The organism is Anoxybacillus sp. FSL W8-1294 (assembly GCF_037965005.1).
Classification (GTDB): Bacteria; Bacillota; Bacilli; order Bacillales; family Anoxybacillaceae; genus Anoxybacillus; species Anoxybacillus flavithermus_G.
In genome coordinates this window covers 2,196,827-2,425,435 of sequence record NZ_CP150179.1, presented here as the reverse complement: position 1 = coordinate 2,425,435, position 228,609 = coordinate 2,196,827, and the positions used below count along the sequence as shown (strand labels likewise).

Sequence of the window (228,609 nt, the reverse complement as noted above, 5' to 3'; positions counted from 1 at the left end):
GAATCCTCTTACAGCAAACATTAACGCAATATTGAAGGTACACGCAGGAAACTATACAAAGAAATATGCCATGTCTACAACTCTTACAATGTGGTCTTTTTACGGTTTACCTTTACCATCGACAAAAGAAGGTAAAATGATTCTTCTCGCAATTGATTCATCTTTTTTGGGTCATTATTCCGAAAAGTTTAAAAAAATACATAATACATATTTACATTTATTAGGCTTTGATGAATTGATTAATTTACTCAATGAAACAACAAAAGCCGATTATTTACATATTCAACAAAAATACAATCTTAAATCCAAAATTAAATTGAATGATAAAGGTTATCTTGAAACAGACATTGCCCTTGCAGAGTTGCAAGGGTTTTTTGATTTTCCGATAGAGTTACCGAATAAGCAATTTAACTTACTAGCACAATTCAAAACACAAGATGATTATACATATCGTATTCAATCGAAAGATCAAATACCGAATTTAGTTTCATTTGCGCTAACTAGCACAAGAAAAATGAAATATACAACATTTTGTTAATTTGAAATGGAGGTAATCAAAAATGGCTAAAAATTATTTCTTTTGCTATGACAAACGGCTGGCTGATTTTTTGCGTTATAAGAAGAATATTGAATACATTACAAAAGCACGAAGCGTTAAAAATGGCTTCATCTTCTATCTTTTCGAGAAATCAGAAAGTTTACAAGAATCTATTGACGAGTGGTTAAAAAAAGGGTACAATAAAGACCGAAATTTAACTAGTTAAATTTTAGGTATGAATCGTGACCAAAATTTAACTAGGGGTGGTTAAATTTTGGGTATGAAATTTGACCGAAATTTAACTAGGGGTGGTTAAATTTTGGGTATGAAATTTGAGCGAAATTTAACTGTATAACAGATATACTATAATAAACAGATAAACTTACTTACTAACAGATAGGATGGTAAGTGAGTAAGTTTTTGTAGTTTAGTTTTTGTATTTTAAAAATTATAAGAGAATCTAAATAACCAGGAGGAATCTAATATGTATATTAAAATTTATAATGTATTTACTCAATTTAATCATGAGCAAAAGTTAAATGTAAATGAATTATATTTCTATTCACAATTAGCCACATTACAAACATATGAAAATAAAGTTTATATTAATATTGATTTATTAGCACAATTAATTATATTTAATTCAAAGAAATCACAAAACATTAAAAAGATTAAAGAGTTACTTCAATCACTTAAACAAAAACGAATTATTCAATTTAATGATACTAAAAATAATAATGAATTAATGATTATTTCCTTCTGTAAAATTGAAGGTGGCTATGAGCCGATAACGTATGAAAAATTCCGTTCGTTTTCTGATGTATATGATTATTATGTCTATGTCTGCGTCGCAAGAACAAAAGAAAAAATAGTTGAGTTTTCGCTTTCTCAATGGGGAACATTACTGGAACTTTCAAGAACACAAACTATATCAAAACTTAAACGAGTAATCGACAAAGGAATCATTTGCAAACGTGAAGGAAAATATACAGATGAAGATGTTGCTGGCAGAAAACAGAAGAAACAAGAGAAGAATATATACTACCTTCCTATCGTAAAAGAAAAAGTCGAACAAAAAGAAAAAGATGTTGCCAAACAAGTGACAACATCATCTAAAGAAACCGTTCAAACTGTACAAGAAAATAATAACATAAGCACAGACAATGAACAAGAAGAAACAAGAGAACACAACTGGTATGTAAAAGGTTCACAATTAACTACTAATGATTTTTACATTTATCTCACGACAAATGACGAGAAATTAAAGAAGCAGGCAGAAGCAAGAATTAATGCAATTAGTAAAAATGAAAAAGGTAAATATATTGTTGAATCATTAATGAAAGAAGCACAAGAGAAAGTAAAAGATGAAAAACGTAAAGTAGAACAAGAAATGCTTAAACAAATGACAAATGCAGTACGATTGAAAAATGGCGATATTGTTGAAGTTGATGAAAAGAATATTGATACAATTGATGTGAATGATGTTGACTGTATTTTCTATTCGTACTATGGACAACATCTCGATGCAGAAGTAAAAATGCAAGTTTTTCAACCTGCTACACATGAAAATGGCATAATTAGATATGAAAATCGTCCAGATATGATTCAAAGAGGATGGGAACTGTACATTGAGCATGTGAAAACAGGGGAAATGTTGACCAACCAAAAAGGTGAATTAATCAAAAATAAAGTATTTGATGAATTTTTCCCGACACAAAAAAATGAAACGGTGAAAGTTGTTGCGAAAAAAGTTGAAAATGAATATGTGAAAATGGCGGAAAGAGCAAAAAGGGAAGCAGAACAAAAAAGAAAGCGTGAAATCATAGACATTGCGGCTATTGTTGCTGAAGAATTAGAAAAAGAAGAAAAAGAGCAGGAACAATCAGAAAAAGAACGTCAAGAACGACAAAGTAAATTGAATGCATGGCTTGATAAAATTGACAAAAAAGTGAAAGTACATGACGATGATTTAAGTTTTCTTGATGAATTAGATTGATGGACTAGCGTTTTGCTAGTCCATTTTTTATTTAATCAAATATAGAGGAGGATAAATAATGAAAAATCAAGGCATACATAAAGCACTTGAAAAAGTCGATTGGCGCAAGAGAGCATATTTCATGCGGAAGTTTCAAATACGGACACCGAAAAATAAACATATTATTTCTATGTCTGATGAAGAATTTTTAAAATGGGCGGATAGAAAGTCAATGACCGTCTTTCATAATTGGGAGCAGACGGATGAGTATTTTGAATTGTATATGACTTATATGCGTGGCAAAATGCAACGTGACCTTGAAACTGTGTATGATGTTGTTTCAGAAAAAGCAAAACAAGGTGATGAAAAGGCGGTGAAACTCTTTTTGCAAATGCATAAAGATATGACACAATTGCAAAAGTCGATGAATCGGACACAAACAAAACAAGAGAAAGTACAAGAAGAAGATGATGACGATTTAGAGATTTAAAACAGACAAATATGTCGGTTTTAAGCAGGGTATCAAAATTGATACTTTGCTTTTTTTGTAGGAGGTGAAATTGATTGGCTAAACGATTGACAAAAGAAGAAAAGTTAAAGATAATTATGAACGATTTTAAACTGTTCGCAAAAAATTTTATTAAAATTATTGATAACAACGGTGATACTGTACCGTTTATTTTGAATGCCGAACAAGAGCAATTTATAAATGAGATGGGGAAGTACAATATAATCCTAAAAGGGCGTTAATGATGGCGCAGTATGTCAGTGATGGCATACTTAAACCCCTCTAACTCGGTGAAACTCCTACATGGACAATACCGAGCCAAGCCGTAGAAATACGGAAGGTGTAACGACCAGAGCATTTGCTCGTAGGGTGCAAGCGATTGGCACTCGAAACGGGGGGCTACCTAATATTAGGTAGAAGATATGGTCTCATCTCTACAGCAATGTAGAGCAGTCTATAACTGGACGGTGTAAGTGTAGCGAACTTACATGAAGGCAATTGCAAATAGGATTCACTACCCTATCTCTTGCATACATGCTTTATAGTGCATGTACAAAGCCCGACACTAACTATATCATCATGACACATCATGCAAGCGTCAGTAAATCACTCTTTGTGAAATTGAAAAAGATGTATAAAAATCTTCCACATGATAAGTATCCGAATTTGTTTCCTAAAACACTTTTAAATAACAGAGACGAACTATATTTAGAGAATGGAAGCAGGGTCATTATTGCAACTGCTAACGGTGAAGATTCAATTTCGGGGAACACTTTTCAATTCATTCATCTTTCAGAAATGGCGAAGTATCCTGCACAAGTACAAGAGGAAATAATTGCAACGTGTATTCCTGCATTAGCAAAGAATGAATCTAGTGCAATCATTATTGAGTCCACAGCATACGGATATAACACATATCAAGAAATGTTTATGAAAGCATATCGTGACAAAGAGAGCGTTTGGAAGGCGTTCTTTTTCTCATGGCTTGCAAAAGCGTATCAAACACAATTTAAACAAGTATTCGATGGAGCAGAAGCATGGTTTCGGGCTAATAATCAAGGGCGCAGAATGACATATGATGACCTTGAGCATGATGAAAAGATTTTAAGAGATAAATACGGTGCTACATATAGACAGTTAATGTTTCGCAGATATTATATACAAACAAACAGTTTGGAAAAATTTAGACGTGAATTTCCGACAACTCCCGATGAAGCGTTTATGGAAACGAATAAGTCAGTATTCGATACTGCAAAAATTATTGAACGATTGCAATATGTGATACAACCTTTGGAAACAAAAGAGGTCATGGGAGTTTTACCCGATACCTTAAAACCGTATATAAACAAAAATCTTTTCATCTATCATCTTCCAAAGTCAAAAATGCGTATGTATGCAGGCGTGGACGTGTCAAGCGGACAAGGTGGCGACTATTCAACAATGAGTATATTTGATGCAGATGGGCAACAAGTTGCTTCATTCTATGCAAATGACATTCCAGTTTATAAATTCGCTGAAATAGTGGATGCTTTAGGTAGATTTTTTAATTATGCTTTTATTTGCGTTGAGCGTAACTCATACGGTTTACCTTTGCTGGAACGTTTAAGAAAAGAATACGGATATATGAACTTACTGAAGCAAAAGGTGTTTGACCAGCGTGGAAAGCGTAAAATGCAACTTGGTTTCCAAACGACAAATGTAACAAAGCCGATAATCATAAATGATATGAAAGAGATGTTTGAACTTAACATGATTAATATTGAATGTGTACGGACGCTTGAAGAAATGAAGATATATCAAGAACACAAAGGAAAGATGGGCAACAAGAAAGGTCAAAACAATCACGATGACCTTGTAATTTCAGTGGCTATGGCATGTCAAGCCATGAAACAGGCAAAATACTATGTTGATATTTGATGACTCCATAACTTTGCGGAGTCATCTTTTTTATTTTCTTGAAAGGGGATGTATAGAATGAATCTTCAACAATATATTAAGGAATATCATGAAGGGCGTTCGGACTGGTTTATTGAAGAAGTGCAGAGTGTATCGAATCAGCAAAGAGTAATGAATGTGTTAAACCTAAAGGAATATTTGAACGGAAGTCATAAGATATTACAAAAGCAGCCGTACATTTATAATGGTAAAGAATTTCATCCACGAAAAATTATTCTCCAATATGCAAAGACGCTATTGAACTTTCAAGTATCATTTTTGTTGCAAAATCCTGTCACAATGACAGGTAAAGAAAGAATTGTAAAAGAGTATCAAAAAGTAAACAAACAAGGGAAATATGACCGGCTTAATTATCGTATTCTTGACAAAATGCTTAAATATGGGCAAGTGTTTGAGTATGTTTATTTAGATAAGAACACAATAAAAAGTAAACTCATTGATGCGTCAGAAGGCTATCCAATATGGAATCATGAAAATGAAATGATTGCATTTATACAGGCATACATGGTGGATGGTATAGATTATTATGTTGTGTATTCAGAAGATACAGTTGAAACTTATAATAATAAAGGCGGTCAATTGCGTTTAACAGGAAGATATGCGAATCTTTCGGGATTGCCTATTGTGTTTAAAACAGTAAATGAAGTTGATGAAAGTACAGGTAGAAGCGAATTAGAGGATTGGATAAGTATCCTTGACAACATGGAAGATTTAATCAGTAAATACATGGACACATTTTATAAATTCATGGATCCGATTGCAGTTTCAATTGGTCAACAGTTAAAAGGTGAATTACCTAATGATTTTGTAGGTAAAGGTATTAACCTTGATGACGGTGGCGAGTTTCGTTTAGAATCGAATAAAACAGATTATCAAACATTCCAAACATTGTATAAAACATTGTTGCAAGCATTGTTAGATATATCACAGACACCAGCAGTAAGTTTAAATAAGACAGACATAAGCAATTTGTCGGAGGTTTCGATTAAACTTTTATTCCAACTTGCTGAAATTAAAGCGTCAATAAATGAGCAGTACATGAGAGAAGGTATTGAGCAACGTTTTGAGAGAATACGGAAGTTACTTGAATATAAAGGCGTAACGTTTACAGATGAAGAATTTAATTCGTTAGGAATGGTATTCCAGTATGCATTACCTTCAAGTAATAAAGAAATTATCGAGAATATGAAAGCATTGCGTGAAATAGGTGGATTGAGTATACAAACGATGATCGAAAAGAATCCATATGTAAATGATGTGCAACAAGAACTTATGAGATTGAAGGAAGAAAAATAACACTACATATAGTAGTGGAGTTAATAATAAGACGCAAGATATTGTGTTTAATGAAAATGTAGATGTGTAAAGGGAAAATACTTGACATTAAAATATCCGCCTGCGCGCGCCTGTTATGAATAGGGGCGCAGGAAGCCAATTTTTTTTAAAAAAGGTTGCAGGGCATGGGCAGGGCAGGCGGTCAAGTACAAAATGGGCTAGGCGTATAGATGGGCTTAGAAATGTAAAAAATTACATAAAATATGGTAAAAATTAGGTAAAAATATACTCTAGTTAACATAATGCATGTTATCGGCAGAATTGCCCATATAACAAACATTATACAGGCGATTGAAAATACAGTTTCAGATACCCCTTAATTGCCAAAATTTGCCCGTAGCAAGTCATTTTACACACCCACGAAAAATTTTTCAATTTCGGACGACCTCTTGACGCTTGTCGCTGAAAATCGGACGACTTCTTTTAATTTCTCACCTTTCAAAAACGTTGATATTTCAATACTTTTCGCACATTCACTATACATTCAAAAAATGCCTATATATCAACGTTTTTTTAACATAGATGAAATATCGCTCGTTTCTATTATAAATAAATTCGCTTTGCCTATGGTTACCCATTCCACGAAAATAAAATGAAAGGAAATGATGTATATGACGAATCTTCAACGCCTTATGCTTGAAACAAAAGGTATTGATTTAGATCAAAACGAATTAGCGGTTTACCTTGCTGAAAATGGACTTAATCCGCACGATGAATATAATCCAGCAAGCGCAACAAATAAACGTAACATTTATAAAACTGCATTAAGTATTCTCGAATCAATCGCCAACAATCCTTCTTTAATGAAAACATACAAACTTGACGATATGACGATTAGTGATTTTCATGAAAATCTTATGAATCGTATAGATCAATTAGAGAGAAAAATCCGTCAAATGAAAACAGATGAAGAGAATCAACGAGGAAATGTATTTATGTTGTTTAATTCTTAAGAGGGAGCGTTATTCGTTCCCTCTTTACTTGCGTAGTAAAGAGGTCTTTACATAGTCTTTACTTTATGATGTTACTTCCGACTATACATGATATGACTGATGATGTTACTTCAAAAGGAGGTTAAAAAATGAATCCTTTCGCTTTTGACACTTCCGATTTTCAATTTCTTCTTGATACAGTCGGGGAAACGGTTAATATCGACAATGTATCGAAAAAATGTATTGTACAGAATGAAAAAGTCGGAGATTATGAAGATATATATATTTATACTCTTTCTAACATTCAACGTGGAAATTTAATTCTACACAATGGAAAAAACTATCTTATTGTGTCTGATGTGACGGAAGGGAAACAATATAAGAAGGCACTCATGCGAAAATGTACTCATACAATAAGAGTTATGGTTCAAGAAGGGCAACAAATTCTTATCGGTACAACACCATGGGGAGAAGAACAATATAAAACTACTGATCCAGTTTATGAAGATTTTTCTTGTATCGTTGAACAGCAAAAAGTTGTAATTGATGGCGGTCAAATCAGAACGTCTGATAGTGAAATTCTTGTGACGCTTCAAGATAATAAATTTACAAGAAAGATAAAATTGAATGATATTTATGAAGTCGCAGGGGCTAGATATAAGGTTACTCATATAAACTATACGAAAAGCGGATTGATTATTTTGAGATGTGAAACGGCTGTTGTTTAAAAATTAATATTGAAAAAAGGGGATAAATTATGTATGATATATTGTAAGAAAAATTAAAGTCGTATGAGTATTTTTTTGAATCAGAAAAAATGTTGCAGGAAAACTATTGATACATCGGTAGTTTTAAATATATCCCATTAAGTGCCATTTTTAGCACGACTCAAAATCGTGTGGGGTAGCCCCCGTGTGGGTTCGACTCCCACCATCGGCATCGAAAATAGGGGAAAGGCTTTAGGGACAAGGGGTTTCACGTAAGTGAAATCCCTTGTTTTTTATTTACCGAATACATTTGACGCATTTTTATTTTGGAAAGTAGGTGAATAAAATGATCATTGCGAACAACTATAAAGAAATTAAAGATCATTTTGATTTCACGGATAGTATCATAACGGATATGAAATGGAATAATCCATTAGACCTATCTATCACGATAGACTATTATTGGGATACACAGGAGAATAGGGAGGAAAATAGGACATTAGCGTTGCATTTTAAGGATTGCCTAGATGTGGAGTACAAAATAAAAAAAGAGATACTAGAAATGTCAAGGCGTGATATCCATTTTGATAGCTTGTTCACTATTATTCTCTTCGAAAATGTAGAAGCAAATTCAAGCGAATTTTACCATTTTCATATCTATACCTTTGATTATAAAGAGCCGTTGTTAAAAATTATTTGTAAGCAAGTTCAGTTGGAAGAAGTATAGCGCCACTCGTCATGGATTTTAACAAAGAGATGGGAAAGATTAACAACTAAAAGGCGGTTCGCTCCGCCTTGTTTTATTGTTGTTTTTGCGGTATTATCTCGTTAAGAAAAGCGAACGCGTCAAGTTGTTACTAACTCATATTTCGCACCTTGGTAGGGCGGAACAAAAGGATTTTTCATTCAGTTTTTTAGAAACCCGTGGTGCTATATAAAATCGAGTAAGCATAAAAATAGCCCTTGCTTGTGGACCTCCTGTAGAATGAAAGTGCGATCCAACATTCGAAAGGAGAATCCCCATGCAAGAGCCCTTTCATTTTACTACAGATCAAGCAAAGATTCAAAAACAATATGCAGTCATTTTCTTTTTTGTTTCTGCCCAGCTGTCACAAATTCAATTCTATCTTCAACGTCGCAATCGTCATTTGGTGAAACAAGAAGATACGGTGATCATTGCTATTCATCTTTTAGGAAAGCTGCTTGGCTTCTCTTCCGAACGTGCATGGCATCGCTTTGTGACTGGGAACTTGTTTACGGATGGACATTTTCTCGAACGTTCTCGATACAATCGCCGTTGTCGAGCGCTGCGCTTTGCGATCAAATGGATCCGCCATGAGCTAGCCAAACGTGGACAACACCACGCCTATGCGGTCGTAGATAGTATACCACTCGAGTTGTGCCATGCCGCAAGAATGTACCGAGTCAAACGATTTCAAGGAATCGCGGACATCGGTCTCTGTGCATCGAAAAAGCAGTGGTACTATGGATTTAAGCTCCATCTTCAGGTGACCAACCAAGGACTGCCCATGGGATACGTGGTAACGGAGGCGTCCTGTCACGATCGAACTGCAGCTGAAACCGTCATGACCCAAATTCCTCATCCTTTTAATTTGGGTGATAAAGGATTTATCAGTAGCGAATTGCAAAAAAAAGTTGTATGAAGCGTACCAAATCGCTTTTTGGACTCCATCTCGCAAAAATCATCGTTTTTGATTATATGAATTTGATTGTGTATGAAACCAAAAGGTGTTATGTCAAATCTCTTCTTCATTTGTAACCACGATGCCTATTATTGTCCAGGCATATATGCGCGCATTGATTTTATAGGGAAAAATGAGTTATAAAGAGATGAGTGATGCATTTTTGAAAAAGTTGTGAACAACGTATTGACTTGTCCGAGGGGAGTCGATATAATGTAAAACGTAATTACGAAACAGGGATTCCTGTTTTTATTTTTGCATCTGATTCGACAAATTTCTACTTTTTCTGCATGCGGGTGTAGTTTAGTGGTAAAACCTCAGCCACGAGCGACACATCGTCGAATAAGCGACGAGTTGCCTCGACGCACCGATCATCGTTGAGTAAGCGGGAAGAGGAAGAGGCATAGTTGAGCGTGCAGGGCAATTGTGGATATAGTGAATACAATGATGCGGGTGTAGTTTAGTGGTAAAACCTCAGCCTTCCAAGCTGATGTCGTGGGTTCGATTCCCATCACCCGCTCCATACATACGGGGACAACGCAGTGTTTCGTTTCGAAGATGAACGGGGCATTGCGTTTTTTTATTTCGCTTCGCCCCGTATTTGTTATATGATGAGTTGTGTATGAGCTGTACCCCCATGGATTTGAATAAACATCTCTTTCATTGCTTGCAATATTTGTTCACATTGCGTTTCTGTAAATGAGGGCAGAAAATATACGATTTGAATTGCATTTGTTGTTTGCTCTGTAACCATTGTTCGTTTCGAATCAACGATTGGACTGCCGAACGGGCCTTGAGCGTCTTTTGTGACGAGTTTTCGATCAAAATTTGTCGTCCGATCATTGATGCCGATATATTCATCTGCTTGTGTACCGATCGTGACGGCTATATCTCCTGTTAGATGATCTCGATCATAAATGCCGATCGGTAGTTTATAATATAAGGAAAAAAAGTTATTCACATCGGCCGCCGAGTGAATGGATGGAATAAAACTTTGCTTTTGTACGCGACGAAGCAAACTTTCCGATGAAGGACGATATCGGCTCGGATCTGTGCCAATTTGTTTAAATACAGACCGCCATTCTTTTACTTCTGGCCATTCAGCTAACGGAGTTTGTTCCATATCAAAATATAGCAACTCTTGAAATTGTCGAAGTTTCCCTTTCAACATGTTGGGGGACGGACCGACGACGATTTGATCGTATATAAGGACACCGATTTTAAAATGGGATACGCGCTGTTTTATTGTGTCACAAATGGTTAACATATCGTTCACTCCTTTTTCTTTACATTGTAACATAAACAACAAAGAAAGGAGGGATTCGGGGATGGACGTTGAAGCATTAAAGGAAGAAATCATTCAATATAGCCGAACGATCGGCATTGATAAAATCGGTTTTGCTCATGCGGATCCGTTTAGCGAATTAAAAGAACGACTGCGTCACCAGCAACAACTCGGATATGAATCAGGATTTGAGGAGCCTGATATTGAAAAGCGGACAACCCCATCTTTATTGCTTCCAGAAGCACGTTCTATTATTGCAATTGCCCTCGCGTATCCGTCGAAGCTAAAAAACGCACCGCGAAGCACGAAAACAGAACGAAGAGGCATTTTTTGTCGAGCATCTTGGGGACAAGATTATCATGTTGTTTTACGCGATCGCTTACAAAAATTAGAACAATTTATTTTAGAACGTGTACCAGATGCAAAAGTAAAATCGATGGTCGATACAGGGGAATTAGCTGATCGTGCAGTAGCCGAGCGTGCAGGTATCGGATGGAGTGGGAAAAACTGCTCAATTATTACGCCAGAGTTTGGATCGTACGTATATTTAGGAGAAATGATTACAAATATCCCGTTTCCTCCGGATGCGCCAATTGAAGATCAATGCGGGACATGCACGCGCTGCATTGATGCTTGTCCGACAGGCGCACTTGTGCAAGGGGGACAGTTGAATGCGAAGCGATGTATTGCTTTTTTAACGCAAACGAAAACGTTTATTCCTGATGAGTTTCGCGATAAAATTGGTAATCGATTGTACGGATGTGATACGTGTCAACTTGTTTGTCCGAAAAATAAAGGAAAAGACTTTCATTTCCATCCAGAGATGGAGCCGGATCCGGAAGTGGTGAAACCGCTATTAAAACCAATTCTTCATATGACGAATCGCCAATTTAAAGAGACGTTTGGGCATTTATCGGGGGCATGGCGTGGGAAAAAACCGATTCAACGGAATGCCATTATCGCATTAGCTCATTATAAAGATGAAAGTGCCATCGACGATTTATTGATATTGCTTCAAAAAGATTCACGTCCAGTCATTCGTGGAACCGCGGCGTGGGCGCTTGGGAAAATCGGAAACAGGAAAGTTGTGCCGATGCTCCAGCAAGCAAAAGAAAAAGAACAAGATGAGGACGTTATTCGAGAAATTGATAACGCGTTAGCGATGCTTGAAAATGTGTAGTTGTTTTTCTTTCATCCCTGACATAACGTATTAAAAAACGAAAAAGTGGTGAGCGAGATGAGAAAACAGCTACACGCCCTTCTCGATCAGCGTATTCGTTCCTTTTTTGCGGCTAATGTGACGGATGAGGAAATGGAACGAAAAAAGCAACTGCTGGCGAAGCGACAGGCGAAGCTTGTGAAATGCGAAGGAAAAGGAGTCGTAATAGAAAAGAAACATATTGCCTCTCACACGTTCGTCCGCTACATCGTTCATTTCCGTTTTTTTATTTGGCAAGACGGGTGGATGTATGTTGAAGAGGAACAAGAGATGCGTGAAGCAATATTTGAACGACGTGAGCTTGTGAGTGATCGCCCGCTTTTGCCTAACATGGAGACGGAACAAGTTGAAAAAAAACAAGAACGTCATGAAGATGAACGAGTTCGTTATACGTATGATCGACTAGCCGCAGTACGATATGCTGAAATATGGTGGAATGATTATAATCCAGCGTTCCAAAAATTCTCTGTAGATTGTACAAATTTTATTTCACAATGCTTACATGCGGGGGGCATTCCGATGATGGGCTACCCGAACAAAACAAAAGGATGGTGGATGAGGAAAAACGATTGGAGTTATACGTGGACAGTCGCGAACGCGTTTCGCTGGTATTTAAGCGGATCGAGAACAGGCATTCAAGCCGTTGAGAAAAAATCGCCGGAACAGTTGTCTCTTGGTGATGTCATTTGTTATGATTTTCAAGGGGACGGGCGATTTGATCATACGACGATTGTCGTGGCGAAAGATAAACAAGGGATGCCGCTTGTTAATGCCCATACGTCCAATAGCCGCATGCGGTATTGGTCATATGAAGATTCAACGGCGTATACACCAAATATTCAATATAAGTTTTTTCATATTATTGATCGTATATAGGGGTGAAAATTGTGGCTTTACATGTCGTTTTATATCAACCAGAAATTCCAGCAAACACAGGAAATATCGCGCGTACGTGCGCGGCGACAGGAACGTCATTACATTTAATTCGACCGCTCGGATTTTCAACTGATGACAAAATGTTAAAGCGTGCCGGATTAGATTATTGGGAGTATGTTAACGTTCATTATTACGATTCATTACAAGAGCTTTTCGAAAAATATAAGGAAGGTCAATTTTTCTTTATTACGAAGTTTGGAGAAAAATATTACACCTCTTTTGACTATAGCGATCAAACGAAAGACTACTTTTTCGTTTTTGGTCGCGAAACAAGCGGATTGCCGAAAGATTTAATTGAAAATAACATGGAACGTTGTTTGCGTATTCCGATGAATGAATACGTCCGTTCGCTCAATTTATCGAACACAGCTGCTATCCTCGTGTATGAAGCGTTAAGACAACAAAACTTTCCAAACGTATTTTAAGCGACTTTCGAATGAAAGTCGCTTAATTTTTTACTTCTGGCTTATCATTATATCCTGCGGTGAAGATCGCCACCAAAAAGGCAGCGATTACGCCAAGAATGAGAAGCGTCTTCATATACAATCTCCTCCCTTGATGAAGTGACAACAAATGTCCACGTTTTCATTATAGCTTAATTGCATGTCGGGATGAAAGCCATACTTTCACGAATGATTACGGACATCCTTGCATACATATGGTATTAATCACAATGCTAGATCACAACGGTGGAGGAGGTCCGTGTATGGACATTTTAAAAAAAATACAAAAATATAGAGAAGAAGAACAGAAGTTAAAGTGGGAAGGGACATTTGCGGAATATTTAGAAATCGTAAAAGAAAAGCCATGGGTAGCTCAGTCTGCTCATTCTCGCGTTTACAATATGATCAAAGATGCGGGCGTAGAAGAAGTGGATGGGAAGAAAAAATACAACTTTTTTAGCGGCCAGTTGTTTGGACTTGAGGAAGCGCTAGAGCGTCTTGTAGAAGAATATTTTCATCCAGCTGCGAAACGATTAGATGTTCGAAAACGTATTTTGTTGTTAATGGGGCCAGTAAGCGGCGGAAAATCGACGCTTGTGACGATGTTAAAGAGAGGGCTTGAGGCGTACTCATATACCGATCGTGGTGCTGTATATGCCATTAAAGGATGTCCGATGCACGAAGATCCGCTTCATTTAATCCCGCACCATTTACGCGACGAGTTTTATAAAGAGTACGGCATTCGCATTGAAGGAAACTTATCTCCATTAAACATGATGCGGCTTGAAAAAGAATACGGTGGGCGCATTGAAGATGTGATGGTTGAACGCATCTTTTTCTCAGAAGATAAACGTGTCGGAATCGGGACGTTCAGCCCATCCGATCCGAAGTCCCAAGATATTGCTGATTTAACAGGAAGCATTGATTTTTCTACGATTGCTCAATATGGGTCCGAATCGGATCCGCGCGCATATCGCTTTGATGGGGAGTTAAACAAAGCAAATCGCGGCATTATGGAATTTCAAGAAATGTTAAAATGCGATGAAAAGTTTTTATGGCATTTGCTTTCTTTGACGCAAGAAGGAAACTTTAAGGCAGGACGTTTTGCGCTCATTAGCGCAGATGAGCTCATTGTTGCTCATACGAATGAAACAGAGTATCGTTCGTTTATTGCTAATAAGAAAAATGAGGCGCTTCATTCGCGAATTATCGTCATGCCGATTCCATATAACTTAAAAGTGTCAGAAGAAGAGCGTATTTATGAAAAAATGATTCGCGAAAGTGACGTAGAAGATGTGCATATTGCACCGCATACGCTGCGGGTAGCAGCGATGTTTACCATTTTAACGCGATTGAAAGAGCCGAAGCGCGGTGATATCGACCTTGTGAAAAAAATGCGCTTGTATGACGGTGAGTTAGTTGAAGGATTTAATGAAGTGGATGTCGAAGAGCTGAAAAAAGAATATCCAGATGAAGGAATGAGTGGTATTGATCCACGTTATGTTATTAATCGTATTTCGTCTTGTATCATTCGAAAAGAAGTGCCGTCCATTAATGCATTAGATGTATTGCGAGCATTAAAAGAAGGGCTAGAGCATCATCCGTCTATTTCAAAAGAAGATCGGGAACGTTATTTAAATTTCATTTCGATTGCAAGAAAAGAATACGATGAAATTGCAAAACGTGAAGTACAAAAAGCGTTCGTCTATTCGTATGAAGAATCAGCAAAAACGTTAATGGATAACTATTTAGATAATGTAGAAGCGTATTGTAACAAAGCGAAAATTCGGGACCCGCTCACAGGAGAAGAAATGAATCCAGATGAAAAGCTGATGCGTTCGATTGAAGAGCAAATTGGCATTTCGGAGAATGCGAAAAAAGCATTTCGTGAAGAAATTTTAATTCGTATCTCAGCATATGCCCGCAAAGGTCAACGATTCGATTACAATTCGCACGAACGGTTGCGTGAAGCGATCCAGAAAAAGTTGTTTGCAGACTTAAAAGATATTGTCAAAATTACGACGTCTACAAAAACACCTGATGAACAACAACTCAAGAAAATTAATGAAGTTGTTGCGCGGTTAATTGATGAGTATGGTTATAACTCCACTTCAGCAAATGAATTGCTTCGTTACGTCGGAAGCTTGTTAAACCGATAAAGCATGCCGCACTTGGCATGCTTTGTTTTATCATCGTATAAAACAGGCTTGTCCTTCAGAAAGGGATTTGAACAATTTTCGCAATCATTTGTCAATTTTTTTCGGTCGTCGCATAGGATAAAGTAACTAGCCATTCATTTATGATTTTTTATTAGCCAACATAGTGTATGCGAGGAAAAAGAATTTGTGCATGATTATTTCATATGTAGGAGGGGAAAAAATGAGTAGAAACTTCATTGTGTCAAAGGAAGATTGGTCCCTCCATCGAAAAGGCCACGATGATCAAAAACGGCACGAAGAAAAAGTGAAAGAGGCAATTAAAAATAATCTCGGTGACTTAATTACAGAAGAAAGCATCATTATGTCCAACGGTCGCGATGTCATTAAGATTCCGATTCGTTCGTTAGATGAATATAAAATTCGTTACAACTATGACAAAAATAAGCACGTCGGCCAAGGCGATGGGGACAGTCAAGTTGGTGATGTTATTGCGCGCGACGGTTCTGGTGACGGTCAAAAAGGACCCGGAAAAGGGCAAGGGGCAGGTGATTTGGCAGGGCAAGATTATTATGAAGCAGAAGTATCTCTAATGGAACTTGAAGAAGCGTTATTCAGTCAATTAGAACTTCCAGACTTAAGGAAAAAACAACACGCTGATCATGTTGTGCAACATATTGAGTTTAACGATATTCGCCGAACGGGATTGATGGGGAACATCGACAAGAAAAAAACAATGATGGCTGCGTTTAAACGAAATGCATTAAGTGGCAATCCGAGTTTTTATCCAATTTATCCCGAAGATTTAAAATTTAAAACGTGGAATGAAGTCATTAAGCCGGATTCGAAAGCGGTTGTCATCGCAATGATGGACACGAGCGGATCAATGGGCGTATGGGAAAAGTATATGGCTAGAAGCTTCTTCTTTTGGATGACGCGATTTTTACGGACGAAATACGAAACGGTCGATATTGTTTTTATCGCGCATCATACTGAAGCGAAAATTGTAACGGAAGAAGAATTTTTTACAAAAGGGGAAAGTGGCGGGACGATATGTTCATCAGCGTATCGAAAGGCACTTGAAGTCATTGAAACAAAATACTCGCCGACAAAATACAATATTTATCCGTTCCATTTTTCCGATGGCGATAATTTAACGTCCGATAACGCCCGCTGTGTCAAGCTTGTGCAAGAATTAATGAAAGTATCGAATATGTTTGGATATGGAGAAGTGAATCAGTACAATCGTACACCCTCTACACTTATGAGGGCGTATCAAAACATCAAAGACGAGCGCTTTAATTACTATATTTTAAAGCAAAAGAGCGATGTACTCAATGCGTTGAAACATTTCTTCGCATCAGAAAAAAAGGAGGCGGTTGCCTCGCGTTAAATTTTAGGATAAATTTGTATTGTGAATTGATCTTTTTTCGTCCATTCTGGTTTCCGCAAATATGTCGCTTTCTCAAGTACCGACTTGAGAAGGCGATTTTTCTTTTCAATGTCATCGGTCTGTCGGTATGCTTCTAACACTTTTTTGACAGTTGGCACATATTCATTCATGTTTTTCTCTTTAAGCTGTTCTTTTTCAATTTCCTGTTTCAGCTGCTCGATTTCCTCTTGTGTTTGTTTCATGCGCGCTACGATATTTTGTTGCCGTTCCAGGAACACTTCAATTGTGTAAATTCCTCTTTCTAAGAAATCGTGAAGGTTATTTTTCTGCACATTCAGTTCTCTCAGCTCTTTTTCTTTTTTCTCAAGTGCTTTTTGTCTAAGGGGGATAACAGATTGTTTTTCTGTCTTCCCAAGCATTTGTTCTTGTACTTCGAACTGATCAACAAATTCAGTCAGCGATTGCAATATGCGTTCTTCGACAAGAGGGAGCAAAGCGCCTTTCTGAACGCCTTTGCATTTCGGATTAGCACAGCGAATCATACTGTTAGGGCGATCCTTTTTCGGCTGATACCACATCGTGTAGCCACAAACCTCGCATTTAAGCAGTCCAGCGAGAGGATTAGATAATACCTTACTTTCAACCGTAGACGGTCGCCAACGGGCTGTATGGGCTTTATTCGCAGCCTCCCACAATTCTTTTGATACGAGCGGATCATGAGCATTTTCTTTCACATACCAGCGTTCTGGTGGCATCTTTTTGCGTTTATACTTTCCGTTTTGTTTGATGTACTTTACCTTACCCCAAATGATGTGTCCCATGTAGACTTCATTCTTTATGATTGCTGTGATGCTCGAAGGAGACCAAAATTCTCGTTTTTCATCAGGCGGCTTTACACCAAGTTTGTCCAACTCGGCAGCAATCGCTTGGCGTCCATGACCATCTCGCATCATTTCGAATATTTTCACGACTACCCATGCCGTTTCTGGATCGGGGTATAGCTTGAGATTTTCATCACGAAGATAGCCATATGGCGGCTTTTTTGAAATAGATTTTCCTTCAGCTGCGGAATCACGACGACCACGTTGCATGCGTTTCGTGATTGTTTTGAGCTCCTCGCGTGCGACAAGAGATTTAATTCCAAATACAAGCTCCCATGTTTCGCTTTCTGGATCATAAACCTCTGTAGGTGTGATGATTTTTGTTCCGGAGTAACGAAAAGCCCTGTCTAGGATACCTTGATCTAACATATCACCGCGGCCAAGACGGTCAATGTCCATCACAAGCACGGCATCGGCAACGCCCGATTCGACTTCCCGGAGCAACTTTTGAATTTCCGGTCGCTCAGCAATCGACTCCCCAGAAACGACTTCTTCAAAGATGTCGATGATGTTGTGGTTTTCTCTCTTTACAACAGCAAGTAGGGTGTCACGATGGCGTTGTAGCGTGTCATATGATGCGCCTGTTTCGGCTGCCTTTTTTTCTTCCTCAATATCTTTGCGGCTTTTACGAAGATAAATAAAGACATCGAGGTTGGTTGGTCTGTACATAAAAATCACCTCTACACTATTGTAAAACCAACCGTACACATATACAAATACATCATGTATGTTATTGATAAACGAATATGCGATTTTGAATTTGTGTTAAACGTTCTTCGCATAACTTTGGTGTCACCTTAAACATGTTGGCCATTTGCTCGATTATGTATCGCTCATTCCAATCGATGAAATCAAGCATGTGATATGGAATAGCTGCGTATTTCGTAAAAAGCTTCGCATCACGTTCTTGCAGTTCTCGGAACGCCTCTGGCATCATGCTTTGCACACCGACATGGCGCAGAATATGGCATAACTCATGAAAGAAAGCCTCGCGCTTCTCTTCTTCCGACAATCGGGAATCGACAACGATGCAGCGGAATCGCCCGAAAACTTGATGTGTAGACGGAAACGGCTTTTCACGTAAGAAAATATTCATCTGTCGCGCTATGTATTCAATATCAATGTGTGAAGGATGGAAGATGCCGAGACGTTGGTATAAGTTTGTTGCCCAATCTTCAAGCGCTGTTGTGTAGTAATGACATAATTGCATAAAATCCCCTCCCTAGAGGAGATTATAAGAACAAATGTTTGTTTTGACAAGAAAAAGAAAAAGCCCAAATATGGGCTTTTAGTAATAATTTATTTTATGCAATAATTTTATTTGATTGCTTAACGCCAGTTAATTCAAGAATTTCACTCATTATATTAGCCACCAATTGATTACGATCATAAATAACGCTTTCGTGTTCATTTTCATACATTACTGCCCGTTGCAAATAATCGTTTGAGTCAAAAAGGTAAACAGCTTTCACCAATTGTCCTTCATCTGTAAATAATAGCTCAACTTCAAATCCAGTATCCAACGGCTTAAAAGAAATGTTTTGGTATTCAGGATCTTTAGCGTTTTCTAATAATTCATGAGGCCAGACAGGGTTAAGATACATGGCTTCCCACAATTGTTTACGTAATTGATTTAACAATTTAATACACCCCTTTAGTTAAGAATCGATTTAATCATTTTTTTCAAATGAGTCACGAATTCATTTAATTCGCTATTAGCGTTATTGTAGTCATCAATTGTCCATTTTTCCCTTGGACCATATTTAGAAACCAGAACGCAGTTCATATATTTCGCAATGATTGCTGCATTATCTCCGTCCTTTAATACCCAACGCATATCTCTTTTTAAAGGAAGATTTGCTAACTCTCTACCTTCCTTTTTAAGTTTTAATTCCGTAATTAATGTAGCAGGGATATCATACTGTACTTTTTCCCAGAACTCTTTTCTCAAAAGCATACGGTATTTTTTAGGATTTTTCAATAACGGATTTATTACAGTTGGTTTAGTTTGTTGTCTTGCTAGTTGTTTTAAATCCTCTTCATTTTTATCAGGGAAAATTTGTTTTAATTGTTTTGCCTTTTCTTCTATATCTTTTTCGTATGCTTCATAAGCTTTGGCTGCCTCTGTATATTCATAATATTCTTCTTCTGTCTGCAGGTCTCCTTCAACAATAACAGAGCCAATCTCGGAATTTTTAGGGTTTCCGATTTTTTTCAATAATTTTTTCTCGTCGTTTTCTGCTTTTTCAACAGCTCTTAAGACATCACAATATTCCTGTTCTTGCTTATATTCTTTCCAAAGCTCATCAAGTCCTAAATCCCTATGGGCTATAACCACACCTATATTATCCAAATGATTACTGATTTCTTCATCAGGAATCCTTCTAAGAATTCTCCCAATAAATTGAGAATAGGGTGCTAAGCTACGAAACGGTCTGAAAATAGCAGCTACAGATAAGTACGGGTGATCATATCCTTCACCCAACATCGCAACATGTATAACCACATCAACTTGATGACTCTCAATTTTTCTTAGTTCTTCAATTTTTTCTTTTTTTGGCAAGTCACTGTGAACGATTGCCACTCTCAAACTCATTTCTTCATATAGTTTTTTTACATCTTTAGCATGTTTAATACTACAACATACAGCAATAATTTTGTGAGGAACAGAACTCCCCGCACGACGTTTGTTCAGTTCATCTATACTTGCTTCCACAATGTGTTTATTACATTCAGGAGAATATGCTACACTTCTGCTTACAAAATCTTTGTCTTTAAGCTTCATTGCTTCAATTTCTTTTATTGTGTATTTTCTTGATCTATCATTACCTATTGTTAGATACACTTTTTCTGGTTTAAGAATGAAGTTTTTTAATGATTTTACAATCCCATCTTTCATAGCCTTACCAAGCCTGTAATTAATCACGACTTCTCCTTCGATCTTCTTTCGGTCTGTTCTAAACGGAGTTCCTGTTACCTTTAATACTTTTGCATCACTAAAGTATTCTAAGGCGTCTTGCCAGGTTTGTGCTGGTGAATGATGGGCTTCATCTATAATAATCATATCGAAAAAGTCTCTTTCAACTTTTTTAGAAGAGAATTTCGGGATTTTGCGCTTAGTTTATGTATATTTAAAATGATAATATTACTTTTTTCTAATTCTTCAAAAAGTGTATCTTTATCATATTCAACTACCTGCGGTAACTCGTTAAAATCCTTAAAGATATTATGTCTTAACCAAAAGTTTTTTGGATTTGTAGGATCAAGAGAATCGAGTACATGATCTTTGATAACTAGTTGGGGTGTAATAATTAAAACTCGACCATTGGCAATTCCAAAAGGTGCAATTGCCATTACTCCTGTTTTACCGGAACCAGTTGGTAAAATGGCAACAGCATGATTTTTAGACTTTTTCAATAAAAAATGGTTGCAAATTTCAATATATGCATCCTTCTGCACTTTTCTTAATCCTTCATCATTCTCTAAAATGTTAGCATTAGCAGTTAAAAAGTAATCTTTGTTAAAAGTCCCCATGATTAATAATCCCTCCCTGCAGTAAATGACCACCTAAAACATCTGTATGATAATTTTTGTACAATATAAAAACCACCTAAAAACGATGATTACTTTAGGGGATTACTCTTTGTTGTGTTTTTTATTCTTTTCTTTTGTCTTATGAACAACCCACTCAAAGTGCTTGATTCATCGATTTCTTTCCCCGACAAATTTAACTTCATTAAAAAATAATGTTAATTATTGCAATAATCACTATGATGATAAATACCAAACATCCACATCCTAAACAACTGAACGTTTTTTTATCCTTCGCTTTTTTTGTTTTTTTCACATCTTTTTCATTAACAGTATTTTTAACATCTGGTGTCTGTTCTTTAGTGATAGAATAAACCGAATTAATATGTGTGTTCTTTTTTGTGGCTATATTATCTGTTTCTTCAGGATTTAAAACAAGTTTAATATTACACCCATAAGACTTATCGTCTCCACCAGTTACAGCTGTCACAAAACATGCAACACGCATCCCTTTATCCATTTGAGGAGCTAGTTTAGATGCTAAGTCTTTATTTATATAGCCCAGCTGTTCTCCGTATTCATTCCATACTGAAATAGCGTTTGGGTCATGTTCGTTATCAGGTTCTCTTTCCAAAAATAATTCTTCACCCTCATAGCATTCAGCGATTAGTTCTTGTCGTGATGTACCATCTTCGTTTTTTCGTGTAACACCTACAATTTTTGTGTTAATGATTCTTTCTATGGTTATCCCCTCCTGCAAAATAAAAAAGACACCTCGTTTATTTACTTCTAGGTGTCTTTTCTTGACGACTTATTCTTTTGCGTAGCTTTATGTACTACCCATTCAAAATGCTTCACGATCTCTTCAATTTCATCTTCAGAAAGCTGTTTCCACTTCTCAATATCAAAGAATCCCATCTGCTCGATTCCATATTCTTTGATGAGCTGATTAATCTTCGCCAGCGTGCCTAATTCCTCATTGTCGCTGTCGCTCCCTGGCGGATTCGGATCATTCGTGCGACCGAGTAGGTAATCGGTGGTGACGTTGAAAAACTGCGCTAACTTATTGATAGTATCAATGTCCGGTTGACTTTGACCGTTTTCGTACTTCGAATATCCTTGGCGAGTTATCCCTAAAAATTCAGCCATATCTTGGTGTGTTAGTTTCTTTTGCATTCTTAGTGCTTTGAGTCTAACAGGGAACATGCAGAATCCCCTTTCTTATGCATCTGTTTTTTATTATAAGGCAACATAATGTTGCTATAAACAAAAATTGATTAAAGGTAACAAAAAATTGCTATTATGTATTGACAGTAACTTTTAGTTGCGTATAATTAAAGATAACAAAGCAACTTTTGGTTGCTGGGAGGTGAATTTTTATGACTAAAGAGCAACTTAGAAAAATCCTTGTGCAAGCAAGAGAAAGTAAAAATTTAACCCAAGAACAAGTTGTAGAACTATCTGGGTTAAGTATTACGCGACAATACTACGGAATGATTGAAAACGGCGATCGAAGACCTTCCGTAGATGTTGCTAAAAAGATTGCTCCTGTCCTCGGAGTGAGTTGGACAATTTTTTTTGAAGTTGATAGCAACCAAAAGTTACGTAGTATACCATCGGTGTAGCAAGTATTACTTGACAACTCAATCCCATGACATGAAAGGAGGTGAGTGATGTATGAAATATGAAGCACCCCAAAATATCATTGATGAGTTACAACAAATGTTCGAGCGTGTAGCTATATCTAAGTTTGAAGAAGTGAGAAGCAGTTTTGTCACCTATAGAGAAGCGCTCGACTTTGTTCGCCGTCAATCACATGAAGCGAAATGGGCTCGTAACCTTGTGCATGAAGTGGTATGGGATTATGTGTACGACATGTTCATACGAGAAATGAACGAAGCGCCTATGACGCGCTAGAAGCCGAATGAATAAAATTCGACTTCCAGCTAGTCATGTTACCCTAACCTTTTAATTACGTTTTTAAAATCATTGAACGTATAAAATACATGTTTCATCATCAAGAGCAAGTTTTCTTTTTGACTCTCCGTAAAGTCAGAAGTTTCTAGGATAAAGTTGATTTCTTTCGTAAAGCGATCCAACGACTCATCCATTTTTCGCTCAATATCAGTTTTATGCAATGTAATCACCTCCTTCCTGCCGTATTCATTCGACAAGAAGGAGGAAAATCCTACAAGATTCGGGGTGAAAGAAATGTCAACAATTCATTCCCATGACCCGCATACACATGAACAAAGGGGGAATGCGGGCATGAAGGAATTCAAATACGGCAACACCACTGTTATTATTCACTCCCCGTTAGTACTTATGAGTGCTGACGAACGAAAAGAATGGTTTCAGAAAGAATGGGAAAAAGGCAATCCGATTTTGAAGCAAATCGCGAAAGCGGTGATGGACTGCTATGTTCCAAAAGAGCCAAGCTCTTAATCATAACATAACATGAATTTTTAGCGGTAAATGGTAGAAGGGGGAGAACAAACAATGAAACGTGGTAGAGCGGCCGATGCGGTGAAAGCGGCGCGGCAGGCGACAGGGATGACGCAACAACAACTTTCGTTTGAAATCTATGAATCTCGCGAAGCAGTTTCCCAGCAAGAAAACGGACGGTATCGGGTACAGCCGAACATATCGAAATATTTCACCGAAAAACATAACAATCCGTGGGTGGCGTTGGAAGCGGCAGCGGAGTACACCGGCTGGGGTCCAGTCAAGCTGGACGGTGAGGTGGTCGATCTTCATCGTGCGAGTGTCGCAATGAAAACGAAAGAGGAACTAACCGAAGCGTTGCAAGCGATTGAAAGTGTATGTGTAGCGAACCATCCTCGAACGATTAGGGAGTACGATAAACAACACCTCGAAGAAGCGATTTTACAAGCGATTGATGCAATTGTAGCGCTTACGCAATACGTTGCGGTGATATGTGTTGATTATGGCTTTTCTTGGTTAAAGATGTGGCAAAAGCATCGTACAAAGTTGCAAACAAAAGGTTTTATTAAGAGATAAGGGAGGAAGCAAAATGGATCATGCGATTGATAGATTAAAAACGTTTTTGGCAGCCGAATTGGAGTGGTTGCGTGAAGAATGGAGAGACGGAAAAGGAGGATACAAAAAACTTTCTGATTGCCCAAGTTACAAAGCATGCAAAGCGTATGTCGATGCAATCAATGTTCTTGTGAAAGCGTACTATCATCAAGAATACGTCGAGCAATACAAATGTCGATCGGTAAAAGAATTAATTTAAGGGGGAAGGAACAATGAGTTTTTGTTTTACAGCAAGCCGTTTAATGAAAGCAAGCGAAGTAAAAAAGTTATGCGCAGAATTGCGTAATGACCCAGCGTTGCTACTAGCGTTAGAACTTACAGCAAAACAAGAGTGGTACAAACGAAAAATGGCCAGTGCGCCAACACTAGCCATCGCTCAATAAATAATCAACCTTTGATTTAATCATATTCTAGCATAAACGATTCGCGAAAGGAAGGGCAAGCGCATGCTTGCCGATTGGAGTACAAGCAAAAGATATCTCCCATCTTGAAAGTGGGTGTGTCCCCCAGCCCACGAGCTTGTACTTCAATCGGTGCGTATGCACACTAGACCGAGCGAGAGCGGGCGACGATCCTGGAAAGGGGAGCCGCGCCAGAATACATGCATATGGTCATTGCGAAGACGTCTAGAAATTCATTTGGAGGAGGAAAAGATTATGCACGATACGCTCTTTTTGCAAGAAGTGGATTTGTTACAAAAAGCATCGCGGTGCGTCGAGTACATACAAGAATCTCTTCAAAACCGCGACTATGAAACGGCGAAAATTGAAATGTCGGAGCTACGCTTTTTATTAGACGAACTGCAAGCAATCGAACAAAAGAAATTACGTCGCGCACAGCTTTTTGAAGTTGTCGCTGACATGAAAAACCGCGGCATCCAAATCGACTTTGTGTCAAGATTGCTGGGGTGATGGTGTGACAAGGGAAGAGAAAAAGCAAATTCGGCTACAAATTTTGAAATTGCTAGATACACAGTGTGCAGGATGTAAAGAACGGCATAGTAGTACACAAAGCACATGTGTAATCAGTTGCCCGATCGGCAAGCAAATGCAACAGCTATCTGTGTTGTTATCGAAAGAAAGCCCTCGCATAAAAAGAGGGAAATGGACCGAAGAGGAAGAGTTTTACCTATGGCAACATAAAGATATTTTCGATGTTCCAGAGCTTGCTGCACGCTTGGAACGAAGTGAATTATCTGTGTATTCAAAGTTGCGCCAGCTTGAGAAAAAGAATGTTTTACCTTGCTAGGAGGGAGGTTACGAAGCATCAATACATTGTATGCTTCATGCGTGTAAATATGCTATTTGAAGTAGAATTCGCGGCAAAGAAGAACGGCTATTTCGAAACGATCCATACGGCACTCATTCACGCGCTCACTGTGTCCGAGTGCCGTCAAATCGCGTTAGAAATAGCCGAGCAAATAGGAAAAGGTGATATACAGGTTTTTATTTCAGACTTCTAGGATTATTATGCCAAAACGGAGTGCGGAAAGCAAGAGAGGAAGGGGATATACATGGCGACAAGACTTTTAATGGATGAAGAGCCGTTAGTGATTTTACCGTCACTCGCGGCTACGATCGGCTTAAATGAAAGCATCGTGTTACAACAGTTGCACTACTGGCTTGAGCGCAGTAATCACATTCATGAAGGGCATAGGTGGGTATATAACACATACGAGGAATGGCAAGAACAATTTCCATTCTGGTCGGAAAGCACGATTCGTCGCATTATTACAAAACTTGAAAAGCAAGGGCTCATTATTGCAGGCAATTTCAATCGCTCCAAGATCGACAAAACGAAATGGTATCGGATCGACTATGACAAATTGGCGCAATTAGAAAATCCAGTCTATGAAGTGAGTGTTCAAGCTGAACAAACGACTGTTCAAAATGACACATCGACTGCTCAAAATAAACAGACGACTGACGAAATCGACAGTCCATCTGGTCAAAATGAACAGTCCATCTGTTCAAATTGGACAGACGAGGCGCTCAATTTGAACAGACCAATACCAGAGAATACTACAGAGATTACTACAGAGAAAAAAGAAGAAGTAGAAGAAGACGAGCGCGTGCGCGAAGAGAATCCGTTTACCTTTTTTGAACAAAACGGCTTTGGCGCAATCGGAAGCTACATAAGCGAAAAAATCTCAACATGGATCGACGACACATCCGAAGCGCTAGTTTTAGAAGCGATGAAAATTGCAGTAGAAAATGGCGTCAAGACATGGAAGTACGTTGAAACCATTTTGCGCGACTGGGCAGACAAGGGATATCAAACCGTCGAACAAGTGCATGCAGCGCAAAAAGCATTTAAAGAGCAGCAAGCAAAGAAACGAAATGGTGCTGGCACGAATGGAAAAAAAGCCGTTCGAACGGAAGTTATTCCAGACTGGCTTAACACCGATTATTCGCAATATGAACAAAAAGCCGAGACGGATCAAGAAGCGCTCGAACGCAAACGGCGTGAGTTAGAAGAGCGACTGAAAAAATATCGCAATGATGACTAGGTGAACGCCATGCCGTACCCGATTTGGATTCGCTTAGAGTATAGAAACGACGTTGGGAGAATTGTTGGTTTCACTGGAAGCATTCAATCCGAAGCAGCGTTACGTGACGTGTTAGAGCGATACGAGATTACTAGAGAACATCTTGTTTCGCTTGAAATCAACGGCAAACCATACTCGCTGTCAAAACTTGATCACTTTTTTCGGAGGTGAAGCAGTTGCTTTTACTCAAACATGTATTGATTCAGCGTCTACGGCGAAAGGGCGTTTTCGTTGCAGCTGACGGGCGAGCGATATCAAAACTGACGATCGAAGAAATTCAACGGGAATACGAGCGAGTGGAGGGAGAACGTAATGAACTGGTCAAAAGCAACACTTAGACAATTATACGTTATCGTGCGATATGAACATTGTCCGATTCGATATAAACAAATGGCGCTAAAAGAGATACAAAAACGATTGGAGGATTTGCGATGAGTCGTAAGTCGCTACATGGCCCAGTTGTCGTCAGTTACCTAACGCCAGAAGAGCTTGAAGCGTACCGGAATCGTCCGCGCAAAAAATATTACGACGAAGATAACCGCCGAGCAATTGACTGGCGTTGGCCACAAAACAGAAAGAAAAGGGGAGCGAAATAATGGATTTATCCAAGCTTTTTGAGATGCAGCGGGAACTGGATGAGAGGATTGAGAAGCAGCATCCAAGGCAACCTGGTGACAGAAGAATTTATTCCAAGTTGCTGGCTTTACTCGTAGAGATAGGGGAGCTGGCAAACGAAACCCGATGCTTTAAATTTTGGAGCAACAAAGGACCTTCATCACGTGAGAAAATTCTTGAAGAAGGCGCGGATGTATTGCATTTTCTCTTGTCAATTGGCAATGAGATTAACGTCCAAACGTCGATCAAAATTATTCCAATTGCCAAATCATCGCTCGATGCACAATTCCTAGCGTTATACGATCAAGCAAGACTAGCGAACATTAAAGAGCAATGGGAATGGACGTTCAATCTCTACGTCGGATTGATGGAAACGCTCGGCTTCACTTGGAATGAGGTTGAAGAAGCATATATGCGTAAAAATGCAGTCAACCATCACCGCCAAGAAAGTGGGTATTGAGATGGATGCAAAGCATTGGATGGAAGAATTAAACAAAAATCAAATACTTCGCAATGTGCAAAAATTGTTCGAAACACAGACTGAAAAAGGGATTGAAAAATACGGAACAACCGTCAATCCAAGTGACTACACATTGGTCAGCTGGCTGGAACACTTGCAGCAGGAAATGATCGATGCAATCGTATATTGCGAGGTGCTGAAATTTAAATTTGTGCACTTAATTGCGCTTGAGAAGCTAAATTCGGACGTGAATGACGAATGAAACGTCGTAAACGAAAAGCCAGATGGTATTTGCTATATCGCAAGGAAAACCGCGATGCAGTTTATGTGTACGAACCGTTGTGTAAGTATGAGTTGCAAAGTAGGATTCGACGCGGATGGAAAGTGATAAAAACGTGAGGTGAATCATGCTAAAAGCATTGAAGCAAACACTATTCAGCACGCTATTAGTTATGGCAGCGATTTTAGTAGCTACATGGCTTGAACTAGATGTAAACAGAGTGCTATTGACAACGATTTTGGTTTATTTGCTAAGTCAGCGTTAAAAACGATAAAACAAAAAAGCCGGGATCTCTCCCGACAGTCCACCTCAATTATACCACATGGAGGGATTACGGTGAGTAAAAGAGCGCAAGAATTACAGATTGATATAGATAACATGACGGTCTCTCATCCTGTTGTTCCAGGAAAGGTGCTTGTTCTTGTGATTGACGGCGTGCAGGGGAAAGCAAAGGTAGCGGAAGCGGTTGAGCATGGATATACGATCATTGAAACAGCAAAAGGAAAAACCGCACGGATTAAATACGAGGAAAGTGAGTTGTTTTGAGGTGAAAATTCTCGTTCATGTTTACGAATGTAAAGACTGCGATGTTTTATTCGCAGTCTCCCAAAGTTTCGAAGAGCAGCATCTTTTGCAGTGTCCGGTTTGCAAGGCAGACAAAGCGCTTCGAGAATTACCTTCTGGAGAGTTGCTTATACAAGCAAAAGCACAGCAGTTCGTCGTTCCGGAAGGACAAACAGATATTTATGAGTTCTTGGGGTGAGAGGATTGAATATCACTTTGCCAAATCTCTCAGATGATGACGTAATTGAGCTTGATATGTATATCAGTTGTGCCGTCAGTCAGATGGGAGAGCCTGAAAGTGAAAAAATGCGACAGTTCTTTGATTTTATTCGCCAGAAGCGGCGAGAAATTGAGGAAGATCGTTGGCGCAGCAATCCTAAAAATTGGGGAGCATACTGTAAGTGGCCATACGAGGATGATTTTCCGTTTTGATAAAACGTAAGGGGGTATCTAAGTGGAACAAATTGAATTCGATTTAAACGTTCCGATAGATGAAAGCAAACTAGACTCTAATCCTATGGTAAATATGTATGGATATGGCCCGAAAGACAAAAGGTGCAAACATTGTCGGCATCTATTTCACAAGCAGTTTTCAAAGAAGTATTGGAAGTGTGCTCTTCGCCCGAACACGAACGGACCTGCTACAGATCATCGGGTTAACTGGAGAGCGTGCGGACAGTTTTTAGAAACAAAATAAGCATTGTGTTTCTAAACGAAAAGGGGGGAAGAGAAATGACGGAAAAAGTAAAATTGACACCACAGCAAGCGAAGGTTCTTGAAAAGGAAAGAAAGAGTTGGACAGATGATACTATATTACAACAACATGTTGAGCGGTGGTACTTACAGCAACGCAACCATGTTTTAGATTCCTTGCATTTTACAACGTTAGCCAAGGCTCTATATATCGGCTATGAAATCGAAGAACCATATAAGATTGGTGACTGGTTATATGTTTATGTCCATGATTTCGTAGCAAAAGTTGTTGAAGAGGATTCAGAATACACTGGATTTGATAACGGAAGAAAACTCTCAGCCTTTCAATTTAGTAAGGCTACAGCAGAAGAAATCGCAGCCGAAAAAGAACGCCGGAAATGGGCGTTGCTTGGACGTAAGGTTGGAGAATACAAAGGTGGAGACATTGTTGCGATTAAAGATGAATTATGGGTTGTTACATCGGTTGATCAAGAAGCGGGATTCGATGAAATTTGGTGCCAGTCTTTTGGTGGAGAAATTAGCGAGTGTTATTCTGCAAAAGACATACAAGCATTAGTTTGTCCTTTTCACAACCGATTTGACTTAATTAACATTTGACACATTCTGTTAATCAAAAATAGGGAGAGAGTGTTGATAATGAAATTTTATGAAGTACATGAACCATATTACGCATTAGTAAAGGCAAGAGATAAAGATGAAGCTATAAAGCTATATACAGAGTTCGTCGCAGATGATGATGGTTCGTTACACGAAGAAACGAAAGAAGTTAGCCGTGATTACGCACTTGTTAAATTCGGGAGAGCGTTAGGAGAAGATAAAGAACTTATGCCTGTCGAAAAGGTAATCGAGGAATTTAACGATGAACAAAATAGCATTCTTTTGATTGACGGTTCTTTAGTTTGATACGTAGTAGACACATAGGAGGAGAAGAAATGGCGCTTGTTATTTGCTCCTATTGTAATAAATCAGTAAATGTAAAGTGGTTCCCTCACGATTGGAAGATTATAAAGGGCAAGAATGTTTTATGTAATACTGTTGCTTGTGACAAATGCAAAGAAAAAGTTAATGCGCAGTAGACACATACTGTGAAGCAAAGGAGGGAGAATCATTTGAGCAATAACATAAATATTCCTACGCCAATACCTTTACTGATTGCAGTTATCTCAAAGGTGAGTTTGTCGAATGAACAAAAGAAACTCTTTATGGAGGCGATAAGTAATCGTGCTGATATTGATTGTGGAGAAGGTTTATTTTTCAAATGGGATAACGAAAGAAAAACATATATAACGAAGGCACATCCGAAATTTATGAGACATTTAAACTAGATTTATTACACATTCCGAAGATTTTATGAAACAGGAGGAAACCTGAATGGAACATGATTTAAAGGTGCTAAGACAGTATTATGACAAGGTGTTAATCAATGAATATTACTCAACACCAGAAATTGATCCAGACATCACAAACAAAATTGTAGGCGGCTTGATTTTATACATGAACATCGCTGAAAAACAACAAGCAAAGATCGAGAGGTACGAAAATGCGCTAAAAGAAGTGATTCAAGCTGTTTGGGACGCAAAGCGATTCACACAAGAATTCAACGATATGGTTGGTTTCGATTTCTTTGAGGATTGAGTGAGGTGACAAGAAATGAATCAATTAGTTTTCATTGATAATGGTCGTGCTGTCACGGATAGTTTAACGGTAGCGGATTGTTTCGGAAAGCGACATGCAGACGTTTTACGAGATATCGAAGTGCAACTTGAGAAACTTAATCAAGCTGGTGAAAGAAAATGGGGGTTGAGCAACTTTGCGCAGACCCATTACCAGCATCCTCAAAACAAGCAGTTTTATCGTAAATACTTGCTAACAGAAGATGCATTCGCTTTGGTGGCTATGAGCTATGTGACCCCAGAAGCGATGAAGATGAAGGTGAAATTCATTCAAGAATTCAAACGAATGAAAGAACAGTTGCTTGTACTAAATGCGCCGTCATATATGATTGAAGATCCAATCAAGCGAGCAGAGCGATGGATTGAAGAGCAACGAGAAAAGCAGGCGCTGGAACAAAAACTTGCTTTGGCACAACCGAAAATTGAGCAACATGATCGGTTTCTTAGTGGTGAAAATTATCAGAAGGTTGGAGAGGTTGCGAAAATTCTCGGATATGGCCGCAATAACTTTTTCAAGAAGCTACGGCAAATGGGATTACTGATGAATGATAATACACCTTATCAAAAGTACATTGACAGAGGTTACTTTGTTGTTAAGGAAAAGCCGATTCAAATGGGAGACCAAGTTATTAATAAGCCGCAAACGTATATTACGGCAAAAGGAATTGCATACATTGATAAGCTTTTACATCATCAGCCAGCTTGATATAATGGAATTAAAACCGAATATGTCCAAGACCGAGAGCGTGAGGACACCGATTGTACAGAGTAGCAAGGCTATTTCTGTATGATTGGTGTCCTTTTTGTTTGATTAGAAAAATGAAAGGGAGAGGAACAATGCGAACAATCCAGCAAGAATTAAAGAAATGGATGAAAGTCAAAAAAGTTCGGCAACATCAAAACAAACGGAAGAAAGCGCGGAAAAAGAAAAGAGATAAGGAGCGGCTGACGGAGCGAGATATTAAAGAACTAATGGGCGTTGGTCGTCCTGTTTATAGACGCGGCAAGGGTGGGGCATTTCGCCAACGATAATCACTATTTCGGAGGTTGAGAAGATGGACTTTATGCTACCTGAAATCGACAGAAAAGCGACGAAAAAAGCGGTTGAAGCGGCGCTCGAAAAATATCGCATTTTCTTGCTGACATTGAAACTAGACCAGTTGCCAAAGGTGACTCAACATTACTCGCTCGTTCCTGCCAAGACAAATAAACTCCACTCCTCAACCGAAGAAACAGCAATTAAAAACGTAGATTATGAGCGGGAACGGAACGAGTATATTCAGCGTATTGTTGAGGCTGTGAACCGTTTAGATTACTGGGAGCGAGCGGTTATTATTCGGCGATATATGAACGAGGAAGAGGTATTCGATTATGCGGTTTACAACGAGTTAGGAATGAGCCACAGAAACTACTATCGTTTGAAGTCCAGAGCATTTTACAAGCTGGCATTTGCCCTCGAAATAGAAGTGTATCGGAAAAGAAGGAGGGACGAGCAATGAATTTTGTTCAACCGATTCGTGATCCAGAGAAGATTGCGGCAATGAAAAAGTATTTGCTACAAAGAAGCAAGAGGAATTACATCCTGTTTATCATCGGAATTAATACGGGCTTGCGCATATCGGACATATTGCAGTTAAAGAAGGAAGATTTGCTGCAAACGCATTTGAAGTTGCGGGAGAAGAAAACACGGAAGGAAAAACGGATTCGCATTCCGCCAGCGATACGAAAAGAGTTGATTGAGTACGCAAAAACGCTCAAAGACGGTGAATATGCTTTTCGAAGTCGGCAAGGCGGAAATCGTCCTATTGACCGTTCAACAGCGTACCGTATTTTGCGTGAGGCAGCTGAGTACGTGTCGCTGGATGAAGTGGGCACACATACGCTTAGAAAGACGTTCGGCTATCACTTTTACCAACAAACGAAAGACGTTGCTATGCTTCAAGAGCTGTTTAACCATTCGAGCCCACATATCACCTTAAAGTATATCGGCGTTAACCAAGATGCGATGGACAAGGCTATGATGAAATACAAGATATGATTTTTCTTTTTGGCTATTAGTACAACATAAAAAATCATGTTGTGCACTTGTTTTGGAAAATGGTTTGAAGCTAGAAATATCAAGGGGTTCATGAAAAGGGCGAGTGCATCAGTCTGTAAATTGAAGTGAACTCATTGGAGGGAAAGCGAGTGTTAGTCGAAGAAGCGAAAAAGCGAATCGAATATTTGCAAGAATACATTCAGATGATCGAAAGCTACACACCGACGACCATGGAAGAAGAAGCGGTGTATTTGTATGTGCAGCTGGAGAGTGTTACGAAAGTGGTGCAGGAACTAAACAAAAAAGGCTATCGGATCGGTAACCGGAAGCTAACGACGGTGGACGTATCTAATATCATTCGCGCCAAACCAAAAGATGAGATGCACGAGCTGGCCAAGCGGATGTTTACGAAGAACAGGAAGCGGGGGAGTCGGTATTGGTAAGCGAATGATGGCACAATCGCGGCACAATTTTGGCACAAAGATGGCACAACGTTTTCGTTTAAAGGTGTTATGATGATAACGTGAAAGACTTTGGTTGGTAGCCGACTCCCGTATCTGGAGCAGCTTTTTTCTTTTGTCCTTGTAGTGTAATGGATAGCACATCAGGCTTCTATCCTGAGAGTCCGGGTTCGAGTCCTGGCAAGGGCGCTAAAAATAGGGTTGTTGATAATTCATGGGTCCTTCTGGGGATCGGAAAGGGTGCGGGTCGTGCGAGCCCCGAAAAACGGCTAGCGACAGCGCCGAAAAGTACGTTTCCGTTTCCGTTTTTCAAGAAAAAAACTTACTCCATTGAAAGTTATTGAAAGGTGGTGAAACCCTTGTCAGATAAGGATTTGAAGGGAAAAACGGTTGTCGTTTCAACAGCGGAAATTTCGGAAATTCTTGGTTTGAGCGACCGACGAATTCGGCAACTCGAAAAAGAGGATGCTTTGGTTAAAATCAACCGAGGTAAATATGACTTAAAAGCATCCGTTCAGAGATACATAGAGTATATCAAGGCGCAAGCTGAGAAAACCGAAGAGGAGCTCGACCTGACGAAAGAGAAAACCCTTCTAACAAGGGCGAATCGCCAGAAGGTGGAGTTAGAGTTACAGATTATGCGGGGGGAACTACATCGCTCTGAAGATGTTCGTCGTGTAATGAATAATATGTTAGGAGCTTTTCGGGCTCGGGTATTAGCCATCCCCAGTAAAACTGCACCTCAACTACTTGCGCAAACGGATCTGGCGGTTGTGCAAGATATTATCAAGAAAGAGGTGTATGAGGCCCTTCAGGAGCTGTCCGAATATGATCCTCACGTATTTTATGCGCAAAGCAAAGACAAATTAGCAATCGATACGGAGGAAGAAAATAACGAAGAGGCAGATGAGGAGATAGCGGAAAAGGAGCCGCAGTGCAATGGCCGCAAAAAGAAAAATAAATGATACAGAATCCTTATTTAAAGATATTGCGCAAGTTGTTGCTCCTCCGCCGGAATTGACAGTATCTGAATGGGCTGACTTATACAGAAGGTTATCTTCTGAATCATCGGCTGAACCAGGACAATGGCGAACAGATCGAGCTCCTTACCAACGAGAAATTATGGATGCGGTCAATGATCCAGCAGTGGAAACTGTTGTCGTCATGACGAGTGCGCAAGTAGGAAAAACGGAGATTATTCTAAATATCATTGGGTATCACATCGATTATGACCCGGCTCCGATTATGGTTATGCAGCCGACTTTACAAATGGCTCAAGCGTTCTCGAAGGATCGTTTAGCTCCTATGCTTCGTGATTCACCAGCCTTACAGGGAAAGGTTGCTGATGCCCGAAGCAGAGACAGCGGTAATACCATGCTTCACAAGACCTTTCCTGGCGGTCATATTACCATGGTGGGGGCTAACTCTCCTTCTGGATTGGCAAGCAGACCGATTCGAATTCTTCTTGCTGACGAGGTTGACCGTTTTCCTGCAAGTGCTGGTGCTGAAGGTGATCCACTAACACTTGCAGAAAAACGAACGACAACCTTCTGGAATCGCAAAAAAATTTATGTGAGTACACCGACAATCAAAGGGATAAGCCGCATTGAAGCGGCTTTTTTAAATAGCACTCAGGAAGAGTGGTGCTTACCTTGTCCGACTTGCGGAAAACATCAGCCTCTGACCTGGGCACAAATTCGCTTTGAAGATGTCACAATGGAGTGTATTCATTGTGGTGCTCGTCACGGCGAATTTGAGTGGAAATCCGGTCAAGGGAAATGGATGGCTAAAAAACAAAATATAAAAGTTCGAGGATTTCACTTAAACGAGTTAGCAAGCCCTTGGAAACGATGGTCTACAATCATTGAGGAGTTTAAAGAAGCAAAGGCAGGAGGACCAGAAAGGTTAAAGGCGTGGGTCAATACGACTCTTGGAGAAACATGGGAAGAGCAAGGAGATGGAATAGAATCCGATCATCTTTCTAATCGCCGTGAAAGATATAACTGCGAAGTTCCAGATGGTGTATTACTCCTTACAGCTGGCGTCGATGTTCAGGATGATAGACTTGAAATAGAGGTTGTCGGCTGGGGTATTGGCAAGGAATCATGGGGAATCGAATATCGCGCTATTTATGGTGATCCTGGACAACCAGCAGTATGGCAACAATTAGATGAGTATTTGAGTAGAACATGGAAATATGCAGATGGTGTTGGAATCGGAATAGCTTGTACATGCATTGACTCTGGAGGGCATTTCACAACAGAAGTTTATGATTTTTGTAAACCGCGTGAGCATCGAAGAATTTTTGCGATTAAGGGGCAAGGCGGTGAAGGAGTTCCTATTGTCAATCGTGCTAGTAGGACGAATCGAAGACGTGTGCCTCTATTTACTATCGGAGTTGACGCTGGGAAAGAACTGATTTTATCGAGATTAAAAGTGCAATTTCCTGGTGAAGCGGGATATTGCCATTTTCCGATCGAACCAGAAAGGGGATATGATCAAAAATACTTTGATGGATTAACATCAGAAAAAAGGGTTATTCGATATCACAAAGGGCGTCCAAGATTCGAGTGGGTGAAGCGTCCTGGAACACGAAATGAGCCTCTCGACTGTCGTAACTATGCGACAGCTGCTCTTGAAATTCTGAACCCGAGTTTAGAATTGCTTGCTAAATCACAGAGACGGGACTACTTTAAACAAAACGCTCCAATGACTGGTGCGCCACGTAGACGTCGGTTAATCAGCCGCGGAGTCAGTCTTTGATAGGAAGGAGGAAAAATGATGGGAGCATGGACATTAGAAGAGGCGAAACAACACCTAAAAGCCTGGATGGATGCTGAATTAGCTGTCTCAACTGGTCAAAGGTACCGAATCGGATCGAGAGAGCTTACTCGAGCCGATCTTTCGGAGATTGCTAAACGGATTCAATTCTGGAGCAATGAAGTAGCACGACTCGAAAAAGGGAGGGGAAGCGGTGCACGTGTCTTACGAGTCGTACCGCGTGATTTATGATGCAAAAAATTATCGATAAAGTAGTTGAAACTATTTCTCCTGAGCGTGCTGTTCGACGTGAAGCAGCTAGAAGAACATTAAGAGTACTTAATTCCGGATACTCCAATCATGGTGCAAGCCGAACTAAAAAGTCTCTAATTGGATGGAACTATAAAGGTGGAAGTCCAGATGATGACATAACAGACAATCTAGATGTGCTACGACAACGATCTCGAGATTTGTATATGGGAGGTCCTCTAGCTACAGGAGCATTAAAAACCTTTCGAAGTAATGTCGTTGGATCTGGGTTGCGATTGAAAGCACAAATTGACGCTGATTTTTTAGGAATGAGTGATGAAGAAGCAGACGAATGGGAGAGAAACGTAGAAAGAGAGTTCCAACTATGGGCGCAGGATTGCGATGCTGGAAGAATGTTAGATTTTTATGAAATGCAAGCCCTTGTTTTTCTCTCCATGCTTATGTCAGGTGATGTTTTCTGTACTCTACCTATGATTGAGCGAAAAGGTAATCCGTACGCTCTAAAAATCGCTTTAATTGAAGCAGATCGTGTTTGTAACCCACCTGGAGTGAAGAATTCAAATATCAGAGGCGGTATTGAGGTGGATCAATACGGGGCACCTGTAGCCTACTATATTGCTCAAAAACATCCATTAGATCGTGAAAGTATGCAAAATAAGTGGGTTAAAATACCGGCTTTTGGAGAAAAAACAGGGCGACGAAACGTCCTTCATATCATGGAATTCGAGCGACCAGGGCAACGAAGAGGCGTTCCTATTCTAGCGCCTGTTATCGAGTCTCTTAAACAACTAACCAGATATAGCGAAGCAGAGCTTATGGCTGCAGTTGTCAGCGGGATGTTTACGGTTTTTATCACTTCTAAAACACCTGAAACACCAGTTGGCGAAGTCGTTCCAATTCAGCAACAAGTGGACACCGAAGACCAAAATAGTTATGAACTTGGAAATGGGGCTATTATTGCGCTTGGAGAGGGTGAAGATATCAAAGAGGCTAATCCAGCACGTCCAAATACTGCATTCGATAGTTTTGTTATGTCTATGACACGGCAAATCGGTTCAGCGTTAGAAATTCCATACGAGGTGCTTATTAAGCATTTTACTGCTTCGTATTCTGCTAGCAGAGCGGCGCTACTTGAAGCATGGAAGACATTCCGTATGCGTCGTTCGTGGCTTGTGTCGAAATTTTGTCAACCAATCTATAATGAATTTTTATATGAAGCGGTTGCCAGAGGGCGAATTAAAGCTCCCGGCTTTTTTGATGACCCCGTTATTCGCTTGGCATATTCAAATGCTGAATGGTATGGACCATCCCAAGGACAGATTGATCCTCTAAAAGAGGCGAATGCAGCTAAAATACGTGTGCAAGAAGGCTTTTCTACACGAGCACGAGAAGCATCGGAATTAACAGGAGCAGATTTTGAGATGATGGTCCGCCAAAGAGCGAAAGAAGAAAAAATGATGAGAGAAGGAGGAGTGTTGAACAATGGGTCAGAAAAATAAGAAATTCTGGGAATTTCGAGCATCGACATCAAAGAATAGCGCGGAACTTTTGTTATATGGTCCGATTAGCGAAGAAAGCTGGTGGGGAGATGAAGTCACTCCTAAACAATTTGCAGATGAACTTAAAGCTTTAGGGGACATTTCAGAGTTAACTGTTCGAATTAATAGTGGTGGAGGCGATGTATTTGCAGGACAAGCTATTCATAGCTTGTTAAAAAGCCATAAAGCGAAAGTAATAGTATATGTCGATGGTTTAGCAGCAAGTATTGCTTCGGTTATCGCCATGGCGGGAGATACTGTGATTATGCCACGAAATGCCATGATGATGATTCATAATCCATGGACAATTGGATGGGGGAACGCAACAGATTTTCGTAAGCTGGCCGATGACTTAGACAAAATACGAGAGTCGATTATCGCTGCTTATCAAGAAAAATCAGGAATAGAACGCGAACAGCTTATTGAGTTGTTAGATGCAGAAACATGGTTAACAGCAGATGAAGCACTGGAATACGGATTAATCGATGAAGTAGATGAAAGAAAATCAATCGCAGCTTCCGTGAAAGGAGGTTTTTTAGTTATGAATGGTCTCCAATTTGATGTACGAGCATTTAAAAACGTACCGCAAATTCAGTCTACAGCTACAACTACAAAATCACGAAAGGAGGTGAATTCTCCAATGACGTTAACGGTAGAAGTTTTAGCTCAACAATATCCTGATATTTATAATGCAGTCAAAAAAGCAGGGTATGATGAAGGTGTAAAAGCGGAACGTGATCGTTTTAAAGCGTTACAAGAGCTTGAAGCGCCAGGATGTGAAGAAATCTTAAATAAAGCTCGTTATGAAACGGGCGAAACGGCTGAACAAGTCGCTATTCAGATTGTAAATGTTTTAAAATCATTCCGAACAAATCCTTTAACAGCTGTTATTCAAGATGCTGCACCTTTGGGCGAAGTGGATACATCTTCTGTTTTTGACCAAACTGGTACTCAAGATGAAGAAGAAAAACAAAAGGTTATTAATTCGATTGTGAAAGCAGCCAATACGAAGAGAGGTGTTGAATAATGAGTGAAATTTATGTTCCAGACAATCTTTTTTCTGGTCATATCATGCCTAAAGTTGATGACTCTCTGACTGTAGCTTCTGGTCAAGGAGTTTTAGCACGAGGAACACTTTTAGGTTTAGTGACAGCAACAGGGAAAGCGAAAGTCGTTTCTAAAGCAGCTAACGACGGAAGCGAAAAAGTGTATGCGGTTCTTGCTGAAAACATCGACACAACAAACGGTGATGTATTAGCACCTGTTTATTTGACAGGAGAATTTAATGAAAATGCTTTAACAGTAGCCGAGGGTGACACTGTAGCAGAACATAAAGCATCTGCACGCGCCGTCGGTATTTTTATTAAGTCTACTTTGAGTGTGTGAGGAGGTAAGAGATTATGCCTATCGATTTATTCAGTACTCGTACTATGTTAGAAGCGGTTCGTCAGATGAAACCGCCTAAAACATTTTTGAAAGATACATTTTTCAACAACCAAAGAACATTCGATACAGAATATGTAGATGTTGATATCATAAAAGGAAAACGACGTATGGCACCATTTGTGCACCCTCGTCGATCAGGTAAAGTTGTAGAACGTGAAGGATATCGCACAAATACGTATAAAGCGCCATTAATCAATCCAAAAATGCCGACAACAGCAGAACATCTTCAAAAACGCCTTGCCGGCGAGCCACTTTATTCTGGTGTTTCTCCAGATGAGAGAGCAGCCGAGCAATTAGGAAAAGATCTGGCTGAACTTGATGATATGATTACTCGTCGTGAAGAATGGATGTGTGCCCAAGCCTTATTCACGGGGCAAATTCATGTAAAAGGTGATGGCGTAGATGAAGTAATTGACTTTAACTTGACTAATAAAGAAGCTCTTTTATCAGGAGATAAATGGAACGAAAGCACGGCAAATCCACTAGCAGATCTTAAACGTTGGCGTTTACATGTCATTAAAGCATCTGGTATTACTCCAGATATTGCAATATTTTCGAGTGAAGTAGTAGACGCGTTCCTGTGGAATGAACAAGTACAAAAAATGCTTGACCTTCGCTTAGTCGAAACGGGACAAATTGACCCTCAAGCATTGCCGAACGGAGTTACTTATATCGGACGTATTGCTGAACTTGGTTTAAATATTTATTCATACGATGAGTGGTATATTGACGACGATGGCACAGAAAAACCAATGGTGCCTGAAAAAACGGTTACCATCGCAAGTTCACGTGCTCGTTTTGATATGGTGTACGGTGCCTATATCGACATGGAAATGGGAACGATGGATTTACCTCGTATTCCTCGTTCTTGGGTTGAAAAGGACCCTTCAACTCGTTGGGTGCAATTGATTTCACGTCCATTACCTGTTCCGCAGCATGTTGACAGCATCTATGTAGCGACAGTGCTGTAAGGGGGGGTTGTAATGTACCGAGCAATATGGAGAATTAAACGCAATAACAAAATTTTTGAGCCCGGTGATCCTTTAACCGAGCTTTCTGAGTCAGAAACAAAAGAACTTCTCTCTATGAAAGCAATTGAAGTTCAACCTTCCTTTAAAGAGTCAGAAATAAAGTTAGAAGAAGTAACAATTGAAAATGGATTAATTGATGAACTAACAGCATTTTCAAATACATTGCAAGCTATGAAACGACCTTATTTATTAGCTTATGCGAAAAAAGTCAACGTCGGAGTGGACTTAAAAATGACAAACGCAGAAATCTGCGATTTACTCCTCAATGATGCAAAAGAAAAAGGCGTTGATATCGAATCGCTGGATGATCAGTCCCTTAAAGTTTTTGCTGCAGAGTTAGGTTGCGATGTTTCAGGAGAAATGAATCGTGATCAGTTGATTGTAGCTATTGATGCAAAACTCGAGGAAGGTAACAATGAGTAATTTAAAATTCTACATGAATAACGATTTATCGACGTTCTTTAACGATGATGAGTTTGCTGAATACCACGATATTGACGGGCAACAAATTTTGGCTGTCATCGATTCTGATCAATTTAATGAGCGTCCAAAGGATCCAGCGGAGCTTTATCATTTGACTAATGGTATTTATCGATCATCGATTACGATATATGTTAAATCTGCTGACTATGATAAACCAGTAATTGGTCAGCGAATTAGCGTTGATGAAGAAGATTATTATGTTGTCTCTGTTTCCGAAGATACTGGATTGCTCAAGATTATTGCTACAGCAAATGAAGCGTAGGTGAAATAAATGATTGAATTGAGCATTGAACATATGGAACGCTTGGAACAAGCTCTGCAGGAAACACCTGAAAAAATTCCTCGCGCGGCTGCACGAGCAATCAATCGTGCAGCTTACACTGCGCGAACGGAAGCCGGTCGAAAAGTAAGGGAAGAATACGTAATCAAACATGGAGATGTCATTAACACAATTAAAATATATCCAGCAAGTGAGGAGGACTTATCAGCCTCTGTTATTTCAAGAGGATCAGTAATTCCTCTTATCAAGTTCAAAGTATCGCCTAAACAACCGCAGCCAAAGCGAAAAAAACCATTAACAGCTACAGTCAAAAGAGGAGAGGGCGGACCGATCGCACGAGCATTCACTGCTCAGATGAAATCAGGATACATTGGGGTTTTCCAACGTGTCGGCAAACCAAGATTACCAATCCGGCAACTATACGGTCCGTCTGTCCCTCAAATGCTCAGTAGCCGAAGTGTCTCGCAATGGGTAGAAGAAAAGGCACAAGAAACGCTCGACAAACGTTTAGAACACGAGATTAGTCGAGTTCTGGAGGATTAATCATGTCCAATCTTATGACAAGTGTAGGGTTAATCGACGCATTAACTGAGAGAATCGAGCAGTGGGTCGATCAATATAGACTAGAAACGACCCATCAAGGAGTCCGTAAGCCCCCTCAAGTGCGGCAACAGTTTCTTCCTCCTAAAAAAAGAAAGGAAGAACAAGAAATCCCGGATTATCCACATGTCATCATTCGATATATAGAGGAACGAATTAAAAATGGAACAAATCGAGCACTGATCCACATTATTGCAGGGACTGTATGTGATGATCACCAGATTGGTTTCCGTGACGTTTTAAATGTGTTGACTCGCATACGAAACGAAATGTTAAAACAGCCGGTATTTGGAGCATTTCAGTTAGAAGAAGAAGGATTATCTATCGAAATTCCAGAGGAACAGTATGCTCCCGAATGGGTCGGGTACATCGCTGCTAAATATATCATACCTAAAGTACAAAGCGAAGGAGGTTTACCTTATGTCTAAAAGAAGAGACCAGGAAGAAGTTGTGGTTGAGCAAGAAAAACAGGAACAAAAAGAAGGAGTCGTTGTTGAACAAGAAAAATCGGAACAACAAGAGCCTCTTATTTACGTGGGACCATCGCTTCCTGGTGGTCTGCTGACAAAATACACTACCTTTTCAAACGGTATTCCTGATCATCTGAAATTACATTTTGAGAAATGTCCAGCATTTAAAAGGTTATTCGTTCCGGTTAGTCAGCTTTCTGCAGTAGAAAGTCGATTGAATGATGCTACGTCGGCAGAATCGGTATTTTACCAACAAACAGTCCAATATTTTTCGCGAAAGGGGTAATAAATAATGGCATATAGACATGGTATTAGCATTTCAGAAAGATCGACAAGCGTAAAATCACCCGTCCAAGTTCTTTCTGCTTTGACAATAGCAGTGGGTACAGCACCGATTCATTTAGCAACGGAAACTGTGAGCATCAACAAACCGGTCTTGGCAATGTCATTTGATGAGGCGGTTAGAAAGCTAGGATACAGTCCGAATTACTCTAATTTCACATTATGTGAAGTAATGGATACACACTTTAAATTGTATAACGTATTTCCGGTGGTTTTTATTAATGTTCTCGATCCATCTAAACATAAAACAGATGTTACCAATCAATCGATTTCTGTACAAAACAAGAAAGCGATAATTAACCAAGAAGGAGTCTTGTTAAACACACTTGCTGTAAAGTTGACCTCTGGAGGAAACAATCTTGCAAAAGATATCGATTATACAGCTACTTACGATGATACAGGAAAAGTCGTCATTTCAGCTGTCGCTGGAGGGGCTATCTCGGCATCTACAACTTCGTTGGTGGTTTCTTATTCGTATCTGGATCCTTCGAAAGTTACAAATTCGGATATTATCGGTGGATACGACGCATCGACAGGAAAGTCAACGGGATTGGAGTTGTTAAACTCTGTATTCCCGACACTCCAAATGGTTCCTTGTATTTTAATTGCGCCTAAATTCAGCAAAAAAACAGACGTTGCAGCGGTTATGAAAGCAAAAGTAAAAAACATTAACGGCGTGTTTAAAGCAAAGGCATACATCGATATCGATACTTCTATAGCTAACGTTTATACAAAAGCCGTTGAATACAAAAACACTAACTCACTTGTCGATGAATATGCATCTATCTTTTGGGGAGATATCAAACTAGGTGATAAAATATATAACTTCTCTTCTCACGCAGCAGCAGTTACAGCACAAACAGATGAGAAAAACGACGGAATCCCGTTCGTTTCCCCTTCTAACAAAACTCTTGTTATGGACACTTTGTTAGCTAACGGACAAGAGGTTTCTTTAGGGCAAGATCAAGCGGCGTATTTAAATGCAAATGGAATTGTTACGGCACTCAATTTCATCGGTGGTTGGAGATTGTGGGGGAACCGCACGAGTGCGTATCCAGCTAATACTGATGTAAAAGATTCTTTCATTCCGGTGCGCCGCATGTTTAACTGGATAGAAAACACCCTGATCCTTTCGTTCTGGGGAAATGTTGACGACCCGACTAATGGACGATTGATCGATCAATTCATTGACAGCGTAAACGTATGGTTGAATGGCTTGGCAGCCATTGGAGCTATTTTAGGAGGACGTGTTGAGTTCCGGCAGGAAGAAAACCCTGTGACAGATCTGTTGGCCGGAAAAGTCAAATTCCACTTGTTTGTAACACCACCAACACCGGCGGAAGACATTGAATTTATCGTCGAATTCGACGTGTCTTATCTCAACAGCTTATTTGCTGTGTAAAGGAGGATATATAGATGGCCAATTTAGTTCCTGAAAAACTCAACGATTTTCGTGTGTACCGGGAGGGAAATAATCTGCTAGGCATAGCCGACATTCAACTTCCTTCGTTTGAAGCTATGACCGAAACGGTTAGGGGAGCCGGGATCGCAGGAGAATATGAATCTCCTAACATCGGACATTTTCAATCTATGAAACTGACATTAAACTGGCGTGTACTGAATAATGACTTTGCTTCGTTGCTGGAACCACGGGTGATTTCTTTTGATTGTCGCGGTGCAAATCAAGTCCTAGATGCATCGTCTGGGGTATACAGTCAAGTCCCTTGCCGAGTATTTGTTCGCGGAACGCCGACTAAAAATGATCTCGGAAAAATGGAAAAAGGTTCTCCTTACGATGCAAGCAATGACATTGAAATCACTTATATCAAAATCGAAATCGGCGGAAAGACGTTGGTTGAGCTAGACAAATTGAACTACAAATATGTTGTGAACGGTGTTGATTACCTTGCTGATGTACGAAAAGCATTAGGCTTGTAATAGTAATATGAGGAGGAGTAAAGATGATAGAAGTAAAATTGACCAAACCCATTGAAATTGACGGCAAAAAAATAGAGGTAATCAAATTAGACTTAGAAGGATTAACCGGCGCTGACATACTTGCGGTGGAAAGAGAGCTGCGAGCAAATCGAACACAATTCAATATTTTAAGTCAGGAAACACAGTTAGCGATTGCAGCTCGCGCGTCCGGCGTAATCGCTGACGAACTTCAAAAGTTGCACTGGTCCGATTTCCTTGATGTAACGGCACAAGTGCAGCTTTTTTTAATGAATATGGAATCAGAGGAACAAGAGACATCCGAAAAACAGCAATGAAGTTAGCTATGTACACAAAGACATCGATGGAATATTACCTTAATCAAACTTTCTCCGAACTTGAAGAATGGGTAGACGTGGCACTTGAAATTCACAAAGAAGAGAAAGAGGGGTGAGAGCGTTGGGTAGAAAAGTGTTTGAAGTCAGTTTCCATATTGCGGGTCGTCTTGCAAGCAGTTTCACCAGCGCTTTCACTTCTGCTTCGGCGAAAGCAGAAAAACTAAAGCAGGAAACGAAAGAATTAAAGGCTAGTTTACGCGCGCTTGACAGAGAATATAAAAGTGGGAAAATCTCTGCAGAACAATACGCCGCAGCGCATCAAAAATTAGCTTCTCAATTAGAGAAAAGTGTACAAAAGCAAAAACAGCTACAAGAGCAGATAAAGAAACAGCAGCAAATGACGCAAAATCTCAATGATTTTCGAGGGAGAGCGGCCACTACAGCAGCAGCCGTTCTCCCTTTTGCTGCTGCTTCTGCTGCTTCTACAGCTGCTGCATATTCATCGATTCACAAAGCAATGGATTTTGAATCCCAGCTTTCCTCCATTAAGGCCGTTACAGGTCTAACAACGGAGGAAATGCAAAAAATGAGAGCTCTTGCGCTCGAAGTAGGAGCAAAAACAAAATACAGTGCTTTAGAGGCGGCGCAAGGGATTGAAGAATTGTTGAAAGCTGGGATATCACCGGCTATTGTAAAGGCCGGAGGGCTAGAAGCTGCGCTGAACTTGGCAACGGCTGGAGGACTTGAGTTAGCTGAAGCGGCTGAAATTATGTCAGATTCCTTGCACGGTTTCAAAAAAGATTCTTTGACAGCGGCTCAAGTAGCAAACATTCTAGCCGGTGCAGCAAATGCTAGTTCCACTAATATCCAAGAAATGAAATATGCGCTAAGTGCAGTGGGGCCTGTTGCAGATGGAATCGGTGTCTCATTCAAAGAAGTAAATGCTACCCTCGCATTATTCTCCAATAACATGCTGAAGGGTAGCGATGCCGGCACATCGTTAAAAACGTTTTTATCCAACGTTCAACCGAAATCGAAGAAAGCGGCTGAGTTATTTAAAAAGTACGGCTTGATACTTAGGGACGGAACAAATATTTTATTTGATGCAAACGGCCAATTGAAGGATATGGCCGAAGTTGCGGAGATTCTGCGTCAAAAATTTGGCAAGTTAACAGACCAAGAACGTACAGCTGCTTTCTTTGAAATGTTCGGTTCAGATTCCATTCGTGCAGCAACGATACTCGCGAAAGAGGGCGCTGCCGGCATCAAGAAAATGTATGACGATATGTCAAAAGTTACAGCACTAGATGTCGCAAAAGAAAAGATGAACAACGCGGCAGGTGCTGTTGAACAGCTTCGAGGAGCGTTTGAAACACTTCAAATTATTGCTGCCGAAGGAACTTTGCCGGTTGTTAAGAAAGTGGCGTTAGTAGCGGCGGATGCTTTCGAGCGAAGTGCCCCTAGAGTTGAGAAAGCTGGAAAAAGAATAGGTAAAGCGATGGATGATATTCTGGCTCCATTTACCACAACTAAGCCAAAATTTGACGTTATGCAGGCAAAAATGGATCCAGAGTATCTAAATGAATATTATGCAGAGCTCGAAAAATGGAATAAATTCAAAGACATGGATTTTGGCGATAAGGTTGTCTATGCATTGGACGAGGCAACGACAAAAGCAGAAGAGTGGGTAAATGGTTCGGGCGGAAAAAAATTCGAGAAGATATTCGCAAAGCTCGCTGAAATTTCCATAAATGCATATATCGGAACGCTAAAGAGTCTTTTATCTAGTTCCCTAAACCAGCTAGGACAAGGTAACTTTGCTAGTGCAGCAGGGCTTGGGATCGCAGCAAATCTATTGACCGGTGGACTATTGGCTAAGGGGATATGGTCTGGAGGAAAATATGTTGTTGGTAAAGGAAAGTCAGCATTTGAAGCTGCTAAAAAGTTAAAAAACAAACCGCAAGGACCGACGCCGCCATCACCGGTTACTCCGAAACAGGCTAATACCCAACCTAAAAGTGCCCCTAAAAGCACCGGAAAAGTCGTATACCTAAATGATTACAGAAAAACAAAAGTGAGTTCCGCAGCAAACGAAGTAGCTGAACAAGCAGCAAAATCGCCAGGGAAGTTAGCTAAAGCCGGAGAGCTTCTGACCAAGACTAGAAAAACTCTTGGGAAGTTAGCCCTTCCGTTAAGTATCGCGACAGAAGCATACGGGGTATATAAAGCAAAAGATAAGACGAAAGCTACCGTACAAGCTGCAGGCGGATTAGCTGGTGGTTGGGGTGGCGCTAAACTTGGCGCTGCAATTGGAACCGCTATTGCGCCAGGCCTCGGCACAGCAATAGGCGGACTCATAGTTGGTATCGTAGGGTATATTGCAGGGAAATGGATGGCCGGTAAAGCAACCGATGCGGTCAGAGCAGCTAGTTCTTCCGGATCTGCTTCGACTTCCACTGCGTCAGTCAATTCAAACGTCAACTCAAATGCGGTAAATCAAAGGATTAATTCGTTGGCGTCGACAATCGCATTAGCTGAGCAAAATTTCCGTTTATTGACCATGTATGTCGGTCAAGCATCTGGAAAGATTGTTGGGGCTATTTTTCCGTTATCGCAAAATGCACAATTGGCTTCGCATAATATGTCGCTTCTCACTATGTACACAGGTCAGTCTATCGGAAGATTGGTTGGCTCTTTGTTCCCGTTGACACAAAACGCACAGCTTGCATCTCATAATATGTCATTACTCACCATGTATACAGGCCAAGCGTCGGGTCGAATTGTCGGATCTATTTTTCCTTTAGCACAAAATGCGCAACTTGCTGCTCATAACATGTCACTACTTACTATGTACGTTGGCCAAGCTTCCGGAAAAATCGTAGGCGGCATTTTCCCTATTGCTACTCATGGAGCAAGAGCGTCGAACAATCTTTCCCTTTTGGCTATGTATGTGGGGAGAGCTTGTGGGTGGATCGCATCTATCTATGGTATTCAATCCAGTGCGGGCACAGCCAAGTCGAACATGTCTATCCTATCGTCTTATATAGGAAAAGCCAGTGGATGGGTTGCGTCCATTTACGGCATTCAATCGGCCGCAGACTCTGTAAAATCGGCATTGAACCGCCTTGCGAAAAGAATTGATTCTGTTCCTGCTCCTCGAATATCTGTATCTGCAGGCGGCGGAGGCAAAGTCCAAAAGCACGCTAGAGGCGGTATATTCCGCAAACCGCACATTGGCATGGTCGCAGAAGCAGGGAAGCTTGAATCAATCATCCCTATTCGACCTGGTGATCCGCGATCTCTTTCTTTATTCGAAGAAACCGGCCGTTTGTTGGGAGCGGATTCGATATATGAAAAGTCGAAAGAGTTGAAAACATCCTCCTTCCAACAATTCAATTTCACTTACGCACCTGTCATTCAAGGTGTAGAGGCAAGAGAAGTAGAGCCGGTACTAAAACAGGAACGTTCTAACTTCGAAGAACAAATGAATTCGTATTTACGGAAAAAAGCGAGGGTGTCCTACGCATGAAGTATGTAACAAAAAAAGGGGATACATGGAGCAAAATCGCATATGAGCAATATGGCAGCGAGTATCTAATGACGGTATTGCTGGATTATAACCAGCAATACCGAGATATAGTTGTTTTTCCGCACGGAATCACTTTAGAAGTGCCAGACATCGAAGGAATCATTGATGATAAGCCGTTCTGGATGAAGGAAGTTGCGGAAGATGTGGACGAAACGGAGGAAGTTGCAACAGACGATACAGGAGATATAGAGGATGTAATGGAGGGCGGCGCCTATGGCTAATGCTCGGAGGGCATATATAAGCCTGAAATATAACAATCAGAAATTAGATACTTATATCCATCCGTTTCTGAAAGAATGGGCGATTACAGACAATTTATCCGGAGCTGCCGACGATTTAGAAATTTTGCTGGAAGACACCCAAAAACTTTGGCGAGGATCTTGGATGCCATCGGAAGGGGCATTGCTTACAGCCTCGATCATCTCACAAAATTGGTACGGGGACGAAAAAACAGAAACGAAACCGATGGGGTTGTTCGAAATTGATGAAATCGGGCTTAAATACGGTGAAGGGTTTCGGATTGCTGCTATCAGCCTTCCGGAATCCGGGAGTTTACGTGGACAACAGAAGAGCCGATCCTGGGAGAAAACGAAGCTAAAAACGGTTTTTTCAGATATAGCCAAAGCGAACAATATGAAGCTTCAGTACAATTCGGATGAAAACCCAGATATTGATAGGGTGGAGCAGGCAAGTGAACAGGATATAAAGTTCTTAATGCGTTTATGTAATGAGAATGGTTTATCCCTTAAAATTGCAAATAAGACGATTGTCGTGATGGACGAAGCGAAATACGAGAAAGCAGCTGCTCAAGCGACAATACAGCCAAATGATCCATACCTGGTTGATTACTCGTTCACAAAAAGTCTAAACGGCAAGTATAGAGCGGCGAAGGTGGAATATCGCGATCCGTCGAAGAAAAAAACTATCCGATACACTTTCACACCGCCAAACTCCCCGAAAACAGGGAGAATTTTAGTGATCAACGAACAGGTGAAAAGTACTGCCGAAGCGATGAAGCTGGCGAAGAAAAAATTAAGGGAAGCAAACAAAGACGCAAATACAGCGTCTTTTATTTTTTCTGGGATAAAAAACTATTATTCGGGTATGACGGTAAATGTGAAGGGATTCGGAAATTTTGACGGAAAATACATCATCACACGGATAAGGTTTTCGGGTTCCTCTTCTGGAACGGCGACATCTATAGAACTAAGAAAATGCTTGGAGGGATATTAATGGATATCGTCAGGGTCGGTATTGTGTCATCTGTTAATCCAAAAAAATGCAAAGTAAGAGTGGCTTTTGACGATCGCGATAATTTGGTGACAGGAGAATTGCCCGTTTTAGTTAGAGGTGCCATGAAAAATAAAGAGTATTGGCTTCCGGTTGTAGGGGAACAAGTGGTGGTTTTGTTTCTCCCGAATTCCAACCACGAAGGCTTTGTTATTGGCTCTTTGTATAATGATGAAGATATCCCTCCAGTAAAAGAAAAGCATTTACGAGTGTTGCAATTTGAGGATGGTACTACTATCTCTTATGACACGAAAACACATACCCTTTCCGTTCGATGCGCAGGTCCAATTAATATCAAAGCGAATGGAAACGTTACTGTCATCGGTGATGTCATTGCTGATGGCATCAGTTTAAAGAATCATACTCACGAGGGAGTACATGGCGTAACGTCTCCACCGATCGGAGGTAGTTAAGGTTGGCGAAAATCGGGAGCTTTGCAGGGGTTATATTTGAAGTATCGTCTCAAAAGGTTCTGACTTTCGATGAGTTCGAGCGAGAAGGAGAATCAAGATGGCATGAACACGAAATTGTAGGACGGAAACCTGCTCCGGAGTTTTTGGGACCTGGATTAGAAAGGATTAAATTTGTTGTCAAGGTTTCTTCTTTTTTAGGCGTCAATCCAGCAGATGTTATTAGAAAACTAAGAGCGGCAAGGGATAGCGGTGTATATTCCAAATTTATTATTGGTAGCTCTCCTATCAGTACTTCTTCATGGGTATTGACGGAGTTGCGGGAAATTCATAAGACCAGAGGCGCTAACGGCCTTTTACTATCTGCAGATTTGGAACTGATATTAGTAGAGTATCCTGAACCATATAAACCGCCAGCAGCAACATCTAAATCAAAACCTCCTCCTCCTAAAACGAATACATCTAAAAAAGGTCCGATTGGAAAAGTAATAGTAAAAGTAGGGATGCTTAATTTGCGTTCCGGCCCAAGCCTAAAGGCCAAAATAGTCCGCGTGTTACGAAAGGGCCAAGCATACAAGGTTTATGGAATTGTGAAGACTGACATCACTTGGTACAAGCTCGGAGGGGGGACGTATGTGTCAGCTAACCCGAAATATGTTCGATTCGAAAAGATGTGATGCAAATGATTGATTTTAAAAACATCGATTATGGCGCAACCGGCAATGAAGAAATTATCCAAAACGTGAGATTTATTTTATCTACAATCATCGGCTCTTGTGTGCTGGATATCAATTTGGGGATATCTCCAGATATTGTTGATCCGCCTATCCAACTGGCACAGACAAAGATAACGGCTGAAATCATCGAAAAAATCGAAGCGTATGAACCACGAGTCACGGTGGAAAGCGTCACCTTTTCAGCTGATCCTTTGAATGGACGACTGATTCCACAAGTAAAGGTGGTGAACAAGGAAAATGGCGAGGTTTGGACTGCCTGACATAGACTTTGTCAACCGAGACCCTAGCGAAATCGAAGCAGAAATGGTCGTCAAATTTGAAGAAAAAACAGGAATTCGTCTTGCGGACGCAGATCCGCGTCGAAAATTTATTCAGACAGTTGCTTATGCCCTTTCTTTAGCTTACAACCGGATTGATTACACTGCGAAGCAAAATTCTTTAGCTTATGCGGAAGATGATTTTTTAGATCACATCGGAAACAAAAAAGGAGTTCCAAGACTTGAACCGAAGCCTGCAGAGTGTATCGTTCGTTATGAGCTCAACCCAATTCATAATATGGTAATTCCGAAGGGGCATCGGGTATCATACGGTAACGAATTGTTTTTCGAGACAACTCAAGAGACGTTAGTGCCTGAAAATACGGAGTACGTAGATATTAAAGTACAATGTACAGAACCAGGACCGGTAGGCAATGGATTTCTCCCTGGTCAAATCAACAATATCGTTGATCCTATTCCGTTTGTTGTTAAAGCATATAATATTACTACTACCAGCGGAGGTACTGATTGGGAAGGTGACGATCCATATGCCGAACGTATTCGGCAATCGCCTGAAAGATACAGTACAGCCGGACCGGAAGGGGCTTATATCTTTTACGTGAAGACAGCGGATCAAAGAATTGTTGATGTTGCAGTCGAGTCGCCTTCAGACGGTGTGGTAGAAATTATTGTGCTGTTAAAGAACGGAGAACTGCCTGACCAAACTGTCCTGGATAGGATTACGGAAATCTGTAATGACAAAACAGTCCGGCCCCTTACTGATAAAATAATTGTTCGCCCACCAGATGTGGTTTCATACGACATTCAGCTAACCTACTATGTTTCGAGAGAGAAGGCAAATGTACTAACGGATATTCAAACTCAGGTTCAAGCTGCCGTCAGCGAATACGCTGTCTGGCAAAAAAGCAAATTAGGTAGATGGGTAGACCAAAGCGAACTGGTCGCTCGAGTAAAAGCGGCTGGAGCTTCACGCTGTTTTGTGCAGGCTCCAGCTTCTTTTATTGAGGTAAAGAAAACACAAGTAGCAAAAGAAAATACAGTTTCTCTTACCTTCGGAGGGCTGACGGATGATTAAACTAGACGATCTGAACTTAGTCGATATACTGCCTGACAGTCTGAAACAAGATGAGGTCACTTTTGCAATTGTGGGAGTAGTAAACGATGAATTCAAAAGGTTGTTGAAGGAAACTGAAATATTAAATCCCAAAACAGCGCCTCCGGCTTTTGCTCTCGACATGGTAGCGTATGAAGAGCATGTGGATTTTTACGATGTGAATCTCCCTGAAGAGCAGAAAAGAGCATTAATTGAAAAAGCGGAGTTGGTTCACAAAAGAAAAGGAACTCCTTGGGCTATTGAAGAGGTAGCTTCTATTTTTTTTAAGAATGCAAAATTACAGGAATGGTTCGAATACGGAGGAAAACCATATCATTTTAAGATCGAAACGGATGAGGATATTAAGAATGAAAGTGACATCCCAGTCCTTCTTCGTTTGATTTACGCTCATAAGCGTAAAAGTACAAGGTTAGATGCCATTTGGTTTAGAAAAAGTGAAGGTACGTATTTTCAGATCGTTCACGATGACCGAATTCGAATCAAACCGGTAATAAAATTCCGATCAGGCATTGTGATGCCGGGGAGCTCAAAAAATTCTCAAACGCGGATTATACCTTCTACAAGAGATGGTATTTCCGTTTTGAATTTTACTGGTGAGATTTATGCAGGGAAGAAAAGTAACGACGCAAAAACAGGGGTCAGAACCGCGTCTCTCGCGATAGTATTACAAAAGAATTCACATGGTTATAGTCCATACAGAAATATTGAGTTCCTTCTTGGCGACTCAATGGCGGAGACAAGCGAGGATATTTCATTCATATCTTCGGGAATGAAAAACGGAACATCACAGCCTAGATTTTGCGGAAAGTTTCATGTAGGTAAAGGATGGTGATAATATTGCTTTCTCCATTTATTCTTCAAGAGATAGCAAATTTTATTGAACAAAAATGCGTTAAAGCTGACTACACCATTGACGGTAAGGTATATCAAGGAAAGATCAGAAGGTCTATCGTATCTAATTCAACCGTAATAAAACATGTGTATCTAACGACTAGGGATCCGATCGGGAAAGTAACCAAGGTTCGATTGCTGGACGCAGACGGAAATGTCGTCGCTGAATTAAATAGCAATAAAATGCATGAGAAAAATAAAGGACGCTTATTCGAATTTAAATTTACCGTCCAGGAGGGGTAATTAGATGTCTAAAATTCATAGAACACGAACTTATGAGGCGACCGTTTGGGAAGATCGTGTACTCGACGAAGCGACCGGCCAGGTGATTGTTGAAGGGACGCCGGTCGACGAGGAGAACATGAACAATATCGAAGCCGGCATCCTGCTGGCGCACTATGACATCGGCCTTTTAGTAGAGTTTCTGGCACAGCAGGCCCGATTGAACAATTTTGAAATTCAAAAGTATAAAAATCAACGCCTGTTGCAAGGACAGGCAACAATCGCCGGCTCTTCTTCAAACGGATATTTCCGAGATTCAGAGCCTTTCGTCCAGGTTAGTCTGACTGGTTTCGCACAAATCAACGCACCAAACTATGATGTATTAGTTACTCCGATTGGCGGTGATGTTGGACTCGTCGGGAGATTAGAAATTTACGATAAAACTCAAAATGGTTTCAAAATCAAGATGACCGGCAGTGCAAGCTCGGTCACTTTTTTATGGACTTTAATCAATCCTACAGTCTAAGGAGGAGATAAAAATGATTATCACTGAAATCAATCAAGGACCAAAAGCGGAATATTCACTACAGGGAAAAGTGTTGACGATTGGAGGGCAGGTATCTATCGATCTACAGGAAAGACAGTCTGATGTACAAAAGGTTATCGATATTTGCCTAGATAATCAGTTGCAAACCATGCGTGAAGGCATTGGCGCCTGGTATGTAGCTACAATCATTATCCCTCCTAAGCAACGCGAGCTGGTTCCTAGCGGTGAAGTTGACGAAAAAGGAAACGACATCTATATCGAGCGTGATCGTGAACTCGATATTAATAAAGTTGAGCTTCGATTGTGGGCTTTACCTGCTGGTTATGGCCAAAACGAATCTACAGAACAAGGAGTGACTGAATAATGCCATTTGTACTTTCGATCAAGGATACTTATCGTCAAGCTGTTGAATCCGCCACAGGCGGAAAAAACACGGTCATGTATGATGACAAAGGAAATCCGTCTATCATGGTTTGCATTCCTAAATTCAACTTATCAGATGTCATCAACGGTGCGCCTAACGTTCCGCACCCGGCTTTTGTTGTGAACGGTGTAGTAAAAAGTGAAATTTGGATTTCAAAATATCAAAATATCGTGCATGACGGACGCGCATACTCTATTCCTTTCCAAGATCCGAAGACATATGTGACATACGATCAAGCGAAACAATATTGCGCAGCGAAAGGCGCAGGGTGGCACTTGATGACAAACGCCGAATGGGCTGCGATTGCTTTGTGGTGCAAGAAAAACGGATTTATGCCTCGAGGCAATAACAACTTTGGGAAAGACCATTCAGCTCCTCACGAGCGTGGAAAGGTAACATATAAATACACGAGTGGCGGCGCGGAATATGAGGGGCGTGTTGCAACAGGTTCTGGACCTGCCAGCTGGTCACATGATGGAACGAATGAAGGTATTTTCGACCTTAACGGGAACGTATGGGAATGGGTTGATGGCTTGAAGTTGATTGACGGCAAAATCTATGTACACCAGGACAACAACTACAACACACCAGAAGGATATCGCAAAGTCGATCAATGGGTTGACACAGGCGTGTATATTGATAACACGACCCCAGGAAATGCAAGCACTACTTCACCTGATGTTGGTGGCGATCCTGTCCTTGGAGCAGAAAGAACAAATCCGATGTTTACAACTGACCCAAGTTCAGACGCTTATTATGGTTATAGCTATACGACCTTTGAAACGTTGGGGGCTAAATCCGGCTTCGCGGTTCCAGATCTATTGAAGCATCTCGCTATCGCTCCTATCGACGCAAACCATGGTGGAGACGGAATTTGGGTACGTAACTACGGTGAGCGTGTTGCGCTTCGTGGTGGCCACTGGGCCGATGGGTCGCTTGCGGCTGTCTTTGCGTTGCGCCTGAGCAACCCTCGGTCGAGCTCGAATCATGGCATCGGCTTCCGCTCCGCGTATATCGCGTAATCTGGAATCTGAGAAACTGACAATCTGTAAGGACCAGCGATAGCTGGTCCTCGTATTTTGAAAGGTGATTTAAATGGCAAATAAAGAAGATTTAAAAGTGCTTCAAAAATGCTATGACATGATCTTATACGGGTATACTGCGCTACGGCAGTATCCGAAAAGTGAAAAACATACACTTGCAGCAGAAACCAAACGAAGCATGTACGAGTTATTGAGACTTATCATTCGTGCCAATAAGCGATACTACAAGAAAACAACATTACAAGATATTGATGTGGAATTAGATAATTTACGTTATTTAGTCAGATTAGGGAATGGATTAGGATTTCTTCCATTCAAAAAATATGAAAATTGGTCACGGCTGCTCGATGAATTGGGGAGAATGGTTGGTGGTTGGATGAAATCAATTAAACAATAGTACATATTGGGGAACGGGCCATATTTGTGAGCGTGTTGCGATTCGTGGTGGCAACTGGGACAATGGGTCGAATGCAGGTGTCTTTGCGTTGAACCTGAACAACCCTCGGTCGAACTCGAATCATGACATCGGCTTCCGCTCGGCGGTTCTCCTCGCCCGAAACTTCAAGCGCAACGCGCTTGAAGACAGTGCGCAGGAAAACGGGCCCGTTCCCCTGCCCAATCACTTTTTTGTCGGGCAAAAAATTGAATTGCTGACGAATCAGTTAGTAGGTTCTCTGAAAGGTGATACAGTCAGCTAAACAAAACATCTTTGGAGAGGATTACGATACGATGAAACGGTTAGGAAATTTATACGCGCAAATCATCGACTACGAAAACCTATGGAATGCTTACCTGAACGCCAGAAAGAACAAGAGATTTCGTGGTGATGTGCTGGAGTTTACACACAATGTAGAGGAGAATCTCATTCAGATACAAAACGAACTAATCCATAAAACATACAAAGTCGGCAAGTACCGCGAATTCTACGTATATGATCCTAAGAAACGGTTGATTATGGCTCTTCCTTTTAAAGACAGAGTTGTTCAATGGGCCATTTATCGTATCATAGAACCTATTCTCGATAAACAGTTTATTTACGATTCCTATGCTTGTCGCAAAGGTAAGGGCATTCAAAAGGCTGCTGATCGGCTGCAATATTGGCTGAGAAAATTAGATAGAAGCGCTGAAAAGCCCTATTACTTAAAGCTCGATATCAGCAAATATTTTTTATCGAATTGATCATGATATTCTCATGCAAATCCTGGAGAGAAAAATTAAAGACCGTGATGTTTTGTGGCTACTAGAAACGATTATACGGTCTGAGGATACGAAGTTTGGTATCCCTTTAGGCGATCATGGTTTTGAACAAGAACGAATCGACGGGATAGGGATACCGATTGGGAATTTGACTTCTCAATTGTTTGCTAACCTTTATCTTAACGAATTAGACCAATACGCTAAGCATCAGCTTCACCTTCATTATTACATTCGATACATGGATGATATTGTAATTCTGAGTGGAGATAAACACGAATTGCGAAACGTATTGGAGGAAATAGATATTTTTCTGCGCAGTGAACTCCGGCTTCAACTCAACAACAAGACTGCTATCCGTCCGATCTCGACAGGAATCGAATTCGTTGGTTATCGCATATGGCCGACTCATAGGAAATTAAAAAAGAAAACCGCCAAGAAAATGAAAAGGCGCTTGAGATATTTAAAAAAGGCTTATGCCCGAGGGGAGGTGAGTGCCGATGAAGTACGATCTATTCTCATGTCTTATCTGGGTTACATGAAACATGCGAATTGTCATCGATTGAGGCAGAAAGTTTTAAAAAATTTCGTTTTAAAAAGAGGTGTATGAGCAGCTGAAAAGCTGTTTTTATTTTGTTGTAGAAAGGCGTGATTTGATGGAACGATTCGATATTGTATATAAAACCGGTGCGGCTGTGTTTGGGGCTGTCGTCGGATATTTGTTTGGGGGATGGCATACATTGTTAAGCATTTTACTAGCGTTTGTCATACTTGACTATGTGTCAGGCTTCATTGCAGCAGGAATTGAAGGAAAATTGAACAGTAGTGTAGGAATGAAAGGGATCGCTAAAAAAGTAGCGGTCTTTTTTGTTGTAGCAGTCGCTCACATGATGGATGTGGCACTTGGCTATGATGGCCATATTTTGAGAGACGCAACGATCTTTTTCTTTTTGGCCAACGAAGCACTATCCATTCTTGAAAACGTTGGGAGAATCGGGGTTCCTATTCCATCAGCACTGCAAAAAGCTGTTGATATTTTAAGTGATAAAAGTAAAGGAGAGGATAAATAATGGTACGTATTGTCATAGACTTTGGCCATGGTGGTAGCGACCCTGGAGCAGTGGCGAATGGCTTGAGGGAAAAAGACTTAACAATGAAAATCGGAAAAATGATTGGTGATATGTTAGGGGAGTACGAGGGGGTACAAGTCATCTATACTCGCACCGATGACCGTTTTCTTGAACTTTCGGAGCGTGTAGTAATCGCCAACAAAGCAAAAGCGGACTTCTTCCTATCGGTTCATATCAATTCCGGAGGCGGTACAGGATTCGAATCATTCATCTTCAACAATCCGGACGCGAAAACAGTAGCGTATCAAAATGTGATTCATGGCGAGATTATGAAAGCAATTGGCAACGTCAAAGACCGCGGCAAAAAACGAGCCAACTATGCGGTGTTGCGTGAAACGAAGATGCCAGCCATCTTGACTGAAAACCTGTTCATTGACAATGAGAACGATGCGGCCAAACTCAAGTCGGAGCAATTCTTACAACAAATCGCCTACGGTCACGTCATTGGTCTTGAAAAGGCATTTGGATTGAAGAAAAAAGCGAAGCAACAAGTACAATCACAACCAAAAGCGTCAGACAAAAAATTATACCGCGTGCAAGTCGGGGCGTTCGCTGATCGGGAGAACGCGGAACGGCTTGCGGAGGAACTTAAAAAGAAAGGATATCCTGCTATTATTGTATAATCCCTGCCTAAACGGCAGGGAGTTTTTTGTTTCTAATGCAAAAAGCCCTTCTCATTTGAGAGGGCCACACAGACAAGGCATTTTGTTATTGATTCATGAAAGGAACTCCATATTTGCCAGATAAATCTTTAAGATCGTAATATGCTTGCCGTTCTAACTCTCTTGCTTCACTCAAAAGATTGTTTGCGGAAGTGATTTTTGATGCATCGCCAGCATTCACAGCAGCAATAATTTCAGAAAACGCCTGGTTATTTTTAGCCATCATTTGATTTAATTTTTCTTGGACATCACGGAACTCTTTTTCTTCTGGCATGATGCTTTCCATTTCCTCTTGTAATTTATTTCCTTCAGGCAGCAATTCATTAGATATAGCTGCAGCAAATTCTTCGTTAGAGATTTGACCGTTCGCCGACTTGGTTCTTAGATCCTCATATTTTTGTCCCCAAGTACCGATCTCTTGAAGGATAGGCGTGATGGAATTTAGATAGTTTTCAAAAGCCTCTTTACCATCGCTTTTCTGCTGGTCAGTGCCTTGAACTTGGTCTATTTGTTTTGTGTCTTCTTCTGGTGCGCTAGCCTTTTCGTTGTTTCCGCATCCAGAAAACAGCGCAGATAACACAGCAATTAGTGTGATGAGCAGTGTTTTTCTCATTCGATTTCCCCCTTAATTACCTATATAAGTGAGTGAATTTAATTACCTGAATCCGTGACAAAACATCTTTACAATGGTCGCAAACCGTTGATACGATAAGGGAAAACGACGTTGACGATTCTTCATCAAGTAGGTGAATGTGATGAAAGATTTCCCGATTCGGTTTGTATTGACAGATGAAGCGATTACTCCAAGTGCTGGGCTTGCTCTCGTGGGCTACTTACTGCACCAAACGAAGCTGGATAAACGAGTAAACGCCCTTCGGCTCCCAACGGTTCGTCGAGATGTGCACATTTCCCATAGCGACGTCATTCGCTCGATGATTGGCTTGCTTGCCACAGGAAAAACGGATTTTGATCATATCGAAGCGTATCGTCAGGACGATATCTTTTCGACATCAATGGGCATTCGGCACGTACCTTCCTCCCCAACGTTGCGACAGCGACTCGATCAGCTCGCTTGTCTTCCGATGACCGAAACCATCATTTGGGAGGAATCGATGCGTCTGTTGGTTCGACAACACGCTACCTTGTCCCCTTGTTGGGCGAAAGGGAAAACGACATGGCTTCCCCTTGATATAGATGCTTCCCCATTTGACAACTCCGATACGAAGAAAGAAGGAGTGAGTCGAACGTATAAAGGATTTGACGGTTTTACGCCGTTGTTTGCGTATGCAGGGAAGGAAGGGTATATCGTTCATGCCGAGCTGCGTCCAGGGAAACAACATGTACAAGACAACATGCCTTCGTTTTTAACTACCGCCATCCGTCGAGCTCGTCCGCTGACCTCGTCTCGTCTGCTTGTCCGCATGGATGCAGGAAACGATGCGGAAGCGAATGTGCACGTATGTCTAAAGGAAGACGTGGACTTTGTCATCAAGCGAAACTTACGCCGAGAATCGAAAGCGCTTTGGTTCCAGATCGCTTCGCAAAAGGGCAGACGCGTCGATGATGGACAAACAGAAGGAGTACAAACGTATGAGTTATGCCTTCCACAGACAGCAGCAATTGATGGACACACGTATACGTACGTTCAAGTCACCCAAGTGACGGAACGAACGATGGAACGAAATGGACAGCTGATGCTCGTTCCTAATTACGAAGTCGAAAGCTACTGGGTGCGCCTCGAAGGATACGAGCATGTTCGAATGAGTGATGTGCTCGCATTGTATCACGATCATGCGACATGCGAACAGTTTCATAGCGAACTGAAAAGCGACTTAGATTTAGAGCGACTTCCATCAGGGAAGATGAAAACGAATGCGCTCGTGTTAGTCATGGGAGCATTCGTGTACAACCTTCTTCGTCTGATTGGACAAGATCTATTAAGCGATCCGAGACATCCATTACATCATAAAGTGAAACGCCGCCGCATCAAGACGATTATTCAGACGGTGATCACGATGGCAGGTCGACTCGTCCGCCGATCACGACAGATCTGGATGAAACTGACGCGAAGGAGTGGCTATAGCGAGCCCCTTCTGAACATTTACATAAAATGGAGAGAAGGAGCATAACGAATGATTGTTCGCAATTCTGTACTCATCCTAACCCTCTGTCCTTTTTTGTTTTTTCTTTGGTTTATATACCTAAAAAAGATATTTATTTCATTTCTGAGAGTGAAGATGACATCTGTTTTAAACATAAAAAGGGAATGGTGGATCACACATCCATAAAACCAGCAAAAAAGTCAAAGTCGATGTCAATCCATCACGGATTCAGGTAATTAAATTATAGCACAAAAAATTGGTTTATGGTCTATATTTTGTAAAAGGGGAAATGTTTCTCGACTGATCAATGAAACAACGCCTACTCGCTTTGAGTAGGCTATTTTTATACATCGAAAAAATCCTCGCGTTTCACTGAATATCCAAATGATTTCAGCGCCCGTTCCACCTTCACCCAGGTAGAAATGCGTGGTGTGTATTTCGGATCTTTACACATATTAGAAATTGTCGTCCGTCCTACTTTTGCCTTCTGAGCAATTTCCTGCTGTGTTAGTCCCACTTTATCTACCCATCTCCCAAACTTACTTCTTGGTTTCCCTAACCAAAACATCAATATTCCCTCCCGGTCGTTTTTATAACAGTCTTGTCCAAAAATCCCGAATTTAAACCTGGGGCAAAAATGTGGAATAACGGACAAACATATCAAAATACGATGTATCAGACGCGATCAAAAACGATATAAATTACGTATTTGTTGTCGCATTCACTCGTCGCTGTTACAGTCGTTTTTGTTTTTCATGCTTGTTGCCGATTGTAGACACGGAGAACGACATGAAAAAATGCGTTGTATCAATGGATAGTGTTATTTACTATTGTTCTCGGCGCGAGCGACTATCCTATCGGATATTTAAGGATTGACAGTGGGGAGGTGGTATGAATTGCTTTTTGAAATTCTATCGTCGCTGGTGGCTGGTGGGATTGCTGCAACAACTTACTTCAAACAGCATGGAACGGGCGATGATAAAACGAAAATTGAACGTATTGCGGCGAACGCGGGGCTTGTGTCTAAAGACGGAAAGCAAATTAGAATTTATCGACGCATGAAAGGAGAGGGATTTACGGAGTACGTGTTTCAGATTCCTTTTGGTCTGTCGTTTGCTGATTTCCAGCGAAAAAAACATGTATTTGAGGATGGACTTAATATTAAACATAGCACTTTTGATTTCTCCTTTGCTGACCTAAAATCCATCAATCTCCGAAGCAATCCCATTTCACAGATCAAATTCCTTTTGCAGAAAAAAAGAAGGAACGAAAAGAAATCGAAATGTCATTCGATGGTATGCTGAAAATCCGTGTCTATGAGCAACAGATGCCGGAGTTATTACTGTTTGACGAAGCTATGCTTTCCGAATGTCATGGCTGGGAAATCCCCATTGGTGTGTCGCGGTGTGATTTCATGAAACATGATTTTGACGCCATTCCTCATATGGTTGTGGCTGGAGCAACTCGAAAAGGGAAAAGCGCCTTCCTCAAATTGCTTGTTACGTCATTGATCGCACGGCACCCAGACGATGTTCGATTCACCATTCTCGACTTGAAAGGTGGCTTGGCATTTGCAAAGTTTAGGGACGCTCGACAGGTCATGACAGTTGCGAAGAATGTGCAGGAAGCCGTTGAGGCTTTAAGAGCCGTCCGTGATGAGATGAATAGGAGGTTAGAACATTTCCTCGGCGCAGGAATCGAAGACGTGAAATCGGCTGGTGTAAAAGAGCGACATTTCATCATTGTTGACGAAGCAGCGCAGATCGCCAGTGCTGGGGAGACGGATAAGGAAATCAAGCGGATCAAAGTGGAGTGTGAGCATATCCTTTCTGAGATTGCACGTGTGGCCGGAGCGCTAGGGTATCGGCTGATTTTTTGTACGCAATACGCCACGGCTGATACGTTGCCGCGACAAATCAAACAAAACGCCGACGCTAAGCTATGTTTCCGATTACAGACGGAAGTTGCTAGCCAAGTGGTGCTTGGCGAAGGAGAAACGGACGCAGCACATTTACCGTTAATTCCAGGGCGTGCTGTTTACGTGACAGACCGAAAGAACATTGTCCAATGTGCGTATGTTACTGACGATGATATCAATCGACTGATTGGGCCGCATATCAACATTAGACCTAGAAAGGAGAAAAAGGACATTGAAAAAAGCAATAGAGAAGGAACAGCGTCAAGAAGCTATTCTCTCATCATTAGCGAAACTTGACTACCTCACACGCAGTCAATTACAAGTGTTGCACGACTTAGGGAGTCCGCGAAATACGAGTCGCGTCATGAAGTCGCTTGAGCCATTTGTGGCAAAGTTTCTCGATGGGGAAGCTGTTTACTATTTGACAAAGGAAGGGAGAGAAAGAACGGGAGCAAAAAAAGTTAGGAAACGAACGATACAAGCACGCCACTTCATAATGCGAAACGACATTTACATCGCATTCGGATGCCCGAGTACGTGGAAAAACGAGGTCAAACTCGAAATCAAGGGAGTTGTTTCTATCGTAGCCGATGCGCTGTTCACTCGAGATGGTCGGTATTATATTGTTGAAGTGGATCACCAGCAAAAAATGAGTGTAAATAAAGCTAAAATCGCTAAATATCGAAAGATGCTTGAATTAGGTGTTTTCAAAGCACCGCCGGTATTTATTTGGATTACGACTACCGAATACAAGCGGAAGCAGTTACTTGATCTCTGTGATGGTATGGATGTGAAGGTATTTTTGGTGAGTGAATTTCACTAAAAAGTCCTGCGGTAATATGTCAAGGTGAAAAATCATCGAAATTGGAAATTCGATTGTCCGATGACCCGAAAAAAGGCAATACTTAAGAAGCCCAGTCTTGTCTTATGTCATTAACTGGGTTTTAATGCAAAATCAGTTAGATCGATACCCCTATCGATCTTCCCCCTTTCTTGGCGTGTAGATTTGACCGTTGCGTAGCAGCGCATCGATCACACGCACGAGTTTTCGAGCGGTGAGGACGAGGGCTCGTTTGTGTTGGTGCTTTGGTACTTCCTCATACTTCTTCCGGTAATAGGTGCGAAACGACGCATCATGCCGTTGTACCGAGTTGGCAGCCTCCACTAGGTAGTAACGGAGATAGCGATTGCCGGAACGAATGAGGGAAGTCTCCTCGGCTTGGAACCGACCGGACTGGTGCTTAGACCAAGTCAAACCTGCATACTTTGCTAAGGCGGCTTGGTTGTCAAAGCGCTCGATTTGTCCAATTTCGGCTAAGATGCCAGCGGCGTAGACCGGACCAATGCCGGGAATCGTTTGTAACGTATTTGGGATGCCTTCCAAATGGCGAGTAATCGCTTTATCTAGCTCTTTAATTTGCGCTTGAAGGCTACGGATGGATTGAATTGATAGCCCTAAAAGCAAGTCGATGGAATCCTCGACACATTTGGAAAGCCGATACGACGAACGAGCCGCCTTTTGAATGGACTTGGCGATGCATTCCGGATCGGCAAAGCGATTGCGTCCTTTTTGGCGCAAGAAGTCAGCGAGCTGTTGCACGTCCATCTGACTGATTTCGTCTAAGCTAAACGACTCGAGAAGAAGCTCTAAGATGGCATGTCCGAACACGGAGCTGTCCACCTCTTGGGTAAAGGAACTGCACTTGTAAAACAAGTGTTGGAGGAAGTACTGCTTTTCCCGAGTCAGCTGATGGACGAGATGATAGCGCATGCGCGTGAGCCGTTGAAGGGCGATAAACTGTTCTTGCATGACAGCTGTCACTTTCAAACGGCCAAAGCGAAGCCGATCGGCGATGATCCACGCATCGATGCCGTCCGTTTTATCCAAGTCAGTGTACGCTTCTTTAAATTTGCGAATGAGCTTTGGATTGATGGTAAACACCTTGACATTCCAAGACTTCAGCTCCTCCTGTTGGTGGAAAAACATCGCTGGATGCCAGCTGTAGACCGAAGTGGCTTCCATCCCGATGAGAATTTCGGATGGTTGGCGCTTGTTGGCCCACAGGAGGATTTGATCGCGAAGGAAGGTCGCGCCAAGGAGATGATTGTCCACCTTGAATTGGGCGCACGTGTTTCCTTCTTGATCCATGATACACGTGTATAAGTCCGTTGAGCTCACGTCAATCCCGACGTAGAGTTTCATGAGATCACCTCCAATCGTAGTAGGATCGTGGGGTTGGGACTCTTCGGGATGCCCCCGGACCGCGCCTGTTGACCAGTCACCCTCGCATATGAGAACTCACGTTGGGCCATGGGCTGCCTGGAAGCTGCTCCTTCCAGCATGGGAAACCAACGGGAACAGCCTGCGGGTTAGAAGTCCGAACAGGAGCCGGGGAGACAGACTTTCTAAGTAGTCAAAGCTACAGGAGAGAGAAGAGTGTCCCCGATGATCCTAAGACCATTATCCAAGAACATCGCGAAAAGTCCAACCCCGATGTAGTGCCATCCACGGGGGAGGGGCGCGCCCCTCCCCCGTGGGCAAATCACTTACACATATGCGATTGTCAAGGAGCATATCCAACTGGAAATTCGATTTAAAAATCTTTCTAAACATACTATACGAGGAGGGTATCGGATGAATAAAGACATGATTGTTAAGTTATTGCTCCTACAAGTAATCATCGCTGACCAACGTTTACAATATGCTATAATGGAAACGAGCGATATGTATGAGAAAGCTTTTGCAGATGGCGTCATCACAGCATGTGAGTTTTTTGAAGAGGCGCTAGAACATATCATGGAATGATAAAGTGTAAAATGTGTATAGGGTGTACAGTTGTATCAGTATAATCGTCACTCTACCCTTATGTCAGCATATAAACATATTAAGGATGAAAAATTTCGTTACTACATTTTGAAGCAAAAATCGGATGTATTGCAGGCGATGAGAAGCTTCTTCCGAAAAGAAGAAAATAAGGCATTTGTATAATGGCACATCTTAAAATAGACGCGGTTTTCTATTCATGACGAGATCGGTTGAAAACTCAGTTCTATGGGTTAGGAAAATATCATGCAAAAGCCAGCCGTATAACCGGCTGGCTTCAGACTGTTGGCAAAATGGTTGTAAGGCAACTGCCTCACAACCATTTTGTTCTATTTTGATATTTGTTTTCCTCGATGAACCGACGAAAATAACGACATACATAAGTGAAAAAGAGGGGAGATGCCCATTCTCCATAGGCAGTTTGCTAATTTCTTTAAATTCATCGCAGCACAAACAAGCATCGCCTGCATCTGGTTTCTTTCCAATCCACGGTAATTCGTCCAGCGCAGACCATGCTTCCCTTTCAAATCTGCAAAATTTCGTTCGATTGTCTCTTTTCTCCGCTCATACAATTCTCGATGCTCCGGCACATATCGTAAGTGCTCGGCTTCTTCGTAGTAATCTTGCCAAACATGGCGTGTGACCACTTTCGTGTGGCTTTTGCTTTCTGTGCATTTTTCTAGATAAGGACACGTCTTGCACACAGATGGATTGGATTTATATTCCCGATAGCCTTCCCGATTCGTTGTTGAATAAGATAACACTTGGTTATTGGGACAAAGGTAACAGTCAAAATGTTCGTCATATGCAAATTCAGATTTCCGAAAGAACCCCTCTTTCGTCTTTGGACGCGTATATGGCCAAATCGGATCAATCCCTTGTTCTAATAGGTATTTCGCAATGGCTGGCGTCTTGTATCCTGCATCGATGCACAGCTTCACTTCCTTTTTGACTCGTTCAAACAGTTCAAAAAAGGCTTGACTATCATGCACGTTTGCCGCCGTGACATAGGATTGGAGGATCCAGCCATGGCGATCGCAAGCCGTGTGATAAGAGTAAGCAAATACTCGTTCGCGTTCATTTTTCACAAACATCCCACTCTCGGGATCCGTCTTACTGATCTTTACTTCTCGTTTTTTTTATCTGTTTCTGGCGGTAATGGAGATTTTCCGTGTGCGATCCGGTCTCGTTCAATCTCTTTTTCCAATTCCTCTTGATACGCTTTCGCTTCGACTTCTGCCACTTCGGTGTTGAATTTTCTTTTGTTTGCACTCGCCTTTACATGGGTAGAGTCAACAAATACGACACTTGGATCCACCAGCCCGTGTTGAAAGGCTTCTTCGAGAATTCTTGAAAAAATCTTTTGAAAGACGTCTGTACCTGCAAAACGTCGTGCATAATTTTTGCTTGGAGTCGAATGATGTGGGACAGGATCATGAAGACTCAACCCTAAAAACCACCGATATGCCACGTTGGTTCGAATTTGTTCCACCGTTTCACGCATCGAACGAATGCCGAAGATATAACGGATCAAGTACATTTTGAACAACACAACCGGATCAATACTTGGTCGTCCATGATCGGGTGAGTATGGGTCTTTGACAATGTCGTAAATAAAAGAGAAGTCAATCGCTTTTTCTAGCTTACGCACAAGGTGATCCTCAGGAACAAGGTCATCAATCAGTAGCTACACAATACTATACTCATCCTGCTCTACTTAAAGAATAGGCTTACTCCATGGGAACCCTGCCTTTTGGCAGGGGGTTTTTTTGTTTTTTGCGACATGTTTCGACATTTTTCATGATGGTTGTCTGATATGATAATAAACAAAAAATAACTAGGAGGATCAAAAATGTACGTTGTGGATAGTGTTGGTAGAGTCACTTATCCATCTAACTTTGCAAATAATTTATGGAGTGGGCAAACGCTAAAAAGAGGTGATCGAAATGATTATGTGAAAACGCTGCAATCTTGGCTTTACAAAGCCGGATTTAACCCTGGGGGAATTGATGGAGTTTATGGAGCAAATACAGAGAAGGCTGTGAAGGAATTTCAGAAGAAGGTGGGAATTACAGCCGATGGTATTGCAGGAAAGCAAACATATAATGCCTTGATTCAAATTAAAAATAATGATATCACAGGACAGAAAGATAGAGTGGAAATTTCTCAAGAATCTAGGCAACGTTTTGAGAATCAGTATAATATATATAATACATCAAAAACCTTGTTTACTAGTGCAACTAGTTGGACTAAATCAGCAGTTAGCTGGTTACAGAAAGCTGGAGAGTTTTTGCTTGATGCGGCTAAAGAAGGCCTCGATTTTTTAGTACTTGATGATATCCGTACGCTTTTTGATCCGAATTCAAGCAATCCCGAGAAAATTATCTCCCTCATAGGACTTTTTCCTGCAGGAAAAGTAGTGAAAGCGGGAAAGGTTTTTGATTTACTAAAAAAATACGGTAAAGGTGAAATAGTAGATGTTGTAGCTGGAATGGGAAAGGTTTTAAAGTACAATAGCAGGGCTATTTTAATGGAAGGGAACTCGAAAGAAGGTTGGAAGCATATTGTTGATGGTCATGTAATTGGAAAGAAAGGAAAGACGTTATTTCCAAAGCATATGGGTGAAGGGGAAATTAAAAACTTAATAATGGAGAGTGTAGAAAAAGGAGGAATTCGGACAAAACATCCAGATGGGACAATGGAATATGTATATAATCCCAATAAATATGGTATTAGTGAAATGATTACCATTGTAAGTAAGGATGGAATCATTCGAACTTCCTATCCAACAAAAGGAATAAGTGTAGTTACGAAACAGTAAAAAACGAGGAGGATATATTATGGGTATCAAAATCTCATTAGAGGACTGGGAAGGAGATTGGAGAGAAACACTCAAAAGTGAAAATCTCAATAGTTTTTTTAGTTGTGAAATGTATATGACTGTTCATAACGGTATCGAACAAATGACGATCAATATTGCGACCCTCTATGGCACAGCTTTGCTAAGTATGGCTGTTGGTATTATGGAGATGATAGCCAACAAAGAGAATAAGCCGTTCCGCATCTCTGGATTTGGTTCTGTTTATGATTATTTTTTCATAGTGAAAGGACAACAAATCAAAATCGAAGCCGTAAATGTTACAAATGATGAGGTGGAATCCTTTCTTTTTTATGATAAAACAAAATTTGCTCATGATTTTGTGAAAGCGCTGAAAAACCATTTACAGGAGATTGCACAAATTAACATACGAATTAAGGAACAAGAAACATATAAGCTTCTAGAACAAAAAATGTATACTCTCAATTCCGTGCTTGAGAGTCATTAATAAGATTTTTGTAACTATTCAGCCACATCATAAAGTGAGCTGAATATTTTCTTCTTTCCTTGTCTATGATGTGAATACTGATAGACAAGGAGGTGAATCACATGTTGACGGTACAACAAGCTGTATTTACAGTTGAGAGCTTAATCGGCAAAGTTCAACAACAAAAACAGCTCATTCATCAACTCGTTCAAGAAAATGAACATTTGCGTCACGAAAACAAACAACTACGCAAAGAAAATGAACAACTGAGGTACCGTGTTCAAGAGCTGGAAGCACGCACGAAAAAAAACAGCTCCAATAGCCATTTGCCCCCATCTTCTGACCGTTTTCACACCCATTCTTCTCGCAAGCCATCTGGCAACAAGCCAGGCGGACAAGAAGGACATCAAGGAACGACGCTCCGTCAAGTGGAACATCCACATCATCGTGTCGTCCACCGTGTGCATACGTGTCAAGGATGTGGGTCTTCTTTGCGTGAAGTTAAACCGTTCAAAGTCGATATCCGTCAAGTGTTTGATGTCCCTCCTGTGGCGATCGAGGTGACACAACATGAACGTGAAGTGAAATCGTGTCCGCATTGTCGATGTGTTCAACAAGCCGAATTCCCATCCCATGTCACGAATCATGTGCAATACGGTCCACGGCTCACGGCGCTCGTTGTTTATTTACATCATATCCAATTGATCCCGTACAAGCGTTTAAGTGATACAATCGAAGCGTTATATCAACACTCGATTAGTACGGGAACTCTTGCCAATATGGTGAAACGAGGACGCGAAGCGCTGGAATCAAATATGGACGTCATCGAAGACGCCTTACTTGAATCCAACATCCTGCATGTCGATGAAACGAGTTTGCGCATCAATGGAAAACTCGCATGGGTGCATGTCGCGTGTACATCGAAATATACGTACTTGGCTCCTCACGTTTCTCATGGAAAGAAAGCGACCGATGACATCGGGATTCTTCCGCGATATCAAGGGACGATGATGCACGATGGGTTCGTTACGTATACGAAATACACACAAGCCATCCATGCCCTTTGTCACGCCCATCATTTGCGTGAATTGAAGGGTTTCATCGAACAAGGGCATATATGGGCATCGCGCATGACGACGTTTCTGTTAGCCGCCAAACAGGCCGTCGAAGCTCATCACGGTGCGCTTTCCGAAGAAGAAGCGAAACGATGGGAACGAGTGTATGATCGCATCCTAGAAAGAGCACAACACCGATTGGAAACGGCGACGCCTCTTCCGAAAAAAGCACTCGCTTTTGTTCGACGCCTTCAAAAACGAAAGGAAGAAGCGTTGCGTTTCTTACGTGAAGTGCATGTTCCCTTTGACAACAACCAAGCCGAACGCGATCTTCGCATAGTTAAAGTGAAAGAGAACATTTCGGGTACATTTCGCGAAGAAACATTCGCCCAGTCTTTTTGCATCACAAGAAGCATCATTTCCACACTGACGAAACACGAAAAAAACGTGTGGAATTCGTTATGTCTTCTGTTGACAGGCGAAACGCTCGATCGTGTTCTTTCTACCACTTAGGGCATTTTCTATCACGGAGATGCCTTATTTGTGTTGCGCTCCTTTACATACTACTATCGGGGTGAATAGTTACTATAATAGAAGTGGAGGGCACTCATTCTATTAATAGGGAGGTTAAAATCACTTGAAAAATAACTTACTTAAAAAATACCAACAATTAAATATGCCTCATAAGTTTTTAGTAACTGAGGTAGACAATATATTAAAAAAGAAATATAAAGCGGTTGAAGTTCCTGTCAATGAGTTTATAGAGTTTAAAAAAGATCCTTTTGTTGATTATTCAACATTTGTGAAAAGTTACTTTATTCAAAATGAGGAGATTTTGAATAGTTTGTATAGTGAGAAAGAGAAAGCGGACATTGATAGAATGAGAGAGTGTATTCAAGAGATGAGGGCGGCTGGTGAACTTCTTCTTCCGCAACCGAGTGATGAAGATTATGATTTGCAGGTTAGATATACTAATTTTGCAGAGGGAAGACTAATAGCAGTTATTTTAGAAAGTATAGATAGACAATATGTCAGTGGTTTTCAAATGCAAGGTGCAATGTGTGAGAAATTATATCATGAACTAAAGGTATTTAAAGGAATTGATCCAGCAGATTGTGTAGAAGGGAACCCTATTTTGGATGAGTATTTGGAAGCTTTGGTGAAAGCAGGTTATTTACAGGAATAAAAAATGGTAAGAAACTTCGCTCATCTAGAAAAATTACGAAGAGCAGGTTATATTACATGGGAACTCGGTAAACCAAGAACACTAAGAATCTTAAAATTACAAGGCATCAATTAATATGATGCCTTTTTTAAATGCTTCCTAAAGATCAATCTGTATTACAGTAGAGGATACATCTCCCACAGTGTATAATATTTATTAGATATTATAAATTAAACTTTAATACGCAGAAGTGTACAGCGTTTATAGTTGTATCAGTACAATCGGCATTCGACTCTCATGTCCGCATATAAGCATATTAAAGATGAAAAGTTTCGCTACTACATTTTGAAACAAAAGTCGGATGTGTTACAGGCAATGAGGTCGTTTTTCCGGAAAGAAGAATTGAAAACACTCGTTTAAATCCTTGTGTCATGCAAGGTTTTTTTTGGAGAAAAAACAGTTGACAAACGGGTGGGGGTTTTTGTAATATACTCATAGAGGTAATGGTAATAAATTATTTTTTTGAGATTAAAAATACCCTTATGAGTATAGAGAGGTGATAAAAATGAAGCATATATTGCCACAGGAAGTAGATCAACAGTTAAAAGAAGGGCGTGCGCTAAGCATTATTGATGTCCGCGAGGATGAAGAAGTGGCTCAAGGGAAAATTCCTGGTGCTTGTCACATCCCGCTCGGTCAATTACTTGAGCGGATGAACGAAGTGAATAAAGATCAAGAACATATTCTTGTCTGCCGCTCAGGAAATCGAAGCGGTATGGCTTGCCAATTGTTAGAGAGTTACGGATACCGCGTCGTAAATATGACGGGCGGGATGCTCGAATGGACAGGAGAAGTTGAAAAAGGGGAGGGAGTAAAGTGACAATTCACGTAGATTATGTCGTTGATGCGCGTGGACTAGCGTGTCCGATGCCGATTGTTCGTACGAAAAAGGCGATGGAGCAATTACAACCTGGTCAAGTGCTTGAGGTGCAAGCAACGGATAAAGGATCGCTTGCCGATATTCAAGGTTGGGCAAAAAATACAGGCCATCAATACATCGGAACGATCGAAGAAGGGGAGGTATTGAAGCATTACCTTCGTAAGGCGAATCCTACCGAAGTGAAAGTAGAAACAAAATACCCTCATGTCGTCGCTTTAGATGAATTGCAAAGAAAAGTAGAAAACAATGAACAACCGTTTATTTTAGATGTGCGTGAAGAAGCAGAATATGCGTTTGGTCATATACCAGGGGCGTATCATATTCCGCTTGGACAATTAGAAATACGTATGAATGAATTAAACAAAAATGAGACGATTTACGTCATTTGTCGAACAGGCAATCGCAGTGACCTTGCAGCCCAACAATTAGCTGAAAAAGGATTTGCGCATGTATTTAATGTCATTCCAGGTATGACAGAATGGAAAGGAACAATGGTTAAAGGGGGAAATGAATAATGAAAAAACGTGTAGCAATTATTGCAGCAAACGGCGGTTTATTTGATGCATATAAAGTATTTAACATTGCAACAGCAGCTGCGGCAACAGAAGCGGAAGTAGCGATTTTCTTTACGTTTGAAGGACTGAATTTAATTCATAAGGAAGCGTATAAACAACTGCCGTTGCCAGAAGGAAAAGAACAAATTCAACAAGGATTTGCACAAGCGAACGTCCCATCCATTCCAGAACTTGTGGGAATGGCGCAAGAAATGGGCGTGAAGTTTATCGCATGCCAAATGACGATGGATGTTATGGGATTAACAAAAGAACATTTTGTAGACGGCATTGATGTTGGTGGAGCCGTTACATTCCTTGATTTTGCGAAAGACGCTGACATTACGTTAACATTTTAAGGAGGGAAAAACATGAAAGCGGATCTTGTTATTGATGCAAAAGGGTTAGCGTGTCCAATGCCGATTGTTCGGACAAAAAAAGCGATGGATACGTTACAATCAGGTCAAGTGCTAGAAATTCATGTCACGGATAAAGGAGCAAAAAACGATTTATCTGCATGGGCGAAATCAGCTGGTCATGAAATGATCGATATGGTCGAAGAAGGAGACGTACTAAAATTTTGGATTCGGAAAGCGTAATAAGCATCGGGCATATGTCCCGATGCTTCATATAAGGAGTGAATAAGCATGGCCATCGGTTTTATCGTGACGATTTTTCTCATCGGCTTCATCGGTTCGTTCATTTCCGGCATGGTTGGGATTGGTGGTTCAATTATTAAATATCCGATGTTGCTATATATCCCTCCATTGTTAGGCTATGCGGCATTCAGCGCACATGAAGTATCAGGTATTAGCGCCATTCAAGTATTATTTGCGACGATTGGCGGTGTTTGGGCGTACCGTAAAGGTGGGTATTTAAACAAGACGTTAATTATTTACATGGGAACGAGCATTTTGATCGGTAGTTTCATTGGCGGTTACGGCTCGAAATTAATGAGCGAAGGCGGCATCAATATCGTTTATGCGGTGTTAGCTACTATCGCGGCAATGATGATGTTCGTTCCGAAAAAAGGAATTGACAACATTTCACTTGATCAAGTAACATTCAACAAATGGCTTGCTGCGGCATTAGCATTCATTGTCGGTGTGAGCGCTGGAATTGTTGGTGCTGCTGGTGCGTTTATTCTTGTACCAATTATGCTCGTCGTATTAAAAATTCCAACGCGCATGACAATTGCGACTTCACTAGCTATTACGTTTATTTCATCGATTGGGGCAACAGTAGGAAAAATTACGACAGGTCAATTTGATTTTTGGACGGCGTTCATTATGGTTGTTGCAAGTTTAATTGCTTCCCCGATTGGAGCGAACGTTGGTAAAAAGGTAAATACAAAAATATTACAGTTTATTTTATCAGCACTTATCGTAGCAACAGCTATTAAAATTTGGTTGGATATTTTGTAAAAAATGTTGAAAAGTTCATCCTTCATGTTATAATACTAGTAGGGGTATATAGAATACCGTAACATAAAGGAGGAGTAGTGAGATGAAACAAGTAACTGTATATACAACAACAACATGTCCATATTGTACATTATTGAAAAACTTTTTAGCTGAACGCGGCATCCCATTTAAAGAAGTGAATTTGCATCAACATCCTGAGGCTATTGATTATGTTGTTCGTTCGACAGGGCAAATGGGAGTGCCACAAACTGAAATTAATGGACGTTGGGTGATTGGATTTGATCCTCAACGAATTATGCAATTGTTGCAACAATAATTTTTTTATCTATATTAATACCCTATAAGGTATAAAGGAGAGGTGGATGACTATGTCAGTATATGCGTTAACAGCACAGCAAATAAACGAGATGATTGTAAATAAAGAACCGTTTTTCTTATTTGATGTTCGCAATGAGTCAGACTTTGCGGATTGGAAAATTGAAGGGGAACAAATTGAATATTTAAATATCCCTTATTTTGAACTCATTGATGGTGTGGAGCCTGTGTTAGAGCGTTTACCGAAAGATAAAAAAATCGTCGTCGTTTGTGCTAAAGAAGGTTCTTCGATGATGGTCGCTGACATGCTTGCTGAAAAAGGATTAGAAGTGTTTTATTTAAAAGGTGGCATGAAAGCTTGGAGCGAATATTTATATCCAGTTGTTGTTTACCAAGATAACGACATAAAAGTATATCAATTTATTCGTGTCGGTAAAGGTTGTCTTTCTTACATGGTCGTATCAGGAAAAGAAGCGCTAATCGTCGATCCATCTCGCTTTATTGATGTGTATAAAGAAGTGGCGCAAAAAGAAAACGTAACGATTACACATATCGTTGATTCGCATTTACACGCGGACCATATTTCTGGTGGATATGAATTAGCGAAACAAACAGGTGCGACGTATTATTTAATGAAGAGTGAAGGGGCAGTATTTGAATTTGAACCGTTAGAAAACCACGATCGCATCGAATTCGAAAAAGTAAGCTTAGAAGTGTTAGCGATTAAAACACCAGGCCATACACCAGGTAGTGTATCGTTTTTCGTAAATAATAAATTGTTGTTCTCTGGCGATACGATTTTCGTTAGCGGTCTCGGGCGACCAGACTTAGGAGGAAAAGCACGTGAGTGGGCAAAAGACTTATACGACACAGTATATAACAAAGTCGCACAAATTGCAGATGATGTCATTGTCCTGCCAGCACACTATGCAAACTTCGATCAAGAAGTGAATGAGCAAGGATATATTGGCAATACGTTAGGAAACATTCGTCAAATGAATGAAATTATGCAAGGAAAAACAGAAGAGGAATTTGTGGAACATGTGGCACAATCGGCATCTTCTGAAACACCGCCAAACTTTGAAGACATTATTGCTATTAACCGTGGCGTAAAAGATGCTACACAAGAGCAACAACAAGAACTTGAAATTGGTCCAAACCGTTGTGCTGTTCACCATACGCATTAAAAAGGAATTTGATTTAAACTCGCGATTTGCGAGTTTTTTTTTCGATGTTGTGAAACTTTTTGGACACAATAGTCGTATGTAACATATGTAAAGGGTATTCTCTTTCATTTTCGATCATTTTTCACTAAAATAAATGTATGGAGGGATGATGTGATGTTTTTTCATCCAATGGATTTTCTCATTTTAATTGCCTTCGGGGTATCGATTTGGGCGCAATTTAAAGTAAGAGGAAACTTCAGCAAGTGGTCAGACGTACCTGCTTCGTCTGGTTTGACAGGTGCAGAAGTGGCGCGTCTCATTTTAGATCGCAACGGACTATACGATGTGCCAGTTGAGCTTGTTCCAGGCACATTAACGGATCACTACGATCCAATTGCACGTGCGGTTCGTTTATCAGAGCCGGTTTACTACGGACGTTCAATCGCGGCTGTGTCTGTAGCTGCCCATGAAGTTGGCCACGCAGTGCAACATCAACAAGCGTATGGTGCGCTCGTTTTACGGCACCGTATGTTCCCGCTCGTGAATTTTACATCAGGAATTGCTCCATTCCTTCTTCTTGGCGGGTTTTTGATGCAACAATTTTCGTTAATTGGTTTAGGGATCATTTTATTCTCGTTTGCCGTTGCATTCCAAGTTATTACATTGCCAGTTGAGTTTAATGCAAGCTCACGCGCCAAAGACTTTATGATTGCGGAAGGCATTATTCGCAACGAAGAAGAGCGTGGGGTAAATAAAGTATTAAACGCCGCAGCGTTAACATATGTTGCTGCAGCGCTTATTTCGGTGTTAGAATTAATTAAGTATGTGCTTATTTTTGTACAAGGAAACGATGAAGATTAATCAATAGGAGGTGACATCCGCACGCATTCATGCGTGCGGATGTTCGTTGGACATATTTAGTTTATGGATGATTGTTTTTCTTATTGCCTTGACCGGTTTTTTTGTCGCTTCAGAATTTGCGATTGTAAAAGTGCGCCCATCACGTATCGATCAACTCATGGAGGAAGGCAACAAAAAAGCAGTGGCAACCAAACATGTTATTACTCATTTAGATGAGTATTCGACACGATTGGCGGATGGATGTTAACAGAGCGTTATAATATTCGTCATGGAGAACAAATTGAGTTTGGTCATTGCGTATTTACCGTTATAGAATTGGACGGTCATCATGTGAAAAAAATTGAAGTGACACGTCTTCCCCATAACGTAGATGTAGTGACAGATATGAATGAAGAGGCAGCGTTATAATAACGTGCCTCTTTTTATGTGACCGAAAATGGTTTCATCAGGCAAAGCGGAACAAGTGATACGCTCCCCAGTAAACGGATGTAGGAACGATAAAGAGAACGCATGTAACGCTTGTCGATCGATCCACGGTTTTCCTCCATATAACGTATCACCAACTAATGGATGGCCAATATAGCTCATGTGGACACGAATTTGGTGCGTTCGTCCTGTATCAAGCGTGAGACGAACAAGTGATACGTGCTTTTGTTTGTCATATTGGAGACGTTCATAGTGCGTGATAGCTGTATCTCCTGTTTTTGATACGCGGCGTCTTGTTGGATGATGGCGATCACGGCCGATCGGTGCTTCGATCGTTCCCTTTTTTTGTTTGACATATCCGTGAACAAGTGCAATATATGTGCGATGAATCGTTCGTTTCGCTAAATATTGATCCAGAATAGCCCCAGCCAGTGCATGCTTGGCGAATAAAATAACGCCGCTTGTATCGCGATCGAGCCGATGAATATGACGAACTTTACTATAAATGCCTTCACATTGAAAGTGGAAGGCTACAGCGTTTGCTAACGTATTTGTTTGACTCGGTTGCGTCGGATGGACGTCTATATGCGCTCGTTTGTTAACGACGAGCACATGATCGTCTTCAAATACAATATGAAGCGGGAGCGGTGTTGGAGTCGGTTCAATCGTTTCTTCTTTCATATGAATGCGAATGCGATCATGCGGTGAAATGATTGTTCGAAAAGAAACGATTTTGTCATTTATAGCCACTGCCTTTGTCATTCGCCACTCATGCAACATTTTTTTCGGAACGAACCATTTCGTTTGTAATGCTTGTTCAAGTGGTAAGCCAACCCATGATTGTGGCGCTTCAAACATCAGCCAATTTCCTTTCTTTTGTACATTCATTCGTCTCACTCTCTTTATACAATAAATTACCAACACAAAAAAGCGGGTTGGTGTGTTACAATTTCGTTATAGATTAGGAAGTGAAATGGAATAAGGTGAGGCCAATTGAAAACCGTCTATGCTGCTACGGAAGAACAAAAGCAATATATTCATTCGCTTATTGAACAGTTTTATACATGTATTTTTCCAAAATATTTTACAGACGATGAAATTGAAACGTTTCAATCGCTCGGTGTATTACAATTTGAAGCGTCCACATATGACGGAACGTTGAAAGAGGCATTTACGATTATTTCTGCATTGCAATCACTACAAGCCATCATTGAGTTTGTTTCGTTCCATCATCGTTCCGCCCATTATGAACAGCTGTTTCAGCGCAATATCGAACGGCTAGAACAGCATGGGATTAGTTTTCCACTCACTCTTGAACATTTTTTGCATGAAAAAGATGAGTATGTAAGCGTGTATATGAAGCCTGTTCATGCTTGGGTGATGTAAAAAAGCCTTCATCATGAAGGCTTTTTATTTTATTTGTTCAAACCACTTCCGGAACACGTCTTCTTCATAATATCCTTCGATGCGTGCGACTTCTTCCCCGTTTTTAAAGTGAACGATCGTAGGTGTCGCTTCGATATGATACTCGTCCCATCCTTCTTCAAATTCAAGAAGGTTAAATTGTTTTAAATCGATTCCCATTTCTTTCGCTAGCGGAGCAACGACAGGCGTCGTTTTTTTACAAAATTCACACGTTGAACTGTAAAAGTAAATGGTCATTGTTCCCTTATTGTTTAATGCTTCTTTTAGCTCATCAGGTAAAATAACGTTTTGATAATTCGGATCATCAAGCAGGTCGATCGTAGCTGGGTGCAACTCTTCCTTCTTAAACGGGTTTCCTTCGGCTTTTTGCTTTTGGCTATATGATGTTATCCAAGCCATTGCACCAAATAAAATGATAATTATGCCACCGAAAATAAGCAACTTTTTCATATGTATTTCCCTTCTTTCTCCATTCGGATCACTTGATAACTAATAATGCCGATGAAAATAAAGGCAATTAGCGCTAGAAGAGGAATGGTAATAAACCCAAGCCAGTTCAGATAATCCCCTGTACATGGCACAATGCTACATGATGGAGCGGTATTACGGAAAAATGGAACTTTTTGAATGAAATAATGGTATAAAGAAATCGTTCCACCGATGATGGACAACATCAGTGTATAACGTGCGATAATAAATTGTTTTCGTACGAAAGCCATACCGAGCAAAAATACTTGTGGATACATAAAAATACGCTGGTACCAACAAAGTTCACACGGAATAAATTTTAGTACCTCGGAAAAGTAAAGGCTGCCAAGTGTAGCGACCAGCGCGACGCTCCAAGCGGCTAATAAGTAATTTTCTTTATGCATCATCGTCCCACCTTTTTATATTTCGCTCTTCGTTCATTATAGTACATGGAAAGAAATAATGTAAATTGCGACGATATTTTACTTACATAATGAACGGTTGAACGTACACAATAAAAAGCGAAAGGGGAGGATGATATTGAATCATACTGTTGAATCGATTATGACGCGCCAAGTGGCAACGGTCACACCAGATCAGTCCGTTCAAGAGGCAGCACAGTTAATGAACGAACATAATATCGGTGCCATTCCTGTTGTTGAAAACGGAAAAGTAAAAGGAATGATTACTGACCGTGACATCACTCTTCGTACAACAGCACAAGGGTTAACCCCTTCGACACCTGTTTCACAAGTGATGACAAGCGATGTTGTCACAGGTACGCCAAACATGAGCGTGAATGAAGCAGCGAAAGTGATGGCGAAAAATCAAATTCGTCGTTTGCCGATCGTACAAAATAACGAGCTTTGCGGCATTGTTGCGCTTGGAGATATCGCCACAAATCATACGTATGATGAAGCGGCAGAACAAGCGCTATCCGAGATTTCTGAACCTTCATACCATTAAGCAACAAGGGGCTTCTTTTAAAGAAGCTCCTTTTTAACTACGAAAAAGGAATTTGTATAAAGAAGCGAGAATAAGTTACAATAGACAACGGGGGTAGCGTCAAAAAATCTATGAAAAGTCATCATGGTCTACCTGTTGAAGGAAAATAAAGAGTATGGAGGGATAAACATGACGTGGAAAATCATATATGAGCGTTGGAAAGAAGCACAGTTAGATGAAGAATTGCGCTCACACTTGCAACAACTAGAAAAAGACGAAAAGCTGTTAGAAGATTGCTTTTACAAAACGTTAGAATTTGGCACAGGAGGCATGCGGGGAGAAATTGGACCAGGAACGAACCGCATGAACATTTATACCGTACGAAAAGCATCGGCAGGATTAGCGCGATATATTGAGTCGTTTGGAGAGGAAGCGAAAAAGCGAGGAGTTGTAATCGCATATGATTCGCGCCATAAATCGCAACAATTTGCCATGGAGGCAGCAAAAACATTGGCGACCCATGGCATTCAAACGTACGTATTTGACGAGCTTCGTCCGACGCCAGAGCTTTCATTTGCTGTTCGTCATTTACGTGCTTTTTCTGGCATCGTCATTACGGCAAGCCATAATCCGCCGGAGTATAACGGTTATAAAGTATACGGAGAAGATGGCGCGCAATTGCCGCCACATATTGCCGATGTTGTCATTGAATATGTCAATGCGATTGAAAACGAATGGGAACTCGTGGTTGAACGAGAAGAGGTATTAAAAGAAAAAGGACTTATTCAAATGATTGGCACAGAGATTGACGATGCATACATACAAAAATTAAAAACGATTTCGCTACATCCAGAACTCTCTCACGAAGTTGATGTCAAAGTCGTATTTACACCGCTTCATGGCACAGCAAATAAACTCGTTCAACGTGGATTAAAGGAATTCGGCTATGAACACGTGTTTGTTGTAAAGGAACAAGAACAACCGGACCCGAATTTTTCAACGGTAAAATCACCGAACCCAGAAGAACATGCTGCGTTTGAATTAGCGATTCAGCTTGGAAAACAAGTCGATGCAGACGTGTTAATTGCAACAGACCCGGATGCGGATCGTTTAGGCATTGCGGTAAAAAATGAACAAGGAGAATACATCGTTTTAACAGGCAATCAAACAGGTGGATTGTTACTTCATTACATTCTTTCACAAAAGAAGGAAAAAGGGATATTGCCACCAAACGGGATTGTATTTAAAACGATCGTCACATCTGAATTTGGGCGTGCGATTGCCAAGTCGTTTGGAATCGAAACGATGGATACATTGACAGGGTTTAAGTTTATTGGTGAAAAAATTAAACAGTACGAACAAACAGGCGAGTATGTATTCCAATTTGGTTACGAAGAAAGTTATGGCTATTTAATCGGCGACTTCGCCCGAGATAAAGATGCGATTCAAGCGGCTGTTTTAGCTGTTGAAGTATGCGCGTTTTATAAAAAGCAAGGTTTATCTTTATATGAAGCGCTTATGCAATTGTTTGAGCGATACGGATATTATCAAGAAGGACTTCGCTCATTAACGCTCAAAGGAAAAGAGGGAGCGGAGCGCATTGAATCGTTATTAGCTACGTTTCGCTCGGAGCCACCGACTATTGTTGCCAATCAGCGTATAGTCATTCGCGAAGACTATAAGACGAGCGAACGAGTGCATATGGAAACAGGAGAAAGAGAGAACATCGATTTACCGAAGTCGAACGTATTAAAATACGTATTGGAGGACGGCTCGTGGTTTTGCGTGCGTCCGTCTGGAACGGAGCCAAAGATGAAGTTTTATTTTGGGGTGAAAGGGCAAACATTGACGGAGGCGAAAACGAAGCTAGAACAGTTAGAAACGGCAGTCATGGAGCGTATATATGCATTAACAGCTGATAAGGTGTAATACCTTATCGGTTGTTTTTTTGTATAGGGTGAGGGTAACATAAAAGCGACAACATAGAAAGGGTGTGTTCAACATGTTACAAGGGCAGGTTGCGATTGTGACGGGGGCGTCACGCGGCATCGGTTTGGCAATCGCACATGCGTTGGCTAAGCAAGGAATGAAACTTGTATTAATTGGGAGTTCATCCGATATTCACCGTGTTGGCGAACAATTGAAAGGGTCGAAAACATTTCAAGCGGACGTATGTAATGAACAACAAATGAACGAGGTCGTCGCGGAAACTGTTGCCACATTTGGTCGCATTGATTTGCTTGTAAACAATGCAGGCATTGGTGTATTTAAGCCTGTGGAAGAAACGACAGTCGAAGAGTGGAAACGTCTATTTGAAGTAAATGTACAAGGTGTATTTATCGGGACGAGAGCTGTACTTCCACACATGAAAAAGCAACGTTCGGGAACGATTATTACGATTTCATCTGACGTTGGACGATACACCATCGCAAACGGTTCGGCATATACTGCGACGAAATATGCGGTTCAAGGATTTTCAGGAAGTGTGGCTCAAGAAGTGCGCCCATACGGCATTCGTGTCGGTACGATCAATCCAGGGATGGTTGATACATACTTTGCTAACTCGACGCAAGGATTGCCTGAAAAAGCAGAATGGTTAAAAGCAGAAGACGTCGCCGAAGCCGTTGTCTATATGGCAAGCGCACCGAAACATATGTTGATCGATGAAATCGTATTACATCCGCTTATTCAAACGTATCCGGTCGTATAAAAAGCGAAAGGAGATCGTTCCTTTCGCTCTAATAATCATATTGCATCGTAAGTGTTGGCTCTTGTTCGTACATATCCAACGCGTGGTCGATGTAACGCAACAATGCATTTAATCGCTTTTGGACGACGGTATAATCTTTTTCGAAGTTGTATGCATGAAGAAACTGTTCAATTTTTTTTGAAAGTAAATCGTCTTTTGTGCGTACCATAAGAATGAGTAAATGATCCCATTCCGATCGGTACGTATAGTAAAGCGCTTTGTCGTAATCGGCTGTATGCACCGCAAACCCTCCTTGTCGTGAGGAGCTATATGTAGTTTATGAAAAAACGGTCATTTTTCTCGCTGTAAATGTTGTGCGATTTGGCAGAGGAGAGTTGGACATGGAGAAACACGTTGTGTATTATGAATCACCGATCGGTTGGTTACAAATCGTTGGAACGAATGAAGGAATCGAGCGGATTGATGTCGTTGAACGAGGTGAAGATCAGAACGAAAAAGTGGCGGAGCCTCTCATGCAATCGCTAGAAGAACTTGAACAATACTTCCAAAAGAAACGGACGTCGTTTTCGATGCCCTTAAAGCTCGTGGGCACTCCGTTTCAACTGCGTGTATGGGAAGCATTACAAACGATTCCTTATGGACAAACGGTTTCATATGCCGATATTGCCAAACAAATTGGGCAACCGAAAGCGGTACGGGCGGTTGGCAACGCTGTCGGCAACAATCCCATAACGATCGTTGTTCCTTGTCATCGCGTCGTTCGTACGGGTGGGGGACTTGGTGGATATGCGTGGGGAATCGAAAGAAAAAAATGGTTACTTGCGCATGAAACGCGCTGAAAGCTCAGCGCGTTTGTCCTAATAGCCATTTCGCATACGGTGAGTTGGCTGGTAAAATGACAACCGTATCTTCGCCGATCGTTGTCTTATACGATTCGAGCGTACGGTAAAATGAGTAAAATTCAGGATCTTTTGCGAATGTTTCGTTATAAATGCGTGCTGCTTCTTGTTCACCTGCTGCGCGAATGCGCTCCGCATCTGCTTGCGCTTTAGCGAGCATTTCTTTCACTTCGCGATCTGTTTGCGCGATAATACGTTGTTTTTGGGCATCCCCCATTGATAAATATTCTTGTGCTTTCGATTCACGCTCGGAAATCATACGTTTATAAACGGACTGTTCGTTTTCTTCCGGTAAGTCAATACGTTTTAAGCGCACATCTACAACGCGAATGCCGTAGCTGTCTTTTTGTAGTAGGTCGTTTACTTTCGCTGTTACTTCGTCATTTAAACTACCGCGTGATGATTTTTCGTCGTTAATAATTTCATCGTAATTTAACTGTCCAAGCTCGGTGCGGACAATGGAGAAAATAAATTCGTCCATTTTCGATTCTGCATTTTCTAACGTGCGCGCGTTTTGAATCATCTCTTTTGGGTTTGTAATTTCCCAAATGGCGTAATGGTTGACGAGAATGCGTTTTTTATCTTTTGTATTAATTTCTGCTTCGGCGACGTCATAAAAAATTTGGGCTTTTGGCAACGATGTTACGCTTTGAATAAAAGGAATTTTAAAGCGTAATCCTGGCGTTTGATCAATGCGAACAATTTCACCAAATTGACGTACAACTTTATATTCATTTTCATGAACAATGTAGACGTTTGTTAAAGCGATAACGAGTAAAACAAGTCCGATGACTCCCCCGACAAAAAAACGAAACCATTTCGTTGGCAGTTTATCTTTCAAGCTAATGACGTTTTGATCATCTTGGAAGTTTGTCATTCGTTACCACTCCCTTGCTCTTTCTTTTTCTCTGTCGTTTGTTTTTCGATCGGTTGGATTGGTAAATATTTTAACGTATTGCCATCGTCGTTCATAATGTAAATGCGTGTGTACGGTAGGACTTGTTCAAGCGTTTCAATCATTAACCTCTGTTTTGTAATGTCTTTTGCGTTTTTATATTCTTCGTATAAGGCATTAAATTTAGCGACATCTCCATACGCTTTTTCGATGCGTGCCACTTTGTCAGCTTCCGCTTGGGAGATGAGAGCGTCTTTTTCCCCTTCGGCTTCTTTCGTTCGTTTGTTGCGATATTTATTCGCTTCGTTAATTTTTGTGTTCATCGTTTCGCGCGCATCTGTGACATTTGTAAATGCTTTGCGCACTTCGTCGTTCGGTAAGTCAACGTCCTGTAATTTCACAGCTAAAATGGAAATGCCGATATCATATTTTTTCATTAATGCGGTGAGCAATTCGCGCACATCCGCTTCAATTTTTGCTTTACCTGATGTTAACGCATCATCAATTTTTGAACTGCCGATGACGCTACGCAAAGAAGCAGACGTCGCATTATATAAAATTTGTTCCGGTTCGTATGAGCGATAAAGAAATTTTGCAGGATCAGTAATTTTCCATTGAACAACCATATCGGCAAGAACAATATTTTCATCACCTGTAATCATTTTCGTATCGCCTTGGTTTGTAGCGACAACTTTTCCGTTTTCTTCTTTGTAGCCAAACTGTAAACTAAACGTTTCTCGCGACAACGTTTCGACCGTTTGAATCGGCCAAGGAAGTTTAAAATGTAGTCCGGGTGTTGTCACTTCTTCATCAATTTTACCAAATGTTAAAATAATGGCTTGTTCTGACTCATCGACGGTGTACCATGATGTTAGTGCGGCAACAAGAAGAAAAATACCAGCAATCGACCCGATGACGATGCCTGTAATAGAGCGCTTACCCATATAAATCCACCTTTCTTGTTATTTATATGTATGTACGGAAAAAACAGAAAAAAGTTTCAATAAAAAAGCAAGCTACTGATGTGCTCAGTAGCTCATATATATTTTCTTTGTACGTTTCTTCCGTCGTATGTGAATAGCGTCGGTTTGTTTTCAATGATCGTTTCCATATGAACCGCTCGGCCCCAAAGTTGATAAATATACGGAAGCACTTTTTCTAAATATTTGACGTCTAGTTCAATGCCTTCGTACGAATGTTTTAAATACAACTCCCCATTGCGCATGTAATCGCCGTCATTGACTGTAATGTATGGAAAGCCACCGTTGACGCGCATGTTCACAAGTTGATCGCGCACATGTTCCCAATGTTTATCAACAATTTTATAGTCTTTTCCTTGTTTTTGGAATAAATACATATCTTCACGCATAACGAGTTCTTTCGTTAAATAGTTGCGCAAAAAGGAAATATCGGATTCTAATTCACGTACTTCAAATATTTTTGCACGCCCTGAACCTGGTTTGACTCCGAGCTTTTTCATTTCTTCCGTCGGATTGTCCCACCGTTTTTCAATATCTTCAAAAATTTTTAATCCTAAGTAATATGGATTAATGCTGGTGCGAGAAGGTTGGACAACACCTGCGTTTAATTTGGCAAATTCGATCGCTTCATCACTCGTTAAATCCATTTCGCGTAAAATGCGTTGATGCCAATACGTTGCCCAGCCCTCATTCATAATTTTCGTTTCAAGTTGAGGCCAAAAATAAAGCATCTCTTCACGCATCATCGTTAAAATGTCGCGTTGCCATTCATCAAGCTCGCGGCTATATTCCTCAATAAAAAGCAACAAATCTTTTTCAGGTTGAGGAGGAAATTTTCTTCTTTTTTTTCGATTCGATGGTGTTTTCCTTTTTTCATCAAGCGACCATAAATCGTCATATGGGGACGGTTTCTGTGCTTCATCATCTTCTTCGTATACCTCTGTATCTGCTAACGTCCACGCTAGCTTTGGACGAAGAAGTGAAGGATCAATATGCTCTTGAATAGCTAAAACAGCATCTAAAAATTTTTCAACTTCTTGCTTCCCATATTCATGTTCGTAATGTTTAATTCGTTCCGCTGTCGCCGCCATGCTTTCAACCATATCCCGTTTCGTATTGCTGAAGCGAACGTTATTTTTAAAAAAGTCGCTATGGGCAAGGACATGCGCGACAATTAATTTATTTTGAATAAGGGTGTTTGTGTTTAATAAAAAGGCATAGCACGGATCGGAGTTAATGACAAGCTCGTAAATTTTACTTAATCCGAGATCATAATGAAGTTTCATTTTATGAAATTGTTTTCCAAAACTCCAATGGGAAAAGCGTGTCGGCATGCCATATGCTCCGAACGTGTAAATAATGTCAGCAGGACAAATTTCATAGCGCATTTCATAAAAATCAAGCCCAAACCCTTCGGCAATTTCTGTAATTTCCGCAATCGCTCTTTCTAACGCTTTCTGTTCATCTCGTTTCATCGCACTCCCTCCTTATGACAATGTATGAGCGAGTGCATCATTTGATACGTCAGGAATAATTGATTGACTTTATATTTTCTTTCGTTTATATTTAACTATGTTAAATATTTATATCGTTAAAAAGGTGGGGTGTGTATGGAGCGGACGCCGTTTACTGTACTCGTTGAGCGATTAGAGCATGCGTTTTCGTTAGCCCTTCGCAAATTGGCCGCGGATTTAGCAAAGGAGGAAATCGGCTTAACGAAACCGCAGTTTTTTATTTTAAATTTGCTTTCAAAGCGCGGGAAATGTACAGTAAGTGAATTAGCGGACGAAATGTTTGTGAAGCCGAGCGCGATTACAACGATGATTGACCGCTTATATAAAAGCGGATTTGTATTGCGTCATCGCGATGAAGAAGATCGCCGCGTCGTGTATGTCCAGTTGTCTGAAAAAGGAGAAGCAATGCTTCAGCATGCACGCGCAGAGCGAAGAAAAATTATTGAACGTTATTTATGTCAATTACGATTAGATGAGCTTGAACAGTTTGTCCATATTATCGAAAAAATTGTTGCGACAAACGAAAAAGAGGAGAAGTGAGACGTATGAAAGAACAAGCAGCGATACAAACAAGTGTTGCGAATATACAACAAAAACGAGGTATTTTAATTACGGGGCTTCTTGTTGCGATGTTGTTTGGGGCGTTAGATGGCACGATTGTTGGGACAGCGTTGCCACGCATTGTTGGCGAACTTAGTGGGTTGAGCATGATGGCATGGTTGACAACAGCATATATGCTCACATCGACAACGATCGTTCCGATTGCTGGGAAGCTCGCTGACTTATTTGGACGCAAGTCGATCTATATTGCTGGATTAGTGATTTTTATTATCGGTTCAGCGCTATGCGGCATGGCGGAAACAATGAATCAGCTTATTATTTTCCGAGCCATTCAAGGCATTGGTGGAGGTATTATGATGCCGATGGCGATGATCGTCATAGGTGATTTGTTTACAGGAGCAGAGCGGGCAAAATGGCAAGGGGTGTTTGGCGGCGTATTTGGATTAGCATCTATTCTTGGGCCACAAGTGGGTGGATGGATTGTCGATTCGTTAAATTGGCGTTGGGTATTTTACATTAATCTTCCTGTTGGTATATTAGCCATTGTTCTCATTTCGCTCGGTTTGCATAATCATCGCGTCGCTGAGCGAGTAAAGCTTGATTTGGCAGGCATGTTTACGATGGTTGTAGCCGTTGTTTCGTTGTTGCTTGCCTTAACGTTCGGTGGCGATAAATACGATTGGCTATCGTGGCAAATTATTTCTTTACTAGCTGGCTCGGTCGTTTTCTTTAGTTTATTTGTATTTGTAGAGCGAAAAGCAGAAGAGCCGATTATGCCGATTCATTTATTAAAAAATAAAACGTTTGTTGTGCTTAATAGCGTCGGGTTTTTTATGTCTGTCGGCATGTTTGGAGCGATTATGTTTGTACCGCTCTTTATGCAAGGCATCATTGGCATGAGCCCATCAGAATCAGGAACGATGATGTTTCCGATGATGTTTGCGCTTATTATCGCAAGTATGATCGGTGGACGACTTGTACAAAAAATTGGTGTTCGCCCGCAAGTGATTGTTGGGATGGTGCTTGTGGCGCTTGGCTTTTTCTTATTGTCAACGATGGATGTCAATACGAATAAATGGACAGCGATGTCATTTATGGCGACGCTCGGTTTTGGGTTAGGATTCGTCAACCCAGTTATCACACTCGCGTTGCAAGAAGTATTTCCGAAGTCGCAGCTTGGCATTGTAACATCATCAAGCCAGTTTTTCCGACAAATTGGTGGAACGTTTGGAGCGACGTTGTTAGGAGCGATTATGAATCATCGTTCGAAAGATTTATTAGAAGCGAAGTTTCTTCCGTTGTTAGAACAATTGCCAGCGCAAGCGCAAGCGATGACAGATTCATTTAAGCAACTTGTTGAATCGAACCCGCAAAGCGTATATTCCGTCATTTTAAATCCGGATACGTTAAAAAAAATTCCTGAACAAATGCAACAAATGTTTGTGCCTATATTAAAACAAACGCTTGTTGATGCGTTGAGCGATGTATTTTTATATGGATTGATCTTCGTTGGCATCGGCTTTATTTTTGCGATGTTTATCGGTCGCATTACAATTTCAAATCGGACGAATAAAGTGAATGAAATGGAATAAAATTATAAGTATATAACAGGCAACGATGATCAATCGTTGCTTATTTTTGTTCGTATGTAAACCGTTTGCACACATAAAATGAAATTTTTTATGAAAAAGTGCAACTTCCTCTTTTAACGAGAGCGTTTGTGTATTAACATGAAAGAGTAGAGATTATTGAAAGCGATTTAGTTTGAATGGATTGAGGAGGTTTTTACGTGAAAAGAGCTTGGTGGAAAGAAGCGGTTGCATATCAAATATATCCGAGAAGCTTCATGGACTCGAACGGAGACGGGATCGGAGACTTACAAGGAATCATTCAGAAGCTTGATTATTTAAAAGACCTTGGAATCGATGTCATATGGATTTGCCCGATTTATAAATCGCCGAATGCCGACAACGGCTACGATATTAGCGATTATCAAGATATTATGGAGCAGTTTGGCACGATGGAAGATTTCAATCAACTGCTTGAAGAAATTCATAAGCGCGACATGAAAGTCATTTTAGATCTCGTTATTAACCATACGAGCGATGAACATCCTTGGTTTATTGAATCGCGTTCGTCACGCGACAATCCAAAACGCGATTGGTACATTTGGCGCGATGGAAAAAACGGCAAAGAACCGAACAATTGGGAAAGCATTTTTGGTGGCTCGGCATGGGAATATGACGAGGCGACGGATCAATATTATTTGCATGTGTTTGCAACGAAGCAACCGGATTTAAATTGGGAAAATGAAGATGTTCGTCGTGCGTTATATGATATGATTAATTGGTGGCTCGATAAAGGCATTGATGGGTTTCGTGTTGATGCGATTTCACACATTAAGAAAAAAGAAGGTCTCCCTGATTTACCAAATCCCAAAGGGCTTGACTATGTCCCTTCATTTGACGGACATATGAATCAAGAAGGGATTATGGACTATCTTCGTGAGTTGAAAATGCAAACGTTTGCGCGTTATGACATCATGACAGTTGGAGAAGCGAACGGAGTAACGGTCGAGGAGGCAAAAGATTGGGTCGGTGAAGAAAACGGCATTTTTAATATGATTTTTCAGTTTGAGCATCTTGGACTTTGGCAAAAAGGAACAGATGGCGGTGTTGATGTTCGGAAATTAAAACGTGTATTAACGAAATGGCAAAAAGGATTAGAAGGTGTTGGCTGGAACGCACTATTCCTTGAAAACCATGACCAGCCTCGTTCCGTGTCGACGTGGGGAAATGACGAAAAATATCTTGTTGAAAGTGCCAAAGCATTAGGAGCATTATATTTCCTTATGCAAGGAACGCCGTTTATTTATCAAGGGCAAGAAATTGGCATGACGAACGTCCGATTTGAAACGATTGATGAATATGACGATGTCGCCATCAAAAATTATTATCGTATTGAACGTGCTAAAGGGCGTTCACATGAAGAAGTGATGCAATGGATTTGGAAAAACGGCCGCGACAATTCACGCACGCCGATGCAATGGTCGGATGAAGAAAACGCCGGATTTACGACAGGAACACCGTGGATTGGTGTGAATGAAAATTATAAACAAATTAATGTCAAAAAACAGTTGCACGACCCGAACTCTGTGTTAAACTTTTACAAACGCATGATTCAACTAAGAAAACAGCATGACGTATTTGTTTACGGAACATACGATTTAATATTAGAAAACCATAAAGCAATTTATGCGTATACGCGCACGTTAGGTGATGAAAAAGCGATCGTCATCGTGAACTTAACAGACCGAAAAACAATGTATCGTTACGATTCATTGAAATTAAATAGCGAGCAACTTGTGTTAACAAACTACGATGTAAAACCGCATAAACATGCGACACGCTTTACATTGCGTCCGTATGAAGCGCGTGTATATTTGGTGAAATAATGAAAATCCCCTTTTCCGACATGGAAAAGGGGATTTTCACGTTTATTTGCGTGAATGCACTTCGTAAATGGCAAATTTCAAATAATCGCCTTCATCGGCGGCAAGTAGTTTTGGATGGTCATATCCTGCACCGCTCCAATGAATTTGACGTAAAATTTTCTTCGCATCAAACGCTGCTTCCGTAACCATCGCTTGAAACATGTCGGGGTGCACATGATACGAACAACTTGCTGTCACGAAAAAGCCGCCGTCTTTCACTAACTTTAAGCCGTTTAAATTAATATCTTTATAGCCAGCAAGCGCCTTTGGCACCGCATGAGCGGATTTTGCAAACGCTGGTGGGTCAATAATGACGACATCCCATTTTTTCCCCTGTTGTACGCATTCGCGTAAGTAGTCAAACGCGTTCGCAACGACGAAATCCACATTTGTAAATCCGTTTAACTCTGCGTTTCGCTTTGCTGTTTCAATCGCATGTTCAGAAATATCGACAGCGGTCACATGTTTTGCTCCGTATAAGCAGGCGTTTAACATAAATGAACCTGTATGCGTAAAACAATCGAGCACGGTTGATTCGCTTGTAATCAGCGGCTTGATGGCAGCACGATTTTGACGTTGATCGAAGAAAAATCCTGTTTTTTGTCCGTTTTCGATATCGACAATGTATTTCACGCCGTTTTCTTCAATTTGTACGTTCGTATCGCACGTGCCGTACCAAAATCCTTTTTCTTGTTTTAATCCTTCTAATTCGCGCACGTGAACGTCGTTGCGCAAATAAATCGCTTTCGGTTGAAAAACGTCAAGAAGCGCTTGTAAAATCCATTCTTTTCTTTTTTCCATGCCGAGCGATAAAATTTGCACAACGAGCACATCTTCGTACTTATCAACGATGAGCCCAGGTAAAAAATCGGCTTCTCCATAAACGGCGCGACATGAACGAACGCCCGGAATCATCCGTTCGCGATACGCCCATGCTTGACGAATACGGTTCATAAAAAATTGCGCGTTTAATTCGTCGTTTGGATTTTGCGTTAACACGCGCACGATCATTTGTGATTTTGGATTAATGTATCCTTTCGCTAAAAAGTGACGTTGATGGTTATATACGTTGACGAAATCCCCCGGTTCAAAATCTCCTTCAATATAATCGACTTCGCTTTGAAACACCCACGGATGTCCAAGCTCGAGCCGCTTTTTTCTTTTTCGTTTTAAAAATACATTTGCCATACATCCCACTCCTGACTATATATTCGCTACTTTAGCATACAGGAAGAACACGATGCGCGCAAATGATGGATAAAAAATATTTGACAATTGTGTGAAATATGCTAATATTAGTGACAAAGTGAATGATGCAAATGTATTCCACTAGGGGGGCCTTTAGATAGGCTGAGATCAAAGTGTGCCTTTGAGACCCTTAGAACCTGATCTGGATCATACCAGCGTAGGGAAGTGGAAACGGTGCGAAGTGTGTCTTTTATTAATTTCCATCGTTTACAACCACTTTCTTTGCGCAAAGAAAGTGGTTTTTTATTTTTCTTAAGGGGGAGAGGTTATGTTGTTTTCAGAGCAGTTGCGCAAGGCTGTCGATCCGATTTGGGAAGCGAGCTTTCATCATCCGTTCGTGAAGGAGATCGGGGAAGGAACACTTGATTTACGTTGTTTTCGCTATTATGTATTACAAGATTCATATTATTTGACACACTTTGCAAAAGTGCAAGCGCTTGGCGGGGCGATGGCTGATGATTTACAAACGACCGCAAGCATGGCGCATCATGCGCAAAGTACGTATGAAGCTGAGCTTCGTTTACATGAAACGTTTATGAAAGAGCTCGGTATTACAGAAGAAGAAAAGGCGTCGTTTGTTCCTGCTCCAACTGCGTATGCGTACACGTCCCACATGTATCGCGCGTCGTTTGCAGGACGTTTTGGCGATGTATTAGCTGCCATTTTACCGTGCTATTGGTTGTATTACGAAATTGGTGAGCGGTTAAAACATTGTAAGCCGAATCATCCAATTTATGCACAATGGATTGAAGCGTACGGCTCTGACTGGTTCAAACAGCTTGTCGAACAACAAATTGCGCGTTTAAACGACATCGCAAAAACAGCTAGCGAAAAAGAGTTAGAGCGGATGAAGCAACACTTTGTGATCAGCAGTCAATATGAATATTTATTTTGGGACATGGCGTACAAATTAGAACGTTGGCCAATTGAAGAGGAGGATGTTTATGCAAACGAAAGGGCTTAAATTAACAGACGTATTAACGACCGTTGTGGTGGCGATTGTGTTTGGGATTGTGTATAAAGTGTGGGGACCGCTTTACTATGCGGTAAAACCGCTTGGACTTCATCTTGATCAACTCATTTATGGCATGTGGTTTATTGCGGCAACTGTTGCCTATTTATTAATTCGTAAACCAGGAGTGGCGCTACTTGCGGAGGTGGCTGCGGCATCAGGAGAGTTTTTAGCTGGTTCTGAATGGGGGCTTGAGGTGCTATTTTACGGCTTTGTGCAAGGGTTACTCGCCGAGCTTGTTTTCGCTGCTTTCCGCTATAAACGTTTTGATGTGGCGGTTGTGTCGCTTGCAGCGGTTGGTTCAACGATCGCTTCATTAGTGCTTGATTTTTACAAAGGATATATCGACCAATTAGCATGGTGGAATTTAACGTTATTTATCGGTGCGCGTTTCATTGGAGCGATCATCATTGCTGGTGTATTTGCTTATTCGCTTGTGAAAGCGCTCGAAGCGACAGGTGTGACGCAATTGTTGCGTCCGACGACAAAAGAAGATTACGACTCACTTGATAAATAGGATGTGACATCATTGATCCATATCGAACAATTGCGCTTAAAATTTCCGGGGGCAGAAAAGCGGTTATTTACCGATGTATCGCTTTCGATTAAAAAAGGAGAAAAAGTGTTGCTTTTAGGCCCATCGGGATGCGGAAAATCCACGCTTTTGCAAGTGATGGCGGGCATTATTCCGCGCTCGATCGATGTGCCGATGAAAGCGAGTAAACTGCACATTCCAAATCGTGTAGGCTATGTGTTTCAAGATCCCGATGCCCAGTTTTGTATGCCGTATGTTGATGAAGAAATGGCTTTTGTTCTCGAAAATCTCGGTGTGCCACGTGCAGAGATGGAAGAAAAAATCGCGCGCATGCTTCGTCTTGTGCGCCTCCGTCTCCCGCACGTTCATGTACCGATTCAAACATTATCTGGAGGAATGAAACAGCGGTTAGCGATTGCGTCAGTTTTAGCGCTTGAACCTGATGTGTTATGTTTAGACGAACCGACAGCACTTCTTGATGAAGAAGGAACAAAAGCTGTGTGGGAAACGTTAAAAGAAGTGGTGGAGGATCGAACCGTTGTCATTGTTGAACATAAAATTGATCACATTCTCGACTTTGTCGAGCGCATCATTTTATTTAACGAACATGGTGAGATCATCGCTGACGGCGGAACGAATGAAATTTTTTCAACGTATCGTTCGTTTATTACAGAACAAGGGATTTGGCATCCAGACGTGTGGGAAACGTATAAAAAGCCAAAAACAGCGCAACAACCGTATGCACATGGGGATGTTCTTTTACATGTACAGTCGCTTCGCGGCTTTCGACAAAAAGAAGAAAAAATAGCGGTCGACGAGTTAGTGATTCATGCGGGTGAATGGATTGCGGTTACAGGGGAAAACGGTGCAGGGAAAAGTACGTTGTTGCAAAGCTTAATGAAACTTATTCGAACAGAAGGTGATATGTATTGGCAAGGAGAGCTTGTCAAACATGAAGAATTGTTATATGACAACATTGCTTTTGTGTTCCAAAACCCCGAGTTTCAATTTGTTACAAATCGTGTAGATGATGAGTTAGCGTACTCTTTCCGTCTTGAAAAACGTCCAGAACATGAAGTAGCCGAGGAAGTCGAACGATTGCTTAAACGGTTTCATTTGAGCGCGCAGCGTCATTTGCACCCGTATCAATTGTCGATGGGGCAAAAGCGGCGACTAAGTGTTGCTGCGTCGGTGACGGAGCAACATCGCCTATTGCTTCTTGATGAACCGACGTTCGGACAAGATGCAAAAAATACGTTTGCGCTGCTCGAATGGCTTGAAGCATACCGGCAACAAGGAAAGGCAATTGTCATGGTGACGCACGATGAACGTATCGTGTCTGAATTCGCGACAAGACGATGGATCATTGAAAGCGGAAAGTTTGTCGCTGATGAAATGATTGCACCGCGGATGCTTGTACGAGGTGAAATAGGATGAGATGGAGCATTGACCATCGCGAAACATGGTTGCATCAAACGAATCCGACAGCGAAATTGCTTTTCTTTTTGCCGATGTTTGTTGTGATTGTTTTTGTCCATAATCCGAACGTACTCATCAACTGGACAATCGGATTTACCGCCTTATTTATGTTGTTTAGCGGTTATCGGATGAAGCATATGCTTTTATTTTTTGCTCCGTTTTTGTTCATTTTCATTTCTACGTCGTCGTCGATGATTTTGTTTGGAAAAGGGGAGACGACGTGGTTTCGTTGGGGGCTGATTCATATTACCGAAGAAAGTTTTTACCGCGGCGTTCACCTCGGCTTTCGTACGCTTTTGTTTGCGATTTTCGGATTAATGTTTGCGCTCACGACAAAGCCGGTGCTTTTATTTTACTCGCTCATGCAACAAGCGAAAGTGAAACCGAAATATGCGTATAGTTTTTTAGCAGCTATTCGTTTATTGCCGATCATGTTAGAAGAATTTCAAACGGTTCATCAAGCGCTAAAGGTGCGACGGGCTGCCAAAGCGAAAGGATTTCGTGGCAAACTTGAATTGGTGAAACGATATGCGATCCCGCTTTTATCACAAAGTATTCGCCGCGCTCAGCGCATTGCGGTGGCGATGGAAGCAAAAGGATTTACAAATGAACGAACACGGACGTTTTATTATGAAGTGACGATGGGGAAATATGACATTTATTTACTTATCGTCATATGCGTTATCGTTGCAGCTGGATATTACGTCGCGGACGTGTTCCCATACGTGGCGATAAAGGATGTGCGGTAAGTATGAAAGAGTTCCATCTCATCTCAACAGGCAATCAGTCGATGGACACGTTTGTTCATATTTCATCGCTCGTCCATTCATATGTCGATTACATTCATATTCGTGAAAAGCATCGCTCAGCGAAAGAAATTAGCATGATTGTGGAAAAGTTGCTTGAAGCAAATGTGCCAACACAAAAAATTATCGTCAATGATCGAGTGGACGTCGCAGTCGTTTATGGCGTTGGCGGCGTTCAGCTCGCTCATCATAGTTTGGCGCCTAAACGAATAAAAGAGAAGTTTCCATTTTTGCGTGTCGGCCGATCTGTTCATACGTTGGAAGAAGCAAAACAAGCGGAAGACGAAGGAGCGGACTACGTCGTTTTCGGACATATATATGAAACGAATTGTAAAGAAGGCTTGAAGCCGCGCGGGCTTTCATCGTTGCAGCAGTTGGCGAGTTACATATGCATTCCTGTTGTTGCCATTGGAGGCATTAAACCTTATCATGTTCGTGATGTGTTCATGGCGGGGGCAAAAGGGATTGCGGTGATGTCTACTGTATTTGACGCGGATGATCCGCTGTATATGGTTCAACTATATCGGAAACAAATGGGGGAGAATACATGGACGTTTTAATTATTGGGGGAGGCATTATTGGCAGCAGCATCGCTTTTGAGTTAACGAAAAGAGGAGCGTCAGTTGTCGTTATTGAACGTGGTGCGCTCGCACAAGAAGCATCATCGGCCGCAGCCGGAATGCTCGGTGCACACTCTGAGTTTGCGACAGATCATCCCATCATTCCGCTTGCTTTAGCGAGTCAGGCGTTATTTCCGAGCGTCATCGCTGAGTTGCAAGAGTTAACAAATATAACCGTTGGATGGAATGAAGCGGGAATGTTAAAAATGGCAACCACATCGGAAGAGTATAGCGAATTAACGAAACATTATGAATTTTGGAGGCGAATTCAACCGCAACACGTTCGCTGGCTAACCTCCGATGAAGTGACGCAACTCGAACCGCACGTACGAAGTGAATATGGGGCGATGTATACGATCGATCAACAAGTGGATGCTAAACAGCTTTCGCTTGCTTTTGCTCATGCAGCGATGGCAAAAGGGACAAAGTTTTTACCGTATACGGAAGCGTACGATTTTATTGTTGAACAAGAACGTGTTGTAGGGGTAAAAACAACGAGTGGTTCGCTATATGCAAAGCGTATCATTATTGCGTGCGGGGCATGGACGCCAATGTTAGCTGAAAAATTGCGGTTATCGCTACATATGTATCCGGTCAAAGGAGAATGTGTTTCGGTGATGACAGAAACCCCTCTTTTACAAGCTACTGTATTTGCGAAAAACGGCTGCTACATCGTGCCGAAAGCGAATAATCGACTTGTCATCGGAGCTAGTGCGATTGCACATTCATTTACGAAAAACGTGCAAACATGTAGCGTGCATCAATTGTTAACACGCGCAATGCAAATCGTTCCGGCTATTGCCCATTGCACATTCGAGAAAACTTGGGCAGGCATTCGTCCACAGACAAAGGACGGTCTGCCTTACATCGGGGCTCATCCACAATACGCAAACGTGTTTATTGTAACAGGACATTATCGCAATGGCATTTTATTAAGTGCGATTACAGGTCGATGTGTGAGCGATATGCTTGAAGGAAAAGAAGTACCATTTGATATGACACCGTTTTCGCCAACAAGAAAGGGGGAGGGGCATGCGTTGCATCATTAATGGTGAAATGATGGACTTGCCAGCTCACATTCGTACAGTTGCTCAATTGTTGCATCATTTTCATATTCATGAAAAAATCGCAATCGTTGAAATCAATATGGAGATTATTCCGAAAAAGAACTATGAACATAAACAGATTGCTGACGGCGATCGCATTGAAATTGTTCACTTTGTAGGGGGAGGATAATATGTTACAAATCGGTCCGTATACATTTCAATCTCGCTTATTGCTTGGTACAGGGAAATATCCAAATATCGACATTCAAAAAGAAGCGGTTGAAGCGTCGGGGGCAGAAATTTTAACGTTTGCGGTAAGACGGATGAACATTTTCGCACCCGATCAACCGAATTTTTTAGAAAAAATAGATGTAACGAAATATAAACTGCTACCGAATACGGCAGGAGCAAAAACAGCAGAGGAAGCGGTGCGTATCGCCCGTTTAGCGAAAGCTTCTGGGCTTTGTGATATGGTGAAAGTAGAAGTGATTGGGTGCGATCAAACGTTGTTGCCTGATCCTGTCGAGACGTTAAAAGCGACAGAAGTGTTATTAGAAGAAGGATTTATCGTTTTGCCGTACACGTCAGATGATGTTGTGCTAGCGAAGCGACTGCAACAACTCGGTTGCCATGCGATCATGCCCGGCGCCTCACCGATCGGATCAGGACAAGGAATTATCAATCCATTAAACATTCAATTCATTATTGAACAAGCAACCGTCCCTGTGATTATTGACGCAGGCATTGGCGGACCGGCAGATGCGTCATTGGCAATGGAATTAGGGGCGGATGGAGTATTGCTAAATACAGCTGTTGCTTCTGCGAAAGATCCGGTAAAAATGGCGAAGGCGATGAAGCTTGCGATTGAGGCAGGGAGACTTGGATATGAAGCAGGGCGCATTCCAAAAAAGAAATATGCTACAGCGAGTAGCCCGAGCGAAGGGATGAGCATCGTCTAATGGATCGTTATTCACGACAACAACTGTTTGCTCCCATTGGGGAAAAAGGACAACAACACATTCGTGAAAAACATGTGCTCATTATCGGTGCTGGGGCGCTTGGAGCGGCAAACGCGGAGACGCTTGTACGAGCAGGGGTTGGAAAAATAACGATTGTTGATCGCGACTATGTGGAGTGGAGCAATTTACAGCGCCAACAGCTATATACGGAAGAAGATGCAATCAAACGCCTGCCAAAAGCGATGGCGGCCGCTACGCATTTGCGCGCGATAAATAGCGACGTTGTTATCGAGCCGATCGTGGCGGATGCAGATGCGCGGTTGCTTGAGTATCTTGTGGCACACGATCGCCCTCATGTTATCATCGATAGTACCGATAATTTCGATGTGCGGATGATCATTAACGATGTTTCACAAAAGTATGCTGTGCCATGGATTTACGGGGCGTGTGTAGGTAGTTATGGATTAAGTTATGTGATTATCCCAAATGAAACGCCGTGCTTACGATGTCTTCTTGAAGAAGTGCCGCTCGGTGTTGCGACGTGCGATACAGCAGGAATCATTAGCCCTGTCGTCCATATGGTTGTTGCACATCAAACGGCTGAAGCATTAAAAATTTTAGTAGGTGATAAACGTATAAACCGCAAGCTCGTTTCGTTTGATGTATGGCACGGACAATATCGGATGATCGATGTGCACAAGTTAAAAAAAGACGCTTGTTCGTCGTGTGGTGAAAAACGAATATATCCAGCCCTCCAATATGAAAATGAAACGAAATTTGCGGTATTGTGCGGACGTGAGACGGTACAAATTCGCCCTGCGCAACGAGGGGAGCGCGAATGGACAACACTCATTTCTTTTTTACAGCAACAAGGCATTCGCATTGAACAAAATGAATATTTACTTGCGTTTACCATTCATCCTTATCGTTTTGTCGTCTTTTCCGATGGGCGTGTATTCATTCATGGGACAAATGATATTCAGGAAGCGAAGAGACTATATTATCAATATTTGGGGTGAAAGAATGGTATATAAAGCATTGACGATTGCCGGTTCCGATAGTGGAGGCGGAGCGGGCATTCAAGCCGATTTGAAAACATTTCATCAATTACACGTGTTTGGCATGTCAGCCATCACAGCTGTAACGGCGCAAAATACGCTCGGTGTACAAGGAGTGTACCCCCTTCCAATCGAAGCGATCGAAAAACAAATCGACTCGATTGCAGTTGACTTGCCGCCAGATGCGGTGAAGACGGGGATGTTATTTAATGAAGAAATTATTGAGCTAGTTGCTCGTAAAATAAAACAGTATGGCTGGGTTCGTGTCGTTGTCGATCCGGTGATGATTGCAAAAGGTGGTGCCCCATTGTTAAAGCAAGAAGCGATTGAAGCGTTCAAACGTCATATGTTGCCACTTGCTTATGTGTTAACGCCAAACATTCCAGAAGCGGAAGTGTTAACGAATATGCGAATTGAAACGTTAGAGGATCGAAAAGAGGCAGCAAAAAAGCTTCATCATCTGGGCGTTCGGTACGTTGTCATGAAAGGTGGACACGCCGAAGGAAGCGAACTAGTTGACTTGTTGTATGACGGTGAACGATTTTACGAATGGAAAAGCGAACGGATTGAAACGAAACATACGCACGGCACAGGTTGTACGTTTGCTGCCGCCATCACCGCGCAACTGTCGAAAGGAAAAACAATATATGAAGCAGTAGATGTGGCGAAACGATTTATCCACGCAGCTGTTGAACAAACGTTACAAATTGGCAGCGGGCATGGTCCGACGAACCATTGGGCGCTTTATGAGTAAAAATGTTCACATCATTGACAAACATATTCGTTCCTCTCATTGTTAAAATAGAAATGGGGAATATGTTGCTGGAGGGGCGAATAAGATGGAAGAACTTTCAATTACATTAAACATTACGTACGTGCTACTGTTAACTTTTTTTATCGGGACGATGTTAATCGAATCGTGACGAACGACTGCACATATGTGTGGTCGTTTTCTTTTTCATGTAAATTTGGTATGATGAATATATATTTTTATAAAATCATCCGATAGGAGCGTGAATGTTCGTTGGGAGATTTGCCTCTGAGTTTAATTTTTTTACTCATCTTTTTAATTTTTTTATCCGCTTTTTTTTCAGCTTCAGAAACAGCGTTTTCAAGCGTCAATAAAATTCGTTTAAAAAATTATGTCGATGAGAAGCGGCGGGGAAGTAAAAAAGCGCTGTATATTGCCGAAAACTTCGACCGTGCTCTTTCGACCATTTTAGTCGGAAATAATATTGTGAATATTGCTGCGGCATCTATTTCTGCGAAAGTGGCGACAGACTTGTTTGGTGGCAATACAGGCCTCGTCATTAGCACAGTCGGCATGACCATTTTAATTTTAATTTTTGGTGAAGTGTTGCCAAAGTCATTGGCGAAAGAACATGCCGAGTCGTTTTCGCTTCTTATTTCTGACGTGCTGTATATGTTAATCCAACTGTTTACTCCCGTTACAGCGCTACTTGTTATGTTGAAAAAAGTTGTATCGAAACTTGTTGGTCAGCGAACAGATGTACCTTCTGTGACAGAAGAAGAAATTAAAGTGATGGTGAACTTAAGTGAAGAAGAAGGAGTAATCGACAATAAAGAGAAAGAACTTGTTCATCGTTCGCTCGATTTTAACGACATTTTAGTTGGCGAAATTTTCACGCCACGTATCGATATGGTTGCAGTAGAAGTGAATCAACCAGTTGAAGAAATTCGCGATATTTTTTTACGCGAACGATATTCACGCGTTCCTGTATATGAAGGAGACATTGATAACGTCATCGGAATTTTATCGGAAAGCGACTTTTTCAGTCAACTCGTACAAGGAAAAGAAGTAAACGTGCGCCAATTGTTGCGCACGCCGCTATTTGTCGTGGAGTCGATGCGCATTTCCACTTTGTTGCCGGAATTGCAAAAAAGTAAAGTGCATATGGCAATCGTCATCGACGAGTTTGGCGGTACGTCCGGACTCATTACGTTGGAAGACATTTTGGAACAAATTGTCGGCGAAATATGGGATGAACATGATGAGGCAGTAAAAACGTTTCAAAAAATTAATGATTATGAGTACGAATTTAATGCGGAATTGCCGCTTGATGAGTTTTGTGACATTTTAGGTATCGAAGAGCTAGAAAGCTCCTCTCATACGCTCGGTGGCTGGGTGTTTGAAATGTTTGAGCGCATTCCGACCGTTGGCGAATCGTTTGAGCATGAGTCATTAACGGTCACTGTCCGTCAAGTTGAAAATCGGCGCATCCGAAAAGTGCTCGTTCGCATTCGTGAACCGATTATGGAATAAAAATCGGCGCGGAAGGAACGTATCCGCCATTTACATTTCATGATGAAACAGGCGAGTTAACAGGATTTGATGTGGAAATTGCCAAAGAAGTAGCGAAACGTCTCGGTGTAAAACCGGTGTTTGTAGAAACGCAATGGGATGCGATGTTTGCTGGTTTAGATGCGAAACGTTTTGATATGATTGCAAACCAAGTGGGCATTCGTCCAGATCGTCAAGAAAAATACGATTTTTCCGATCCGTATATTACGTCAGCAGCTGTTCTTGTCGTTCATAAAGAAAATCAACAACGGACACGACAGTTTTTGCAACGAATTCAGTAAAACCCCCAAGCGATTGTCGCTTGGGGGTTTTCAGCCATGTTATTTAGTTGTGTAAGATCCACCTAATTGTTGTTGCGCCATTGCAACAAGACGTTTTGTAATTTCGCCACCAACTGAACCGTTTGCGCGTGATGTTGCATCTGGTCCAAGGTTTACACCAAATTCTTGAGCGATTTCGTACTTCATTTGATCAATTGCTTGTTGTGCACCGTATACTAATAATTGGTTTGTGTTTGTGTTTGCCATGTTCAATCATCTCCTCGTTACATTTTTTTATGGTTGGGTTAGCTGGATTTGCACCAGCAACGCGTGATCGTTTTTCACGCTGCCAAGCTTGGCTTAACCCATCGAATGTTGTTTGCTTGCTTGTACTACTATTTTGGGGAAAAAACATGTTATTATTCTTTTTTTTATGTGGTAATTTTTTGTGAAGTGGGAAAGATAATGGAAAATAGCGAAGCGAGGGATGAAAATGAACATTTGTCCGTTATGTAATGCCTTGCGGACAATCGTTTTTTATTGTGATCAATGTGGGGAAAAATTAAAAGACGAAGGGAAATTGACGGATTATTTTGATGACTACAGTCCGTATATGGATATGGATACGATGAAGATGGTTGATGGATATGCCGATACGAGAAAGCGGCACGTCTGCGTTCATTTGTTTCATTGTTCGCATTGTGGTGACGATATCGTTCAATTCATTCAAGAATAAAAGCCCGCTCAAATGAACGGGCTTATCGATTATTTTTCATTGCTCGAACGGATGCGCAACTCTGTGTTGACATCGAAGAAATGTGCTTTATTCATATCTAACGCAAGGTCGATCGTTTGACCTGCTTTTACGTCTGTGCGCGCATCAACGCGTGCAACAAATTCTTGACCGTTAATTTGCGAATATACCATGATCTCTGCACCAAGCAATTCTGCGACTTCGACATGAGCGCTTACTTTTGTGTTTTGTGATGCTTCAAGAAATACAGGCTCATCATGGAAGTCTTCTGGACGAATACCTAAAATAACTTCTTTGCCCACGTAACCTTGTTCGCGAAGCACTTTCATCTTTCCTTCTGGCACGGCAATTTTTACGTCACCGATCACGAATACGCCGTCTTGTAGGACGCCACGCAAGAAGTTCATCGCTGGTGAGCCGATAAATCCGCCGACGAAAATATTTTCCGGCTTTTCATACACTTCTTTTGGTGTACCGACTTGTTGAATGACGCCATCTTTCATAACGACAAGGCGCGTCGCCATCGTCATCGCTTCTGTTTGGTCGTGTGTGACATAAATAGTCGTTGTGCCTAAACGTTGATGAAGTTTTGCGATTTCTGCGCGCATTTGTACACGCAACTTTGCATCTAAGTTAGAGAGAGGTTCGTCCATTAAAAATACTTTCGCATCGCGCACGATGGCGCGTCCTAATGCAACACGTTGACGCTGACCGCCAGATAACGCTTTCGGTTTACGATCTAAATATTGCTCAAGGCCGAGAATGCGCGCGGCTTCACGAACGCGACGATCGATTTCATCTTTTGGAAACTTGCGCAATTTTAATCCGAACGCCATGTTGTCATATACGCTCATATGTGGATAAAGCGCATAGTTTTGGAATACCATCGCAATATCGCGATCTTTTGGCGCAACGTCATTCATTCGCTTACCGTCAATATAAAAATCGCCTTTTGAAATTTCTTCAAGACCTGCGATCATCCGAAGCGTTGTTGATTTTCCACACCCCGATGGACCGACGAATACGATAAATTCTTTATCTTGAATGTGTAAGTTAAAGTCTTTTACAGCTGTGACGTTGTTGTCATAAATTTTATACACATGTTCTAAACGAAGCTCAGCCATATGTATGCCTCCTTATGCAATCGATTTCATTTGATTTAAGCATATAGAAAAACGAACGAAGCGTAAATGGACAACGTGCACAAAAAAAGAAAACGTTTTCGGGCAATGTGCCTAATGGTGTTCGTGAAGCAAAATCGCTAAATATACAGTCAGTGCCCCTTTAAACTGTTTGATATCAATACTTGTTTTTTCGATAAACTTATCGATACGATATTGCAAACTATTGCGGTGCATATGAAGTTTTTTCGCTGCGAGCGAAACGTTTAAATTGCATTCAAAAAACGTCTTTATTGTTTCCAACATGTCGTGCTCTCGTTTTACCGCCTGTAAAAACATCGTCGCATATGTCATCTCCTCACCGCTAATAAGCAGAAGAGGAAAGATGTCTTCAATACAGTAAACACGTTGAGCGGGATTGTGTTTCAGCCCGACGTGAAAATATCGTTTTTCCGCTGCGAATATACGAGCAAGTTCAACGGAATGGAGGCATTTTTGTCCAATATATGCTCGCAATTGAATGTAAAAATCACTGCATAGCGTGTCGAACCATTCGTGAAGGGTAGAGGCAACGCTTTCTTCTTTCTGTTCAATCACGATCCATTGTTGTTCTGTTTCTGAAATAATCGTCACATCGTAAGGGAAAAGCGACTGGATCGCTTCCGTAAAATCACGTGTGTCAACTGTTCCTTTTTGTATGTAAAAGTAAATAAATCGTGTATGTGTCGAGGGAGGTAATTGTTCAAAAGCATGTTCCGCACCATGAATTAAAAAACGATACCATGCTTGTTGTTGTTTGTTCATCTGAGCAGTTACGGCTTCATACGGTGTAAACAATGTGGCTAATAGTGCACGTTCTTTTTGCGTGAGCATTTCTTTTTTGATACCGAAAAGCTCACCATGTTCTGTAGAAAACCACTCGTACGCATGTCGTTCATTCACTTGTCCATATTCAACAAGCGCATCTCGATAATATGCTCGTAATTTTTCTAACATGTATGTCCATTCCTTTCGTCTCTCCTCACGACTATTATACAAAAAGCGGCGAGAAAATGCTCGCCGCCTCATTTTACTTCATGTGGTGGTTGTTCCGTTTGTACATCACGCGCTTCTTCAATATTCGTGGCGCGATGGCATGAATATACATAGCCTCCCGCCATGCCTTCATTGATCATACGATCGATGTCCCATTCATAATTATCGCGTTCTTTCATCATACATGCCCCCTTATTCATTATTTTGTATGAACGGAAAAAAAGTATACATCATTCACGTTGTGCGCACATATATTCATAACGAGAGGTGAAAATGATGATTGTTCAGCTTTTACATGCATTGACGAATTACGATTTAGATGAAGAGGAAGAAGCGCTTATTCGTTATTTATATGTACTGCACATCGGAAAAGAATGGGATAGAGAAAAGAAAGAGAAAAAAGATGATTGGCGACAACAATTTGAGAAAATGAATATATATAAAGAAGCATGGTGTGCATCAGAACATGCGACAGAACGAGAAGTATTCCGGTTGTTGTTATGTAAATGTTTGAAACAGTTGCATAAGCAGTTATCGCACATTTGCGCTCATAGCGGACAAGCCCTATAATGAATGGTTAGAATAGCTTATTGGCAGAAGGGAGATCGTTATGGGGCTTTTTCTTTATTTATTATTTATGATCGTGGTTGGAGCATTTATTGGGGGAATGACAAATTCCCTTGCGATTAAAATGCTTTTTCGACCGTATCGTCCGATATATATTGCAGGAAAAAGACTACCATTCACACCTGGACTTATTCCGAAACGGAGAGAGGAATTAGCGGAACAACTTGGACGTATGGTTGTGGAACATTTATTAACAGCGGAAGGGTTGCGTCGAAAATTAAACGACCCATCGTTCGTTCAAGATATGACGAACTACGTGCAAGAAGAAGTAGAAAAATGGCTACAATCAGATCGAACTGTTGAACAATGGCTGAAGCAATTCGGGATGCCAGATCCGAAACAAACGGCAGAAACATGGATAGAAACGAAATATAAAACGTTCATGTCGCAATATCGTCAACGTTCGCTTCATGAAATCATTCCAATTGAGGTATTACAAAAAATAGATCATGCTATTCCTTCGATTGTCGATCGCTTATTGCTCCGTTTGCGCACGTATGTTGAGAGTGAGCAAGGAGAACGTCAAATTGAGCATATGATCAATGAATTTTTACAAAGCCGAGGCATGTTTGGCAATATGCTTCAAATGTTTCTTGGCAACGTTAGTTTGGCGGAAAAAATTCGCCCGGAAATCGTGAAATTTTTACAAAGTGAAGGAGCAAAACAGCTGCTTGTGCAACTATTCATAAACGAATGGGAAAAAGTGAAGGAGATGCGTATACATGAGGTGGAGCAAATAATCGATCAAGAAAAAATCGTCGTATGGGTGAAACGTCTCACCGCATTCATTGTACAAGAGCCGCTCCAAAAACCGCTTGGTGCACTCGTTGCACCTTATGTGCGGCATTCATTACCGACGCTCGTTCGCTTCCTTTTACAATTTGCTTCCGAACGCATCGAACGATGGATGAAACAGCTTCATTTGCAAGATATCGTTCGTGAAGAAGTCGCATCGTTTTCTGTTGAACGGCTAGAAGAAATGATTTTAACAATTTCGCGCCGTGAATTTAAAATGATTACGTATTTAGGGGCTTTGCTAGGTGGGATCATCGGGCTCATTCAAGGTTGTATCACGTTTTTCGTTCAAATGTAGACATACAGCGGCCGCTTCGATCATAGGGTAAAAAGAAAAGGAAAATGAGAGGAGTGTGCCGCATGGACGTCCTTCAAGCCATTCACGAGCTTTCAATAGCGATTCGTACAAGTGAGCCATTTGCCGAGCTTCGCCGCGCCTACGAGCAAGTGCAGCGCGATCCGACTGCGCACCAATTATTCACGAAATTTCGTGCGCTACAAAAACAGCTCCAACAAAAACAAATGAGCGGATTCCCGGTCAGCGATGCAGATGTCGAATTGTTGCAACAACATTTACATATTATTGAAATGAATGAAAACATTGCGCGGCTCATTCATGCCGAAGAACGTTTAAACGAGTTGTTTGCCAAAGCGATGAATGCGATGATTCAGCCAATTGACGAACTATATGACGGACACTCATAAAAATGGGTGTTCTTTTTTTTCCCCCCTTGTCATACGTATGAATGAAGCCAAGACATCGAGGGGGGACGTTCATGTATAAATTACTTGCGCTAAATATTGACGGAACATTATTAAAATCGAATGGCAAGTTGGAGAAAAAAACGAAAGAAGCGATCGATTTTGTGAAGAAAAAAGATGTGTATGTGACTTTGATGACGTCAAGAAACTTTTTATCAGCGAAAAAAGTAGCGAAGGCGTTGAAGCTAGATTCGTATTTAGTGACGTTTCGAGGGGCGCTTGTTGCAAAGTCGTTAGAAGAAAGGCTACACGCCTCTGTCATTCCAGCGCAAAAAACGTTCGATATTGTACACGTGCTTGAGCATTTCAATTGCAACGTACGCTTGCTTCACGAACGGTATTCGATCGGAAATCGAAAAAAAATAAAAAACAACATGATTGCGAAGACAATTTTAGGAGATCCATTTTTTTATCCGGCACAATTTGTTGACTCGTTAAGTGACGTGTTGCGCGATGATCCAATTGATGTGATGAAAATCGACGTCTTTTATTCGAATGAAGATGAATGTGATGAAATTGTCGAAACGATCGAACAGGCGTTTCCAGACGTTTCCCTCAGCGTGAGCGATGGAAAAATTGAATTGTTGCCAACAAACGTTTCAAAACTAAATGGGTTAATTCGGCTTGGAAACGAGCTCGGCATTTCGTTAAAAGAAATGGTCGTCATCGGTGACCATTTGGACGATATGCCAGCCATTGAAGCGGCCGGTCTTGGCGTTGCGATGGGAAATGCTTCAAAAGAAGTCAAAGCTGTTGCTGACTGGGTGACGCGTTCAAACGACCAACTTGGTGTCGCATATATGATTAAAGAACATTTTCGGAAACAACATCGTCCTCAGTTTTTACGTCAAATTCGTACAATAGAGAAAAAATAAATTCCGTTTCTTGACGAGCTTTTCGCTTCTTCTGTACACTTAAATGAGTTTAATACTTCGAAGCGAAAGGTGATTTCATTGCGTATTCATATTTGCGGACTTGAGCCGGTGGATCGTTTTCAACGTTCTCTTGAGGTCATTACCGGTTTATTTTTTGAAGAGGCAACGCTCTCTTTTATGGCGACAGAAGAAGCGGAAGTACGTGTGACGATGGACATACAACAAGGAGACCGGCTCGTTGTTAGTGGTACGTTGCAACATGAACACGGTCGCACGTATGAGGCTTATCACGCACGATCGTGGAAGACAGAAGAAGAAAAAGGACGCATGAAACAAGTGAAACATGCGGTTTCCTATATATATTTATCCCTTATGCAGCAATATACAGACTTTGTGCAACAATGGGGTATTTTAACAGGTGTTCGTCCAGTGAAATTATTGCATCAAAAATTGCGCTCTGGCTTAACGAGAGAAGAAGCACATCGCGAGTTGCGCGAAGATTATTTAGTGACGGATGAAAAAATTCAGCTTATGCAACAAATTGTTGATCGTCAGTTGACAGTTGTTCCAGATCTTTACGATTTATCGAACGAAGTAAGCATTTATATTGGCATTCCGTTTTGTCCGACGAAATGCGCGTATTGTACATTCCCAGCCTACGCGATTCAAGGAAAACAAGGATCTGTTGATTCCTTTTTATTCGGATTGCATTACGAAATGGAACAAATCGGGAAATTTTTAAAAGAGCGCAACATTCCGATTACGACTATTTATTACGGTGGCGGCACGCCAACAAGCATTACGGCAGAGGAAATGGATGCACTATATGCGCACATGTATCGTGTGTTTCCAAACGTTGAACGCGTACGTGAAATTACAGTTGAAGCTGGAAGACCAGATACAATTACATCGGAGAAGCTTGCGGTGTTAAAAAAATGGAACATCGACCGCATTAGCATTAATCCGCAATCATATATTCAAGAAACGTTGCGAGCAATTGGGCGTCATCATACGGTGGAAGAGACGATTGAGAAATTTCATCTTGCCCGCGAGGCAGGGATGAACAATATTAATATGGATTTAATTATCGGCTTGCCAGGAGAAGGTGTTGAACAGTTTTGTTATACGCTTGAGCAAACGGAAAAGCTTATGCCGGAGTCGTTGACGGTGCATACGTTGTCGTTTAAGCGTGCGTCGGAAATGACGAAAAATAAGGAAAAGTATAAAGTAGCGGATCGTGATGAAATTAGTGAAATGATGAAACGTGCGGAACGATGGACGAAAGAAAAAGGGTATGTGCCGTATTATTTATATCGTCAAAAAAATATTCTCGGCAATTTAGAAAACGTCGGTTACGCTTTACCGGGTCAAGAAAGCATTTATAACATTATGATTATGGAAGAGCAACAGTCGATCATCGGGCTGGGATGTGGCGCGTCAAGCAAATTCGTGCATCCAAAAACAAAAGCGATTACGCATTTTGCCAATCCGAAAGAGCCGAAAGCGTATAATGAAAATTACGAACATTACACAAATGAAAAATTAAAAATGATGGCACAATTATTTTAGCCCCGAGATGATCGGGGCTTTATCGATGAAATAAAATCAATTTGCCGCTCGATGTTGTACAACGATGCGTTTTATGTTCAAATTGTTTTTCTTTTAATTTTTGTTCGCCGATTCGTTTTGCTTCTTCATCATTTGCGGCAGTAAATGTTTCATCAAGCAGTTTTTCTCCCGTTTTTTCAAAAACAGTAAGCGTATATGTCTTCATCTTCCCACCCCTTTCCTTTGCATATATTCGCTCATTCACAACTATTTCCTTCTTTTATGCGTCTATTTTTTCGCTTATTTGCATATGTGTAAAGTAAGACAAGCTTAAAGGAGGATGCACATGCTTATTACATTGCTTCTTGCAGGCATTATCATTAGCGGATATATGGCGATTCGCACAGCAAGAGAAGAAAGGAAAATAGATGAAAAGCTGTTAGAAAAAGAAGGAGAAGTGTATATGGAGCGCATTCGGCAAGCGCGCGAGCAACGTCAGAAGGCCTTGGAATAAACAAGGTCTTTTATTTTTTTAAAAAATTCACAAAAATTTTTCTTCATTTTTTTATGTTTCATGTTAGGATATATATTATTACATATATGAGGGGGAGAAAGTCGTGAAGCGAGCGTACAATTTTAACGCAGGACCATCTGCTTTGCCGCTTGCTGTGTTAGAGCGGGCGCAAAAAGAATTGCTCAACTTTCAACAAACAGGTATGTCTATTATGGAGTTAAGCCATCGAAGCAAAGAATATGATGCGGTGCATGAGCGCGCAGAAACGTTGTTGCGCAAACTGATGAACATTCCTGATACGCATGATGTGCTTTTTTTACAAGGAGGAGCTAGTTTGCAATTTTCGATGGTGCCGATGAACTTGTTAAAAGAAGGGGAAGTCGGTAACTATGTGTTAACAGACTCATGGTCGGATAAAGCGATGAAAGAAGCGAAAAAAGTAGGGGCAACGCACGTGGCAGCTTCGTCGAAAGAAGAACAATATACATATATTCCGACGAATATCGAATTGTCTGAACGCGCTGCGTATTTGCACATTACATCAAACAACACGATTGCAGGGACACAATGGCGTGAATTTCCTAATGTAGCTGTCGATTTAATTGCAGATATGTCGAGCGATATTTTAAGCCGCAATATTGATGTAAGCCGTTTTGCTCTTATTTATGCGGGGGCGCAGAAAAATTTAGGCCCTTCAGGCGTGACGGTTGTCATCATTCGGAAAGATTTGCTCGCAAAAGGAGACGATCATTTGCCGACAATGTTAAACTATCGCACATATAGCGAAAGCCGTTCGTTATATAACACGCCACCAACGTTTGCGATTTATATGTTATCGCTCGTTCTTGAATGGGTAGAGGAACAAGGTGGTGTTCAAGCGATTGAAAAGAAAAATGCGGAAAAAGCTGCGATATTGTACCGTTGTATTGATGAAAGTGAAGGTTTTTACAAAGGGCATGCAAAAAAAGAAAGCCGCTCGCATATGAACGTAACGTTTACGTTGCCGAATGAGGAGCTTACAAAGAAGTTTTTAGCGGAAGCGAAAGAAAAAGGATTGATTGGATTAGCTGGTCATCGATCTGTCGGTGGATGCCGGGCATCTATTTATAACGCAGTAGATATGGAAGCGTGTGAAGTACTTGTACAGTTTATGGAAACGTTCCGAAAAAATATTTTTTGAAAATTTTTATTTTACCTTGGCACTTTAAAGTGCTATAATATTATTAAACTTGTTTACAAGCTGAGAAGAGAAAAGAATGAGATGAGGAGAGATGAGAAATGAACACGAGAACGTTAGTATTGTTGTCGCTTTTTGTAGGCATTGGTGCAGTGTTGCATACGGTTATTCCGGGGTTTTTCTTCGGGATGAAGCCAGATATGATGTTGACGATGATGTTTTTAGGCATTATGCTTTTTCCGAACAAAACAGCCGTTAGTTTATTAGCTATTGCCACAGGCATCATTTCTGGAGTGACAACGAGTTTCCCAGGAGGGTTTATCCCGAACATCGTTGATAAAGTTGTGACGGCTGCGATCTTTTTCGGCTTGTTTACGTTACTAAAGGCGAAAGCGACGCCAATAAAGGCGGCATTGCTTACGGCTGTGGGCACGTTCATTTCCGGTGCGACGTTTTTAGCTGTTGCGCTAATCATTGTTGGGTTGCCGGGAGGAGCAACGTTTGGCGGGCTGTTTATCGCTGTTGTCATTCCGACAGCGTTTGTCAATACGATTGCAATGATCGTCATTTATCCGATCGTACAGTCGCTCATGAGACGAACATATACAGTTCCGCAACAATAATAAAAAGAACCCGATCGTTTATGGTCGGGTTTTCCTTATATCGTTCTTACTGTATACGCATGAGCAAAAGAGTGACAGCGATAAAAAAAATAGCAAGACTTCCGAACACGCTTATGCGTTGCTTTAACACTTTTTTTGGGGGATACATGCGTGCTTTATTCAACATAGAAAACGTGGCAATCGTCAAATATAAAAAAATGAACCCAATCGTCGCCGTCGCGATGATCATGTTTGTTCCTCCTAATTTGAAAAGTTATATATTTCAATTTATTAAAAAATTTTAATATTTAATACTTTATTATTTATTGTTTTACTGGCATAATAAAAGATAAAAAGAAGGAAATACGAAAAAGTGGGTGGAGAGATGAAAAGCACGGGACGACATTATTCTGTTAAAGAGGCGATGTTATTTAGTCAAAGGGTTGCCCAATTAAGTAAAGCGTTATGGAAATCAATCGAAAAAGATTGGCAACAATGGATTAAACCGTTTGATTTAAACATTAACGAGCATCATATTTTGTGGATTGCCTACCATTTGAAAGGGGCTTCCATTTCTGAAATCGCCAAGTTTGGTGTCATGCACGTATCGACGGCATTTAACTTTTCAAAAAAATTAGAGGAACGTGGCTTGTTGTCGTTTTCGAAAAAAGAAGACGATAAACGAAATACGTACATTGAACTGACGGAAAAAGGAGAAGAAGTTTTATTAAAATTAATGGAGTCGTACGATCCAAAACGGACGTCTGTGCTCCAAGGCATTCAACCTTTATATGAATTGTATGGTAAATTTCCAGAAATGTTAGAAGTGATGTGTATGATCCGAAATGTGTACGGGGACGATTTTATGGAAATTTTCGAACGTTCTTTTCAAAACATCGAGCAAGAGTTTGTTGAAGAAAGCGGGAAGTTAAAAAAGAAAGATGAGCAGCAAAAAGAAGTAGCTTCATTCGTTGAGCGTATGTAATAAACGTTGAAACTCTGTCATAAGCGGAACGAATAGCTGTTGTTGTTTTAACGCATCAATCGTCTCAGCAAGGGGAAGGTTCGGATGAAGCGCATTCGCAAACTGTGTAAAAAGCGAGGTGAAGATGACGAAACCTTCCTCTTTTTGTTGTTTATATTGCTCGCTTAGTTGTTCGCACAGGCGCAATATGCTTTCCACTTCTTCTTTTGTTAAGCCATAACGGATGACGAGCGCGTAAAACGGCTTTTTTTCCGGTGCGATCATGTCTAACATGAGCGAACAGTAATACTCCAGCTTTTCAATACGTTGTTCAATGCTCATCTTTCGAAACTCCTTTAGCGTACTTATGTGTATTATTTTACAGGAATTGTTGCATAAATGAAATGTCCATTATTGATTTATCGAAAAAATCGTTGTAAAGTAGGGGAGTAAATACATAAAAACAGGAGGGGACTCGTTTGGCGCTTTATTTTATACCCCTTGCGACAGTTATTCTTTTTATCATTAATCAGCTAACAAATACGCTTTGTATTCAAAAAGAAATTCCAGAAGAGAAACAGCCAAAAGTATTTCGTACCATTAATGTCCTTATTACCATTTTACTTATTTCTTCCTACGTCGAAGTGTTGTTTGCGTAAAGAAGCTGACAGTGTCCCTGTCAGCTTCTTTCATTTAGTATAACCAAGCGGCACCAACGATAATTAATAAAATAAACAACACAACGATTAACGCAAACCCGTTTGCATAACCTGCTCCTGCACCCATAGACGACACCTCCTTTCGTATATGAAGGCGTTGCGACGCTTTGACAATGTATTGTATGTCAAAAGGAGCAAAAAGGTATGGGCGCAGCTTGCTTTATTTTAGCTTTCGGAAAAAATATGGTATAGTATGTTTTGTGTATATTTAAAGATAGGAGTTGTGAGAACATGAAAAAATGGACAGTTGCCATGTCGACGGCAGCGATGCTTGCGCTTTCGGCTTGCAATAACGGATCAGAAGTTGTTGTTGAAACGAAGGAAGGCAACATTACAAAGGAAGAATTGTACAACGAAATGAAAGAACGTTACGGCAAAGACGTGTTACGCGATCTCGTACATGAGAAAGTGTTAAGTAAAAAGTTTAAAGTAACGGATGAAGAGCTAAATAACGAGATCGAAAATTTAAAAGAAATGTACGGTACGCAATATGATTTAGCGGTGCAGCAAAATGGCGAAGAAGCGATTCGCGATATGGTAAAGCTTGATTTGTTGCGCCAGAAAGCAGCGATGGAAGACATGAAAGTAACCGATGAAGAATTGAAAAAATACTACAATGAATATAAGCCGAAAGTGAAAGCAAGCCACATTTTAGTCGACGATGAAAAAACAGCAAAAGACATTAAAGCAAAGTTAGAAAAAGGTGAAGACTTTGCGAAATTAGCAAAAGAATATTCAAAAGATACAGGTTCAGCACAAAATGGCGGCGATTTAGGCTGGTTTGGTCCTGGAAAAATGGTGGAAGAGTTTGAAAAGGCAGCGTATGCGTTAAAAGTCGGTGAAATTAGTGATCCAGTGAAAACACAATTTGGCTACCATATCATTAAAGTAACGGATAAAGAAGAGAAAAAGTCATTTGACGAAATGAAAGAAGAAATTGAATTCGAAGTGAAAAAAAGCAAACTCGATACATCGAAAGTACAATCGAAGCTTGATGAGCTGATGAAAGAAGCAAATGTCGACATTAAAGACAAATCGTTAAAAGACGCATTAAAAAGCGAGTAATAATGACGAAAGAAGGTGTCCGCGCGGGACACCTTCTTTTCATAAAGCTTGTTTGATTTGTGCAGCGATGTGTTGTAACTCATCAAACGTATAGTTGCTTTGATTGGATTTCCACACAGCTCCAAATCCGTCTCCTTTACCGTACCGCGGAATGATATGCATATGATAATGGAAAACGGTTTGGCCTGCAATTTCTCCGTTGTTGTTTAAAATATTGATGCCTTCTGGGGAAAACTGTTCACGAATCGCGTTGGCGATTGTAGGAACAACTTCAAATACACGTTGCGCAAGTTCAGGTGTTAGCTCGTAAATGTTTTCTTTATGTATTTTCGGTACAACGAGCGTATGCCCCTTTGTCACTTGACTAATGTCTAAAAAGGCGATGACATGTTCATTTTCAAATACTTTTGCACAAGGAATGTCGCCGTTTATAATTTTACAAAAAATACAGTCGCTCATGTTGATGCCACCTTTCTTTCCATTTTGTCTTTATTTTACCACACGATCGTCGTTTCGAAAAACGGAAAGAGCAGGATGCGTATCGCATCCTGCCCATTGAAGAGGGATCTTTATGATTACGTGTCTTTTGGGAACACCTCATTTACGAGTAGAATCAGTTACGCGTTTGTGAGTGCGACATTGTTCAAGATGACCATCCCCTTTTCAAGGGAGTGCTTTCGTTGTTACAGGCTAGCTAATGTGCGGCCCGTAGACACCTCATTTCATCATGTTCTTGAACTTGCTTTGTTGCTCACTGCGACTTGCTACTTGTTTGTCCCTCTTCGCTACTTATCATAACCCGTTTTTCTTTTTATTATTCATTTGTTAAAATAAAAAATAATGACGGAAGAAAGGAAAGCGATGATGGCACTATTACAAGTTCAGCATATATTCGGGGGCTATACGAACAAAGATATTTTAGATGACGTATCGTTTACCGTGCAAAAAGGGGAAGTTGTCGCGCTGATCGGGTTAAATGGAGCAGGAAAAAGTACGACAATTAAACATATTATCGGATTGATGCAACCGCGTAAAGGAACAATTACAATAAACGGTATGACGTTTCAAGATGATCCACAAGCATATCGCACACAATTTACATACATTCCGGAAATGCCTGCGCTATACGAAGAATTGACGCTTGAAGAACATTTACGTCTCACCGCCATGGCGTATGGTGTGACGGATCGAGCATACGAACAGCGCGTGCCACAGTTGTTGAAGGCGTTTCGGCTTGAGAAAAAGTTAAGTTCGTTTCCTGCATTTTTTTCAAAAGGAATGAAACAAAAAGTAATGATTATGTGCGCTTTTTTAGTCGATGTACCGCTTTATATTATTGATGAACCATTTGTTGGATTAGATCCGCTCGCCATTCAAGCGCTACTTCAGCTTATTGAGGAAAGAAAAAAGGAGGGAGCGGGTGTGCTGTTGTCGACGCACATTTTAGCGACAGCCGAGCGGTATTGTGATTCGTTTATCATTTTACATGATGGGCAAGTGAAAGCAAGCGGATCATTGCCAATGCTTCAAGAGCAGTTACATATGCCTCATGCTACGCTTGATGATATATATATCGAATTAACGAAGGAAGAGACGAACGATGATTGATGGACAGCAGTTATGGAAAAAGCGGATGATTGCTCATCTCGCCGAGGTGAGACGGTACGGTCGTTATATGTTCAACGATCATTTGTTGCTTGTCTTATTTATCGGAATCGGGGCAAGTGCGGTATTTTATAAGCGAGCAGTTGATGAACTGGTGTCTTTTCCTTATGCTGTTGTTGCTTCGCTTCTGCTCGCTTTTGCGGTGACGCAAGGTGGAGTGCGGACGTTTGTTAAAGAAGCAGATGCGGTATTTTTTCTTCCGATCGAGCGACGGCTTCGTCCGTATTTTTGGCGTGCTGCGGTGTACAGCTTCTTTCTGCATTTGTACGTTTCGTTTATTGTATTTGTCGTCCTTTTGCCTTTGCATTTTCAATTTTCATCGCAGCCGTTGTTTATCGTCTTGTTGACGATTGTGTTTTTAACAGGATGGAATATGTTCGTTCAATGGCAAGAGGAGGCACGAATTGGGCGAGATCATTTTCATACGTTTGTTCGCTTTTTAACGAATGCAGCGTTTTTTTATTTTTTATTTCTCCAACAATATGTGTGGATGTTTGTCCCTTTGCTGTTTATGGTTATCCTTGCGCGATATGTGGGGCGAAAAGGACGCAAAAATGGGCTTCAATGGGAGCAATTGCTTGCTGATGAACGGCGACGAATGCAAGCGTTTTATCGGCTCGCCCACGCGTTTGTTGATGTTCCTCACATGAAACATACGGTGAAAAAACGAACGTCACTTCGTTTCCTTTTCCGTTTGTTCGATCGTTGGCATATGCGACCGTATACGTATTTGTATGTACGTACATTTTTCCGTGCGGGCGATTATTTCGGTTTGTTCGTTCGCTTGACTGTGATCGGTAGCGTCTTTATTTTTACATTGCCTCGCGGTGTGGAGTGGTTTGCTCTTTTATGTTCGTATGCAACAGCGGTACAATTGCTTTCGCTTCGCTTGCACCATCGCGGGCATCCGCTTCTCTCCCTTTATCCGATCTCGTCTGTTGAGGCGCACCGATCGTTTATGAGTGTGTTATTGACTATTGGGGTGAATCAAGCGTTTATTTTTGGTATGGTTGCATATATCGCTCATGGCGTTTTCACTATGTTATCGACGTTTTTCATTGTTTTCATATGCTACGGTGTGGTTATGTTCTATGTCGGAAAAAAAGGAGCGGCTTGAACCGCTTCTTTTACTTTTCCGTATATTGAATGGCTGCAAGACCGAGTGTTTTCGCTGCAATAAGCATCGCACGTTCATCAAAGTCAAATTTCGGATGATGATGCGGATAAGCGATTGTTGTTGTTTCGGCTTTTGCCCCTGTAAAGAAAAACGTTCCTTTTACACGTTGTAAATAATAGGCGAAATCTTCTCCGCCCATATGCGGAGGAATTTCGACGACGTCGGTGACTTCATCTATTTCATGGGCGATAGAGGCGAGAAATTTCGTTTCTTCTTCATGGTTCACAACAGGCGGATAACCGCGGGTGTACGTGTATTCATACGTACAACCGTTGGCGATGCATGTACCTTTAACAATTTGCTCAATTTCTTGTTCAATATCGTCACGTACTTGCTCAGAAAATGTTCGCACTGTTCCGATTAATGTGGCGCGATCGGCGATGACGTTAAATGCGTTGTCGGAAACGAAAGAGCCGATAGAGACGACAGCAGGTTCAAGCGGATTGACGCGACGGCTAACGATTTGCTGCAAATGTAGTACGAGTTGCGAGGCGGTAACGATTGCATCTTTTGTTTTGTGCGGCTCTGCTCCGTGACCGCCAGAACCTCGAATGACGACTTGGAATCGGTCTGCCGCTGCCATAATCGGTCCTGTCCGATATTGAATGACACCTGTTGGCGCTGTCGCCCATATATGTGTGCCGAAAATGGCATCTACTCCTTCTAAACAGCCGTCTTCAATCATCGCCTTTGCCCCGCCTGGTGCGTATTCCTCTGCATGTTGATGGATGCAAACAATCGTACCTCTCCAATGTTCACGTAATTCATATAGCGCTTTGGCAAGAACGAGAAGCGTGGCCGTATGCCCATCGTGCCCACACGCGTGCATGACACCTGGAACGGTTGATTTATATGGTACATCTTTTTCATCTTGAATCGGAAGGGCGTCAAAATCCGCCCGAAGCGCTACTGTTTTTCCGCCTTGTTGGCCATGAATAGTTGCGACGATCCCGTTTCCTCCAATATTTGTTCGCACAGGAATGCCAAGTTGTTTATAGTAATTGGCAATATATGCGGCTGTTTTATACTCTTGAAACGATAGTTCGGGATGTTGATGCAAATAACGGCGAATCGTAACCATTTCGTCGTAATATTCACGAAGCTTAGCAAATAGTAATGTTTTCACGTGAACCGCTCCTTCTGTTTTTTTTCATTATACCATCGTTGACAAATGATCGAAAACGGGTTAATATACCCACATATGTATTTAGGAGAGACATATATGGGTACATGGATTAATGTCGTTCTCATCATTTTGCTTATTTATTTTGTTGCGGCAAAAATGTTGCCAACAAAAGGTGTGGAGCATATTACACCAGATGAGTTAAAAGAAAAATTAAAACAAACGAAAGACCGCCAATTTATTGATGTACGCACACCTGCGGAATATCGCGCGCGCAACATTCGTCAATTTAAAAATATCTCGCTTCATCAGTTGGCTGATCAACTACATGAGTTCGATCGCGAAAAAGAGACGATTGTGATTTGTCAAAGTGGTATGCGTAGCAATCAAGCGACAAAAATATTAGCGAAAAATGGATTTAAGCGCGTCGTGAACGTGCGCGGCGGCATGAACGCTTGGAATGGATAAGGCTGACGGTGTGTCAGCCTTCTTTTACAACTGCATATGTTGTCACATAGGATGGACGCGGAAAAATGGACCGTTGTTGATCGATTCCCTTTTCTGTGCCACGTTTTTGGTGCGCTTTTTCGTAAGCTTTAGACTGTTGCCAATGACGAAAGGCACTTTCATTTTCCCACATCGTCATAATGACGTATGTATCGCTTTTTAACGGACGTAACACGCGAATGGCGACAAAGCCAGGTTCTTTTTCAATTAAACGCGCTCGCTGATTGAAGCGATGTTCAAATAGTGGTCTACCTTCATCTGTGACAGGAATGTTATTACAAACGATAAACGTTCCCCCAAATGATCCGACGGCATCAAGCACTTCGTACGGACGCGGCTCGTGAAAGACGCTTGTTCCTTCTGTTTCATGAATAAGCATACCATTGTCCTCATTACATGCGAGCAACATGCGCTCATTTGGATGCTGATCGCGTAATCGTTTTAAGTAGTCGATTGTGCCATTTGTCATAAATACGTACACCGATATCATCCCCTTCCTTTTCTTGCTCATATTTTACCACTTTCTTTTCTTCTTGGCGATTTCATGAACGTTGCACATTATTACTACCCAGACGGTGAAAAAATCGGTATAGTTGTGTTAGTGGAAACAAATAAACAATTTCGCTACACTACAATATAAGCGATTACATAACATGAAAGGATGGACATGATGATTAAAAACGATACATTTTTACGTGCCTGTCGCGGAGAAGCGACGGAATACGTTCCTGTTTGGTATATGAGACAAGCAGGGCGTTCGCAACCGGAATACCGCGCGTTGAAAGAAAAATATTCGCTTTTTGAAATTACACACCAACCAGAGCTATGCGCCTATGTGACGCGTTTGCCTGTTGAACAATATAACGTCGATGCGGCCATTTTATATAAAGATATTATGTCACCGCTTCCAGCGATCGGTGTCGATGTCGATATTAAAGCGGGTATCGGACCAGTTATCGACAATCCGATTCGTTCGCTTGCCGATGTCGAACGTCTCGGTGAAATTGATCCAGAAAACGACGTGCCATACGTGCTTGAAACGATTCGCCTATTGACGAAAGAGCAACTGACTGTTCCGCTCATCGGTTTTGCTGGTGCGCCGTTTACTTTAGCAAGCTATATGATTGAAGGTGGGCCTTCGAAAAACTATAATAAAACGAAAGCGTTTATGTATGCGGAACCGAAAGCATGGTTTGCGCTTATGGATAAGCTAGCGGATATGACAATTCGTTACGTGAAAGCGCAAATTCGTGCCGGGGCAAGCGCCATTCAAATTTTCGATTCTTGGGTTGGTGCAGTCAATGTTTCTGATTATCGTCAATTTATTAAACCGACGATGGAGCGTATTTTTACCGCGCTTCGTGACGAACATGTTCCGCTTATTATGTTTGGAGTTGGCGCAAGCCATTTAGCGAAAGAATGGCACGATTTGCCGCTTGATGTCGTCGGTTTAGATTGGCGCTTATCGATTCGTGAAGCGCGCGAGATGGGGCTGACAAAAGCACTGCAAGGCAATTTAGATCCAGCCGTATTGCTTGCCCCATGGGAAGTTATTGAAGCGCGCGTCAAACAAATTTTAGATGAAGGCATGGCGCATGAAGGCGGGTATGTATTTAATTTAGGGCACGGCATTTTCCCACAAATCAAGCCAGAAACGTTAAAACGACTTACAGCGTTTATCCACGATTATTCAGCAAAAAGAAAAGGATGAATAAACGATGTCAAAAAAAGTAATGGGATTGCTTGTCATGGCGTACGGCACGCCGTATAAAGAAGAGGATTTAGAGCGATATTACACGCACATTCGTCATGGTCGCAAACCGTCGGAAGAGATGCTAGCCGATCTTCGCGAGCGTTACGAAGCGATCGGGGGCATCTCACCGCTTGCAGCTATTACAAAACAACAGGCGGAAAAACTTGCCGAGCGACTTAATGAAGTACAAGATGAGATTGAATTTCGCATGTATTTAGGATTAAAGCATATTGAGCCGTTCGTTGAAGATGCCGTTCAGCAAATGCATGAAGATGGGATAAAAGAAGCGGTTTCGATCGTATTAGCGCCGCATTTTTCGACATTTAGTGTCAAATCATATAACGGACGAGCAAAAGAAGAGGCGGCCCGTTTAGGTGGACCGAAGTTGACGTGTGTGGAAAGTTGGTATACTGAACCGAAATTTATTCAATATTGGGCAGAACGGGTAAAAGAAACGTATGCTTCGATGTCTGAACGAGAGCGGGAAAAAGCGGTGTTGATCGTTTCCGCCCACAGCTTGCCTGAAAAAATTATCGCAATGGGAGATCCGTATCCAAAACAACTACAAGAAACAGCCGATTTCATTGCGAAAGAAGCAAGTGTTTCGGAATACGTCATTGGTTGGCAAAGTGCAGGCAATACGCCAGAGCCTTGGCTAGGTCCTGATGTGCAAGATTTAACGCGACAACTATATGAAGAAAAAGGGTACGAGGCATTCGTATACGTTCCAGCAGGATTTGTGTCCGATCATTTAGAAGTGTTGTACGATAACGACATTGAATGTAAACAAGTAACAGATGAACTTGGCGTCAGTTACTATCGCCCGCCGATGCCAAACGCCCATCCACAGTTTATTGACGCCCTTGCAACTGTTGTTTTAAATCATTTACGTAAAGAAGGCGAGTCATTATGAAAAAGAAAGTCGTCATTATTGGCGGTGGGATGACGGGACTTGCGGCAGCGTATTACTTGCAAAAAGAAGCGCGCGAAAAACAGCTGCCCATTTCGTGTGAATTAATTGAAGCGAGTCATCGACTTGGCGGAAAAGTACAAACGGTGTATCGCGATGGTTTTGTCATTGAGCGCGGACCGGATTCTTTTTTGGCACGAAAAATGAGCGCCTCACGCCTTATTCACGAAGTCGGGCTTGAGAAAGAGCTCGTGCATAATACGGCAGGTCAATCGTACATTCTCGTTAATCGAACGCTTCACCCAATTCCAGGCGGAGCGGTGATGGGCATTCCGACGAAGCTTGCACCGTTTGTTGTAACGCGGCTGTTTTCGCCATTTGGAAAGTTGCGAGCTGCAGCTGACTTTGTTTTGCCACCGTTAAAAACGAAGGGGGACGTATCGCTCGGGCAATTTTTCCGCCGTCGTCTCGGAAATGAAGTGGTGGATCGCCTCATTGAACCTTTATTATCAGGCATTTATGCAGGCGATATTGACCAGCTTAGCTTAATGGCAACGTTCCCTCAATATTTCCACTTAGAGCAAAAACACGGAAGTCTCGTGCTCGGCATGAAGCGGTCGATGCCGAAACAAAAAACGAAACAAAAAAGCGACAAAGGCATTTTTCAAACGTTAAAAACGGGGTTGGCTTCGCTTGTCGATGCGATTGAGCAAAAGTTAGAAAAAGGAACGGTGCATAAAGGGGTGCGAGTCGAGCATATCGAAAAGGTCGATGACAAATACGTTTTAACGTTAAGCAACGGGGAGAAAAAAGAAGCGGATAGCGTTGTAGTCGCTGTTCCGCATCAATCATTGCCATCGCTTTTTCCGAATGAAACAACGTTTTCTTCTTTTGAAACGATGCCATCGACGTCTGTTGCAACGGTCGCATTAGCGTTTCCGAAAGAAGCGGTCGCGAAGGATATGAATGGAACGGGATTTGTTGTTTCGCGTGATAGCGATTATACGATTACCGCATGTACGTGGACGCATAAAAAATGGCCACATACGACACCAGAAGGTTACGTCTTGTTGCGTTGTTATGTCGGACGTCCTGGGGATGAGGCGATTGTTGATCAAACAGACGAAGATATCGTTCAAGTCGTGATGGACGATTTAAATAAAGTGATGAATATTACGATGAATCCGATGTTTTCGATTGTGACACGTTGGAAACAATCGATGCCGCAATATACGGTCGGTCATCGTGAACGGATGGAACGGGTGAAACAACATATGCAACAACATCTTCCAGGCATCTTTTTGGCAGGAAGTTCGTATGAAGGGCTTGGGCTCCCGGATTGCATCGATCAAGGGGAAGAGGCAGTTAAAAAAGTATTGCATTATTTAGCTTATACGAAAGAAAAGGTGTCGCTATAAAAGGCACCTTTTTTCTTGCAACTACAGATCATATGTGTTACGATATAAAACGAAATGACCAAAATGTTCATTTAGTCAAAATAAAGGATGAACGCCTATGTCAGATAAAAGAAAACAAATTATTGAAGCGGCAGCAAAGTCATTTTCGTTATTCGGTTATAAGGCAACAACGATCGATCAAGTGGCAAAAATGGCGAATGTCGGAAAAGGGACGATTTACACGTTTTTCAAAAGCAAAGAAGAGCTGCTAGAAGACATCGTTTCTTCTATCATTTCTGAAATTAAGCGTGAGGCAGATGCCGCGATTGATCATCGCTTATCGTTTAATGAAAATGTGCAACGTGCTTTGCAACGCATTTTTACGTTTCGCAAAGAACATGAATTGACGATTAAGCTGTTACAAGAAGTGCGCGATATCGGCACACCAGCTGTACGTGATGTGATGAAGCGACTTGATCGCGAAATGATCGCTTACGTTCGTGAAAAAATTGAAGAAGCGATGGCAAAAGGTGAAATTCGTTCGTGCGATGCGGAATTAACGGCATTTTTAATGTTTAAAATGTATATTGCTTTAAACGTCGATTGGGAAAAAGAACACGAACCGTTGCCACAACAAAAAATTGCTGAACTGTTTGATTTGTATTTATTGAAAGGATTATTTCCACGATGATCCTTCTCTTTTTCGCATGAAATGACTAAATGAACAAATTGGTCAATATTTTAAAAAGGGGGTTGAGTATGTGCATACATTTCGATTATTGATGCAAGAAATAAAAGCAGTCACGTCCAATCGGAAAGTGCTCATTCCGATTATCGCTGTTTTATTTATTCCTCTTTTATACAGCGGTATGTTTTTATGGGCGTTTTGGGATCCGTATGATCATTTAGACGATTTGCCTGTCGCTGTTGTCAATAATGACAAAGGTGCGACATTTGAAGGAGAAGAGCTCCATATTGGTGATGATCTCGTTGACAAGCTAAAAGAAAAGAAACAGTTTGATTGGCATTTTGTAAGCCAAAGTGAAGGGGAAAAAGGATTAAAAGAGCAACGGTATTATATGCTGATTGAAATTCCTGAAGATTTTTCTAAAAACGCAACGACGTTACAAGATGATCACCCGAAAAAGCTTCAACTTATTTACAAGCCGAATGAAGGGTTTAACTTTTTATCTGCTCAAATTGGTGGAACAGCAGTAGAAAAAATTAAAACAGAGGTAGCAAAAACATTAACCGAAACGTACGCCGAAAACATGTTTGAAAACGTAAAAACGTTGGCGGACGGACTAACAAAAGCGAGCGATGGGGCTAACAAATTGCATGACGGATTGATAGATGCAAAAGACGGAACGAACAGGCTATATGATGGGATGAACAAAGCGCAAGATGGCTCCAATGAATTGTATCGCCATTTGGCGACGCTTGCTGAAAAATCAATTACATTTACGGACGGTTTGCACCAAGCAGCTGACGGTTCAATGCAAGTTCAAACCGGTGTTCAAACGCTTCATGATGGAATGAAGCGCATGGTAGATGGGCAAGGACAATTGCTTGCAGGAGCACAGCAAGCAAAAGAAGGAACAGTAAAACTGGCTTTAGGTACAAATCGTATACTTGAAGGAATGAAAGCTCTCGATGCTCGCATGCCACAACTTTTACAAGGCTCAGAGCAATTAAGTGGCGGAACAGAAAAGCTAGTTACATCGCTTGCCGAGTGGCAACAAGGAGCTACGCAAGTTCAAACGGGCGCGACGCAAGTGACAAGCGGGTTAGAGCAACTCGCTGCACAGCTTAATACGCTTATTGCGCAAACGTCAGATCCGGCCCAAAAAGCGGTGTATGAGCAATTAAAACAAAACGTTGTGCAACTATCACTTGGAAGCAAGCGAGTACAGGGTGGAGTTGCGCAGTTAAACGATGGAGCAAAAGCGTTACAAGAGGGAGCGGCATCGTTAAGCGCAGGGGCAAAGCAACTACATGAAGGGCATGCGGCTCTCGATAGCGGCGTAAACGAACTGCTTGCTGGACAACAGCAACTCGCCGATGGCGCAAATGCATTAGTGAACGGACAAGAACAGCTTGTTTCGGGCATGCATACGTTACATGAAAAAATGCAAGAAGCGAAACAAGGGACAGAGAAGCTCGCAAGTGGTGGTCAAACACTTGCTTCTGGTTTGCAAGCTCTTGCGAATGGGGGCGACCAACTGCAAGATGGTACGCATCGGTTAGCGGATGGTGCACAACAATTAGCGAACGGAATGAATGAACTAACAAACGGAACCGAAGCATTACAAGCTGGAATGAATCAGCTTGCAGACGGTTCAGGAGAACTAGCAGATAAATTGAAAGAAGGTGCTGAAAAAGCAAGCAACGTTAAAGCAAACGAAGACGTATATAACATGTTTGCCGAACCGGTGAAAGTAAAAGATAAAAAAATCAATGAAGTGCCAAACTACGGAACAGGGTTTACACCATATTTCTTGTCGTTAGGATTGTTTGTCGGTGCGCTTTTACTTTCGATCGTCTTTCCACTTCGCGAACCGGCTGGAGTGCCACGCTCACCATTTCAATGGTTTTTTGCGAAGTTTGGTGTACTCATTGGTGTGGGTGTGTTACAAGCGCTTCTTGCGGACAGCGTATTGCTTTTCGGGCTTGATTTACAGGTGAAAAGCGTTCCGTTATTTATCGTATTTAGCATCGTGACAAGCATTACCTTTTTATCTGTCATTCAATTTCTCGTGACCGTTTTTGGTGATCCGGGACGATTTATCGGGATTGTCGTCTTAATTTTACAATTGACAACGAGTGCCGGAACGTTCCCGCTTGAGTTAATTCCACGTTCGTTGCAACATTTTAACGCATGGCTTCCAATGACATATTCTGTTTTCGGATTAAAAGCTGTCATTTCAAGCGGTGATTTCTCGTTTATGTGGGAAAACGTCGGCAAATTGCTTATGTTTATCGTCGTTATGATGGCAGGAACGATGACGTATTTTACGATTCAACATCGTCGCCAATTCACAACAATTGTGGAACAAGCTTCTGAAGCGTAATACGCTTCAGAAGCTTTTTTTGATGAAAAAATTTTTAAAAAATTAATTTGCATATACAAGGTGATGTGCGTATAATACGAGTATGAGAACGATTTCATTCGTTTCTTTTCGATTCGAATGAGGGGGGAATGGGAGGATGGCGACGATTGAAGATGTCGCCAAGCTAACAGGGCTTTCACGGACGACGGTTTCGCGCGTTATTAACAATCACCCGTACGTGTCAGAAGAGAAACGAAAGCTCGTGCTTGAAGCGATGGAGAAGTTAGGATATGTACCTAATTCATCGGCGAGAAGTTTGCGGAATCAAAAAACGAGCATTTTAGCGCTATTTATTCCGCGCATTACAAATCCGTTTTTTAGCGAGCTTGTGGAAGCGACAGAAATGGCAGCAGCAGAACATGGTTATCAGCTTATTATTTGTCAGACGCGCTATTCGCCAGAAAAAGAATTAAACTACATGAATTTATTAAAAACAAAACAAGTTGACGGGGTTATTTTAGCCTCCATTCAAAACGAGTGGAAAAAGCTGAAACCTTTTTTACAGTATGGACCGATTGTCCTTTGTAATGAGTTTGATGATCGTGCAAACGTTCCAACCGTTCGGCTCGATCAAGTATACGGGGGATACATAGCGACAAAACATTTGCTCGAACAAGGCCATACGAAAATCGCATACTGTTCCGGCGGTTATCGAAGCAATGTGGCAAAGTCGCGTGAAATCGGTTTTAAAAAGGCGCTGGCGGAGTATAAAGTTTCATTTCATGAGCAGTATGCTTTTCGCGATGCGTTTCATATCGCAGACGGGAATCGTGTATTCCAAAAAATGATGGCGCTTTCAGAGCGACCGACGGCTGTATTCACCGGAAGCGATGAAGTGGCCGCTGGCATTATATCGGAAGCGGTGAAATGCGGCTATCGTATCCCTGAAGACTTAGCAGTCGTCGGTTTCGATAATCAAGCTATTACGGAGTTAACAAACCCAACGATTACGACGGTGCATCAGCCAGTCAAACAAATGGCGCAAAAAGCAGTGGATGTGATCGTTGAAAAAATTCAAACAAAAAAATATGAAACAAAGGAAATTTACGAGTTTCCACTTCAGCTTATTGTGCGCGCATCGACAGTTGGTAGCGAGCTTCGTAAAGGCTAACTCTTTATGAAGCGACAGTGATTGTTACGATTCCGCTCGTCATTATGGTATTATTATTCCAACGCCATATCGTATCGGGCTTAACGTCCGGTTCAGTAAAAGAATAATGGAGAGGGGAGAAGAAGATGGAATCGATTCCAAAAACGAAACAATGGTGGAAAGAAGCAGTTGTATACCAAATTTATCCGCGCAGTTTTAAAGATTCAAATGGGGACGGAATTGGCGATTTGCGCGGCATTATTGAAAAATTAGATTATCTGCAAGAGCTTGGTGTCGATGTCGTTTGGCTGTCGCCTGTTTATAAGTCGCCAAACGACGATAACGGCTATGATATTAGCGATTACCAAGACATTATGGACGAGTTTGGTACGCTCGCTGACTGGGACGAACTGCTTCACGAAATGCATGCCCGCGGGATGAAATTAGTGATGGATTTAGTCGTCAACCATACGTCTGATGAACATCATTGGTTTATTGAATCGCGCAAGTCAAAAGACAATCCGTACCGCGACTATTACATTTGGCGTCCGGGGAAAGATGGGAAAGAGCCGAACAACTGGCAATCATTTTTCAGCGGTTCAGCTTGGCAATATGATGAAGCGACAGGGGAATATTATTTGCATTTATTTTCGAAAAAACAACCAGATTTAAACTGGGAAAACGAAAAGGTGCGCGAAGAAATTTTCAACATGATGACATGGTGGCTAGACCGCGGTATTGACGGATTTCGGATGGATGTTATCAACTTATTATCAAAAGTGGAAGGGTTGCCAGATGCTCCGGTGAAAAATCCTGACGATCGTTATCAATGGGGCGGTCAATATTTTGTGAACGGACCGAAGTTAATGGACTATTTGCGTGAAATGAAAGAGAAAGTGTTAAGTAAATATGACATTATGACGGTCGGAGAAACGCCGATGGTCACAACAGACGATGCGATTCGATTTACGAACGAGCAAGATGGCGTTATGAATATGTTGTTTCAATTTGAGCATATGGATGTTGATTCGAAGCCAGGAAGTCCGCTTGGGAAATGGGACATTCAACCGTGGAAATTGACCGACTTGAAAAAAATTATGAGCAAGTGGCAAGTGGAACTTCACGGAAAAGGGTGGAACTCACTCTATTTAGAAAATCACGATCAACCGCGTTCTGTTTCGCGTTTTGGTGACGACAAAACGTATCGGGTAGAAAGTGCAAAAATGTTAGCGACATGGCTACATATGATGCAAGGAACGCCATACATTTATCAAGGACAAGAAATCGGTATGACGAACGTTTCTTTCCCATCCATTGAATATTATCGTGACGTGGAAACGATTAATTTATGGAACGATGTTGTCGTCAATAAAGGGTATGATCCAGACAAAATATTAAAGGCGATTCATTATCGCGGTCGCGACAATGCACGTACGCCAATGCAATGGGATGCGACAGAACACGCAGGCTTTACGACGGGCACTCCGTGGATTAATGTAAATCCGAATTATCGCGACATTAACGTTGAACAAGCGTTGAAAGATGAAAACTCGGTGTTCCATTATTATAAAAAACTCATTCGCCTTCGAAAAGAACATCCGATTATCGTATACGGTTCATACGAGTTACTTCTTGAAGATGATGAACAAATTTATGCGTACGTACGCAAGTTCAACGATGAACAACTGCTCGTTATCACGAATTTTAGTAGCGAGCAGCCAACATTTACATTGCCGTCACACATCACATTTACGGAAAAACAACTGCTCATTAGCAACTATGCGGTCGATGAAAATGAATCGCTTGACACGATTGTGCTAAAACCGTATGAAGCACGCGTTTATAAATTAAAGTAAAAAAGCAGCCACATTGGCTGCCTTTTTACTTTAACAAGAAACGTTTAAACATTGCGCACAAACATTTCCGTAACATTCATGTTGTTCTTCCATTTCTTCGCCGCACTCGCAACATGTTTTCGGTGGTAACTTTTTATAAAATTCAGACATTTTTTCTAACATAACTCTCCATCCCCTTTGCTTTTGTTGATTTCATTGTATTATAACAGATATATATTTGTCAATAGTTGTTTTATAACATTTGTATATGTGAAATTTGTTCAGAAATTTGGTATTGTGTAGTTGTACACATTTTTGTAAGGAAGGTGAATACATATGAAAGTGACGGTTATCGGTTATTGGGGAGCGTTTCCAAAAAAGAATGAGGCGACGTCATGTTACTTATTTGAACACGACGGTTTTCGTTTATTAGTGGACTGTGGAAGCGGAGCGTTAGCGCAACTTCAAAACGTCATCGACATTGAGCAAATTGATGCGGTTATCATATCGCATTATCATCACGACCATGTCGCAGATATCGGACCGCTTCAATACGCGCGACTCATTAAGAAAAATTTAGGCGCACATTTGCCTGAGCTTCCTATTTATGGACATTCGTTTGATCGGGATGGATTCGCACGCCTTGCTCATAAAGGAGTGACGAAAGCGGTGGCGTACGATCCGAACGATGAGCTTCATATCGGTCCATTTACGATTACGTTTATGCCGACAGAACATCCAGCTGTTTGTTATGCGATGCGCATTTGTGCAGGAGAAAAGACGGTCGTATACACAGCAGATTCTAGTTATTTGCCTGAGTTTGTTCCTTTTGCAAAACATGCGGACGTACTGATTTGCGAATGCAACTTTTATGCCGGGCAACATGCGAAACAAGCAGGGCATATGACGAGCGAGGAAGCGGCAACGATCGCGCGCGACGCTGGTGTTAAAACATTGCTACTAACGCACTTACCTCATTTCGGTAACGTTGAACAACTTGCGGACGAAGCAAAAACGATTTTTCATGGCGACGTGCATATAGCAAAAACGAGATGGACATGGGAAGGGTAGCGATCAGCTACCTTGTTTTTATAATTAAAATTCAGAAAATTTTTAATATAAACTTGACGATGAATCGGAAAGGAGGGAAAATGTAAGTGATAACGCTTACAAAATAATCGGAAATTAACCGTCTGAGATAAAACAGCGTCTGTGCAAACAGATGCTGTTTTTATAAGGGAGGGGAATGAATGCATCCGTTATTTAGCGGTGTTTCAAAACAAGAGATGGAAAAACTTCTTGCTGAGTGCGAACAAAAAACGTTTGAAAAAGATGAAATGATTTTAGCACGGCTGTTGATTATCCAAAATTAGGCATACTCCTCCCATATATTCGGGCATACTCAAATAAGACAGCTGCCATCTCGGATTTCCATTCGAGAGGAAGTTGCCCAGAGAAAAAACGACGGACAAACGAAAGAAAGGTAAGGGACGAGGTTGTCCGTTTTTCCGTTCGATGATATAGCCATCTCAGTAACACATAAGCGATAAATGCCGCAAAAAGTTGGTTGTATACCGCATGCTCGTTGTTGCCAAATAAGGTCGGAACGTTTAGATATTGCTTGATCCATCGGAAAAACACTTCCACTGTCCAACGTTCTTGATACATCTCGGCAATCTTTTCCGCCGATGCCTCTAAGACGTTCGTGACCACACGGATTTCATGCCCGTTCGCATCCTGAAAGATCACGACGCGATGGCGCTTTTTGGAACGACATTGTTTCGTTCCTAACTGGCAAGTAAAATCCGCCACAATAGAAGAAGAGGAGGAAGAAAGGCGCTTTAGGCTCTTTTTTTGATGGATCTCGACATTGTCTTTCATCCGAATCACAAACGGTTGCTTCTGTTCGACAAACCGATCGAGGCGTTCAATTTTAAAGTACGCTCGATCTTCGACAAGAACCGTTTGTACGTCTGTGAGCCGCTCTCCCACCGGTCCATCGTGGCGCAACCCTACGGTTTCTACGATGTCGCTCGGCATTTGTTGCTCAGGGGAATACGCGACGTGCATTTTCACTCCGGATCGTTCCCCATGATAGGGTGCCCATGTCAGGCGGTTTTTCCCCACGGTGACGGTCGTGGAGTCTACTATACGCAATGCTTTTGGAAAGCGAAGCGAACGGCGGGTTTGGCGATTGCACTTAGAAACAACCAAAGCAAATAAGCGCTTCATCACCTCGTACGGAACTTCTTTCGCTTTCTTAGAAACCGTCGAGTAATGAAACGTCGGCAATCCGTACATTTTCGCCACATCGGCACCATGACGGAAACTTTTCCATTCGTGAAGTGCCGCCAGCAGAAAAAAATCAACCAACGTGCGCACCGTAAACGTCCGCGAAGTGTCATGGTAGCCAACGGCTTCGGTAATCGACTGGAGATCTTCATCAGAAACAATTTTTTGCATCAAATTTGGGAGTGTGGTATGCTTGTGCATAGAGAGCACCTCCTAGGTTTGTTTGTGTTGTTACTTACATTCTACAGGAAAGGTGCTCTTTTTTCTATGTTTTTTATGGATATTATTGGTTAATCAACACGCCTGTGATTTTAGGAAAAAATGAGCGGCGTAAAGGTCTTGTCTTGTTGCTTGACGGGGTAGCGGAAGTGTACGTCGAGCACGAAGGATATGATGAAGTGCTTGAAGTTGTGCAAAAAGGGGGATTGATCGGTTTTTCAAGCTTAGCTGATTTTTTAGGTGCGTCAAAAGGAGGAAAAGAAGAGCTTGTCGCTGTGCGCGCTGCCGAACGATGTGACGTGCTTGTCATTCCGTTTTCCGTTTTAGCGCGGTTATGGGATGATCCGAATGTACACGATTACTTGCTTACACAGGCGTGCGTCCGTTTAAAAGACGTATACGTTTCGCTTGCAGAACAAATAAAGCAGGCGCGGAAATTCGGTGATTCAACATCATTTGTCGTACCCGTACAAGATTTAATGGTTCGCGATGTCGTCACTCTTCCACCAACGGCGACTGTGCAAGAGGCGGCAAAAAAAATGGCAGCGACCCATATTAGTTCCATTGTCGTGACGAACGAACAAAAATTGTGCGGGATTTTAACAGAAACTGATCTTGTCGAACGAGTGCTCGGACAGTCTCTTCCGTACGATACGGTTGTTGAACAGGTGATGACAAAAGATGTGGCGACGATTTCGCGCTTTGCGTATTATTACGATGCGCTTGCGATGATGATTGAGCGCGGAGTAAAACATTTGCCGGTTGTTGACGATGAAAAAGTACAAGGAATAGTGACGTTTTCTGATTTAATGCGAAAGAAAAACGAAAGCATCATGCGTACCATTCAACAAATTGATTATGCAGATGAACAGACGTTACCAAAAATGAAAACTGCCATTTACGAGTTATTAGCGACGATGCTACGCGATCAAGTACCAATTGCACAATGTTTAAATATGATTACGAAATTATACGATCGGCTCGTATGGCGTTGTATGGCGTTAGCGCTAAACGAAGTAGGGGAGCCGCCGTGTCGCTTTGCTTTTTATTTAATGGGTTCAGGTGGACGGAGAGAGCAATTTTTATTGACCGATCAGGACCATTTTCTCGTCTATGAAAGCGACGAATATGCTTCGTATTTTGCTCAGCTTGGTGAGGCGATGGTGCGCTTTATGGAGAAGGCTGGATATGAGCGATGCAAAGGAAAAATGATGGCGAGTGAAGAAGCGTGGCGCGGTTCTCTTGAAGTGTGGAGAGACAGGCTGCGCGAGTGGATGATTCATGCGACAAATGACAATTTGTTATTGGCGCAAAACTTTTTTTCATATCGGTTTGTATATGGGGAAATAGAGTTGCATCGCGCGTTTGAACAGATGATTCGCGAACAGTTGAACCGTGCGAAAATGTTTTTCTTCCGCCTTGTCGAAGTGGAAAGGCAGCATGAAATTCCAACGCTTGATCGCCCGATTCGCTCGCTCTTTGGGCTCGAACGAAAAACGATTGATATGAAAAAAGAAGTGCTGTTTCCATATCACCATAGCGTGCAAATTTTAGGGCTCATTTACGGGGTTGTGTCTGGCACACCGTTCGAACGGATTGAGAAGCTAAAAGACAAACATGCGTTGTCTCCGTCGTTTGCGAAAGACGTACAAAAAGCTGCCGAAAACGTATTAGCCATTTACGTTCGCCATAAATGGAATCAATATAAAGCAAATCAACAAGCATCATCGGTTTTATCGTTTACGACAATGACAACGCGAGAGAAAGATGAATTGATTTTAAGTTTAAAAACGTTAAAACAACTACAAACGCAGCTATTGTCTCGTTTTTAAGGGGGATGAACATGTTTTTTTTACGAAAGGCGATTGACTGCAAGTTGAACGACAACATCCCGTTATCGACACCGATCGATGATATTATTTTTACCGTATTTGATACAGAAACGACGGGATTTGATGTCGCAACGACCGATCGATTAATTGAAATTGGTGCGGTGCAAGTGAAAGGAACGACGGTGCTTGAAAATGAGACGTTTCATACGTATGTGAATCCAAACCGCGACATTCCGCCTGTCATTGTAGAGTTAACAGGCATTACGGAAGAAAAAGTGCGACATGCCCCCATCGCAATCGAGGTGTTGCAACAATTTTTCCAGTTTGTTGAACAAAAACAAAGCGCCTGTTTTGTCGGCCATTACATTCCATTCGATTTATTGGTCATCAAACATGAATTGCGCCGCAAAAAAATGAAATTTCATAAGCCGACGTTTATTGATACGCTCGATTTAATTGGCTTTATTGCGCCATCATATGATATGCGCGATTTAGAGCGCTATGCACAAGCGTTCGGTACGCGCATGTACGAGCGACATTCCGCCCTTGGCGATGCGCTAACGACCGCGTATTTATTCGTTGAGCTATTAGAACAATTTCGCGTGCGCGGTTATCGAACATGGGGAGAACTGTTGCGCGCCACAGATAGCCAAATGCGGTCGTTGTCGTTTTAACGGGGAGAGCCCCCGTTTTCTTTTTTTACCCACCTAGGAGAGGAAAGACGTGATCGTTTGCACGACAATGTCCTACTTGCTTGTTTTTTTATTTTAAAATATAATACATTTAGAATTTTTTTAATTTTAAAATGAATGACTATTCATTCATTAAGAGGGGTGGGGAGAAAATGAATTTAGTTTCACGGTTAGAACAAATCGCATCACAAAAGCCGGACAAGCGAGCATACGTGTTTGAAACAACTGAGGCGACGTATGGCGAGTTGAACGGAGCAGTTATGAAGTTTGCGAGCGGTCTAGCAAAGCTCGGGGTAAACAAAGGAGACCATGTGGCGTTGTTATTAGGCAATTCACCGTATTTTATCGTCAGTTTGTACGGGGCGATGCGCGCAGGGGCGACAGTCATTCCAATTAATCCAATTTATACAGCTGATGAAATTCATTACATTTTAACGAACGGCGATGTAAAAGTTGTCATTGCGCTTGATCTAGTCATTCCGACGCTGATGAAGCTTGACGGACGCTTACCGAGCGTCGAGCATATCATTATTTGCGAAACGCCGCAAGGAAAAGAACATGGAATCGTTTTGCCCGAAAAAATGAAATCGTTTACAACGGTGTTAGCGACAGGTGAAGTTCCGTTTTTCGGGCCAGAGCTTCACGATGATGATGTGGCGGTCATTTTATATACATCAGGGACGACTGGAAAGCCGAAAGGAGCGATGTTGACGCATAAAAATCTTTACAGCAACGCTCAAGATGTAGCTGATTACCTAAAAATAAACGAAGATGACCGCGTCATTGCGACGTTGCCGATGTTTCATGTGTTTTGTTTAACGGTTGCGCTTAATGCACCGCTTATGAATGGCGGAACGGTGCTGATTCTCCCGAAATTTAGCCCAGCGGAAGTGTTTAAAGTAGCGCGTGAACAAAAAGCGACGGTGTTTGCAGGCGTACCGACGATGTATAACTTTTTATATCAGTATCCAGACGGAAAAGCGGAAGACTTTGCACATATGCGTCTATGCATTTCAGGCGGTGCGTCAATGCCTGTTGCATTATTGAAAAACTTTGAGAAAAAGTTTCAGGTGATCGTTTCCGAAGGGTATGGACTTTCAGAAGCTTCGCCAGTTACATGTTTTAATCCGCTCGATCGTCCGCGCAAACCAGGCTCGATCGGAACGAGCATTATGAATGTCGAAAATAAAATTGTCAATGAATTAGGAGAAGAAGTACCTGTTGGGGAAGTGGGGGAACTCATCGTACGCGGTCCGAATGTGATGAAAGGATATTATAAAATGCCAGAAGAAACAGCGCATACGATTCGGGATGGCTGGCTATATACAGGCGACTTAGCGAAAATGGATGAAGAAGGGTATTTTTATATTGTCGATCGGAAAAAAGATATGATTATCGTCGGTGGGTATAACGTATATCCACGTGAAGTGGAAGAAGTATTGTACAGCCATCCAGATGTTGTTGAAGCGGCTGTCATTGGCGTCCCTGATCCGAATTTTGGTGAAGCGGTGAAATGTTACGTTGTGAGTAAAAATAAACAGTTGACTGAACAACAGCTGATTGCTTATTGTAGCGAGCATTTAGCGAAATATAAAGTACCGAGTTCAATTGAATTTTTAGATGAATTGCCAAAAAATACGACAGGAAAAATTTTAAGACGCGCATTAAAAGAACAAGTCGTCTCCCAAAGCGGTGCACAATAAGCACCGTTTTATTTTTTATGAAAATTTCAAGAATTTACTTGATATTTAGAAAATATATTTGTATAATTTAACGCATAAAAGCGAAACAGCGAAAAAGTAAGGGGGATACAAATGAAGTGGTTGAAAACGTGTGGGGCGTTGTTGCTTGCCGGCAGCGTGCTTGCTGGATGTTCCGAAGAGAAAACGACGAAAGAAACGAGTGGGGAAAAAGAAAAAACGTATAAAGTCGGCGTGACGCAAATTGTTGAACATCCATCGCTTGATGCGGCGTTTAACGGATTTAAAAAGGCGCTTGAAGATAAAGGATTAAAAGTGGAATACGATGTGCAAATTGCGCAAGGAGATATGAACAATAACCAAACGATCGCAAACAACTTTGTGGCAGATGGCGTCGATTTAATCTTCGCGAACTCAACACCGAGTGCGCTTGGTGCATTAAATGCAACGAAAGATATTCCGATCGTCTTTACGTCTGTGACGGATCCGGTTGGCGCGAAGCTTGTACAGTCGATGGAAAAGCCGGGCGGAAACGTGACAGGAACGACAGATACACATCCAGACGCCATTCCGAAAACGGTGCAATTTATTGATCAATTTGTTGATGGCAACCGTGTCGGTATGATTTATAACTCGGGAGAGCAAAACTCCGTCGCGCAAGTGGATGCGGTGAAAAAAGCGATGGAGGGAACCGATTTAACGATCGTACCTGTGTCGGTGTCGACGTCGGCGGAAGTGAAGCAAGCAGCGGAATCGTTAGTCGGCAAAGTGGATTGTTTTTATGTTATTACAGACAATACTGTTGTTTCTGCACTTGAATCCGTCATTCAAGTTGCAAACGATCAAGACATCCCGCTTTTCGTCGGTGAGTTAGACTCGGTAAAACGCGGTGGTTTTGCGGCATACGGCTTTGACTACTACGATATCGGTTATGAAGCAGGAGTGATGGCAGCTGACATTTTAGAAGGAAAGAAAAAACCGTCCGAACTTCCAGTGCAATATCCGCAAAAGTTAAAGCTTGTCATTAATAAAAAAGCAGCGCAAGAGATGGGTGTGGAATGGAGAAGCGAATGGGATAGCATGGCGGAATTCATTGAATAACGTAAAGGATGGATCGTATGATTACAGCATTGTTTAGTTCCGTAGAAGCAGGATTGTTATATGCGCTTATGGCGCTTGGTGTGTATATATCGTTTCGTATTTTAGATTTTCCCGATTTGACGGTCGACGGAAGCTTTGTGACGGGAGCGGCTGTTGCTTCCGTCCTTATCGTCGCTGGTGTCAATCCGTTTATTGCTTCGCTTGCAGCGCTTGGGGCGGGCTTTCTTGCAGGATGTATGACAGGTCTTTTGCATACGAAAGGAAAAATTAATCCGTTGTTGTCCGGCATTTTAATGATGATCGCTTTATATTCAATCAACTTGCGCATTATGGGGAAACCGAACGTTCCGCTTTTGCAGCAAGAAACTGTGATGACGATGGTGACAGCTCAATTTCAACGAGTGGATGCAGCGCTAGCGATGATCGTTCCGTTCGCTCCGAAAACATGGGCGGTTATCGTTTTTGGAACGTTGTTAGTAGTGATCGCTAAAGTCGTTATTGATTTATTTTTAAAAACGGAAGTCGGGTTAGCATTACGAGCAGTCGGCGACAATAAAAAAATGATTGCTAGTTTTTCAGGCAATACAGACCGTTTAACTATCATCGGGCTTGGCTTGTCAAACGCACTTGTCGCATTCTCAGGCGCGTTGATTGCGCAATATAGCGGATTTAGCGACATTGGCATGGGCATTGGAATGATCGTCATCGGTTTAGCGTCAGTTATTATCGGGGAAGCGCTGTTTGGGGCGAAAACGATTGTACGGGCGACGCTTGCTGTCATTTTAGGGGCGATCGTATATCGCATAGTCATTACGCTGGCGTTACGTGTCCAATTTTTAGAAACAGGTGATGTAAAGCTCATTACCGCCTTCATCGTCATTTTAGCGCTCGTTGTTCCGCAAATGGTCGCAGCGCGTGCGGAAAAACAGCGAAAAGCGAGAAAGCGAGGTGCAGCCGTTGCTTCAACTCAAGCAGATTACGAAAGTATTTAACGAAGGAACGCTTGATGAAAAAATCGCGTTAAAACATATCGAGCTGTCGCTTCAGCCGGGTGATTTTGTTACAATTATCGGCAGCAACGGGGCTGGGAAATCGACGTTAATGAACATTATTTCAGGGCGACTGGCGCCAGATACAGGGGAAGTAGTGATTGATGGAAAAGATGTGACAATGATGAGTGAACATGAGCGAGCGCGCTATATTGGGCGTGTCTTCCAAGATCCGATGGCAGGAACTGCGCCAAATATGACGATCGAGGAAAACTTAGCGATCGCTTATAACCGAACAGAAAAGCGGACGCTTCGTTTCGGTGTGACGAAAAAGCGGCGCGAATTTTTTAAAGAAACGCTTGCTACGCTTCAGCTTGGATTAGAAAATCGTCTGCACGCCAAAGTCGGTTTGTTATCTGGTGGGGAAAGACAGGCGTTGTCGCTGTTAATGGCGACGTTTACGAAACCGCATGTGCTACTTCTTGATGAACATACCGCAGCGTTAGACCCAGCGCGCGCCCAGCTCATTACGGACTTGACGAAACAAATTGTTGAACAATATCGCTTAACGACGTTAATGGTGACGCATAATATGGAGCAAGCCGTCCAATTAGGCAACCGACTTATTATGATGGATGGTGGACAAATCATTTTTGAAGCAAGTGGAGAAGAAAAGAAAAAACTGACGGTTGAAAAGCTTTTACAAGAGTTTCAGCGCATTCGCGGCAGTCAGTTCGCGAGCGATCGCGCGGTGCTCGTATAAAAAATCCCCGAGTTACACCGGGGATTTTAATTAACTAAATTGGCTACAATTTTAGTTGCACAACCCATTCGATACTGTGCTGGTAAATAGCCAATGCTTCTTGTATAGGGATATTTAATGTGTTTGTCAAGTCGCTTATTTTCTTTGTATCGTTTGTTTCTAATGCGATAACAAGGTCGTATAAAAGTGAATAAATACAAGGATAGCCATTTAGTCCTTGTTGAATTGCCTCGTCAACGTGTAGTTCTTGTAATATTTCATGTAATGGGCGATGAAGTAATAAATGTAAAGACGAACAAATACCCATAAAAAATAAAACATCTTTTTCATCATGCAAATGAATAAGTCCAGCTAGTTGCTCCAATGTTTTTGCACGTACAAGACAATTAATAATTACTTCATTTTTAAATGGCTCGTTTGGCTCTTGTAACGTTAAAACGGTAAGCCAGCTTTTTAAGTGGTTTGTTCCTAATAAAATCGCTGCATGTCGAATTGATTTGATTTTTGGAGTAGAAGATAAAAAAAACGAATTAACGGTTTTTAATAGCTGATATGTTAAAGAAGGATCACTTTCGATTGCTGCAACGATTTCTTCAAAGTTTAGTTCGTTTTTATTTAATTGAGTAATTAAAGATAAACGAGATGTGTGTGCGATTTTTGGCAACGATTTTTCTTTTACTATAATCGGTTTGCTGAAAAAATAACCTTGAAAATAAGAGAAACCGTTACGAACTGCTTCTTCTAATTGATCACTTGTTTCAATTTTTTCTGCGAGCAAGTGAATATGGTACATATCAACGTATGGTCTGAATCGTTTATAATCATTTTGCTTTGAGAAATCAATTTTTATTATATCAATGTATGGAAAAAGAGGGATATATTGCTCGAAAAAAATAAAATCATCAAGAGCAATCATATATCCTTCGGCTTTTAGTTTCCTGCAAATGTCTAGCAATCCTTCTGAATATGGGATGTTTTCTAAAATTTCGACGACGACTAAATTTTTCGGAAAATGAAAGGGTAATTGCTTTTTTAATAAAGTTTCTGTAAAGTTAATAAAACAACGAGCACCATTCGTTAATTTTTCAATACCGATGTTCATAAAACTGTTGATCAATACATCAATGGTAGCTTTGTCTCCGTCGATCGCATCATAAAAATTTTTGTCTCCACTTCGATATAGCAATTCGTATCCGATGACTTCATAATTTTTATTAAAAATCGGTTGTCTACCTACGTAAATGTCCATATTTTATCCCCCAATTTATAAAAAATGGCTAAATTTTGCGATCAACTGCGAACGACGTCCTACCTCAAGCTTTTGAAAGACGCTATTAATATGATTTTTAATTTAGGAAAAACATTCTATTTTATAGTGCCATACTGTAATAATGTAGGCGTTGATATACGAAGTGAATCTTCTTTTATTGTCGATTCATTTTTGTAAAAAAAATATTTCACAAAGTAGATCAGCCGATGGCTGATCTACAAGGTGAAGCGTTGAATGAGTTGTTGTAGCTTCGTCGAAATATGCGCAAGTTGTTTTGCAGATTCATCTAGTTGTTTTGAAATGTTTGCTTGTTCGTCAATTGAATTTGTCGCTTCTTGAATTTCTTGTTGAACATCTGTTGCTGTTTCTACAATGTTTTCAATAGATGCGGTGACTTGTTCCACTCCAGCTGACATTTGTTCTGTTGCCGCTGATATTTCTTGAATTTCTTCTGAAACAATGTCTGTTTTTTGGACAATTCGTTCAAAGGTTTGAGCGGTGTTTGTAATCACTATGCTTCCTTCTTTAATATCATCAGCTCCTTGCTTCGTTACTTCCTTCACTTCTTGTACTTGGTGCTGGACATGGCTAATCAAGTCGCTCACTTGTTTCGCTGCTTCATCTGCTTGTTCAGCTAGTTTTCGAACTTCCTCTGCAACGACGGCAAATCCTCGCCCAGCTTCTCCAGCACGGGCTGCTTCAATGGCGGCATTTAGAGCAAGTAAATTTGTTTGCGATGAGATGGCGCTAATCGCTGCAACGATATGTCCAATTTGTTCAGAATATGACGTGAGATTATTCACTTGTTTGTTAATAAGAGCGAAAGATTGTTCGATTTGCTTCATTTGTTTTACGGTTTGTTCAAGTTGCTCTTTTCCTTGTTTTGCCTCATCGGACATTTCTTTCGCTGAATCAGCTACTTCCGATGTCGACTCGGCTAGTTTTTGAACCCCAGTCGCCATTTCCTCCATCGCCCTCATACTTTCAAGCAATGCTTCAGTTTGTGACGCCGTTCGTTCTGTAATTTCACTCATTACCTCATGCACATATGTGCTTGCTTCACTATTTTGTTTTGCGTTTGTCGCGATATGGCTGGCTTCGTTTGATAATTGGTTGCTTTCATCAGACAATGTTCTAATTTGCTCGCGAAGTTGATTTACCATTGTTTTCATCGCTTTTGTTAATGTGCCGATTTCATCGTTATTCGGTAATGCTTCGATTTGAATATTTAACCGACCTTGAGCGATTTGTTCCGCCATATGTGCAGCATGACGTACAGGAAGCAAAATACGACGTAGTGTGAAAATGATAAAGAGCGCGAGTAGTAAAATTAAAGCTGAAATTCCAATTGCTCCGTCCACGAATAGTTTTTCAATACGTTGAAATGCAGTGCTAGATGGAACGGATAAAACGAGCGCCCAATCCTTTTCAAACAAAGATAATTCGATAGGTGCAAAAGCGCGCAACATATCGTCTTGAAGAAGTTGTGAGTAAATTTCATCAGTAAAATGCTCCCCACTTGCGATGCGCTTCAGCACAGTTTTTCCTTTATCAAGTGTAATGGTTTTTCCGATGAACTTTTCTCCTGCGCCACTTGCAATAATCGTGCCATCACCAGTGATAAAGTTTAAAAACCCGCCGAGTGGTTTTTCTTTGCTTACGAGTTGTTGTAAAAACGACACTTCAAAGTCGACCCCGACAATACCTAAAAACTGATTTGTTTCAGGGTCAATGAGAGGGAGAATGAGCGATGTGAGCAACACGCTTTTTCCGTTCACTTCATATGTGTACGGTTCAAGCAATAACGGTTTTTTAGTATTTTTTGGCGTTAAATAATAATCCCCTGGCCCCTCTTTATCATAATCACGGCTTGCTTCTACAATGATTGCTCCATCGCTACGGACAACATACGGTACAAAGCGGCCTGTTGCATCATGTCCTTCTTTATTAACGTACATCGCATCTTTTCCATCAAATGCATTTGGCTCCCACAACGTATAAATGCCGAGCAATTGCTTGTTATGATCGAGCAAATTGTGCATATGTTCTAATATTTGTTCGCGGTTGAGACCATGTCTTTTTGCAAAAAGCATATACTCCCCAAACGATTGTACAACTTTTTGCGCTCCATTAAATATTCCTTCAACTTTATGAGCGTATGAAGCCGTTTTTTCTACGGCAACCGCTTTTGTAAGCTCTTTTTCCTCTTTTAAAACTTGGTATAGCATTGTGCCTGTAGCGGTAATAGATATAATTGCAACAATTATTGAAAGTAAAAAAGCTGTTCGAAAAATAAGACTGCGGTCTCTCCATCTTTTCATACGATATACCCCCCCCATATAGATCCAAAGTTCTATTCTTTCACATAGTAATATAGTATTATACAGCAAGTCATCGTACAAGAGTAAAAGAGGCTATTTCGCCTCTTTTACAATTTCTTTATAAACTTTCTCTTTATCAAACCCTTTTTCGCCCATGCCGAATGTGTCGATGACGCGGTTGTTTTCGTCTAAAAAGTATGTGAGTGTTGTATGAATAAGCATGCCGTTTCCAGGATCGCGATATAGGAAGTTAAACGCGTCCGCTACTTTTTTTGTATCTTCTTCACTACCTCGTAAAAAAATCCATCCTTCATTATCACTTTCTACTCCGAACATGTTCGCATACGTTTGCATCACTTGTTGTGTGTCGCGTTTTGGATCGATCGTAATTGTAATAAATTCGACTTTCTTTTTAAATAAACCGTCTTTTTCGAGCTGTTCTTTTAACTGTTTCATTTGAAATGACGTACTTGGACAAATGTCCGGACAGTTTGTGTACACAAACTCGAGTAGACGTACTTTCGGTTCCATGTTATTGAATGAATACGGTTTTCCCCACGCGGTTTCCATTGTCACGTTTTTTGGAAACTCCATTTTTTCTTGCCGATAAAAAGAAAAATAAAATATACCAATGCCAATACAAATCGCAAGTAAACTAAAAAAGCCGATGTATAGTTTTTTCAACGTATATCCCTCCCACTTTCATCATACATAATCAACGTGCCAATGAGGAGAACGGGACGTGACAATTATTTGAATTTTTTTTCGTTGTTCTAAATGGTGAATGAAAAACTAAACTAATAGTAGTAACGATGGACAAGGGGGGAAGGGCAATGAGAAAAATCGCTTTTTGGACGTTATTCCTTTATGCGATGTACGCACTATTTTTTGCATTTTACTTATTTCAATGGACGGACTCATCCATTCCAGCACAATATAAAGGCACAAGTGCAGATCCTGCAACGTTTTTAACGAAAAAAGAACTGATGCTTACCGAACAGTTTTCCGAGGTGAAAAACTTTTTATTCTTTTTATCTGTTCCATATGAGTGGGTTATTTATATTTTTGTGTTGTTGTTTGGTTTGTCAGCGCGTTTTCAACAATGGGCGGAGGCGACGACGAAACGGCGGTTTATGCAAACGGCGATTTACGTCTTTTGGTTATCGCTTCTTGTACAAGTTGTGACGTTTCCGCTTAGCTATGCAAGTTACTACATGGCGAAAATGTACCATATTTCAACCCAAACCTTTTCGAGTTGGATGCGTGATGAACTGATTGATTTTTGGGTGAATTATGCGATCATGGTTGTCATTGTGTATGTATTATATGCGCTTATGCAAAAATTCGAAAAACGATGGTGGATATACGCGTGGCTTTGTTCCATTCCGTTTACGCTTTTTTTAACGTTTATTCAACCTGTGTTTATTGATCCGCTTTATAACGATTTTTATCCGCTGAAAAATAAACAGCTAGAAGCAAAAATTTTAGCGCTAGCGGAGAAAGCAAACATTCCAGCAGAACACGTATTTGAAGTAAATATGTCAGAAAAGACGAACGCGTTAAATGCGTATGTGACAGGTATCGGAGGCAACTCGCGTATTGTGTTATGGGACACGACGCTTGAGCGGTTAAGCGAAGATGAAATTTTATTTATTATGGCGCATGAGATGGCGCATTACGTCATGAAACATATTTATTGGGGGATAGGATTATATATTGCCGTTGTATTGATCGGGCTGTTTTTAACGAATCGATGGATGAAACGAATGATGAAACGATTTGGGGCACTTTGCCGCATTGAAAAATGGAATGACCTCGCATCTTTGCCGATGTTTTTACTATTGATTTCGCTATTAAGTTTTGCGGCCAGCCCTGCGATGAATGCTATTTCCCGTTATGAAGAACATGCGGCGGACAAGTATGCGATTGAGCTGACGAAAAATAAAGAAGCAGCGATCTCGACGTTTCAACAGTTGACTCGCTCTAGTTTAAGCCAAGTGCATCCACCTTATCTTGTCAAACTATTTCGTTACAGTCATCCGACCATTTTAGAGCGCATTATTTTTTTAGAACAACAGTGAGATTTTTTTGAAAAAAAATTCATAAAAATACTTTCTTTTCTGAAAATTGTGTTATATAATAAAAACGTCAAAAGGAAAAAGTGTATTATAACAAGAAGGGTGGGAGATGTATCAAAGCTCGTACATAGAGAAAAGAGCGTCACAACTTTTTTGGGGGTCATATGTACGGAAACAGAGGGGTTACGATAAAAAAATTAAGGGGGAGAGAGCATGTTTGAAGAACGTGTAAAACAATTAGAAGAAAGTTGGCAATTGGATGAACGGTGGAAGGGCATTACGCGCCCGTATAGCGCGGAAGATGTTATTAAGTTGCGCGGTTCGCTCGATATTGAATATACGCTAGCGCGTCGCGGGGCGGAAAAGCTTTGGAACTTATTAAATACGGAAGACTACGTTCATGCGCTCGGGGCTTTAACAGGAAACCAAGCGGTGCAACAAGCGAAAGCGGGTTTAAAAGCGATTTATTTAAGCGGTTGGCAAGTCGCAGCCGATGCGAACTTAGCAGGTCATATGTATCCTGACCAAAGCTTATATCCAGCAAACAGTGTGCCGCACGTTGTGAAACGCATTAATCAAGCGCTTCAACGGGCTGACCAAATTCAATATGTGGAAGGAAAAGAAGATATCGACTATTTCTTGCCGATCGTTGCCGATGCAGAAGCAGGATTTGGGGGTCAATTGAACGTCTTCGAACTGATGAAAGCGATGATTGAAGCAGGAGCAGCAGGCGTCCACTTTGAAGATCAATTGTCTTCAGAGAAAAAGTGCGGTCACTTAGGTGGAAAAGTGTTGCTTCCAACGCAAACAGCGATTCGCAACTTAATTGCGGCGCGACTTGCGGCGGATGTCATGGGCGTCCCAACCGTATTAATTGCTCGTACAGACGCGAATGCAGCTGATTTAATTACAAGCGATATTGATCCACGCGACCGAGAGTTTATTACAGGCGAGCGCACGCCAGAAGGCTTCTTCCGTACGCGTGCGGGCTTAGATCAAGCAATTGCGCGCGGATTAGCATACGCACCGTATGCGGATTTAATTTGGTGTGAAACGAGCGAACCGAACTTAGAAGAAGCGCGCCGTTTTGCGGAAGCGATTCATGAAAAATTCCCAGGTAAATTGCTTGCATACAACTGCTCGCCTTCCTTTAACTGGAAGAAAAAGTTGGATGATGAAACAATTGCAAACTTCCAAGTGGAGCTCGGAAAAATGGGTTATAAGTTCCAGTTCGTTACATTGGCTGGCTTCCACGCCCTCAACTACAGCATGTTTATGTTAGCACACGGCTATCGCGATCGCGGCATGGCGGCTTACTCCGAATTGCAACAAGCGGAATTTGAGGCAGAAAAATATGGCTATACAGCAACACGCCATCAACGTGAAGTCGGAACAGGTTACTTTGACGAAGTATCGCTTGTCATTACGGGCGGTCAAGCTTCAACTGTGGCGCTAAAAGGCTCGACAGAAGAAGAACAATTTACAGGTGCATAAAATAACATCCCCTCGAAAAAAACGAGGGGATTTTTTATGAAAATTCCGTATATTTATGGTATAATATTGTCGAAATATGTATATTAAGGGAGGGAGCGGTATGCTCATCGTCGAGCACCTATATTTGACGCGCTATACGATGGGGCTTTTTCCGTTTTTTCACGATAAGCAAATGTGGACGAAAGCGTTAGAGGAAGATGGAGAAATTATCGTCAAACAAAAGCCGATGGAAATTATCGAACAAAGTTGTTTGTATTATGGCGCAAGTTTAAGAGGAAGAAAAGATGGAGCGAGACATATTATTGGCACTTCGCATAAAGCACCGATTGCAGTTGAACCAACGAACGAAATTTTCTTTTTTCCAACGATCTCCCCAGTGAATCCTCAATGTGTATGGCTATCGCATTTACATATTCGTCATCATGAGCATGTTCAAGGTGGAAAAACGCGCATTACGTTTTCAAACGGAACGATCGTCGAGCTATGTATTTCACATCATTCATTCATCAATCAGCTACATCGCACTGCACAGCTACGGACAAAAATGAACGAGCGCATTGAAGCGCGCGAACGGAAAATGATGTATTTACTATACTTAAGGGAAAAGGAATGGTCGTAACAGTTTTCTCTTTTCCTCTAAACTTGTACAATATAATCATGAGCACGTAGCGAAGGGGTTACTGTATGAGTTTAGAGGAATTAAAACAATGGTTTACGATAAAACATATACTTGACATGTTAGCGGAATATCGTTCATTTGGCGTGATTCCTGGCATCGTCTTGCCAATGGCGGAAGCATTTTTACCGTTTTTGCCGCTTTTCGTGTTTATCATGGCGAATGCGGCAGCGTTTGGTCTTTGGAAAGGATTTCTTATTTCATGGATTGGGACAAGTGTCGGTTCACTCCTCGTGTTCCTCCTTGTTCGAAAAATCGGGAGACAGCGCTTTTTCTCTTTTCTACATCGCCACCCGACGATTCGCCGCATGATGCATTGGGTGGAGCGCCGCGGTTTTGGTCCGCTCTTTTTACTGCTTTGCTTTCCGTTTACACCATCGGCAGCAGTCAATGTTGTGGCGGGGTTATCCGGCATTGCGATGCAACAATATATGTTAGCGGTATTTTTTGGGAAAATGGTGATGGTGTTTATGATTAGCTTTATCGGCTATGACGTGGTGGCGCTCGTCCGTCAGCCGCTGCGCACCGTTTTCGTCGCTGTTGCTATTTTTCTTTTATGGTACATCGGAAAAAAAGTCGAGCAACGTTTTGCATTGCACGACGGAAAATAAGAAAGGATGGACAAATATGTCTGTACGTTTCATCATCGGGCGCTCAGGAAGCGGAAAAACGACAATGTGTTTAAAAGAAATGATCGATCAACTCGCACAAAAACCAGATGGCGATCCGATTATTTATCTCGTTCCTGAACAAATGACGTTTCAATCGGAGTACGCGTTAATAAACGGTAGCCTCAAAGGAATGATTCGAGCACAAGTATTTAGTTTCACGCGCCTTGCTTGGCGTATTTTTCAAGAGACAGGCGGCATGAGCCGCCATCATTTAACGCAAACAGGCGTACATATGTTGCTAAGGAAAATTGTTGAACAGCAAAAAGAGCAGTTAACGTTGTTTCGGAAAGCGGCGGATAAACGCGGCTTTATTGAACAACTTGAACAAATGTTGACAGAATATAAACGGTATTGTGTGACGCCAGCGACGTTAAAACAAACGGAAGAGCAGCTGCGCCGCCATGCGACCGCAAATGAAACCGTGCTTGCCGATAAATTAAAAGATACAGCGATGATTTTTGAGCAATTTGAACAACAGATGGCGCATCATTACGTCGATTCGGAAGATTATTTACGGTTGCTTGCCGAAAAAATTCGCCATTCTTCTTATATGAAACGCGCGCACATTTACATGGACGGTTTTTATGAATTTACGCCGCAAGAATATATGGTCATCGAACAATTATTTATTCATTGCCCGCATGTGACCGTTGCACTCACGTTAGATGCCCCGTATGAGCAACTGCCGGATGATTTGCATGTCTTTCGCAGTACGTGGCGGACGTATGCGCAATTGCGCGATATCGCATTGCAAAATGGGGTACCGATTGAAAAAGTAGAACAACTTCGTCACAACGCCCGCCATAAACATGAAGAACTCTGTCATCTTGAAGCACATTACGATGATCGACCTGTCTGTAAGTGGGAAAAACAAACGGAAACGATCGTCATTGGAGAAGCGACTACACGCCGAGCGGAAATGGAAGGCATTGCACGTGAAATCATTCGACTTGTACGAGATGAAAAGTATCGCTATCGTGACATCGCTTTATTGATTCGTAACGTAGGAGATTATCGCAACGTGTTAAAAACAGTGTTTGCCGACTATCGCATTCCGTATTTTATTGACGAAAAAGAACCGATGCTCGATCATCCGTTTATTGAATGGTTGCGCGCAAGTATGGAAGCGGTGCGGACAAATTTTCGTTATGAAGCGGTGTTTCGTGCTGTGAAAACAGATTTCTTTTTTCACCTCGATCAGTCTGTACATGATATGCGCATGGCGATGGATCAACTTGAAAACTATGTGCTTGCTTCTGGCATCCAAGGGGATAAGTGGACGGAGCATTGGACGTATCGTAAATATAAAGGGCTAGAAGGTGTGCATGCACCTCAAACTGATGAAGAAAAACGATATGAACAACAATTAAACGAATGGCGGAAACTTGTCATTTCGCCATTATTGGTTTTACAACAGCGGTTAAAACAAGCAAAAACGGGGCGTGAGCAATGTGAAGCGCTATATGCATATGCAGAACACCTTCAAATTCCGCAAAAATTAGAACGGTTGCGCGATGAAGCGGAAGAAAGAGGTGATCTGTCCGCAGCTCGCCACCATGAACAAGTGTGGCAAGCGTTTATTGACTTGCTCGATCAATACGTTGAAATATTAGGGGATGAAACGCTTTCGCTTGAAACATTTTTAACGATTATCGAAACGGGATTTGAAAGTTTGCAGTTTTCTCTCGTGCCACCGGCAACGGATCAAGTATTAATTGCGCATTTCGATCGTTCGCGCCTTTCGAATATTCGTTGTACGTTTCTTGTAGGGGTAAATGAAGGCGTCATTCCGATGCGTAAAAATGATGACGGCATGTTGTCGGAAACGGATCGTGAATTGTTGCATCATTATTCTTTACATGTTGCTCCGGCAAGCCGTGAGCGGTTGCTTGATGAGCCGTTTTTGCTTTATTTAGCGCTTGTTAGTCCGTCTGAACGTTTATATGTGACGTATGCGCTTTCTGACGAGCAAGAAAAAACGTTGTTGCCATCGATGTTCATAAAACGGCTGACCGATATGTTCCCGAACGTGACAAAAATGCAATGGGGGACGGATCCGTTTTTACTCCCACTACAACAACAGCTGACGTATGTGACAAACGATGTGGCAACGCTCGGTCCGCTCGTGCAACAACTTGAAGCGTGGAAGCGACAATATGCCATTGAGCCGATATGGTGGGATGTATACAATGCCTATGTACAACATGAACAATGGAAAGAACGAATGGCGGTCGTTGTACGTGCGTTATTTTATGAAAATCGCGCGAAACGTTTAAATAAGCAGCTTGCGAAAGCGTTATATGGAAAAAAAGTGAAAGCGAGCATTTCGCGTATGGAGACGTTTAACCGTTGTCCGTTCGCTCATTTTGCGGCGCACGGCTTAAAGTTAAAAGAACGGACGGTTTTTCAATTGAAGGCGCCAGACATGGGACAGTTGTTTCATCAGGCGTTAAAAGTGATCGCCGATCGTTTGCGTCAAGAGCAACTTCCGTGGAGTCAATTATCAAAACAGCAATGTGAACAGTTGTCGTACGAGGCGGTGGAGCAAATTGCTCCGTACATTCAACAAGAAGTGTTGTTAAGCACACACCGTTACCGATATATGAAGAAAAAGTTACAGACGATTATGACGAAAGCGACGACCGTATTAAGCGAGCACGCCAAGCGAAGCGGCTTTGTGCCGGTTGGTGTAGAATTAGGGTTTGGTGATGGAGAACCGCTCCCACCGCTTACATTTACATTGTCGGACGGAACCGTATTGCAGTTTGTCGGTCGCATTGATCGCGTCGACCAAGCAACGAGCGAACAAGGGGTGCTTCTCCGCATTATTGACTATAAATCAAGGCAAAAGACGCTCGATTTAACGGAAGTGTATTACGGTTTAGCGTTGCAAATGTTGGCTTATTTAGATATTGTGCTTGAGTATGCGGAAAAGCTCGTTGGTACATCGGCGTTTCCAGCTGGAGTGTTATACTTCCCGATTCATAATCCGACGATAAAAGTGAATGAATGGCTTGATGAACATGAGTTAGAGAAAAAGTTTTTAGAACAGTTTAAAATGGGCGGATATGTATTAGCAGATGAAAAAACGGTTCGCTTAATGGATGAGCATGTAGAGCCGGGGACAAGCTCTCTTATCGTTCCTGTCCGTTTAAATAAAAATGGAACGTTTGCGCAACATTCAAAAGTGTTAACAGAGCAACAGTTTACGATGTTACGGCAACATGTACGTCGCTTTATTGTTGATGTTGGCGAACAAATGATCGAAGGTGTGACGCATATTGCACCGTACAAACAAAAAAATAAAACCGCATGTCAATATTGTGAGTTTCGCGACGTATGCCAATTTGACGAAGGGATTGATGCGGAACAATATCGCGTATTAACACCGAAACAGATTGATGAATGGTTAAAGGGGTGATTGTGTGATTCCGCCAAAACCACGAGAAAGTCAATGGACAGATGAACAGTGGCAAGCGATTTACGCCACAGGCCAGCATACGCTCGTTGCCGCGGCAGCAGGATCAGGAAAAACCGCGGTGCTCGTTGAACGCATCATTCAAAAAATATTGCATACGACACAGCCGATCGATGTCGATCGATTGCTTGTCGTCACGTTTACAAATGCAGCGGCGGCGGAAATGCGCCAACGCATCGGGGAAGCGTTAGAGCGAGCGCTTGAAAAAGAACCACATTCGCTTCATTTACGGAGACAACTCAGCCTTTTGCAAAAGGCGTCCATTTCCACGATTCACTCGTTTTGTTTAGATGTCATTCGCAAATATTATTACGTCATTGGAATCGACCCGGTATTTCGCATCGCGGATGAGGGAGAGATGGCGTTAGTAAAAGAAGAAGTGTTAGAAGCGTTATTTGAACAATATTATGCCGAAAACGACGAAGCATTTTTAGCTGTTGTTGATCGCTATACGAGCGATCGCACAGATGCGGATTTACAGACGCTTATTTTGCGGTTATACGAGTTTTCACGTTCGCATCCAAACCCAAGTGGATGGTTGCAACAAATCGTTCATATGTATGACGTGGAAGAAGGTGCGCGCATCGATGACTTACCGTATGCCCATTACCTTTTTCAAGCGGTTGATTTGGCGCTTGAAGCAGCAGAATATCGCTTAGCGCAGGCGTTGCAAAAAACGAAAGAGCCGGGCGGTCCCGCTTATTTATACGATACGCTCGCAAGCGACGAACAAGTCATTGCAAAGCTAAAAGAAGCGCGCCATGAGTCGTGGCAAAAGCTACATGAAGCAATGAAAAACGTGTCGTTTACAACGGCAAAAAGAAAGCCGAAAGACGGCGCATATGATGAACAGCTTGTGGAAGATGTAAAAAAATTGCGCGATCAAGTGAAAAAAGAAATAAGCAGCTTAACAGAGGAATTGTTTTCGTTTCAACCTGCGACATACGTGCGTCATTTGCGTGAAATGAAGCCGATTGTGGCAACGATCGTACAAATGGTGCAACGGTTTGCTGATTTGCTGCAAGCGAAAAAAGATGAAAAAGGCATCGTCGATTTTTCTGACTTAGAACATTACTGTTTACGCATTTTACGCGCTCCGTCTCTCGAGCATGAGCTAAAGCCGTCGGAAGCGGCTCTTTATTATCGAGCACAATTTGCGGAAGTGCTTGTTGACGAATATCAAGATACAAATATGGTGCAAGAATCGATTTTACGGCTCGTATCGAACGATGATGAAGCAACGGGCAACATGTTTATGGTGGGAGACGTAAAACAATCGATTTACGGTTTTCGTCTTGCGGAACCGTCGCTTTTTTTACAAAAATATAATCGGTTTACGAAAGATGGCGACGGTGGACTTCGCATCGATTTAGCGAAAAACTTTCGCAGCCGAAAAGAAATATTGGACGGCACAAATTTTATTTTTCGACAACTGATGACCGAAACGGTCGGCGATATGCGTTATGACGATGATGCCGCGCTTCGCTTTGGTGCGCAGGATTATCCTGACAAACAAGTACCGGTTGAATGCGTATGGATAAATGAAGCAAAAGAAGAAAGCGATGAAGAAGAACAAGAGGACGTGACGGCCATTCAGCTTGAAGCGCGCTGGATCGCTAAAAAAATTAAGCAGTTGCTTGCTGAGCCGTTTTTCGTTTACGATCGTCGCTTAAAAGGAGAGCGGCGTTTAATGTATCGCGACATCGTTATTTTATGCCGTTCGATGTCATCAGCTTCAGCGATGTTAGAAGAATTTCGTAAGCAAAACGTCCCTGTATACGCCGAGTTATCGAGCGGTTACTTTTCTGCGACGGAAGTGTCGGTCATGTTGTCGCTTTTAAAAGTCATTGACAATCCGTATCAAGACATTCCGCTTGCGGCGGTACTTCGCTCTCCGATTGTTGGCTTAGACGAAGAAGCGTTGGCGCGCATTCGTTTGGCGAAAAAAGACGGGGCTTTTTATGAGGCGTTGCGTGCTTTTGTCGAGCATCCTCAAGATGATGAAGCGCTCGGTGAAAAAATGAAACGGTGGTTGACAAAGTTATCCGAATGGCGCACAGCGGCGAGACAAAAACCGCTTGCGGATTTGATTTGGCAATTGTATCGAGAAACGAATTTTTACGATTACGTCGGTGGGATGCCTGGTGGAAAACAGCGGCAGGCGAATTTGCGCGCGTTATACGATCGGGCCAAACAATATGAACAAACGTCGTTTCGCGGCATTTTCCGCTTTTTACGATTTATTGAGCGGCTAAAAGAGCGAGAAGACGATTTCGGTGCTGCACGATCGTTGACAGAACAAGAAGACGTTGTACGCATGATGACGATTCATAAAAGTAAAGGGCTTGAGTTTCCGGTCGTCTTTTTAGCAGGTGCAGCAAAATCGTTTAATATGCAAGATTTGCGCAGCGACTATATATTAGATAAAGATTTCGGACTAGGGATGCGCTTCGTTCATCCGACGTGGCGAGCAAGCTACCCGACGGTTGCACAATTGGCGATAAAGAAAAAAATGAAATGGCAACTGCTAGCGGAAGAAATGCGTATTTTATATGTTGCGTTAACGCGAGCAAAAGAAAAATTGTACATCGTCTGTACCGCAAAAGATATGGAAGCGAAAAAGAAAAAATGGCAAGAAGTTGCTTATATACAAACGTGGGAATTGCCAGCTTATGTGATTGAAAAGGCGAAAAGCTATGCGGATTGGATCGGTTATGCATTAGCCCGTCACCCACAAGGAATATGTTCGTCTTCAACGGTGCTTCATGATCCATCATTGTGGGATATTCACATCGTGCCAGCGCATGCGCTTGAGCAAGAAGATGAGCAAGCGAATGAACATCGAGACATTGTCGAGGCGATTCAACAACTGCAACCTGTACCAATGAAAAGCGAATATGAACAAGAAGTAAAGCGTCGTCTTTTTTGGACGTATACGTATGCCGATGCAACGGTGTTAAGGGCAAAACAAAGCGTATCGGAGTTAAAGCGGCAGCGCGACATATACGGTGGGCATGCAGAACAGCCGTTTCGAAAAGAGCTTGTTGACCGTCCGCGCTTTTTGCAAGCGAAAATGATGACGCCAGCGGAGCGAGGAACGATGATGCACCTTGTGATGCAACATGTTGATGTCACAAAAGAAGTGACGGTTGATACGGTGCGGGAGCAAATCGCGCGCATGGTGAACGGTGAATGGCTAACGGAAGAACAGGCAACGGTTATTGATGTAGAAAGCATCGTTGCTTTTTTCCACACTCCGATTGGTAAACGAATGCAACGGGCGACTCGGCTTGAACGGGAAGTGCCGTTTTATTTGGCGCACGAAATGGAAGGCGAGACAGTTGTCGTTCAAGGGGTTATTGATTGCGTGTTTGAAGATGAACATGGGCTCGTTTTAATTGACTATAAAACCGATCGCGTGTCATGGATGAGCGATCCGAAAGAACAATTAAAGCGACGATATAAAGGGCAATTGGCGTTATATCAGGAAGCGATTGAAGCGATTTGGGGAAAGAAAGTAACAGAAACGTATGTGTACGCTTTTGATGGTGCGCTACTTGTAGCGATGGGGGGAAATTAATTTGCGTATTTTACATACAGCTGATTGGCATTTAGGAAAAACACTTGAAGGACGGAGCCGCTTACTCGAGCAAGAAGCGGTCATCGATGAAATGGTCGAAATCGTACAAAAAGAAAACATTGATGTCGTATTGCTTGCAGGCGATGCGTTCGATACAGTCAATCCGCCTGCTGATGCGGAAAAGCTTTTTTACGAAGCGCTTTCGCGGTTAAGCGATTACGGTAAGCGCCACGTTGTCGTCATTGCAGGAAATCATGATCATCCGGGGCGTTTAAGCGCTGCCGCTCCGATTGCAAATATGCACGCTATTACGTTGCTAGGTTTTCCGACCGATCGTGTGCAACAAATTTACGTTCCATCAAGCGACGAGACGTTAATGGTCGGAGCGCTTCCCTATCCGTCAGAGGCGCGACTGAATGAATTGTTGGCGGAGGAGTGCGACGAGGCGTTGTTGCGCGCACGATATGATGAACGCATTCGAGCCATTTTTGCGAAAATGAACGAATCGTTTCGAGAGGATGCGGTGAATATTGCGATGAGCCATTTATATGTTGCAGGCGGGGCAACGTGCGACTCCGAGCGTCCGATTGAGCTCGGTGGGGCGTATACGGTGTCGCCGGCAAGCTTTCCTGCGCAGGCGCAATATGTCGCGCTCGGTCATTTGCATCGTCCGCAAGATGTAAAACATGCGGTCATGCCGGCGCGCTATTCCGGTTCACCGCTTGCTTACAGTTTTTCTGAAGCAGGATACAGCAAGTCTGTCACGATCATTGATGTACAGCCACGTTGCACACCGATCATTTCAGAATATTTATTGTCAAAAGGACGTCCGCTTGTCAGATGGAAAGCGACAGAAGGGCTTGCGCAAGTGTATCGTTGGATTGAGGAAGGGCGCGATCGCGGCGCGTGGATTGATTTAGAAATTGATGTCGAGCAATCGTTAACGTTAGAAGAAACACATCGACTACGCAAATTGTATGATGGATTTGTTCATATTCGCCCGAACTACTTAAAGAAAGAAGAAGTTACTCGTGAAGTGCATACCGATGTGCCAATTGAAACGTTATTTACGCGTTTTTATGAACGACAAACAGGTGGAGGGAAACCGTCCGAAGAGATCGTTCAACTATTTTTACAGCTCGTTGCCGAGGAGGACGAACAATGAAGCCGATTCGTTTAACGATCGCAGGATTGCATAGTTTTCGTCAAAAAGAAACGATTGATTTTGAAAAACTATGCGAAGGCGGATTATTTGGCATTTTCGGACCGACAGGAAGCGGGAAGTCATCGATTTTAGATGCAATGACGCTCGCTTTATACGGAAATGTAGAGCGTGCGTCCAATCAAACGAACGGAATTATGAATCATGCCGAAAATGAGTTATTCGTTTCGTTTACGTTTGAATTGCAAAATGCAAGTGGGGCTAAACGATATACCGTTGAGCGCTCGTTTAAGCGTGCGGATGCGTTGCGCATTCGTTCCGTCGTCAGCCGCCTAATTGAAGAAGGAGCGGAACGAGTCGTCATTGCAGATAAAACACGGCTTGTCGATGAGCAAGTAAAACAATTGCTCGGTTTAGAAATGAAAGACTTTACACGAGCCGTTGTGTTACCACAAGGAAAATTTGCAGAATTTTTATCGCTTAAAGGGTCAGAGCGCCGCCAAATGTTGCAGCGGTTGTTTCATCTCGAACGGTATGGCGATGAATTAAATAAAAAATTAAAAAATAAATTAGCCGAGGCGTCAGCAAAACTCGAAGCGATTAAAGGGGAACAGGCAGGGCTTGGCGATGCGTCAAAAGAACAAGTCGAGAAACAAAAGCAAGCATTAGCAGAAAAAAAAGAGGAGTTAGAGAGAGCGAAAAGCAAGTTGCGTCACATCCATGAACAATACGAAAAAGAAAAGCAATTATGGCAATGGCAATGTGAAAAAGAAAAAGTTGAACATGAACTAAACAAATGGCGCGAACAAGAAGAACAGATGAAACAGCTTGCGCAAACGTATGAGCGAAGCAAAGAGGCGGAGCGACTTGTGCCGTATATGGAACAAGCGGAACGAAGCGCACAAGAAGTTGTAAGTTGGCAAAAAAAAGCAAGTGAACTAGCTTCGCAATTACAACAAACAAGCGTGATGTATGAACAAGCAAGTAAACAATATGAACAATGTCGTGTGAAAAAGAACGAAGAAGAACCGAAAGCGTTGCAAAAACAAGAGCAGTTGAAACAAGCGTTGCAAACGTTGGCGCTTATGCGATCGCTCGAACAACAACAAGCCAAGCTACGCGCGAGCTTGCGAGAGATCGAGCAAAAAGAACAACAAGCGCTCCAAATGGTTGAAACGTGCACGAAAGAATATACGACATGGAGTGCGAAACAAGCAGAGTTAAAAAAACAATGGGAAGAAAAAAGAGTAGACGTACATGTCAAAGAGCGATTGGAACAAGCGTACGAGATAAAAAAGCGAATTCAATTGCAGCAACAACAGCTTGAAGAGTTAGAAAGGGAAAAAGAAAACAAACAAAAAGTGTACGAAACGTTGAAACAAACGTACGACGAAGTAATGAAACAAATGAAAGAAAACGAAGCGCGATTCGTTGCAACGTTTCGTTATGTCGAATCGTTGTATCATCGTGTATGTGAGCGCGAAAAGCAAGTCGCGGTACTCGTTTATCAAAAGAAAGAAGAAAGAAAGCAAATGGAAGCGGCGCGGTTACATGATTTAGCGGCAACGTTAGCCGAACGTTTGCGTGATGGCGAGGCTTGTCCTGTTTGTGGTTCGACGCATCATCCGAATCGAGCAAAAAGAAAAGAAACGGCGCTCGAGGAAGAAGCGATGAAACGAATGGAGCATTCCATTCAACATGGGGAACAGCTCATGATCGCTATGCAACAAATCAAAGTGCAAGTGGAGCAATTGGCCGAACTGATGGCGCGTCAACCGTTGCCGCAGCATGTTGATGTCGAAAAAGTGAAACGAGAAGTTGAAGAAACACCGCTTTGTTCGTTACAAGAGGCGGAAGTCGAACAAAAGGCGCTGTATCAAGATTACGTGGAATGTCGGGAACGTGTGCGTCACTACATGGAACAATGGAACGAACAAAAACAAAAACAACAGCAATATGCATACCAAATGGAAACGATCGGCCAACAAATTCGTGAATGGGAAGAAAAATGTTTAGAAAAACGTGCGCGAGTTGAAGAAGAAAAAAAGATGTGGCATGACGCGTATCCAGATGTATCGTTCGAACAAGTAGATGCGATGCTTTCTGAGCTTCGCGAACGGGAACGCGAAGCTCAACAGCTACAACAGCGTATTGAAAAAAGCGTCATCGTGCTAGATGATAAACGAGCTGAATTGGAGCGATGGAAAGAAACATATCAAGACATGACGAAACAAAAAGCACAATGTATGACCGAATGGAATATGCACAAGCAGCAATACGAACAATATAAACGAACGCTACCTGAAGAGATAGACGAGGAGCGTGTGCAACAACAGATCGTTTTTATGGAACAAGCGCTACAACGTATGAAAAGAGAAGAAGAAGAAGCGTATGCGCGCTGGATGAACTTACAACAACAATTGCAAACGTTACAAGCCGATAAACAAGCAGCAGATGTCGCTTTACAAGAAGCAGAAAAAAGAAAAAAAGAAGCAGAATATGCTTTGGCTGAACAATTGCAGACTAGCTCTTTTACAGCGGTCGATGACGTACGCGCTTCTCGTTTAGATGAACAAACGAAACAACAAATCGCTCAACGCATTCAACAATATAACGATGTGCTCACGAAGTTGCAAAACGAATGGCAACGATTACATGAAGCGATGAATGGGGCGGTTATGACGAAACAGCAATGGGAAGAGACGATGTACGCATACGAACAAGTGAAGCAACAAGTAGACGAACATATGCGTCAACTCGGTTCGCTCGAAGCAATCGTCGCCGATTTGGAAACGAAACATGTGCGCTTTGTGCAATTGCAACAAGAGCGAATGCAACTAGAGAAGGTCGTTGGTCAGTATGAAGAATTGCAAAAAGTTTTGCGCGGCAACAGTTTTGTTGAATTTATTGCCGAGGAACAGCTCGTTCATGTGACGCGCTATGCTTCCGAACGACTTGGCGAATTAACGAGACAGCGCTATGCGATTGAATTAGACTCCGAAGGCGGTTTTGTTATTCGTGATGACGCAAACGGTGGTGTACGTCGTCCGGTGACGACGCTGTCTGGCGGAGAGACGTTTTTAACATCTTTATCGTTAGCGTTAGCGTTATCGGCGCAAATTCAGTTGCGCGGAGAATACCCTCTTCAATTTTTCTTTTTAGATGAAGGATTCGGTACGCTTGACCAAGAGTTGCTAGATGTCGTGATGAGCGCATTGGAACGATTACGGGCAGACAATATGGCGATTGGCGTTATTAGCCACGTGCAAGAGTTGCACGCACGCATGCCGAAACGGCTCATTGTGAAGCCAGCAGAACCGTCTGGAAAAGGAACGACCGTTTATCTTGAAGTGATGTAAAGGAGATTTGCAATGAAAGGGATGTGCGAACTTTGCGGAAGAGAAGGTGTTGTATTAACTGTTCACCATTTAACCCCAAAAGAGTACGGCGGCACAGAAACAGCAAAGTTATGCATCCCGTGCCATAAACAAATTCACGCCCTATATACAAACGAGGAGCTAGCCAGTCGACTATACACAATGGAACAGATGCAACATGATGAACAAATTGCGTCATTTGTTCGCTGGATTCGCAAACAACCAGCTGGGCGGATACCGAAAATAAAAAAAGCAAAGCGGCAAAAGCGTTAAGCATTGCCGACAATGTTTTGATCGGATGCATCAAGGTCGAGCGTGTTCGTTAAGCTAATGCCATTGTTTGCCATAATAAAGTTTCCTGTGTTAAACGCACCGGCACCAGCGAACGTTCTAGAGGTGATTTTCGGCGATATATACAACGTATCACCGACTTGCATCACCGCTCCGCTTCCAACGAGATTAATTTTAATCGGCCCGACGAGAGCTGGCATATGTTTCTCTCCTTTCTGTCAGTTGGCGAATATGTTTAACGCGTGACTCTGTTTGCACATGTTTTGTTGAACCGATGTGCACGGCAGATGTAGCAGATATTCCGATAATGCGCATAGAATGAACAGCGATGAGCGGACAATCGTGCAACGTATGGCGACAAAGTGGTTCAGCATCGATTGGTGGAGCGGGAATCGTTTTTGCAAAAATCGGAAAAGTAAGTGGAAATTCCCTACTATCCACATATTCGAGCTGTCGCTGAACAGCAAGTACTCGCGCTGACAGATGAATTTCTTGGCTATCCCCAATTTGTACGACGGAGCTAAAGGAAACAGCGTTGGCGCGAAGCAAGTGAACGACGGAAAGGCGGCTCATCGCTTTTCCTCATTTTTTTTATTGTCTTGTTTTTGTGGAAACGGACCGATAATTAACGATTCCGGCGGCGTATCAAATGCGGAAGCTAATTGAATCGTTTCGTTGTCGCCGATTAATACGAGCGATGAACTTGCAACCCCACCAATCGAAATATGACCGACGGAAAGATGATGGTTGACAACCGTCATATTCATTCGTTCATCCCCTCTCGAGGTAAATGTTTTAAAAACGTTTCAATGGAATACTCGATATCTCGCTTTAAATATGCGATAATGTTTTGTTGTCGCTCATCGTTTTCTTGTTCGTTTTCTCCATGTTGGCGTAAATAAAAATGAATGCGGTCATCAATTTGTCGAGCAATATCTTCCAATATAAATTGGCGATACGTTGGATCGAGCGAACGATGATACGTTTGTTCGATGCGAGTGATGATGTTTTCGCCTTCTTTTTGTAAATATTCATGAACAGCCGTTTGAATGCTACGAAAAAGTGGTGTTGGTTGCGGAATGATTGTTTGACTTTGGGGAACGGCGAAATTTTCGATCGTATCTTCCCCAAACGTCGCAGGATTAAGGCCAATATTTAACGTTCCTTCTAACGTCTCGACTTTTAATTGGTCAAAATGATATTCGATTTTTTCAATTGTTGTGCGCGGCTTTTTTTTTAATTCTTCATATTGTTGTTGTAAATAATATACTGCTTTTTCAAGCGATTGGATTTTTTGTTGTTGCCATTTTAAATACGTTTCGAGCTGTTTAAAGTAATCATGCCACATGTATGATGCCTCCTTCTTTGCCGACCTTTTTACTTTCTAATGTATGGCCGAGCAGAAAGAAGTATCACAGTTTTATACAGGAGACTGAAGTGGAACGAACGGTCCTTTTTCTCCTTGAATATTGATTTTCGCTTCTGGTGCTGGTTGTGTAAATTGACCGGTATTGCTTAATGTGGCGAGCGGTTGTACTTTTCCAGTTGTTCCGATTTGAAGAACAGATGAGTTAGTAAGCGAGCCGATTTTTAATTGGTGAATCGAAATCGTTTGTTGAACGTACACATTCATCGTCCCACCTCGCTAGACGTTTCCAACGACATTGCTATCGGCAATATCGTGGTCGTTTGTATTTGTGTTGCTATATTGATTGTAAATATGCAAGCCGTCCCCCGTATTAAATGAACCAGCACCAGCAAACGTTTTAGCAACGCTGTACGGAGAGATGGCAAATACATCGCCGATATGAAACACACCGCCACCTCCGATGCTGTTAATTTGGACCGCTCCAACAATGGCTGGCATCGGCTATCCCTTGCTTTTTACGTTGCTATCGGCGATGTCTGGATCGAGTGTATTTGTAAAGCTAATAAACGTATTTGTTTGTAAAAAATCTCCTGTATTTCCACCACCGGCACCTGCAAGCGACCTCGATGAACTTTTTGGCGCGATTTGCAACGTATCGCCGAAATTGACGGTTGCATCGCTGCTGACGTTCGTAATTTTAATTGGACCTGCAATATAGGAAGGCATACTCATCGTCCTTTCTTTCGTTCTTTCCCCTACACAATCATATGAAAACAATGAAAGAAATGTGCTCTACAAAAGGAAAGATATGTTATAATATTTCTGAAAAATAATAATTTTTAGATATAAAAGTGGGGGATGGGAATCATACCCGTCAAGTTAGCGGTATAAAATTTTTTAGGATGATACGCATGTTCGAAAAATCAATGTTTTTGGTGCTGAAAAAAGATCAAATTCTTAACTTGATGGCTATGGGGTGTCCGGAAGCGAAGCATGTGGTCGATTATTTTCATGTGATTCAATTGTTTACAGAAGCGTTGGATCGATGCCGCCAATCCTTCGGAAAAGGGAACAAGAAACACGGGCATGTTCGGTATGTTTGCCGCTTATTGACCTAGTGTCCCGAGAAGCTCACCGAGGAGGAGCGCCAAACGGTGCGGGAGTGGCAGAAAGAGAGCGATTCCTTGCAGGCTGTCTATCAATCCCTTCAACATTTTCGTTATGTATCCAAAAGCCAAAGCGAGCGACAAGCGAAACGTCGTTTGAATGCCTGGGTTCATCGGTATTTGTTTTGTCCTTGTTCTGCTGTTCGCGCCATCGCAAAATCACTCGTCAAACGAACAGACGAAATCATATCGTGCATTTTATCCCCTTATTCAAATGGGAAAATGGAGGGAACAAATAACAAGGTCAAGCTGATGAAACGTCGGGGATACGGATACAGAAATATCCAGCGTTTTGCATTGTGGGTTCGGCTAGAAACAGCTAACACACTTTCATGACAGGTGCAAGTACAACTTTTGGTGATGAACCTTTCTATAAATATTTGAATTTACGAAAAAAAATAATAGAGAATATTGAATTTACAAAAAGAAATGATAGAATATTATCTAAATATTATATATAGTCTAAAATTTATTAATACTAACAAAAGGGAGAAGGACACATTGGCAAAGCAAACGTTACTGGAAATTGAGGGGCTGCGAGTCTCTTTCCGCATCGGTGATGACTATTATGCGGCGGTCGACGACGTTTCGCTGGCGATCGGAGAGAACGAAGTCGTCGCTCTCGTCGGGGAGTCGGGTTGCGGCAAAAGCGCACTCGCTTTGTCGATCATGGGTCTCCACCCGCCCGAAAAGACAAAAATTGAGGGGCGCCTGCACTTTAAAGGGACAAATTTGCTGTCGCTCTCCGTTGCCGAACTCAATCGCATCCGCGGCAAAGAAATCGGGATGATCTTTCAGGATCCGTTAACGGCGCTCAATCCGCTCATGACGGTCGGCCGGCAGATCGAAGAAAGCATGGATTACCATCTGCGGCTGTCAGCAGCCGAAAAAAAGAAGCGAACGATCGTCTTGCTTCGCAAAGTCGGCATTCCGGAGCCGGAAAAGGTGTACCACCGTTATCCGCACGAGTTGTCCGGGGGGATGCGGCAGCGGGTCGTCATCGCGATCGCCATCGCCTGCGAGCCCGCCCTGCTCATCGCCGATGAACCGACAACGGCGCTTGATGTGACGATTCAGGCGCAGATCATAGGGCTGCTCAAAGAGTTGCAGCGGCAAATGAAAACGAGCATTATTTTAATCACGCATGATTTGGGGGTGGTGGCGGAAATGGCGGACCGTGTGGCGGTCATGTATGCTGGGGAAATCGTTGAGTTAGCGGACGTCGATACCATTTTTCACCGTCCGCTTCATCCATACACTCGCTCATTGTTGCAGTCGATCCCGTCTGCGCAGACGAAAAAAGAACGACTCCACGTCATCCAAGGGATCGTTCCGCCGCTGCATAAACTGCCGCGGCGCGGCTGCCGCTTCCAGCCGCGCATCAGCTGGATTGGGGCGGATAAGCACGAATCGGATCCGAAGTTGCGGGAAGTGGAGCCGGGGCACTGGGTGCGTTGCACATGTTACCAACATTTTTATTTTCCCGATGATCAAAAGGTAGGTGGAATCGGCCATGGCGCTTCTTAACGTCAACCATTTGAAAGTATACTATCCGGTGCGCGGCGGTTTTTTTCGCCGGGTGGTCGACCATGTCCGCGCGGTGGACGATGTCAGTTTCACGCTGAACAAAGGGGAAACGTACGGGCTCGTCGGCGAGTCCGGCTGCGGCAAGACGACGACAGGGCGCACGATTATCGGTTTGATCCGCGCCACGGCCGGGGAAGTGCTGTTTGAAGGGACGGATTTGACAAAGCTTCGCCGCCGCGAGTTTCATCCGTATCGGAAAGACATCCAGATGATTTTCCAAGATCCGTATTCTTCGCTCAATCCGCGCAAACGTGTGCTCGACATTGTCGCCGAGCCGCTCCGCAATTTTGAACGCCTGTCCCCGCAAGAGGAGCGGCAGAAGGTGCAATACGTTTTAGAGCGGGTCGGCTTGAGCGCGGAGTCGATTTACAAATATCCGCATGAATTTTCCGGCGGACAGCGCCAACGCATCGGCATTGCGCGGGCGCTCACGCTCAATCCGAAGCTCATCATCGCCGATGAGCCGGTGTCGGCGCTTGATGTGTCGGTGCAGGCGCAAGTGTTGAATTTCATGAAAGAAATCCAGCAGGAGTACGGGCTGACGTATTTGTTCATCAGCCATGATTTAGGGATCATTCGGCATATGTGCGACCGCATCGGCATTATGTACCGCGGCCGGCTCGTGGAGGAAGGGACGAGCGAGGAGATTTTTACGAATCCTCAACATATTTATACGAAACGTCTGCTCTCCGCCATTCCGAACGCCGATCCGCGCGAACGCGGCCGGCAGGAGGCGCTTCGCCGCGAAGTGGAAAAAGAGTATGAGCAGTCGTATTCTCGCTATTTTGATGCAAACGGCCGGGCTCACCCGCTCAAGCCGATTTCGCCGACGCACTCGGTGGCCATTCCGTGAAGAGGGGAGGACGGGAAGATGCTGAAATTTATTTTACGGCGAATCCTCATTATGATTCCACAATTGTTTTTGCTGAGCGTCCTCATTTTCTTGCTGGCGAAGGCGATGCCGGGCGATGCGCTGACGGGGCAGCTGGCGGCCAACCCGAAAATGGATCCGCAGACGCTTGAGGAAATGCGGGAAAAACTTGGCTTGAATGATCCGGTACATATTCAATACATCCGTTGGGTGAAAAACATGCTGCAAGGGGATCTCGGCCTTTCCTATACCCACCAGCAGCCGGTCACTGATCTGCTGGCCGGACGGATCGGGAATACGGTGTTGCTGTCGGCAGCGATTTTAATTTTGACGTACCTGATTGCCATTCCGCTTGGCATCGTGTCGGGGCGATGGACAGATACATGGGCTGATAAGCTAGTCGTCGGCTACAGCTATCTCGGGTTTGCCACGCCGCTGTTCATTTTTGCTTTGGTCATGCTGTTTATTTTCGGCTTTCACCTTGGCTGGTTTCCAACCGGCGGCAGCGTGGACGTTCAGGTCGAGAAAGGGACGCTCGCTTACTATTTAAGCAAATTGAACCATCTCATGCTTCCGGCGTTGTCGGGAGCGCTCATCAACACGGTCGTTACGATTCAATATTTGCGCAGCGAAATCGTCGATACGAAAGTGAAAGATTTCGTGAAAACGGCGCGGGCGAAAGGCGTGCCGGAGCGGCACATCTATTGGCGCCATATTTTGCGCAATGCGTTTTTGCCGATCGCGGCGTTTTTAGGGTATGAGATCACCGGGCTTGTCGGCGGTTCCGTGTTTTTGGAGTCGATCTACAGCTATCCGGGGGTTGGCCAGCTGTTTTTGCAGTCGATTATGCAGCGGGATTACAGCGTCGTGACGGCGCTCGTCATGATTTCCGGCCTGGCGACGCTGGTGGGCACGCTGTTGTCGGACATCATTTTGAGTGCGGTCGACCCGCGCATCCGGATTGAGTAGGGAAGGAGGAAGGTAGCTGACATGAAAGCGGAAATCAGCGGCCCAACGCCGGCCGGAGCGAACATCGAGAAAAGCCCTTCCGCCTTTTCGATCATGTGGCGGGAGGTGGTTCGGGATCGGCTCGCGCTTGGTTCGCTCATCGTTTTAGGAATCCTTTTGTCGATCGTCTATGGCGTGTCGCTCTTTTTGGATCAAGAGGAAATCGTTAAAGTGGATTTTCTTTCCATCTATTCTCCGCCGTCAGCGGAACACTGGCTTGGCACAGACTACGGAGGGCGCGACGTGTTTGGCCAGCTCATCATCGGCGCCCGCAATTCGTTTACGATCGGGCTGGCCATTACGCTCATCACTGGGGCGATCGGCCTCATTGTCGGATTGGTGGCCGGCTATTTCGGCGGCTGGATTGACAATGTCATTATGCGCATCATCGATTTTATTCTCGTTCTGCCGTTTTTGATGCTCGTTATTGTTTTTGTCGCCATTGTGCCTAAATATAATGTATTGACGTTCATTTTGATCATGAGCGCGTTTTTGTGGACGGGCAAAGCCCGGCTGATCCGCGCCAAAACGCTGGCCGAGCGCGAGCTGGATTATGTCAGCGCGTCAAAAACGCTCGGCACGCCAGATTGGAAAATCATTATTTTTCAAATTTTGCCCAACCTCAGCTCGATCATTATCGTCAATTTGACGTTAAATTTGGCGGGCAACATCGGCATCGAGTCCGGGCTCACGTATCTTGGCTTCGGGCTGCCGGAGAGCACGCCGAGCTTAGGGACGTTGGTCAGCTATGCGACCAACCCGGATGTTTTGCAAAACAAATGGTGGGTTTGGTTGCCTGCGTCATTGCTTATTTTAGTAATGATGCTGTGCATAAATTTCATCGGCCAAGCGCTGAAACGTGCGGCTGATGCAAGACAACGACTAGGATAAGGGGGAAGAAAATGTGAAGAGAAAATGGCTGGCGGCTCTCGCCGCGCTCTTGCTCGTGCTCGCCGGGTGCACGGGCAAATCCGACACAACGAGCGGAAAGGGCAACAATAACGAAAAACCGGCGGCTCAGAAGGAAGACATCAGCAAATTCCCGATGACAGTGAAAAACGACGGGAAAATCATCGATGGCGGCGTGTTGAAATACGGCCTTGTGTCCGATACGCCGTTTGAAGGGACGCTCAGCTATGCATTCTACACCGGAGCGCCCGACGCAGAGATTTTGCAATTTTTTGACGAGTCGCTTTTCCGGACGAACGGTGACTATGAAATTACAAATGATGGGGCTGCCACGTATGAGTTGTCGGATGATAAAAAGACGATGACAATCCATATTAAAGACAATGTGAATTGGCATGACGGCCAGCCGGTGACCGCTGAAGACTTGGAGTATGCGTATTTGGTCATCGGCCATAAAGATTACACCGGCGTCCGCTATGGCGATGCGCTCATCCAAGGGATCGTCGGGATGGAAGAATATCACAGCGGCAAAGCGGATAAAATTTCTGGCATTAAAGTCATCGACAAAAAGACGTTGACGATCACATGGAAACAGGCCAATCCGTCGGTGTTGACCGGCATTTGGGCGTATCCGCTGCCGAAGCATTACTTGAAAGACATTCCGATCAAAGACTTGGCGAAATCGGATAAAATCCGGAAAAACCCGATCGGGTTCGGTCCGTTTAAAGTGAAGAAAATCGTTCCGGGCGAGTCGGTAGAGTTTGTCCGCAATGATGACTACTGGGCTGGCAAACCGAACTTGGAAGGCGTCATTTTGAAAGTCGTCAGCCCGCAAGTCGTCCTGCAAGCGCTGAAAAAAGGCGAAATTGACGTCGCTCAGTTCCCGACTGACCAATATTTGAACGCGAAAGGGACGAAAAACATTCAGTTTATCGGTAAAGTGGATTTGGCGTACAACTATATCGGCTTTAAACTCGGCCATTGGGATGCGAAAAAGCAGGAAAACGTAATGGACAATCCGAAATTCCAAAACAAAAAACTGCGCCAAGCCATGACGTACGCCATCAACAACCAAGAGGTGGCCGACCGCCTGTATCATGGTTTGCGCTTCCCGGCGAACACGCTCATTCCGCCGTCGTTCCCGGGCTATCATGACAGTTCCATCAAAGGATATACGTACAATCCGGAAAAAGCGAAACAATTGCTGGATGAAGCGGGATATAAAGATGTGGATGGCGATGGCCTCCGCGAAGATCCAAACGGTAAAAAATTCAAGATCAACTTCTTGGCGATGAGCGGTGGGGACATCGCTGAACCGCTGGCCAAATTTTATATGCAATGCTGGAAAGATGTGGGCCTCGATGTTCAGCTTGTAGACGGACGCTTGGCGGAGTTCAACTCCTTCTACGATATGGTCGAAAAAGACGATCCGAAAGTGGATGTCTACGCCGCCGCTTGGGGAACTGGAACGGACGTCGACCCGTACGGATTGTACGGCCGCAACGCCATGTTCAACTACTCGCGCTGGGTGAATGAGAAAAACGATGAACTGTTGGAAAAAGGCCATTCCGAACAGGCGTTTGACAAAGAATATCGTCGGAAAATTTACAGTGAATGGCAAAAGTTGATGAACGAAGAAGTGCCGGTCATCCCGACGTTGTATCGTTCGGTCATTTATGCCGTCAACAACCGTGTCGCCAACTTTACGGTTGACCCGAGCTCGAAGCTGACGTGGAAAGATGTCGGCGTCACGTCCGAGCAACCGGAAGTCGAACAATGACGATTGTTGCCTTTGATGATGTATGATAAGATAGAAGATAAATTGCATACGTCTTATCAAGAGTGGGCGAGAGAACGGGCTTGATGACCCCACAGCAACCTGCCGCAGGCAAGGTGCTAACACCCGCAAAGCGGTTTCGCTTTGGATGATAAGAACGGCTCATGGCCCCTTTCGCATCATTCCGAGGCGAAAGGGGTTTTTTTGTCGATGGGAGGTGAAGGAGAAACAGTGGAGGAGGCGGTTTCGCTCCGCGCTTGCATGGCCGCTCATCTCCGTGCCGCAGCGTTCGCCGTTTGTGTCATGCGCTGTGTGCAGGCGGAGCTCATCCGGTTTGACTCTAAGGCGGCGGTGCATGTCGACCGTCCGGATTTGCCGACGGAAGGAAAAGTGCACCATGTGGCGAGCGGTTGTACTTTTCCAGTTGTTCCGATTTACAGTACAGATGAGTTAGTAAGCGAGCCGATTTTTAATTGGTGAATCGAAATCGTTTGTTGAATGTAAAAGTTCATCTTTTCACCTCACTAGGCGTTTCCAGCGATATTGCTGTCGGCAATATCACGGTCGTTTGTATTTGTGCTGCTATATTGATTGTAAATATTCAGGCCGTCCCCCGTATTAAATGAACCAGCACCAGCAAACGTTTTAGCAACGCTGTACGGAGAGATGGCAAATACATCGCCGATATGAAACACACCGCCACCTCCGATACTGTTAATTTGGACCGCTCCAACAATGGCTGGCATCGGCTATCCCTTGCTTTTTATGTTGCTATCGGCGGTGTCTGGATCGAGTGTATTTGTAAAGCTAATAAACGTATTCGTTTGTAAAAAATCTCCTGTATTTCCACCACCGGCACCTGCAAGCGACCTCGATGAACTTTTTGGCGCGATTTGCAACGTATCGCCGAAATTGACGGTTGCATCGCTACTGACGTTCGTAATTTTAATTGGACCTGCAATATAGGAAGGCATGGCCATCGTCCTTTCCTTCATTCTTTCCCTTACCCAATCATATGAAAACAATGAAAGAAATGTGCTCTACAAAAGGAAAGATATGTTATAATATTTCTGAAAAATAATAATTTTTAGATATAAAAGTGGGGGGATGGGGATGAATGTGCCATTAGTATTAACGCATTTTTTAGACCGTGCCGTATCGCTTTATGGCGATAAAGTTGGCGTGATTAGCGAAGGGAAGTCGCTCACATATCTCGAGCTTAGTGAGCGCGTCAATCAGTTATCGCACGGGTTAAGCGATTTAGGAGTAAAAAAGGGGGATCGTGTCGCTTATTTAGCCCCAAATACGTTAGAGATGCTCGAAGGGTTTTATGGGGTATTTCAAACAGGAGCAATTATGGTGCCGCTCAACATTCGTTTAAAGCCAGACGATTACGTATTTATTTTAAATCATAGTGAAAGTAAAGTGTTGTTCGTTGATTATGAACTGTACCACTTAATCGCGCCAGTAAAAGAGCAATTGCAAACGATTGAGCATATCATCGTGCACGGCAAAACGGACGACATTTATGAAATCGCTTACGATACGTGGCTTGCGCAGTACACGAAAGAACCGTTTGAACGTCCGGATATTGACGAAAATGATGTATGTAGTTTGCTATATACGAGTGGAACGACAGGAAATCCAAAAGGGGTCATGCTCACACATCGCAACAACTATTTGCATGCGTTAAGTACAATGCACCATTTGCGCGTGTCAGACCGCGATGTATATTTGCACATTTTGCCGATGTTTCACGTAAACGGATGGGGGGCACCGTTTTATTATACAGCGAATGGGGCGACGCACGTTTGCTTGCGGAAAGCGATTCCTGAAGTCGTTTTTGAGTACGTCAATCAATATAAAGTAACCGTTATGCATATGGCGCCAACTGTACTCAACTCATTATTGCAATATTATGAGCAGCATGTGCCGACGATTGAGCATGATGTGCGTGTCGTTATCGCAGGATCTGCGCCGCCGCCAGCATTTGTGACGCGTGTGGAGAAAGAATTAGGTTGGGAATTTATTCAAGTGTACGGCATGACGGAATCATCGCCATTAAGTACGGTGTCGACGATTCGCGCGCATCTCGACCATTTACCACTTAGCGATCAATATCGAATGAAAGCAAAAGCAGGCTATGCGATGATTGGCTGTGAAGTGAAAGTCGTCAATGAACAGGGGGAAGACGTGCCTCGCGACGGGAAAACGATCGGGGAAGTGATCGTGCGCAGTAACGGTGTGATGGCAGGATATTGGAAAAATCCAGAAGCGACAATGGAGACGATTCGCAACGGTTGGCTGCATACAGGAGATATGGCGACGATGGATGAATACGGAAACATCGACATCGTTGATCGGAAAAAAGATATTATTATTAGCGGCGGGGAAAACATTTCATCGATTGAAGTGGAAGGGGTGTTGTACGAGCACCCAGCTGTGCTTGAAGCAGCTGTCATCGCAGTTCCGCATGAAAAGTGGGGCGAAACGCCGCATGCGTTTGTCGTTGTCCGTCCTGGAAAAGAAGTGACGGAACAAGAGCTGATCGCCTTCTCACGTGAAAAACTTGCTCATTTTAAAGCGATTACCGGTGTGACATTCGTTCAAGAATTGCCAAAAACGGCATCAGGAAAAATACAAAAAGTACATTTGCGCAACGAATATTGGCAATCGCTTGGCAAGACGGGACGATACGTCAATTAATAGGAAAGAGCTGCTGTCAATTGACAGTCGGCTTTTTTTCTTTTAGGCTGAAATGGAAAAGGAGGGAAAAGATGCGTATTTCAACAATAGATGCGGTGCGTGGTTTGGCTTTATTTGGTATTTTGCTTGTAAACGTTCTTGATTTTTCGCTTCCAATGTTATATGTTGATGCGTCGGTATTTGCGAAAGATGGGGTTGATCGTTTTCTGCTCGCATTTGTAGATATATTTGCGCAAGCGAGCTTTTATCCGCTTTTTTCGTTATTGTTCGGCTGGGGAGCATGGGTGATGTTTGAAAAAGGGGGCGGGCGGTTTCGAGTGACTTTTTTGCGCCGCTTGCTTGCGTTGTTGTTATTTGGGATGATTCATGCGTTTTTTATTTGGCATGGCGATATTTTAATCGGCTATGCGATCGTCGGGTTGTTTCTTTTTCCGTTTTTTCAAGCGAGCGCAAAAACGTTACGTAACTGGGCGCTTTCGCTTTGGAGCAGTTGGGCTTTCGGTTCAACGATACTCATGTGGCTGATGTGGAAAGTAAGTGGTGATGTCGATTTTTCGGAGCCAGAGCTGGCAAAGCAGGCGATCGCCAATTATCAACAAGGCACGTGGGAACAAATTTTTATGCAACGGGTAGCTGATTGGCTATACGTCAATTCGTTGACCCAAACATTCATTTTTGTTTTAACGATTTTGCCATTTTTTTTATTTGGAGCATATATCGCAAAAGAAAAATGGTTTCATCATGTGGCACAACATCGCGAAACGATTCAAAAATGGTGCATCGGTTCATTCGTCGTCGGCATGGCGTTTAAATTATTGCCATATATCGAAAAAAATATCGTCACAACGTATGCCCAAGATATGATTGGCGGACCTGCCCTCGCTTTATTTTATTTGACCGCCTTCTCATTTGTATCAGCGAAAGTGATTCATTTTTTTGCCCCTGTCGGCAAAATGGCGTTCACAAACTATTTGATGCAATCAATTATTTGTACGTTTATTTTTTATTCTTACGGCTTCGGATTATATGGGAAAGTAACGCCAAAACAAGCGCTCGCTGTGGCGCTCGGTGTATATGCTATGCAAATATGTTGGAGTCATTGGTGGCTGAAAAAACATCGCATCGGGCCGCTGGAGCGCGTATGGCGATGGATGACGTATGGAAAAAAGAAAACGACATGAATGAATCATGTCGTACATGGCTTGTCCTCTTTTTCTTTATGGAAAAGCACGGCTTCTTTCAAATGCTTATTTAACAATTCATCGAGCTCTTGACTGCATTGGATCGTTTCTTTCGCCGAAAAACCGTACATTTGCGCCAATTCAATTAATTGTCGTCTTTTCTTTTCGATGAGGGAAAGAGACATAAGATTCACCAACATTTTTCATTTTAGTCAACAGCATGTAAACAGCTGTATGTATAAACTATTATACATATTCTGAAGAAAAAGGAAATAGTATAATGTGCTGAAAAATATTTTTTTACAAAGGAGTTGACACATGAAAGAGAGAAAATAATGATGTTCGATCATACGAAAAAGGGGATGAGAACATGAAATTTGTTACAGCGCACGCCGGATCGGACGTGTTTGTCGGGGTTGTTCACGAGCAAAAAGTCGTTCATTTATCGAAAGCAGATGAAACGATACCGAATACGATGATCGAATGTGTAGAACTTGGTGAATCGTTTATTGAAAAAGTGGAACGTGTGCTTCAAAACGTGCATCCGGAGTGGACGTATGCGCTTTGCGACGTACAGCTTCTTGCTCCGATTCCGCGTCCGACGAAAAATATTTTTTGTATCGGGAAAAATTATGCGGATCATGCGCAAGAAATGGGCAGTGAGGCTGATCGGGAAAATATAATCGTATTTTCAAAAGCGCCAACGGCGGTCATCGGGCATGAGGCGGACATTTTACGCCATGCGGATGTGACCGATCAGCTCGATTATGAAGGAGAGCTTGCGATTGTTATTGGGAAAAAAGGGAAAGCGATCCCGAAAGAACAGGCGCTCCATTATGTGTTTGGTTATACAATTATAAACGATGTAACAGCGCGCGATTTACAAGAAAGACATAAACAATATTTGCTCGGCAAAAGTTTAGATACATCATGTCCGATGGGACCTTGGATCGTTCATCGTTCCGCTATTTCGGATGCGCATGCGTTACATATCGAAACGAAAGTCAATGGTGAAGTGAGACAATCGGCAACGACGGCACAATTTATTTTTGACATTCCGACGATAATCGCAACATTGTCGAAAGGGATGACGTTAGAGCCGGGCGACATTATTGCGACAGGAACACCAGCAGGAGTCGGAAAAGGCATGAATCCGCCGCGCTTTTTACAGTCGGGTGATGTGATTGAAATAACGATTGAACAAATTGGAACGTTGCGCAATCGGGTAAAGTAAAAAGCTGGGATACCCCAGCTTTTTACTGTTCAAACACTTTTTTCACTTTTTCGATTGCCCAGTCGAGCTCTTCTTTCGTAATGACGAGCGGTGGTGCGAAACGAATGACTGTATCGTGAGTTTCTTTACATAATAGTCCTTCTTGTTGTAGTTTTTCGCAGTACGAACGGGCAGGTACGTGCAGTTCGACGCCGATGAACAATCCTCGTCCACGCACTTCTTTAATGTCAGGATGATTGATTTCGCGTAGTTTTTCTTGGAAATATTGTCCGAGTTCGAATGAGCGTTCTGGCAATTTTTCTTCTACAATTACATCTAGTGCAGCGATCGATACTGCGCAAGCAAGCGGGTTACCGCCGAATGTTGATCCGTGCGATCCCGGATTAAATACGCCAAGAATGTCTCGGTTTGCCGCAACGCACGAAATTGGGAATACGCCCCCACCGAGCGCTTTGCCGAGAATGTACATATCTGGTTCAACGTCTTCCCAATCGCACGCAAACATTTTACCAGATCGACCAAGCCCTGATTGAATTTCGTCGGCGATATATAATACGTTATGTTGTTTACATACGTCATATGCGGCTTTTAAAAATCCTTCTGGTGGAATGTTAATGCCGGCTTCTCCTTGAATCGGTTCAAAAATAAAAGCGGCAGTATGCGGTGTGATCGCTTGTTTGAGCGCCTCTACATCTCCAAACGGAATGACTTTAATGCCCGGAAGCATTGGACCGAATCCGCGTTTATATTCTGGATTGGATGACATCGATACAGCTGTCATCGTCCGTCCGTGAAAGTTATCTTCACAAACGATAATTTCCGCTTGATCTGCTGGAACGCCTTTTACGTCATACGCCCAGCGGCGCGCCGCTTTCACTGCTGTTTCTACCGCTTCGGCACCTGTGTTCATCGGCAAAACCATTTCTTTTTTCGTTAGCTTTGCGACTTTTTCGTACCACGGACCGAGCTGATCGTTATGGAACGCTCGGGAAGTTAACGTAATTTTATTCGCTTGATCAATAAGCGCCTGCACGATGCGCGGATGGCGATGACCTTGGTTGACCGCAGAGTAAGCGCTCAACATATCCATATAACGATTGCCTTCTGGATCTTCTACCCATACTCCTTCGCCTTTAGATAAGACGACTGGAAGCGGATGATAGTTGTTTGCCCCGTATTTTTCTGTTAGCTCGATAATTTGTGTTGTTTTCAAGTTGATCCCTCCCACTTGGATGCTCATATATATAACATACTTGAAGTGAATATAGAAAGTAAATAGAAAAGGTGAGCGTTTTCTTTTTCAATTGTCCGATCCCGATCGACGTGTTATTATAGATTCATATCACGGCTGTTGATTATCCAAAATTAGGCATACTCCTCCCATATATTCGGGCATACTCAAATAAGACAGCTGCCATCTCGGATTTCCATTCGAGAGGAAGTTGCCCAGAGAAAAAACGACGGACAAACGAAAGAAAGGTAAGGGACGAGGTTGTCCGTTTTTCCGTTCGATGATATAGCCATCTCAGTAACACATAAGCGATAAATGCCGCAAAAAGTTGGTTGTATACCGCATGCTCGTTGTTGCCAAATAAGGTCGGAACGTTTAGATATTGCTTGATCCATCGGAAAAACACTTCCACTGTCCAACGTTCTTGATACATCTCGGCAATCTTTTCCGCCGATGCCTCTAAGACGTTCGTGACCACACGGATTTCATGCCCGTTCGCATCCTGAAAGATCACGACGCGATGGCGCTTTTTGGAACGACATTGTTTCGTTCCTAACTGGCAAGTAAAATCCGCCACAATAGAAGAAGAGGAGGAAGAAAGGCGCTTTAGGCTCTTTTTTTGATGGATCTCGACATTGTCTTTCATCCGAATCACAAACGGTTGCTTCTGTTCGACAAACCGATCGAGGCGTTCAATTTTAAAGTACGCTCGATCTTCGACAAGAACCGTTTGTACGTCTGTGAGCCGCTCTCCCACCGGTCCATCGTGGCGCAACCCTACGGTTTCTACGATGTCGCTCGGCATTTGTTGCTCAGGGGAATACGCGACGTGCATTTTCACTCCGGATCGTTCCCCATGATAGGGTGCCCATGTCAGGCGGTTTTTCCCCACGGTGACGGTCGTGGAGTCTACTATACGCAATGCTTTTGGAAAGCGAAGCGAACGGCGGGTTTGGCGATTGCACTTAGAAACAACCAAAGCAAATAAGCGCTTCATCACCTCGTACGGAACTTCTTTCGCTTTCTTAGAAACCGTCGAGTAATGAAACGTCGGCAATCCGTACATTTTCGCCACATCGGCACCATGACGGAAACTTTTCCATTCGTGAAGTGCCGCCAGCAGAAAAAAATCAACCAACGTGCGCACCGTAAACGTCCGCGAAGTGTCATGGTAGCCAACGGCTTCGGTAATCGACTGGAGATCTTCATCAGAAACAATTTTTTGCATCAAATTTGGGAGTGTGGTATGCTTGTGCATAGAGAGCACCTCCTAGGTTTGTTTGTGTTGTTACTTACATTCTACAGGAAAGGTGCTCTTTTTTCTATGTTTTTTATGGATATTATTGGTTAATCAACACGCCTGGATTCATATATGAAATGGATAGAGAAAGGAGAATGACGATGACACATGCACATATTACAACGTGGGTCGTTGCGCTCATTTTATTTGTCGTGGCGATTGCGTTGCAAGCGAAAGGGAATGAAAAAACAAAAATGGTGCATATGATGTTGCGTTTATTTTACGTATTAATTATTGCAACAGGTGCATGGATCTTATATACCATGTCTTCGTTTCCGGCTCTTTATATCGTCAAAGTTGTTGTCGGTTTATGGGTAATCGGAGCGATGGAAATGATTCTCATTCGGACGGCAAAAGGAAAAAATACGAACGTGCTTTGGCTTCAATTTATTGTTGCGTTTGTCGTTGCGCTATATCTCGGATTTAAGTTGCCGTTTGGTTTCTCTTTCTTTTCATAAAGTTGGCATATTTGCCAACTTTTATCTTTTTCTACTATATAAAAATGTGCTATAATGTAAAATGATTAAAAATTCTAAAAAAAGAAAAAGAGAAAGAAAGAGTGGGAAAAAAGGGGATGAAATTATTTCAAACGGCTTGTAAAACGTTTGCTGATTGGGAACGGTGGGTAAGCGACTATCGTTTATATGAGTATGATCAGCTAACGATTTTCATTTCTTCGCTCTCTCCGTCGTTTCGCATGCAAGTCGAACAATACGTACAACAACATTTGCCCCAAGCACAACTGTTTCCAATGATTGGGGATGCATCGGAACATGCCATCATTTGTGCCCTCGTTTTTGACGATTATCGAGCAAATATGGACGAGATGCGTCAAAAAATGAAAATATCTGAACAGTATTATCGCTCATTATTTGAACATAATCCAGACATTGTATATTCAACGGATTTAGAAGGTAACTTCACAAGCGTCAATCCTGCGTTCGAACGAGTTTTCGGATATAAAGCAGAAGAAATTTTGCATACAAACTCGCTTAGCTATATTAAAAAAGAGGATATTCCGCGCGTGCGCCGCTATTTTTATCGCGCATTAAAAGGGAAAGTACAGCAATACAATTTGGAAATTCCAGCGAAATCGGGGGAAGTATATTTATTTCAAATAAAAAACGTCCCGATTATTGTTGACGGAAAGAAGGTTGGCATTTACGGCATCGGGCGCGACATTACTGAACAAAAGCGCGCGGAAGAACATATTCAATATATTGCCTATCACGATATAGACACGGGGTTGCCGAATCGGCTGCAATTTACAAATATCGTGAAAAATGCCATCGACAAAGCGAAAGAAACAGGCGATACACTTGCGGTTTTATTTATTGATATGGATCGCTTTAAAATGGTGAACGATACGATCGGTCATTACGGTGGGGATGAAATATTAAAACAAATGGCAGAGCGAATAAAAAACGTCTTGCCGAAAGGTGCGCACATCGGTCGTTTCGGTGGAGATAAATTTAGCTTACTGTTCACAAAACAAGTCGATGTACAGACGGTTGTCGATTGGGCAAAAAAGATGCTGCAACATATTTCCATTCCAATTGTGTACGAAGAAAAAGAGTTTTTTTTAAGCGCAAGCATCGGAGTGAGCTTTTATCCAACAGACGGCATCGATGCGCAGTCGCTGTTAAAACATGCGGATACGGCCGTCAATCGCGCGAAACAAAAAGGCGGCAACGGCGTGAAGTTATACGCTACAAAAATGAACGAACAAGTGCTTCATCGCCTAGAACTTGAGCGATATTTGCGGAAAGCGCTCGAAAAACAAGAATGTTTTCTCGTCTATCAGCCGCTTCTTGATTTAATGACGGGAAAAATTATCGGGAGCGAAGCGCTATTGCGCTGGAAACACCCGAAAATCGGATTTGTGTCTCCGCTTGAATTTATTCCGATTGCAGAGGAAATTGGTTTCATTCATGAGCTCGGTCGTTGGGTGTTAACGGAAGCGTGCATGCAAACGAAAAAATGGCACGATCTTGGTTTCCATTCATTAATGGTTTCGGTCAACGTCTCAGCAACCCAATTTCAACATGCGACATTTTTTGAAGATGTGCAGCAAGCGCTGAAGCAGTCGCAGCTTCCCGCTCATTGTTTACATTTAGAACTTACAGAAAGCTCGATGTTACGAAATATGTATTACAGCATTCACGTGATGAAAAAGCTTCAACAGCTTGGTGTGCAAGTGTCTATTGATGATTTTGGCACAGGTTACTCCTCTTTAAGTTATTTAAAAAATTTGCCGATCAATACGTTAAAAATTGATAGGTCGTTCATTTACCAACTTCATCAAGATCGTTCGGACATTGCGATTGTGAAATCAATCATTACGATGGGGCACGGCTTGCGCCTAAAAGTTGTCGCGGAAGGCGTCGAAACGGCTGAGCAAATGAAGTTATTAAAACGATTAAAATGTCATTATGCCCAAGGGTATGCGATTTTTAAACCGCTTTCTGCGGAACAATTTGAACAACAAGTGTTACAAGGGAACGTGGTCATTCAATAATCGAGTTGGACACCGATCACTTTTTTCCCTGTTTGCAACGTCAGTTCAAAGCGATGTTGTTTTTCGTCAAAATAATGTTGGACGTTGCACATGTCAACCGAGTTATCAAATATTAAAAAATTAACCCCTTTTTCAGCAAACAACATATAGTTATAACAATACAAACAGTCATATACGGAAAAATGCCACTCGTTAACTAAGTGAATAAAATGAAAAAACGCGTGATCGGGTAGCTGAGAAAGCCATTGTTCGTATGCGTGCGGCAGCGGCTTTACGTAGCGAAGACGATCACCGTTTTTTAATGTATATCGTTCAGCCACGTACACATCTCCATCTTCGCCAAGCCACCCTTTGATCCATTGACCGAAGCGAAACAGTTCCACTTCTTCTGGCAAATGTGCGAGCTCATGCGCTTCATCTTCTTCGTCAAAAAACACCCATTGTTCATTTATTTGTTCGACGACACCGTATATATAAGCACGTTTTTGTGCGCGTAATGATTTGAGGCGATCCATTGTCATTCAGCTCCTTTTGTGTCAATTCCTTTCGTACGCCATTATAGACAACTCATCATTTATATAAACGATGCATAAAATAAAAGCATGCTTCACACTTGTTCACAACAGAAGGGAATGATTGACGTGTGCGGAATTACCGGATGGGTTCATTTTGAGCGTCAGTTGCGCCAAGAAAGAGATGTTGTTCTCAACATGGCCAATACGCTTTCATTTAGAGGGCCTGATGATACAAATGTTTGGATGGACGATCATGTCGCATTTGGGCATAAGCGGCTTGTTGTCGTCGATCCAGCAGGCGGTGTACAGCCGATGACGCGAATAAAAAACGGCTATCGCTATACGGTTTGTTATAATGGGGAGCTTTACAATACGGAAGATATTCGGAAAGAGCTATTGAAAAAAGGATATACGTTTCAAGGGCATTCCGATACGGAAGTGTTGCTTACAGCATATATGGAATGGCGGGAACAATGTGTCGATCATTTCAACGGCATTTTTGCATTTGCTGTTTGGGACGATGAACGACGCCATTTATTTTTAGCGCGCGACCGATTAGGTGTCAAGCCGCTTTTTTACCGCCATGAACAAGGAGAGTTTTTATTTGCATCGGAAATCAAAGCGATTTTATCACATCCGAACGTCCGAGCAGAAGTTGACCGCGAAAGCTTGTGCGAAATTTTAGCGCTTGGACCGTCGCGTACACCAGGACATGGCGTGTTTCGGACGATTCATGAGCTGCGCCCAGCGCATGCGATGATCGTGAATAAAGAGGGGATACGGCAATGGCGATACTGGAACGTGAAAAGCGCCCCACACGTTCATTCGTTTGACGAAACAGTCGAGCATATTCGCACGTTGCTTATTGATGCCGTTACGCGCCAACTCGTTTCAGACGTCCCTGTGTGTACGTTTTTATCGGGTGGGGTCGATTCAAGCGCCATTACAGCGATTGCGGCGCAGTCGTTTGAACGAGAAGGAAAAGGACCGCTTCATACGTATTCCATTGATTACGAAGAAAATGAACAATATTTTACTGCGAACGCCTTTCAGCCGAATAGCGATGGTCCTTGGATTAAACAAATGTCTGATGCGTTTCAAACCGTTCATCATACGTGCGTCATCTCTCAACAACAGCTAGCCGACTATTTGACGGAAGCGATGATTGCGCGCGACTTACCGGGGATGGCTGATATTGATTCGTCGCTTCTTTGGTTTTGTCGCCAAATTAAGCAACAGTTTGTTGTGAGTCTATCTGGAGAGTGTGCCGACGAAATTTTTGGAGGCTATCCATGGTTCCATAGAAAAGAAGACTTTGAGCGAGACGGATTTCCGTGGATGCGTTCATTGCATGAACGATTCGATCTTCTCAATGAAACGTGGCGTGAAAAACTGCCGCTTCATGAGTATGCCGATATGCGTTATAAAGAAACGCTTCGTGAAGTTCCTCACGCGGACGGAGAAAGCAAGGAAGAAGCGCGCCGACGAGAATTATTTTACTTAAATATGATTTGGTTTATGACGACGCTTTTAGATCGGAAAGACCGAATGAGCATGGCGGCGAGTTTAGAAGTGCGCGTGCCGTTTGCTGATCATCGCCTTGTCGAGTACGTATGGAACATTCCGTGGGAGATGAAAATGCATAACAATCGCGAAAAGGGGATTTTGCGTAAGGCGTTAGAAGGCATGTTGCCTGATGACGTATTGTATCGGAAAAAAAGTCCGTATCCGAAAACGCATCATCCGCGCTATACAGACATCGTAGCGGAACGACTAGAGACCATTTTAGCGAATCGCTCGTCCGTTTTATATGAACTGTTTGATGCAAAGAAGTTAAAGGAATTAGTAGAGACGAAAGGACAGTCGTTTCGCATTCCATGGTTCGGGCAATTGATGTCCGGTCCGCAACTTTTGGCGTATTTTATTCAGTTTCATGAATGGTTTGAGCATTATAACATTCATTTAAAAGAAAACTGAGAAAACCCGAACAACGTCGTCGTTGTTCGGGTTTTTAAGCTGTCGCTTCCTTTTTGATGAACGATTTCGTGCGCCATACGTTTGATTTCCAGCGCCAATAGACGAGCAGTCCGCGCAGCCATTCGTCCGCGGTAAACGCGAGCCAAATACCTACTAAACCGAGATCGAGCTGAATGCCGAGCACGTAAGCGAGCGGGACGCTTATTCCCCACATGGAAGCGACGCCGATATAGACAGGAAATTTCACATCGCCAGCAGCACGAAGGGAGTTAATAATCACAAGGTTAAACGAACGACCAGGTTCAAGAAGCATCGTAAGTAAAATGAGCGTCCCGCCTGTTTCAATCATCCATTTATTGCTTGTGAAAATGGAAAACAGTTGATCGGAAAAAAGAGAAAACAAGGCGGCTGCTGTAAACGAAATGATGACGGCGAGCCGCAAACTTTTTAAACAGCGAGCATACGCTTCGTCAAAACGTTGTGCCCCGACGAGATGCCCGACGATAATTTGCGTCCCTTGCCCGATCGCGACGCTAAATAAAAAAATAAACATCATGATGTTTTGTGTATATACTCTCGTCGTTAACGCCTCTGTGCCAAGCATTGTAATAAAATATGTGATGACAAGCTGTGACGTATTGTAAGCGACATGTTCGCCGGCAGATGGAATGCCAATTTTTAATAATTGTTTAACGTAAGCAAATGAAAACGCCTCTTTCGATAACAGTGGGAGAGGATGTGGGAGACGTTTCATGATGAGCAAAAATCCAATGACAAGCCCGATCATCCGGCTGATCGTTGTTGACCAAGCGACCCCTTCAACACCTAAAACCGGTAAGCCAAACGGTCCGAACAATACGAAATAGTTGCCAATGATGTTTAATATGTTGACTCCAATCGTAATATTCATCATATCGCGTGTAAACCCGTAGCTGCGCAATATCGCCCCGAGCGTCATAATGAGCGCTTGCACAAATGAAAAACCACCAACAATCCATAAATAAGCACGCGCATCAGCCATTAGCTCGTTTGGAACGTTCATTACTTGAAGGAGATGATCGCTTCCTATCCAAAGCGCAACGCTTAATACGACGCCAAATAATAAATTTGCCCAAATGGAAGTAGCTCCAATATAGGAAGCTGTTTTTTCATCGTTTGCCCCAGCATATTGTGCAATTAAAATCGATGTTCCTGTTGCGATAAAGCCAAACATGACAACGACCATAAACAATAACTGATTGGCCACCCCGACAGCCGCAACCGCTTCATCTGTGTAGTGACTAAGCATAAACGTATCGGCATTGCCCGTCAACATATGAAGCGTCAATTCAATAAAAATGGGCCAAGTGAGCGCAAATAAAGAAAGCTTTTTTGCCAAACAAGACAACCCCTTTACGATTTCCGACTTGCAAACTGTTTTTATTTTAATGGATTGTTATAATGAAAAAAAGAGAAAAAGACGATAACTTTTGTACATTTCCGACTTAAAGGAGGGCGCTTATGTATATATCGTTTTCCGTTCCGCCGTTTCCCGTTTTCATTAAAGGTGGTGAGGCGGTTTTTCGAAAAGGAATGAAACATTTTCGACGCACGTTTTCGGTATTTGATTTACTGTATGTGCAAAAAGGAACGTTATATATGACGGAACACGAAGAAACGTTTACCGTTCGGGAAGGAGAATACGTCATTTTATGCCCACAGTTTGAACATTATGGGCATGAACCGTGTGGTGAAGATACGTACTTTATTTGGATTCATTTTTCAGTGCCACAATACGAGCTTGGTGAAAAACAGCCGTATGGATGGAGCGATATTATTGAACGAGAGGCAACGTATGTCGATTATGCGCAATATCGTTTATTTATTCCACAATACGGAAAGTTGAACAAAGTAGGAATGGAGACGATGTTGCAACATATCGTTCGTGAGCAACAAACACCGGATCATTCGTTGGCGCAACAGCTGTTATTTGCACAATGGATCGTTCAATTGCAAAAACAAACGCTTCATATTCCGACAGCTGCCGAGCATGTATGTAGAGAAGCGATGGAATATATTCATCGTCATTATGATCAATCGTTTGAAATGGAGCATCTTGCTTATGCTCTCCGACTTCATCCAGATTACATTTCACGCTGTATGCAAAAAACGATCGGAATGAGTGCGCTGCAATATGTACATGATTATCGGCTGAAAGTAGCAAAGAAAAAATTAGCCGCAACCAACGAGACGGTCGCGGCGATTGCGAAACAAGTCGGGTTTGAAGACGGCGCTTATTTTTCGCGTGTATTTAAAAAATTAGAAGGGATGACGCCAAGCGAGTATCGCCGTTTTATACAGCGGGCGTAGGCTGCACAAGTAACATACGAAAGCCGTACGGCTCAATTGTCATCGTTTGTTCAGTTATTTGTTCGTTCGTCCAAAGGTTGATGACCGTTTTGTCTTGAAGTGAAAATGGAACGGTCCATGTAAGCGATGCGTCTGCATTGTTTAACACGCAAACGATCGTTTCGTCGTCATACGTTTTCGCATAGGCGATATGGTTTGTCTCGTCGTTTGCTTCTAATATGTGAAACTCTCCGCTTCGCAAGGCGCGATATTGTTTGCGCAACGCAATGAGCGTTTGTACGTGCGTAAATAAATCGCGGTCTTGCTTTTCTTTTTCCCATACCATACATTTGCGACAAAGCGGGTCTTGTCCACCAGTTAAGCCGATTTCATCTCCGTAGTAAATGCACGGAGAACCGCTGAAAGAAAGTTGGAACACGAACATGAGCTTTACTTTTTCTTTTCGTTCGTCGCACGTAGTTAATATGCGCGGTGTATCGTGGCTGCCGAGCAAATTAAAGGCGACTTCATTGACGTTTTGCGGATAGCTATGCAACACGTTTGTCATCGTATCGGCAAACTCGTTTGCGCGCACGTTCCCTTTCGCAAAATAATTGAGCGCTCCGTTTGTAAATGGGTAGTTCATGACCGCATCAAATTGATCTCCTCTTAGCCATGGCATCGCATCGTGCCAAATTTCACCGAGAATGTACACGTCCGGTTTGATCGCTTTCACCGCTTGGCGAAACTCGCGCCAAAATTGATGGTCGACTTCGTTTGCTACGTCTAATCGCCAGCCGTCAATGTCAAATTCGCGAATCCAATATGTTGCGACGTCTAGTAAATATTGCTTCACTTTCGGGTTTTCGGTATTTAATTTCGGCATCTCTGGTACAAAAGCAAACGTATCGTAATTTGGAATCGGTTCCGTTTGAAGTGGAAATTCACGAATATGGAACCAATCTTTATACCGTGATTTCTCGCCGTTTTTTAGCACGTCTTGAAACGGGGCGAAATAATAGCCACTATGGTTAAACACCGCATCAAGCATGACGCGAATGCCTTTTTGATGGCATGCTTCAACGAGCCGTTTAAATGTTTGTTTGTCGCCAAATTGTGGATCGATTTCGAAATAGTCAATCGTATCGTATTTATGATTGGATGGCGCTTTAAAAATAGGAGTGAAGTAAATGCCGTTAATCCCAAGTTCAACAAGATAATCTAAATGGTCGATGATGCCTTCAAAATCGCCGCCAAAAAAGCTCTTCGTTGTCGGATCGATACTTCCCCACGGGAGCGTATTTGGCGGATTTAAACGTGGATTGCCGTTGGCGAAACGCTCAGGGAAAATTTGATACCAGACGGTGTCTTTTACCCAGCTCGGTGCGTCAAATACATCGATGCGATTTAAAAACGGGAAACAAAAATAGTATGCGGTATCGTCTGTCGGGGCTTGTTTATAAAAGCCTTTTTCTGTATAGACGAGCATGTCTTCACCGGCGTGCAATTCAAAGCCATAGCGCAAGCGACGATACGGTGGTTGCACAGCGATGAACCAATAATCAAATAAAGCGTCACAACCGCTTTTTTGCATCGGTTGCTTGTCAAATTGCCATGCGCCATCTTCCCATACGTACGGGTCGCCAAATAACAAATAAACGGCATCGACGTCATCTTTTTTTGTCCGCAAACGAATATGTAGCGTTCGTTCGTCGTATGCATAAGCAAACGCATCTTTTGGACGGTGATAAATCGCTTCTTTTAACATGTTTCAATCTCTCCTCTCTATTTATCGCGCAATCGATTGCGCTTTTTCTCACATGCGACTCCTCTTCTTATTGAACGGTGCACGGAAGCGTAAACAATGCTTATGTCAAGCGTAAAATGAAGCGAATAAAAAAGTCAACATTCATTCAAAAAAAGATAAAAAAAAATAGTTGTCAAAACGGAAAATGATTGTATAATAAAGATAAAGATTGTGCAATCGTTTTCACAAAACGACATAGTGAAAGCGTTTGTATATGTTTGAAAACAGGAGGGGTCGAAATGAAAAAAACGGTATCTATTTTTTCATCGCTTGCATTGCTTGCAGGTGTGATGGCAGGTTGTAGTTCACAAGATGAGGCAAAACCAGCGGAAAACGAAAATGAAGGAAAAACTGAAGTGTCAGAAGATGGCATGCCGCCGAAACCGGAAAAGCTTGTCGTTTGGGAAGACGTGGATCGCGGTGTGGCGTTAGAGCCAGCAATTAAAGCATTCGAAGAAAAGTATGGCATTAAAGTAGAGTACAAAGAAGTTGAAATGGCGACAAAACAGCGCGATCAACTTCGTTTGGACGGCCCAGCAGGAACAGGTCCTGACGTTATTACTGTTCCACACGACCAAATTGGTCAGCTCGTCACAGAAGGGCTTATTCGTGAAATTCAAGTCGACCAAGCTGTATTAGATACGTTTACAGAATCTTCTATCGATGCGCAAATGTATGATGGAAAGTTATACGGAATTCCAAAAGCGGTCGAAACACCTGTGTTCATCTACAATAAAAAGTTGATGGACAAAGCGCCAGAGACGATGGATGAGCTATATCAGTTCTCAAAAGAGTTTACAAAAGGCGACCAATACGGTTTCTTAGCGCTTTGGGATAACTTCTATTTTGCGCACGGTATCATTGCTGGTATGGGCGGCTACGTATTTAAAAACAACAACGGTACGTTAGATCGCAATGACATCGGTTTAAATAACGAAGGTGCAGTAAAAGGGGTAGAATACATTCAACAATGGTATAAAGAATTGTTCCCGAAAGGTATTATCGGTGAAAACGGCGGTTCAGCGATGGACGGTTTATTCAACGAAGGAAAAGCGGCATCTGTCATGAACGGTCCGTGGGCGTTCCAAGGTATGCGTGATGCAGGTATCGATATCGGAGTGGCGCCAATGCCAAAATTGCCAAACGGCGAGCCTGTGAAAACATTTATGGGTGTAAAAGGATGGCACGTATCAGCGTTCTCGAAACATCCTGAATGGGCAACAAAATTAATTGAGTTTATTACAAACGAAGAAAATGCGAAAAAACGCTTTGAGTTAACGCGTGAAATTCCGCCAGTAAAATCGCTCATTAACGATCCGTTAATCGCGGAAGACGAAGGAGCGAAAGCAGTCGCAATTCAATCTCAATACGCGATTCCAATGCCAAACATTCCAGAAATGGCAGAAGTATGGGGACCAATGGCGACAGCACTTCAACTTGTCGCGAACCAAAAAGCAGAGCCAAAACAAGCGCTTGATGAAGCTGTAAAAACAATTAAAACGAACATTGAAGCAAACCATCCAAGCAACTAAGAAACGAGCGGTACCTCTCTTGTAGAGGTACTGCTTCAACTTTCTTTTATTTGTTTATTTATTCACATTCAAGTGCGCTCCTCGCCATTGTTTAGAAAGGAGACAAAATCAATGGAAACACCAATGTATCAATCGAATCATCGGAAAATTGCCCTCGGTTTATCCATTATTCCGGGATTTGGACAACTGTATAATCGTCAATACGTGAAAGGCGTCGCATTTTTTGTTTTAGCTGCTTCGTTTCTTATTGTTTTTAAAGATTTATTAAATATGGGATGGTGGGGGTTATTTACGCTCGGTGAAGTCATTGGACGTGACCATTCCATTTTCTTGCTTGTTGAAGGAATTTTAGCAGTTATCATTTCCGTGTTTGGACTTGGGTTTTATGCGTTTAATTTGCGCGACGCCTATAAAAATGGTCAAAAGCGCGATTTAGGGTTGAAAATTAGCTCGTTGCGTGAGCAATATCGTGTGCTCGTTGACAACGGCTTTCCATATTTAATGATTTCACCAGGATTTATTTTACTTGTGTTTGTCGTTATTTTCCCGATTATTTTCGTCGTCTTATTGGCGTTTACAAACTATGATTTATATCATTCACCGCCAGCGAAACTTGTTGACTGGGTCGGGTTTCAAAACTTCATTGACCTAGTGAAGCTCGATCTTTGGCGGAAAACGTTTATTAACGTACTTGCTTGGACGATCGTTTGGACGTTTGGGGCAACAACGTTACAAATTGCGCTCGGTATTTTCTTGGCGATTATTGTCAATCAAAAAGATTTAAAAGGAAAAGCGATCATTCGGACGATTTTCATTTTACCGTGGGCTGTTCCAGCGTTTGTAACGATTCTCGTTTTCTCAGGTATGTTTAATGAATCGTTCGGTGTCATTAATAAAACGATTTTAGCATCGCTTGGCATCGGTCCAGTTGAATGGATGACGGATCCGTTTTGGACAAAAGTCGCGCTCATTCTCATTCAAACGTGGCTCGGCTTCCCGTTCGTTTTTGCGATGACGACAGGAGTATTGCAAGCTATTCCGAACGAATTGTATGAGGCGGCGACAGTAGATGGAGCTTCAAGCTGGCAAAAGTTTACGAAAATTACGCTGCCACTTGTGCTATATGCAACAGCACCGATTTTAATTACGCAATATACGTTTAACTTCAATAACTTTACCATCATTTACTTATTTAACGGCGGCGGTCCTGCGGTGTCGGGGCAAAATGCGGGAGCGACTGACATTTTAATTTCGTGGATTTATCGTTTAACGATGACATCCGCCCAATATTCGAAAGCAGCTGCTATTACGTTACTTCTTTCCCTCGCTGTCGTATCAGTAGCGCTATGGCAATTTAGAAGAACAAAATCATTTAAAGAAGAGGATATGATGTAAGATGGATATGAAAGGACAAAAACTTATTCGGCTTACGTTGTCGTATGCAGTCGTTTTGGTGATGACGATCATTATCGTCTATCCGCTTCTTTGGGTCGTCGGCTCGTCATTTAACCCAGGACAAAGTTTATCAAGCTCGAAAATGATTCCAGATAACGCAACGCTTGCCCATTATAAAAAGCTGTTTGATACGTCGCAAAGCGATTATCTCATTTGGTATTGGAACTCGTTAAAAATTGCGACATTGACGATGATTTTTTCCGTTATTTTAGTTAGCTTAACGGCGTATTCGTTTTCCCGTTACCGCTTCGTCGGGCGTCAAAACGGATTGATGACGTTTTTAATTTTGCAGATGATCCCAAACTTTGCGGCGCTTATTGCGATTTTCATTTTAGCGCTTTTAACGGGATTAGTTGATACGCATTTAGGGTTAATTCTCGTATACGTCGGCGGTGCCATTCCGATGAATACGTGGCTAATGAAAGGATATTTAGATACGATTCCGAAAGAGCTTGATGAATCGGCGAAAATTGACGGAGCAGGGCATTTGCGCATTTTCTTCCAAATCGTTTTGCCGCTTGCGAAGCCAATTATTGCGGTTGTGGCGCTCTTTACGTTTATCGCACCGTTTGGCGATTTCATTTTAGCGAGCGTGTTGCTTCGCAGCAAAGAAAAGTATACGCTTGCGGTCGGATTGTACGATTTAGTTGCAAAGCAGTTTGGTAGTGAATTTACGACGTTTGCGGCAGGTTCTGTATTAATTGCGGTGCCGATCGCCATTCTCTTCCTTTCATTCCAAAAGTATTTCGTTTCTGGCTTAACGGCAGGTGGAACAAAAGGATGAGAAACGAAAGGAAAGAATCGTTTAGGTTCTTTCCTTTCTTACTATTTCGAGATATATTAACAGAAGAAGCTTTGGAGTGAATGGAGAGTGAAATGAAATGAAACGTGTATTTCGCGCGCTACTTATTTTTGTTTTGTTGCTGTCCGTGACGGCGCCAGTAAGTGCGAAAACGGAGCGCACATGGCAAGATGAACGTATTTATTTTATTATGGTCGACCGTTTCAATAACGGCAATCCGAAAAATGATTATGAAGTGAACGTGCATGATCCGAAAGCGTATCATGGCGGTGATTTGCAAGGGGTTATTGACAAGCTTGACTACATAAAAGGAATGGGCTTTACAGCCATTTGGCTCACGCCGATTTTTGCGAACGAAAAAGGCGGGTATCACGGCTATTGGATTGAAGATTTTTACAAAGTGGAAGAACATTTCGGAACGCTCGATGATTTTAAACGGCTTGTGAAAGAAGCGCATAAGCGCGATATGAAAGTTATTTTAGATTTTGTTGTGAATCATACGGGGTACAATCATCCGTGGCTAAATGATCCGACGAAAAAAGATTGGTTTCATGAGAAAAAAGACATTTTCAATTGGGCCGATCAACAGGAAGTTGAAAACGGCTGGCTGTTTGGTCTTCCTGATTTAGCGCAAGAAAATCCGGAAGTGAAAGCGTATTTATTTGATGCGGCGAAGTGGTGGATTCAAGAAACGGATATTGACGGATATCGGTTAGATACGGTGAAACATGTACCAAAATCGTTTTGGGACGAGTTTTCCAAAGAAGTGAAATCGGTGAAAAAAGACTTTTTCCTTCTTGGAGAAGTGTGGCATGACGATCCGCGCTATGTTGCGGAATATGGCAAGCACGGCATCGATGCATTAATTGATTTTCCATTTTATAAAGAAGCATCAGCCATTTTTTCAAACGTCGATCAATCGCTTGAACCACTTTACAACGTATGGAAGCGAAACGAGGCGTTTTATGACCGTCCGTATTTACTTGGCACGTTTTTAGATAATCATGATACGGTTCGTTTTACACGTTTAGCCTTGCAAAATCGCATCAATCCGGTGACGCGTTTAAAACTTGGACTGACGTATTTGTTTAGTGCCCCAGGCATTCCGATTATGTATTACGGAACGGAAATCGCGCTTGATGGCGGAGAAGATCCGGATAATCGACGTTTAATGAATTTCCGCACGGATAAAGAGTTAATTGACTATGTGACAAAGCTCGGTGAATTGCGTGAAAAATTGCCGTCGCTTCGCCGCGGTGATTTTGAATTGTTGTATGAAAAAGACGGCATGGCACTTTTTAAACGAACGTACGAAAACGAAACAACAGTGATTGCGATTAACAATACGTCAAAAACGCAAAAAGTAACGCTCGATGACGAATTGGAACAAGGAAAAGAATTGCGTGGGTTGCTTGCGGGAGATTTAGTGCGCAGCAAGGACGGCAAGTACGATATCATTTTAGATCGTGAAACGGCGGAAATTTACGTGTTGGCGCCAAAAACAGGATTAAACATTCCGTTTATTGCGGCGCTTGTAGCGGTGTATGCTTCTTTTGGACTGTTTTTATATTTAGCGCGAAAACGGAAGCGATCATAACGATGGGAGGCGGCATGTATGCTAGAGGAGACGAGCTTTGCAATTCGGCCGACAAATGGGACGAATGAAATAGATGTGTGGCAATCGGTTGGCGATGTGCAAAAAATTGAAGAAAAAAAGCAAATATTTGCATTCACGTGCGAGAGGGCATCGGGTAAAATTCATTTTTACCGCGACGATATCGTTCGGATCACGATCGATCCATTTGCTCAAAAGTACGCTTCCGTTAGTCCAGCGGTCGTGGCAGCGCCAGAGAAAGTGACGATGCATGTGCAGGAAGTGGAAAATGGTTGGGAGCTGAAGACGAATGCGTTGACGGTCGTGATCGAACGACGCCCGTTTCGTATAACGGTTTATGATCGAGAAGGGAAGGTGCTTGTACACGATGTCGAGCCGGTTCGTTTTCAAGCGAAAGGGCGCATACGTTGTGCGCACGCCCTCGCTCCGACTGATGTCGTATACGGCTTAGGAGAAAAAACAGGAGTGTTAAATAAACGCGGAGCGGTATGGAAGATGTGGAATACAGATGTGTATGCTCCGCACAATTTAGAAACGGACCCGCTGTACCAGTCGCATCCGTATATGATGGTGTTAAAAGACGGACATGCACACGGCGTCTTTTTTGATCATACGTATGAAACGACGTTTGACTTGCGGTATGAATCGTTTTATACGTTCACGTCAGAAGGCGGTGCCCTCGACTATTACGTGTTTGCCGGCCCGCACCCAAAAGATGTGTTAGGGCAGTATACGCATCTCGTTGGTCGCATGCCGCTGCCGCCAAAGTGGGCGCTCGGTTATCACCAGTCGCGCTATAGTTATGAAACGGAGCAAGAAGTGCGTGAATTAATTGACACATTTCGCAAAAAACATATTCCGCTCGATGCGGTATATTTAGATATTCATTATATGGACGAATATCGTGTATTTACGTTCGATCAAAATCGGTTTCCACATCCGAAATCGCTCGTTCAATATGCGAGTGAACAAGGGGTTCGCATCGTTCCGATCGTTGATCCGGGCGTGAAAGTAGATGCAGAGTACGATACGTATCGCGATGGCGTGCAAAAAGATTATTTTTGTAAATATGCAGACGGAACGTTGTTTAAAGGAGACGTTTGGCCGGGGACGAGCGTGTTTCCTGACTTTTTGAAGAAAAAAGTGCGCAAATGGTGGGGCGAACAACATACGTTTTATACGGACATCGGCATCGAAGGCATTTGGAACGATATGAATGAGCCATCGGTATTTAACGAGACAAAAACGATCGATGAACAAGTCGTTCATGACGGATGGAAAACGCATCGTCAAGTGCATAACATATACGGAATGATGATGACGGAAGCGACGTACAACGGATTGAAAAAACAACTGAAAGGGAAGCGTCCGTTTGTGTTAACGCGCGCCGGTTTTTCGGGCATTCACCGATATGCTGCTGTGTGGACAGGAGACAACCGCAGTTTTTGGGAACATCTTGAACTATCTTTGCCGATGTGTTTAAATTTAGGATTATCTGCCGTTGCATTTTGTGGGGCGGATGTGGGCGGCTTCGCTCATGATGCTCATGGGGAATTGCTTGTTCGTTGGACGCAAGTCGGCGCTTTTTTCCCATATTTCCGCAATCATTGTGCGATTGGTTTCGCCCGTCAAGAACCGTGGGCGTTCGGTGAAACATATGAACAGATGGTGAAGCGATATATTGAGTTGCGCTACGAGTGGCTCCCACATTTGTACACGTTATGTTTTGAAGCATATCAAACAGGTGTGCCGATGATGCGTCCGCTCATGTTAGAATATTCGGACGATGCTGAGACGTGGAACATATCAGATCAATTTATGGTCGGCAATGAAGTTATGATCGCGCCGGTTATGCGTCCGCATACGTTCCATCGCCTCGTCTATTTTCCGAAAGGGCGTTGGATCGATTATTGGACGAAAGAAAAATTTGAAGGCGGCAGACGATATATTGTCGAAGCGCCGCTTGATCGGTTGCCGATATTTGTAAAAGAAGGGGCGATGATTGCCCGTGCCGAAGCAAAACAATCGACGTCCATTGCGGACGAACAGTTGACGTTGTATGTGTATACGATGGAAGAAGGAACATCATCATATACGTTATACGATGATGACGGCGCAACGTTTGCATATGAAAAAGGAGAGTATGTGAACATGCATATTCGTGTGGTATTTTCACACGATACCGTTCATTTTCACGTCGAGGCGGAAGGGACGTATCAGCCGCCGTGGCGTATGCGTGTCATGTTTGTTGGACATGTGCCGTCAACGGTCATAGTCAACGGTGAACAAAGATTTGTCGATGAAGCGACAAACTCGTTTGTTTTGTAAGAGATGGGGGATTTTTATGACAGTAACGATTAAAGATGTAGCGAAACGAGCAAACGTGGCACCATCGACTGTTTCACGCGTCATTGCTGACAGTCCGCGCATTAGTGAAAAGACGAAGAAAAAAGTGCGCGAAGCGATGAAAGAGCTCGGCTATCATCCGAATTTTATCGCCCGCAGTTTAGCAAATAAATCGACGCAAGTGATCGGCTTAATTATGCCAAGCTCAGCCGATAAAGCGTTTCAAAACCCGTTTTTCCCAGAAGTCATTCGCGGCATTAGCAAAGCGGTGCATGATCGGCAATATGCGTTGCAGTTGTCGACAGGGGAGACGGAAGCGGAAATTTATGAAGGCGTCGTCCATATGGTGCAAGGAAAACGCGTCGATGGGGTGATTTTGCTGTATTCGCGAGCGAACGATAAAATTATGGCGTATTTACAAAAAGAAGACGTGCCGTTTGTCGTCATCGGTAAACCGCATAAAAAAGCGGAGCAAATTACGCACGTGGATAACGATAACGTTCGCGCTGCGCGCGAGGCGACAGAATATTTAATTGAGCTCGGTCATGAGCGCATCGCGTTTGTTGGAGGAAATGTAAATCTCATCGTGACGATGGATCGTTTGCTCGGATATGAAAAAGCATTGAAATCGGCTAGTCTTCCGTATCGAAAAGATTACATCGTGCATGAAGAATTTTTAAAAGAAGGCGGCCAAGAGGCGATGAAAGGGTTGCTTTCATTGAAAGAACCGCCGACTGCGCTCGTTGTCGCCGACGATTTGATGGCGCTCGGTGTGTTAAATACGCTTGCGGAAATGGGGCTAAGCGTACCAGCCGATTTGTCGATCGTGAGCTTTAACAACGTGCTTTTATCAGAAATTTCCCGTCCGCCATTAACATCGGTAGACATTAACATTTTCCAGCTCGGCTTTGAAGCAGCAAGAAATTTAATTCAACAAATCGAAAACCCGAATGAGCCAATTAAACGCATCATTATTCCGCATACGCTCGTCAAACGGTTTTCGTGCGATTATTACAAAGCATCTTCTGAATAGGAAGGTGCTCTTTTTTTATAAACAGGCTAGGCGAGAAGAAAAAAATGGTGTATTATATTCTTAACATTCACGCTCTTTGAAAAAATATATACGATGAGCAAGTACGGTGCATACGTCCGTATGCTTAAAAGGGAAGAACGGTGCAAAGCCGTCGCGGTACCCGCCACTGTGATGGGGAGTTTCGTTGCAATATGCCACTGATTTTTGGGAAGGCGCAACGAAATGATGAACCTAAGCCAGGAGACCTGCCTGCTTGCGATACGTCGGCTACCTACGGGAATATAGGTGGACGTGCGGGAACGATGGACGTTATATATGCTTAGTGACGTATGCTCTATTTTTTGAATCTTTCGTTTTTTCTGCACCTCTGCCTAGGGGTGCTTTTTTATTTTGAAAAAAGGGGCGACATATATGGCAACATGGAATTTACAAGGAACGACACATCACGTGCTTATTTGCAACGGAGGAAGCTGCATGAGAAAAGGAGGGGAAGAGGTGACGCAAGCGATTCGCGATGAAATTGATCGGTTGCAGTTACATGGGCGCGTTCATACGACGCGTACACGATGCAACGGTCGCTGCGAAGATGCATGTGTCGTCATCGTTTATCCAGAAGGTGTTTGGTATCGTACGATTGATGAACAAATAGGGAGGGACATTGTACGCAATCATGTACGTGACGGGAACATATTGCGCGATTACGTCACGTATACGTATGAACATACAGGATTTGTTATGCCCGAACATAGCGTTGCGACAAGGGGGAAAGAAAAATGAAGCGAAACGCATGGTGGATCGTTTGTACATGCTTGACTGTCTACGTTTTATTTGCGCTTTCACCTTCAGTATATGCGATGCACATTATGGAAGGATTTTTACCTTGGCATTGGGCGCTCGTTTGGTGGTTGTTATTTTTGCCATTTTTCTTCGTCGGTTTACGGACGATGACGCGCATCGTAAAACAACAGCCGGAAATGAAAATGTTGCTTGCGCTAGCGACCGCATTTACATTCGTTCTTTCCGCTTTAAAAATTCCATCTGTCACAGGAAGCAGCTCGCATCCGACAGGGACAGGCCTCGGTGCGCTGTTATTTGGGCCGTTCGTCATGACGGTCATCGGTACGGCTGTGTTAATGTTTCAAGCATTATTGCTTGCGCATGGTGGATTGACAACGCTCGGTGCAAATGCGTTTTCGATGGCGGTTATCGGTCCGTTTGTAGCGTACGTGTCGTTTGTTGCATGCCAAAAGCTTCGCATTTCGATGCGCCTTTCTGTTTTTGTGGCGGCGATGTTTGCCAATTTAGCTACGTATGTGATGACATCGATACAACTTGCGCTAGCATTTCCAGACGCAACAGGCGGGGTATGGGGGGCGTTCTTAAAGTTTGCTTCCATTTTTGCTTTCACTCAAATACCGCTTGCAATTACCGAAGGGCTTCTGACTGTTGTTGTATGGAATTTTTTACATACGTACACGAAACAAGAATTAAATATATTGCAACAGAAAGGGGCGTCTGCTAAATGAACAATCGACTATTGCTTTTCCTTGCCGCACTTTTGAGCGTTTTGCCGCTCGTCGTTGTAAAACATACGGAGTTTGCTGGGGCAGATGCGCTTGCGGAGGAGATGATTCAACAACTTGCGCCCAATTATGAACCGTGGTTCGATGTTTTTTTTGAACCGCCCGGCGGGGAAGTAGAAACGTTGCTATTTTCATTGCAGGCGGCAATTGGAGCGGGAGTGATTGGCTACATTATCGGCTTGTATAGAGGGCGAAAACGAAATGGTTAGCTGGCTTGATGAATGGGCGTATCGCAATCGGCTTGCGAAACTTCGGGCGACATTTAAACTGACATTTTCATTTATTTTGCTTATATGGGCGATGATTGGAACGAATGTCGGTCGGCTGCTTACGATCGGATGGATGCTCACTTGGCTCATTGTTTATGCGCGCTTACCGTGGCGTGCTTGCTTACGTGTTTGTTTACTTTTTTCGCTCGTCATTCTTTGGAGTAGCGCACCGCTTCTTCTTTCATTTGATGGTGATGTTGTGGACGTTTCCTATGTAGGTACGATTTGTTTACGAGCGTTTACATGCTCGCTCGTTCTCTTTTTTCTTGCCGCAACAACGCCATTTTTTCGCTTGGCATGCGCACTACAAACATTGCGCATCCCGCGTGTACTAATAGAGCTTCTATTGTTAACGTATCGTTTCATTTTCATGTTGGAAAAGGCAGCAAGGGAGCTGTTTGTTACGGTGCGCGTGAGACAAGGGGAACGAAATTGGCAGATCGCTTCACTTGCTGTTGCACAATTGTTACGCCACACATTGCATCAGTATGAGGAGATGGTCATTGCGCAACGAGCGCGCCACGTCTCTTTTACAGTTCCGCGGTGCACGGACGAGCAATTGCCAAAAAGGTATGTCATTGAAGCATCGCTTGGCATCGTTGTTTTACTCATCGTGGAGGGATTATATGTTGCAGTTTCATGATGTTCACTATACGTATCGAAACGGTGCGCACGTCTTAAAAGGAGTATCACTTACGATCGAACGCGGAAAAAAATATGCGTTGATCGGAAAAAACGGTTGTGGAAAAACAACATGGTTGCTTCATACAAACGGCATTTATCGCCCAACAAAAGGGGAGGTGTATTGGGAAGGAAAACGTGTAAAGGAACATTTACGTCAACATGTCGGCGTCGTTTTTCAAAATCCAGAACATCAATTTTTAGCACCAACGATTGAGGAAGAGCTTGCGCTTAGTTTGCAAGGGAATAGCGAACGGATCGAACGAGCGATAAAAACATTTTCGCTTGCTGAATGGCGAGACGTGCCCATTCATCATCTCAGTCTCGGACAAAAAAAGTGGTTGTCGCTCGCTGTAGCGATGGCCTCTCAACCGGAGTTGCTTATTGTCGATGAGCCAGCTGCTTATTTAGATGCTGCACAGAGCGAGCGCCTCATCATGAAACTAAATGAGTGGCACGAAGCAGGTACGACGCTCGTTGTCATCACTCATGATTTTGATTTCGTATGGCAATGGGCAGACGAAGTGTTTGTCATGCATGATGGACGCATCGTTTTGCACGGTACACCTGCGTTTATATTTTCACAAGCGGATATTTTTCACCAGCTTCGTTTGCCGCTTCCTCTTCTTTTACGCATATGGATGAAGGAAAATAAGCCGTGTACAGAACAACAACTGTTTGAATGGATCGAACGATGGAAAAAGGGGTGAAAACATAATGGGAAAATTGTTTGTTGTCGGTTTTGGCCCAGGAAGTGTTGGCCATATGACGAAACGGGCGCGTGAAGCGATTGAAGAAAGCGATGTTATCGTTGGTTATAAAACGTATGTCGATTTAATTAAAGACATCATTCGTGGAAAAGAAGTGATTAGCACAGGGATGACGGAAGAGGTGAGTCGAGCACAAGAAGCTGTAAAGCAGGCAGAACGCGGAAAAAACGTCGCTGTCATCTCGAGCGGAGATGCCGGACTGTACGGTATGGCTGGGCTTGTTTACGAGGTGTTAATTGAAAACGGGTGGCATAAGGAAACAGGGATTGAAGTGGAAGTCATTCCAGGCATTTCAGCCATTCATTCTTGTGCCGCTTTGTTAGGGGCGCCGATTATGCATGACGCATGCACGATTAGTTTAAGCGACCATTTAACACCGTGGCATGTGATCGCAAAAAGAATTGAAGCGGCAGCTGCGGCAGATTTTGTCATTGCGCTATACAATCCAAAAAGCGGCCGCCGCACACAACAAATTGTCGAAGCGCAGCGTATTTTATTGACGTATCGTTCGCCACATACACCAGTTGGTCTTGTAAAAAGCGCGTACCGCGAACGACAACATATTGTATTAACAAGTTTAGGAGACATGTTAGAGCACGACATCGGTATGTTAACGACCGTTATTATCGGGAACTCTTCCACATTTGTTTACGATGGACTGATGATTACACCTCGTGGTTATGAACGGAAATATAAGCTAGCGAACGCTGTTCAACCGTTAAAGCCACATGAACGGTTGCGACCAGAGGCGGAACCGTGGTCACTCGCAAACGTGCGCGCGATTGCCGAAGAAGCGTACGAAAAAGTGAGTGCTCCAAAACAGATAGAAAGATTAGAAATAGCCATTAGTCCAGGGGTGACAAATAAAACGTTAACAACGAAACAAATGATAGACATTGCACGCATCGTTGGTGAAAAAGGAACGATTACGTACACACCAGATCATTATCTTAAAGTGACGATGGAAACGGAGCGACCAGACGAAGTTGTTCGTGAGCTTTTAGAAGCTGGTTTAACCGTCGCCCCAACAGGAAATGTATTTGTTATGAAAGCATGTGATTTTTGTGACGGAGAGAAAAAAGATGCTATTCCTTATGCAGAGCAATTATACGAACAATTTGGTGGGATGGAATTGCCAAAAGAATTGCGGCTCGGATTTAACGGGTGTGGCATGGCTTGTTATGGCGCTGTCCATGAAGATATTGGCATCGTCTATCGGAAAGGAGCATTTGATTTATTTTTAGGTGGAAAAACGGTAGGGAGAAATGCTCATCCGGGACAGCTTGTTGCTGAAGGTATTCATCCTGATCAGTTGATTGAAACGATCACTCGTATCATTAGGCAATATAAAGAGGAAGGATATGCGAATGAACGTTTCCATAAATTTTTTGAACGAAAAAAAGAAGTCGGCGGCTTTGTTTACGGTGAAACGTTAAAAACAGAGCCAGCAGCGTGTGGGGAGTGATGAAAATGAAGGCGATTTTATTTGTTGGGCATGGAAGCCGCGATGAAGAAGGAAACGAGCAAGTTCGCCAGTTTGTTCAAATGCTTCGTCCGCAAATCGATAAAACGTTTTATGTGCATACATGTTTTTTAGAATTTGGTGTGCCATCTGTTATAGACGGTATTGTCCATTGTGTAGAAAAAGGGGCAACGGACGTTATTGTTATTCCAATCATTTTACTGCCAGCTGGTCATTCGAAGTTGCATATTCCGGCAGCGATTGATGAGGCAAAAGAACGTTACCCGTACGTCTCATTTACGTACGGACGACCGCTCGGTATTCACGACGCCACGTTTACGATTTTAAACGACCGTCTGCAAGAAGCAGGGATTGTTATGGATGGGCAGACAGCGATCATTTTGCTTGGGCGCGGTGGGAGCGATCCAGATGCCAATAGCGATTTGTATAAAATTGCTCGCTTATTTTGGGAGCGAAATAAACAGACGATTGTAGAACCGGCGTTTATGGGGGTGACGAATCCGTCATTAGATGAGGCCATCGACAGATGTATCAAACTCGGTGCGAAAAGAATTGTGATTTTGCCGTACTTTTTATTTACGGGCGTATTAATCAAACGGTTAGAAAAGCGAGTTTCCGAGTTTCAAAGCACATACTCGGACATTTCGTTTGTGCTTGCGCATTATTTTGGATTTCATCCATCGCTACAGACGATTGTGCTCGATCGGTTGCAAGAAGCAATAAGCAATTCGGTTCGTATGAATTGTGATACGTGTCAATATCGGCTTCATGTCGCTGAACATCATCACCATCATCACCATCACGATCATTGAGGTGAAGCACATGATTATGATGTTATCAGGAACAAGCGATGCGAGACAGTTAGCGCTAGCTATTCGCGATGCGGGATATGACATATTTGCGACCGTCGTTACCGAACATGCGGCAGAGCAGATGGCTCATGTCGGCATTCATGCGCACGTCGGACGATTAACAGCGTCACAAATGATTGCGCTCATGAACGAACATAAAGTTAAGGCGATCGTTGACGCGAGCCATCCGTTCGCAGAAGAAGCATCGCGTCAAGCGATACAAGCAGCAGAAAAAGCAAATGTCCCGTACATTCGCTATGAGCGAAAAGAAAGCGTGATTGCGTATGAGCGCGTTACATTTGTCGATAGCTATGAAGCGGCGGCACAGTATGCAGCAAAAAAAAGAGGAGTCATTATGCTTACGACAGGGAGTAAAACGTTGCATATTTTTGCTGAAAAGCTACTTCCGCTTCCTGGCGTTCGCTTAATCGCCCGCATGTTGCCAACAAAAGACAATATGGAAAAGTGCGAACAATTGGGCTTTCCACAAGAAAACATTATTGCGATGCAAGGCCCGTTTACGAAACAGTTAGATGTTGCACTTATGAAACACTTCGGAGTGACGCTTCTTGTAACGAAAGAAAGCGGACGGGTTGGCTTCGTTGATGAAAAAATTGCTGCGGCGCAAGAACTCGGTATTGAATCAGTCGTCATTCGCCGCCCAAAACTTGCTTATCCAAACGTGTACAATGAGTTTTCCGACATCATTCGCGCACTTGAGCGCGAGATAAAAAAGGAGGAAAAGTAAATGTTTCGTCCAATAACTGTGCAACCAGAACAAATTGAGCAAAAAAGCTTTCAAATCATTGATGAAGAAATAGGGGAGCATACGTTTTCCGAAGAGCAATATGCTGTTGTTCAACGTGTGATTCATGCGAGCGCGGACTTTGAATTAGGGAAAAGTTTGTTGTTTCATCCGCGAGCGGTTGAAGCAGGAGTGGCTGCGATTCGTGCGGGGAAAAAGATTGTGGCTGATGTACAAATGGTGCAAGTTGGAATTAATAAAGCGCGTATTGAAAAATATGGTGGGAGCGTTCATGTATACATTTCTGATGAAGATGTGATGAAGGAAGCGAAACGGTTAAATACGACGCGTGCGATTGTTGCGATGCGCAAAGCGGTGAAAGAAGCCGATGGAGGCATTTTCGCTATTGGAAACGCTCCTACAGCTCTACTAGAACTCATTCGACTAGTGAAAGAAGGGGAAGCACGCCCAAGTCTCATTATCGGGTTACCCGTCGGATTTGTCTCAGCAGCAGAATCAAAAGAAGAATTGGCGAAATTGGATGTTCCGTTTATCACAAATATCGGGAGAAAGGGAGGGAGTACGGTAACTGTCGCCGCATTAAATGCGTTGTCCATTTTAGCGGAGCGAGAATAAGTATGGAAAAAGAAAAGTTGCGTGAAGGATATACGACAGGGGCGTGTGCAACGGCTGCGACGAAAGCAGCGTTATGTGCACTCATTACTGGCGTGAAACAAACAGAAGCGACCATTATGTTGCCGATCGGACGAGAAGTTACCTTTGCGATCGTTTCTTGTGAAATGGAAGAAGAACGAGCGAGCGCAACGGTAATTAAAGATGGGGGAGATGATCCAGATGTGACACACGGTGCCTCTATTGTCGCAACTGTAAGCTGGGCGAAGGAAGGGATTCATATTGACGGGGGAGAAGGCGTCGGAAGAGCAACAAAACCGGGTTTACCTATTCCTGTTGGCGAAGCAGCGATTAATCCCGTGCCGCGGCAAATGATGATGGACGTTGCCAATGAGTTGATGACAAAATACGGTATAAAACGTGGTGTGCGCATTATTATCTCTGTTCCAAATGGAGAAGAAATTGCGAAAAAAACGTTGAATGGTCGCCTTGGTATTGTAGGGGGCATTTCCATTTTAGGTACGCGTGGGATCGTCGTCCCATTTTCGACGTCTGCTTACCGAGCAAGCATTGTACGTGCGCTTGAAGTTGCGGTTGCTTGTGGCTGCGATCACGTTGTTGTCACAACGGGCGGAAGAAGTGAAACATATGCAATGAAACAATATCCCCACTTGAAAGAAGAGGCGTTCGTTGAGATGGGGGATTTCGTTGGTTTTACATTAAAGCAATGTAAGCGGCTTGGCATAAAAATGGTGTCGCTCGTTGGGATGATGGGGAAGTTTTCAAAAGTTGCGCAAGGAGTAATGATGGTTCACTCAAAAAGTGCGCCTGTTGATTTTCAATTTTTAGCAGACGTTGCGAAACAGTCGGGTGCCCCGATCGATCTTGTTGAAGCAATTAAACAAGCAAACACAGCGTCGCAAGTTGGCGATATGATGTATGAAGCAGGATTCTTGTCTTTTTTTGATTTGTTATGCGACTATTGTTGCCAGCATGCGTTGCGGGAAGTGAATGGCGGACTTCTTGTTGAGACGACGCTATATACGCTAAAAGGGCAATTGTTAGGAAAGGCGGTGCGAGGCGATGGAGCGAATGAAGTTAATCGGGATTGGTGCTGACGGAGCAGCATCCCTCCCTACGCTATATAAACAATGGATTGATGAAAGTGAACGGCTTGTTGGTGGGGAACGGCAATTATCTTTTTTTCCTTATTATCGAGGGGAAAAAATCGTTATTCGAAACAACTTAACGTCACTTTTAGCGACGTTAATAAGCGAACCGAAAAAAACAGTCATTTTAGCTTCAGGTGATCCGATGTTTTATGGGATTGGCAGCTATTTAGCCAAAAAAGTGCCGATTGAAGTATATCCTTCTGTTAGTTCGTTACAATGGGCGTTTGCGAAAATGGGAGAAAGTTGGCATGACGCATACATCGTTAGTTTGCACGGGCGTATGATGAAAGGGTTGGCACAGCGAATCGATGGGAAAGAAAAAGTGGCGGTTTTGACGGATGATACGAATGATCCACGAGCGATCGCTTCGTACTTATTGTCATACGGAATGACGGAATATGAGGCGTTTGTTGGCGAAAATCTCGGCGGGGAAAACGAGCGCTGTCGTCTTTTGACGCTAGAAGAAATGAAAGATGCTTCTTTTGCTCCGTTAAATATCGTTATTTTACGACGTACAAACAAAGGTCCAAGCTGGACGTTTGGAATTAATGATGAGGAGTTTTGGCAAAGGAAGCCAGAGAAAGGGCTTATTACGAAAAAAGAAGTGCGTGTACTAAGCTTGCAATCGCTTCGCCTTCATGAAAAAAGCGTTGTATGGGACATTGGGACGTGCACCGGGTCTGTCGCGATTGAAGCGGCAAAAATCGCTCGTGAAGGAGCGGTGTTTGCGATCGAGAAAAATGTCTACGATATTGAAATATGTCAGAAAAATATGAAGAAATTTCGTACCGATTTTACACTCGTTCACGGTCGAGCACCGGAACATTTAGAGCAGTTCCCGGATCCAGATGCAGTTTTTATTGGTGGGACATCAGGAAGTTTACAAGATATCATTGCAGAGTGTTGTACGCGATTAAAAAAAGGTGGGCGCATCGTCATCAATGCGGTCACGGTCGAAACGTTATATGAAGCGGTAGATGCATTACGAAGTCATGGATATGCTGCCGACATTTTGCTCGCTCAAGTTTCACGGAGCAAACCGATTTTACAATTGACGCGTTTTGAGGCGTTAAATCCAATATATATTATTTCAGCATGGAAGAGGGATACAGAATGATTGGTACGTTATACGGCATAGGAGTTGGTCCGGGGGACCCAGAACTACTAACAGTCAAAGCGTTTCGTAGATTGAAAGAGGCGCACGTCATTGCTTATCCAAAAAAGGCGAATGGCAGTAAAAGTTATGCGCAGCAAATTGTCGATGCGTACTTTTCTTCAGAGGAAAAACATATGCTTGGTCTTGTATTTCCGATGACGAAAAATGAAGATGTGTTGCGGGAAAAATGGAATGAAACAGTCGAAACGGTATGGACTTATTTGCGTGAGGGGAAGCATGTTGCGTTTGTGACGGAAGGCGATCCGCTTTTATATAGCACATGGATTCATTTTATGCGCACGATGCAAATGAAATATCCAGACGTTCCAATCGAAATTGTACCTGGCATTTCATCTATGAATGGAGCAGCCGCACGTTTGCAGTTGCCGCTAGCGGATGGGGATGAGACAGTTGCCATCGTCCCAGCACGAGATGATTATGATGCGATGAAAAAAGTGATTGAAACGCACGATTGCGTCATTTTTTTAAAAGTCGCAAAAGTGATGTCGCTGCTTCTTGCCATTTTAAGGGAGATGAATATAACAAACAAAGCAGCAGTTGTGACAAAAGTGACATCTCACGAAGAGGTCATATGGAATATTGAACAGTTGGAGCAAGTGTCATTACCTTATTTAACATTAATGGTGGTGAGAAAGTGAAAATATATATTGTCGGCGCTGGTCCGGGAGCGAGCGATTTAATTACAGTCAGAGGAATGAAGCTGTTGCAGCAAGCGGACGCCATCTTTTACACCGATTCGCTTGTCAATGATGAACTGCTTACATATGCCAAAAAAGACGCGCGTATTTTTTGTACTTCGGGCATGCATTTAAAGCAAATCGTTTCACTTATGTGTGAAGAAGTGAAAAAAGGGAACATGGTCGTCCGTCTTCATACAGGAGACCCATCCGTTTATGGAGCAACGATGGAGCAAATTGTGCTGTTGAAAAAAGAAGGCATTGACGTTGACATCGTGCCGGGGGTTAGTTCTGTATTTGCTGCCGCCGCTGCCGCACAAGTAGAATTGACCGTACCGAATTTAACGCAAACGGTCATTTTAACGCGAGCAGAAGGAAGAACCCCAGTTCCTGAAAAAGAACAGCTCGCTTCGTTGGCGCAACATCATTGTACAATCGCTCTTTTTTTAAGCGCAACGTTAACGAAAAAAGTGACTGCAGCCCTTCTTGAAGCAGGGTGGAGTGAGCATACTCCTGTCGTTGTTGTGTATAAAGCAACGTGGCCGGACGAAAAAATTGTGCGTTCTACTGTTGGTACGCTCCATGAAGATATGCAGCGCCACGGCATTCGAAAACATGCCCTTATTTTAGCAGGCTGGGCGCTTTCTAATGAACTCGATGAATCATGTCGTTCCAAATTGTATGATGAAACGTTTACACACGGCTATCGAAAAGGTGGGGAATAACATGTATGCCGTTGTAGCCATTACGAAGCACGGAGTAGAAATTGCACGAAAACTACATGAAACACTCCCAGATACACACGTGTATTACACAGATAAATTTGCAAAAGGTGATGAAAAGCAAAAAGGTATTTATTTATTTTCTGGAAATGTTCGCTCTCATTTAGGAAAATGGTTCGGCACGTACCGCGGTCTTATTTTAATTATTTCTCTTGGGGCAGTTGTGCGCATGATTGCCCCGTTACTAAAAGATAAAAAAACAGATCCTGCTGTTGTTGTTATTGATGATAAGGCGGAACATGTCATTAGTGTATTATCCGGCCATTTAGGTGGGGCAAACGAATTAACGCGCCAAGTAGCGGCATTGCTGCATGCCCGTCCAGTTATTACAACAGCATCTGATGTGCAACAAACAATTGCTGTTGATTTATTTGGCCGCTCGTTCGGATGGGTGTGGGAGAACGAAGAAAACTTAACACCTGTGAGCGCCGCTGTTGTGAACGAGCAACACGTCGCGATTGTACAAGAATCAGGGGAGCGGCATTGGTGGACATATGATGCACCGCTTCCAGCGAACATTCGTACATATGGGTCGATTGCGGAAGCGCTGAAAGCAAGGCCTGATGCAGCATTAGTTGTGACGCATCGGCTGCTCGAGAAAGAGGAACAAGCCATTTTACAACATGGAGTGTTGTATCGCCCAAAAGTGATTGTTATTGGTATCGGCTGTAATCGTGGGACAAGCGCACAAGAAATTGAACAAGTGATTTGTGATACGTTACAACAGCTACGTTTCTCTATAAAAAGTGTGAAAGCGCTATGTACAATTGATTTGAAAAAAGATGAAGAAGGTTTATTAGCCGTAGCAAACAAATATGGGTGGCCGCTTATTTTTTATACGCCCGAACAATTAAACGCCGTTCCGATTGATGAACCGTCTGAAACAGTATTTCGCTATACTGGGGCATATGGTGTAAGCGAACCTGCAGCAAAGCGGTATAGCGGACAACAAAAGCTTATTTTAACGAAAAAAAAGAGTGGGAATGTGACGATTTCCGTTGCGCTATGGGAGGGAGAGCGGTGAAAAGAATTGTCGTGGCTGGGACTGGGAGCGGTGTTGGAAAAACGACGATAACGCTCGGCTTAATGAGTGCGTTTAAACAAAAAGGCTATGTTGTGCAAGGGTTTAAATGTGGACCTGATTACATTGATCCGACATATCATACGGCGGTGACAGGGAGGCGTTCGCGCAACTTAGATAGTTGGATGGGGAACGAACAAATTGTGCGCCACGTATGTAGCCGTGGGAGCGAAGGAGCACATTTGTCGATCATCGAAGGGGTAATGGGACTATTTGATGGGAAACGAGCGACGACAGATGAAGGTTCCACTGCAGAAATTAGCATCATCACGGAGAGCCCGGTGTTGTTAGTTGTTGATTGTTCAGGAATGGCGCGAAGTGCGGCGGCTGTCGTGCGCGGGTTTCAATCGTTTCATGAGCGCGTTCGCATCGTTGGGGTGATCGCGAATCGTGTCGGGAGTGAAGGGCATTTTCGGCTTGTGAAAGAAGCGATTGAACAACAATGCCGTATTCCTGTCGTTGGCTATTTGTTAAAAGAAAACGATTTGAAGATTCCAGAGCGTCATTTAGGGCTTGTTCCATCTGTGGAGCGTGGAGAGCTTCAACCGTTTTTTAATGAGCTTGGCAAGCGAATAGAGAAAACGGTTGATTTGGATGCGATATGGGACTTAGCCGAGGCGAATGAGCTGACGAGCGCTCCACTTTTTCAGCCGAAGCAAACGTATGATGTACGCATCGCTGTGGCAAAAGATGCCGCATTCCATTTTTATTATGAAGAAAATTTAGAGATGCTTCAGTCGTATGGAGCAGAACTTGTTTATTTTTCACCGCTTGCTGGTGAATGTGTTCCACATGATGTACATGGGCTATATATTGGTGGAGGATTTCCAGAAGAATTTGCAGCGGAGTTGGCGCGTGATGAAGAAGTAAAACGCTCGGTCGCCGCAGCGATTCAGCGCGGCTTGCCGACGCTTGCAGAATGCGGGGGATTTATGTATTTAACTGAAGGAATTGTGACTACAGATGGGCAATATTACGAGATGGTCGGCGTCATCCCAGGATACGTACGTATGCAGCAAAAGCTCGCTGCTCTCGGATATCGCGAAGTGACGGGACGAAAGGGGAACTTTTTGCTTGAATATGACAGAGCAAAAGGGCATGAATTTCATTACTCGACGTTTGTCCCACGCAAAGAAGAAAAATTTGCATATGAAGCGAAAGGTTTGCGCGGGTGTAAAAAAGATGGCTACATGGACAAGCGTCTTGTCGCCGGTTACGTTCATTTTTATTTTCCGTCTAATCCTTTGCTTGTTGAGCGATGGCTCAAGGCGTGTAGCGAGGTGAAAAAAGATGCGTAAGGCGCTTCCGATTATGTTTCAAGGAACGCATTCGGATGCCGGAAAGAGCGTCATCGCGACCGCTTTTTGCCGCATCTTTGCGCGCAACGGTTGGAAAACGGCCCCGTTCAAATCACAAAATATGTCGCTTAATTCATACGTGACGCTCGATGGAAAGGAGATTGGACGCGCGCAAGGGGTGCAGGCGGAGGCAGCGGGTGTTGTCGCGACGACGCATATGAATCCGATTTTAATTAAGCCAAGCCGCGATCAAGAAGCGCAAATTGTTGTACATGGGAAACCGTATGAAAATATGAAGGCGAGCGACTACCGAAGCGAGTTTTTTCATACTGGACTTCAGCTTATTCAACAATCGCTTGATATGTTGATGAAGCAATACGATCGTCTTGTCATTGAAGGAGCGGGAAGCCCTGCAGAAGTAAATTTAAATGATCGCGAACTTGTGAATATGCGTGTAGCACGCATGGCAAATGCTCCGGTCGTTCTCGTTGGCGACATCGAGCGAGGAGGGGTGTTTGCGAGTTTAGTTGGCACGTTGCAATTATTAGAGGAACAAGATCGCAAGCGTGTGATTGGCGTCATCATTAATAAATTTCGTGGCGACCTTTCGCTTCTTCAGCCGGGATTGCGCTGGTTCGAACAATATACAGGTGTGAAGGTGCTTGGCGTTGTTCCGTATACGCACGTGCGCATCGATGCGGAAGATTCGGTTGCACTTTCTCGTTATGCGACGAAAAAAGACGATGGGAAAGCGATCGATGTAGCCGTCATTCAATATCCTCGCATTTCCAACTTTACTGATATCGATCCGTTTTTTGCGGAGCCGGACTGTTCGGTACGGTTTGTGTCGGACGCGTCGTTGTTAGGTGAGCCCGATATACTCATTTTGCCTGGAAGTAAAAATACGATCGAAGACGTTTGTTTTTTAAAAGAAACGGGCTTATTTTCTGCTATCCGACGCTTATATGAACGAACGGATGTGACGATCGTCGGCATTTGTGGCGGCTATCAAATGCTTGGCGAGCGCATTCAAGACCCTTTTCATGTCGAAACACCGCTTGATGAGATCGACGGATTAAGTTTATTGCCGATGGAGACGACGCTCGCTCGCGAAAAAACGACGGTGTTATGCGAAGGAATATTGACGTTCAAAGGCGAAACGTTCCACGTAGAAGGCTATGAAATTCATATGGGACGTTCAAGCGTAAAACGAGGCGAACCGCTCATTTTTATGGAAGGGAAAACAGATGGATGCAAAACGAAAGATGAACGTGTCATCGGAACGTATATGCACGATTTATTTCATAACGATGCGTTTCGTCATTATTTGTTAAATGATGTACGGCGAAAAAAGCACGTTTTATTCCCTATAGAGCGACCGTTTTATCGGCGATTGCGCAACGAAGCGTTTGACGAGCTAGCAGATTGCGTCGAAAAACATGTCGATGTGAGAACGATTGAACGAAAAATGATTGAATTTCAAAGGGGGAGATATGGTGATGCATAAAGGAAAAGTGTACATTGTCGGGGCAGGTCCGGGGGATGAGAAGCTTATTACCGTATATGGGCGCGAATGTATAGAGCGGGCGGATGTCATTATTTACGATCGGCTCGTGAGCAAACAGCTGCTTGTATATGCGAAAGAAAAAGCCGAGCTACTATACTGCGGTAAAGAGCCGAAAAAACATGGAAACATTCAACAACAAATTCATCATTGGCTTGTGGAACATGCCTTGCAAGGAAAAACGGTTGTTCGATTAAAAGGCGGTGATCCATTTATGTTCGGTCGCGGTGGCGAAGAGGCGGAGCATTTGCGGAAACATGGCATCCCGTATGAGATCGTTCCAGGTGTGACTACTGGTGTGGCTGCGCCAGCATACGCCGGCATTCCGGTGACACATCGCAACTATGCGGGCGGGGTGACGTTTATTGCGGGACACCAAAGCGGAGAACGTGATCGTATTCGCTGGTCTGCGCTTAGCCAAGCGACAGATACGCTCGTATTTTATATGGGGATGGCAAATATCGCTTACATTTGTGAACAACTACAACGTCATGGGAAAGATGGGCATACGCCAGTGGCCGTCATTGAATGGGCAACGACAAATAAGCAGCGGACAGTCGTCGGTACGTTGCAAACGATCGTTGACATCGTCAATGAAAAACAACTTTCTTCCCCCGCGATTATTGTTGTCGGGGATGTTGTGAAACTGCACGATCAGTTAAAGTGGGTGGAAGAAACATGGTGATTGTTTATACAGGGGACGGAAAAGGAAAAACGACTGCAGCGGTCGGTCTTGCTGTTCGGGCCACGGGGCATGGGAAAAAAGTGATTGTCATTCAATTTATTAAATCGCCGCACCGTCCATATGGTGAGGCGAAAATATTCCAACAACTTGGCATCGCCGTACACCAAACAGGTGTTGGTTTCACATGGACGAAAACACCGTCTGAGCATCGCGAAGCATTGCAAAAAGGGTGGGCGCTAGCGAAAGAGTGCGTGCAATCAGGTATGTATGATGTCGTTATTTTAGACGAATTAAATGTTGCGTTAGCGATTACATCTTTTCCGATTGATGATGTTTTGCCGCTTCAAGATGTTGTGTACACATTGGTGAATAAGCCAGCACACACACATGTCGTTGTGACAGGAAGAGGGGCAAAAGAGGAAATGATCGAACTTGCCGATTTAGTGACGGAAATGAAAGAAGTGAAACATTATTACCATGAAGGCGTTCATGCGATCAAAGGGATTGATTTGTGAAAAAGCTGACTAAAGTCAGCTTTTTCACAACACATTAAAGTATCTCGCTTCCGGATGGGCGAAGACGATGGCGGAGACAGACGCTTCCGGTTCCATCATATAGCCTTCCGTTAAATGAATGCCGATTTCTTCTGGGCGTAAAAGGCGGAATAGTTTCTCTTGGTCTTCGAGATTTGGACAAGCAGGATAGCCGAAAGAAAAACGTTGTCCTTGGTATTTTGCTGCAAACCGTTCTTCCATCGTAAAATCAGGCGAATCAGGAAAGCCCCAACGGTCGCGCATAATTTGATGCACGCGTTCCGCCAATCCTTCCGCTAGTTCAAGCGCTAACGCTTGAATCGCGTGGCTTTTCAAAAATTGCCCTTCTTCTTTGAACCGTTGTGCTAAATCGCGCACGCCTGCCCCGGCGGTAACGGCAAATAGCCCGACGTAGTCGATTTGTTCGCTAGAAAGATAGTCTGCTAAACATAAATACGGTGCTTTCGTTTGTCTTGGAAACGTAAACGTCTCAATGACCGTTTGTTGATCGCGCGGATCGTAAATGATCACCGTATCGCCGTCGCTTGTTGCTGGGAAAAATTGATATACTGCTTTTGGTGCAAGCGAACTTGTTTGTTTTGCCTCGGCAAGTAATTCATCGATGAGCTCTTTTAACATGATCGCTTTTTCATTTCCTTCCGCCAACAGCTGTTTGACGTTTCCTTTTAAGCCGAGATGGTGTCCGAGCAACATTTGCCAATTGACGTACGGTTCAATGTGTGAAAGCGGAATGTGTTGTAATATATGCCTTTCTGTATCGGTCGGAACGTAAATAGGTGCTTGCTTCACATTGGACTTTGTCATGACAGTGACAGCGTTTTGCTGTTTTGTTACATGTTCCACTTTTTCTTTTTTCTCATAGACGATATCTTGTTGAACGATGCGATTGGCTAGCGTCAGTCCTTCCATCGCATCTTTGGCGTACAAAACGATACCGTCATATTCAGGGGCAATTTTCGTATCGGTAAATTTGCGTGACAGAGCCGCTCCGCCAACTAAAATCGGTAACGAAATGCCAGCTTGTTTTAAGTCTTGTGCGGTAAGCACCATTTGTTGTGCTGATTTCACAAGCAATCCAGATAATCCGATCATATTCGGCTTCTCGCGGCGCACCGCTTCGATGAGTTGTTGTGGTGTCACTTTAATGCCTAAGTCAACGACATGAAACCCGTTATTGCTTAAAATAATGTCGACTAAATTTTTACCGATGTCATGTACATCTCCTTTGACGGTTGCAAGCAGCACTTTTCCTTTCACGCTCGTTTCGTTTTTCTCCATATACGGCTCTAAAAAGGCGACCGCGGCTTTCATCACTTCCGCACTTTGCAACACTTCGGCGACGATGAGTTGGTTGTCGTTAAATAAACGACCGACTTCGTCCATTCCGTTCATCAACGGACCGTTAATAATGTCAAGTGGGCTGTACGTTTGTAATGCGAGCGTTAAATCTTCAATGAGCCCGTCTTTCGTTCCTTCAACGACATATGCGGCGAGCCGTTCTTCTAACGTCATATGGACGTTTGCTTGTTTCGGCTGTTTCGTTTTATCGCGATAAAATTGAATAAACGCGTTTAACGTTTCATCGTTTGTGTCAAATAACAACGCCTCGGCTAAACGTACTTCTTCTTCAGGAATGGAAGCGAATCGCTCTAATTTTTCGGTATTGACGATCGCATAGTCGAGACCAGCTTGTGTGCAATGGTATAAAAAGACGGAGTTTAACACTTCGCGCCCGACAGGTGGCAAACCGAATGAGACGTTGCTAATGCCGAGCATCGTTAAACAGTTCGGCAAATGTTGTTTAATGAGGCGAATGCCTTCAATGGTTTCTTTCGCTGCACCAATGTATTGTTCATCTCCTGTGCCGATCGGAAAAACGAGCGGATCGAAAATGATGTCGTGCGGTGAGACACCGTATTTGTTGACGAGTAAATCGTATGAACGAAGGGCGATATCAAGTTTTCGTTTCGCTTCGATCGCCATGCCTTGTTCGTCAATCGTGCCGACGACGACCGCTGCTCCGTATTGATGAAGAAGCGGAACAATTTTTTCAAATCGTTCTTCGCCGTCTTCTAAGTTAATCGAGTTAATAATTGCTTTTCCTTGTGAATACGATAAAGCGCAGGCAATGACGTCTTCGTCTGTCGAGTCGATGACGAGCGGCACTTTCACTTTTTTCACGACTTGTTGAATAAATTGTTCCATATCTTCTTTTTCATCGCGGTCAGGGTCGGCTAAACAAATGTCGATGACGTGCGCCCCGTTTTTCACTTGAGCGCGAGCAATTTCTGCCGCTTCTTCATATTTTCCTTCCGCAATGAGCCGTTTAAACTTGCGCGAACCGATGACGTTTGTTCGTTCTCCGACAAAAAGCGGGCGCATCGTCTCATCGTAAACGAGCGCATCAATGCCAGAGACGGCATGCATCGGAAACTGTTTCGGAATGACGCGCGGTGGCACGTCGCGAACGGCTTCAGCGATGGCGCGAATATGTTCAGGCGTCGTACCGCAACAGCCGCCGACGATATTTAACCATCCTTTCTCGGCAAATTGGCGAATTTTTTTCGCGAGCATGTCTGGCGTTTCGTGATAATGTCCTTCTTCGTCCGGAAGACCGGCGTTTGGATAACAGCTGACGGCTGTATTGGCGAGGGAGGCGAGCGTGCGCAAATGATCGGTCATAAATTCTGGACCGGTTGCACAGTTTAAGCCGACGGCAAATGGTTTCATATGTTGAATCGAAATAAAAAACGATTCGATCGTCTGTCCGGCAAGCGTCGTTCCCATCGGTTCAATCGTTCCAGAAATCATAAGCGGCACTTGTTTTCCGACCGCTTTAAACGCTTCGGTTATGCCTAGAAAAGCGGCTTTGACGTTTAACGTATCTTGGCACGTTTCTAATAAAAGAAGATCGACGCCGCCAAGTAATAGTCCACGCGCTTGTTGTTCGTATGCGGCGACAAGTTCAGAAAACGTCGTTCCGCCTGTAACAGATAACGTTTTCGTCGTCGGTCCCATCGAACCAGCAACGAAGCGTGGCCAATCGCTCGTTGAATATTGCTCCGCGATTCGCTTAGCGAGCTTTGCCGCTTCGATATTTAACTCAAGGGCGATATGTCCGAGATTGTATTCATCTAATACGATGTTCGTTGCGCCAAACGTATTCGTTTCGACGATGTCCGCGCCCGCTTCAAAATAAGCTTCATGAATGTGGGCAATGACTTCTGGGGCGGTGATCGTCAAATATTCATTGCATCCCTCGTACGCTTCACCGCCAAAGTCATCCGCTGTTAAGTTGGCGGCTTGAATCATCGTTCCCATTGCCCCGTCAATAATTAAAATTTTCTTTTCAAGCTGTTCGAGTAAACTAGCCATGGTAAACCGTCCTTTCTTTTTTGAGCCGCTCTTTTTCGTGCGTGTAGCGAACGAGTTCGACCGTCATATCGTAACGTAAAAACGGTGTAATTAAATAAATACCTTGGAATAAATCGAATGCTGCGTCGATAAGCGATTTGGCGATTGCCAATCCTTCTTTTGTTGCTTGAATCGGGTCATTGGCGCAAGCGGCCATGCGAGCGCGAATGTCATCAGACAATGTAATGCCCGGTACTTCATGGTGTAAAAAGTCGGCGTTTCTAGCGCTTGTAAGCGGCATAATGCCGATGTAAATTGGCGTCGCCAAATGTTTTGTCGCCTCGTATACGTCTTCGATTTGTTTTTCACTATATAGCGGCTGCGTTAAAAAATATTGCGCTCCGCATTCAATTTTTTTCTCTAGTCGTTTCACCGCTTTATCTAAATGGCGTACGTTCGGATTAAAGGCCGCAGCGATGGAAAAGTTCGTTTTTTGTCCGAGCGGTTTTCCAGAATACGAAAGCCCTTCGTTAAATTGACGAATTAACGAAATGAGGTCAAATGACGATAAATCGTAGACGGATGTCGCCCCTGGAAAGTCGCCGACTTTTGATGGATCGCCGGTTAAAGCGAGCACATCGGTCATGCCGAGCGTATGAAGCCCCATTAAGTGCGACTGTAAGCCGATTAAATTGCGGTCGCGGCATGTAATGTGAATAAGCGGGCGCATGTTCAGTTGTTGTTTGACGATCGTTCCGACAGCGACGTTGCTAATGCGTGGTGTTGCTAGCGAATTGTCAGCAAGCGTTAGCGCATCAATATGTGCTTCTTTCAACGCTTTGGCGCCTTCTAAAAATGTTGTTAAGCCGAGCTTTTTTGGTGGATCGAGCTCGACGATGATCGAACGGCGCGTGCGGGCGATGTCGGCTAAGGAAGGTTCTTTCGCCCGTTCCGCTTCTTGCACGACGATTGTATGCCGTTGTTTCACTTTTTTTTCATATACAGGTGTGCGGTCGGACAGGGCGCGAGCGATAGCGGAAATATGTTTCGGCGTCGTTCCACAACATCCGCCGATGAGTCGAACTCCTTGATCGCGAAAGGCGCGCGCTGTTTCTTCAAAATATTGTTCGCTCGTTTCATAAACGAACCGTCCGTCGCGATATTGCGGCAAGCTTGCGTTTGGGTACACCGATAAAAAGGCGCGCGTCGGAATCGGCACTTCTTCAAGCGAGCGCAACATATGATACGGACCGAGATGGCAGTTTAAGCCAACGACATCGGCGCCAAGCTGTTCGAGTTGACACAGCGCATCTGCAAGCGGCATGCCATGTTGTAAGACGCCAATGTCGTGCAAGGTGACGTGGGCGATGATCGGCAACGTCGTTTCTTGGCGAGCGATGGAAAGAACGGTTTGCAGTTCTTCAAAATCGTAATACGTCTCAAGCAGCAGGCCATCGACGCCTTCGTTTAACAAGACGTACAGTTGCTCGCGAAACGTTCGTTTCACTTCTTCGAGCGAAATGGTGCTTTTATTTGTGCTGCGGAGTCCCCCAATTGTGCCGAGCACATAGGCGCGTCCTTTTGCGGCTTGCTTGGCAAGTTGGACAGCCGCTTTATTGATTTCTTTCACATCGTCTTGCAAGCCGTAGCGAGCAAGTTTTACATAGTTGGCGCCATATGTGTTCGTTTGGATCACTTCAGCTCCTGCTTCGATATACGCTTCGTGAATATGAACGATTTCTTCAGGCTTTGTCACATTTAATTCTTCAAAACAGCGATCGATGCCGTGCGCATATAATAACGTCCCCATCGCTCCATCGGCGATGACGATGCGTTCTTTTAAATCATCTAGCAATCCCACGTCCATTCCTCCGTTTCTTTTTCAAATAAAAAAGTCTCCTCCATAAGAAGAAGACGTTGCACGCTCCTTCTTATCTTCCAAGCGAATCGCTTGTCTGGACTTAGCACCTTGACGATCGTCAGGTTGCTGAAGGTTCATCGGGCCAGTCCCTCCCCTTCTCTCGATAAGATGATGTGTATGAAGTTACTCATAAATGTAACTGATTTTTTAGAAATATTCAACTATTTTATTTGAGAAAAGAAAAAAGAAGGCGCATAGCCTTCTTAACGGTAGTTGACGAATTGGACGTCGATCGGTAAATCTGCTTCGCGAATCGCGGCGATGACTTTTTGCAAATCGTCTTTACTTTTGCCGCTGACGCGAATTTGGTCTTCTTGAATTTGACTTTTCACTTTTAAACCTGTATTTTTAATGATTGTGTTAATTTTTTTCGCGTTGTCTTTGTCGATGCCTTGAACGAGTTTCGCACGCTGGCGCACCGTTCCGCCAGACGCAGCTTCCACTTTTCCGTATTGAATGTTTTTTGTAGGGACGCCACGTTTAATAAGTTTGCCGATGAGCACATCTTTCAGTTGTTCTAGTTTGAACTCGTCGTCGGAAATAAGAATAAGCTCGTCTTTTTCAAGCGAAATGTCGCTTTTGCTCCCTTTAAAGTCATAGCGATTTTGAATTTCTTTTAACGCGATGTTGATGGCGTTCGTGACTTCCGACAAATCGACTTTTGACACGATATCAAATGAACTTTCTTTTGACATATGGATCACCTCGGCATAAATTCGTTGTGTTTCCATTATAGTCGATCGTTGGCATATGAACAACTTTACAAAATTTTTATATTAAAAAGTAAACAAACTGTCGAATGTTGTCGATATAATAAATGAAGTGAGATTTAATCGAATAGTAAGGAGATGAGGAAATTTTATGAAAAAAATCATTTCACTCATGATGGCATTTGTTTTGTTGCTTGCCGCTGGGTGTTCGCAAACGAGCTCATTTCAGCCGAAAGAGCGTGTAAAAATTGGCATTATGTTATCAGACGTTGGACTTGGCGATCAATCATTTAGCGATTCGGCGTTTAAAGGATTGATGAAAGCGCGTGATGAACTTGGCGTCTTTTTTGACTATCGCGAATTAAAAGAAACCGGAACGTATGAAAAAGGGCTAACGGAACTTGTTGAAGCTGGGAACGATCTTGTCATCGGACTTGGGTTTATGGTGCAACAAGATTTAGAAAAAGTCGCGAAAAAATATCCGAAACAACAATTTATATTGATTGATGCGGTGTCTGATTTACCAAACATCACTTCGATTACGTTTAAAGAAGATGAAGGAAGCTTTTTAGCGGGCGTCGTCGCTGGCATGTTGACGAAAACGAACAACGTTGGCTTTGTTGGCGGAGCGGATGTACCTTTAATTCGTAAATTTGCAAACGGCTTTATTCAAGGGGTAAAAGCGGTGAAGCCAGAAGCGAAGGTACAAGAAGTGTATGCCGGCAATTTCGGTGATGATAAACTTGGGGCACAAATCGCGAAACAAATGATCGGAAACGGTGCCGACGTGTTGTACGCAGCAGCAGGGTTTACAGGTGTTGGCGTGTTGCGCGAAGCGGAGATGAATAAAAAATATGCGATCGGTGTCGATAGCGACCAATATTTTTATGCGGAAAAAGCGGTTGTGACATCGATGTTAAAAAATGTCGATGTGGCGCTATATACGGTCATTCAACAATATGTCGAAAAGAAAGAAGTGCCTAAAGGGACGGTCGAACTCGGCTTAAAAGAAAACGGTGTTGATTTAGCACCGATTCGCGTTGTGACATTCACTCCAGAACAACAAGCAACGCTTGAAAAATGGAAAGAAAAAGCGACGAACGGCATCGCACAATAAAGGAGGGATACGATGTCCATTAAACAGCGATTGTTATTTCATTCATTAGCCACGCCAATTATTGCAGGCGCCATTATTGTGTTTATTATTATGAATATGCTGTCGATTCAATCGTCCAATCAAGATTTTGTGCCACTCATGATGAAGACGCAACATTTACAAGCAGAATTGAAGGCGACGAAGCAAAGTTTAAGCAACTATGCGTATAGCCCGACAGAAGGAAATAAACAAGAAGTGCTTGTTCATTTAGCGGAATCGGAAAAGCTACTTCAAGCGTTAAATAAAGGATTAACTCAACCGTATTTCCGTTCTGCACTTGAACAGGCGAATAAAAAATTTGCGGCGCTTGATGCGGAATCGAAAGCGGCACTTGATGCGCGAAATGTAGCGGAAATTCGCCGCCAATCGATGCGGGCAGAAGGAGTATTAAACGACATATACGTCGTGAACACGTATGTCGCTGAATATTATACGTATATGCAACAAACGTTACAAAAGCAAATTTCAGGCGTTATTACCATTTCGCTCGTTGCGATTGTCATCGTGTTATTGTTTGCTGGATTTAGCGGATTCCGTCTAACGCAAAAAATTACGACGCCGCTCAAAAAAATTGCTGAAAACGCGAAGCAAATCGCAAGCGGCAATTTGCGCATCGAGCCTGTGAAATATAACGGGAAAGATGAGCTTGCTGATTTAAATGCAGCATTTACAACGATGGCTGATCAACTAAACGGTTTGCTTCAGTCGGTTGATACAGTAAGTAAGCAAGTCGAGACGTTTGCGAAAGATATTGATGATGAAACGAAAATGTTGACGGAAATTAATAGCCAAGTTGCCGTATCAACGAACGAATTGTCGGCAGGGGCACAAAGTATTTCGGAAGACTTGCAAAGCGCGGTGCAACTCATTGAGCGAATGGAACAAATGGTGCAACAAAATGTCACACGCACCGAACAAACAGCTCGATATAGCGATGAGGCGGTGGAAGCGATCACGCATGGTCAAGCTGCGCTAGCCGAACAAAAATCGTTTATTGATGAAAATGCGAAAGCGACCGCTTCGATTGAACAATCAACGAAGCAGTTTGCAGCGTATGCAAGCAAAATTGAAGATATGGCTAAAGCTGTATCGGACATTGCTACGCAGACGAACTTGCTTGCGTTAAATGCCGCGATTGAAGCGGCGCGTGCAGGGGAGGCAGGGAAAGGATTTGCAGTCGTCGCGGAAGAAGTGCGCAAACTGGCAGAAGAATCATCGAAAGCGACGAACCAAATTTTTGAGATGGTTCAGCTTATTCAGTCAGGGCTAACGAACATCACTGAAGCGGTTCGCCGCGGCGTTCATATCGCTGATGCGCAAACAAAAGCGATTGAGATGACAACCGATGCGTTTGCACAAATTGAAAGTAAAGTACAACATATTACAACAGACATGCAAGCGCTTGTGATCGGTATGGACGAATCGAAAGAGCTTGGTAAAAACGTCTTGCAAAACGTCGAAAGCATTAGTGCCGTTGTCGAACAGTCCGCAGCAGGTAGCGAAGAAATTGCTGCGTCAATGGTTGAGCAATTAGAAGCGTTCAAAAAAATGAGCGAAAAAGTGACGACGTTGCGCCAACTAACAGACGACTTACAAAAAATGATGGCGAAGTTTCAAATGAAGTAAAAAAGATGCTCCGCGCGAGCATCTTTTTTGTTTACAAATGATTCGTTTCTTTTGAGTAGGCGCGCTTGCCAGCTTGGCGATTTTTCTCGCGCTCCATATTTTTTTCGTGTCGTTTCGCGTTATTGTCTTTTGCTTTTTTGTCGTTGTCGCTTGTCATCGCTTCGTCACCCCTTTAAAGGGTAGTGTAATCAATGCCCAAGCTGTTTATTCAAGAAAAAGAGGGCGATCGTTCCCGGTCCGGCATGTGCTCCGATGACGCCGCCGATTTCAGAAATGAAAAATTGTTTGCAGCCGAACGTTTCTTCAATCATCGCTTTTAGTTCGAGCGCCGTTTGTTCGTCATCGCCATGGCTAATGCCGATGAGCTGGTTTTGCACGTCTGCTCCGCGCTCTCGCATGATCTCAACCATGCGCTTTAGTACTTTCTTCCGCCCGCGCACTTTTTCAATCGGAATCAACTTTCCATCTTCGACATGAAGAAGTGGTTTAATGTTTAGTACCCCGCCGACAAATGCTGCTGTTTTGCTGACGCGACCGCCGCGCGCTAAATATTGTAGGTCATCAACGGTAAAAATATGTTCCATATGGCGACAATACGTTTCAATGGTCGTCACGACATCTTCATATGCGATACCGCTTTCTGCAAGCTCAACGGCTTTTTTTACGACAAGCCCAAGACCGAGCGATGCGCATTTCGAGTCGATAACCGTTAGCTTTGCATCAGGGTATCGTTCAAGCACATCATTTTTTATCATGACCGCTGTTTGATATGTACCGGATAAAGCAGAGGAAAAGGCGATATAAATGGCAGGAATGTTTTCTTTGGCGAGCGTCGTAAATAGCTCTTCCATTTGCGCTGGTTTTGCTTGCGATGTTTTCGGTACGTCGCCTGCGCGCATGGCATCGTATACTTGCTTTGGCTGGATCGTCAGTTGATCATCGTAGTCTTTGTCATTTATATGAACAGCTAACGGTAAAAAAGCAATTTGTTTTTCTTGTATAAAAGAAAGTGGCAAATCGCACCCGCTATCCGCTATAATTTTAATATTCATTTCAATCACCCCTATGTATGTACTTATTTTAAGTGTAGCGATTATTATGAAAAAAAACAATTTTTATCGCTTTGTAGGAGGATGTTCTGTGGACGTAAAAAAACTGTTTGTCGTCGTCATTGGCGGATTATTAAACGCCATCGGCATGAATTTATTTTTAATTCCAGCGAACGTATATACGAGTGGGTTTGCTGGAGCGGCGCAGCTTATTTCCAAAGTCGTAGGCGACTACACACCTTATGCGCTTTCGACAGGTTTGTTGCTTTTTTTATTCAACATTCCGGTCGCTATTTTAGGATGGAAGAAAGTGGGTAAATCTTTTACGTTTTATAGCTTTTTAAGCGTTGTGTTTATGTCGCTATTTCTTGAAATCATTCCTGTTCGTCCGCTTTCTGAAGACATTTTATTGAACGCCGTTTTCGGCGGAGTGATTGCAGCAGTCGGAACGGGCTGGACGTTAAAATGGGGGGCGTCAACAGGCGGATTAGATATTATTGCGCTCGTATTGTCTCGCGTCAATGATCGTTCGGTCGGCACGTACATTTTTGCGTTAAACTCGATTATTATTTTAACCGCTGGATATGTGTACGGATGGGAAAAAGCGTTATATACGCTCGTGACGTTATATGTGACGACGCGCGTCATCGATGCGATTCATACGCGCCATCAAAAATTAACTGCGCTCATTATTACGACAAAAGGGGAAGAGATGAAGCAAGCGATCAAGTCACAAATGATTCGTGGCATTACCGTCATTCCGGCGAAAGGAGCATTTTTAAACGAAGATAAAGATATGCTTATGATCGTTATTACACGTTATGAGTTGTTTGATTTAAAACGAATTATTAAAGAAGTCGATCCAAAGGCGTTTACAAATATTATGCAAACGACAGAAGTTGTCGGGTTTTTCCGAAAAGATTAAAGCTGCGCGTGACGCGCAGCTTTTTACAATGTATCGAGCTCATCTTGCAAATCGTGCAACTGTCTTCGTTCCGCATCGTTCGCATTCGCAAAAGCGGATGAGAGCGCATTTTTCGCTACAGCGATGGCGCGTTCTGTTTTTTCCTCTTTTGCTTTAGCGGCCGCTTCTTTTGCTTGTTGAAATAACGGATTACCCATATTAAAATCCCCCGAGATTCGTAGGTATTGTCAAAAGTTTTAAAGACATACCCTAAGTTTTTATTGATTTTATGCGGTTTTCGACAAAAAAAGCTTGCCACCCCTGCTGTTTTTGGTACGATTGAGGTAACCACACACCCAATCCAAACAAAGGAGTGACAAGCTTGTTACCTCAATTATTAATCAAATGTCTTCAAATAATCAAGACCCAATATCAAATCATTATTTATTTACTAGGTGTACTTTTTGGAAAGTCCCTCACAGACTGGGATGACGAAGAACCGGTGAATCAATCGTATCAGAAACTCCAAGTCGATGAACTGCCTGTCATCGAAACGCTTCCGCGTTTAGACTATCGTCATCTTCTTGTCGAATACGAACAACAACACGGAAAACCGTTGAAGCCGATCAAGAGGCACGCGAACACGAAAACCACGGTGCCTGATGCATTGACGTGTCCACAGTGCCAAGCGCCATCTAATTATGTGTACGCCAACAACGGAGGTAAAGGGCAGTATCAATGCAAAGTGTGTCGTTGCCGTTTCAACCATCGTAGCCGTTTTGCCAAACAAGTGATTTTTCGGTGCCCACATTGTTTAAAGGCACTCGAGAAAATCAAAGAGCGCAACGATTATTACATCCACAAATGTAAGAATGATGATTGCTCGTTTTACCAAGCAAACTTGCGACAGATGACACCTCAGGAAAAAGAACAGTTTCAACATGCGCCGTATGCCTTTAAAGTTCGATACATTTTCCGTGAGTTTCTCTTTGATTTTCAGCCGTTGGCACCGTCGTCACCGATACAGTCGAAGGTGGATTTGTCGCGTCTTTCCGTGTCTTCGCATACACTCGGACTCATCTTGACGTATCACGTCAACTATGGACTCTCCACGCGGAAAACAGCGAGGATCATGAAAGACATTCATGGGTTGTCGATTTCTCATCAGACCGTCATCAACTATGCCAACAGTGTTGCGCTGATCGTCAAACCTTTCATCGATCACTTTCCTTACGAACTGTCTGGTTCTTTTTGCGGCGACGAGACGTATATCCGCGTCAAAGGGTGCTGGCATTACTTGTTTTTTATGTTTGATGCCGTGAAAAAGGTCGTGCTGTCTTATCGGGTCTCTCCACATCGGGATACACTCTCTGCCATCCGTGCGATCGATGATGTTCTCAAGAAACTGCCGTCCATTCCTGAAGATTTGTCTTTTGTCGTCGATGGCAACCCGATCTACTTGTTGGCGCAGCACTTTTTCGCCCAACAAGGGATTTCTTTCGATGTCCGTCAAGTCATCGGGCTGACAAACGAGGATCCTGTGTCCGAGGAATATCGACCACTTAAACAGATCATTGAACGATTCAACCGAACGTTTAAAGGCAACTACCGACCGACTCATGGGTTTGGCGCAGAAGAAGGCTCGGTTTCCTTTGTCACACTCTTTGTGGCGTATTTCAACTTCTTGCGTCCGCATAGCGCGTTAGAAAAACGGGTACCGGTCGTCATCCCAGCATTAGAGAGCCTTCCGCATATGCCGGCACGTTGGGCAAGGCTCATTGTCATGGCTCAAGAGATGTTGACCCAACAAGCTGCATCCTAAGGACGGATTCGGCGGAGCGTACCCTTGACCATCCGAACCTCGCCAAAGGTAAAATCAGGATAGGGCAAGGGCTGCTTTCCTATGCCCTTCTTTTCTGCCCTTGCCCTTACTGACCGTTTTTCTCCTTTGGCGAGTGTTGGTCAAGGGCGAATCCAATTCCACTATCCTCTTTATTTTCCTTCAACAGGTAGACCATGATGACTTTTCATAGATTTTTTGACGCTACCGATTCGTATGATCCGCTTTTTCTGCTTTGCGTTGTTCCGCTTCTTCATACGTCATATGATACGGAATGCGCTCATCATGTTTATAAACCGCATCAGCACCTTGTTGAACGAAACGTTTTGATTTATTTCGTTTGCCCACACGATATGCCCCCTTGTTTGCCGCTTGTGACGCATATGGCGTCGATGATAGTTTGTTCATGTTTACGTCACAATACGTAAGGAAATTTTTTATAACTTTAATAATGATTGCAAATAAACAGCGATCCCGTCTTCTTCGTTCGTTTTTGTCACATCGTCTGCGACCGCTTTTAGCGGTTCAATCGCATTGCCCATCGCGACACCTAATCCAGCCCATTTTAACATCTCGATATCGTTATCTTCATCGCCAAAAGCGATGACGCGCTCGCGTGGAATACCGTAATAGGAAGCAATTTTTTCAAGACCGACTGCTTTATGAATGCCGCTTCGGACGATTTCGATGACGTGCCACGGGGCTGTCCAACTGCGGTGGTCGATGACGTTGGCATGCACTTCAGATAAATATGTGCGAATGCGCCCGACGTTTTGTTCGTCAGATAAAATTAAAATGCTCGTTGGATCTTTTCGTAAAATGTCACGTAAGTTTCCGATATGCACATTTGGATTTCCTAAATTAAACAAATCAAGCAACTGCTCGTCATGTTCGTGAAAATAAACATCGTCCATCACTTCGGCTAAAATGTTGCGTACGTTATATTTTCGGCTTACTTCAACAATTTCTTTTACTGTTTCTAACTGAAGTGGCGTATGGTACATTCCCCAGCTGTCATCTTTCGGATGATGGACGAATGCACCGTTGAAATTGACGATCGGCGTCGTTAAGTCGAGTTGTTCATAATACATTTTACTTGCGCGATACGGGCGACCTGTTGCGATGACGACGACATGTCCCGCCGCTTTTGCTTTTTGAATAACATCATAAGAACGTGAAGAAATCGTTTTATCATCTTTTAACAACGTCCCATCTAAATCAATTGCAATTAAATGTTGTTCCATAACCGTTCCCCTTTTCGTCAAAATTATTCCTCATTCAGTGTATCGTTTTTCCAAAATATTTGTCTATATGGTAATATAATGTTAAAACATCATATGGGAGATGAGAACATGGTATCCATTATTCGCGAGTCGATCGCAAACATTCCTTGCTTACATGTCGTAAAAGAAGATGGTATCCATCATATGCGTCCACTTGTCATTTTTATTCATGGTTTTACGAGCGCAAAAGAACATAATCTTCATTTCGGCTATTTGCTTGCCGAAGCTGGATATCGTGTCGTGTTGCCGGATGCGCTGTATCATGGGGAACGTCCAAATCCGCTTTCTGACGATGAACTTCATTTGTCGTTTTGGGATATTGTGTTAACGACTATTCGCGAATTAGAACAAATAAAAAATGAGCTTGTGGCGCGAGAACTTGTTGATCCAAAGCGCATTGGCGTCGTTGGGACATCGATGGGGGGCATTGTGACGTTCGGGGCACTTACGCAATACGATTGGATTCGCGTCGCCGGCTCATTGATGGGAAGTCCGTGCTATAAAACGTTTTTTGATTTACAATTGCAATTTGCAGAAAGAAAAGGGATGACGTTGCCGCTCTCTAGGCAGCAACTTGAATCGTTGCGCAACACGTTAATGACATACGATTTATCATTGCAACCTGAAAAATTAAATGGCCGTCCGCTTTTTATTTGGCACGGAAAACAAGATGATGTCGTTCCGTTTGATTATACATACGCCTTTTATAAACAAATTGAGCCGTTTCATCAGCCGCTTACGATGCTAATTGATGAACATGCGGGACATAAAGTGACGCGCGAAGCGTTTTTACAAACGGTTCAATGGTTTGTCACACATTTATAAAAAAATGTGATAGACGTCACAAAGAAAAAAGAAGGAGAGTGGTACAATCGAAGATGAAGGAGGGGATACGATGATTCCAAAACAACACGGCGCTTGGGCGATGTTACTTATTCCGTTTTTATTCGGCATCGATATCGGTCAAGCGACATGGCTTCATCTTCCGTTATTTGTCGCATGGTTTTTCCTATATTTAGCCACATATATATGGACGTTAATGATAAAAAAACAAGCAACTGTTCGTCATAAAAAATGGTTTGCAACATATATGTTGATCGCGCTTATTTTTGTCGCGTTTCCACTTGCTTACAAACCGTCGCTCATTTATTTCGGTTTAGCGATGCTTCCGTTCTTTATTGTAAATATGTATTTTGCGAAAAAGAAAAAAGAGCGTGCGTTTGTAAACGATGTCGCTGCCATTATCAACTTTTCCATTGGTGGACTTGGGAGTTACTACATCGGTACGGGACATATAGATGAAAAAGCGTTGTTTTTATTTATTGCTTCTGTTTTGTTTTTCATCGGAAGTACATTTTACGTGAAAACGATGATTCGCGAAAAAAACAATCCACGCTATAAGTGGGCGTCATGGTTGTTTCATCTATTTGTCGTTGTCGCATGTGTTGCAACAGGAAACGGTTGGCTTGCCTTCGCGTATGTGCCAAGCGCCGTACGGGCGATTTATTTTTATGGAAAAGCGTTGTCGATTAAAAAAGTAGGGATTTACGAAATTGTCAATGCTGTTTATTTTGCGCTTGTCATCGTTATGTTTTATTAGCGGTTGAGAGGAGAAAACTTCTCCTCTTTTTTATTAATAACTTTTTTCGATACTTACAAACAAATATCAAATGGCACATAAGCAAATGCTTACTATGATTTTCAGAGATATATTCCATTACTTTTCTAAACCTTTGCGAATTAGTTCGTAAACTGCAACTGAAAAATTTTTAATATCAGGCAGTAGAAGTATTGAAAGGGAAAAGTAAGGAGGCAGAGAAGAAATGAAAATTGTTTTAGATGCAGGACATGGCGGCCGTGATCCAGGGGCAGTCGGGAACGGACTCCGCGAAAAAGATTTGACGTTAACAATCGTGAGACATATTGGCCGTTTACTATCTGAATATGAAGGAGTAGAAGTACATTACACTCGTACTGACGACCGATTTCTTGAGTTATCCGAACGCGCGGAAATCGCGAACAAGTTGAAAGCAGACTATTTCATTTCCGTACACATCAACGCTGGTGGTGGAACAGGATTCGAGTCATACATTTACAACGGCAACGTCAGCAACGCAACAGTTGCATATCAGAATGTCATTCATGCAGAAATCATGAAAGCAATCGGCAATGTGCGCGATCGCGGAAAAAACGTGCGAACTATGCGGTGCTTCGTCAAACAAATATGCCAGCTTTATTGACGGAAAACTTATTCATCGATAACGCAAGCGATGCCGCAAAGCTCAAATCAGAGCAATTCCTTTTGCAAGTCGCTCACGGTCACGCGCAAGGCATTGTCAAAGCGTTTGGGCTCAAGAAGAAGGCAACGACCCAACCGAAAGACTACGGAAAGTTATACCGCGTGCAAGTCGGGGCGTTTAGCGATAGAAAAAACGCAGAACGAATGGCAGATGAACTGAAGAAAAAAGGATACCCGACGATTATTGTATGATTCCCCTGCTACTCGGCAGGGGATTTTTTTGTTTTTATGACATGTTTCGACATTTTCCATGATGGTTGTCTGATATGATAATAAACAAAAAATAACTAGGAGGATCAAAAATGTACGTTGTGGATAGTGTTGGTAGAGTCACTTATCCATCTAACTTTGCAAATAATCTATGGAGTGGGCAAACGCTAAAAAGAGGTGATCGAAATGATTATGTGAAGACATTGCAATCTTGGCTTTACAGAGCCGGATTTAACCCTGGGGGAATTGATGGAGTTTACGGAGCAAATACAGAGAAGGCTGTGAAGGAATTTCAGAAGAAGGTTGGAATTACAGCGGACGGAATTGCAGGAAAGCAAACGTACCAAGCCCTACAAAAGTATGTTAGAACAGAAACGACAACATCACAATCAAACTCATCGAACAGCAATGACCATTGGACTGGTCAGACACTTAGAGAAGGAAATCGGGGACAAGCGGTAAAAGATTTGCAGACTAAACTTCAACGACTAGGATATAACATTGGAACAATTGATGGTGTTTACGGTAAACAAACAACAGAAGCAGTAAGAAGCTTTCAAAAAGCAAACGGACTAGAAGTTGATGGGATAGCTGGTAAAATCACTTACAACGCTATTGAGCATATGTTGCAACAAAAAAATTACTATGATAAAAAGACAATTATTGAAAATAAGTATAGATCACTAGAAGCCAAGGTTCATTCAAAGAACTCAACTTGGGATGAAGTGTCGGAATCTCTAAAAGAAATTGCAAAATTAGGATTTGATTTTATCATTGGGGATGATATTAAAACTTTATTGGATGGCAATGCTAGTACAATAGATAAATTGATTGCCTCCCTAAGCTTTATTCCAGGTGGTAAAGTTGTAAATGAGGGCGTTAAACTGAGTAAAATGGGGAGTAAAGTATTGCTGAGGCTTGATTTGCAATTTTTTGCTAGAGAAGCAGTACATTCTGTTATTAGATCTTTACCGGAAAATCCTAAAGATTTATTGAAGAGGGGTTGGCAGGATGTAACTGATCCAAGAATGAAAGCAAATACTAAAATGAGGGAATATAAAGACCCTGTAACGGGTCTAAAAGTTAGATTTGACCCAGCAACGCCGGGAGCAAGTGGTTATGAAGGAAAAGATCATTATCATATATATAATCCTAATGCCACAGGAAAAAATGATATGTATTTGGACATAAACGGTAAACCGGTGGCAAAGGGCTCAAAAGCTTCGCATATTGTGATTAATAAGGGGGAGAAATGATGAGAATATCTGATTTTCTTAAAAGATATAATTTACATGGGAGTTTAATTAATAATGTGGAATATGATTCCATTACAAAAAGAGTATCTCTTGAAACTGAGTTATGTAAATGGCAGCAATCTGATTATGATGAAAGCAAAGATCCTGAAATGATTGATGGATTCATTGTTTTTGAAGATGTGACATACTTTGAAACAGATTGTGTTAAGGATTTTGATGCTGATGAAATATTAGAAGTTGTCCTTATTTCCAAAAACCAATCGTCTGAAAGAGCCAAAATAGTAACTGATGGAGTGAACATTATTATTATCGAAGCTGGCAATGTAGACTGGTATCCATTGTAATGGTGTGGCTCTTTTTCAAAGAGCTGCACCTAAAAAAACGTGTACAGCGTTTATAGTTGTATCAGTACAATCGGCATTCGACCTTAATGTCTGCTTACAGGCATATAAAAGATGAAAAATTCCGTTACTACATTTTAAAACAAAAATCAGACGTGTTACAGGCAATGAAAAGTTTCTTCCGAAAAGAAGAAAATAAGGCATTTGTATAATGGCACATCTTAAAATAGACGCGGTTTTCTATTCATGACGAGATCGGTTGAAAACTCAGTTCTATGGGTTAGGAAAATATCATGCAAAAGCCAGCCGTATAACAGTCTGATATTGTTCTTTTTTTTGTACTCTTCGATTCTTGTTACTAAATCGACAGGAAATTTAATTAATTTTGGTAAAGGAGGTGAAAAATCAATGATTGTGAATAAGGCATATAAATTTCGCATCTATCCAAACAAAGAACAAGAAATATTAATTAATAAAACATTTGGTTGCTCCCGATTTGTATTTAATCATTTTTTAGCAAAATGGGAGGATGCTTATAAGCAAACGGGCAAGGGATTAACTTACAACGCTTGTTCTGCTCAGTTAACGCAATTAAAAAAAGAATTAACTTGGCTAAAAGAAATAGATAGTATTGCGATTCAATCGTCATTAAAAAATCTTGCTGACGCTTATTCTCGTTTCTTTAAGAAGCAAAACAATAGACCACGTTTTAAGTCTAAGAAAAATCCTGTTCAGTCTTACACGACAAAGTATACAAATGGCAATATTGCTATTAATGGTAATAAAATCAAATTACCTAAACTTGGTCTTGTTCGTTTTGCGAAAAGTCGTGAAGTAGAAGGGCGTATCTTGTCTGCTACGATTAGACGAAATCCAAGCGGGAAATACTTTGTGTCCATTTTGGTTGAAACTGACGTGCAAGCGTTGCCTCAAACGGGTTCAGCCGTTGGCATCGATGTTGGGTTGAAGGAATTCGCCGTTCTTTCTGATGGAACAAAGTACGCCAACCCGAAATGGCTTCGTAAGCTAGAAGAAAAGCTAGCAAAAGCACAAC

The 228,609-nt window shown here is 42.5% G+C and carries 256 protein-coding genes, 2 tRNA genes, 13 pseudogenes and 4 riboswitches (2 of these 275 only partly in view); of the genes and pseudogenes, 209 read left to right on the top strand and 62 right to left on the bottom strand.

Features of this window, described 5'->3' with window-relative positions; genetic code table 11:
- The 12 genes and pseudogenes from NSQ23_RS13080 to NSQ23_RS13025 form a co-directional block, all read left to right on the top strand.
- Positions 1–538: the 3' portion of a hypothetical protein gene (locus tag NSQ23_RS13080; protein WP_339171212.1), read on the top strand. 275 nt of this gene lie to the left of the window's left edge; the window shows 538 of its 813 coding nt (coding positions 276–813); its start codon lies off the left edge, out of view; it ends in the stop codon at positions 536–538.
- Between the two features lie 22 nt (positions 539–560).
- Positions 561–764 (top strand): hypothetical protein, encoded by a 204-nt coding sequence (locus tag NSQ23_RS13075; RefSeq protein WP_339171210.1) that lies wholly within the window; start codon positions 561–563, stop codon positions 762–764.
- A 258-nt stretch (positions 765–1,022) separates the two neighbouring features.
- A complete protein-coding gene (locus NSQ23_RS13070; RefSeq protein WP_339171207.1) occupies positions 1,023–2,534 on the top strand; it encodes a hypothetical protein in 1,512 nt (503 codons plus the stop codon).
- Positions 2,535–2,592: 58 nt separating this feature from the next.
- Positions 2,593–3,003 (top strand): hypothetical protein, encoded by a 411-nt coding sequence (locus NSQ23_RS13065; RefSeq protein WP_339171205.1) that lies wholly within the window; start codon positions 2,593–2,595, stop codon positions 3,001–3,003.
- Positions 3,004–3,077: 74 nt separating this feature from the next.
- Positions 3,078–3,263 (top strand): hypothetical protein, encoded by a 186-nt coding sequence (locus tag NSQ23_RS13060; RefSeq protein ID WP_339171202.1) that lies wholly within the window; start codon positions 3,078–3,080, stop codon positions 3,261–3,263.
- Positions 3,264–3,642: 379 nt separating this feature from the next.
- Positions 3,643–4,938: a DNA packaging protein gene (locus tag NSQ23_RS13055; protein WP_339171200.1), complete on the top strand. Its 1,296-nt coding sequence runs from the start codon at positions 3,643–3,645 to the stop codon at positions 4,936–4,938.
- 57 nt (positions 4,939–4,995) lie between these two features.
- Positions 4,996–6,273 carry a phage portal protein gene (locus NSQ23_RS13050; protein WP_339171198.1) on the top strand — a complete coding sequence of 426 codons (1,278 nt, stop codon included), beginning with the start codon at positions 4,996–4,998 and terminating at the stop codon, positions 6,271–6,273.
- A 650-nt stretch (positions 6,274–6,923) separates the two neighbouring features.
- Entirely contained in the window at positions 6,924–7,265 is a 342-nt protein-coding gene (locus NSQ23_RS13045; protein WP_339171196.1) for a hypothetical protein, read from the top strand.
- Between the two features lie 128 nt (positions 7,266–7,393).
- Positions 7,394–7,972 (top strand): Ig domain-containing protein, encoded by a 579-nt coding sequence (locus NSQ23_RS13040; RefSeq protein ID WP_339171193.1) that lies wholly within the window; start codon positions 7,394–7,396, stop codon positions 7,970–7,972.
- Between the two features lie 325 nt (positions 7,973–8,297).
- On the top strand, positions 8,298–8,678 hold the full coding sequence (locus NSQ23_RS13035) for a hypothetical protein (RefSeq protein ID WP_051035038.1): 381 nt from the start codon (positions 8,298–8,300) through the stop codon (positions 8,676–8,678).
- A gap of 295 nt (positions 8,679–8,973) precedes the next feature.
- Positions 8,974–9,661, top strand: a pseudogene (locus NSQ23_RS13030) (IS982 family transposase); the annotation flags it as partial.
- A 442-nt stretch (positions 9,662–10,103) separates the two neighbouring features.
- A tRNA-Gly gene (locus tag NSQ23_RS13025) sits at positions 10,104–10,177 on the top strand.
- An 81-nt stretch (positions 10,178–10,258) separates the two neighbouring features.
- On the opposite strand, the gene NSQ23_RS13020 is transcribed toward NSQ23_RS13025, so the two are convergent.
- The gene (locus NSQ23_RS13020) at positions 10,259–10,921 is read right to left on the bottom strand and encodes a phenylalanine--tRNA ligase beta subunit-related protein (protein WP_339174419.1); all 663 of its coding nucleotides are present in this window, start codon (positions 10,919–10,921) and stop codon (positions 10,259–10,261) included.
- Between the two features lie 61 nt (positions 10,922–10,982).
- Here NSQ23_RS13020 and queG point away from each other — a divergent pair, with 61 nt between their 5' ends.
- From queG to yhbH, 5 genes are all read left to right on the top strand, one after another.
- Positions 10,983–12,119, top strand: a complete 1,137-nt coding sequence (gene queG / locus NSQ23_RS13015; protein WP_339171190.1) for a tRNA epoxyqueuosine(34) reductase QueG — start codon at positions 10,983–10,985, stop codon at positions 12,117–12,119.
- Positions 12,120–12,176: 57 nt separating this feature from the next.
- Complete coding sequence (locus NSQ23_RS13010) at positions 12,177–13,034, top strand: amidase domain-containing protein (protein ID WP_339171188.1); 858 nt, start codon at positions 12,177–12,179, stop codon at positions 13,032–13,034.
- Positions 13,035–13,036: 2 nt separating this feature from the next.
- Positions 13,037–13,519: a tRNA (uridine(34)/cytosine(34)/5-carboxymethylaminomethyluridine(34)-2'-O)-methyltransferase TrmL gene (gene trmL, locus NSQ23_RS13005; RefSeq protein ID WP_339171186.1), complete on the top strand. Its 483-nt coding sequence runs from the start codon at positions 13,037–13,039 to the stop codon at positions 13,517–13,519.
- A gap of 281 nt (positions 13,520–13,800) precedes the next feature.
- Positions 13,801–15,696: a PrkA family serine protein kinase gene (locus NSQ23_RS13000; protein ID WP_064214619.1), complete on the top strand. Its 1,896-nt coding sequence runs from the start codon at positions 13,801–13,803 to the stop codon at positions 15,694–15,696.
- A 220-nt stretch (positions 15,697–15,916) separates the two neighbouring features.
- Positions 15,917–17,086: a sporulation protein YhbH gene (yhbH, locus tag NSQ23_RS12995; protein ID WP_339171182.1), complete on the top strand. Its 1,170-nt coding sequence runs from the start codon at positions 15,917–15,919 to the stop codon at positions 17,084–17,086.
- Here the strand turns inward: yhbH and NSQ23_RS12990 are convergent.
- The 7 genes from NSQ23_RS12990 to NSQ23_RS12960 form a co-directional block, all read right to left on the bottom strand.
- Entirely contained in the window at positions 17,083–18,636 is a 1,554-nt protein-coding gene (locus tag NSQ23_RS12990; RefSeq protein ID WP_339171180.1) for a recombinase family protein, read from the bottom strand. The two genes, yhbH and NSQ23_RS12990, sit on opposite strands and share 4 nt — an antisense overlap.
- 61 nt (positions 18,637–18,697) lie before the next feature.
- Positions 18,698–19,177 (bottom strand): ImmA/IrrE family metallo-endopeptidase, encoded by a 480-nt coding sequence (locus NSQ23_RS12985; RefSeq protein WP_339171177.1) that lies wholly within the window; start codon positions 19,175–19,177, stop codon positions 18,698–18,700.
- A 94-nt stretch (positions 19,178–19,271) separates the two neighbouring features.
- On the bottom strand, positions 19,272–19,607 hold the full coding sequence (locus NSQ23_RS12980; RefSeq protein WP_339171175.1) for a hypothetical protein: 336 nt from the start codon (positions 19,605–19,607) through the stop codon (positions 19,272–19,274).
- 14 nt (positions 19,608–19,621) lie between these two features.
- A complete protein-coding gene (locus NSQ23_RS12975; RefSeq protein WP_339171173.1) occupies positions 19,622–21,031 on the bottom strand; it encodes a helicase-related protein in 1,410 nt (469 codons plus the stop codon).
- The gene (locus tag NSQ23_RS12970; protein ID WP_339171172.1) at positions 21,028–21,501 is read right to left on the bottom strand and encodes a DEAD/DEAH box helicase family protein; all 474 of its coding nucleotides are present in this window, start codon (positions 21,499–21,501) and stop codon (positions 21,028–21,030) included. Before NSQ23_RS12970 ends, NSQ23_RS12975 begins: the two co-directional genes overlap by 4 nt.
- 202 nt (positions 21,502–21,703) lie before the next feature.
- Entirely contained in the window at positions 21,704–22,258 is a 555-nt protein-coding gene (locus tag NSQ23_RS12965; RefSeq protein WP_339171170.1) for an HIRAN domain-containing protein, read from the bottom strand.
- 29 nt (positions 22,259–22,287) lie between these two features.
- Positions 22,288–22,704 (bottom strand): helix-turn-helix domain-containing protein, encoded by a 417-nt coding sequence (locus tag NSQ23_RS12960; protein WP_339171168.1) that lies wholly within the window; start codon positions 22,702–22,704, stop codon positions 22,288–22,290.
- Positions 22,705–22,877: 173 nt separating this feature from the next.
- Between NSQ23_RS12960 and NSQ23_RS12955 the strand changes: the two genes are divergently transcribed.
- Together NSQ23_RS12955 and NSQ23_RS12950 are read left to right on the top strand one after the other, a co-directional pair.
- Positions 22,878–23,123 carry a helix-turn-helix transcriptional regulator gene (locus NSQ23_RS12955; RefSeq protein WP_019417157.1) on the top strand — a complete coding sequence of 82 codons (246 nt, stop codon included), beginning with the start codon at positions 22,878–22,880 and terminating at the stop codon, positions 23,121–23,123.
- Between the two features lie 52 nt (positions 23,124–23,175).
- Complete coding sequence (locus NSQ23_RS12950) at positions 23,176–23,415, top strand: hypothetical protein (protein WP_339171165.1); 240 nt, start codon at positions 23,176–23,178, stop codon at positions 23,413–23,415.
- Positions 23,416–23,453: 38 nt separating this feature from the next.
- On the opposite strand, the gene NSQ23_RS12945 is transcribed toward NSQ23_RS12950, so the two are convergent.
- The gene (locus NSQ23_RS12945) at positions 23,454–23,636 is read right to left on the bottom strand and encodes a hypothetical protein (RefSeq protein ID WP_339171162.1); all 183 of its coding nucleotides are present in this window, start codon (positions 23,634–23,636) and stop codon (positions 23,454–23,456) included.
- A gap of 130 nt (positions 23,637–23,766) precedes the next feature.
- On the opposite strand from NSQ23_RS12945, the gene NSQ23_RS12940 reads away from it, so the two are divergent.
- From NSQ23_RS12940 to NSQ23_RS12640, 61 genes are all read left to right on the top strand, one after another.
- Positions 23,767–23,943 carry a hypothetical protein gene (locus tag NSQ23_RS12940; protein WP_339171159.1) on the top strand — a complete coding sequence of 59 codons (177 nt, stop codon included), beginning with the start codon at positions 23,767–23,769 and terminating at the stop codon, positions 23,941–23,943.
- A 54-nt stretch (positions 23,944–23,997) separates the two neighbouring features.
- Positions 23,998–24,519 carry an XRE family transcriptional regulator gene (locus NSQ23_RS12935; protein WP_339171156.1) on the top strand — a complete coding sequence of 174 codons (522 nt, stop codon included), beginning with the start codon at positions 23,998–24,000 and terminating at the stop codon, positions 24,517–24,519.
- 13 nt (positions 24,520–24,532) lie between these two features.
- The gene (locus NSQ23_RS12930) at positions 24,533–24,757 is read left to right on the top strand and encodes a hypothetical protein (protein WP_339171153.1); all 225 of its coding nucleotides are present in this window, start codon (positions 24,533–24,535) and stop codon (positions 24,755–24,757) included.
- 13 nt (positions 24,758–24,770) lie between these two features.
- Complete coding sequence (locus tag NSQ23_RS12925; protein ID WP_339171151.1) at positions 24,771–24,941, top strand: hypothetical protein; 171 nt, start codon at positions 24,771–24,773, stop codon at positions 24,939–24,941.
- Between the two features lie 273 nt (positions 24,942–25,214).
- Positions 25,215–25,469: a hypothetical protein gene (locus NSQ23_RS12920; protein WP_088223504.1), complete on the top strand. Its 255-nt coding sequence runs from the start codon at positions 25,215–25,217 to the stop codon at positions 25,467–25,469.
- A 4-nt stretch (positions 25,470–25,473) separates the two neighbouring features.
- Positions 25,474–25,806 (top strand): zinc-finger domain-containing protein, encoded by a 333-nt coding sequence (locus NSQ23_RS12915; protein ID WP_019417151.1) that lies wholly within the window; start codon positions 25,474–25,476, stop codon positions 25,804–25,806.
- A 49-nt stretch (positions 25,807–25,855) separates the two neighbouring features.
- Entirely contained in the window at positions 25,856–26,020 is a 165-nt protein-coding gene (locus tag NSQ23_RS12910) for a hypothetical protein (protein ID WP_339171145.1), read from the top strand.
- 51 nt (positions 26,021–26,071) lie between these two features.
- Entirely contained in the window at positions 26,072–27,067 is a 996-nt protein-coding gene (locus NSQ23_RS12905) for a DnaD domain protein (RefSeq protein ID WP_339171142.1), read from the top strand.
- A gap of 9 nt (positions 27,068–27,076) precedes the next feature.
- Positions 27,077–27,277, top strand: a complete 201-nt coding sequence (locus NSQ23_RS12900; RefSeq protein ID WP_339171140.1) for a hypothetical protein — start codon at positions 27,077–27,079, stop codon at positions 27,275–27,277.
- A complete protein-coding gene (locus NSQ23_RS12895; protein ID WP_339171138.1) occupies positions 27,274–27,444 on the top strand; it encodes a Fur-regulated basic protein FbpA in 171 nt (56 codons plus the stop codon). Before NSQ23_RS12900 ends, NSQ23_RS12895 begins: the two co-directional genes overlap by 4 nt.
- The gene (locus NSQ23_RS12890) at positions 27,419–27,541 is read left to right on the top strand and encodes a hypothetical protein (protein WP_009362109.1); all 123 of its coding nucleotides are present in this window, start codon (positions 27,419–27,421) and stop codon (positions 27,539–27,541) included. The genes NSQ23_RS12895 and NSQ23_RS12890 overlap by 26 nt, the downstream gene beginning before the upstream one ends.
- Positions 27,538–27,702, top strand: a complete 165-nt coding sequence (locus tag NSQ23_RS12885; protein ID WP_167333786.1) for a hypothetical protein — start codon at positions 27,538–27,540, stop codon at positions 27,700–27,702. Before NSQ23_RS12890 ends, NSQ23_RS12885 begins: the two co-directional genes overlap by 4 nt.
- Positions 27,702–28,181: a dUTP diphosphatase gene (locus tag NSQ23_RS12880; RefSeq protein WP_339171132.1), complete on the top strand. Its 480-nt coding sequence runs from the start codon at positions 27,702–27,704 to the stop codon at positions 28,179–28,181. Before NSQ23_RS12885 ends, NSQ23_RS12880 begins: the two co-directional genes overlap by 1 nt.
- Position 28,182: 1 nt before the next feature.
- The gene (locus tag NSQ23_RS12875; protein ID WP_339171129.1) at positions 28,183–28,443 is read left to right on the top strand and encodes a hypothetical protein; all 261 of its coding nucleotides are present in this window, start codon (positions 28,183–28,185) and stop codon (positions 28,441–28,443) included.
- 354 nt (positions 28,444–28,797) lie between these two features.
- Positions 28,798–29,007, top strand: a complete 210-nt coding sequence (locus NSQ23_RS12870) for an XtrA/YqaO family protein (RefSeq protein WP_339171127.1) — start codon at positions 28,798–28,800, stop codon at positions 29,005–29,007.
- 1 nt (position 29,008) lies between these two features.
- Positions 29,009–29,224 carry an FmdB family zinc ribbon protein gene (locus tag NSQ23_RS12865; protein WP_339171126.1) on the top strand — a complete coding sequence of 72 codons (216 nt, stop codon included), beginning with the start codon at positions 29,009–29,011 and terminating at the stop codon, positions 29,222–29,224.
- 5 nt (positions 29,225–29,229) lie between these two features.
- On the top strand, positions 29,230–29,457 hold the full coding sequence (locus NSQ23_RS12860) for a hypothetical protein (protein WP_339171123.1): 228 nt from the start codon (positions 29,230–29,232) through the stop codon (positions 29,455–29,457).
- A gap of 22 nt (positions 29,458–29,479) precedes the next feature.
- Positions 29,480–29,722: a hypothetical protein gene (locus tag NSQ23_RS12855; protein WP_339171121.1), complete on the top strand. Its 243-nt coding sequence runs from the start codon at positions 29,480–29,482 to the stop codon at positions 29,720–29,722.
- 35 nt (positions 29,723–29,757) lie between these two features.
- A complete protein-coding gene (locus NSQ23_RS12850; protein ID WP_339171119.1) occupies positions 29,758–30,336 on the top strand; it encodes a hypothetical protein in 579 nt (192 codons plus the stop codon).
- A 39-nt stretch (positions 30,337–30,375) separates the two neighbouring features.
- Positions 30,376–30,642 (top strand): hypothetical protein, encoded by a 267-nt coding sequence (locus NSQ23_RS12845; RefSeq protein WP_339174417.1) that lies wholly within the window; start codon positions 30,376–30,378, stop codon positions 30,640–30,642.
- Between the two features lie 206 nt (positions 30,643–30,848).
- Complete coding sequence (locus NSQ23_RS12840; RefSeq protein WP_192952204.1) at positions 30,849–31,064, top strand: hypothetical protein; 216 nt, start codon at positions 30,849–30,851, stop codon at positions 31,062–31,064.
- A gap of 46 nt (positions 31,065–31,110) precedes the next feature.
- On the top strand, positions 31,111–31,374 hold the full coding sequence (locus NSQ23_RS12835) for a hypothetical protein (protein WP_339171116.1): 264 nt from the start codon (positions 31,111–31,113) through the stop codon (positions 31,372–31,374).
- Positions 31,375–31,389: 15 nt separating this feature from the next.
- Positions 31,390–32,118: a Rha family transcriptional regulator gene (locus NSQ23_RS12830; RefSeq protein ID WP_268850571.1), complete on the top strand. Its 729-nt coding sequence runs from the start codon at positions 31,390–31,392 to the stop codon at positions 32,116–32,118.
- Between the two features lie 131 nt (positions 32,119–32,249).
- Positions 32,250–32,444 carry a hypothetical protein gene (locus NSQ23_RS12825; RefSeq protein WP_064214180.1) on the top strand — a complete coding sequence of 65 codons (195 nt, stop codon included), beginning with the start codon at positions 32,250–32,252 and terminating at the stop codon, positions 32,442–32,444.
- A gap of 23 nt (positions 32,445–32,467) precedes the next feature.
- Positions 32,468–32,911 carry an ArpU family phage packaging/lysis transcriptional regulator gene (locus tag NSQ23_RS12820; protein ID WP_339171111.1) on the top strand — a complete coding sequence of 148 codons (444 nt, stop codon included), beginning with the start codon at positions 32,468–32,470 and terminating at the stop codon, positions 32,909–32,911.
- A complete protein-coding gene (locus tag NSQ23_RS12815) occupies positions 32,908–33,450 on the top strand; it encodes a site-specific integrase (protein WP_042888532.1) in 543 nt (180 codons plus the stop codon). Before NSQ23_RS12820 ends, NSQ23_RS12815 begins: the two co-directional genes overlap by 4 nt.
- A gap of 149 nt (positions 33,451–33,599) precedes the next feature.
- Positions 33,600–33,893, top strand: coding sequence for a hypothetical protein (locus NSQ23_RS12810; protein ID WP_339171106.1), 294 nt, complete (start codon positions 33,600–33,602; stop codon positions 33,891–33,893).
- 135 nt (positions 33,894–34,028) lie between these two features.
- Positions 34,029–34,100 (top strand) — tRNA-Arg (locus tag NSQ23_RS12805).
- A 170-nt stretch (positions 34,101–34,270) separates the two neighbouring features.
- Complete coding sequence (locus tag NSQ23_RS12800; RefSeq protein ID WP_339171103.1) at positions 34,271–34,876, top strand: hypothetical protein; 606 nt, start codon at positions 34,271–34,273, stop codon at positions 34,874–34,876.
- Entirely contained in the window at positions 34,851–36,674 is a 1,824-nt protein-coding gene (locus NSQ23_RS12795) for a phage terminase large subunit family protein (RefSeq protein ID WP_339171100.1), read from the top strand. Before NSQ23_RS12800 ends, NSQ23_RS12795 begins: the two co-directional genes overlap by 26 nt.
- Before the next feature lie 18 nt (positions 36,675–36,692).
- On the top strand, positions 36,693–36,923 hold the full coding sequence (locus NSQ23_RS12790; RefSeq protein WP_035064625.1) for a DUF6148 family protein: 231 nt from the start codon (positions 36,693–36,695) through the stop codon (positions 36,921–36,923).
- On the top strand, positions 36,920–38,440 hold the full coding sequence (locus NSQ23_RS12785; protein WP_339171098.1) for a phage portal protein: 1,521 nt from the start codon (positions 36,920–36,922) through the stop codon (positions 38,438–38,440). Before NSQ23_RS12790 ends, NSQ23_RS12785 begins: the two co-directional genes overlap by 4 nt.
- A complete protein-coding gene (locus NSQ23_RS12780; RefSeq protein ID WP_339171096.1) occupies positions 38,424–39,506 on the top strand; it encodes a head maturation protease, ClpP-related in 1,083 nt (360 codons plus the stop codon). Before NSQ23_RS12785 ends, NSQ23_RS12780 begins: the two co-directional genes overlap by 17 nt.
- Positions 39,506–39,865 carry a head decoration protein gene (locus NSQ23_RS12775; protein WP_035064631.1) on the top strand — a complete coding sequence of 120 codons (360 nt, stop codon included), beginning with the start codon at positions 39,506–39,508 and terminating at the stop codon, positions 39,863–39,865. The genes NSQ23_RS12780 and NSQ23_RS12775 overlap by 1 nt, the downstream gene beginning before the upstream one ends.
- 14 nt (positions 39,866–39,879) lie before the next feature.
- A complete protein-coding gene (locus NSQ23_RS12770; RefSeq protein WP_339171092.1) occupies positions 39,880–40,896 on the top strand; it encodes a major capsid protein in 1,017 nt (338 codons plus the stop codon).
- 12 nt (positions 40,897–40,908) lie between these two features.
- On the top strand, positions 40,909–41,379 hold the full coding sequence (locus tag NSQ23_RS12765) for a hypothetical protein (protein WP_339171089.1): 471 nt from the start codon (positions 40,909–40,911) through the stop codon (positions 41,377–41,379).
- Complete coding sequence (locus tag NSQ23_RS12760) at positions 41,372–41,701, top strand: hypothetical protein (RefSeq protein ID WP_339171087.1); 330 nt, start codon at positions 41,372–41,374, stop codon at positions 41,699–41,701. The genes NSQ23_RS12765 and NSQ23_RS12760 overlap by 8 nt, the downstream gene beginning before the upstream one ends.
- A gap of 9 nt (positions 41,702–41,710) precedes the next feature.
- A complete protein-coding gene (locus NSQ23_RS12755; RefSeq protein ID WP_339171084.1) occupies positions 41,711–42,262 on the top strand; it encodes a phage tail protein in 552 nt (183 codons plus the stop codon).
- A 2-nt stretch (positions 42,263–42,264) separates the two neighbouring features.
- Positions 42,265–42,747: a hypothetical protein gene (locus tag NSQ23_RS12750; RefSeq protein ID WP_339171082.1), complete on the top strand. Its 483-nt coding sequence runs from the start codon at positions 42,265–42,267 to the stop codon at positions 42,745–42,747.
- The gene (locus tag NSQ23_RS12745; protein ID WP_339171079.1) at positions 42,740–43,075 is read left to right on the top strand and encodes a hypothetical protein; all 336 of its coding nucleotides are present in this window, start codon (positions 42,740–42,742) and stop codon (positions 43,073–43,075) included. The genes NSQ23_RS12750 and NSQ23_RS12745 overlap by 8 nt, the downstream gene beginning before the upstream one ends.
- A gap of 6 nt (positions 43,076–43,081) precedes the next feature.
- A complete protein-coding gene (locus NSQ23_RS12740; RefSeq protein ID WP_339171076.1) occupies positions 43,082–44,533 on the top strand; it encodes a phage tail sheath family protein in 1,452 nt (483 codons plus the stop codon).
- 14 nt (positions 44,534–44,547) lie between these two features.
- A complete protein-coding gene (locus tag NSQ23_RS12735) occupies positions 44,548–45,069 on the top strand; it encodes a phage major tail tube protein (protein WP_081189075.1) in 522 nt (173 codons plus the stop codon).
- Between the two features lie 23 nt (positions 45,070–45,092).
- Entirely contained in the window at positions 45,093–45,404 is a 312-nt protein-coding gene (locus NSQ23_RS12730) for a phage tail assembly protein (protein ID WP_339171072.1), read from the top strand.
- 121 nt (positions 45,405–45,525) lie between these two features.
- Positions 45,526–48,933, top strand: coding sequence for a phage tail tape measure protein (locus NSQ23_RS12725; RefSeq protein ID WP_339171070.1), 3,408 nt, complete (start codon positions 45,526–45,528; stop codon positions 48,931–48,933).
- Complete coding sequence (locus tag NSQ23_RS12720) at positions 48,930–49,214, top strand: tail protein X (RefSeq protein WP_339171068.1); 285 nt, start codon at positions 48,930–48,932, stop codon at positions 49,212–49,214. Before NSQ23_RS12725 ends, NSQ23_RS12720 begins: the two co-directional genes overlap by 4 nt.
- Positions 49,207–50,226 carry a contractile injection system protein, VgrG/Pvc8 family gene (locus NSQ23_RS12715; RefSeq protein ID WP_339171065.1) on the top strand — a complete coding sequence of 340 codons (1,020 nt, stop codon included), beginning with the start codon at positions 49,207–49,209 and terminating at the stop codon, positions 50,224–50,226. Before NSQ23_RS12720 ends, NSQ23_RS12715 begins: the two co-directional genes overlap by 8 nt.
- On the top strand, positions 50,226–50,696 hold the full coding sequence (locus NSQ23_RS12710) for a phage baseplate assembly protein V (protein ID WP_339171063.1): 471 nt from the start codon (positions 50,226–50,228) through the stop codon (positions 50,694–50,696). The genes NSQ23_RS12715 and NSQ23_RS12710 overlap by 1 nt, the downstream gene beginning before the upstream one ends.
- 2 nt (positions 50,697–50,698) lie before the next feature.
- Positions 50,699–51,370: a phage tail protein gene (locus NSQ23_RS12705; protein ID WP_339171061.1), complete on the top strand. Its 672-nt coding sequence runs from the start codon at positions 50,699–50,701 to the stop codon at positions 51,368–51,370.
- Positions 51,370–51,690 carry a GPW/gp25 family protein gene (locus tag NSQ23_RS12700; protein WP_339171058.1) on the top strand — a complete coding sequence of 107 codons (321 nt, stop codon included), beginning with the start codon at positions 51,370–51,372 and terminating at the stop codon, positions 51,688–51,690. Before NSQ23_RS12705 ends, NSQ23_RS12700 begins: the two co-directional genes overlap by 1 nt.
- Positions 51,668–52,783, top strand: coding sequence for a baseplate J/gp47 family protein (locus NSQ23_RS12695; RefSeq protein WP_339171056.1), 1,116 nt, complete (start codon positions 51,668–51,670; stop codon positions 52,781–52,783). The genes NSQ23_RS12700 and NSQ23_RS12695 overlap by 23 nt, the downstream gene beginning before the upstream one ends.
- Positions 52,776–53,654 (top strand): phage tail protein I, encoded by an 879-nt coding sequence (locus tag NSQ23_RS12690; RefSeq protein WP_339171054.1) that lies wholly within the window; start codon positions 52,776–52,778, stop codon positions 53,652–53,654. Before NSQ23_RS12695 ends, NSQ23_RS12690 begins: the two co-directional genes overlap by 8 nt.
- Positions 53,648–53,956, top strand: a complete 309-nt coding sequence (locus NSQ23_RS12685; protein ID WP_339171052.1) for a hypothetical protein — start codon at positions 53,648–53,650, stop codon at positions 53,954–53,956. The genes NSQ23_RS12690 and NSQ23_RS12685 overlap by 7 nt, the downstream gene beginning before the upstream one ends.
- Before the next feature lie 4 nt (positions 53,957–53,960).
- Positions 53,961–54,461 carry a signal transduction protein gene (locus NSQ23_RS12680; RefSeq protein WP_339171050.1) on the top strand — a complete coding sequence of 167 codons (501 nt, stop codon included), beginning with the start codon at positions 53,961–53,963 and terminating at the stop codon, positions 54,459–54,461.
- A 13-nt stretch (positions 54,462–54,474) separates the two neighbouring features.
- Entirely contained in the window at positions 54,475–54,846 is a 372-nt protein-coding gene (locus tag NSQ23_RS12675) for an AAA family ATPase (RefSeq protein WP_339171047.1), read from the top strand.
- Positions 54,846–55,928 (top strand): SUMF1/EgtB/PvdO family nonheme iron enzyme, encoded by a 1,083-nt coding sequence (locus NSQ23_RS12670; protein WP_339171044.1) that lies wholly within the window; start codon positions 54,846–54,848, stop codon positions 55,926–55,928. Before NSQ23_RS12675 ends, NSQ23_RS12670 begins: the two co-directional genes overlap by 1 nt.
- 97 nt (positions 55,929–56,025) lie before the next feature.
- Entirely contained in the window at positions 56,026–56,346 is a 321-nt protein-coding gene (gene avd, locus NSQ23_RS12665) for a diversity-generating retroelement protein Avd (RefSeq protein WP_339171041.1), read from the top strand.
- 88 nt (positions 56,347–56,434) lie between these two features.
- Positions 56,435–56,647: a hypothetical protein gene (locus tag NSQ23_RS12660; protein ID WP_339171039.1), complete on the top strand. Its 213-nt coding sequence runs from the start codon at positions 56,435–56,437 to the stop codon at positions 56,645–56,647.
- Between the two features lie 31 nt (positions 56,648–56,678).
- Positions 56,679–57,128: a reverse transcriptase domain-containing protein gene (locus tag NSQ23_RS12655; RefSeq protein ID WP_339171037.1), complete on the top strand. Its 450-nt coding sequence runs from the start codon at positions 56,679–56,681 to the stop codon at positions 57,126–57,128.
- A 13-nt stretch (positions 57,129–57,141) separates the two neighbouring features.
- Complete coding sequence (locus NSQ23_RS12650) at positions 57,142–57,753, top strand: RNA-directed DNA polymerase (protein ID WP_339171036.1); 612 nt, start codon at positions 57,142–57,144, stop codon at positions 57,751–57,753.
- 46 nt (positions 57,754–57,799) lie between these two features.
- Complete coding sequence (locus NSQ23_RS12645; protein WP_339171035.1) at positions 57,800–58,213, top strand: phage holin family protein; 414 nt, start codon at positions 57,800–57,802, stop codon at positions 58,211–58,213.
- On the top strand, positions 58,213–58,896 hold the full coding sequence (locus tag NSQ23_RS12640) for an N-acetylmuramoyl-L-alanine amidase (protein ID WP_339171033.1): 684 nt from the start codon (positions 58,213–58,215) through the stop codon (positions 58,894–58,896). The genes NSQ23_RS12645 and NSQ23_RS12640 overlap by 1 nt, the downstream gene beginning before the upstream one ends.
- An 85-nt stretch (positions 58,897–58,981) precedes the next feature.
- On the opposite strand, the gene NSQ23_RS12635 is transcribed toward NSQ23_RS12640, so the two are convergent.
- On the bottom strand, positions 58,982–59,548 hold the full coding sequence (locus NSQ23_RS12635) for a hypothetical protein (RefSeq protein WP_339171031.1): 567 nt from the start codon (positions 59,546–59,548) through the stop codon (positions 58,982–58,984).
- Between the two features lie 142 nt (positions 59,549–59,690).
- Between NSQ23_RS12635 and NSQ23_RS12630 the strand changes: the two genes are divergently transcribed.
- Positions 59,691–61,064 (top strand): IS1380 family transposase, encoded by a 1,374-nt coding sequence (locus tag NSQ23_RS12630; protein ID WP_088223286.1) that lies wholly within the window; start codon positions 59,691–59,693, stop codon positions 61,062–61,064.
- Positions 61,065–61,380: 316 nt separating this feature from the next.
- On the opposite strand, the gene NSQ23_RS12625 is transcribed toward NSQ23_RS12630, so the two are convergent.
- Positions 61,381–61,605: a helix-turn-helix transcriptional regulator gene (locus tag NSQ23_RS12625; RefSeq protein WP_339171029.1), complete on the bottom strand. Its 225-nt coding sequence runs from the start codon at positions 61,603–61,605 to the stop codon at positions 61,381–61,383.
- A gap of 328 nt (positions 61,606–61,933) precedes the next feature.
- Here NSQ23_RS12625 and NSQ23_RS12620 point away from each other — a divergent pair, with 328 nt between their 5' ends.
- From NSQ23_RS12620 to NSQ23_RS12610, 3 genes are read left to right on the top strand one after another with little or no spacing between them, the layout of a single operon-like run.
- Positions 61,934–62,341, top strand: coding sequence for a hypothetical protein (locus tag NSQ23_RS12620; protein ID WP_339171027.1), 408 nt, complete (start codon positions 61,934–61,936; stop codon positions 62,339–62,341).
- Complete coding sequence (locus NSQ23_RS12615) at positions 62,320–63,252, top strand: FtsK/SpoIIIE domain-containing protein (RefSeq protein WP_339171024.1); 933 nt, start codon at positions 62,320–62,322, stop codon at positions 63,250–63,252. The genes NSQ23_RS12620 and NSQ23_RS12615 overlap by 22 nt, the downstream gene beginning before the upstream one ends.
- Entirely contained in the window at positions 63,188–63,778 is a 591-nt protein-coding gene (locus NSQ23_RS12610; protein WP_020424520.1) for a replication-relaxation family protein, read from the top strand. Before NSQ23_RS12615 ends, NSQ23_RS12610 begins: the two co-directional genes overlap by 65 nt.
- A gap of 150 nt (positions 63,779–63,928) precedes the next feature.
- On the opposite strand, the gene NSQ23_RS12605 is transcribed toward NSQ23_RS12610, so the two are convergent.
- Complete coding sequence (locus tag NSQ23_RS12605) at positions 63,929–65,158, bottom strand: IS110 family transposase (protein ID WP_339170721.1); 1,230 nt, start codon at positions 65,156–65,158, stop codon at positions 63,929–63,931.
- A gap of 432 nt (positions 65,159–65,590) precedes the next feature.
- Here NSQ23_RS12605 and NSQ23_RS12600 point away from each other — a divergent pair, with 432 nt between their 5' ends.
- Together NSQ23_RS12600 and NSQ23_RS12595 are read left to right on the top strand one after the other, a co-directional pair.
- Positions 65,591–65,761, top strand: coding sequence for a hypothetical protein (locus NSQ23_RS12600; protein WP_339171021.1), 171 nt, complete (start codon positions 65,591–65,593; stop codon positions 65,759–65,761).
- A 27-nt stretch (positions 65,762–65,788) separates the two neighbouring features.
- Positions 65,789–65,944: pseudogene (locus NSQ23_RS12595) on the top strand (sporulation protein YhbH); the annotation flags it as partial.
- 164 nt (positions 65,945–66,108) lie between these two features.
- Here NSQ23_RS12595 and NSQ23_RS12590 read toward each other — a convergent pair.
- Positions 66,109–67,475, bottom strand: a pseudogene (locus NSQ23_RS12590) (IS1182 family transposase).
- Positions 67,476–67,631: 156 nt separating this feature from the next.
- Here NSQ23_RS12590 and NSQ23_RS12585 point away from each other — a divergent pair.
- From NSQ23_RS12585 to NSQ23_RS12515, 15 genes and pseudogenes are all read left to right on the top strand, one after another.
- Complete coding sequence (locus NSQ23_RS12585; protein WP_192948781.1) at positions 67,632–68,600, top strand: peptidoglycan-binding domain-containing protein; 969 nt, start codon at positions 67,632–67,634, stop codon at positions 68,598–68,600.
- A gap of 19 nt (positions 68,601–68,619) precedes the next feature.
- Entirely contained in the window at positions 68,620–69,105 is a 486-nt protein-coding gene (locus NSQ23_RS12580) for a hypothetical protein (protein WP_035018887.1), read from the top strand.
- Positions 69,106–69,206: 101 nt separating this feature from the next.
- Positions 69,207–70,652, top strand: coding sequence for an IS66 family transposase (locus NSQ23_RS12575; RefSeq protein WP_339171018.1), 1,446 nt, complete (start codon positions 69,207–69,209; stop codon positions 70,650–70,652).
- A gap of 124 nt (positions 70,653–70,776) precedes the next feature.
- A complete protein-coding gene (locus tag NSQ23_RS12570; RefSeq protein WP_004892248.1) occupies positions 70,777–71,325 on the top strand; it encodes a hypothetical protein in 549 nt (182 codons plus the stop codon).
- Between the two features lie 252 nt (positions 71,326–71,577).
- A pseudogene (locus NSQ23_RS12565) lies at positions 71,578–71,724 on the top strand (sporulation protein YhbH); the annotation flags it as partial.
- 145 nt (positions 71,725–71,869) lie between these two features.
- Entirely contained in the window at positions 71,870–72,184 is a 315-nt protein-coding gene (locus NSQ23_RS12560; protein WP_004892241.1) for a rhodanese-like domain-containing protein, read from the top strand.
- Positions 72,181–72,759: a sulfurtransferase TusA family protein gene (locus NSQ23_RS12555; protein WP_004892239.1), complete on the top strand. Its 579-nt coding sequence runs from the start codon at positions 72,181–72,183 to the stop codon at positions 72,757–72,759. Before NSQ23_RS12560 ends, NSQ23_RS12555 begins: the two co-directional genes overlap by 4 nt.
- Entirely contained in the window at positions 72,759–73,154 is a 396-nt protein-coding gene (locus NSQ23_RS12550; protein ID WP_003399177.1) for a DsrE/DsrF/DrsH-like family protein, read from the top strand. Before NSQ23_RS12555 ends, NSQ23_RS12550 begins: the two co-directional genes overlap by 1 nt.
- Positions 73,155–73,166: 12 nt before the next feature.
- Positions 73,167–73,394, top strand: a complete 228-nt coding sequence (locus tag NSQ23_RS12545; RefSeq protein ID WP_339171014.1) for a sulfurtransferase TusA family protein — start codon at positions 73,167–73,169, stop codon at positions 73,392–73,394.
- A 48-nt stretch (positions 73,395–73,442) separates the two neighbouring features.
- On the top strand, positions 73,443–74,219 hold the full coding sequence (locus NSQ23_RS12540; RefSeq protein WP_339171013.1) for a sulfite exporter TauE/SafE family protein: 777 nt from the start codon (positions 73,443–73,445) through the stop codon (positions 74,217–74,219).
- Positions 74,220–74,301: 82 nt separating this feature from the next.
- Complete coding sequence (locus tag NSQ23_RS12535; RefSeq protein ID WP_004892233.1) at positions 74,302–74,535, top strand: glutaredoxin family protein; 234 nt, start codon at positions 74,302–74,304, stop codon at positions 74,533–74,535.
- 52 nt (positions 74,536–74,587) lie between these two features.
- Entirely contained in the window at positions 74,588–75,721 is a 1,134-nt protein-coding gene (locus NSQ23_RS12530) for an MBL fold metallo-hydrolase (RefSeq protein WP_339171012.1), read from the top strand.
- 153 nt (positions 75,722–75,874) lie between these two features.
- Positions 75,875–76,561, top strand: coding sequence for a zinc metallopeptidase (locus NSQ23_RS12525; protein WP_339171011.1), 687 nt, complete (start codon positions 75,875–75,877; stop codon positions 76,559–76,561).
- Between the two features lie 46 nt (positions 76,562–76,607).
- Positions 76,608–76,781: pseudogene (locus tag NSQ23_RS12520) on the top strand (CNNM domain-containing protein); the annotation flags it as partial.
- Between the two features lie 20 nt (positions 76,782–76,801).
- Complete coding sequence (locus NSQ23_RS12515; RefSeq protein ID WP_339171010.1) at positions 76,802–76,969, top strand: hypothetical protein; 168 nt, start codon at positions 76,802–76,804, stop codon at positions 76,967–76,969.
- On the opposite strand, the gene NSQ23_RS12510 is transcribed toward NSQ23_RS12515, so the two are convergent.
- On the bottom strand, positions 76,964–77,875 hold the full coding sequence (locus NSQ23_RS12510) for an RluA family pseudouridine synthase (protein WP_339174414.1): 912 nt from the start codon (positions 77,873–77,875) through the stop codon (positions 76,964–76,966). The two genes, NSQ23_RS12515 and NSQ23_RS12510, sit on opposite strands and share 6 nt — an antisense overlap.
- Positions 77,876–77,980: 105 nt before the next feature.
- On the opposite strand from NSQ23_RS12510, the gene NSQ23_RS12505 reads away from it, so the two are divergent.
- On the top strand, positions 77,981–78,373 hold the full coding sequence (locus NSQ23_RS12505; RefSeq protein ID WP_339171009.1) for a YhcU family protein: 393 nt from the start codon (positions 77,981–77,983) through the stop codon (positions 78,371–78,373).
- Between the two features lie 24 nt (positions 78,374–78,397).
- Here the strand turns inward: NSQ23_RS12505 and NSQ23_RS12500 are convergent, their stop codons facing one another.
- Both NSQ23_RS12500 and NSQ23_RS12495 read right to left on the bottom strand, forming a co-directional pair.
- Complete coding sequence (locus NSQ23_RS12500) at positions 78,398–78,862, bottom strand: thioredoxin family protein (RefSeq protein ID WP_339171008.1); 465 nt, start codon at positions 78,860–78,862, stop codon at positions 78,398–78,400.
- Positions 78,859–79,287 (bottom strand): disulfide oxidoreductase, encoded by a 429-nt coding sequence (locus tag NSQ23_RS12495; protein ID WP_339171007.1) that lies wholly within the window; start codon positions 79,285–79,287, stop codon positions 78,859–78,861. The genes NSQ23_RS12500 and NSQ23_RS12495 overlap by 4 nt, the downstream gene beginning before the upstream one ends.
- A gap of 127 nt (positions 79,288–79,414) precedes the next feature.
- Between NSQ23_RS12495 and NSQ23_RS12490 the strand changes: the two genes are divergently transcribed.
- The 3 genes from NSQ23_RS12490 (at position 79,415) to NSQ23_RS12480 (ending at position 82,535) form a co-directional block, all read left to right on the top strand.
- On the top strand, positions 79,415–79,846 hold the full coding sequence (locus NSQ23_RS12490) for a CBS domain-containing protein (protein WP_339171006.1): 432 nt from the start codon (positions 79,415–79,417) through the stop codon (positions 79,844–79,846).
- 168 nt (positions 79,847–80,014) lie between these two features.
- A complete protein-coding gene (locus NSQ23_RS12485; protein ID WP_339171005.1) occupies positions 80,015–81,754 on the top strand; it encodes a phospho-sugar mutase in 1,740 nt (579 codons plus the stop codon).
- 73 nt (positions 81,755–81,827) lie between these two features.
- Positions 81,828–82,535, top strand: coding sequence for an SDR family oxidoreductase (locus tag NSQ23_RS12480; RefSeq protein ID WP_339171004.1), 708 nt, complete (start codon positions 81,828–81,830; stop codon positions 82,533–82,535).
- A 28-nt stretch (positions 82,536–82,563) separates the two neighbouring features.
- On the opposite strand, the gene NSQ23_RS12475 is transcribed toward NSQ23_RS12480, so the two are convergent.
- Entirely contained in the window at positions 82,564–82,815 is a 252-nt protein-coding gene (locus NSQ23_RS12475; RefSeq protein ID WP_339171002.1) for a YhdB family protein, read from the bottom strand.
- 100 nt (positions 82,816–82,915) lie between these two features.
- Here NSQ23_RS12475 and NSQ23_RS12470 point away from each other — a divergent pair, with 100 nt between their 5' ends.
- Positions 82,916–83,374, top strand: a complete 459-nt coding sequence (locus tag NSQ23_RS12470; RefSeq protein ID WP_339171001.1) for a methylated-DNA--[protein]-cysteine S-methyltransferase — start codon at positions 82,916–82,918, stop codon at positions 83,372–83,374.
- A gap of 4 nt (positions 83,375–83,378) precedes the next feature.
- Here the strand turns inward: NSQ23_RS12470 and NSQ23_RS12465 are convergent, their stop codons facing one another.
- From NSQ23_RS12465 to NSQ23_RS12455, 3 genes are all read right to left on the bottom strand, one after another.
- A complete protein-coding gene (locus NSQ23_RS12465) occupies positions 83,379–84,311 on the bottom strand; it encodes a protease modulator HflC (protein WP_339170999.1) in 933 nt (310 codons plus the stop codon).
- Positions 84,308–85,273 (bottom strand): FtsH protease activity modulator HflK, encoded by a 966-nt coding sequence (gene hflK, locus NSQ23_RS12460; protein WP_171699905.1) that lies wholly within the window; start codon positions 85,271–85,273, stop codon positions 84,308–84,310. The genes NSQ23_RS12465 and hflK overlap by 4 nt, the downstream gene beginning before the upstream one ends.
- Before the next feature lie 92 nt (positions 85,274–85,365).
- Positions 85,366–86,784: a SpoVR family protein gene (locus NSQ23_RS12455; RefSeq protein WP_192948533.1), complete on the bottom strand. Its 1,419-nt coding sequence runs from the start codon at positions 86,782–86,784 to the stop codon at positions 85,366–85,368.
- 135 nt (positions 86,785–86,919) lie between these two features.
- On the opposite strand from NSQ23_RS12455, the gene NSQ23_RS12450 reads away from it, so the two are divergent.
- From NSQ23_RS12450 to NSQ23_RS12440, 3 genes are all read left to right on the top strand, one after another.
- Complete coding sequence (locus tag NSQ23_RS12450; protein ID WP_339170997.1) at positions 86,920–87,363, top strand: MarR family transcriptional regulator; 444 nt, start codon at positions 86,920–86,922, stop codon at positions 87,361–87,363.
- 5 nt (positions 87,364–87,368) lie between these two features.
- Positions 87,369–88,976, top strand: a complete 1,608-nt coding sequence (locus NSQ23_RS12445) for an MDR family MFS transporter (protein ID WP_339170996.1) — start codon at positions 87,369–87,371, stop codon at positions 88,974–88,976.
- Between the two features lie 197 nt (positions 88,977–89,173).
- Positions 89,174–90,838: an alpha-glucosidase gene (locus NSQ23_RS12440; protein WP_004892189.1), complete on the top strand. Its 1,665-nt coding sequence runs from the start codon at positions 89,174–89,176 to the stop codon at positions 90,836–90,838.
- A 42-nt stretch (positions 90,839–90,880) separates the two neighbouring features.
- On the opposite strand, the gene NSQ23_RS12435 is transcribed toward NSQ23_RS12440, so the two are convergent.
- Entirely contained in the window at positions 90,881–92,065 is a 1,185-nt protein-coding gene (locus NSQ23_RS12435; RefSeq protein WP_064214224.1) for a class I SAM-dependent rRNA methyltransferase, read from the bottom strand.
- 133 nt (positions 92,066–92,198) lie between these two features.
- A riboswitch (TPP riboswitch) is annotated at positions 92,199–92,306 on the top strand.
- Positions 92,307–92,393: 87 nt separating this feature from the next.
- Between NSQ23_RS12435 and tenA the strand changes: the two genes are divergently transcribed.
- From tenA to NSQ23_RS12375, 12 genes and pseudogenes are all read left to right on the top strand, one after another.
- Positions 92,394–93,089, top strand: a complete 696-nt coding sequence (gene tenA / locus NSQ23_RS12430; RefSeq protein WP_339170995.1) for a thiaminase II — start codon at positions 92,394–92,396, stop codon at positions 93,087–93,089.
- A complete protein-coding gene (locus NSQ23_RS12425) occupies positions 93,064–93,654 on the top strand; it encodes an ECF transporter S component (RefSeq protein ID WP_012575849.1) in 591 nt (196 codons plus the stop codon). Before tenA ends, NSQ23_RS12425 begins: the two co-directional genes overlap by 26 nt.
- A gap of 3 nt (positions 93,655–93,657) precedes the next feature.
- Positions 93,658–95,109 carry an ABC transporter ATP-binding protein gene (locus tag NSQ23_RS12420; protein ID WP_339170994.1) on the top strand — a complete coding sequence of 484 codons (1,452 nt, stop codon included), beginning with the start codon at positions 93,658–93,660 and terminating at the stop codon, positions 95,107–95,109.
- Positions 95,106–95,900, top strand: a complete 795-nt coding sequence (locus NSQ23_RS12415; RefSeq protein WP_094240099.1) for an energy-coupling factor transporter transmembrane component T — start codon at positions 95,106–95,108, stop codon at positions 95,898–95,900. The genes NSQ23_RS12420 and NSQ23_RS12415 overlap by 4 nt, the downstream gene beginning before the upstream one ends.
- 2 nt (positions 95,901–95,902) lie before the next feature.
- Complete coding sequence (gene tenI / locus NSQ23_RS12410; protein WP_339170992.1) at positions 95,903–96,517, top strand: thiazole tautomerase TenI; 615 nt, start codon at positions 95,903–95,905, stop codon at positions 96,515–96,517.
- Positions 96,505–97,626 carry a glycine oxidase ThiO gene (gene thiO, locus NSQ23_RS12405; protein WP_339170990.1) on the top strand — a complete coding sequence of 374 codons (1,122 nt, stop codon included), beginning with the start codon at positions 96,505–96,507 and terminating at the stop codon, positions 97,624–97,626. The genes tenI and thiO overlap by 13 nt, the downstream gene beginning before the upstream one ends.
- A complete protein-coding gene (thiS, locus tag NSQ23_RS12400) occupies positions 97,610–97,813 on the top strand; it encodes a sulfur carrier protein ThiS (protein ID WP_077427838.1) in 204 nt (67 codons plus the stop codon). Before thiO ends, thiS begins: the two co-directional genes overlap by 17 nt.
- Before the next feature lies 1 nt (position 97,814).
- Entirely contained in the window at positions 97,815–98,582 is a 768-nt protein-coding gene (locus tag NSQ23_RS12395; RefSeq protein ID WP_339170988.1) for a thiazole synthase, read from the top strand.
- Positions 98,582–99,601: a MoeB/ThiF family adenylyltransferase gene (locus tag NSQ23_RS12390; protein ID WP_339170987.1), complete on the top strand. Its 1,020-nt coding sequence runs from the start codon at positions 98,582–98,584 to the stop codon at positions 99,599–99,601. The genes NSQ23_RS12395 and NSQ23_RS12390 overlap by 1 nt, the downstream gene beginning before the upstream one ends.
- 4 nt (positions 99,602–99,605) lie before the next feature.
- Positions 99,606–100,394, top strand: a complete 789-nt coding sequence (gene thiD, locus NSQ23_RS12385) for a bifunctional hydroxymethylpyrimidine kinase/phosphomethylpyrimidine kinase (protein WP_339170986.1) — start codon at positions 99,606–99,608, stop codon at positions 100,392–100,394.
- A 270-nt stretch (positions 100,395–100,664) separates the two neighbouring features.
- A complete protein-coding gene (locus NSQ23_RS12380) occupies positions 100,665–101,924 on the top strand; it encodes a hemolysin family protein (RefSeq protein WP_339170983.1) in 1,260 nt (419 codons plus the stop codon).
- Positions 101,921–102,205: pseudogene (locus tag NSQ23_RS12375) on the top strand (transporter substrate-binding domain-containing protein); the annotation flags it as partial. The gene NSQ23_RS12380 and the pseudogene NSQ23_RS12375, both read left to right, overlap by 4 nt.
- A 78-nt stretch (positions 102,206–102,283) precedes the next feature.
- Here NSQ23_RS12375 and NSQ23_RS12370 read toward each other — a convergent pair.
- Complete coding sequence (locus NSQ23_RS12370; protein WP_128999797.1) at positions 102,284–102,490, bottom strand: alpha/beta-type small acid-soluble spore protein; 207 nt, start codon at positions 102,488–102,490, stop codon at positions 102,284–102,286.
- A 226-nt stretch (positions 102,491–102,716) separates the two neighbouring features.
- Here NSQ23_RS12370 and NSQ23_RS12365 point away from each other — a divergent pair, with 226 nt between their 5' ends.
- Positions 102,717–102,959, top strand: a complete 243-nt coding sequence (locus NSQ23_RS12365; protein WP_339170981.1) for a hypothetical protein — start codon at positions 102,717–102,719, stop codon at positions 102,957–102,959.
- 29 nt (positions 102,960–102,988) lie between these two features.
- Here the strand turns inward: NSQ23_RS12365 and ugpC are convergent, their stop codons facing one another.
- From ugpC to NSQ23_RS12350, 3 genes are all read right to left on the bottom strand, one after another.
- A complete protein-coding gene (gene ugpC / locus NSQ23_RS12360) occupies positions 102,989–104,101 on the bottom strand; it encodes a sn-glycerol-3-phosphate ABC transporter ATP-binding protein UgpC (RefSeq protein WP_339170979.1) in 1,113 nt (370 codons plus the stop codon).
- Between the two features lie 111 nt (positions 104,102–104,212).
- Positions 104,213–105,094, bottom strand: a complete 882-nt coding sequence (locus NSQ23_RS12355) for a helix-turn-helix domain-containing protein (protein ID WP_339170977.1) — start codon at positions 105,092–105,094, stop codon at positions 104,213–104,215.
- 68 nt (positions 105,095–105,162) lie between these two features.
- On the bottom strand, positions 105,163–105,312 hold the full coding sequence (locus tag NSQ23_RS12350; protein WP_162471116.1) for a hypothetical protein: 150 nt from the start codon (positions 105,310–105,312) through the stop codon (positions 105,163–105,165).
- Positions 105,313–105,409: 97 nt separating this feature from the next.
- Between NSQ23_RS12350 and NSQ23_RS12345 the strand changes: the two genes are divergently transcribed.
- The 5 genes from NSQ23_RS12345 (at position 105,410) to NSQ23_RS12325 (ending at position 109,761) form a co-directional block, all read left to right on the top strand.
- Positions 105,410–105,703 carry a hypothetical protein gene (locus tag NSQ23_RS12345; protein ID WP_194947784.1) on the top strand — a complete coding sequence of 98 codons (294 nt, stop codon included), beginning with the start codon at positions 105,410–105,412 and terminating at the stop codon, positions 105,701–105,703.
- 67 nt (positions 105,704–105,770) lie between these two features.
- Complete coding sequence (locus NSQ23_RS12340; RefSeq protein WP_241738711.1) at positions 105,771–106,853, top strand: DUF445 family protein; 1,083 nt, start codon at positions 105,771–105,773, stop codon at positions 106,851–106,853.
- 62 nt (positions 106,854–106,915) lie between these two features.
- Positions 106,916–107,260, top strand: coding sequence for a YlbF family regulator (locus NSQ23_RS12335; protein ID WP_004892149.1), 345 nt, complete (start codon positions 106,916–106,918; stop codon positions 107,258–107,260).
- Positions 107,261–107,331: 71 nt separating this feature from the next.
- Positions 107,332–108,192 carry a Cof-type HAD-IIB family hydrolase gene (locus tag NSQ23_RS12330; protein ID WP_339170974.1) on the top strand — a complete coding sequence of 287 codons (861 nt, stop codon included), beginning with the start codon at positions 107,332–107,334 and terminating at the stop codon, positions 108,190–108,192.
- A gap of 69 nt (positions 108,193–108,261) precedes the next feature.
- On the top strand, positions 108,262–109,761 hold the full coding sequence (locus NSQ23_RS12325; RefSeq protein ID WP_339170973.1) for a coproporphyrinogen III oxidase: 1,500 nt from the start codon (positions 108,262–108,264) through the stop codon (positions 109,759–109,761).
- Between the two features lie 19 nt (positions 109,762–109,780).
- Here the strand turns inward: NSQ23_RS12325 and NSQ23_RS12320 are convergent, their stop codons facing one another.
- Positions 109,781–109,966, bottom strand: a complete 186-nt coding sequence (locus NSQ23_RS12320; RefSeq protein WP_035018868.1) for a YhzD family protein — start codon at positions 109,964–109,966, stop codon at positions 109,781–109,783.
- A gap of 120 nt (positions 109,967–110,086) precedes the next feature.
- Here NSQ23_RS12320 and NSQ23_RS12315 point away from each other — a divergent pair, with 120 nt between their 5' ends.
- From NSQ23_RS12315 to NSQ23_RS12305, 3 genes are all read left to right on the top strand, one after another.
- A complete protein-coding gene (locus NSQ23_RS12315; protein WP_004892137.1) occupies positions 110,087–110,254 on the top strand; it encodes a sporulation YhaL family protein in 168 nt (55 codons plus the stop codon).
- Positions 110,255–110,357: 103 nt separating this feature from the next.
- Positions 110,358–111,434: a 3-phosphoserine/phosphohydroxythreonine transaminase gene (serC, locus tag NSQ23_RS12310; RefSeq protein WP_004892134.1), complete on the top strand. Its 1,077-nt coding sequence runs from the start codon at positions 110,358–110,360 to the stop codon at positions 111,432–111,434.
- A 98-nt stretch (positions 111,435–111,532) separates the two neighbouring features.
- On the top strand, positions 111,533–112,054 hold the full coding sequence (locus NSQ23_RS12305; protein ID WP_004892132.1) for a tryptophan transporter: 522 nt from the start codon (positions 111,533–111,535) through the stop codon (positions 112,052–112,054).
- Between the two features lie 46 nt (positions 112,055–112,100).
- Here NSQ23_RS12305 and NSQ23_RS12300 read toward each other — a convergent pair whose 3' ends face one another.
- A complete protein-coding gene (locus NSQ23_RS12300; RefSeq protein WP_006319095.1) occupies positions 112,101–112,283 on the bottom strand; it encodes a hypothetical protein in 183 nt (60 codons plus the stop codon).
- 135 nt (positions 112,284–112,418) lie between these two features.
- On the opposite strand from NSQ23_RS12300, the gene NSQ23_RS12295 reads away from it, so the two are divergent.
- A complete protein-coding gene (locus tag NSQ23_RS12295) occupies positions 112,419–113,018 on the top strand; it encodes an HTH-type transcriptional regulator Hpr (protein WP_192948531.1) in 600 nt (199 codons plus the stop codon).
- Here the strand turns inward: NSQ23_RS12295 and NSQ23_RS12290 are convergent.
- Entirely contained in the window at positions 112,998–113,339 is a 342-nt protein-coding gene (locus NSQ23_RS12290; RefSeq protein WP_004892128.1) for a YhaI family protein, read from the bottom strand. The two genes, NSQ23_RS12295 and NSQ23_RS12290, sit on opposite strands and share 21 nt — an antisense overlap.
- A gap of 137 nt (positions 113,340–113,476) precedes the next feature.
- Between NSQ23_RS12290 and NSQ23_RS12285 the strand changes: the two genes are divergently transcribed.
- Positions 113,477–113,656, top strand: a complete 180-nt coding sequence (locus tag NSQ23_RS12285; protein WP_004892125.1) for a hypothetical protein — start codon at positions 113,477–113,479, stop codon at positions 113,654–113,656.
- 34 nt (positions 113,657–113,690) lie between these two features.
- On the opposite strand, the gene NSQ23_RS12280 is transcribed toward NSQ23_RS12285, so the two are convergent.
- Positions 113,691–113,783 carry a YjcZ family sporulation protein gene (locus NSQ23_RS12280; protein ID WP_019417055.1) on the bottom strand — a complete coding sequence of 31 codons (93 nt, stop codon included), beginning with the start codon at positions 113,781–113,783 and terminating at the stop codon, positions 113,691–113,693.
- Between the two features lie 164 nt (positions 113,784–113,947).
- Here NSQ23_RS12280 and NSQ23_RS12275 point away from each other — a divergent pair, with 164 nt between their 5' ends.
- Positions 113,948–114,781 carry a peptidylprolyl isomerase gene (locus NSQ23_RS12275; RefSeq protein WP_339170968.1) on the top strand — a complete coding sequence of 278 codons (834 nt, stop codon included), beginning with the start codon at positions 113,948–113,950 and terminating at the stop codon, positions 114,779–114,781.
- A gap of 39 nt (positions 114,782–114,820) precedes the next feature.
- On the opposite strand, the gene NSQ23_RS12270 is transcribed toward NSQ23_RS12275, so the two are convergent.
- Positions 114,821–115,240 (bottom strand): HIT family protein, encoded by a 420-nt coding sequence (locus tag NSQ23_RS12270; RefSeq protein WP_012575818.1) that lies wholly within the window; start codon positions 115,238–115,240, stop codon positions 114,821–114,823.
- 402 nt (positions 115,241–115,642) lie between these two features.
- On the opposite strand from NSQ23_RS12270, the gene NSQ23_RS12265 reads away from it, so the two are divergent.
- Both NSQ23_RS12265 and NSQ23_RS12260 read left to right on the top strand, forming a co-directional pair.
- Positions 115,643–116,389, top strand: coding sequence for an ABC transporter ATP-binding protein (locus tag NSQ23_RS12265; RefSeq protein ID WP_192948501.1), 747 nt, complete (start codon positions 115,643–115,645; stop codon positions 116,387–116,389).
- A complete protein-coding gene (locus NSQ23_RS12260; RefSeq protein ID WP_339170967.1) occupies positions 116,382–117,563 on the top strand; it encodes an ABC transporter permease in 1,182 nt (393 codons plus the stop codon). The genes NSQ23_RS12265 and NSQ23_RS12260 overlap by 8 nt, the downstream gene beginning before the upstream one ends.
- 10 nt (positions 117,564–117,573) lie before the next feature.
- On the opposite strand, the gene NSQ23_RS12255 is transcribed toward NSQ23_RS12260, so the two are convergent.
- A complete protein-coding gene (locus NSQ23_RS12255; RefSeq protein WP_339170966.1) occupies positions 117,574–118,749 on the bottom strand; it encodes a M20 family metallopeptidase in 1,176 nt (391 codons plus the stop codon).
- 96 nt (positions 118,750–118,845) lie between these two features.
- Here NSQ23_RS12255 and NSQ23_RS12250 point away from each other — a divergent pair, with 96 nt between their 5' ends.
- Complete coding sequence (locus NSQ23_RS12250; protein ID WP_339170964.1) at positions 118,846–119,214, top strand: rhodanese-like domain-containing protein; 369 nt, start codon at positions 118,846–118,848, stop codon at positions 119,212–119,214.
- Between the two features lie 13 nt (positions 119,215–119,227).
- On the opposite strand, the gene NSQ23_RS12245 is transcribed toward NSQ23_RS12250, so the two are convergent.
- A complete protein-coding gene (locus NSQ23_RS12245; RefSeq protein WP_339170962.1) occupies positions 119,228–119,734 on the bottom strand; it encodes an antibiotic biosynthesis monooxygenase in 507 nt (168 codons plus the stop codon).
- A 180-nt stretch (positions 119,735–119,914) separates the two neighbouring features.
- Here NSQ23_RS12245 and hemE point away from each other — a divergent pair, with 180 nt between their 5' ends.
- From hemE to NSQ23_RS12205, 8 genes and pseudogenes are all read left to right on the top strand, one after another.
- A complete protein-coding gene (hemE, locus tag NSQ23_RS12240; protein ID WP_006319083.1) occupies positions 119,915–120,964 on the top strand; it encodes a uroporphyrinogen decarboxylase in 1,050 nt (349 codons plus the stop codon).
- A 7-nt stretch (positions 120,965–120,971) separates the two neighbouring features.
- Positions 120,972–121,919: a ferrochelatase gene (gene hemH, locus NSQ23_RS12235; RefSeq protein ID WP_004892110.1), complete on the top strand. Its 948-nt coding sequence runs from the start codon at positions 120,972–120,974 to the stop codon at positions 121,917–121,919.
- A complete protein-coding gene (hemY, locus tag NSQ23_RS12230; RefSeq protein WP_192948503.1) occupies positions 121,916–123,334 on the top strand; it encodes a protoporphyrinogen oxidase in 1,419 nt (472 codons plus the stop codon). Before hemH ends, hemY begins: the two co-directional genes overlap by 4 nt.
- A 97-nt stretch (positions 123,335–123,431) precedes the next feature.
- Complete coding sequence (locus tag NSQ23_RS12225; RefSeq protein WP_004892104.1) at positions 123,432–124,004, top strand: TetR/AcrR family transcriptional regulator; 573 nt, start codon at positions 123,432–123,434, stop codon at positions 124,002–124,004.
- A gap of 70 nt (positions 124,005–124,074) precedes the next feature.
- A complete protein-coding gene (locus NSQ23_RS12220) occupies positions 124,075–126,384 on the top strand; it encodes a YhgE/Pip domain-containing protein (RefSeq protein WP_339170959.1) in 2,310 nt (769 codons plus the stop codon).
- A 136-nt stretch (positions 126,385–126,520) separates the two neighbouring features.
- Positions 126,521–127,534 carry a LacI family DNA-binding transcriptional regulator gene (locus NSQ23_RS12215; RefSeq protein ID WP_339170958.1) on the top strand — a complete coding sequence of 338 codons (1,014 nt, stop codon included), beginning with the start codon at positions 126,521–126,523 and terminating at the stop codon, positions 127,532–127,534.
- Between the two features lie 11 nt (positions 127,535–127,545).
- A pseudogene (locus tag NSQ23_RS12210) lies at positions 127,546–127,641 on the top strand (carbohydrate ABC transporter permease); the annotation flags it as partial.
- Between the two features lie 18 nt (positions 127,642–127,659).
- Positions 127,660–129,369 (top strand): alpha-glucosidase, encoded by a 1,710-nt coding sequence (locus NSQ23_RS12205; protein ID WP_339170956.1) that lies wholly within the window; start codon positions 127,660–127,662, stop codon positions 129,367–129,369.
- 30 nt (positions 129,370–129,399) lie between these two features.
- On the opposite strand, the gene yhfH is transcribed toward NSQ23_RS12205, so the two are convergent.
- A complete protein-coding gene (gene yhfH, locus NSQ23_RS12200) occupies positions 129,400–129,531 on the bottom strand; it encodes a protein YhfH (RefSeq protein WP_064498958.1) in 132 nt (43 codons plus the stop codon).
- Positions 129,532–129,684: 153 nt separating this feature from the next.
- Between yhfH and NSQ23_RS12195 the strand changes: the two genes are divergently transcribed.
- Together NSQ23_RS12195 and NSQ23_RS12190 are read left to right on the top strand one after the other, a co-directional pair.
- Positions 129,685–130,419, top strand: a complete 735-nt coding sequence (locus NSQ23_RS12195) for an MBL fold metallo-hydrolase (RefSeq protein WP_128999813.1) — start codon at positions 129,685–129,687, stop codon at positions 130,417–130,419.
- Positions 130,420–130,598: 179 nt separating this feature from the next.
- Positions 130,599–130,721: a hypothetical protein gene (locus tag NSQ23_RS12190; RefSeq protein WP_339170953.1), complete on the top strand. Its 123-nt coding sequence runs from the start codon at positions 130,599–130,601 to the stop codon at positions 130,719–130,721.
- Here the strand turns inward: NSQ23_RS12190 and NSQ23_RS12185 are convergent.
- Complete coding sequence (locus NSQ23_RS12185) at positions 130,708–131,841, bottom strand: IS4 family transposase (protein WP_064214037.1); 1,134 nt, start codon at positions 131,839–131,841, stop codon at positions 130,708–130,710. The two genes, NSQ23_RS12190 and NSQ23_RS12185, sit on opposite strands and share 14 nt — an antisense overlap.
- Positions 131,842–131,945: 104 nt before the next feature.
- Here NSQ23_RS12185 and NSQ23_RS12180 point away from each other — a divergent pair, with 104 nt between their 5' ends.
- The 6 genes from NSQ23_RS12180 to NSQ23_RS12155 all read left to right on the top strand — a co-directional run bounded on the left by NSQ23_RS12180 (position 131,946) and on the right by NSQ23_RS12155 (position 138,936).
- A complete protein-coding gene (locus NSQ23_RS12180; RefSeq protein ID WP_339170951.1) occupies positions 131,946–133,691 on the top strand; it encodes a DUF294 nucleotidyltransferase-like domain-containing protein in 1,746 nt (581 codons plus the stop codon).
- A gap of 11 nt (positions 133,692–133,702) precedes the next feature.
- Positions 133,703–134,365, top strand: a complete 663-nt coding sequence (locus NSQ23_RS12175; protein ID WP_339170950.1) for a 3'-5' exonuclease — start codon at positions 133,703–133,705, stop codon at positions 134,363–134,365.
- Positions 134,366–134,535: 170 nt separating this feature from the next.
- Positions 134,536–136,086, top strand: a complete 1,551-nt coding sequence (locus tag NSQ23_RS12170) for a fatty acid--CoA ligase family protein (RefSeq protein ID WP_339170949.1) — start codon at positions 134,536–134,538, stop codon at positions 136,084–136,086.
- Between the two features lie 111 nt (positions 136,087–136,197).
- Entirely contained in the window at positions 136,198–137,184 is a 987-nt protein-coding gene (locus tag NSQ23_RS12165; RefSeq protein WP_339170948.1) for an ABC transporter substrate-binding protein, read from the top strand.
- 17 nt (positions 137,185–137,201) lie between these two features.
- On the top strand, positions 137,202–138,176 hold the full coding sequence (locus NSQ23_RS12160) for an ABC transporter permease (protein ID WP_004892080.1): 975 nt from the start codon (positions 137,202–137,204) through the stop codon (positions 138,174–138,176).
- The gene (locus NSQ23_RS12155; protein WP_339170947.1) at positions 138,142–138,936 is read left to right on the top strand and encodes an ABC transporter ATP-binding protein; all 795 of its coding nucleotides are present in this window, start codon (positions 138,142–138,144) and stop codon (positions 138,934–138,936) included. The genes NSQ23_RS12160 and NSQ23_RS12155 overlap by 35 nt, the downstream gene beginning before the upstream one ends.
- 43 nt (positions 138,937–138,979) lie before the next feature.
- Here NSQ23_RS12155 and NSQ23_RS12150 read toward each other — a convergent pair whose 3' ends face one another.
- The 3 genes from NSQ23_RS12150 to NSQ23_RS12140 form a co-directional block, all read right to left on the bottom strand.
- Positions 138,980–140,185 (bottom strand): HDOD domain-containing protein, encoded by a 1,206-nt coding sequence (locus tag NSQ23_RS12150; protein ID WP_339170945.1) that lies wholly within the window; start codon positions 140,183–140,185, stop codon positions 138,980–138,982.
- A gap of 236 nt (positions 140,186–140,421) precedes the next feature.
- Complete coding sequence (locus tag NSQ23_RS12145; RefSeq protein ID WP_339170944.1) at positions 140,422–142,527, bottom strand: methyl-accepting chemotaxis protein; 2,106 nt, start codon at positions 142,525–142,527, stop codon at positions 140,422–140,424.
- Between the two features lie 93 nt (positions 142,528–142,620).
- On the bottom strand, positions 142,621–143,211 hold the full coding sequence (locus NSQ23_RS12140) for an SCO family protein (RefSeq protein ID WP_339170942.1): 591 nt from the start codon (positions 143,209–143,211) through the stop codon (positions 142,621–142,623).
- 149 nt (positions 143,212–143,360) lie between these two features.
- On the opposite strand from NSQ23_RS12140, the gene NSQ23_RS12135 reads away from it, so the two are divergent.
- The 9 genes from NSQ23_RS12135 (at position 143,361) to NSQ23_RS12095 (ending at position 159,316) form a co-directional block, all read left to right on the top strand.
- Positions 143,361–144,608 carry a M48 family metallopeptidase gene (locus NSQ23_RS12135; protein ID WP_339170941.1) on the top strand — a complete coding sequence of 416 codons (1,248 nt, stop codon included), beginning with the start codon at positions 143,361–143,363 and terminating at the stop codon, positions 144,606–144,608.
- 210 nt (positions 144,609–144,818) lie between these two features.
- The gene (gene aceA / locus NSQ23_RS12130) at positions 144,819–146,099 is read left to right on the top strand and encodes an isocitrate lyase (protein ID WP_339170939.1); all 1,281 of its coding nucleotides are present in this window, start codon (positions 144,819–144,821) and stop codon (positions 146,097–146,099) included.
- A 100-nt stretch (positions 146,100–146,199) separates the two neighbouring features.
- A complete protein-coding gene (locus NSQ23_RS12125; RefSeq protein WP_091703056.1) occupies positions 146,200–146,718 on the top strand; it encodes a competence protein ComK in 519 nt (172 codons plus the stop codon).
- 65 nt (positions 146,719–146,783) lie between these two features.
- Positions 146,784–147,386, top strand: a complete 603-nt coding sequence (locus NSQ23_RS12120) for a TVP38/TMEM64 family protein (RefSeq protein ID WP_339170938.1) — start codon at positions 146,784–146,786, stop codon at positions 147,384–147,386.
- Between the two features lie 16 nt (positions 147,387–147,402).
- Entirely contained in the window at positions 147,403–150,867 is a 3,465-nt protein-coding gene (addB, locus tag NSQ23_RS12115; RefSeq protein ID WP_339170936.1) for a helicase-exonuclease AddAB subunit AddB, read from the top strand.
- 4 nt (positions 150,868–150,871) lie between these two features.
- Entirely contained in the window at positions 150,872–154,504 is a 3,633-nt protein-coding gene (addA, locus tag NSQ23_RS12110) for a helicase-exonuclease AddAB subunit AddA (protein WP_339170935.1), read from the top strand.
- A 1-nt stretch (position 154,505) separates the two neighbouring features.
- The gene (locus NSQ23_RS12105) at positions 154,506–155,669 is read left to right on the top strand and encodes an exonuclease SbcCD subunit D (RefSeq protein WP_004892047.1); all 1,164 of its coding nucleotides are present in this window, start codon (positions 154,506–154,508) and stop codon (positions 155,667–155,669) included.
- Positions 155,666–159,025, top strand: a complete 3,360-nt coding sequence (locus NSQ23_RS12100; protein ID WP_339170933.1) for an SMC family ATPase — start codon at positions 155,666–155,668, stop codon at positions 159,023–159,025. Before NSQ23_RS12105 ends, NSQ23_RS12100 begins: the two co-directional genes overlap by 4 nt.
- A gap of 12 nt (positions 159,026–159,037) precedes the next feature.
- Positions 159,038–159,316 (top strand): HNH endonuclease, encoded by a 279-nt coding sequence (locus NSQ23_RS12095; RefSeq protein ID WP_339170932.1) that lies wholly within the window; start codon positions 159,038–159,040, stop codon positions 159,314–159,316.
- Here the strand turns inward: NSQ23_RS12095 and NSQ23_RS12090 are convergent.
- From NSQ23_RS12090 to NSQ23_RS12060, 7 genes are all read right to left on the bottom strand, one after another.
- On the bottom strand, positions 159,313–159,534 hold the full coding sequence (locus tag NSQ23_RS12090) for a spore germination protein (protein WP_339170931.1): 222 nt from the start codon (positions 159,532–159,534) through the stop codon (positions 159,313–159,315). The two genes, NSQ23_RS12095 and NSQ23_RS12090, sit on opposite strands and share 4 nt — an antisense overlap.
- On the bottom strand, positions 159,509–159,907 hold the full coding sequence (locus NSQ23_RS12085; RefSeq protein WP_339170930.1) for a spore germination protein GerPE: 399 nt from the start codon (positions 159,905–159,907) through the stop codon (positions 159,509–159,511). The genes NSQ23_RS12090 and NSQ23_RS12085 overlap by 26 nt, the downstream gene beginning before the upstream one ends.
- On the bottom strand, positions 159,904–160,101 hold the full coding sequence (locus tag NSQ23_RS12080; protein ID WP_064220964.1) for a hypothetical protein: 198 nt from the start codon (positions 160,099–160,101) through the stop codon (positions 159,904–159,906). The genes NSQ23_RS12085 and NSQ23_RS12080 overlap by 4 nt, the downstream gene beginning before the upstream one ends.
- Positions 160,098–160,682 (bottom strand): spore germination protein GerPC, encoded by a 585-nt coding sequence (locus NSQ23_RS12075; RefSeq protein WP_064220965.1) that lies wholly within the window; start codon positions 160,680–160,682, stop codon positions 160,098–160,100. The genes NSQ23_RS12080 and NSQ23_RS12075 overlap by 4 nt, the downstream gene beginning before the upstream one ends.
- A gap of 72 nt (positions 160,683–160,754) precedes the next feature.
- A complete protein-coding gene (locus NSQ23_RS12070) occupies positions 160,755–160,967 on the bottom strand; it encodes a spore germination protein GerPB (RefSeq protein WP_339170929.1) in 213 nt (70 codons plus the stop codon).
- Positions 160,968–160,979: 12 nt separating this feature from the next.
- Positions 160,980–161,201 carry a spore germination protein gene (locus NSQ23_RS12065; protein WP_339170927.1) on the bottom strand — a complete coding sequence of 74 codons (222 nt, stop codon included), beginning with the start codon at positions 161,199–161,201 and terminating at the stop codon, positions 160,980–160,982.
- Positions 161,202–161,204: 3 nt separating this feature from the next.
- Entirely contained in the window at positions 161,205–161,429 is a 225-nt protein-coding gene (locus tag NSQ23_RS12060) for a spore germination protein (RefSeq protein ID WP_192948523.1), read from the bottom strand.
- Between the two features lie 245 nt (positions 161,430–161,674).
- Between NSQ23_RS12060 and NSQ23_RS12055 the strand changes: the two are divergent.
- The 6 genes and pseudogenes from NSQ23_RS12055 to opp4A form a co-directional block, all read left to right on the top strand.
- Positions 161,675–162,205, top strand: a pseudogene (locus NSQ23_RS12055) (transposase); the annotation flags it as partial.
- A 165-nt stretch (positions 162,206–162,370) separates the two neighbouring features.
- A complete protein-coding gene (locus NSQ23_RS12050; protein WP_004892018.1) occupies positions 162,371–163,396 on the top strand; it encodes an ABC transporter ATP-binding protein in 1,026 nt (341 codons plus the stop codon).
- Positions 163,383–164,309: an ATP-binding cassette domain-containing protein gene (locus NSQ23_RS12045; RefSeq protein ID WP_004892015.1), complete on the top strand. Its 927-nt coding sequence runs from the start codon at positions 163,383–163,385 to the stop codon at positions 164,307–164,309. Before NSQ23_RS12050 ends, NSQ23_RS12045 begins: the two co-directional genes overlap by 14 nt.
- A gap of 18 nt (positions 164,310–164,327) precedes the next feature.
- The gene (gene opp4B, locus NSQ23_RS12040) at positions 164,328–165,296 is read left to right on the top strand and encodes an oligopeptide ABC transporter permease (protein WP_064221032.1); all 969 of its coding nucleotides are present in this window, start codon (positions 164,328–164,330) and stop codon (positions 165,294–165,296) included.
- A 21-nt stretch (positions 165,297–165,317) separates the two neighbouring features.
- Complete coding sequence (locus tag NSQ23_RS12035; RefSeq protein ID WP_064221033.1) at positions 165,318–166,226, top strand: ABC transporter permease; 909 nt, start codon at positions 165,318–165,320, stop codon at positions 166,224–166,226.
- A gap of 13 nt (positions 166,227–166,239) precedes the next feature.
- Positions 166,240–168,024, top strand: coding sequence for an oligopeptide ABC transporter substrate-binding protein (gene opp4A / locus NSQ23_RS12030; RefSeq protein ID WP_339170924.1), 1,785 nt, complete (start codon positions 166,240–166,242; stop codon positions 168,022–168,024).
- A gap of 50 nt (positions 168,025–168,074) precedes the next feature.
- Positions 168,075–168,179, top strand: a riboswitch (SAM riboswitch).
- A 279-nt stretch (positions 168,180–168,458) separates the two neighbouring features.
- On the opposite strand, the pseudogene NSQ23_RS12025 reads toward opp4A, so the two are convergent.
- The 3 genes and pseudogenes from NSQ23_RS12025 to NSQ23_RS12015 form a co-directional block, all read right to left on the bottom strand.
- Positions 168,459–168,533, bottom strand: a pseudogene (locus NSQ23_RS12025) (spore germination protein GerPB); the annotation flags it as partial.
- A gap of 12 nt (positions 168,534–168,545) precedes the next feature.
- Positions 168,546–168,767, bottom strand: coding sequence for a spore germination protein (locus tag NSQ23_RS12020; RefSeq protein WP_192949496.1), 222 nt, complete (start codon positions 168,765–168,767; stop codon positions 168,546–168,548).
- Between the two features lie 3 nt (positions 168,768–168,770).
- Positions 168,771–168,995 (bottom strand): spore germination protein, encoded by a 225-nt coding sequence (locus tag NSQ23_RS12015; protein ID WP_004891999.1) that lies wholly within the window; start codon positions 168,993–168,995, stop codon positions 168,771–168,773.
- A 139-nt stretch (positions 168,996–169,134) separates the two neighbouring features.
- On the opposite strand from NSQ23_RS12015, the gene NSQ23_RS12010 reads away from it, so the two are divergent.
- Complete coding sequence (locus tag NSQ23_RS12010) at positions 169,135–170,727, top strand: long-chain-fatty-acid--CoA ligase (protein WP_339170922.1); 1,593 nt, start codon at positions 169,135–169,137, stop codon at positions 170,725–170,727.
- 71 nt (positions 170,728–170,798) lie between these two features.
- On the top strand, positions 170,799–171,908 hold the full coding sequence (locus tag NSQ23_RS12005) for a DUF418 domain-containing protein (RefSeq protein ID WP_339170921.1): 1,110 nt from the start codon (positions 170,799–170,801) through the stop codon (positions 171,906–171,908).
- Between the two features lie 5 nt (positions 171,909–171,913).
- Here NSQ23_RS12005 and NSQ23_RS12000 read toward each other — a convergent pair whose 3' ends face one another.
- Positions 171,914–172,093, bottom strand: a complete 180-nt coding sequence (locus tag NSQ23_RS12000) for an aspartyl-phosphate phosphatase Spo0E family protein (RefSeq protein WP_035046237.1) — start codon at positions 172,091–172,093, stop codon at positions 171,914–171,916.
- A gap of 185 nt (positions 172,094–172,278) precedes the next feature.
- Here NSQ23_RS12000 and NSQ23_RS11995 point away from each other — a divergent pair, with 185 nt between their 5' ends.
- Complete coding sequence (locus NSQ23_RS11995; protein ID WP_339170919.1) at positions 172,279–173,142, top strand: fumarylacetoacetate hydrolase family protein; 864 nt, start codon at positions 172,279–172,281, stop codon at positions 173,140–173,142.
- Positions 173,143–173,164: 22 nt separating this feature from the next.
- On the opposite strand, the gene NSQ23_RS11990 is transcribed toward NSQ23_RS11995, so the two are convergent.
- Both NSQ23_RS11990 and NSQ23_RS11985 read right to left on the bottom strand, forming a co-directional pair.
- A complete protein-coding gene (locus tag NSQ23_RS11990) occupies positions 173,165–174,382 on the bottom strand; it encodes an ornithine--oxo-acid transaminase (protein WP_339170918.1) in 1,218 nt (405 codons plus the stop codon).
- Between the two features lie 115 nt (positions 174,383–174,497).
- Positions 174,498–175,631: an IS4 family transposase gene (locus NSQ23_RS11985; RefSeq protein ID WP_064214037.1), complete on the bottom strand. Its 1,134-nt coding sequence runs from the start codon at positions 175,629–175,631 to the stop codon at positions 174,498–174,500.
- Positions 175,632–175,774: 143 nt separating this feature from the next.
- Here NSQ23_RS11985 and NSQ23_RS11980 point away from each other — a divergent pair, with 143 nt between their 5' ends.
- On the top strand, positions 175,775–176,131 hold the full coding sequence (locus NSQ23_RS11980) for a YisL family protein (RefSeq protein WP_339170916.1): 357 nt from the start codon (positions 175,775–175,777) through the stop codon (positions 176,129–176,131).
- Positions 176,132–176,247: 116 nt separating this feature from the next.
- Positions 176,248–178,191 (top strand): EAL domain-containing protein, encoded by a 1,944-nt coding sequence (locus NSQ23_RS11975; protein ID WP_339170914.1) that lies wholly within the window; start codon positions 176,248–176,250, stop codon positions 178,189–178,191.
- Here the strand turns inward: NSQ23_RS11975 and NSQ23_RS11970 are convergent.
- On the bottom strand, positions 178,185–178,706 hold the full coding sequence (locus NSQ23_RS11970; RefSeq protein WP_339170912.1) for a DUF2777 family protein: 522 nt from the start codon (positions 178,704–178,706) through the stop codon (positions 178,185–178,187). The genes NSQ23_RS11975 and NSQ23_RS11970 overlap by 7 nt on opposite strands.
- Before the next feature lie 126 nt (positions 178,707–178,832).
- Here NSQ23_RS11970 and asnB point away from each other — a divergent pair, with 126 nt between their 5' ends.
- On the top strand, positions 178,833–180,683 hold the full coding sequence (asnB, locus tag NSQ23_RS11965) for an asparagine synthase (glutamine-hydrolyzing) (protein WP_339174410.1): 1,851 nt from the start codon (positions 178,833–178,835) through the stop codon (positions 180,681–180,683).
- 34 nt (positions 180,684–180,717) lie between these two features.
- Here the strand turns inward: asnB and NSQ23_RS11960 are convergent, their stop codons facing one another.
- A complete protein-coding gene (locus NSQ23_RS11960; protein ID WP_339170910.1) occupies positions 180,718–182,070 on the bottom strand; it encodes an MATE family efflux transporter in 1,353 nt (450 codons plus the stop codon).
- 113 nt (positions 182,071–182,183) lie between these two features.
- Here NSQ23_RS11960 and NSQ23_RS11955 point away from each other — a divergent pair, with 113 nt between their 5' ends.
- Entirely contained in the window at positions 182,184–183,032 is an 849-nt protein-coding gene (locus NSQ23_RS11955) for an AraC family transcriptional regulator (protein ID WP_064221305.1), read from the top strand.
- Here NSQ23_RS11955 and NSQ23_RS11950 read toward each other — a convergent pair.
- Positions 183,016–184,779: an alpha-glycosidase gene (locus NSQ23_RS11950; protein WP_339170908.1), complete on the bottom strand. Its 1,764-nt coding sequence runs from the start codon at positions 184,777–184,779 to the stop codon at positions 183,016–183,018. The genes NSQ23_RS11955 and NSQ23_RS11950 overlap by 17 nt on opposite strands.
- 278 nt (positions 184,780–185,057) lie before the next feature.
- Between NSQ23_RS11950 and NSQ23_RS11945 the strand changes: the two genes are divergently transcribed.
- The 24 genes from NSQ23_RS11945 to cobO all read left to right on the top strand — a co-directional run bounded on the left by NSQ23_RS11945 (position 185,058) and on the right by cobO (position 209,567).
- The gene (locus NSQ23_RS11945; RefSeq protein ID WP_339170906.1) at positions 185,058–186,350 is read left to right on the top strand and encodes an extracellular solute-binding protein; all 1,293 of its coding nucleotides are present in this window, start codon (positions 185,058–185,060) and stop codon (positions 186,348–186,350) included.
- Between the two features lie 111 nt (positions 186,351–186,461).
- The gene (locus tag NSQ23_RS11940; protein WP_339170905.1) at positions 186,462–187,745 is read left to right on the top strand and encodes a sugar ABC transporter permease; all 1,284 of its coding nucleotides are present in this window, start codon (positions 186,462–186,464) and stop codon (positions 187,743–187,745) included.
- Position 187,746: 1 nt separating this feature from the next.
- On the top strand, positions 187,747–188,589 hold the full coding sequence (locus NSQ23_RS11935) for a sugar ABC transporter permease (RefSeq protein ID WP_339170904.1): 843 nt from the start codon (positions 187,747–187,749) through the stop codon (positions 188,587–188,589).
- A 97-nt stretch (positions 188,590–188,686) separates the two neighbouring features.
- Positions 188,687–190,204, top strand: a complete 1,518-nt coding sequence (locus tag NSQ23_RS11930) for an alpha-amylase family glycosyl hydrolase (RefSeq protein WP_339170903.1) — start codon at positions 188,687–188,689, stop codon at positions 190,202–190,204.
- Positions 190,205–190,222: 18 nt separating this feature from the next.
- A complete protein-coding gene (locus tag NSQ23_RS11925) occupies positions 190,223–192,550 on the top strand; it encodes a glycoside hydrolase family 31 protein (protein ID WP_339170902.1) in 2,328 nt (775 codons plus the stop codon).
- Between the two features lie 16 nt (positions 192,551–192,566).
- Complete coding sequence (locus tag NSQ23_RS11920) at positions 192,567–193,601, top strand: LacI family DNA-binding transcriptional regulator (RefSeq protein WP_004891954.1); 1,035 nt, start codon at positions 192,567–192,569, stop codon at positions 193,599–193,601.
- Between the two features lie 82 nt (positions 193,602–193,683).
- Positions 193,684–193,869: riboswitch (cobalamin riboswitch) on the top strand.
- A gap of 143 nt (positions 193,870–194,012) precedes the next feature.
- Positions 194,013–194,378, top strand: a complete 366-nt coding sequence (locus NSQ23_RS11915; protein ID WP_003395475.1) for a (2Fe-2S) ferredoxin domain-containing protein — start codon at positions 194,013–194,015, stop codon at positions 194,376–194,378.
- Complete coding sequence (locus NSQ23_RS11910) at positions 194,375–195,127, top strand: energy-coupling factor ABC transporter permease (protein ID WP_091702092.1); 753 nt, start codon at positions 194,375–194,377, stop codon at positions 195,125–195,127. The genes NSQ23_RS11915 and NSQ23_RS11910 overlap by 4 nt, the downstream gene beginning before the upstream one ends.
- On the top strand, positions 195,124–195,393 hold the full coding sequence (locus NSQ23_RS11905) for an energy-coupling factor ABC transporter substrate-binding protein (RefSeq protein ID WP_339170900.1): 270 nt from the start codon (positions 195,124–195,126) through the stop codon (positions 195,391–195,393). The genes NSQ23_RS11910 and NSQ23_RS11905 overlap by 4 nt, the downstream gene beginning before the upstream one ends.
- Positions 195,386–196,096 carry a CbiQ family ECF transporter T component gene (locus NSQ23_RS11900; protein WP_339170899.1) on the top strand — a complete coding sequence of 237 codons (711 nt, stop codon included), beginning with the start codon at positions 195,386–195,388 and terminating at the stop codon, positions 196,094–196,096. Before NSQ23_RS11905 ends, NSQ23_RS11900 begins: the two co-directional genes overlap by 8 nt.
- On the top strand, positions 196,080–196,844 hold the full coding sequence (locus NSQ23_RS11895) for an ABC transporter ATP-binding protein (RefSeq protein WP_339170898.1): 765 nt from the start codon (positions 196,080–196,082) through the stop codon (positions 196,842–196,844). The genes NSQ23_RS11900 and NSQ23_RS11895 overlap by 17 nt, the downstream gene beginning before the upstream one ends.
- A 4-nt stretch (positions 196,845–196,848) precedes the next feature.
- Positions 196,849–198,369, top strand: coding sequence for a precorrin-3B C(17)-methyltransferase (cobJ, locus tag NSQ23_RS11890; RefSeq protein WP_339174409.1), 1,521 nt, complete (start codon positions 196,849–196,851; stop codon positions 198,367–198,369).
- Positions 198,370–198,374: 5 nt separating this feature from the next.
- Positions 198,375–199,199, top strand: coding sequence for a sirohydrochlorin chelatase (locus NSQ23_RS11885; protein ID WP_339170897.1), 825 nt, complete (start codon positions 198,375–198,377; stop codon positions 199,197–199,199).
- Between the two features lie 10 nt (positions 199,200–199,209).
- On the top strand, positions 199,210–199,986 hold the full coding sequence (gene cobK, locus NSQ23_RS11880; RefSeq protein ID WP_339170896.1) for a precorrin-6A reductase: 777 nt from the start codon (positions 199,210–199,212) through the stop codon (positions 199,984–199,986).
- Positions 199,987–200,619: a precorrin-8X methylmutase gene (locus NSQ23_RS11875; protein WP_339170894.1), complete on the top strand. Its 633-nt coding sequence runs from the start codon at positions 199,987–199,989 to the stop codon at positions 200,617–200,619.
- A 2-nt stretch (positions 200,620–200,621) separates the two neighbouring features.
- Positions 200,622–201,734: a cobalt-precorrin-5B (C(1))-methyltransferase gene (locus NSQ23_RS11870; protein WP_339170893.1), complete on the top strand. Its 1,113-nt coding sequence runs from the start codon at positions 200,622–200,624 to the stop codon at positions 201,732–201,734.
- A complete protein-coding gene (gene cbiE, locus NSQ23_RS11865) occupies positions 201,700–202,905 on the top strand; it encodes a precorrin-6y C5,15-methyltransferase (decarboxylating) subunit CbiE (RefSeq protein ID WP_339170892.1) in 1,206 nt (401 codons plus the stop codon). Before NSQ23_RS11870 ends, cbiE begins: the two co-directional genes overlap by 35 nt.
- Positions 202,902–203,603 carry a precorrin-2 C(20)-methyltransferase gene (cobI, locus tag NSQ23_RS11860; RefSeq protein ID WP_339170891.1) on the top strand — a complete coding sequence of 234 codons (702 nt, stop codon included), beginning with the start codon at positions 202,902–202,904 and terminating at the stop codon, positions 203,601–203,603. The genes cbiE and cobI overlap by 4 nt, the downstream gene beginning before the upstream one ends.
- Positions 203,600–204,367 (top strand): precorrin-4 C(11)-methyltransferase, encoded by a 768-nt coding sequence (gene cobM, locus NSQ23_RS11855; protein ID WP_339170890.1) that lies wholly within the window; start codon positions 203,600–203,602, stop codon positions 204,365–204,367. The genes cobI and cobM overlap by 4 nt, the downstream gene beginning before the upstream one ends.
- Position 204,368: 1 nt before the next feature.
- Complete coding sequence (locus tag NSQ23_RS11850; RefSeq protein ID WP_339170889.1) at positions 204,369–205,448, top strand: cobalamin biosynthesis protein; 1,080 nt, start codon at positions 204,369–204,371, stop codon at positions 205,446–205,448.
- A complete protein-coding gene (locus tag NSQ23_RS11845; protein ID WP_339170888.1) occupies positions 205,445–206,803 on the top strand; it encodes a cobyrinate a,c-diamide synthase in 1,359 nt (452 codons plus the stop codon). Before NSQ23_RS11850 ends, NSQ23_RS11845 begins: the two co-directional genes overlap by 4 nt.
- Positions 206,796–208,310 (top strand): cobyric acid synthase, encoded by a 1,515-nt coding sequence (locus NSQ23_RS11840; protein ID WP_339170886.1) that lies wholly within the window; start codon positions 206,796–206,798, stop codon positions 208,308–208,310. Before NSQ23_RS11845 ends, NSQ23_RS11840 begins: the two co-directional genes overlap by 8 nt.
- Positions 208,303–209,052, top strand: a complete 750-nt coding sequence (gene cobA / locus NSQ23_RS11835) for a uroporphyrinogen-III C-methyltransferase (RefSeq protein ID WP_339174408.1) — start codon at positions 208,303–208,305, stop codon at positions 209,050–209,052. The genes NSQ23_RS11840 and cobA overlap by 8 nt, the downstream gene beginning before the upstream one ends.
- Positions 209,046–209,567, top strand: coding sequence for a cob(I)yrinic acid a,c-diamide adenosyltransferase (gene cobO / locus NSQ23_RS11830; protein WP_339170885.1), 522 nt, complete (start codon positions 209,046–209,048; stop codon positions 209,565–209,567). Before cobA ends, cobO begins: the two co-directional genes overlap by 7 nt.
- A 24-nt stretch (positions 209,568–209,591) precedes the next feature.
- Here cobO and metH read toward each other — a convergent pair whose 3' ends face one another.
- The 3 genes from metH to NSQ23_RS11815 all read right to left on the bottom strand — a co-directional run bounded on the left by metH (position 209,592) and on the right by NSQ23_RS11815 (position 215,576).
- Positions 209,592–212,981 carry a methionine synthase gene (gene metH, locus NSQ23_RS11825; RefSeq protein ID WP_339170884.1) on the bottom strand — a complete coding sequence of 1,130 codons (3,390 nt, stop codon included), beginning with the start codon at positions 212,979–212,981 and terminating at the stop codon, positions 209,592–209,594.
- Positions 212,974–214,821, bottom strand: coding sequence for a bifunctional homocysteine S-methyltransferase/methylenetetrahydrofolate reductase (locus tag NSQ23_RS11820; RefSeq protein WP_339170883.1), 1,848 nt, complete (start codon positions 214,819–214,821; stop codon positions 212,974–212,976). The genes metH and NSQ23_RS11820 overlap by 8 nt, the downstream gene beginning before the upstream one ends.
- Before the next feature lie 67 nt (positions 214,822–214,888).
- Positions 214,889–214,991, bottom strand: a riboswitch (SAM riboswitch).
- Positions 214,992–215,084: 93 nt separating this feature from the next.
- Positions 215,085–215,576 carry a YajQ family cyclic di-GMP-binding protein gene (locus NSQ23_RS11815; protein ID WP_009361924.1) on the bottom strand — a complete coding sequence of 164 codons (492 nt, stop codon included), beginning with the start codon at positions 215,574–215,576 and terminating at the stop codon, positions 215,085–215,087.
- Between the two features lie 166 nt (positions 215,577–215,742).
- On the opposite strand from NSQ23_RS11815, the gene NSQ23_RS11810 reads away from it, so the two are divergent.
- The gene (locus tag NSQ23_RS11810; RefSeq protein ID WP_339170882.1) at positions 215,743–216,708 is read left to right on the top strand and encodes a BMP family ABC transporter substrate-binding protein; all 966 of its coding nucleotides are present in this window, start codon (positions 215,743–215,745) and stop codon (positions 216,706–216,708) included.
- Between the two features lie 12 nt (positions 216,709–216,720).
- Positions 216,721–218,373, top strand: a complete 1,653-nt coding sequence (locus tag NSQ23_RS11805) for a methyl-accepting chemotaxis protein (protein WP_064220500.1) — start codon at positions 216,721–216,723, stop codon at positions 218,371–218,373.
- Between the two features lie 31 nt (positions 218,374–218,404).
- Here the strand turns inward: NSQ23_RS11805 and NSQ23_RS11800 are convergent, their stop codons facing one another.
- Both NSQ23_RS11800 and NSQ23_RS11795 read right to left on the bottom strand, forming a co-directional pair.
- Positions 218,405–218,530 carry a DUF3941 domain-containing protein gene (locus tag NSQ23_RS11800; RefSeq protein WP_003395443.1) on the bottom strand — a complete coding sequence of 42 codons (126 nt, stop codon included), beginning with the start codon at positions 218,528–218,530 and terminating at the stop codon, positions 218,405–218,407.
- Positions 218,531–218,561: 31 nt separating this feature from the next.
- Positions 218,562–219,425, bottom strand: coding sequence for a DegV family protein (locus NSQ23_RS11795; protein ID WP_339170880.1), 864 nt, complete (start codon positions 219,423–219,425; stop codon positions 218,562–218,564).
- 88 nt (positions 219,426–219,513) lie between these two features.
- Between NSQ23_RS11795 and NSQ23_RS11790 the strand changes: the two genes are divergently transcribed.
- Positions 219,514–220,347, top strand: a complete 834-nt coding sequence (locus NSQ23_RS11790) for a YitT family protein (RefSeq protein WP_339170879.1) — start codon at positions 219,514–219,516, stop codon at positions 220,345–220,347.
- Between the two features lie 23 nt (positions 220,348–220,370).
- Here NSQ23_RS11790 and NSQ23_RS11785 read toward each other — a convergent pair whose 3' ends face one another.
- Positions 220,371–220,544, bottom strand: coding sequence for a DUF3813 domain-containing protein (locus NSQ23_RS11785; RefSeq protein ID WP_339170877.1), 174 nt, complete (start codon positions 220,542–220,544; stop codon positions 220,371–220,373).
- 164 nt (positions 220,545–220,708) lie between these two features.
- On the opposite strand from NSQ23_RS11785, the gene NSQ23_RS11780 reads away from it, so the two are divergent.
- Positions 220,709–222,148 carry a DDE-type integrase/transposase/recombinase gene (locus NSQ23_RS11780; RefSeq protein ID WP_339170875.1) on the top strand — a complete coding sequence of 480 codons (1,440 nt, stop codon included), beginning with the start codon at positions 220,709–220,711 and terminating at the stop codon, positions 222,146–222,148.
- Positions 222,149–222,370: 222 nt separating this feature from the next.
- Here the strand turns inward: NSQ23_RS11780 and NSQ23_RS11775 are convergent, their stop codons facing one another.
- The gene (locus NSQ23_RS11775) at positions 222,371–222,574 is read right to left on the bottom strand and encodes a hypothetical protein (RefSeq protein WP_339174473.1); all 204 of its coding nucleotides are present in this window, start codon (positions 222,572–222,574) and stop codon (positions 222,371–222,373) included.
- 29 nt (positions 222,575–222,603) lie between these two features.
- Positions 222,604–223,410: a Cof-type HAD-IIB family hydrolase gene (locus NSQ23_RS11770; RefSeq protein WP_339170873.1), complete on the bottom strand. Its 807-nt coding sequence runs from the start codon at positions 223,408–223,410 to the stop codon at positions 222,604–222,606.
- A gap of 78 nt (positions 223,411–223,488) precedes the next feature.
- On the opposite strand from NSQ23_RS11770, the gene NSQ23_RS11765 reads away from it, so the two are divergent.
- Together NSQ23_RS11765 and NSQ23_RS11760 are read left to right on the top strand one after the other, a co-directional pair.
- Positions 223,489–224,274 carry an alpha/beta fold hydrolase gene (locus tag NSQ23_RS11765; RefSeq protein WP_339170872.1) on the top strand — a complete coding sequence of 262 codons (786 nt, stop codon included), beginning with the start codon at positions 223,489–223,491 and terminating at the stop codon, positions 224,272–224,274.
- A gap of 70 nt (positions 224,275–224,344) precedes the next feature.
- Positions 224,345–225,049 (top strand): YwiC-like family protein, encoded by a 705-nt coding sequence (locus NSQ23_RS11760; protein WP_339170871.1) that lies wholly within the window; start codon positions 224,345–224,347, stop codon positions 225,047–225,049.
- Positions 225,050–225,083: 34 nt separating this feature from the next.
- Here NSQ23_RS11760 and NSQ23_RS11755 read toward each other — a convergent pair.
- Positions 225,084–225,167, bottom strand: a pseudogene (locus NSQ23_RS11755) (IS200/IS605 family transposase); the annotation flags it as partial.
- Positions 225,168–225,272: 105 nt separating this feature from the next.
- On the opposite strand from NSQ23_RS11755, the pseudogene NSQ23_RS11750 reads away from it, so the two are divergent.
- The 5 genes and pseudogenes from NSQ23_RS11750 to tnpB all read left to right on the top strand — a co-directional run.
- Positions 225,273–225,940: pseudogene (locus NSQ23_RS11750) on the top strand (N-acetylmuramoyl-L-alanine amidase).
- 110 nt (positions 225,941–226,050) lie between these two features.
- A complete protein-coding gene (locus tag NSQ23_RS11745) occupies positions 226,051–227,214 on the top strand; it encodes a peptidoglycan-binding protein (RefSeq protein WP_339170870.1) in 1,164 nt (387 codons plus the stop codon).
- The gene (locus NSQ23_RS11740; protein ID WP_244149322.1) at positions 227,214–227,558 is read left to right on the top strand and encodes a hypothetical protein; all 345 of its coding nucleotides are present in this window, start codon (positions 227,214–227,216) and stop codon (positions 227,556–227,558) included. The genes NSQ23_RS11745 and NSQ23_RS11740 overlap by 1 nt, the downstream gene beginning before the upstream one ends.
- Positions 227,559–227,620: 62 nt before the next feature.
- Positions 227,621–227,767: pseudogene (locus NSQ23_RS11735) on the top strand (sporulation protein YhbH); the annotation flags it as partial.
- Between the two features lie 196 nt (positions 227,768–227,963).
- A pseudogene (gene tnpB, locus NSQ23_RS11730) lies at positions 227,964–228,609 on the top strand (IS200/IS605 family element RNA-guided endonuclease TnpB) (it continues 509 nt past the right edge of the window).

Bases quoted from the DNA above. Each gene is read 5' to 3' on its own strand.
- NSQ23_RS13075 (WP_339171210.1), top strand. From the start codon at position 561: ATGGCTAAAAATTATTTCTTTTGCTATGACAAACGGCTGGCTGATTTT.
- NSQ23_RS13070 (WP_339171207.1), top strand. From the start codon at position 1,023: ATGTATATTAAAATTTATAATGTATTTACTCAATTTAATCATGAGCAA.
- NSQ23_RS13065 (WP_339171205.1), top strand. From the start codon at position 2,593: ATGAAAAATCAAGGCATACATAAAGCACTTGAAAAAGTCGATTGGCGC.
- NSQ23_RS13050 (WP_339171198.1), top strand. From the start codon at position 4,996: ATGAATCTTCAACAATATATTAAGGAATATCATGAAGGGCGTTCGGAC.
- NSQ23_RS13045 (WP_339171196.1), top strand. From the start codon at position 6,924: ATGACGAATCTTCAACGCCTTATGCTTGAAACAAAAGGTATTGATTTA.
- NSQ23_RS13040 (WP_339171193.1), top strand. From the start codon at position 7,394: ATGAATCCTTTCGCTTTTGACACTTCCGATTTTCAATTTCTTCTTGAT.
- NSQ23_RS13035 (WP_051035038.1), top strand. From the start codon at position 8,298: ATGATCATTGCGAACAACTATAAAGAAATTAAAGATCATTTTGATTTC.
- NSQ23_RS13020 (WP_339174419.1), bottom strand. From the start codon at position 10,921: ATGTTAACCATTTGTGACACAATAAAACAGCGCGTATCCCATTTTAAA.
- queG (WP_339171190.1), top strand. From the start codon at position 10,983: ATGGACGTTGAAGCATTAAAGGAAGAAATCATTCAATATAGCCGAACG.
- NSQ23_RS13010 (WP_339171188.1), top strand. From the start codon at position 12,177: ATGAGAAAACAGCTACACGCCCTTCTCGATCAGCGTATTCGTTCCTTT.
- NSQ23_RS13000 (WP_064214619.1), top strand. From the start codon at position 13,801: ATGGACATTTTAAAAAAAATACAAAAATATAGAGAAGAAGAACAGAAG.
- yhbH (WP_339171182.1), top strand. From the start codon at position 15,917: ATGAGTAGAAACTTCATTGTGTCAAAGGAAGATTGGTCCCTCCATCGA.
- NSQ23_RS12990 (WP_339171180.1), bottom strand. From the start codon at position 18,636: ATGTACAGACCAACCAACCTCGATGTCTTTATTTATCTTCGTAAAAGC.
- NSQ23_RS12985 (WP_339171177.1), bottom strand. From the start codon at position 19,177: ATGCAATTATGTCATTACTACACAACAGCGCTTGAAGATTGGGCAACA.
- NSQ23_RS12975 (WP_339171173.1), bottom strand. From the start codon at position 21,031: ATGATTATTATAGATGAAGCCCATCATTCACCAGCACAAACCTGGCAA.
- NSQ23_RS12970 (WP_339171172.1), bottom strand. From the start codon at position 21,501: ATGGGGACTTTTAACAAAGATTACTTTTTAACTGCTAATGCTAACATT.
- NSQ23_RS12960 (WP_339171168.1), bottom strand. From the start codon at position 22,704: ATGTTCCCTGTTAGACTCAAAGCACTAAGAATGCAAAAGAAACTAACA.
- NSQ23_RS12955 (WP_019417157.1), top strand. From the start codon at position 22,878: ATGACTAAAGAGCAACTTAGAAAAATCCTTGTGCAAGCAAGAGAAAGT.
- NSQ23_RS12950 (WP_339171165.1), top strand. From the start codon at position 23,176: ATGAAATATGAAGCACCCCAAAATATCATTGATGAGTTACAACAAATG.
- NSQ23_RS12940 (WP_339171159.1), top strand. From the start codon at position 23,767: ATGAAGGAATTCAAATACGGCAACACCACTGTTATTATTCACTCCCCG.
- NSQ23_RS12935 (WP_339171156.1), top strand. From the start codon at position 23,998: ATGAAACGTGGTAGAGCGGCCGATGCGGTGAAAGCGGCGCGGCAGGCG.
- NSQ23_RS12930 (WP_339171153.1), top strand. From the start codon at position 24,533: ATGGATCATGCGATTGATAGATTAAAAACGTTTTTGGCAGCCGAATTG.
- NSQ23_RS12925 (WP_339171151.1), top strand. From the start codon at position 24,771: ATGAGTTTTTGTTTTACAGCAAGCCGTTTAATGAAAGCAAGCGAAGTA.
- NSQ23_RS12920 (WP_088223504.1), top strand. From the start codon at position 25,215: ATGCACGATACGCTCTTTTTGCAAGAAGTGGATTTGTTACAAAAAGCA.
- NSQ23_RS12910 (WP_339171145.1), top strand. From the start codon at position 25,856: ATGCTATTTGAAGTAGAATTCGCGGCAAAGAAGAACGGCTATTTCGAA.
- NSQ23_RS12905 (WP_339171142.1), top strand. From the start codon at position 26,072: ATGGCGACAAGACTTTTAATGGATGAAGAGCCGTTAGTGATTTTACCG.
- NSQ23_RS12900 (WP_339171140.1), top strand. From the start codon at position 27,077: ATGCCGTACCCGATTTGGATTCGCTTAGAGTATAGAAACGACGTTGGG.
- NSQ23_RS12890 (WP_009362109.1), top strand. From the start codon at position 27,419: ATGAACTGGTCAAAAGCAACACTTAGACAATTATACGTTATCGTGCGA.
- NSQ23_RS12885 (WP_167333786.1), top strand. From the start codon at position 27,538: ATGAGTCGTAAGTCGCTACATGGCCCAGTTGTCGTCAGTTACCTAACG.
- NSQ23_RS12880 (WP_339171132.1), top strand. From the start codon at position 27,702: ATGGATTTATCCAAGCTTTTTGAGATGCAGCGGGAACTGGATGAGAGG.
- NSQ23_RS12875 (WP_339171129.1), top strand. From the start codon at position 28,183: ATGGATGCAAAGCATTGGATGGAAGAATTAAACAAAAATCAAATACTT.
- NSQ23_RS12850 (WP_339171119.1), top strand. From the start codon at position 29,758: ATGACGGAAAAAGTAAAATTGACACCACAGCAAGCGAAGGTTCTTGAA.
- NSQ23_RS12845 (WP_339174417.1), top strand. From the start codon at position 30,376: ATGAAATTTTATGAAGTACATGAACCATATTACGCATTAGTAAAGGCA.
- NSQ23_RS12835 (WP_339171116.1), top strand. From the start codon at position 31,111: ATGGAACATGATTTAAAGGTGCTAAGACAGTATTATGACAAGGTGTTA.
- NSQ23_RS12830 (WP_268850571.1), top strand. From the start codon at position 31,390: ATGAATCAATTAGTTTTCATTGATAATGGTCGTGCTGTCACGGATAGT.
- NSQ23_RS12825 (WP_064214180.1), top strand. From the start codon at position 32,250: ATGCGAACAATCCAGCAAGAATTAAAGAAATGGATGAAAGTCAAAAAA.
- NSQ23_RS12820 (WP_339171111.1), top strand. From the start codon at position 32,468: ATGGACTTTATGCTACCTGAAATCGACAGAAAAGCGACGAAAAAAGCG.
- NSQ23_RS12815 (WP_042888532.1), top strand. From the start codon at position 32,908: ATGAATTTTGTTCAACCGATTCGTGATCCAGAGAAGATTGCGGCAATG.
- NSQ23_RS12795 (WP_339171100.1), top strand. From the start codon at position 34,851: ATGGCCGCAAAAAGAAAAATAAATGATACAGAATCCTTATTTAAAGAT.
- NSQ23_RS12790 (WP_035064625.1), top strand. From the start codon at position 36,693: ATGGGAGCATGGACATTAGAAGAGGCGAAACAACACCTAAAAGCCTGG.
- NSQ23_RS12785 (WP_339171098.1), top strand. From the start codon at position 36,920: ATGATGCAAAAAATTATCGATAAAGTAGTTGAAACTATTTCTCCTGAG.
- NSQ23_RS12780 (WP_339171096.1), top strand. From the start codon at position 38,424: ATGGGTCAGAAAAATAAGAAATTCTGGGAATTTCGAGCATCGACATCA.
- NSQ23_RS12775 (WP_035064631.1), top strand. From the start codon at position 39,506: ATGAGTGAAATTTATGTTCCAGACAATCTTTTTTCTGGTCATATCATG.
- NSQ23_RS12770 (WP_339171092.1), top strand. From the start codon at position 39,880: ATGCCTATCGATTTATTCAGTACTCGTACTATGTTAGAAGCGGTTCGT.
- NSQ23_RS12765 (WP_339171089.1), top strand. From the start codon at position 40,909: ATGTACCGAGCAATATGGAGAATTAAACGCAATAACAAAATTTTTGAG.
- NSQ23_RS12760 (WP_339171087.1), top strand. From the start codon at position 41,372: ATGAGTAATTTAAAATTCTACATGAATAACGATTTATCGACGTTCTTT.
- NSQ23_RS12755 (WP_339171084.1), top strand. From the start codon at position 41,711: ATGATTGAATTGAGCATTGAACATATGGAACGCTTGGAACAAGCTCTG.
- NSQ23_RS12750 (WP_339171082.1), top strand. From the start codon at position 42,265: ATGTCCAATCTTATGACAAGTGTAGGGTTAATCGACGCATTAACTGAG.
- NSQ23_RS12745 (WP_339171079.1), top strand. From the start codon at position 42,740: ATGTCTAAAAGAAGAGACCAGGAAGAAGTTGTGGTTGAGCAAGAAAAA.
- NSQ23_RS12740 (WP_339171076.1), top strand. From the start codon at position 43,082: ATGGCATATAGACATGGTATTAGCATTTCAGAAAGATCGACAAGCGTA.
- NSQ23_RS12735 (WP_081189075.1), top strand. From the start codon at position 44,548: ATGGCCAATTTAGTTCCTGAAAAACTCAACGATTTTCGTGTGTACCGG.
- NSQ23_RS12730 (WP_339171072.1), top strand. From the start codon at position 45,093: ATGATAGAAGTAAAATTGACCAAACCCATTGAAATTGACGGCAAAAAA.
- NSQ23_RS12720 (WP_339171068.1), top strand. From the start codon at position 48,930: ATGAAGTATGTAACAAAAAAAGGGGATACATGGAGCAAAATCGCATAT.
- NSQ23_RS12715 (WP_339171065.1), top strand. From the start codon at position 49,207: ATGGCTAATGCTCGGAGGGCATATATAAGCCTGAAATATAACAATCAG.
- NSQ23_RS12710 (WP_339171063.1), top strand. From the start codon at position 50,226: ATGGATATCGTCAGGGTCGGTATTGTGTCATCTGTTAATCCAAAAAAA.
- NSQ23_RS12700 (WP_339171058.1), top strand. From the start codon at position 51,370: ATGCAAATGATTGATTTTAAAAACATCGATTATGGCGCAACCGGCAAT.
- NSQ23_RS12695 (WP_339171056.1), top strand. From the start codon at position 51,668: ATGGCGAGGTTTGGACTGCCTGACATAGACTTTGTCAACCGAGACCCT.
- NSQ23_RS12690 (WP_339171054.1), top strand. From the start codon at position 52,776: ATGATTAAACTAGACGATCTGAACTTAGTCGATATACTGCCTGACAGT.
- NSQ23_RS12685 (WP_339171052.1), top strand. From the start codon at position 53,648: ATGGTGATAATATTGCTTTCTCCATTTATTCTTCAAGAGATAGCAAAT.
- NSQ23_RS12680 (WP_339171050.1), top strand. From the start codon at position 53,961: ATGTCTAAAATTCATAGAACACGAACTTATGAGGCGACCGTTTGGGAA.
- NSQ23_RS12675 (WP_339171047.1), top strand. From the start codon at position 54,475: ATGATTATCACTGAAATCAATCAAGGACCAAAAGCGGAATATTCACTA.
- NSQ23_RS12670 (WP_339171044.1), top strand. From the start codon at position 54,846: ATGCCATTTGTACTTTCGATCAAGGATACTTATCGTCAAGCTGTTGAA.
- NSQ23_RS12655 (WP_339171037.1), top strand. From the start codon at position 56,679: ATGAAACGGTTAGGAAATTTATACGCGCAAATCATCGACTACGAAAAC.
- NSQ23_RS12650 (WP_339171036.1), top strand. From the start codon at position 57,142: ATGCAAATCCTGGAGAGAAAAATTAAAGACCGTGATGTTTTGTGGCTA.
- NSQ23_RS12645 (WP_339171035.1), top strand. From the start codon at position 57,800: ATGGAACGATTCGATATTGTATATAAAACCGGTGCGGCTGTGTTTGGG.
- NSQ23_RS12640 (WP_339171033.1), top strand. From the start codon at position 58,213: ATGGTACGTATTGTCATAGACTTTGGCCATGGTGGTAGCGACCCTGGA.
- NSQ23_RS12635 (WP_339171031.1), bottom strand. From the start codon at position 59,548: ATGAGAAAAACACTGCTCATCACACTAATTGCTGTGTTATCTGCGCTG.
- NSQ23_RS12630 (WP_088223286.1), top strand. From the start codon at position 59,691: ATGAAAGATTTCCCGATTCGGTTTGTATTGACAGATGAAGCGATTACT.
- NSQ23_RS12625 (WP_339171029.1), bottom strand. From the start codon at position 61,605: ATGTTTTGGTTAGGGAAACCAAGAAGTAAGTTTGGGAGATGGGTAGAT.
- NSQ23_RS12615 (WP_339171024.1), top strand. From the start codon at position 62,320: ATGTCATTCGATGGTATGCTGAAAATCCGTGTCTATGAGCAACAGATG.
- NSQ23_RS12605 (WP_339170721.1), bottom strand. From the start codon at position 65,158: ATGAAACTCTACGTCGGGATTGACGTGAGCTCAACGGACTTATACACG.
- NSQ23_RS12600 (WP_339171021.1), top strand. From the start codon at position 65,591: ATGAATAAAGACATGATTGTTAAGTTATTGCTCCTACAAGTAATCATC.
- NSQ23_RS12585 (WP_192948781.1), top strand. From the start codon at position 67,632: ATGTACGTTGTGGATAGTGTTGGTAGAGTCACTTATCCATCTAACTTT.
- NSQ23_RS12580 (WP_035018887.1), top strand. From the start codon at position 68,620: ATGGGTATCAAAATCTCATTAGAGGACTGGGAAGGAGATTGGAGAGAA.
- NSQ23_RS12575 (WP_339171018.1), top strand. From the start codon at position 69,207: ATGTTGACGGTACAACAAGCTGTATTTACAGTTGAGAGCTTAATCGGC.
- NSQ23_RS12560 (WP_004892241.1), top strand. From the start codon at position 71,870: ATGAAGCATATATTGCCACAGGAAGTAGATCAACAGTTAAAAGAAGGG.
- NSQ23_RS12550 (WP_003399177.1), top strand. From the start codon at position 72,759: ATGAAAAAACGTGTAGCAATTATTGCAGCAAACGGCGGTTTATTTGAT.
- NSQ23_RS12545 (WP_339171014.1), top strand. From the start codon at position 73,167: ATGAAAGCGGATCTTGTTATTGATGCAAAAGGGTTAGCGTGTCCAATG.
- NSQ23_RS12540 (WP_339171013.1), top strand. From the start codon at position 73,443: ATGGCCATCGGTTTTATCGTGACGATTTTTCTCATCGGCTTCATCGGT.
- NSQ23_RS12535 (WP_004892233.1), top strand. From the start codon at position 74,302: ATGAAACAAGTAACTGTATATACAACAACAACATGTCCATATTGTACA.
- NSQ23_RS12530 (WP_339171012.1), top strand. From the start codon at position 74,588: ATGTCAGTATATGCGTTAACAGCACAGCAAATAAACGAGATGATTGTA.
- NSQ23_RS12525 (WP_339171011.1), top strand. From the start codon at position 75,875: ATGTTTTTTCATCCAATGGATTTTCTCATTTTAATTGCCTTCGGGGTA.
- NSQ23_RS12515 (WP_339171010.1), top strand. From the start codon at position 76,802: ATGTTAACAGAGCGTTATAATATTCGTCATGGAGAACAAATTGAGTTT.
- NSQ23_RS12510 (WP_339174414.1), bottom strand. From the start codon at position 77,875: ATGAATGTACAAAAGAAAGGAAATTGGCTGATGTTTGAAGCGCCACAA.
- NSQ23_RS12500 (WP_339171008.1), bottom strand. From the start codon at position 78,862: ATGAAAAAGTTGCTTATTTTCGGTGGCATAATTATCATTTTATTTGGT.
- NSQ23_RS12495 (WP_339171007.1), bottom strand. From the start codon at position 79,287: ATGATGCATAAAGAAAATTACTTATTAGCCGCTTGGAGCGTCGCGCTG.
- NSQ23_RS12490 (WP_339171006.1), top strand. From the start codon at position 79,415: ATGATATTGAATCATACTGTTGAATCGATTATGACGCGCCAAGTGGCA.
- NSQ23_RS12485 (WP_339171005.1), top strand. From the start codon at position 80,015: ATGACGTGGAAAATCATATATGAGCGTTGGAAAGAAGCACAGTTAGAT.
- NSQ23_RS12480 (WP_339171004.1), top strand. From the start codon at position 81,828: ATGTTACAAGGGCAGGTTGCGATTGTGACGGGGGCGTCACGCGGCATC.
- NSQ23_RS12470 (WP_339171001.1), top strand. From the start codon at position 82,916: ATGGAGAAACACGTTGTGTATTATGAATCACCGATCGGTTGGTTACAA.
- NSQ23_RS12465 (WP_339170999.1), bottom strand. From the start codon at position 84,311: ATGACAAACTTCCAAGATGATCAAAACGTCATTAGCTTGAAAGATAAA.
- hflK (WP_171699905.1), bottom strand. From the start codon at position 85,273: ATGGGTAAGCGCTCTATTACAGGCATCGTCATCGGGTCGATTGCTGGT.
- NSQ23_RS12455 (WP_192948533.1), bottom strand. From the start codon at position 86,784: ATGAAACGAGATGAACAGAAAGCGTTAGAAAGAGCGATTGCGGAAATT.
- NSQ23_RS12450 (WP_339170997.1), top strand. From the start codon at position 86,920: ATGGAGCGGACGCCGTTTACTGTACTCGTTGAGCGATTAGAGCATGCG.
- NSQ23_RS12445 (WP_339170996.1), top strand. From the start codon at position 87,369: ATGAAAGAACAAGCAGCGATACAAACAAGTGTTGCGAATATACAACAA.
- NSQ23_RS12435 (WP_064214224.1), bottom strand. From the start codon at position 92,065: ATGGCAAATGTATTTTTAAAACGAAAAAGAAAAAAGCGGCTCGAGCTT.
- tenA (WP_339170995.1), top strand. From the start codon at position 92,394: ATGTTGTTTTCAGAGCAGTTGCGCAAGGCTGTCGATCCGATTTGGGAA.
- NSQ23_RS12425 (WP_012575849.1), top strand. From the start codon at position 93,064: ATGTTTATGCAAACGAAAGGGCTTAAATTAACAGACGTATTAACGACC.
- NSQ23_RS12415 (WP_094240099.1), top strand. From the start codon at position 95,106: ATGAGATGGAGCATTGACCATCGCGAAACATGGTTGCATCAAACGAAT.
- tenI (WP_339170992.1), top strand. From the start codon at position 95,903: ATGAAAGAGTTCCATCTCATCTCAACAGGCAATCAGTCGATGGACACG.
- thiO (WP_339170990.1), top strand. From the start codon at position 96,505: ATGGACGTTTTAATTATTGGGGGAGGCATTATTGGCAGCAGCATCGCT.
- thiS (WP_077427838.1), top strand. From the start codon at position 97,610: ATGCGTTGCATCATTAATGGTGAAATGATGGACTTGCCAGCTCACATT.
- NSQ23_RS12395 (WP_339170988.1), top strand. From the start codon at position 97,815: ATGTTACAAATCGGTCCGTATACATTTCAATCTCGCTTATTGCTTGGT.
- NSQ23_RS12390 (WP_339170987.1), top strand. From the start codon at position 98,582: ATGGATCGTTATTCACGACAACAACTGTTTGCTCCCATTGGGGAAAAA.
- thiD (WP_339170986.1), top strand. From the start codon at position 99,606: ATGGTATATAAAGCATTGACGATTGCCGGTTCCGATAGTGGAGGCGGA.
- NSQ23_RS12370 (WP_128999797.1), bottom strand. From the start codon at position 102,490: ATGGCAAACACAAACACAAACCAATTATTAGTATACGGTGCACAACAA.
- NSQ23_RS12365 (WP_339170981.1), top strand. From the start codon at position 102,717: ATGAACATTTGTCCGTTATGTAATGCCTTGCGGACAATCGTTTTTTAT.
- ugpC (WP_339170979.1), bottom strand. From the start codon at position 104,101: ATGGCTGAGCTTCGTTTAGAACATGTGTATAAAATTTATGACAACAAC.
- NSQ23_RS12355 (WP_339170977.1), bottom strand. From the start codon at position 105,094: ATGTTAGAAAAATTACGAGCATATTATCGAGATGCGCTTGTTGAATAT.
- NSQ23_RS12350 (WP_162471116.1), bottom strand. From the start codon at position 105,312: ATGAAAGAACGCGATAATTATGAATGGGACATCGATCGTATGATCAAT.
- NSQ23_RS12345 (WP_194947784.1), top strand. From the start codon at position 105,410: ATGATTGTTCAGCTTTTACATGCATTGACGAATTACGATTTAGATGAA.
- NSQ23_RS12340 (WP_241738711.1), top strand. From the start codon at position 105,771: ATGATCGTGGTTGGAGCATTTATTGGGGGAATGACAAATTCCCTTGCG.
- NSQ23_RS12335 (WP_004892149.1), top strand. From the start codon at position 106,916: ATGGACGTCCTTCAAGCCATTCACGAGCTTTCAATAGCGATTCGTACA.
- NSQ23_RS12330 (WP_339170974.1), top strand. From the start codon at position 107,332: ATGTATAAATTACTTGCGCTAAATATTGACGGAACATTATTAAAATCG.
- NSQ23_RS12320 (WP_035018868.1), bottom strand. From the start codon at position 109,966: ATGAAGACATATACGCTTACTGTTTTTGAAAAAACGGGAGAAAAACTG.
- NSQ23_RS12315 (WP_004892137.1), top strand. From the start codon at position 110,087: ATGCTTATTACATTGCTTCTTGCAGGCATTATCATTAGCGGATATATG.
- NSQ23_RS12305 (WP_004892132.1), top strand. From the start codon at position 111,533: ATGAACACGAGAACGTTAGTATTGTTGTCGCTTTTTGTAGGCATTGGT.
- NSQ23_RS12300 (WP_006319095.1), bottom strand. From the start codon at position 112,283: ATGATCATCGCGACGGCGACGATTGGGTTCATTTTTTTATATTTGACG.
- NSQ23_RS12295 (WP_192948531.1), top strand. From the start codon at position 112,419: ATGAAAAGCACGGGACGACATTATTCTGTTAAAGAGGCGATGTTATTT.
- NSQ23_RS12290 (WP_004892128.1), bottom strand. From the start codon at position 113,339: ATGAGCATTGAACAACGTATTGAAAAGCTGGAGTATTACTGTTCGCTC.
- NSQ23_RS12280 (WP_019417055.1), bottom strand. From the start codon at position 113,783: ATGGGTGCAGGAGCAGGTTATGCAAACGGGTTTGCGTTAATCGTTGTG.
- NSQ23_RS12275 (WP_339170968.1), top strand. From the start codon at position 113,948: ATGAAAAAATGGACAGTTGCCATGTCGACGGCAGCGATGCTTGCGCTT.
- NSQ23_RS12270 (WP_012575818.1), bottom strand. From the start codon at position 115,240: ATGAGCGACTGTATTTTTTGTAAAATTATAAACGGCGACATTCCTTGT.
- NSQ23_RS12265 (WP_192948501.1), top strand. From the start codon at position 115,643: ATGATGGCACTATTACAAGTTCAGCATATATTCGGGGGCTATACGAAC.
- NSQ23_RS12260 (WP_339170967.1), top strand. From the start codon at position 116,382: ATGATTGATGGACAGCAGTTATGGAAAAAGCGGATGATTGCTCATCTC.
- NSQ23_RS12250 (WP_339170964.1), top strand. From the start codon at position 118,846: ATGGGTACATGGATTAATGTCGTTCTCATCATTTTGCTTATTTATTTT.
- hemE (WP_006319083.1), top strand. From the start codon at position 119,915: ATGGACATGATGATTAAAAACGATACATTTTTACGTGCCTGTCGCGGA.
- hemH (WP_004892110.1), top strand. From the start codon at position 120,972: ATGTCAAAAAAAGTAATGGGATTGCTTGTCATGGCGTACGGCACGCCG.
- hemY (WP_192948503.1), top strand. From the start codon at position 121,916: ATGAAAAAGAAAGTCGTCATTATTGGCGGTGGGATGACGGGACTTGCG.
- NSQ23_RS12225 (WP_004892104.1), top strand. From the start codon at position 123,432: ATGTCAGATAAAAGAAAACAAATTATTGAAGCGGCAGCAAAGTCATTT.
- NSQ23_RS12215 (WP_339170958.1), top strand. From the start codon at position 126,521: ATGGCGACGATTGAAGATGTCGCCAAGCTAACAGGGCTTTCACGGACG.
- NSQ23_RS12205 (WP_339170956.1), top strand. From the start codon at position 127,660: ATGGAATCGATTCCAAAAACGAAACAATGGTGGAAAGAAGCAGTTGTA.
- yhfH (WP_064498958.1), bottom strand. From the start codon at position 129,531: ATGTTAGAAAAAATGTCTGAATTTTATAAAAAGTTACCACCGAAAACA.
- NSQ23_RS12195 (WP_128999813.1), top strand. From the start codon at position 129,685: ATGAAAGTGACGGTTATCGGTTATTGGGGAGCGTTTCCAAAAAAGAAT.
- NSQ23_RS12190 (WP_339170953.1), top strand. From the start codon at position 130,599: ATGCATCCGTTATTTAGCGGTGTTTCAAAACAAGAGATGGAAAAACTT.
- NSQ23_RS12185 (WP_064214037.1), bottom strand. From the start codon at position 131,841: ATGCACAAGCATACCACACTCCCAAATTTGATGCAAAAAATTGTTTCT.
- NSQ23_RS12175 (WP_339170950.1), top strand. From the start codon at position 133,703: ATGTTTTTTTTACGAAAGGCGATTGACTGCAAGTTGAACGACAACATC.
- NSQ23_RS12170 (WP_339170949.1), top strand. From the start codon at position 134,536: ATGAATTTAGTTTCACGGTTAGAACAAATCGCATCACAAAAGCCGGAC.
- NSQ23_RS12165 (WP_339170948.1), top strand. From the start codon at position 136,198: ATGAAGTGGTTGAAAACGTGTGGGGCGTTGTTGCTTGCCGGCAGCGTG.
- NSQ23_RS12160 (WP_004892080.1), top strand. From the start codon at position 137,202: ATGATTACAGCATTGTTTAGTTCCGTAGAAGCAGGATTGTTATATGCG.
- NSQ23_RS12150 (WP_339170945.1), bottom strand. From the start codon at position 140,185: ATGGACATTTACGTAGGTAGACAACCGATTTTTAATAAAAATTATGAA.
- NSQ23_RS12145 (WP_339170944.1), bottom strand. From the start codon at position 142,527: ATGAAAAGATGGAGAGACCGCAGTCTTATTTTTCGAACAGCTTTTTTA.
- NSQ23_RS12135 (WP_339170941.1), top strand. From the start codon at position 143,361: ATGAGAAAAATCGCTTTTTGGACGTTATTCCTTTATGCGATGTACGCA.
- aceA (WP_339170939.1), top strand. From the start codon at position 144,819: ATGTTTGAAGAACGTGTAAAACAATTAGAAGAAAGTTGGCAATTGGAT.
- NSQ23_RS12125 (WP_091703056.1), top strand. From the start codon at position 146,200: ATGCTCATCGTCGAGCACCTATATTTGACGCGCTATACGATGGGGCTT.
- NSQ23_RS12120 (WP_339170938.1), top strand. From the start codon at position 146,784: ATGAGTTTAGAGGAATTAAAACAATGGTTTACGATAAAACATATACTT.
- addB (WP_339170936.1), top strand. From the start codon at position 147,403: ATGTCTGTACGTTTCATCATCGGGCGCTCAGGAAGCGGAAAAACGACA.
- NSQ23_RS12100 (WP_339170933.1), top strand. From the start codon at position 155,666: ATGAAGCCGATTCGTTTAACGATCGCAGGATTGCATAGTTTTCGTCAA.
- NSQ23_RS12095 (WP_339170932.1), top strand. From the start codon at position 159,038: ATGAAAGGGATGTGCGAACTTTGCGGAAGAGAAGGTGTTGTATTAACT.
- NSQ23_RS12090 (WP_339170931.1), bottom strand. From the start codon at position 159,534: ATGCCAGCTCTCGTCGGGCCGATTAAAATTAATCTCGTTGGAAGCGGA.
- NSQ23_RS12085 (WP_339170930.1), bottom strand. From the start codon at position 159,907: ATGAGCCGCCTTTCCGTCGTTCACTTGCTTCGCGCCAACGCTGTTTCC.
- NSQ23_RS12080 (WP_064220964.1), bottom strand. From the start codon at position 160,101: ATGAATATGACGGTTGTCAACCATCATCTTTCCGTCGGTCATATTTCG.
- NSQ23_RS12075 (WP_064220965.1), bottom strand. From the start codon at position 160,682: ATGTGGCATGATTACTTTAAACAGCTCGAAACGTATTTAAAATGGCAA.
- NSQ23_RS12070 (WP_339170929.1), bottom strand. From the start codon at position 160,967: ATGAATGTGTACGTTCAACAAACGATTTCGATTCACCAATTAAAAATC.
- NSQ23_RS12065 (WP_339170927.1), bottom strand. From the start codon at position 161,201: ATGCCAGCCATTGTTGGAGCGGTCCAAATTAACAGCATCGGAGGTGGC.
- NSQ23_RS12060 (WP_192948523.1), bottom strand. From the start codon at position 161,429: ATGCCTTCCTATATTGCAGGTCCAATTAAAATTACGAACGTCAGCAGC.
- NSQ23_RS12045 (WP_004892015.1), top strand. From the start codon at position 163,383: ATGGCGCTTCTTAACGTCAACCATTTGAAAGTATACTATCCGGTGCGC.
- opp4B (WP_064221032.1), top strand. From the start codon at position 164,328: ATGCTGAAATTTATTTTACGGCGAATCCTCATTATGATTCCACAATTG.
- NSQ23_RS12035 (WP_064221033.1), top strand. From the start codon at position 165,318: ATGAAAGCGGAAATCAGCGGCCCAACGCCGGCCGGAGCGAACATCGAG.
- NSQ23_RS12020 (WP_192949496.1), bottom strand. From the start codon at position 168,767: ATGCCAGCCATTGTTGGAGCGGTCCAAATTAACAGTATCGGAGGTGGC.
- NSQ23_RS12015 (WP_004891999.1), bottom strand. From the start codon at position 168,995: ATGCCTTCCTATATTGCAGGTCCAATTAAAATTACGAACGTCAGTAGC.
- NSQ23_RS12010 (WP_339170922.1), top strand. From the start codon at position 169,135: ATGAATGTGCCATTAGTATTAACGCATTTTTTAGACCGTGCCGTATCG.
- NSQ23_RS12005 (WP_339170921.1), top strand. From the start codon at position 170,799: ATGCGTATTTCAACAATAGATGCGGTGCGTGGTTTGGCTTTATTTGGT.
- NSQ23_RS12000 (WP_035046237.1), bottom strand. From the start codon at position 172,093: ATGTCTCTTTCCCTCATCGAAAAGAAAAGACGACAATTAATTGAATTG.
- NSQ23_RS11995 (WP_339170919.1), top strand. From the start codon at position 172,279: ATGAAATTTGTTACAGCGCACGCCGGATCGGACGTGTTTGTCGGGGTT.
- NSQ23_RS11990 (WP_339170918.1), bottom strand. From the start codon at position 174,382: ATGAGCATCCAAGTGGGAGGGATCAACTTGAAAACAACACAAATTATC.
- NSQ23_RS11985 (WP_064214037.1), bottom strand. From the start codon at position 175,631: ATGCACAAGCATACCACACTCCCAAATTTGATGCAAAAAATTGTTTCT.
- NSQ23_RS11980 (WP_339170916.1), top strand. From the start codon at position 175,775: ATGACACATGCACATATTACAACGTGGGTCGTTGCGCTCATTTTATTT.
- NSQ23_RS11975 (WP_339170914.1), top strand. From the start codon at position 176,248: ATGAAATTATTTCAAACGGCTTGTAAAACGTTTGCTGATTGGGAACGG.
- NSQ23_RS11970 (WP_339170912.1), bottom strand. From the start codon at position 178,706: ATGGATCGCCTCAAATCATTACGCGCACAAAAACGTGCTTATATATAC.
- NSQ23_RS11955 (WP_064221305.1), top strand. From the start codon at position 182,184: ATGTATATATCGTTTTCCGTTCCGCCGTTTCCCGTTTTCATTAAAGGT.
- NSQ23_RS11950 (WP_339170908.1), bottom strand. From the start codon at position 184,779: ATGTTAAAAGAAGCGATTTATCACCGTCCAAAAGATGCGTTTGCTTAT.
- NSQ23_RS11945 (WP_339170906.1), top strand. From the start codon at position 185,058: ATGAAAAAAACGGTATCTATTTTTTCATCGCTTGCATTGCTTGCAGGT.
- NSQ23_RS11940 (WP_339170905.1), top strand. From the start codon at position 186,462: ATGGAAACACCAATGTATCAATCGAATCATCGGAAAATTGCCCTCGGT.
- NSQ23_RS11935 (WP_339170904.1), top strand. From the start codon at position 187,747: ATGGATATGAAAGGACAAAAACTTATTCGGCTTACGTTGTCGTATGCA.
- NSQ23_RS11930 (WP_339170903.1), top strand. From the start codon at position 188,687: ATGAAACGTGTATTTCGCGCGCTACTTATTTTTGTTTTGTTGCTGTCC.
- NSQ23_RS11925 (WP_339170902.1), top strand. From the start codon at position 190,223: ATGCTAGAGGAGACGAGCTTTGCAATTCGGCCGACAAATGGGACGAAT.
- NSQ23_RS11920 (WP_004891954.1), top strand. From the start codon at position 192,567: ATGACAGTAACGATTAAAGATGTAGCGAAACGAGCAAACGTGGCACCA.
- NSQ23_RS11915 (WP_003395475.1), top strand. From the start codon at position 194,013: ATGGCAACATGGAATTTACAAGGAACGACACATCACGTGCTTATTTGC.
- NSQ23_RS11910 (WP_091702092.1), top strand. From the start codon at position 194,375: ATGAAGCGAAACGCATGGTGGATCGTTTGTACATGCTTGACTGTCTAC.
- NSQ23_RS11905 (WP_339170900.1), top strand. From the start codon at position 195,124: ATGAACAATCGACTATTGCTTTTCCTTGCCGCACTTTTGAGCGTTTTG.
- NSQ23_RS11900 (WP_339170899.1), top strand. From the start codon at position 195,386: ATGGTTAGCTGGCTTGATGAATGGGCGTATCGCAATCGGCTTGCGAAA.
- NSQ23_RS11895 (WP_339170898.1), top strand. From the start codon at position 196,080: ATGTTGCAGTTTCATGATGTTCACTATACGTATCGAAACGGTGCGCAC.
- NSQ23_RS11885 (WP_339170897.1), top strand. From the start codon at position 198,375: ATGAAGGCGATTTTATTTGTTGGGCATGGAAGCCGCGATGAAGAAGGA.
- cobK (WP_339170896.1), top strand. From the start codon at position 199,210: ATGATTATGATGTTATCAGGAACAAGCGATGCGAGACAGTTAGCGCTA.
- NSQ23_RS11875 (WP_339170894.1), top strand. From the start codon at position 199,987: ATGTTTCGTCCAATAACTGTGCAACCAGAACAAATTGAGCAAAAAAGC.
- NSQ23_RS11870 (WP_339170893.1), top strand. From the start codon at position 200,622: ATGGAAAAAGAAAAGTTGCGTGAAGGATATACGACAGGGGCGTGTGCA.
- cbiE (WP_339170892.1), top strand. From the start codon at position 201,700: ATGGAGCGAATGAAGTTAATCGGGATTGGTGCTGACGGAGCAGCATCC.
- cobI (WP_339170891.1), top strand. From the start codon at position 202,902: ATGATTGGTACGTTATACGGCATAGGAGTTGGTCCGGGGGACCCAGAA.
- NSQ23_RS11850 (WP_339170889.1), top strand. From the start codon at position 204,369: ATGTATGCCGTTGTAGCCATTACGAAGCACGGAGTAGAAATTGCACGA.
- NSQ23_RS11840 (WP_339170886.1), top strand. From the start codon at position 206,796: ATGCGTAAGGCGCTTCCGATTATGTTTCAAGGAACGCATTCGGATGCC.
- cobA (WP_339174408.1), top strand. From the start codon at position 208,303: ATGCATAAAGGAAAAGTGTACATTGTCGGGGCAGGTCCGGGGGATGAG.
- cobO (WP_339170885.1), top strand. From the start codon at position 209,046: ATGGTGATTGTTTATACAGGGGACGGAAAAGGAAAAACGACTGCAGCG.
- metH (WP_339170884.1), bottom strand. From the start codon at position 212,981: ATGGCTAGTTTACTCGAACAGCTTGAAAAGAAAATTTTAATTATTGAC.
- NSQ23_RS11815 (WP_009361924.1), bottom strand. From the start codon at position 215,576: ATGTCAAAAGAAAGTTCATTTGATATCGTGTCAAAAGTCGATTTGTCG.
- NSQ23_RS11810 (WP_339170882.1), top strand. From the start codon at position 215,743: ATGAAAAAAATCATTTCACTCATGATGGCATTTGTTTTGTTGCTTGCC.
- NSQ23_RS11805 (WP_064220500.1), top strand. From the start codon at position 216,721: ATGTCCATTAAACAGCGATTGTTATTTCATTCATTAGCCACGCCAATT.
- NSQ23_RS11800 (WP_003395443.1), bottom strand. From the start codon at position 218,530: ATGACAAGCGACAACGACAAAAAAGCAAAAGACAATAACGCGAAACGA.
- NSQ23_RS11795 (WP_339170880.1), bottom strand. From the start codon at position 219,425: ATGAATATTAAAATTATAGCGGATAGCGGGTGCGATTTGCCACTTTCT.
- NSQ23_RS11785 (WP_339170877.1), bottom strand. From the start codon at position 220,544: ATGGGTAATCCGTTATTTCAACAAGCAAAAGAAGCGGCCGCTAAAGCA.
- NSQ23_RS11775 (WP_339174473.1), bottom strand. From the start codon at position 222,574: ATGAACAAACTATCATCGACGCCATATGCGTCACAAGCGGCAAACAAG.
- NSQ23_RS11770 (WP_339170873.1), bottom strand. From the start codon at position 223,410: ATGGAACAACATTTAATTGCAATTGATTTAGATGGGACGTTGTTAAAA.
- NSQ23_RS11765 (WP_339170872.1), top strand. From the start codon at position 223,489: ATGTTAAAACATCATATGGGAGATGAGAACATGGTATCCATTATTCGC.
- NSQ23_RS11760 (WP_339170871.1), top strand. From the start codon at position 224,345: ATGATTCCAAAACAACACGGCGCTTGGGCGATGTTACTTATTCCGTTT.
- NSQ23_RS11745 (WP_339170870.1), top strand. From the start codon at position 226,051: ATGTACGTTGTGGATAGTGTTGGTAGAGTCACTTATCCATCTAACTTT.
- NSQ23_RS11740 (WP_244149322.1), top strand. From the start codon at position 227,214: ATGAGAATATCTGATTTTCTTAAAAGATATAATTTACATGGGAGTTTA.